This window comes from Leucobacter sp. NPDC077196 (genome assembly GCF_040687075.1).
In the GTDB taxonomy this organism is placed as follows: domain Bacteria; phylum Actinomycetota; class Actinomycetes; order Actinomycetales; family Microbacteriaceae; genus Leucobacter.
On the sequence record NZ_JBFBML010000001.1, the window covers coordinates 451819 to 677573 of the forward strand.

Below are 225755 nucleotides of genomic sequence, written 5' to 3' on the forward strand. Positions count from 1 at the left end.
GCTGAAAGATCTCGAACTGCGCGGAGCCGGCAATCTGCTCGGCGGTGAGCAGTCCGGTCATATCGCAGGCGTCGGCTTCGACCTGTATCTTCGCATGATCGGCGAGGCCGTCAGCACGTTCAAGGGCGAGGAGGTCGCAGGGACCACTGAGCTCGTGCTCGAGCTCCCCGTCGATGCTCACATTCCCGAGGAGTACGTGGAGAGCGAGCGGCTGCGGCTCGAGGCGTACCAGAAGTTCTCGGCGGCGTCGCACCCGCAGGCCCCCGCTGATCACGTGACGCTGGTGCTCGAAGAGCTCACCGACCGCTACGGGGCGCCTCCCGTCGAGGTGGAGCGACTCGCGGCCGTCTCCGCGCTCCGGCGTCGGGCATCGCGACTCGGTCTCGCCAAGCTCGTCGCTGCGGGCCCCGCGCTCCGTATCGAGCCGGTCGAGCTGCTCGACTCCCGTCGCATGCGCATGAACCGCATGTATCCGGGCTCCCGGTACGTCGAGGCGTCGAAGAGCCTGCAGATTCCCCTCCCCGGTGGCACGGCTTCATCGCGCAGTCCGCTCGCCGGTGTCGGGCAGAAGCACGTGGGCGACGAGGGAGACATCGTGGCATGGACGGGTCGTGTACTGTCGACCCTGCTCGAGGAGGATCCGCAGCCGCCGGCCTGAGCCGGCCGCGCCCGACGCGATCCGGCAATGACGAAGGCCTCGCACCAGTCGGTGCGAGGCCTTCGTGCTTCACAGCAGATCAGCCAGCGGTGCAGATGTCCTGCAGGTTCTGCCCGGCCTCGGTGAGAGACGTCGACTGCTCCTGGAGCTTGGTGGTCATCTCCTCGGCCTCTGCCTGCATCTGGTCGAGCTTGTCCATCGCCTCGGGGTCAGCGGGATCGATGCTGCTCGCATCGGGGATCTCGTAGCCCTCGAGCGTGCCGCTCATTGCGGAGAGCTCGTCGGTGAAGCTCGCGAGTGCCGTCGAGACCTCTTCGTTCGTGACCTCCGACTGCGCATCCTCGAGTGCTTCGGTGATGGGGTCGAATGCGGCGCTCAGATCGCCCTCACCCGACGTCGCGTCTGAGAGCACGCTCTGCAGGTCGCCGGTCGCCTCGTTCACCGTGGAGTTCGCGATGTTGCACGCGTCTGCGACGCTCTGCCCGCCCGAGCAGGAAGCCAGGCTGAGTGTCAGCGCCGCAGCACCGAAAATGCCGGCGACCTTGAACAGCGACTTCGTTTCCGTCATGAAAGTTTCCCCCTAGTATGCGTCGATTGCCCAGCTGGTAGTCCCAGGGCCGAACCAGGCAATCAGGCACCTTTCAGGGTGGCGGCGCCAGATAGAGTGGGTGAGCATGAGGACCGACGCAGCCGGTGACCCACGTCCGTTCGATGCTCTGATGGAGACGGTGCGCCGACTCGTCGCCCCGGGAGGCTGCGCCTGGCACGAGGCGCAGACGCACGAGTCGCTGACGCAGTTCCTCGTCGAGGAGACCGCCGAGCTCATCGACGCGGTCGAGCGCGAGCTTCCCGCTGCGGAGGTGCAGTCGGAACTCGGCGACGTGCTGTATCAGGTGCTGTTCCACGCAGCGATTGCAGAGCGCGACGTCGAGGGCTACGACTTCGAGAGCATCGCCACTGCGCTCAACGACAAGCTCGTGAACCGGCACCCGCACGTCTTCGGGGATCGCGGACACATGACCGTGGAAGAACTGCACGCCGAGTGGGAGCGCCTCAAGGAAGACGCGGCGGGGGAGGAGCGCGGGTCGCGCGGCCCACTCGAGGGGATTCCCGCCGGCATGCCGACGCTCGCCCGCGCTGCGAAGGTCATCGAGCGCTTGAAGCGTGCGGGGTTCATCGATCCTGGGGCGGGCGATGCCTACCCCGAGGACCCGCTCGCGGCGCTCATCGGCCCCGACGAGCAGCGGCTCGCGGAGTTCGGGATCGGTGACGCGATGCTCGCAATGCTGATGCGGGCGAATCGAGCCGGCGTGGATCCCGATCGCGCCCTGCGCCTCGCCGTCGATCGCCTGACCGCGCGTGTGCTGCACAGCGGCGGGTGAGGTACCGGCGAGCCGGGCACAGGCAGCGCGTCATACGAGCAGGCCGAGCGCGCGGGCGCGCGAAACAGCCGCATGGCGCGTGGACGCATCGAGTTTCGTCATCGCGGCGTTGAGGTAGCTCTTCACCGTGTTCTCGGTGAGGCCGAGGCACTCGCCGATCTCAGCGTTCGTCGCCCCGAGCGCGACCTGCGCGAGCGTGTCGATCTCCCTGGGGGAGAGCCGCACCGGACGCGCCGCTTCGGCAATGCTGCTCGACAGGGCCGACGGTGCGGAGAAATCGGTGAGCCGACGCTCGATGCCGCTCAGCCGCCCGCGCAGTGCGGGGGAGGATGCCTCGGCGAGCGCGCCGCGCACCCCGGCATGGACATTGCGCAGTACCTCGATGGCCGGAGCCGGAAGCTGCGCCGATGACCGGAGCGACTCGGTTTCGCTGCGTCGCGCCTCGAGCCGACGCGCAACCTCGAACTCGACGCGCAGCTCGTGCGCGAGATCTCGAACGATGCCGCCCGCCGCCCGCACGAATCCATTTCCGGGCATCCCGGGCTCGCGGGTGCCGCCGTACAGTACCGCCCGGGCGGCCCCATCCACGAGCACGGGCACCGCGAAGAGTCCGATGATTCCTTCGTCGACGACGTACGCGTCGTACTCGTGGGTGATCTGTCGACTGCGCACGTAGTTCACGGCGATTCGGGGTCGGCCCTCTCGCAGCGCGCGCCCGCCGAGGCCGCGGTCGCCCCGCACGAGCAGCCCCTCGAGCGAACCGTGCTCCAAGCCCGAAACGGCGGTGACGATGGCGTCTCCCGCACGCTCGAGACCGCCGAACGCCACAGCGAAGCGCGTCGTTCTGGCGAACTCGGAGACCGCATCGCTCAAGATGCTCTGCACGTGATCCTCTGCCGCCCGCTGCATGCGCAATTACCCACTTTCGGAGGTAGCTCACGCTAACACCGGCTTTCTAGGATCAGCATGAGTCGTCGCAACATTGCGCCGAGGACGCTTGAATTCAAGGGAGAAACGAGTGACCGAACCAGTACCCACGCCAGAAAAGCAGTGGGATTCCGTCGATTACGTCGCATTCCAGGCCCGACCCGAGTTCCGAGAACTGAAGCACCGCTTTCGGAGCTTCGTATTTCCGTTGGCGGTGGCCTTCATGCTCTGGTTCTTGCTGTACGTGGTGCTCGCCGCGTATGCGCACGATCTCATGGCGACGCCCATGCTCGGCCTGAATGTCGGCCTGTGGTTCGGACTCGCACAGTTCATCACCACATTCGCGATCACCATGGCCTACGTGCGCGTCGCGAACCGCCGCCTCGACCCGCGCACAGCGGCGCTCCGGGCCGAACTCGAGGCGATGGAGGAGGAGGGAACGCGATGAACGCGATGCTCCATCACGCCGAGGCGACCCAGACCGAGCAGAATCCTGTGCTCAACATCTCCATCTTCCTCGCGTTCGTCGCGGTGACGATGGTGATCGTCATTCGCGCGAGCCGCAACAACAAGAGCGCGGCTGACTTCTACGCGGGCGGTCGCTCCTTCTCCGGGCGGCAGAACGGCATCGCCATCGCCGGCGACTACCTCTCGGCGGCATCGTTTCTCGGCATCGTGGGAGCGATCGCGATCAACGGGTACGACGGGTTTCTCTACTCCATCGGGTTCCTCGTCGCCTGGCTGGTGGCGCTGCTGCTCGTCGCCGAGCTCATGCGCAACACCGCGAAGTTCACCATGGCCGATGTGCTGTCGTTCAGGCTGCAGCAACGCCCGGTGCGCATGGCGGCGGCGCTGACCACGCTGGCCGTGTCGTTCTTCTACCTCCTCGCCCAGATGGCGGGAGCCGGCGGCCTCGTCTCGCTGCTGCTCGGGGTCGATGACGGGTTGGGGCAGTCGCTCGTCATCGCCGTCGTCGGGGTCGTCATGATCTGCTACGTACTCATCGGCGGGATGAAGGGCACCACTTGGGTGCAGATCATCAAAGCCGTGCTGCTCATCGCCGGGGCTGCCGCGATGACGATCTGGGTGCTCGCGCTGAAGGGTTTCAACTTCGCCGCCGTGCTCGACGCCGCGGTGCAGCACCCGGAGAACTCGAACGGCGCCGCGATTCTCGCGCCCGGTCTGCAATACGGCTCGAACCCCATCGACTTCGTGTCACTCGCACTCGCCCTGGTGCTCGGCACCGCCGGCCTCCCGCACGTGCTCATGCGCTTCTACACGGTACCCACGGCGAAGGACGCGCGAAAGTCGGTCGTCTGGGCGATCTGGCTGATCGGCATCTTCTACCTGTTCACGCTGGTGCTCGGCTACGGCGCGGGCGCGCTCGTCGGGCCGCAGACCATCGCCGACGCACCGGGCGGCCAGAACTCCGCTGCGCCGCTGCTCGCGGCAGAACTCGGCGGCCCTGTGCTGCTCGGCTTCATCTCGGCCGTTGCCTTCGCGACGATCCTCGCCGTCGTCGCCGGCCTCACGATCACTGCGTCGGCCTCGTTCGCGCACGACATCTACAACAGCGTGCTCAAGAAGGGCCGTGCTTCGGCCACGCAAGAGGTGAAGGTCGCCCGGATCACGACGCTCGTGATCGGCGCCGCGGCGATCCTCGGCGGAATCGGCGTGCAGGGCCAGAACGTCGCCTTCCTCGTCGCGTTGGCCTTCGCGGTCGCCGCATCGGCCAACCTCCCAACGATTCTGTACTCGCTCTTCTGGTCGAGGTTCACCACGCGCGGAGCGGTGTGGTCGATGGTCGGCGGGCTGCTCTCGGCAGTCGTGCTCATCGCGCTCTCGCCCGTCGTGTCGGGCGATGAGACCGCCATGCTCGGCGCGGGAGTGGACTTCGCGATCTTCCCCTTGAAGAACCCGGGCATCGTATCGATCCCGCTCGGTTTCCTGCTCGGCTGGCTCGGCTCCGTGACGAGCTCGCGTCGCGAGTCGCAGCGGCTGGCAGCCGAGATGGAAGTGCGCGCGCTGACCGGCTACGGCGCCGAGCCGCCCGTGCAACACTAAGCATGAGCACAGCCGAGGGCGGCGGGCGAGCGGGTGCGAGCCGTGGAAGAATGGTGAACCATGGCCCAACCCGTGAACCCGCCGCGCGGCATGCGCGATTTTCTTCCCGCCGACAAGGCGCGTCGCGAGCACGCGCTCGGGATCATCAGGAGCGTCTACCGCTCGCACGGTTTCGATGAGATCGAGACGCCGGTGGTCGAGGACTACGCACGGCTGCACGCCGGGCTCGGCGGCGACAACGAGAAGCTGAGCTTTTCCATCTTGAAGCGCGGCATTCGGCCTGAGGCGCTCGCCGCAGCCGCCGAGTCCGGCGATGCTGAGCAGCTCGCCGACCTGGGGCTGCGCTTCGACCTCACCGTGCCGCTCACGCGGTTCTTCGCGACGCACCGCGCTGAGCTGCCTCCGGTGTTCCGCTCCATCCAGATCGCGCCGGTCTGGCGCGCCGAGCGCCCGCAGAAGGGCCGCTACCGCCAGTTCGTGCAGGCCGACATCGACATCATCGGGGAAGCGGGGCTGCTCGCGGAGATCGAACTCATCACGGCGACCTCGCAGGCGCTCGCAGCGCTCGGTCTCGCCGGCTGCGTCATCCGCGTGAACGATCGGCGGATCCTCTTCGGTCTGCTCACGCACTGCGGCTTCGCCGCCGAGACGCACGACCGTGCGCTGATCATCATCGACAAGCTCGACAAGATCGGCGCGAGCGGCGTCGTCGACGAGCTGCGCGCGATCGATTCCGCAGCCGCTGACCGCATCGGGGAGGTACTCGCGGCGGTCGAACCCGCGCTCGGTGCGGACGGCCTGGGCACCGGTATTCCGTTGACGCGCGAAGCGATCGCAGGCGTGCTTCCAGAAGGAGCCGCAGCAGACGGCGTCGCCAATCTCGCGGCCCTCGGCGACGCGCTCGAGGGAGGCCTGCCCGCGGGCGTCTCTGTGCGCTTCGACCCGACGCTCGTGCGCGGCATGGGCTACTACACCGGAACCATCTTCGAGGTGGCGCATCCGGGATCGGGCAGCTCGGTCGGCGGCGGCGGCCGCTACGACGGCATGGTCGGCCGCTTCCTGGGGCAGGACGTGCCGGCCGTCGGGTTCTCGATCGGGTTCGAACGCGTCGTCGATCTGCTCGCGCTGCCTGAGTCGACGGGCCCGGAATCGGTGGCGCTGATCGCCGACGCCGACGTCGCGCTGGCTGATCTGCTCGAGCTGAAGCGCGCGCTCGTCGATCGCGGTCACCGCGTGCGCCTCGAGAAGCGGCAGAAGAACATGAAGACGCTGCTCGCCCGTGTCGCCCAGGAAGGCTTCTCGCGCGTGGCGAATGTGCGTGCCGGGGTGTCGGATCCCGACGCGCTGGAATTTCGCGACCTCGCCGAGTAAGACGATCGGATCGCGTCGAACGGTGGTGCTCGGTGCGTGGATTGGCCTCGGTGAGATCGAAGGCTGGGTTGCCGTCGCACCGACGCGAGGTCTCCCACCGACGTCGCGTAGGCGCCTCGCGAAGACCATCGGCCAGCCGGAATCGTAGCGTGCCGGTGCCCTAGACTGGGGTGCGGTGGGCCCGCCCACCGCACCCTTTGCTTCACCCGGCATCCGACCCCTTCAAGGAGCGCATAGTGGCATTTATCGACGCAGTGATCGCCCGAGAGATTCTCGATTCGCGTGGCAACCCGACCGTCGAGGTCGAGGTGGGCCTGACCGACGATTCGGTGGGCCGCGCAGCGGTTCCATCGGGAGCATCAACCGGAGCGTTCGAAGCGTACGAGCTTCGCGATGGCGAAGACCGCTACCTCGGCAAGGGCGTCACCCGCGCAGTCGATGCCGTCTTCGACGAGCTGGCCCCGGCGATCGAGGGCTTCGCGGCCGATGATCAGCGCATCATCGACGAGACGCTGAAAGAGGTCGACGGCACGCCGAACAAGGAGCGCGTCGGAGCGAATGCGATCCTCGGTGTCAGCCTCGCGGTAGCGCACGCCGCAGCTTCTGCAGCCGAGCTGCCCCTGTACCGCTACCTCGGCGGGCCGAATGCGAGCACGCTTCCCGTGCCGCTCATGAACATCATCAACGGTGGTGCGCACGCAGACACGGGCGTCGACATCCAGGAATTCATGGCGGTGCCACTCGGCGCCGAGACCTTCTCCGAAGGCCTGCGCTGGGGCGTCGAGGTGTATCACGCGCTGAAGGCGCTGCTCAAGGAGCAGGGATTGGCGACGGCGCTCGGCGACGAGGGCGGATTCGCTCCTGACCTGCCGCACAACGCGGCCGCGCTCGACCTGATCGTCGAGGCCATCAAGCGCGCTGGGCTCGAGCCGGGCCGTGACGTCGCAGTCGCACTCGATGTGGCGTCGACCGAGTTCTTCGAGAACGGCGTCTACAAGTTCGAAGGTCAGCAGCGCACCGCCGCTGAGATGTCGGCGTACTACGCCGACCTGCTCGACCGGTATCCGCTGGTCTCGATCGAGGACCCGCTCGCCGAAGACGACTGGGAGGGGTGGAAGCACCTCACCGACGAGCTCGGCGATCGCGTGCAGCTCGTGGGAGACGACCTCTTCGTCACGAACCCGGAGCGTCTTGCCGACGGTATCGCACAGGGGGCGGCGAATTCGCTGCTCGTCAAGGTGAACCAGATCGGCACGCTCACCGAGACACTCGACGCCGTGCAGCTCGCGCAGCGCTCGGGGTACACGGCGATCCTGTCGCATCGCTCGGGTGAGACCGAAGACGTGACCATCGCCGACCTCGCCGTCGCCACCGACTGCGGTCAGATCAAGACCGGTGCACCCGCGCGATCCGAGCGCGTCGCGAAGTACAACCAGCTGCTGCGCATTGAGGAAGAGCTCGGCGGCGCGGCGAAGTACGCCGGTCGCGGGGCGTTCCCGCGCTCCGCCGCGTAACCCGCCATCACGCAGAGACGACGACACGGTGAAGCGCTGGATCGATGATGTCGGAACCTGGGCCTCGAGCCTGCGGTTCAGCGGCTTCACCGTGGTCGTCGTCGTGCTGGTGCTCGCCGGCATCGTCATCGTGAGCCCGAGCCTCTCGACGTTCGTGCAGCAGCGGCGCGAAATCGCCGAGCTGCGCGAGAGCGTGCGGCAGAGCCAGGAGGCGGTCAACGAGATCGACGCCGAGCGCGCGAAGTGGAAGGATCCCGTGTACGTGCGCTCGCAGGCACGCGATCGGCTGTTCTACGTGATGCCTGGGGAAACCCAGGTGAACGTGATCGACGACATCGTCATGCCGATCGAGTCCGACGAGGAGCCGGATCCCGAGCTCTCGCGAATTCCGAGCAATTGGGCGCGCAGCCTCTCCGCCTCGTTCCTCAGTGCGGGCACGACCGACGCGCCGCCGACCGACCCCGCGAGTGCGCCGAGCGATACCGCACCCGATGCCACCGACCCCGAGACCGACCCGGTCGATCCCGCGTCGCCCCAGAACCCCGTCGAGGAGACACCGCAATGAGCCGCCCGCCCTACCCCGAACCGACCGCAGCTGATATTGCGGCGGTGACCGAGCAGCTCGGTCGTGAAGCGCGTGGAGTCGTGGGTATCGCGGCACGCGCCTCCGACGGCAGCCCCGCCGTTGTCGCGACGGCGCCCCGGCTTCCCGACGGCTCTCCGTTTCCCACGTTCTACTACTTGTGCCACCCGGAGGCCGTCGCAGCGGCGTCGCGCCTCGAGGCTGCGGGCGTGATGAACGAGTTCAACGAGCTGCTCGCTGCAGACGAGGCGGTGCGCGAGCAGTACCAGCGCGCGCATGAGCAGTTCATCGCGGATCGCGACAGCATTGGCGAGGTGCCGGAAGTCGCTGGCGTGAGTTCGGGTGGCATGCCGACGCGCGTGAAGTGCCTGCACGCGCTCATGGGGCACGCGCTCGCGGCCGGCCCCGGCGTCAATCCCATCGGCGATCTCGCACTCGAGCGCAGCGGCTGGCAGCGCTGACCCGCACACGGGCGTACTTTGGAGCTGGGAAAACGCGGTAAGCTGGGAGTACGGGTGTTTCGCCCGCCATTTTCTGTGCCCGTAAAGCGGGCCCGTCCCTGATTGCTGCAAGGAGATCGCTTCGTGGCGAAGAAGATTCTGATCGTTGGTGGCGGCTATGCCGGCTTCTACACCGCATGGAAGCTCGAGAAGCTGCTCCGCGCGGGTGAGGCCGAGGTCACGATCGTCGATCCGCTCCCGTACATGGCGTACCTGCCGTTCCTTCCCGAGGTCGCCTCGGGTTCGATCGAGCCGCGCCACGCGGTCGTGGCGCGACGTCGTCACCTCGAGCGCACGGCGAACATCGCCGGCAAGGTGACCGCGATCTCGCACGCCACCAAGAGCGTCACCGTCACGCCGAACGTGGGCGAGGCGTTCGAGTTCGCCTACGATCACATCGTGGTGACGACCGGTTCGGTCTCTCGCACCTTCCCGATCGCCGGCATTGCCGACAACGCGATCGGCATGAAGACTATCGAGGAGGCCGTCGCGGTGCGCGATCGCCTCGTCGGCAACTTCGAGCGCGCGGCTTCTCTGCCGAAGGGCTCGGCTGAACGCGCCCGGCTCCTGACGGTCACCGTCGTGGGCGGCGGTTTTGCGGGCATCGAGACGATCTCCGAGCTCCGGTCGTTTGCGACAGCGCTGCTGCGTCGCTACCCCGAGATCGCGTTCGACGAGACGGTGTTCCACCTGGTCGAGGCCATGGGGCGGATCATGCCCGAGGTGTCGCAGGAGACCGCCGACTGGGTCGTCAAGGATCAGACGCGTCGCGGGGTGCAGATCCACCTCGATACGCAGCTCGCCTCGGCTCTCGACGGCAAGATCGAGCTGTCGACCGGGGAGAACTACGAGTCCGACCTCATCGTCTGGACCGCCGGTGTCATGCCTCGCCCGTTCCTGCGCGGAACGGATCTGCCGATCGGCCCCCGCGGGCACGTCATCGGCAGCCCGTCGCTGCGCATCACGACCGAAGACGGCGTCGCGCTCAACGGTGCGTGGACCGCGGGCGATACCTCGCAGACCCCCGACATCTCCGCCACGCCCGGCCCCGGCGGCTTCTGCGTTCCCAACGCGCAGCACGCTGTTCGCCAGGGCAAGCTGCTCGCGAAGAACATCGTCGCCGATCTGCGCGGCGAGGGCATCGCCGAGTACAACCACAAGAACATGGGTGCGGTCGCCGGTCTCGGCGTCAACACCGGCGTCTTCCAGTCGGGCAAGTTCGCGCTCAAGGGCTACTTCGCCTGGCTCGCCCACCGCTTCTACCACGGCCTCGCGATCCCCTCATGGGAGCGCAAGTGGCGCGTATTCGGCGGATGGGTCGGCCACTTCTTCCTCGGTCGCGACGCCGTGAACATCGAAGCCGTGCAGCAGCCGCGCGAGATCTTCGAAGAGTTCGCATCGCGCCCCAAGGCCTGATCGAGAGAGCTCCGCAATGAGAACCCTCGCAGCTTCGGCTGCGGGGGTTCTCGCGTTGGAGGCGTGAGGTGCTGTGCTCGCGCGCGGCACCGGACGACCGGACGAACCTAACGAACCGCCAAAAGTGTGCGCTTACCGGGCGAGAACTGCACTTTCGTGGAGGTTCATCAAGAAGCCGGCGCCTCCGGGCCCTGTAGGGCCCGCGCCGGAAAAGACGAAAGCTCAGTTTTCGTCCTAATTCTCCGGGCCCTGTAGGGCCCGCGCCGGAAGCGGCGAAAGCGCTGCTTTCGCTCTAAGCTTCCGGGCTCTGTGGGGCCCGCGCCGGAGAAGACGAAAGCTCAGCTTTCGTCCTAATTCTCCGGCGCATGCTTCGCGAGGAACTGGTACATCTCCGTGTCGTCCACGCCCGGGAAGGTTCCCGTCGGCAGCGGAGACAACACGTGAGCGTGCATGCGGGCGCTCGGCCACGCCTTGCCCTCCCAGCGCGCGAGAAGTTCTGGTCGGGGCGTGCGGCAGCACGCCGGATCCGGACACGTGGATACCTGGCGCTCAGTCGTATCTCGCCCGCGGAACCACTTGGCATCGTCGAATGCGACACCACAGGCGATGGCGAACGGACCCTGCTCGGCGTCACCGGTCTGCACGCTCGACCAGAAGGTTCCGGCCGGGGTGTCGGTGTACTGATAGAACTCGCTCGTGCGGTTCGTGCGGTTGAACGACGTGCGACCGCCCCACTTGTGGCAGAGCACTTCACCCTCGATCGATCCGGTGTCGTCCGCCGGGTACGGCAACCCGTCGTTCTGGTACCCGCGCACGATCGCTCCGGCGCCATCCGCACGATAGTGGTGCGCGCGAAGGCCGAGATGCTGCGTGGCGAGGTTCGTGAACCGGTGCGAAGCGGCCTCGTGCGTCACGCCGAAAGCGTCCCTGAAGTCCTCGATCGCGAGGTTGCGGTTGCGCTTGGCCTGCTGCAAGAACTCCACAGCGCCCGCCTCGGGAATCAGGCATGCGGCTGCGAAGTAGTTGATCTGCAGGCGCTGTTCGAGAAATTCGGCGTAACTTGCCGGCTCGGAGTGTCCGAGCACGCGGTGCGCCATCGCCTGCAGCGCCAGTGAACGCAATCCGTGTCCACCCGGAATCGAAGCCGGTGGCAAATAGATGCGCCCGTTCTCGAGATCGGTGATGCTCCGGGTATTCGACGGCAGGTCGTCGACGAAGATGAGCCCGAAACCGAGCAGCTCTGCGAGCATGGCGACTTCGCGATGGGTCACCGCGCCCATCGTGTGACCGATGCGCCGCATGAGATCCGAGGCGACGAGCTCGATGTCCTGAATGTAATTGTCGCGCGCCTGCATCTTCATGCGGATCGCGGTATTGGCGCGTCGAGCCTCCTCAGAGGTGGTTGCCGCAGCGCGGGATCGCCGAGCCAGTTCGCGGTGCAGGCCGACCAGGGCTTCCAACGTATCGTCGGGGAGCGTGCGCGGCGTGCGCACATGGGGGAGACCGAGCCGGGTGTACGTGGGAGCCGCCTGCGCACGCTCGAGCTCGACCTCCCAGGTGCTGCGGCGATCCGGAGCCTCGCGCTTGAGCAACTCGGCCGCGTCGATCCCGAGTTCTCGAGCGACGCTCTGCAGTAACCCGAGCCGCGGCTCTCTGCGGCCGTTCTCGATCAGTGACAGCTGACTCGCCACCACCCCGACGCGCTCGCCCAGCTGCTCCAGAGTGAGCCCAGCGCGCGTTCTGAAGTGGCGGATGCGTTTGCCGAGGATCAGGCGATCGAGTTCGGCTTCGTCGAATCCGGCGGTCACCGGCGAGGGCTCAGCAGTCATCTCTTGACTATATGTCAAAAATAGGCAAATTTTCCAGCTAGAACGATGAATGCAGGGTGAACGAGGCGCTCAGAATGGAGATGTCGCCGGTTCTTCGCCCGGCGGCGAGACCTCCGAGGAGAACGACATGGCACTCACGCAGACCATTGAGACCGAGCTGACCTTCGCTGAGATCGTTCGCGACGGAGCGACCACGAGCAACGAGGGCGTGCTCACGTGGGTCGCCGAGGTCGCCGAGCTCACGCAGCCCGATGATGTGGTCTGGTGCGACGGATCTCAGGCCGAGTGGAATCGCATCACGGGCGAGATGGTCGAAGCGGGCACGCTGATCCCGCTCAATAAGAACTTGCGGCCGGGAAGCTTCTTGGCCCGTTCGCATCCCGATGACGTGGCTCGCGTGGAGGATCGCACGTTCATCTGCTCCGTCGACGAAGCGGACGCCGGTCCCACGAACAATTGGATGGCCCCCGACGACATGAAGTCCGAGCTGATGCCCCGCTTCAGCGGGTCCATGCGCGGGCGCACCATGTACGTCGTGCCGTTCTCGATGGGTCCCGTCGGCGGCGCCATCACGCAGCTCGGCATCGAGATCACCGATTCGCCCTACGCCGTGCTGAACATGCGCATCATGACGCGCATGGGGCAGGCCGCGCTTGATGGCATCGTGCCCGGCAGTGAGTGGGTGCGCACGGTGCACTCGGTGGGCGTGCCGCTCGCGCCCGGCCAGAGCGATGACGCGTGGCCCTGCAACGAGACGAAGTACATCACGCACTTCCCCGAGACCCTCGAGGTCTGGTCGTACGGGTCGGGATACGGCGGAAATGCCCTGCTCTCCAAGAAGTGCTTCGCGCTGCGCATCGCCAGCGTGATGGGGCGCAACGAGGGGTGGCTCGCCGAGCACATGCTCCTGCTGAAGCTCACGAACACGGAGAGCGGCAAGTCGTACCATCTGTCTGCCGCATTTCCGTCAGCGTGCGGCAAGACGAACCTCGCCATGCTCCAGCCGACCATCCCCGGGTGGAAGGTCGAGACGATCGGTGACGATATCGCCTGGCTGCGCCCCGGAACCGATGGGCGCCTCTACGCCATCAACCCCGAGGCAGGCTTCTTCGGCGTCGCACCGGGCACGGGGGAGTCGACGAACCCGGTCGCGGTCGAGACGCTCTGGGGAAACACGATCTTCACGAACGTCGCGCTCACCGATGACGGCGACGTCTGGTGGGAGGGCAAGACCGATGAGGTGCCCGCGCACCTGGTCGACTGGCAGGGCAACGAGTGGACCCCCGAGAGCGGACGCGCTGCGGCGCACCCGAACTCGCGTTTCACCGTGCCGATTCAGCAGACGCCCACGCTCGCGCAGGAGTGGTACGAGCAGAACGGTGTTCCCCTCGACGCGATCCTCTTCGGCGGGCGCCGCGCGACCAACGTGCCGCTCGTGGCCCAGTCGCTCTCGTGGGAGCACGGCGTCTTCGTCGGTGCCACGATCTCATCCGAGAAGACCGCTGCCCAGGAGGGCACCGTCGGCGAGCTGCGGCGCGATCCCTTCGCCATGCTGCCGTTCTGCGGGTACAACATGGCCGACTACTGGGGGCACTGGCTCGACATGGGCCGCACCCTCGGAGACCAGGCGCCCAAGATCTTCCAGGTCAACTGGTTCCGCAAGGGCGCCGACGGTCGGTTCCTGTGGCCCGGCTTCGGCGAGAACTCTCGTGTGATCGACTGGATCATCCGCAGTGTTGAGGGCTCCGTCGAGGGCCGCGAGACCGCGGTGGGCACCATTCCCGCCGCCGGTGAGCTCAACCTCGACGGCATCGAGGTGCCCGAAGCTGATCTCGAGGAGCTCTTCTCCATTGATCCCGCATCGTGGCTTGCGGAGGCAGAGCTCACGGAGGAGTTCTTCGGCCAGTTCGGCGATCGCCTTCCCGCTGCGCTTTCCGCGCAGCTCGACGGACTCCGCGGTCGCCTCGGCGCCGCGTGATCCGGCCGCGCCGGTGACCGCCGACGCCCCATAGACCGTAGGCCCCGCCGTTCTGCCCAATGGCGGGGCTTACTCTTTTCCGTTCGTGTTCGTGTTCGTGTTCTCGTTCCTGCGCCAGGCGTCGATTGACAGCTTGGCGTTCCGGACGCTCGCGATCTGCGAGAATCGAACGGCCCCCTATAGCCCAACTGGCAGAGGCAGCCGACTTAAAATCGGCACAGTCAGGGTTCGAATCCCTGTGGGGGGACGGTCAGCGCGTCCAAGCGACGCCTACAGATGAAACCGCTTCGCAAGCTCGAGGCGCATCTCGCGCCCGCGCAGGATCTGCTCGTCGAACAGCGCCACGAGGCTCACCGCCACGCACCCCCACGAGGCCCAGGGGTTGTTCACCCAGCCGAAGAGCAGGAATACGAACGGCGCAAGACCGAGCAGTACCGTGAGCCCGCTGTAGACGAGGTGCTCGGCAACGTCGATGCGCATGAGCTGCACGGTGATGAGCAGGGCGATGATCGCGGAAGCGCAGACGATTGGCACGGCGTACGTCAGCGACCAGCGCTGCCAACCCCCGAGATAGTCCCAGTACACGCACACGAGACCGATGAGGGTCACGAGGTAGACCGTTCCCTTTGCGACGTTTCTGCGCTTGCGCACGGCCATGAGTACGACGAGCCACATCGCGGTGACGCCGAGCCAGATCGAACGCCACACGCCGATGCCGTCGAGATCGCGGGCGAAGAACAGCTGGATGACGAATGAGGCGATGATCACCGCGAGCGAGGCGAAGAAAAGCGTCTTCAGAATGCGGCGCTTCGAGAAGGTGAGCGGAACGCTCGGCAACGGGTCGGGGGAGGCCTCGCCTGCGAGAGGCGCTGCGCAGAGCGGACACGCGGTCCAGGAGCCCTCGACGGCGACTGAGCACGCCGCGCACCGCCTCATCGGCTCGGCTCCTGCTCGGTCGCGAGCTCAGCCTCCGTGACCCGGGCCGCCGATACCGTCACGTCGACGCCCTGCTCGGTGAGCATGCGAGCGAACGCACGCACGTGGTCGGTCTCGATGAAGGGCGAGGTGAAGCTGATGGTGAGCTGCCCCGCGTGCGACATAGCACAGAATTGCGGCCGAACCGCGGAGACGTGGAACAGCATGCGCCCCACGCGCGATCCAGCCGGTTCGGGGAGCACGACCCGGCCGAGATTCGATACCGCGACGCTGAGCCCGCGATTGTTGCCCCAGTTGATCAGGCGAAGGATTGCGTCCTTCAGCACCCGAGGCAGGATCCGCAGAAGCGGGGTCCGCTCGAAGCGGATCAATCGGCGGAGCTTTCGTTCGAGCGCCTGCGGGGTGGCTTTCGGGCGAAACTGAGCTTCGAGCGCACGGCAGATCGATCCGAGATCGTCGCCGGCACCCTCAGCGTCGAACGCATGCTCGACGCGCACCGTCGCGAAGAAATTGCGCGCCGAGGTCGATGGGAAGAACTGGCGCAGATTGATCGGTATCGAAGCAGCGAGGGTATTCGCGCGGCCGAGGGGCCCGATTGATTGCCGCAGCGCGCAGAAGAAGAGCGCCATCAGGTACATCGTCAACGACGTCTGCTCGGCGCGCGCGAGCGTGAGCACTGATTGGGCTGGCATGGTGAGCTCCACGACGCGGGTGCGGTTGTCGGGAGTGCGGGTTCCGCGAATGCGGTGGACCCGTGGGCGCGGCGCTCGCAGCCACCGAGGAATCCGCACAGCGGCGGTGGCGGCAGTGCGCAGTGGCGCGGTACGCGGCGCTTCCGATTCCGCTTCGGCGGGAGCGAACGGTTCTCGCCCGCGATGGAAGTAGTGGGAGAAACTGTCGGCGATCAGCTCGTACGCCGGTTGCGGTTCGTCGTCCGGCGGCAACGAGGCTGGATCGGCCGGTCGCTGCGTCCCCTCCTCGCGCGTTGCGGCCGGAGCGCCGCCTGCCACCTGCAGGCGCAGATAAGCGTTGAGCAAATCGGTGAGAAACCAGAGCGCACCCGTGCCGTCGGAGAGGGCGTGGAAGATCTCGAGAATCACCCGGTGTCGTCGATATGCCACACGGAACAGGAGGTTTCGGCGATCCTCCCGATAGATCGGGGCGCACGTGGGAAGGTGTTCGGGCGTCACTCTGGGGCGCAGGTTGCTGGTCTGCAGGTAGTACCAGAACATGCCTCCGCGCAGCACCGCGTGGTACAGGCGGTACTGCTCGTACGTCGCATCGAGCGCCTGCTGCAGCAAGCGCGGCTCCACGTCGTGGTCGACCTCGGCGCTGAGGCGAAACACTTTGGGGTCCGCCTCGCTTCGCGCAGCGAGGAAGATGTTCGAGGCGTTGTCGAGCCGCACCCATGATGCCGGTGTCATGTCGAGCCCGTCGCCAAGCCCGTCGCCGCGCCCGGCACTCGTTCATCGAGAAAGACGTTGATGACCTCGTACGCCTCGCGCAGCGACCGGGAGAACCGGGGCAGTGCGATGAAGCCGTGCAGTGCGCCGTCGACGCGGTGCACCCGCACCCAGTTGCCAGCGTGTTCAAGCGCCCGCCCGTACGCTTCGCCTTCGTCGCACAATAGGTCGAGCTCCGCCGTGATGATCAACGTGTCGGGCTGACCTGACAGATCCTCCGCCACGAGCGGAGCGACGAGCGGCTGCGCCCGCTCAGACGCATCGGGAACGTAGAGGTCGAAATAATCTTGCACCTCGGTGTTGGTGAGCCGATAATCGTCGCCGTGATTGCGCACCGAGGGGAATTCTGAGGTGACCGGATCATGGTCCCAGTGCGTCACCGGATAGAGCATGATCTGCCGCTTCGCCCCGGCCACTCCGCGATCGCGCAGCGCGAGCGACACGGCGGCGGTCAGATTGCCTCCGGCTGAGTCGCCCACCAGAATCACTTCGTCCCTCGCCTGGGCGCCGACACGCGTCGGATCGGCGAGAAATAACTCCGCGACGCGCACGCAGTCGTCGAGGCCGGCCGGAAACGGGTGCTCAGGGGCAAGGCGATAGTCGACGGACGCGACGACGCAACCCGTGAGGTCGGCCATCGTGGCGCACGCGGGCGTATAGCTCTCGATGTCGCCCGTCACCCATCCTCCGCCGTGGAAGAAGAGCAGCACCTCGTCGCGTTGACGCTCGCGGGGGTGGAACACGCGCACCGGAATCGCGTGATCGCCGTCGGCCGACATGATCTCCACGTCGAGCGCGTGGTAGCGCGGGTGCGGCAGCACGGCGAGCTGGCGCTGCCTGCGGCGCACCTTCTCGTAGTCTTCGCGCATATTGAGCCGTGGTGCCGCGAAATAGCTCAGGACCTTCCGAACCACCCAGTTGAGTCGTGAGCGGTGTCGGTCGGCGAAGGTCATGTGGTCAGCGTATCGCCAGGGGCCGACATTGATGCTGATGCCGACAGTGTCGGAGCGATTAGGGTGGTGCCCGTGGTATTCGCCAAGTTCGTGCTCGTCGCGACGATCCTGATCGTGATCGCGCTGGCGATACTCATGCGCATTCGTGCTGCGCGGCTCCGACGCGAGCGCGACCGCCTCGCGCGACGAGTCGCTGCTCGGGCCGCGGCACCACGAGCCGGGATGGCCCCAGGGTCCCCTTCCCTGCATACGCCGCAACCTCGCGCGGCCGAGAAACCTCGCGATCCCAGCTGATTCGGTGCCGCCGCCGCTAGGATGCAAAGCATGTCTGGTGGATTGATTGCCACGCTCGTCGTGGTCGGTGTGCTCGTCCTGCTGATCGGCTACGTGTGGGTCACGTACAACTCTCTGGTGACGCTGCGCGTGCGAGTCGATGAGGCGTGGAGCGACATCACGGTGCAGCTCAAGCGCCGAGCAGACCTCATTCCCACGATCGTCGACACCGTGAAGGGGTATGCGGCGCACGAGAAGAGCGTCTTCGAAGACGTGACACGGGCACGCGCCGAGACGATCTCGGCAGAGGGGCCCGCCGAGGCGTCCGCCGCTGAGAACCACATGCAGCAGGCGTTGAAGAGCATCTTCGCTGTGGCGGAGGCGTATCCTCAGCTGCAGGCGAGCCAGAACTTCTTGCAGCTGCAGAGCGAGCTCGTCGACACTGAGAACAAGATCCAGGCATCGCGCCGCTTCTACAACGGTGGAGTGCGCGAGTACAACACGAAGATCCAGGTGTTCCCCAACACCCTATTCGCGCGCGGCATGGGATTCACGGAGCGCGACTTCTTCGAGGTCGAGGACATCGCGTCGATCTCGGAGCCGCCGCGCATCCAGTTCTAACCGGGGAGGGCCGTGTACCGGGCAATCCGTCGCAACAAGGTCAATAGTTTCTTCATCATTCTGCTGTTCCTCGGAATTGTCGGTGGACTCGGCTATCTCGCCGCGTACATCTACCGCTCGCCGGGCATCGTCATCGCCGTCATCGCGGGAGCGGCGATCTACGCCGTGATTCAGTACTTCATGGCGGGCCGACAGGCGATCTCCATGAGTGGCGCGCGCCGCATCACCCAGGCCGATCATCCGCGGCTATATCGCATCGTCGAGAATCTCGCGATCACGACGGGCACCCCGATGCCCGAGGTGTACATCGTCGACGATCCCGCGCCGAACGCCTTCGCGACCGGGCGGGATCCGCAGCACGCGATGGTCGCGGCCACGACCGGCCTGCTCGACCTGATGACGGATCCCGAACTCGAAGGCGTCATGGCGCACGAGCTCGGCCACGTGCGCAACTACGACATCCGCGTTTCGATGATCGTGTACGGGCTCGTTGTGGCCGTGGGCATGATCGCCGATGTGCTCGTGCGCATGGCCTTCTTCGGTCGCAGCAACAACAACGGCAACCCGGTCGTGCTTGTATTCGGCATCGTCGCAATGCTCATCGCGCCGCTCGTCGCGAGCGTCGTGCAGCTCGCCGTGTCTCGTCAGCGCGAATACCTCGCCGACGCTACGGGAGCGCTCACCACACGTCATCCCGAGGCACTCGCGAGCGCGCTCCACAAGCTTTCCACCTACGGCCAGCCGCTGCAGCGCCAGCAGTCGAGTATGGCGCATCTCTGGATTGCGGATCCGCTGAAGCCGGGAGTGGTGCAACGCCTGTTCGCGACCCACCCGCCCATTCCCGAGCGCATCCGCCGTCTGCTCGACATGGGCGGCAAGTTCTAACTGAGCGCCGCTGGGAGGCGTCCGGGGCGTCGGCGGCGGCACTTCTCCTGCCGTTGGTACGTAGGCACGCTGTGGGGACTAAGAAACAGGGGAACGACTCTGGGGGAGCAGGCAGCCGAAACGGCACTTGCGCTTGGAAACGTATTTGCGTACTGAGTACAGAAAGGGATACAGTGCGAATGGGGGGCCAACGTGAATAGGTGATTGAATGTCACAGACGACCTTCGGAAGCCATCTTGAAGGTTTCACGGATCAGGATCTCCGTAAGCTGATTCTGACTGGCACCGGCCCGATCGGGGATGCTCACCCTGAGCTTTGGGTTGAAATGAGCTTCGATGGAATAGCTTCGCAATAATTATGGTCGGAGCTGTAGTCCTCGCCGTCTATCCTGCGATGGGACGGCACCTCTCGGGCGGCAAGACGGTTAACCCTGGCCGGAACGCCACCTCGAGAATGCCGGAGAAGGTGGCGTAACTGTGACTCACCGCAATGCAGTACTTCTCAACGACGGTCAGCTGGTCGTGCAGCCCAGAGGTTTCGACGCATTGTGGTGCTTTCGTCGGCGGGTCATCTTGCCCACTAGCGCAGTAGCAGAAGTGCAAGTAGTGTCAAAAACCGCTGTCAAGCGCGGGATCAGAGTTCTGGGCATCGACCTGGGCTACAAGATCTGCGGCACCTTTCGCAGCAACGGCTCGATGAACTTTTGGAACTTCCGGAAGCCAGGACACCTCCTGGTGATACGGCTGAAGTCTGGGTTCGAGTACGCACATCTCTACCTTTCGGTCAAGTACCCCGAATCCATCGCCGGGTTCATTCGGGAGCACATGACCGGTGAAGTTGGACGCACGATGCAATTGTCCTCCTGGGCGAGTTCGTCTTCCCGCTCGATAACCGGGTGGATGAGTTGCAAAGGCACAGATTTTCACTCTCACGCTGCGGCCTAAGACACTCCGCCTGGGGCGCGAGTGTCTGTGGCGAGGCGTAAGGTGAGAGGGAAGCCGAGGAGGTCGCCCACACCGTGTCCACTATGTTCCGCTCGCTCTCCGTTCGTGATTACCGCATCTGGTTCTTCGGAGCGCTGGTGTCGAACATCGGAGCGTGGATGCAGGCGACGACGCAGAGCTGGGTGGTGCTCACCGAGCTGACCGACACCAATGCCGCCGCGGTGGGAACGACCATGGCGCTGCAGTTCGGTCCGCAGCTGCTGCTCGTGCCGTTCAGCGGAGCAGTGGCGGATCGCTTCGACCGGAGACAGGTCCTCCTGGTCACGCAGTCGCTGCTCATGCTCCTCGCCGCGGGGCTCGGCGTGCTGCTCATCACGGGCCAGGCGGAACTGTGGCATCTGTACGGTTTCGCGCTGGCGCTCGGGGTGGTCAACGCCTTCGACACCACGGCGCGCCAGGCGTTCGTCTCCGACCTCGTGGGCCTCGGGCAGACGTCGAACGCCGTCGCGCTGAACTCCGCGTCGTTCAATTCGGCGCGACTCATCGGGCCGGCTGTCGCGGGGCTGCTCATCGCGGCGATCGGTTCGGGCTGGGTCTTCATCATCAACGCGGTTTCGTTTCTGGCGGTGCTCGGCGCGCTGCTGATGATCCGCGCCCGCCGGGTCGCACCGCCGGAGACGACTCGGGAATCGCAGTGGAAGCAGCTCTCCGCAGGCTTCCGTTACGTGCGCGGTCGACACGATCTCCTCGTCATCTTCGTCATGGTGTTTCTCGTCGGAGCCTTCAGCATGAACTTCCCCGTGATCTCGTCGACGATGTCGCTCGAATTCGGACGCGGAGCGAGTGACTACGGTCTGCTGTCGTCGGTGCTCGCCATCGGATCCCTCGCCGGAGCGCTGCTCTCGGCTCGACGACCCTCCGCGCGCATGCGCATCGTGATCCTCGCCGTCGGCGGGATCGGCATCATGAGTCTCGTGGCTGCACTCATGCCGACGTTCTGGAGCTTCGCGGTCACGCTCGTCTTCTTCGGATTCGCGATCTCCACGATGCTCACGACGGCGAACGGCTTCGTGCAGACGACTGCCGAACCGGCGGTCAGAGGGCGGGTGCTCGCGCTGTACATGGCGATCCTGATGGGCGGCACGCCGATCGGTGCACCGCTCGTGGGAGCGGCTGCCGACGTGCTCGGCCCGCGTTCGACCCTCTTCATCAGTGCCGCAGCCGGCCTCCTCGCCTTTGCAGTCGGCCTCGCCTGGTTGTTCTCAGAACGCCGGCTCCGCTTCCACCGAGACGGACTCCAGCTCAGGGTGACGCATCGGGGCCGGCCGGGATTGGACGACGACCCTCGGGCGCAAGTCGAAACGCTCACCGCACCCATTTCGGTGCTCCGCCGCAGCTCGGCGCCGGTGATCGGCGCAGGCGAATCAGCGCCCCAGGAGGGATCGAGCACCTCCGCGACCGGAGCGATCTCGATCGATGATCTGACCGAGACGTCGAGCGACTGGACCGATGACAAGGGTCGCGATGACGGCGCACCTGATGAGGATGCGCCGCAGGCGAGATGACGAATCGATGCGCGCTGGCGCGCGGCGCGGCCGTCGGGAAATCAGCGGTGCGCCGATCCGGCAGCCAGATCGACGTCCGCGCGAAGCTCCGCACCGATCTCCGCACCGATCGCCGTCAAATACTTGCGCGTTTCTCGAAGACTCGACGCGCGGTCGGGTGCGCGCTCGAGCGCTGAGTAGCAGGCGATGAATCCCGCCGCGCGCCACTGCTCCTCGGTGAGCGTGGATCGCCCGCACACCGCGACCGTGGGAATGTCGAGAGACGCTGCAGCGTGCAGCACGCCGATGGGAGTCTTGCCGCCGAGACTCTGCGCGTCGAAGGAGCCCTCGCCGGTGACGACGAGGTCGGCCCCGGCCAAATGCGCTCGTAGACGGGTGAACTCGCAGACGACGTCGACGCCGGGTCGCTGCAGCGCTCGCAGAACGGCGAGCGCCGCGAAGCCGACGCCACCGGCTGCGCCTGCGCCTGCGTGCTGGGCGAAATCTGGAAGGGTCTCGTGCGGCGCGCGGCGTTCGAGCTCGGCGACGAGCATGCGGGCGAAACGCGTCAGTCCGAGTTCGAGCTGCGCGATGTCGGCCACGCTCGCGCCCTTCTGCGGTGCGAACGTGCTTGCGGCGCCCTGCGGGCCGAGCAGGACGTGGTTCACATCGCTCGCGAGAATGAACTGCGCGTCGAGTACCCGCGAGTCGAGGCCCTCGAGATCTATCCGCTCGAGGCGGCGCAGCCCCCCGCCGCCGTCAGGCAGCGTGTCTCCGTTCGCGTCGAGCAACCGCGCGCCGAGCGCTGAGAGCATTCCGGCACCACCGTCGGTCGACGCGCTGCCGCCGATCGCAAGCATGATCGAGGTTGCACCGTGCTCCAGAGCGGCGCCGATCAGCTCACCGGTACCCCGGGATGTTGCGCTGAGCGCGTCGCGATGGGCGCGGGGGACGAGGGCGAGGCCGGAGGCGCGGGCGAGCTCGATGAGCGCCGTCGACCCCTGTTGGGCGAACGCAGCTTCGAGAGTGACGCCGAGCGGGCCCGTCACCGAGACCGGCGTGAGGGTGAACCCGGCCGCGACGGCCGCCTCGAGCGTGCCCTCCCCGCCGTCCGCCATCGGCACCACACTGATGTCGGCATCGGGTTCCACCGAGCGAAGGCCAGCGGCCACGGCGTCGCCCACGCCTCTGGCATCGAGCGCGTCCTTGAACTTGTCGGGAGCCACGACGATTCGCATACGCTCACGCTACCGGTTCGCACGCGCGGGCAGGAGAGCGCGCGGCAATCGAGGATTGTTCGGCGGTCACGCGATCCTGCGTCCCCGTGCACGTTTGAGCGGTAGGCTGAGACCGTCCTGGCGGCAGGCCCGCCTTTCCACGAGTACGGAGCCATGATTCCCGGTGAGCGACTTCTTGTCAGCACAGACACGCACTGAAACGGACTCTCTCGGCAGTGTCGAGATTCCCGCGTCTGCCTACTGGGGGGTGCATACGGCACGGGCCCACGAGAACTTTCCGATCGCGCGCCGCCCGGTGTCGGTCTACCCCGACTTCATCCGCGCATTCGCTTGCGTGAAGCAAGCCGCAGCGCGCGCCAACCTCGAGATCGGAGCGCTGGACGAGCAGCGCGTCACGCTGATCGACCGGGCGTGCGAAGAGATCAAGACGGGGATGCTGCACGACCAGTTCGTAGTCGGTGTCATCCAGGGCGGTGCGGGCACCTCGACCAACATGAACGCGAATGAGGTGATCACGAACCGCGCGCTCGAGCTCGCGGGGCACGCCAAGGGCGACTACTCGTTCATCAACCCGAACGACCACACGAACCACAGCCAGTCGACGAACGACACCTACCCGACGGCGATCAAGATCGCGCTCGCGTTCTCGCTGGGAAGCCTGCTCGATGAGCTCGCCCTGCTCGCCGAATCGTTCGCCGCGAAGGGTCGCGAGTTCTCGCACATCATCAAGGTCGGCCGCACGCAGTTGCAAGACGCAGTGCCGATGACGCTCGGCCAGGAGTTCAACGCCTTCGCCGTGACGCTGCGCGAGGACATCGATCGGTTGCGCGAGGCAGTGGCGCTGCTGCGAGAGGTCAACATGGGCGCGACCGCGATCGGCACGGGCATCAATGCGCCGAAGGGGTACAAGGAGGCGGTGATCAAGCACCTCCGCGACATCACCGAGCTCGAGCTGGAGACGGCGGGCGACCTCGTGGAGTCCACGAGCGACACGGGCGTGTTCGTGACGTTCTCCGGAGCGCTCAAGCGCAGCGCCCTGAAGCTCTCGAAGATCTCGAACGACCTCCGACTGCTCTCCTCCGGACCCCAGGCCGGTTTCGGTGAGATCAACCTTCCCGCCCGCCAGGCCGGATCGTCCATCATGCCCGGCAAGGTGAACCCTGTCATCCCCGAAGCCGTCACGCAGGTCGCCTATTCCGTCGCCGGCGCCGACGTCACGGTGTCGATGGCGGTGGAAGCCGGCCAGCTGCAGCTGAACGCGTTCGAGCCGGTCATCGCGCACTCGCTGTTCCAGTCGATCACCTGGCTCGAGCGGGCCTGCCAGACGCTGCGGGTCAATTGCGTCGAAGGCATCACTGCGAACGAGGAGCGACTCGAAGACATGGTGTCGCGCTCGGTGACCGTCATCACGGCGCTCGCCCCGGTGATCGGGTACGCCGCCGCAGCGAAGTTGGCGAAGGAGGCGCTCGCGACCAACGAGAAGGTGTCTGAACTCGTCACGTCACGCGGCCTGCTCGATCAGGCGCAGCTGGATGACATTCTGCAGCCGTCGAAGCTCGCGGGGTTGGCTCCTGAGACCGACGTCATCGACGTGATCTCGAGCGCGGCGATTCCTGCTCCCGAGAAGCTCGAAGACGGTGAAGGCACGCAGATCACTGACAAGCCCGCGGAGTAAGCGGAGAGCGCGAAACGGCCGGTGGGATTCGAAGATCCCATCGGCCGTTTCGCGTCTGCGCCGCGTGCTGGGGTGCTGGCGCTCCCCGGGCTCGAGCGCTGGTGTGCGGTGCGGTTACGCTTCGACGCAGTGCGAGGAGAGAGCGCCGATGCCCTCGATCGTCACGGTCACGTCGGTGCCGGGGCGAAGGTAGAGCGGCGGCTTGCGTGAGCGCCCAGCGCCGCCGGGGGAGCCGGTCGAGATGACGGTTCCCGGCAAGAGCGTCGACTCCTGCGAGATCGAGGAGATGAGCTGGGCGACCGTGCGGATCATGAACCCGGTCGTCGAATCCTGCACGCGCAGTCCGTCCACATCGGTGGTCAGGTGCAGCGCTTGCGGGTCGGGAATCTGATCGGACGTCACCACCACCGGGCCGATGGGGGTGAACCCGTCGAACGACTTGCAGCGCGACCACTGCGGCTCCTGGAACTGGATGTCGCGCGCGGTCACGTCGTTGATCGCCGTGTACCCGAAGACGTACTCGAGCGCATCCTCGGGCGAGACGTTCTTCGCCGACTTGCCGATGATCACGCCGAGTTCGCCTTCGTAGTCGACCTCTTCGCTGACGCTGCTCGAGAGGGGAATCTCGCCGTTGTGCGCGCCGAGTGAGTTCGGGAACAGCGAAAAGAGCACCGGGCCGGAGTCGTTGTCGAGGCTGAGCTCGCTGGCGTGCTCGTCGTAGTTCAGCCCGACCGCCAGCACGATCGGCGCACCGATCACCGCGGGGGCGAAGGAGGCCTCCACGACCGGCGACCAAGCGTCGTCTGCAGCCGTCTCGACAGCGCCGCGCACGTGCGCGAAGGCGTCGTCTCCGGCCTCGATCAGTTGTTGCAGTGTCGCATGCGGATGGCCGAGCGCGCGAAGAGCGATGTAGCGGTCGTCGTCAATGACGACGAGCTCTGGAGTGGCGGCCGGAGCAAGGATCAAGTGTGCGAATCTCACAGTGAAAGGTTACCGGAAGCGGTGGCTCGTTGTTCGCGCCATGCATACTCGGCAGCGCCGGGCAGTTTCCCTGTGGGCGAACTCGGAGGCGGCGTGCCTGGATTATCGGCGAGAATGAGGTCATGAGTGAAACCCCGCAGACGAAGCCTGAGATCGAGTTTCCCGAGGGCCCCGCGCCCGCTGAACTGCAGATCGTCGACATCGTGGAAGGCACCGGCGAGGAGGCCTTCGCCAGCTCGACCGTCGATGTGCACTACCTCGGCGTCGAGTACGACTCGGGCGAGGAGTTCGACTCGTCGTGGGGTCGTGGCGAGTCCATCAACTTCCCGCTGCGCGCGCTCATCCAGGGCTGGCAGGTCGGCATTCCCGGCATGAAGGTCGGCGGCCGCCGCAAGCTTATCGTTCCTGCCGCGCAGGCCTACGGCACCGCGGGTGGGCACCCGCTGTCGGGCAAGACGCTGATCTTCGTGATCGATCTGCTCGGCGTCAGCTGATCCACCCGCTGCCAGCTCGATAGCTGGCGCCTGTTCTCTTCTCAGCCGAGGGACGCTCGTTCGCGCGAGCGGCCCTCGGCTGTCTTCGTTCGAGCACCGCGCCGCCATTCGGCGGTGGTAGCGTTTCTGTGTTCAGCGAACATCCAGTGTGACGGAGAGGAGCTGCCCGTGACGGAGGCGCAGCAGGTGACGAACGAGCGGAAGCCCACCGGTGCATGGGGAGGTGTCGACCGCTACTTCAAGATCACCGAGCGCGGATCCTCGTTCGGCACTGAGATACGCGGTGGCCTCGTCACCTTCGTGACAATGGCGTACATCGTCATCTTGAACCCGATCATTCTGACGAGCGGCGTCGATGTCGAGGGCAATACGCTTTCGTTCCCGGCGGTCAGCGCAGTCACCGCGCTCACCGCCGGAGTCATGACGATCCTCTTCGGCATCGTGTCACGTCTGCCCTTCGGCTTCGCAGCGGGCCTGGGTATCAACGCATTTCTGGCGTTCTCCGTCGTCGGTCAGGTCACGTGGCCCGAAGCCATGGCGCTCGTCGTCATCAACGGCGTGCTCATCGTGCTGCTCGCCGCGACCGGTCTTCGCCGCATGATCTTCGACGCCGTACCGGTTGAACTGAAGCTCGCCATCACCGTCGGCATCGGCCTGTTCATCGCGTTCATCGGCTTCGTCAACTCCGGGTTCGTCACGGCGACGGGAAGCGCCTCTCCTCCCGTCGGGCTCGGCATCGGTGGCTCGGTCGTCACCGTCCCGACGCTGATCTTCGTGGTCACGCTGATCCTGACCGGAGTGCTGGTCGCGGCGAAGGTCAAGGGTGGCCTGCTGGTCGGCCTCGTCTCCGGCACCGTCATCGCGGTCGTCGTGGAAGCCATCTGGAACCTCGGCGCCGCGACTGAGAACCCGGGCGGCTGGGGGCTCACAGTGCCAGCGCTCGACGGAGCGCCGTTCGGCATCCCGGATCTCGGGCTCGTCGGAGCGGTCAGCTTCGATCTCGGGCGGGTGGGCGTCGTCACCATCGTGATGCTCGTCTTCACGCTGCTCTTCACGAACTTCTTCGATGCCATGGGCACGATGACCGGTCTCTCGCGTGAAGCGGGGCTCGCCGATGCGCAGGGCAACTTCCCGCGGTTGAAGTCCGCGCTCGTCGTCGAGGGCGTCGGCGCCATCGCCGGCGGTCTCACATCGTCATCGTCGAACACCGTCTTCATCGAGTCGGGGGCCGGCATCGGCGAAGGGGCGCGCACCGGGTTCGCGAACATCGTCACGGGCCTCATGTTCCTGCTCGCGATGTTCTTCACGCCCCTGACTCAGATCGTGCCGACCGAGGTGGCCGCAGCAGCGCTGGTGATCGTGGGCGCGCTGATGATGGCGCAGATCAAGCACATCGACCTGAGCGACTTCCGGGTGCTGCTTCCGGTGTTCTTGACGGTGGCGGTCATGCCGATGACCTACTCCATTGCGAACGGTATCGGCGCGGGCTTCGTGGCCTGGGTGCTGGTACACGCGTTCTCGGGTCGCGCGAAGCAGGTGCACTGGCTGCTCTGGGTCGTCGCTGCCGGGTTCGTGCTGTTCTTCGCGCGCGGTCCGATCGAGGCCGCGCTCGGCGTCTAGGGTGCAGACGGCCGCGTCATCGGTCTCGCCACTGCATTCAGCGACGCCCTGCGTGCCCGTCGTTTGACCGTTTGGCGCCGGTGCGCTGCGCGAGCAGGTGGTCGAGGATCGGCTCGAGCACGGCAAGTCCATCCCGCACTCCGCCGGCCGAGCCGGGCAGCGTGACGACGAATGTCGGCCCGGCGAACCCGGCAACTCCACGGGTGAGCACGGCAGCGGGCAGATGCTCGGCTCCGCGACGACGCAGCTCCTCGATGATGCCGGGCAACTGCAGTTCGAGCAGCGGGGCAACGGCCTCGGGGGTGCGGTCGCTCGGGGAGACGCCGGTTCCGCCGGTGGTGACGATCACTGCGGGGGCGTCGTCCAGTGCAGAGCGCACTGCGTGCTCCACGTCGATCCCGTCAGAGACGACCGTGGGCCCGGCAACGGAGAACCCGCGCTCTTGCAGCCAGGCGGCGATCGCTGGCCCAGTCGTGTCCGCTGCCGTTCCCGCGGCCGCGCTCGTCGAGGCGACGATCACATGGGCGCTGCGCAGGGCGCCAGTCATGCGATCTCCCAGTCCCCGCTCTTACCGCCTGCCTTCGCGAGCACCCGGGTACTCGAAATGACGGCGTGGTGGTCGACCGCCTTGATCATGTCGTACAGCGTGAGGGCGGCGACACTCACCGCCGTCAGCGCCTCCATCTCCACTCCCGTGACACCACGCGTGGTCACGGTGGCGGTGATGCGGATACGTGCTGCTTGGCACTCGAAATCGATGGCGACCTTCGAGAGCGGCAGCGGATGGCAGAGCGGGATGAGATCGGGCGTGCGTTTCGCGCCCATGATGCCGGCGATGCGCGCTGTGCCCAGTGCTTCGCCCTTCGGAAGGTCGCCGGTCGCGAGCCGCTCGACCACATCGGGGCGAGTCTCGAGAAATGCCTCGGCCGTGGCCGTGCGCTTCGTCACCGCCTTGTCGCTGACGTCGACCATATGCGCGCTACCGTCAGCGCGAAGATGAGTCAATTCACCTGATTCCGCGGAAGCTGCGGGGAACGTGGACTCAGACATCGAACCTCTGGATCTCGATCGGGGAGCCAGCCGCGAGGTAGGCGACTCCAACGGGAATGTGGGCGAGGAGCTCGGCGGTGGCGAGATCGGAGAGCAAGTGGGAGCTCGGCGGCGAGAGCTCGACGCTGCCATCGTCGAGAAAGCGCCCCCGGCGCACCTGGTGCTTGTGCTCCGGCGAGTCGGTCTCGTGGGCGAGCCGAGCGGTCGAACGCTGGCCGTGCTCGGGGATCCCGGCATGGGCTCGCAGCAGGGGGAGCAGGAAGAGCTCGGCCGACAATGCCGAGCTCACCGGGTTCCCGGGAAAGCACAGAGTCGCGAGCCGCCTGCCGTTGACCGCGACGAAGCCCGCACCCTGCGGGCCTCCGGGCTGCAGCGCGATCGCGGTGAACGCGATGCTGCTCGGATCGTTCTCGGTGTGCGGATCGCCGCCGAATGCATCGCGCACGACTTCGAAGGCGCCGGCGCTGATGCCGCCCGATGTCACCAGCAGATCGTGCTCGCCCGCAGCGGCAATGCAGGCGAGCAGCGCCCCGGGCTGGTCGGCGACCCGGTGCACCGTCACTTCGGCGCCGGCGGCGCGCAGTGCCGCCGCGAGCAGAGGAGCGTTCGCGTCGTAGATGCGCCCGGGAGCGAGCCGGCCGCCCGGAGCGGTGATCTCATCGCCGGTCGAGAGGAGCAGCACGCGCGGGCGCGGGAGCACCGGTACCATTGCGACTCCCGCGCTGGCGAGGAGGCCGATCGAACTGGGGCGCAGTCTGCTGCCGCGCAGCACCAGGGGCGCGTCGCCCGCGTGGTCTGAGCCCTGCTCGCGCACGAAGGCGCCCGGTTGCGGTGCGTGGGAGAAGGTGACGGTCTCGGCGTCATACGCAGGAGCAGCGCCGGGGGTCGCAGCCGCTCCCATTCGCTGGAGCAGGCCGAAGCGCGGGGGATCCGCCTGCTCGATCGGGATGACGGCGTCGGCTTCGAAGGGTATTGCAGCGCCGGTCATCACCGGGCAGGCCGAGCCCGGCGAGCACGAGAACGGGGCCACACCTGCTGCTGCAGTGGGGCCCACGACGAAAGTGAACGGCCCGTCGCCCGAGAAATCTGCAGTGCGAACCGCGTAGCCGTCCATCTGGGAATTATCGAAGGGCGGCAAGGGAATCGCTGCGAGAATATCGTGCGCCACGACACGGCCGTCGAGCCCGGCATCGTCGATTGCGAGCATCTCGGGATCCCGGTCGGCGAGCTGCAGCAGCAGCGGCGTGACCAGCTCGGCGACGATCGCTGCGTGCTCGGTGTGGCTGCGCATCATCACCCCCCGGCGAAGGCCGGGAGCACGTCTACGACCGATCCCGCGATCTCGCCATCGTCGCAACGCACGGTGCCGTCGATGAGAAAGGAACCGGACTGGATCACGCGGCGCATGTCGTCACCGTATCGTTCGATCAGCTCGACGCGGAGTGCTGCGAGCGAAGCATCGTTCGCAGGCTCCCACGACTCTTCTTCACGACCTGCGGCGTCCGCCGCGGCAGCGAAGTATCTGAGAGTGATCGGAGGCATACCGCCATGCTAGCGAACCCGCCGGGGAGCGGCGGCTCGTAGAATGGGCCGCATGCCTGCGATCGGTGATTCTCGTGCGACGACGCACTCGGCGCACCTGACGCCCGAAGGCGCACCGCGGCCAGAGGCGCTCGTCGAGCCGCGAGCTGCGCTGAGCGCCGCAGCCGCGACGCGGGCTCAACGCCAGATCGTGCTTCCGGGGTTCGGCGATGAGGCGCAGCGGCGGCTCGCGAACGCGAGTGTGCTGGTGATCGGAGCCGGGGGACTGGGGTGCGCGAGTGTGCCGTTTCTCGCCGGGGCCGGTGTCGGGCGCATCGGGCTCCTCGACGATGACCTCGTCGAGCTGTCGAATCTGCATCGGCAGACCACGCATCGGACGTCAGACGTGGGGCGTGCAAAGGTCGATGCGCTCGCAGAGACGGTACTCGCTCTGGATCCCGAGATCAGGGTCGATCGGCACCGAGTCCGGCTGAGTGCGGAGAATGCACTCGCCCTCTTCGCCGAGTACGACCTCGTGCTCGACGGGAGCGACAACTTTCCCACGCGGTACCTCACCAACGACGCTGCGGATCTCACCGGCACTCCGCTGGTGTGGGGAGCGATCCTGCAGTACTCGGGCCAGGTCGGAGTGGCCTGGCACGCGCACGGACCTGGATACCGTGACATCTTTCCGATCCCTCCGGCGCCGGAGAACGTGCTGAACTGCGCGGCGGGCGGCGTGCTGCCCGGACTCTGCGGCACGGTGGGCACGCTCATGGCCACCGAAGCGCTCAAGCTCATCACCGGTATCGGCGAACCCCTGCTCGGGCGGGTGCTGCTCTACGACGCGCTCGCCGCGCGCACTCGGGAACTCCGAGTGCAGCGCGATCCGACCGCGCCCCGGGTCACGGGGCTGGTGGACTACGAGATGCTCTGCGGTGCGCACCCAGTGACGGCGCAGCCGACCACGCACGGTGCCAGCGCTGAAGCGTTCGCCGAGGCACTCCGCGACGGCCGATCCATGTGCGTGATCGATGTGCGCTCGGCGGAGGAGTTCGCCGAACGCCGCGTGCGCGCATCGTCGCAATTGTCGGTGGATCGTATCGAGGCCGGAGAAATCGGACAGCTCAGAGCCGCCGATGCCGACGCCCCGATCTGGCTCTACTGCGAGCGCGACCCGCGGTCGATGCGCGCTGCGGATGCACTCGTCGCGCAAGGGGTCGCAGATGTGCGGTACGTGGTCGGCGGGATCGCTCAGCTCGTGCGAATCGCGCCCGACCTGATTGTCAGAGGAGTAGATGAGGCGGGCGCGACAGACGCGCGCGACCGGAAGGATGGCGCATGACCGACGTATTCGCTCGCATCACCGACGACCCGATCGACGAGAGCGCGATCCGGGCCGCCGTCGATTCCCCGGAGTGCGGTGCGCTCGTGCTCTTCCACGGCGTCGTGCGCGATCACGACGGCGGCCGAGATGTCGCGGCGCTCGACTACCGGGCGCACCCCGATGCCGAGCGCTTCATCTCTGCATGCGTCGCGGCCGAGCAGCAGCGGTCGGGTCTTCGGCTCGCAGCCGTGCACCGCATCGGTGAACTCCGCATCGGCGACGCCGCGCTCATCGCAGCGGCAGCGGCGCCCCACCGCGCTGAAGCTTTCAAGGCGATCGAGCGCCTCGTCGAGCGGATCAAGCACGAGGTGCCGATCTGGAAGCGCCAGCACTTCGCCGACGGGGTCAGTGAATGGGTGGGGCTCTGACGCGGTCAGCCTCCGATGTACGACATCTCGATCCGCTCGCGATCCGGAGCGGCTTCGCCGAGTTGCGCGCGCTGCTCCGAGTAATTGTCGTCGCGCCGGGCCCAGACTCCCGCGAGAGCGTTTCGCAGGTGCCCGTCGTCGGCCCCTGAGCGCAGCAACTCGCGTAGATCGAACCCGCTCGATGCGAAGAGGCAGGTGTAGAGCTTGCCGTCGGCAGACACCCGCGCTCGGGTGCAGGTGCCGCAGAACGCTCCGGTGACGCTTGAGATCACGCCGATCTCACCCGATCCGTCGGCGTAGCGCCAGCGCTTCGCGGTTTCGCCCGGCCGAGATTCGGCAACCGGGGCGAGGGGGTGCACGGCATGGATGCGCTCGACGATCTCTGCTGACGGCACCACGTCGTCGAGTACCCAGCCATTGCTCGCGCCGACGTCCATGTACTCGATGAAGCGCAAGATCTGACCCCGCGCTCGGAAGTGCTCGGCGAGGGGCACGATCTCGTCGTCGTTCACGCCGCGCTTGATGACGGCATTGACCTTCACCGGCCCGAGGCCGGCGGCGTTGGCCGCTTCGATACCGTCGAAGACGCGGGCGAGCGGAAAGCGCACGTCGTTGATCGCTTGGAAGCGGGACTCGTCAAGCGAGTCGACCGAGACGGTCACGCGGTCGAGCCCGGCTTCGCGCAGAGCGGCGGCTTTGACGCGCAGTGCCGAGCCGTTCGTGGTGAGTGCCAGATCGGGCTTGCGCCCGTCGGGTGTGCGCAGCGCCGCGAGCCGCGCGATGAGCTCTTCGATGCCCCGGCGCAGCAGCGGCTCCCCGCCGGTGAGGCGCAGCTTGTCGACTCCGAGCTCCACGGCCGTGCCGGCGATGCGCACGATCTCGTCGAAACTCAACAGCTCGTCGCGCTCCATGAACTGGTAGTCGCTGCCGAAGAGCTCCTTCGGCATGCAGTACACGCAGCGGAAGTTGCAGCGATCGGTGATGGAGATGCGCAGATCCCGCAGCGCGCGCCCCCGAGCGTCGGGGAGACCGACGGAGGGCAATCGCTGCGCGCGCCCGGTGGCCCGCGAAACGGGCCTCAGTTTCAGCATCGCGGCACCTCCTGCGCGCCACCCTAGCAGTTGCTCCCCGGCCCCAGCGGTGAAGCGCTACAGCGCACGTGACGCGGTGCGCCCCTGCACCAGCGCGAGGGAGGCGATGGCGATGGCGATGAGGATCAGCGACAGCGTGAGCGCGGTGTCCTGCGTCACACCGGCACCGTTGAACGCGGTGTAGATCGCCAGGGGAACGGTGCGCGTCGTGCCGCCGGCGTTGCCCGCGAAGAGCGCCGTCGCGCCGAACTCCCCGAGGGCGCGCGTGAAGCACAGAATGACACCGGCGGTGAGACCCGGGCGGATCAGCGGCAGCGTGACTCTGAAGAGCCTCGTCGTTGGCGTCGCGCCGAGCGTGGCAGCGGCGTCTCCGAACGCTGGCGTGAGACTGCGCAGCGCGCTCTCGACCGAGATGATGAGGAACGGAAGCGACACGAACGTTTGCGCGATGACGACGGCGGCAGTGGTGAAGGGGATTCGAATGCCGGCCTCCATGAGGAAGTCACCGAACACCCCGCCGCGTCCGAGCAGCGACAGCAATGCCAAGCCGCCGACAAGGGGAGGGAGCACGAGCGGCAGAGTGACGATTCCGCGCAGCAGCACCGACCACCAGCCGTTCGCTCGGGAGAGCACGATGGCGAGAGGGACGCCCAGCAGAATGCAGCAGAGCGTTGCCGAGACCGCCGTGGTGACCGAGAGTGCGAGGGCGCTGCCGGTTTCAGGCGAGGATAGCGTTGCGGGCAGGGCCGACCAGTTCATGCGAGTCAGCAGCGCCACGAGCGGCAGCACGAGGAGTGCGCCACCGAGCAGCGCGGGAACCACCACCAGCGCTGGGACATCGCCGTCGCTCCGCTGCCGCGATCCGCGTCGACGTAAGCGACGGCCGGAGTGCGCGATGTGTCGGCGGTACCCGTCGCTCACGGGACTGGAACCGGTCCGAAGCCGAGGTCGGCCAGGCGGGCCTGAGCCGAGTCGGTGAGCAGATAGTCGGCGAATGCTCGAGCAGCCGCGTCTGACCGGGATCCTTCGAGGGGCGCGATGAGATAACTGCCCGCGGCTTCGGCCGCCCCGGGAATCTCGATTCCGTCGACCTCGCCCGCTGAGCGCAGCACATCGGAGCGGTAGATCAGCCCCGCATCTGCCTCCCCGGACGCCACCTTCGTCATCACTGCCGTCACGTTCTGCTCCTCGCTCGCGGGATCCAACTCCACCCCGTCGCGCTCGAGCAACTGCCGCGCCGCGGCTCCGCAGGGCACCTCGGGCGCGCACATCACCAGGGTCGGCACCCGTCCATCCCCGCCGAGATCGTCGAGATCGGCGAGGGACTCGATGCCGAGGGGATTTCCCGGCGCCACCGCGATCTCGAGGCTGCTCGTCGCGAAGGGAACGGGTTCGGCACCGAGCAGCCCGGCATCGGCCACGCTCGACATGGTGTGCTCGTCGGCAGAGGCGAAGACGTCGACCGGAGCACCGCCGATGATCTGTGCGGCGAGCACCGATGAGCCGTCGAACGTGAGCGCATCGAACTCGACGCCGGGATGCTCGACTCTGAAGTCGTCGGCGATCTCCGCGAAGGCCTCCTGCAGCGAGGCGGCTGCGGCGACCGTGAGGGAGCCCGACAGATTCGTGCCCGCAGCTCCGTCGACGTCGGTATCACCTGACTCGGGGGCCGTACCGCACCCCGTGAGCGCGAGGATCCCGGCCACGACGGTGGCGACGCCGGCTCGGCGGGCACGTGTACCAGCGCTCGAGCGGGTGCGGGAAGTTGCGAGTGCGTGGGGCACGAGAGCTCCTCGAGTGGGCGGGCCGCCGGTTCACCGGCGTTCGGCTTCGATCATGACGGTGGTGGCTTTGACGACGCCCGTCGCGCGAGACCCGACCTCGATTGCGAGATCGTCGAGCGCTTCGGCGGTCATGAGCGAGACGACGCGATTCGGCCCGCACTGAAGCTCGACCTGTGCGACCAGGCCCTCTCGCTGCACGGCCGTCACGATTCCCGTGAATCGATTGCGCGCGCTGCGTCGCATAGTGCCCGGCTCGCCCGGGTCGGGCGCGAGCTCGAGTGCCCGCCGGGCGAGCGATGCCCCGGTCACGGTGCGTCGCCCGGATGCGTCAACCGACGCATCGAGGGCTCCGTCGGCGCTCCAGCGGCGGATGGTGTCATCGCTGACCCCGAGAAGTACAGCGGCTTCGCTGATCCTGAAATGCGTCACGAGCGCCAGTATATCGCCGGTTCTGCGGGACCGAGCGGGCGTTCGAGGCGCGCGTGCGGGCCGTGGAATGGCGGCTCGAGTGCCGCGGTGCGCGCCATCTGTTGACTTGTTTTGGAACTGGGGCTAGCTTCTGGAGCAGAGCGGTCGCCCAGTGAGTGTGCGGCTGCCGAGCCTGACCGAGGTATGTTCCCGGTCGCTCTTCACGCAGTGCAGCGAGGGGAGAAGCAATGAGTAGTGTTGGATTGCTCTATGTCGGGGCGGTGCTGTTCATCAACGGACTGATGCTGCTCGACGTCGTGCCAGCGCGGGCCGCCGCCGCCATGAACCTCTTCGTCGGCGGGATGCAAGTGGTCTTCCCGACCATCATCATCGCCCAAGCGAACGGCGACCCTTCGGTGATTCTCGGAGCTTCTGGCCTGTATCTGTTCGGGTTCACCTACCTCTACGTCGCCTGGAACACGCTGACCGGTGCGAGCGGCGAGGGGCTCGGCTGGTTCTCGATCTTCGTCGCGGCGTGCGCGGTCATCTACGGTGTCGTGCAATTCACGCACGCGGCTGATCCGGTCTTCGGCGTGATCTGGTGGTCGTGGGCCGTGCTCTGGCTGCTCTTCTTCCTCGTGCTCGCCCGTGGACGCGAGCGGCTGACGCGACTGACGGGGTGGTTCACCCTGCTACTCGGCATCGGAACAGGAGCAGTGCCGGCACTCATGCTCCTGACCGGAACCTACGTCACGGGCGCAGTGCCGGCGCTCGTAGCGGCTGCAGCTTTCGCGGCATGCTTCGCCGTGGCGTGGGTGCTCGGCCGCCCCGGCCAGCACACATCCGCCCGTGTCCCGGCCGGTGCGACGACCGGAGGTCGAACCGATGCCGAACTATAGCTTTCGCTGCGCCGAGGGGTGCGCCTTCGATGCCATGTATTCGATGAGCGAGGTGCCTCGAAACATCACTTGCAAGCGGTGCGGGGCTGCCGCCACCCGCGCCATCACTGCACCTCACCTTTCCGCCGCGGGCAGCAGCACGTACGACTTGATCGAGCGGAGCGCGCAGAGCGCCCACGAACCGCAGACGGTCGATCGCCTTCCCGCTCGAGGGGCGACTGCGCGTCAGCCCGTCAGCCGCAATCCGCTTCACGCACGGTTACCCAAGCCGTAAGCACAGACCCTGCAAGACCCCGCACCACCCGCAACAGGAAGAGAGGACGAGCCGATGCCCGAACATGTATTCCAGCTGGATTCGAAGAAGAAGTTCACCGAGCAGGAGAAGGTCGGCCACAACCGCTGGCACCCAGAGATCCCTCCCGTCGCCACCGTGAAGCCCGGAGACGCGTTTCGCGTCGACTGCCGCGAGTGGTTCGACGGCGCGATCGTCAACGACGACTCGGCGCAAGACATCCTCGACGCACCGCTGCTGACGGTGCACACGCTGAGCGGGCCGTTCCGCGTCGAGGGGGCGCAGCCGGGCGACCTGCTCATCGTCGACATTCTCGACGTCGGCCCGATTCCACAAGAGGATTCCGGCCCGCTCGCCGGGCAGGGCTGGGGATACACGGGAATCTTCGCGAAACGCAACGGCGGCAGCTTCCTGACTGACCAGTTCCCCGACGCGTACAAGGCGATCTGGGACTTCTCGGGGCAGACCGCGACGTCCCGGCACATTCCCGGAGTCTCGTTCACCGGCATCATTCATCCGGGGCTCATGGGAACCGCTCCATCCGCCGGGCTGCTCTCGAAATGGAACGCGCGCGAGGCTGCGCTCATCGCCACCGATCCGGATCGCGTTCCGCCGCTGGCCCTTCCGCCGGAGGCCGAGCACGCCGTGCTGGGCGGGCTGGATCGCGGGGAGTGGGCGCGCGTCGGCGGTGAAGCGGCGCGGACCGCGCCGCCGCGCGAGAACGGCGGCAACCAGGACATCAAGAACTTCACCAAGGGCTCCCGCGTGTTCTACCCGGTGTTCGTGGACGGCGCCAATCTCTCGGTCGGGGACCTGCACTTCTCGCAGGGCGACGGGGAGATCACGTTCTGCGGCGCGATCGAGATGGGCGGGTTCATCGACCTGCGCGTGGACCTGATCAAGGGCGGCATGGAGACCTACGGCGTGCACGAGAACGCGATCTTCATGCCCGGTAACGTCGAACCGCAGTACAGCCACTGGCTCGCCTTCTCGGGCACGTCGGTGACGCTCGACGGTGAGCAGCGCTATCTCGACTCGCACCTTTCGTACCAGCGAGCCTGTCTGCACGCCATCGACTACCTTACGAAGTTCGGCTACAGCCCGGAGCAGGCCTATCTGCTGCTCGGAGCCGCTCCGATCGAGGGGCGCCTCTCAGGAGTCGTCGACATTCCGAACTCCTGCTCCACCGTGTATCTGCCGACCGAGATCTTCGACTTCGACCCGCGCCCGTCGCAGGCGGGGCCCACCCAGATCGACCCGGGCATGGGAGCGCCGCGCGCCGCTGCGTGACCGCAATGTACCCCGGGTGCCTGCTTCGCCGTTGTCGGAGAGGCAAGCACCCGGAGGTTACACGGTGACCGGGCGCCCGACGCCGACTGGCGTGTGTGACGCCTCGAGCCGTACGACGACTGCCTTCGACACGGGGGTGTTGCTCTCGAGGGCGGTGCTGTCGAGCGGCACGAGCACATTCGCCTCTGGGAAGTACGCGGCCGCGCACCCGCGTGCCGTGGGGAATGCGACCGTGCGGAACCCGCGGAGCACGCGGTCCGGCTGATCCTTCCACTCGCTGAAGATGTCGACGGTCTGCCCGTCGGCCAATCCGAGCTCAGCGAGATCATCGGGGTGCACGAAGATCACCGAGCGACCCTTCTTGATGCCGCGGTAGCGGTCGTTCAGGCTATAAATCGTCGTGTTGAACTGATCGTGTGAGCGGATGGTCTGCAGGATCAGCCGGCCTGGAGGGCACTCCACGTGCTCCAGCCCGTTCACCGTCATGCGCGCCTTGCCGGTAGCGGTGTCGAAGCGGCGCTCGTCGCGGGGTCCGTTCGGCAAGAGGAAGCCGTCCTTCCGCCGCGTCTTCTCGTTGTAGTCCGCACAGCCTGGAACGACGCGAGAGATGTGATCGCGAATCACGTCGTAGTCGTCGATCATCGCAAGCCAGTCGATCCCGTGACGGTTGCCGAGCGTCGCGTGGGCGATGCCGGCGACGATCGCGATCTCTGAGCGCACGTGCTCCGAGATCGGCGGCACCTGCCCGTGCGAGGCGTGCACGGCGCAGACCGTGTCTTCGACGGTGACGTACTGAGGGCCGCTGAGCTGCACGTCGACCTCGGTACGCCCGAGCACCGGCAGAATCAGAGCCTCCTCACCCGTGATCACGTGCGAACGGTTGAGCTTGGTCGAGAGCTGGACGCTGAGACGAGTCTTGCGCATCGCAGACTCGGCAAGATTCGTGTCCGAGATCGCACCGAGCAGGTTGCCCCCGAGGCCGAACCAGACCTTGATCTTGCCCTCGTCGAGGGCCCGAATGCCGTGCACCGCGTCCACCCCGTGTTCGCGCGGAGGATCGAATGAGAACTCCTTGCCAAGTGCATCGAGGAAGGAATCGGGCATCTGCTCCCACACGCCCATGGTGCGATCGCCCTGCACGTTCGAGTGACCGCGAATGGGTGATGCACCGGCCCCGGGCCTGCCGATATTGCCGCGGAGCAGCAGGAGGTTGATGATCTCCTTGATCGTGTCGACGCTGCGCCGGTGCTGCGTAATGCCCATGGCCCAGCAGATGATCACGCGACCGGCGCGCATGTACCGCTCGGCGAATTCGTCGATCTCTGCCGCGGAGAGCCCGGTGGCGCGCTCGACCGCCGCGTCGTCCACGTGCACGATGTGCTCAGCGAACTCCTCGAAGCCGTCGCAGTACTCGGAGATGAACTCGTGGTCGAGCACGGTGCCGGGGGCGCGTCGCTCGGCCTCCATGACGCGCTTGGACACGGCCTGCAGCAGCGCGGCGTCGCCGCCGGAGCGGATCTTGAGGAACTGGTCGGCGATCTGCAGCGGTTTGCCGACGTACCCCCGCACCTTCTGCGGGTCCTTGTACCCGAGCAGGCCGGCCTCGGGCAGCGGGTTCACCGCGACGACGCTCGCCCCGTTCTCCTTCGCCTCTTCGAGGGCGGTGAGCATGCGGGGGTGATTCGTGCCCGGGTTCTGACCCATGATGATGATCAGGTCGGATTCGAGGAAGTCGTTGTAGGCGATCGTGGACTTACCGATGCCGACCGTGTACGTCATCGCGGTGCCCGTCGACTCGTGGCACATGTTGGAGCAGTCGGGCAGGTTGTTCGTGCCGAGGACGCGAGCGAACAGCTGGTAGATGAATGCCGCCTCGTTCGACGCGCGCCCGCTCGTGTAGAACGACGCCTCGTCCGCGTGATCCAGCGCGTTCAGATGCCCCGCGGCGATGTCGAAGGCCCGGTCCCAGCTGACCGGCTCGTAATGATCGGAATCCGCCGGCTTGTAGACCGGCTCGGTGATCCGCCCCTGCATGCCCAGCCAGTACTCGGTCTTGTCCTCGAGCGACGTGAGCGAGTGCTCCTCCCAGAACGAACGGGGGACGGTCACGGGCGTCGCCTCCCAGGTCACCGCCTTGCCGCCGTTCTCGCAGAACTCCGCGATCTTGCGGTGCTCCGGGTCGGGCCAGGCGCAGCTCATGCAGTCGAAGCCGTCTTTGTGGTTGATCTTCGTCATGAGCTTCGCGGTTTTGGCGAGGCCCAGTGTTTTCACCGCCGGCTCCATCGAATGGAAGACGCCGCCGAGCCCCGCGGCATAGTCCTTCGGCTCGGTGACCTCGATGTCGGCGTCGGAGAAGTCGTCGCGGGGGGCCTTGGGGCTCATGGGTGCACTGCTTTCTCGAGGGGGCCGACGTCACTGCCGGCTGGATCTAGTGATTCGTGCGCGATGTCGGTGATGCGGTCGTCGCGGTTGTAGACGACCATCGAGTCCCCGCGCAGAAAGCCGACGAGGGTGATTCCCGACGACTCGGCGAGCTCGACCGCGAGCGACGAGGGGGCTGACACGGCGGTCAGCATGGGAATCCCCGCCATGAGAGCCTTCTGCGTGAGCTCGAAGCTCGCGCGAGCCGAGACCATCAGCACGACGGATCGCAGGGGCAGCAGCCCCTGCAGGAGGGCCCAGCCTACGACCTTGTCGACCGCGTTGTGGCGGCCGACGTCTTCGCGCAGCACGAGCATCTCGCCCGTTCGCCCGTCGAAGAGGGCGGCGGCGTGGAGGCCGCCCGTTCGCTCGAAGACGGCCTGCTGGGCGCGCAGCTGATCGGGGAATGTGATGATCATGGAAGCGTCGATGCGGAGTGGATCTTCTGCGACGTCGAAGCGCGAGCGCGTGTGCACGGCATCGATGGTCGCCTTGCCGCAGAGCCCGCACGAGCTCGTCGTGGTGAAGTTTCGCTCCAAGCTGGGATCTGGGGGAGCCACGCCCGGTCCGAGGGCGACATCGAGCACGTTGTACGTGTTTGGCTCGCCGTCGCTTGCGCAGTGGATGGCGGCGGCGAAGTCGCTCTGCTGGTGAACCACTCCCTCGGAGACGAGGAAGCCTGCGGCGAGTTCGACGTCGTGCCCGGGGCTGCGCATCGTTACGGCGAGCGACCTGCCGCGCACACGGATCTCGAGCGGTTCTTCCACCGCGAGGAAATCGGCTCGTCGAACGCGGGATCCGCCGACGGTGAGGCGGGTCACTCTTCGACGCGCTGCGATACGTGACACACCTCTTGGATATCATCGAAGGTGATCGGGAGCAAGGCGCCGTACCGGCGCGCACCGAAATCGAAAGCGTGGTGACATGGGCACGGGCAGCCAAGGCGCGGCGCTGGATGCCGGGCCCGTTTCCGTCGACGAGCATCTGCGAACCGTGCTCGATACCGTCGCCGCGCTCCCGGCGATCGACGTTCCCCTCCGGGAATCACTGGGCCTGGTGCTCGCTGCTGATGTCGTCGCTGCGGTCGATCTGCCGCTCTGGCACAACTCGGCGATGGATGGCTACGCCGTGAGCAGTGCTGACACCGCGTCGGCCGCGCTCGCGTCGCCCGTGCGCTTGCGGATCGTCGGGGAAGTCGCGGCCGGAACCAGCGACGATCCCGAACTGCTTCCGGGAACCGCCGTACGCATCATGACCGGCGCGCCCCTGCCGAGCGCCGCGGACGCCGTGATTCCCGTCGAACACACGAGTTCCGACGTGCCCGGAGCATTATGGGCCGAGCGCACCGTGCAGGTGCGCCAAGCGGTGTCGCGCGGCGCCCACGTGCGCCGACGTGGCGAGGATGTTCTCGCCGGCGCCGTGCTCGCGCGTACCGGCGAACGCCTGGGAGCGCGCCGCCTCGCCGCGATCGCTGCCGCCGGGGTCGCTGCAGTGCGCGTGCGCCGACGGCCGCGCGTCGCCGTGATCGCCACCGGCGCCGAGTTGCAGGTTGCCGGCGCGACGCTCGAGCGCGGGCAGATTCCCGAGTCGAACTCGGTGCTCATCGCCGGTCTGCTTGCGGAGGACGGGATCGAGGCGGCGTCGGTCTCGGTGAGCGGCGACGACGCTTCGGCGTTCGCCTCGCGGCTCGCTCACCTCTCCGGCGACGTCGACGCGGTGATCACCACCGGTGGTGTCGGGCCGGGCCTGCACGACATCGTGAGGATCGCACTTGCAGCCGAGCCTTCGGTGAGAGCCGTGCGGGTCGCCGTCAAACCGGGGCAGCCGCAGTGCTTCGGCACGCTGTCCGGTGGGGCAGTGATATTCTCGCTCCCCGGCAATCCCGTGAGCGCGGCCGTCAGCTACGAGCTCTTCGTGCGGCCCGCGCTCCGGCGGATGCAGGGATCAGAGCGACTGCACCGGCCGCGAATTCCGGCCGTCGTGGACCGAGGCTGGCGAGGCAACGCCGAACGCGTACAGGTGCTCCCCGTGCGCGTGCGCAGCACGGCCGCCGGCTTGCACTGCGTCCCCGCGGTCGATGCGCGCGGATACTCGCACGCCGTGGGTGGGCATGGGTCGGCAGACGGGTACGCGATCGTCGAGCACGGCCGCGGCGACGTGGTCGCGGGGGAATCGGTCGACACCGTGCTGGTGTCATGGTGAACGCGGCGAGGGGCCTCGGCGCGATCATCTTCGCGGGAGGCCGGGGATCGCGGCTCGGTGGGGTCGACAAGGCCGATCTCGAGCTCGGGGGAGCACGACTGGTCGATCGCGCGGTCGCGGGGGCCCGACTCGCAGGAGTGGCACGACCCGTCGTCGTCGGCCCGACCGGCGCGGCGCCCCCCGGTTGCCTGGCAGTGCGGGAGCAGCCGCCGTACTCGGGGCCGCTTGCCGCGCTCGCCGCAGGTCTTGCGGTCATCGACAGCGACGTCGACGAGGTGCTGCTGCTCGCATGCGACCTCGTGCGACCCGATGACGTGGTGGCGCAATTGCGCGTTCACGCTCCCGCGGCTCGCGAGGACGCGGTGCTGCTGCGCGATCCCGAGGGCCGCTCCCAATGGCTCGCCGGCCGGTATCGGGTGCCCTCGCTCGCTCGTGCCATTGCGGCGCTCGACGGTCTCGTCGCTGACCAACCGCTGCGACGCGTCATGGCCTCGCTCGAGCTGCGGTGGCTCGACGCCGACGCCGAGACCGTCGCAGATATCGACACGCCGAGCGATCTCGCTCGCGCACGCGCAGCCATACATCGCTCCTGAATCAGCCATCGCAGCACCCCGCAGCAGCCCGCAGCAGCCCGCAGCAGCCCGCAGCAGCCCGCAGTAGCCCGCAGCACAGCCTGGAGGAATCATGTCGCACTCGAAGCATCTCCCACCCGAAGCGCTCGACGCCTGGCTCGCCGTCGCTGCGGCAGAACTCGACGTCGAGCCCGATGCCGTCCGCATCGGCACCGTGCTCGATGTCGCTCGCGATGTCGCTCATGACGTCGCGCGACCGGCTGCACCCCTGTCGACATTTCTGCTCGGCGTGGCGTACGGGCGGGCGGGGGCAGCTGATCCGGCACAGTTGGCAGCGCTCGCCGAGCAGCTCACTGCCCGCGCAGCCGCATGGAAAGCAACGCGCGAAACCGAGTGACGCAAATTCGGGTGGCACCGGGCGGTGGTGAGCCGCGCGTTGCGAGTGCGCGCTACTACCCGAGTGCGCGCTACTGCCCGAGTGCGAGCGAGCGGAGCTCTTCGACGATTCCTGCAGCTCCGACCACCATGAATGACTCGCCCGGAGGTGTCGCCGCATCGCGGCCGATCAGCGTGGCCCCGGCCTCGCTCGCAATCAGCACACCGGCGGCGTAGTCCCACGGCTGCAAGCCCTGCTCGTAGTAAGCGTCGAGTCGGCCGGCTGCGAGCATGCAGAGGTCGTACGCTGCGGATCCATTCCGGCGGATGTCGCGCGCCCGTGGAATGACGCGCGCCACCATCTCGGCCTGTTCGATGCGACGCTCGACCGTGTACCCGAAGCCGGTGGCCACGAGTGACACGGAGAGATCCTCCTGGCCCGTGATACGAATGGGCTTCCCGTTGCGGTATGCGCCGCCGCCCTGCCATGCGACGAAGGTCTCGGAGGTACGCGGGTTGCAGACCGCGCCCGCGATCGCACGGCGACCATCGGCGTAGGCGGCTGCGTCGGCGACGGTCGCGGCGATACTCACGGCGTAGGCCGGGAGATCGTAGAGGTAGTTGACGGTGCCGTCGATCGGATCGATGACCCAGGTGATGCCGCTCGTCCCGGGAATACCCGTGCCCTCTTCACCGAGAATGCCGTCATCGGGCCGCACCTCTTGGATCGCGGCGACGATGAGCCGCTCCGACTCCTGATCTGCCGCGGTGACGACGTCGGTAGCGCTTGACTTGCTGGCCGCGACGGAGACCCCCAATGCGCGGAGTTCGAGGACGCGGGCTGCAGCGTGCTCGGCAATCCGTGCGGCGATCTGGGCGAGATCCTTCGCGTCGTGGTCGGTCGATACGGCTGCGGGGGAATCGGTCATGGGCACGAGCCTATCTGAGCAGCGAGGTGCGGCACGCGCGCCGAAGGGTGATGCTGGCAGCAGAACGGGGCCCGAGCGTCATCGACCGGGCCCCGCGTTCAAGGGAGGATGGATCAGCGCGTCGGCGCCGTCACCACCTCGGGGGAGGCGTATGCGTACGCCTCTTCGCCGTGCGCGGCGAAGTCGATCCCGGCCTCTTCCACCTGCTGGGGAACGCGAAGCCCGGTGATGAGCTTCACGCCGAGCGCGATGACCAGCGACACCACGAAGGAGTACACCATCACCGCGAGCACGGAGATCGTCTGCACCAGGAGCAGCCCGGCGTCGCCCCCGGTGAAGAGGCCGTCGGAGAAGGCGAAGAAGCCCAGGTAGAGCGAGCCGATCACTCCGGCGACCAGGTGCAGGCCCACCACGTCGAGGGAATCGTCGTATCCGAGGCGGTACTTCCACTCGATGGCGAGCGCGCACGCCATGCCGGCGATCAGCCCGAGCAGCAGCGCCCAGACGGGGGAGAGACTCGCGGCGGCCGGTGTGATCGCGACGAGGCCGCCCACCGCGCCCGATGCCGCACCGATGACGCCGGGCTTCTTGCCGCGCATCACATCGACGAGGATCCAGCCGACGATACCGGCAGCAGGGGCGGCGAGCGTGTTGACCAGGATCAGGCCGGCCTCACCGGTCTCAGTCGCGAGGCCTCCGTTGAAGCCGATCCAGCCGAACCAGAGCAGTGCCGCGCCGATCGTGACGAGCGGAATGCTGTGGGGCTGGTGCGATCCCTTGCCGAAGCCGATGCGCTTGCCCGCCACCAGTGCCAGTGCCAGTGCTGCAGCTCCGGCGTTGATGTGAATGACCGTGCCGCCCGCGAGGTCGATGACATCGGGCAGGCCCAGCGTGCTGCCGAGATTCTGGATCCACCCGCCGCCCCAGACCCAGGCTGCGACCGGGAAGTACACGAGGGTGGCCCAGACGCCTGAGAACAGCACCCACGAGCCGAGCCCGACGCGATCGGCGATGGCGCCCGAGATGAGCGCGGTCGTGATCATCGCGAAGACCGCCCCGAAGCCCACGCCGATGAAGCTCGTCGGATCGGTGTTGATCAGGCCGAAGTCCTTGAACGGGCTGCCCGCGAAACCGCTCTCGCCCTCGGCGAAGTAGTTCATGCTGTAGCCGAAGAGGATCCACAGCACACCGACGACGCCCATGGCGCTGACGCTGAAGAGCATCATGTTGACGACCGAGCGCACCCGAACGAGTCCGCCGTAGAAGAGCGCGAGTCCGGGTGTCATGATCAGGACGAGTGCGGCGCTCGTAAGCGTCCACACGTCAGAAGGAGTGAGTTCCATGCTGGTGCCTTTCTCTCGAGCGGGCCGTGGCCGCCACAGTGGGTCCAGTGTGCGCCGTCGCTGTTTCGCGGCCGTCTCGGTGTCGTTACTGCGCCGTACCGGGTGTGTTTCGATCCGATGACGATGCGCCGATGCGGTGCGCTCACTGCGCGGTCTTGCGCGGCCCTGCGCGGTCGGCGGCGATACAGGCGCCTGATGGGCAACCCGGGTGAATGGGTGCTAAGCTGTTCAGGTTGCCGTTCGAACGGCCGCGGATAAAGAGAGCCCCAGCACCCCGCTGACGGCGCCGCGCAGCAAGAGGAAGGGGATCCCTATGGCACTTGAAGCAGATGTCAAGAAGGCGATCATCGAAGAATACGCGACAAAGCCTGGCGATACCGGTTCCCCTGAGGTTCAGGTCGCGATGCTCAGCCGTCGTATCAAGGATCTGACCGAGCACCTCAAGGAGCACAAGCACGACCACCACTCGCGTCGTGGCCTCCTGCTGCTCGTCGGCCAGCGCCGTCGTCTTCTGGGCTACCTCCAGAACGTCGACATCGCGCGTTACCGTTCGCTCATCGAGCGCATCGGTCTGCGCCGCTAATCTGCAGGTCCTCCGGCGATCGCCGGAAGCACCATCTGCGAAGCGCCCGTCACCTCACGGTGGCGGGCGCTTCTGCGTTTCCGTGAAGGCGGGGCCAGCGCTCGGCCAGATCGGCCAATTGGCGTCAGTACATGCCGGGAAGGCCGGGGATGCCGACGAGCCAACTGCTGAACCACGAGAGCGCGAACGAGACGAGGCCGATGGCGACCGATACCGCGGCGCCGATGGCGGCCCAGCGCCACCGAGTCAGGTGCTTCGTGAGAAGGCCGATGATCGCGAGCGCGCCGGCGATGAGCAGCAGGAGCACGTGCACGAGCGCGACCGCTATCGTTGCCGCGGTCAGCGAGCCCGACCTCGCCGCGGTGTTGTAGATCACCGGTGTGACGAGAGGGGTCAACGTTGTGAGGAGCAGAACGAGCAGGGCAACAATGCCCGGAACGTTCAGGCCGCCCGGTGCGCGAGGTGCCTGCCGAGGAGCCGCATAGGGCGGCGTCTGCGCAACGTGGGGCTGCTGCTGTGGCTGCGCGTACTGCGGCTGCTGCACCGGTTGCTGAGGTTGGGCGTACTGCTGAGAGGGTCGCTGTGGCTGCGCAGGCGGTTGCGGATCGAAGCTGCTCATAGCGTGAAGCCTATAGATCCCGCGGCATGATTTCGCCCACCCCGAGGGTTTCCCTCCACCGCGAGCGTATCTACAGTAGTTTTTTGCTCGGTCTCGGCACACACCCTCGGAGTCGGGCGCTTGAGGCTGGGCGATTCGAGAGTGCCGGGGACGAAGGGTCGGGTCGGTTCATCGCTTACAGTGGCGCCTGCGCGCACGAACGAGCGCCGTCGCGTATTGCTCGTGGATAACTCCCATACGTCACGTCGGTACGAAACGATGGCTTCACGGAAGGTCAGGTCGATACAGCGAGGATTCGCCGGGTCCGGGAACCGCTCTGGTTTCTGAGGTCTGCACTGGACGATCTGGAACGGGTGTGGCCCCCTCGCATGCGCGAGAGGGCCACACCCGTATCCGGAAAGCGTCTTAGATCTTCGAGGACGCATCCTTGAGGACGCTGCGGAGGATGCCGCCGATCTCGGCGAACTCCGACGGACCGATGGTCAGCGGCGGAGCGAGCTGGATGACGGGGTCGCCACGATCGTCGGCGCGGCAGTACAGGCCGGCCTCCCAGAGCGCGGGGGAGAGGTAATCGCGGAGCAGACGATCCGACTCCTCCTCGGTGAACGTCTCCTTGGTCGCCTTGTCCTTCACCAGCTCGATGCCGAAGAAGTAGCCTTCTCCGCGCACGTCGCCGACGATGTCGATGTCGAGCAGCTTCTCGAGCTCGGCGCGGAACAGCGGGCTGTTCTCGCGGACGCGCCCGTTGAGGTCCTCTTCCTCGAAAATGTCGAGGTTCTCGAGCGCAGCAGCCGCCGCGGCCGGGTGGCCGGCGAACGTGAAGCCGTGGTAGAAGGTGTTGTCGGTCGAGTTGAACGGCTCCGACACCTTGTCGGAGACGATCATCGCGCCGAGCGGGACGTAGCCCGAGGTGAGCGCCTTCGCCGAGGTGATGATGTCGGGCTCGTACCCGAGTGCGGTCGATGCGAAGAACTCACCGATGCGGCCGTAGGCGCAGATGACCTCGTCGGAGACGAGCAGCACGTCGTACTGGTCGCAGATCTCGCGCACGCGCTTGAAGTATCCGGGGGGCGGGGGGAAGCAGCCGCCCGAGTTCTGCACCGGCTCGAGGAAGACGGCCGCGACGGTGTCGGGGCCCTCGAACAGGATCGCCTCTTCGATGCGGTTCGCCGCCCACTGGCCGAAGGCCTCGAGGTCGTCGGAGGGTGCGCCCATCTCGTCTGCGCGGTAGAAGTTCGTGTTCGGAACACGGTGCCCACCGGGGGTGAGCGGCTCGTAGAACTTCTTCATGTCGGGGATGCCGGTGATGGCCAGCGCGCCCTGCGGGGTGCCGTGGTAGGCGACCGAGCGCGAGATGACCTTGTGCTTCATCGGCTGGCCCTTGATCTTCCAGAAGTGCTTCGCCAGCTTGAAGGCCGACTCCACAGCTTCGCCACCACCGGTGGTGAAGAAGACCTTGTTCATATCGCCGGGCGCGTAGCTCGAGAGGCGCTCGGAGAGCTCGATCGCTGCCGGGTGGCCGTACGACCAGATCGGCATGAAGTCGAGCTGCTGCATCTGCTTGGCCGCAGCCTGCACGATGCGCTCGCGACCGTGGCCGGCGTTGACCACGAAGAGCCCTGCGAGGCCGTCGATGTACTGCTTGCCGGCGGAGTCATAAATGTGGTGGCCCTCGGCGCGCGTGATGACGGGAATGCCGTCGTTGAGCACCTTGCGGTTGGTGAAGTGCGGCCACATGTGCTTCTTGGCCGAGGCCTGGAGCGCGGCAGTGTCTACCGCTGCAGTGGGATCGTAAGACATGGTTATCGTGTTCCCCAGTCGTATTTCTGTTTGGTGAGTTGGAGGTAGACGAAGGATTCGGTCGACGCAACGCCTTCGATCTTTCGGATCTGTTCGTTGAGCAGCTCGATCAACCCATCATCATCCTCGCAGACGACCTCGGCGAGGATGTCGTAGGAGCCCGCGCTGAGCACGACGTAACTGATCTCCGACATTTCAGCGAGGCGATCGGCGACGACCCTGGTGTCGCCGGAAACGCGGATGCCGAGCATGGCCTGGCGAGTGAAGCCCAGGCGCATCGGGTCGGTCACGGCAACAATCTGCATGACGCCGGCATCCGTGAGCTTCTGCACGCGCTGGCGCACGGCGGCCTCGCTGAGGCCGACCGCCTTCCCGATCTCGGCGTACGATCGACGGCCATCGCGCTGGAGTTGCTCGATGATCGCTTTCGACGTGGAATCGAGCGCTGGCGCATTGCGTTTGCTGCTCACGCTTCTGATTCTTGCAGTCGAACCGCGAAAACGCAAAGGAATCCGAAGAAGACCGATCCCGTTTCAGCGAATTTCCCCGTTCTTGCGATGTCGGGGCTGAACACGGAATTTCAGCTCGGCCGGTCTGGCCGCCCGCGCCAGTCCGGGCGTTCGGTTCGATCTCCGAACGGTAACCGTTCGATGACGAAAAGGAATCACTCTCCGAGATTCCTTGGCAGGGTGCTCGTACCTGTGCCATATTCGAGGCACCCCTGGCACTGTCGCCTCACGGCGGTGTGCCTTCGTTATGAGAATCAAGGGAGATATCTCATGGTGTTTCGCCAGCCAGAAGATCCGATCGTTCGCAACATCGTTCAGATGATCAGAGGGAAGCAGCTCGACCGCCGCCAGCTCTTGCGCGGTGCGGCTGTCGGAGCCGTCGGCCTCGGCGCGCTCGGCCTGAACGCCTGCTCGAGCGGCGGCGGGGGCGGCGGTGGTGACGGAGTGATCTGGGGCAACTGGACGTACTACCTCGACTACGACGATGCGACGGGCTCCTACCCCTCTCTCGACGCGTTCATCGAGCAGGCGGGGTACGACGTCCAGTACATCGAAGACATCGATGACAACAACACCTTCTACGGCAAGATCAAGGATCAGCTGCAGCTGGGTGACCACACCGGCTACGACACGATCACGATGACGGACTGGATGAACGGGCGCCTCATCACCGCGAACCAGGTGCAGGAGTTCGATTACGCGAACCTTCCGAACGTCACGGCGAACCTCGTCGACGCCCAGTGGGACGCGCTCGACGTGGACCCCGGGCGCAAGTTCTCGATTCCGTGGCAGCTCCCGGCGTCGGGCTGGGTGTGGAATACGGAAGCGGTGCCGAACGGCATCAAGACCCTCGACGACTTCCTCAATCCGGAGCTCAAGGGCAAAGTCGTGGTGCTCAGCGAGATGCGCGATACGGTCGGCATGATTCTCGCCGGTCTGGGGCATGATCCCGGCGGTGAATGGGGCGATACCGAGTTCGATGCGGCGATGGCGTGGCTCGATGATGCGCTGCAGAGCGGGCAGATCGGCAACGTCAAGGGCAATAGCTACACGCAGGATCTCATCACGGGAGATGCCTTGGCCGCAATGGCCTGGTCGGGCGACGTGATCATGCTGAACGCGGAGAACGACAACCAGTGGACCCTCGAGATCCCGGAATCGGGAGGCATGATCGCCTCCGACTCGTTCACCGTGCCGAACGGCACATCGCCCGAGGCGAAGGCGCGGGTCGAGGAGCTGATCAATTACTACTACGAACCAGAGGTCATGGCCCAGGTCGCCGACTACGTGACCTACGTGCCGCCGGTGAAGGGTACGCAGGAGGCGATGCAGCAGGTGAACCCCGAGAACTCCGATAACCCGCTCATCTTCCCGACCGAGCAGGATTGGGAGCACCTCCGCCCGTTCCGCACGCTGACGGCCGAGGAGGACAAGAAGTACTCCACCCAGTTCCAGAGCGTGCTGGGGCTGTGAGCGTGGGGGATCAGCAGCAGTTCGCAGAGTCGGGGGCGGATCTGCAGCTCGTCGGCATCCAGAAGCGGTTCCCAGGATTTACCGCGATCGAGCACCTCGATCTGACGATCCCGGCCGGCTCGTTCTTCGCGCTGCTCGGGCCCTCCGGCTGTGGGAAGACCACGACGCTCCGTCTCGTGGCGGGGCTCGAGGACGCGAGCGCAGGGCGCATCCTGATCGGGGGCGAAGATGTCACAGCCCTTACACCGCACCGCCGCCCCGTCAACACCGTCTTCCAGTCCTACGCGCTCTTTCCGCACATGTCAGTGCTCGAGAACGTCGCGTTCGGTCTCCGTCGCCGCCGCATCGCCGATGCCGCGGGGAAAGCGCACGAAGCGCTGCGTCTCGTCGAGCTCGATCACGTTGCTGACCGAAAGCCGGCGCAGCTCTCAGGCGGCCAGCAGCAGCGCGTCGCGCTGGCGCGTGCCGTCGTGAATCGTCCGGCGCTCCTCCTGCTCGACGAACCGCTGGGCGCGCTGGATCTGAAGCTGCGACGCCAGATGCAGCAGGAGCTCAAGCAGATTCAGCAGGAGGTCGGTCTCACGTTCTTGCACGTCACGCACGATCAGGAGGAGGCCATGACCATGGCCGATACGGTCGCGGTGATGAATCAGGGGCGGATCGAGCAGATGGGTGCGCCCGAGGACCTGTACGAGCTGCCCCGCACCGTGTTCGTCGCAAACTTCCTCGGCCAGTCCAATCTTTTTCCAGCGGACGTCGTCGGCGCGACGGATCAGGTGCTGCACGCTGATTTTCTCGGCACGCGACTGTCGGTTCCCCGCGCCCGGAGCGAGCGCGACAGCGGTCGGATCACGCTCGGAGTGCGACCGGAGAAGTTGACGCTCGCGCACTCGGAGTCTGCGCCCAATGCCGAGAGCAACGTGGTCGGCCCCGGTCGAGTGACGGACGTGTCGTTCATCGGCGTCAGCACGCAGTACACCGTCGCGCTGCCGGGAGCGGGTGACGTGCAGGTCTTCGAACAGAATCTGCAAGCCGGGCCCACGGCTGCCCTGGGCGACGAGGTGTGGCTCAGCTGGCGCATCGAGCACACGTTCGGTCTGCTGGACGAACCGCTCGACGCCGGGACGCACGATCCCGATCTGTCGACACGGGCCATCGCGTCGCAAACGGCGCTCGCGGAGTAAGGGGGATCCATCGTGGCCTTCACGGCATTCTCAGCGAGTGCGAAGCAGGTCGAACAGGCGCCGAAGAAGCGGAGTTGGGTCGCGCTCGTGCTGCTGGCGCCGGGCATCGCCTACATGCTGCTGTTCTTCGTCGCTCCGTTCTTCCAACTCGCCCTGACCTCACTCCAGGCGCCCGCCGACACCGGGGGCATCGGACAGTACGTCGCTGCGGCCCAGTTCTCGAACTACTGGTCGGCACTGCAGGAGTACTGGCCGCATCTCGTTCGATCGTTCATCTACGCGATCACCGCGACCATCATCGGCCTCATGATCAGCTACCCGCTGGCATACCTGATCGGTGTGAAGGTGCGCTCGAAGCCGATGCTGCAGGGCATCCTGCTGATCCTCGTCGTCGCTCCCTTCTTCATCAGCTTCCTGCTGCGCACCCTCGCGTGGAAAGCGATTCTGCCGAGTGAGCTGGTGGGTACCCACTTCTCCGTGATCTTCGGGCTCGTCTACAACTTCATCCCCTTCATGGTGCTGCCGATGTTCGCGTCCCTGCAGGCTCTCGATCTGCGGCTGCTCGAGGCAGGATCCGATCTGTACGCGTCGCCACTCACAACCTTCCGGCGTGTGACGCTCCCGCTCTCCATGCCGGGGATCGTGTCGGGAACACTGCTGAGCTTCATTCCGATGTCGGGTGATTATGTGAACGCGTCGCGCGAGTTCCTCGGCGGCACCTCGACGACCATGATCGGAAACGTCATCGAATCGAACTTCCTGCAGACGCAGAACTACCCGATGGCCGCGGCGCTCTCCATCATGTTGATGGTCATCATCCTCGTGTTCGTCGCCACCTATGTGCGCAAGAGCGGGGCGGAGGATCTGCTGTGAAACAGTTCAGTCTCGGAAAAGCGTTCGTGCCCGTCGTGAGCGCCATCGTGCTCATCTACCTGCTGCTCCCGATCCTGCACGTCATCGTGTTCTCCTTCAACGACTCGGGCCGCAACAACATCCTGTGGCGAGGGTTCACGCTGCGCAACTGGGAGAACCCGTGCGGCGCACCCCAGGTGTGCACCGCCTTCACCAACAGCATTCTCGTCGGCGTGGTCGCCACCGTGGTCGCGACGACACTCGGCACGCTGATCGCCATCGCGCTCGTGCGCTACCGTTTCAGAGCGCGCTCGACCGTCAGCCTCCTGCTCTTCACTCCGATGGCGACCCCCGAAGTGGTTCTGGGTGCCGGCCTCGCCGCGCAGTTCCTGCTCGCCGGCGTGGAGAAGGGGCTGGGCACGATCATTCTCGCGCACACGATGTTCTGCATCTCCTACGTCGTTGTCGCCGTGAAAGCCCGAGTCGCGAGCCTCGACCCGGCGATCGAAGAGGCCGGCCGAGATCTCTACGCATCACCGATGCAGGTGTTCTGGCGCGTCACGCTGCCGATGCTGGCGCCCGGCATCATCGGCGCCGCCCTCCTGAGCTTCGCGCTCTCGTTCGACGACTTCATCATCACGAACTTCAACTCGGGCACGGCGACGACATTCCCGAAGTTCATCTACGTCTCGGCGCTCAAGGGCGTGCCGGCGCAGGCGAATGTGCTGGCATCGATCGTGTTCGTCGCGGCACTGCTGCTGGTCATCGTGGTCCAGATGGTGAACATCAGCAAGCGAAAGCGGATGGCTCGGGCGTAACGGTCGCATCCGCCACGGGCGCGCTCTCCGGCGCAGGCCGAACGCGTGACACGCGCGTTCGGCTTGCGCGATCGTGCCGTGCGGGTGCAGGATGTGTGCTTGGCGAATTCCTCGTCGCCGCAATAGGGCTGCCGAGCGGATTCTGGTCGTGCGACGCAGCTGCGTTCTTGAAGGAGAGAACATGACCGCTCTGTCCGCACCGGCCTCGTCGAACGGTGCTCGCCTCAAGCGGAGCCTCGGGCTCTGGGCGATCGTCGGCCTCGGCCTCGGCTACATGACTCCGACGGTCGTCTTCGACACGTTCGGCCTCGTCGCCCGCGACACGAACAACGTCGTGCCGCTCGCGTACGCGGTGGCGCTGATCGTCATGATCTTCACCGCGATCAGCTACGGCAAGATGGCCGGTGCGATTCCGAGCGCGGGCTCCGCCTACACGTACGCTCGCGAGTCGATGCACCCGAACGTGGGCTTCCTCGTGGGGTGGACGGCGCTCATCGACTACATGCTGCTTCCGATGGTGAACTGCCTGATCCTCCGCAGCTATCTCGAGGCGTTCTTCCCAGGTGTGCCGGGCGCCGTGTGGGTCATCGTCTACGTGGTCGTGGTCACGAGCGTCATCTACCTCACGATGCGCGGTACCTCGAACGTCAATATGCTGCTGCTCGTCTTCTCGATCGTCGTGATGGCCGTGTTCGTCTTCATGGTCATCCTGCAGCTCGCCGGCGGCGCCGGCGAGAACGGCGTCGTGACGATGCAGCCCTTCTTCCACAGCGGTGTGGAGTTCGGCGCGGTGCTCGCCGGCGCGACCATTGTCTGCTTCTCCTTCATCGGCTTCGACGCGGTCACGATGTACGCCGAGGAGGCGAAGACCCCGAAGATCATGCCGAAGGCGATTCTGCTCACCGTCGTGATCGGCGGCGCGATCTTCCTGATCGCCGGCTACTTCACCCAGCAGCGCTTCCCGGACTGGAACGAGTTCGCGCCGGGTGGCGACATGCAGTACGTGGAGGACAGCACGCTCCCGATCATCGGCGACCTCGTCGGCGGCACGGTGCTCTCCGCGGTGCTTACCGCGGCCGGGTTTGCGGCGACGCTCGCGTCGGGTCTCGCCTCCCACGCTTCGGTGTCGCGCATGCTGCTCGTCATGGGTCGCAACAACGTGCTGCCGCAGAAGTTCTTCGGGTACGTGAACCCCCGCACGCACACCCCGACCTTCAACATCGTGCTCACCGGAGCGATCTCGCTGCTCGCGATCGCCTTCACGCTCGAGATGATCGCGGCGTACATCAACTACGGTGCGCTCATCGCCTTCACCTTCGTGAATCTGTCGGTGATCGCCTGGTTCGCGATTCGCAAGGGGCGCCGTCGCACGCCGAAGGACATCTTCACGTACATCGTGATGCCGACGCTCGGCACACTGCTCACCGGCCTCCTGTGGGTGAACCTCGACGGCCATGCGCTGCTGGGCGGACTCATCTGGTCGGGCCTCGGCTTCGTCTACCTGCTCTTCCTCACGAAGGGCTTCCGCAAGAAGGTGGCGTCGTTCGACGAGGCTCAGCCGGTCACCGGGTTCAACAAGGTGTCCGCCGACGACTGATCTCGCGTCGGGCGAAGCCCGCTGTGTCAGGCCAAGGGGTGTTTCTCCTCGGTCGATGCAGCGGGCTTCGTCGTGCGGGTGTTCGTGGAGCGGCGCCGGATCGCGCGACCCGCGAACAGGGGCAGCGTCATCGAGCAGAGTGGGCCGATCAGCGCGGCGAAGACAACGGTTCCGATGCCGACGTTTCCGCCGAGCCACCAGCCGATGAGCAGAACGGTCACTTCGACGGCGGTGCGTCCGATCCAGATCGGCGTGCCGAAGCGCAGGTGGATGCCCGTCATGAGGCCGTCTCGCGGGCCCGGCCCGAGGTTCGCGCCGATGTAGATCCCGCTCGCGACGGCGAGCAGGAGCAGTCCGATGGAGAAGTAGGCGACACGCAGCCAGAATGATCCGGGTGTCGGGAGCAGCCACAGGCCGAGCTCGATGCCGGGCCCGACGAGCATGATGTTGAGCAGCGTGCCGATGCCGGGCTTCTGGCGCAGCGGCCACCAGAGCAGTAGCACGAACAGCCCGATGATGTTGGTGAGGATGCCGATTCCGAGACCGGTCTGCATCGAGAGCCCCTGCGCGAAGACCGTCCACGGGTCGACGCCGAGTGCTGCGCGGATCATGAACGCGTCGGCGACGCCGTAGAGCAGGAGGCCAAGGATGAGGCGCGCGAATCGTCGGAGCATGCGAGCAGTCCACCTCATATTGGCATTGCCAGCAAGAGGCCAATTCGCATAGCGTGGCCTCATGAACGAGACGTGGACGGGGCAGCGCCTCACCGCGCGCCGACTGACCGAGTTGCTCGGACGCTGGCGCGGGGCGGGGCACGGCTACCTCGAACTGGCCGACAGCGTGACGCTGCTCGTGCGCGACGGCCGAATCGTGCCGGGCACCAAGCTGCCGGCCGAACGCCCGCTCGCGGAGTCGCTCGGGGTGAGCCGCACCACGGTGGCCGCGGCGTACCAGCGATTGCGGGAGACCTCGGTCGTGCGTTCGCGGCGCGGCTCCGGCACTGTCGTGCGCGGCAGCGGAACGACGCGGGAGGGGCTCTGGGCTGGCACGATCGACGGAATCGACCTGTCGAGCGCGTGCCCGGAGCCGTGGAGCGGACTCGCGGATCTCAATGCGCGCGCCGCGACGGAGCACGCTGCTGCGTTTCGGCTCATCGGCTACGACACACTCGGGCTCCCGGAGCTGCGCGCCGCGCTGGCGGAACGGTACACCGCGCGCGGCCTCCCCACGACGCCGGAGCAGATCATGGTGACACTGGGCGCGCAGCACGCCATCTTCCTGATCGCCCGCACTCTGCTGCGACGCGGGGATCGCAGCCTCGTCGAATCGCCCAGCTATCCGCACGCCAGAGAGGCGATCGCGGCGACGGGTGCGCTACTCGCCGAGCTGCCGGTCGGTGGAAGCGGCATCGGCTCGCAGGGCGGGTACGACGCGTCGAGCATGCTGGAGATCGCAGAGCGCACGTCGCCGAAACTCGCCTATCTCATTCCGGATCACCACAACCCGACCGGCCTCCGCATGCCGGTCGGGTTGAAGTCGCGCCTGATCACCGCGCTCGCCGGTCAGGGTGCGTACATCATTGCCGACGAGACCACCGCTGAACTCTCGCTGGGGGAGCCGGCGCCCATCGTCCCGTTCGCGGCGCATGCCGAGCAGGAGCATCATCACGATGCGATTCTCACGGTGGGGTCGGTCGGAAAGACGGTCTGGGGAGGCATGCGCGTGGGCTGGATTCGGGCCGCTCCCGATCTGATCGGTCGCCTGGAGGCGGCGCGCCGCATCGGGGACCTCGACACCGGAACGTGGGAGCAGGTGCTCGCACTCCATGCGCTCGAGCAGTACGACGACATCCTCGTCGAACGGTCTCACCAGCTTACCGCCCGCCATCGGTTCCTCGTCGAACGACTGGCGGAGCGCCTTCCGGAGTGGACGCCCTCTCCGGCGGTGGGCGGAGTCTGCGTCTGGGTCGACATCGGTGAGCGCGCGAGCTCCCGGTTGAGTCGAGCCGCGGCCGAGCTGGACCTGCATCTGCCGCCAGGCCCGCGTTTCGGGAGCCCGGGCACGTTCGAACGGTTCGTGCGCCTGCCGTTCTCGGCGCCGGAGGCGACGCTCGATGAGGCGCTGGATCGTCTCGCGCGCGCGTGGCGCAGCGGGGCGGGCGGGGCGGCGGCGCGGCCGTTCACGGAGGCCGTGATCTGACTCGAGCCCGAATCCCGACCCTCGGATCCTCAGCCGCGCAGAACTACGAGCACCGGCGTTGGCGATCCGGCGAGTAAGCTTGAGCACCATGCTCGATCTCGACTTTTCTGCACGCATCCGCGCACTCCGTTCGACGTACGCCGATATCGCTGCGGTGCTGGATCTGCCCAAGCTCGATCGCGAGATCGTCGAGCTCGAGGAGCAGGCCGCGGCCCCCGATCTCTGGGACGATCCCGCAGCCGCTCAGAAGGTGACGAGCGGGCTGTCGCACCGGCAGGCGCGCGTGAAGCGCGTGCGGAGCGTTGAGCAGCGGCTCGACGACCTCGAGGTGCTCATCGAGCTCGCGGAGGAAGCGGACGATGCGGATTCGGCTGAAGAAGCCACCGCCGAGCTGGTCGCGCTCGAGAAGGTCATCCAAGACCTCGAAGTGCAGACGATGCTCTCAGGGGAGTACGACGAGCGCGCCGCAGTCGTCACGATCCGCTCCGGCGCCGGGGGCGATGATGCCACTGATTTCGCCGAGATGCTGCTGCGCATGTACCTGCGCTGGGCCGAGCAGCACGACTACCCGACGAAGGTGCTCGACACGTCGTACGCGGAGGGCGCCGGCATCAAGTCCGCGACCTTCGAGATCGACGCACCGTACGCCTTCGGTACGATCTCGGTCGAGGCCGGCACTCATCGCCTCGCCCGCATCAGCCCCTTTGGTTCAGCCGACAAGCGCCAGACGAGCTTCGCGGGCGTCGAAGTCATCCCGCTGCTCGAGGAGGCGACCGAGGTCGAGGTGCCCGAGAGCGACATTCGCGTCGACGTCTACCGCTCGTCAGGCCCTGGCGGCCAGTCGGTCAACACCACGGACTCCGCCGTGCGCATCACGCACATCCCCTCCGGCATCGTCGTCTCGATGCAGAACGAGAAGTCGCAGATCCAGAACCGCGCCGCGGCCATGCGCGTGCTGCAGACACGATTGCTCCTGCTGCAGCGCGAACAGGAAGCGGCCAAGAAGAAGGAGCTCGCCGGGAGTATCACCGCGAGCTGGGGAGACCAGATCCGCTCCTACTTCTTGTACGGCCAGCAGCTGGTGAAGGATCTGCGCACGGGGCATGAGGCGTCGCAGCCGGAGGCGGTGTTCAACGGCGACCTGGACGGGTTCATCGCCGCCGGTATTCGGTGGCGCTCGCTGTCGAAGAACGACTGAGCGGGCGACTGGGAGTTCGCCCGAAGCGGGCGAGCACCAGCGCGCCTCAGCATCGCCCCGGTCGGCAGGGCGTACAGTCGTCTCGTCATGATCCTCTTCGAGAACGTCACCAAGAAATACCGGGGCACCGCGAAACCTGCGCTCGACGGTATCGACCTCAGGGTCGACCGCGGCGAGTTCGTCTTCATCGTGGGCGCCTCCGGTTCTGGGAAATCCAGCTGCTTGCGGTTGATCCTGCGCGAGGATCAGCCGAGTGCCGGGAAGATCCACGTGCTGGGGCAGGACCTCAGCAAGATCTCCTCGCGCAAAGTCCCGTACTTCCGCCGCAATCTCGGCACCGTCTTCCAAGACTTCCGCCTGCTGACGAACAAGACCGTCTACGACAACGTCGCCTTCACGCTGCAGGTCATCGGCAAGTCCCGCGGCTTCATTCAAGAGGCCGTGCCCGACACCCTCGAGATGGTCGGTCTCGCCAACAAGGCGAAGCGGTTCCCGCATGAGCTCTCCGGCGGCGAGCAGCAGCGCGTCGCGATCGCTCGCGCCATCGTCAACAAGCCGGCGATCCTGATGGCGGACGAGCCGACGGGTAACCTCGATCCCGCAACCAGCCTCGGCATCATGCAGCTCCTGCGCGCGATCAATGCAGCGGGAACCACGGTCGTGATGGCGACGCACGAGGCGACGTTCGTTGACATCATGCAGCAGCGCGTCGTCGAACTCTCGCAGGGCGTGATCGTGCGCGACGAGGTCGGTGGCGGTTACGGCGAAACCGCGTCCATTCCGATTGCGGACCTCTCGGATGCAAGCGTGCAAGTGCTGCGCACGTCGGAGGCCGTGGTGCGCGCCGCGCTGGCGCCCGAGGTGCTCGGCGAGACGCCGCGGTCGACGGCGGTGCAGGACGCCGCCGAACGCGATCCCGCGCTCGTCGATGCTGCCGCCGAGGTCGTCGCTGCGGCGGCGCCCGAGCCTGAGATCGAAGAGCCCATCGGCGCGGATGCCATGCCGGCCGAACGCCCGAAGGAGGCTTCGGTATTCGAGGAGCCGCACCCGTTCGGCGACGAGGACGCGGACGAAGACGACATCGATGAGACGGTGCACGCAGACGGCCCGCGCGGTCGCAGCATTCCGAGTTTCTTGGAACCTTCCAGGCCGCTCGACCCGGTGCAGATGGCGGAGACGGGGAGTCTCGCCGAGCATCTCGGGCTGAAGCGAAAAGACGACGACCAGACAGATGTGGGGCCCGTGCGATGAGGGTGGGACTGGTACTCGGCGAGGTCTGGAGCGGCTTCCGCCGCAACCTCTCCGTAGTCATCTCGGTGGTGCTCGTCACCTTCGTGTCGCTCACCTTCGTGGGCGCTGCGATTCTGATGCAGCTGCAGATCCAGCAGATGAAGACGTTCTGGTTCGACCGCGCGCAGGTTGCGGTCTATCTGTGCACCGACTACGACCAGAGCGCGACGTGCTCGGGAACGGACGCGGGGGAGGAAGAGATCGCTGCGGTGCAGGCCGCGCTCGACTCCGATACGCTCGCGCCGTACATCGACGACTCGTTCTTCGTGGACCACGATCAGGCGTACGAGGAGTTCACGAAGCAGTTCGAGGGCAACCCGATCGTCGAGATCACGAGACCGGAGCAGCTGAACCAGACGTTCTGGATCAAGCTCAAGGATCCCTCGCGCTCCGACATCATCCAGGAGACCTTCGCCGGCATTCCTGGCGTGCAGAGCGTCTCCGATCAGCGCAGCCTGCTGGATCGTATCTTCCTGTTCCTCGGCGTCGCGAGCTACACCGCTATCGCGATCGCCGGCCTCATGCTCATCGCCGCAATGCTGCTCATCTCGACGACGATTCGACTTTCGGCCTACTCGCGGCGGCGCGAGATCGGCATCATGCGCCTCGTCGGCGCCTCGAACCGGTTCATACAGACGCCCTTCATATTGGAGGGGATCATCGCGGCGCTCATCGGCGCGGTGCTCGCGAGCGCGGCGTCTGTGGCGATTGTGAAGTTCTTCGTGCAGGGGTTCCTGGCGAGCGAAGTACCGTTCACGAGCTACATCACGGTGGAGCAATCGCTCGTGGTGCCGCCGATACTCATCCTGGTCGGCGTCGTGCTCTCGGCCATCGCGGCGAAGATCGCGATCACGCGGTACCTGCGGGTGTAGGCAGGCCGGAGACCAGCTCAACGATCCGCAGGTGCGCGGCGCGCTATGCTGGGAGGTCCGGCCGCGCAAGAGAGAGGACGTGCCATGCCCAAGGAGACCGGCGAGAAGCTGATCGCCTCGAACAAGAAAGCTCGGCACGAATACCAGATCTTCGACACGTACGAGGCTGGAATGGTGCTCACGGGCAGCGAGGTGAAGTCGCTCCGCATGGGGCGCGCATCGCTCGTCGACGGGTACGTCTTCATCGAGAACGGCGAAGCGTGGCTCGACGCCGCGTACATTCCCGAATACCTCAACGGCTCGTGGACGAATCACGCTCCGCGCCGCAAGCGCAAGCTGCTGCTGCATCGGCAGGAGATCGACAAGCTCTGGCAGAAGACTCGCGAGGGCGGCATGACCATCGTGCCTCTGAAGATGTACTTCTTGGACGGCAGGGCCAAGGTCGAAGTCGCGCTCGCGCGCGGTAAGCGCGAGTACGACAAGCGTCAGACACTGCGCGAGCAGCAGGACAAGCGCGAGGCCGAGCGGGCGATGCGCCAGCGCAACCGTATGGGAGACTGACTCGCGTGGGAGTGCCCGCTTCGCCGTCGCGCACGCGCAAGCCTGCTGATGTACGCAGGGCCGAGATCCTCGCCGCAGCGGCCGCGATCGCGCGGCGCGACGGGCTCGAGGGGGTCACGCTGCGGGCGGTCGCCGAGCCCCTGGGGGTTCGGCCCGGCCTCATCAGCCACTACTTCTCGGCGGCGGAGGCGCTCGTCATCGAAGCATTCGTGCTCGCGGTGACCGCGGAGCGCGACTGGCTCTTCGGTGAAGACGATGCGCCGCTCGCGCAGATGACAGGATTCGTGCGGCGTGCCGAGAGTGCAGAAGCCGTCGAACTCTGTCGGCTATGGCTCAATGCCAGGCATCTCGCCCGCGCGATCCCGAGTCTCGCGGTCGCGATCGACGAGCAGGAAGCGCTCGATCGGTCGCGGATGGTCGCGCTGATCGTGGCGGGAATCGACTGCGGTGACTTCGTGGCCGAGGATCCGGTGGGCGCGTGCACCCGCATCTATATGGCGGTCGATGCCATCGGGGTCTATGCGAACAACGCGGAGCCATTCGAGCACCCGGCCTTTCGGCACTTCGTCGCCGATGTCGCGGAGTGGAGCCTCGGGCTTGCCTCGCGTACGCTGCGGGCGGAATGAGGCGGGGCGCAGAGGCTCGCTCCGTGCGCCGCGAACTGGTAGAGTTGACGTTCCGGTGATTCGCCGGCTGTACCGGCCCTCGTGGCGGAACTGACAACTCCACAGTGCATGATGCGAACGTCCCGACCGCGCCGATTCTCGGTGCACACACGGGGCCGATCGGTTTCGACACGTCGATTTTGAGACTGTGAGAAGCGGGCCGAGGACGCGGAGTTATCTCGTAAACGCCCTTCGCAAACCATAGGTGCCAACGTTAAGCGCACCGACTTCGCTCTCGCTGCCTAAGCACGAGACCGAGTCCGTCAGAGCGGGTAAGCTTCCGCCCCGTTTTTCTGGCGTCATTTAGGGAGCTTGCTGGTACGTCGCGTCTCAGGGCGTACCGGGACTTTTTCTGAGGCTGGGCCTGTCGCACTAGGTGTTCGTGGCAAAGTGCGGGGCCGAGTAGAACGTTTTCACGAACTACGCTCGTAGAAGGCACGGAATCGTCGAAGTGGACCGGGGTTCAATTCCCCGCGGCTCCACCGATACGTTCGCATCATGCACTGGGGATGGGCGCTCGAGCTTCGGCTCGGGCGCCCATTTGGTGTGTCAGCCCGAGGCCCCTCGGGGCGCGTGAAAGTTCTCGCTGGCCGCGGTACTGTGAAGCTGGGGGTGTGACAGCCAGTTACCGCGATGACGCGGTGAAGGAAAGGAACGCTCCGACACATGTTGCACACGCACGCGCAGACTCCTCGCGAAGGCGGGCTCGAGCGTGCTCTCAGCAATCGCCACATTCAACTCATCGCGATCGGCGGCGCGATCGGCACCGGTCTCTTCATGGGCTCGGGAAAGACGATCTCCGTAGCCGGCCCGTCGGTCGTGCTCGTCTACATGATCATCGGCTTCATGCTCTATTTCGTCATGCGGGCGATGGGCGAGCTCTTGCTCAGCCGCACCCACTACCGCAACTTCGCAGACTTCGCCGGCGACATCCTCGGCCCGGCTGCCGCCTTCTTCGTCGGCTGGACGTACTGGTTCTGCTGGGTGGTAACGGGGGTGGCCGACGTGATCGTCATCGCGTCGGTCTACGTGACCTATTGGCTACCGCTGCTGCCGACCTGGATTCCGGCCGTCGCCATCATTGTGCTGCTCATGCTGCTCAACCTGCCCTCCGTGCGCGGATTCGGTGAGACCGAGTTCTGGTTCGCGATGATCAAGATCGTGGCGATCGTGGCCCTCATCATCGCGGGGATCGTGCTCATCGCATCGGGGTTCACGAACGAGTACACGGACACGCGCACCGGCGATACGATCGTCGGAACGGCGTCGCTGATGAACCTCATCGCAGTCGGGGGCGGCTTCTTCGGCGGTGGGTTCATGGGGTTCATCATGGGCTTCCAGATCGCGGTCTTCGCGTTCGTCGGAGTGGAGCTCGTCGGCACCGCTGCGGCAGAGACGAAGGATCCGCAGCACAACATTCCCAGGGCGGTCAAGGCGATCCCCATTCGCATCCTGCTCTTCTACGTCGGTTCGCTCGTCGTGCTCATCTCCGTCGTGCCCTGGGTCGCGTTCAGCAAAGACGAGTCGCCGTTCGTCATGCTGTTCTCTCTGGCTGGTATCGGCGCTGCGGCCCACCTCGTCAACCTGGTCGCGCTCACGTCGGCGGCGTCGTCTGCGAACTCCGGCATCTACTCAACCTCGCGCATGGTCTACACGCTCGCAACGAGCGGCGATGCACCGCGGGTGTTCTCGAAGCTCACTCGGGCGCGGGTGCCCCGCAACGCGCTCTTCCTGACCGGGGTGCTGCTGCTCAGCTCCCTCGTGCTCCTGCTCACCGGGCTCGACAAGTCGGCGGGCTTCTCCGTCGTCACGACGATCTCGTCGCTGTGCTTCATGTTCGTGTGGACGATGATACTCATCAGCTACCTCGTCTATCGGCGTCGCCGCCCACACGAACACGAGGCGAGCACGTTCCGCATGCCCCTCGGCAGGACGATGCCGTACGTGGTGATGGCCTTCTTCGTCTTCCTGCTGTGGGCGTTCACGCAGGATCCCGACACCCTTGCCGGGCTCATCGCGACGCCGGTGTGGTTCGTCGTGGTGGGGGTCGGGTACGCGGCGTTGCGCAAGAGCCCGGCGCACGCGCGGCTGCGCAGCAAGCATGCGGCGCAGGTTGCGGATGAGCGGCGGTCGGCCGCGGAGTGGCGGGGTAGCCGTCGCTGATGGGCCGGGCTCGACTCAGGGGGAGATGCTGATGGGATTGCGCGGTGTCGGTCGCGCCGCATGCACCAGGTCGGCGATCTCGTCGAGAGCGGCCACCCACACGTCTGGCATGCCGCTGACTGATGAGATGAGGGCTTCGAGTGCGGCTGCGCGGCCGGGTCGCCCGCTGAGAAACGGATGGTTCGTCAGTACCCAGCAGCCGCCGAAGCGCCGCATGCCCTCGAGCTCGGCGGTCCATAACTCGATGGCGTGCGCGGGTGTCTGAATCGGCCCGAGCTCGCTCACCCCGGGGAGGAAGCAGTACTGCTCCCAGTCGTCGAGCGTCCAGTGGATCGGGATCTCGGCGATGGGCGCGCTCGATCCGGTGCTGAGCAGATACGGACCATCGTCGTCCATGAGGCTGGAATCATATGCGAAGCCGCGTTCTGCGAGCAATGACGGCATGTCCCAGGAGAGATCCCACATCGGGGCTCGGTAGCCCCGCGGACGCTCGCCGGTGAGGCGCTCGAGTGCGTCGATGCCCCGATCGAGTTGCTCGGCCTGCTCATTCGGCGAGAGACCGGACGGACGCACGTGGTGATACCCGTGGTGGGCGATGTCGTGCCCCGCCGCCGCGATATCGCGCACGACGCCTGGATGGAGATCGGCCGTGTACCCCGGGATGAAAAAGGTGCTGCGCGTACGGGTGCGCTCGAGAACATCGAGCAGTCGTCGCACGCCGACGGTGGGACCGTAGGCTTGATGTGTCATGACGCTCAGGCTTCGCTGTGCTTGCGGATCCGCAGCGAGCACCGCAGCTTCGCCGTCGACATCGAAGGTGAAGGCGGCCGCGCACGTCGCGGATGCCGGCCAGTCCGAGAACGGGGCCGCGCGGGTCTCTCCGCTCATCTCTCTCGCTCTCCGTGCAGTTGCTGCGCCATGATCGTCACCAAATCGTACGCGCAGTGCGCTGCCGCGACGGCGGTGATGCTTGCATGATCATACGCGGGGGCAACCTCCACGACATCGGCACCCACGAGACGGCTCCCGGCCAGGCCACGAACGAGCTCCAGGAGCTCGCGGCTCGTCAGCCCGCCGGCCTCGGGCGTTCCGGTGCCGGGCGCGTGCGCGGGGTCGAGCACGTCGATGTCGATCGAGATATACAGGGGAGCGTCTCCGACCCGCGCGCGGATTCTCTCGATGATGTCCAGGAACGGCGTCGTGTGGAACTCTCGCGCGTGCACGATGGTGAAACCCAGTTCCTCGTCGTCGCGCAGATCATCGGCGCTGTAGAGCGAACCCCGAATTCCCACGTGCGCTGAATGGGATTTGAGCAGCAGCCCCTCTTCGATCGCGACGCGGAACGGCGTTCCGTGCGTGACCGGGGTGTCGAAGTACGGACCCCACGTGTCGAGATGCGCATCGAAGTGCACGAGCGCGAGCGGGCCGTGCTCCTTGTGCAATGCGCGGAGCGAAGCGAGCGCGATCGTGTGGTCGCCCCCGAGCACCATGACTGGCCGGCCGCCCCTGGCGAGGTCGGAGATTCCAGCTTCGATCTGGGCGAGCGCGGTGCCGATGTCGAAGGGGTTGCAATCGATGTCGCCCGCGTCGACCACCTGGCCGGCGGCGAAGGGAGCGGCATCGAGTGCGGGGTTGTACGGGCGCAGCAACCGCGATGCCTCCCGAATCGCACCCGGCCCGAATCGAGCACCGGGTCGGAAGGTGACGCCCGAGTCGAAGGGCACTCCCACGATCGCGAGGTCGTGCCGCGCGACGTCCTCCCGGCGGGGAAGACGCGCGAAGGTGGTCAGGCCGGCGTAGCGCGGTGATACCTGTCCGTCGGTCGGGGGGATGATCGGGTGGTCATTCACTGGGGTCTCCTCGAATCGGGGCGATCTGGTTACACGCGGCCGCGGGTCGCGCCGCCGTTGATCTGCATGATCTGACCCGCCATTGCGGCGAGCGCCGGGTCGGCGAGAAATCTGACGGCTTCTGCGATCTCGGTCGCGTGGCCGACCCGACCGAGCGGGATTCCTTCGGCGTAGCGCCCGTGCATCGTCTGCAGGTCGACGCCCGCGTCGTCGGCGTCGACCTGCAACTGCGGGGTGTCGATGACGCCGGGCGCGATCGCGTTCACGAGAATCCCCTCGGGTGCGAGCTCTCGCCCCAGGCACTTCACGAGACTGATGAGTCCCGCCTTCGATGCAGCATACGCTGAGGCGTTCGGCCATCCCGTGACGCCCCATTCGCTCGAGATGATGACGATCCTGCCGCCGTCTCCGTGCGCACGCATCGCGCGCACGGCCTCTTGCGTGAGCGCGAACGTGCCGAGCAGGTTCGTGCGCACGACCCGCCACCACTCGTCGGGGTCGGCGGCGACCAGTGCCGACATCGACATCGTCGCGTGATTGGCGACCAGCACGTCAAGTCGACCTGTGGATTCGACGGTCTCCCGCACGAGCGCGCGCGTGGCCTCCGGATCTGCAAGATCGCGTACGGCTGGGATCGCTCCGGTGCGCTCGGCGAGCGCGTCGAGTCGGTGGCTCGCGGTGCGCGCATGGGCCACGACCTGCATGCCCGCCTCCGAGAGCGCCTCGACCTGAGCCGTTCCCAGGCCGCCCGCAGCGCCGGTGACGAGTGCGATTCGTCTCACGCTGGAAGGAGTGTGCGGCTTCGACATCAGATCACCGCCCCGGAGTTCGGGTGCAGTGTTTCTCCGGTGACGAACGTGCCCGAGCAGATGAGAAACTCCACGCACCGGGCGACCTCGTCGGGAGAAGCGAGCGCACGAGTGGGCAGCGCACGAAGATACTCGGGATCCCTCCACGGGGAATCCGAGGGAAGCATCGGAGTGTCGGTCGGCCCCGGCGCGACAGCGTTGACTCGCACGCCAGCGGGCGCGACCTCCGCCGCGAGGCTCCTGACCGCACCGAGCACCGCCCCTTTCGCGGCCGCGTAGTGGCTGTCGCGCTCACCTCCGCCCACGGCGAGTTCGCTCGCCACGGCGACGATCGAGCCGTGCTCGCGCTCGATCATTCCCGGGAGGAGCGCCTGCGCGACGCGGAAGAAGGCGCCCAGGTGAACGTCGAGCATCCCGGCGGCCTCTGCGTCAGTGACGTCGGTGAACGGGATGCTGGAGTAGTGACCTGCCGCGCTGACGAATCCGTCGATGGGCCCGAGGGCGGCACTCGCACGCGATACGGCAGCAGCGGTGCCCCCGGCATCCGTGAGGTCGACGATTTCGGAGTGATCGGCCTCGGGGGAGGGAGCGCGGTCGAATCCGGCCACGCGCAGGCCGCGGTGCTGCAGTCGAGCGACGATCGCGCGCCCCATGCCTCCGCCCGAACCGGTGACGATCACCGCCGGCATCAGTGCTGCTTCCGATCGTTCGCGACGGCGGCCTCCGCCGCAGCGTCGAGGTCGATGGACTCGGTCGGCATGGTTGCGATGCGACGGCGCACGCGGGCGTAAATCATGGCTCCGGTCAGGGTCAGCACGCCGGTGCCGACGACGACAGACCAATCGAGCCAAGCGTTGCCATTGAGCTCCCTGGGCCAAGCGATGTTGATGAGCTCGAGCGTCACCCAGGCGACGGCGATGACGGCGACGATCGGCGTCCATGCGCCGATCGTGAAGGCGCCGGCTTTCCAGCGGCGCCGCAGCACCGTCACGGCGAAGGCGGCCACTGGGAAGAGGAAGCTCAGGTAGAAGCCGCCCGACGTATAGTTCACCATGAGCGTGTAGAGATTCTCCGCGACGTTGCTCAGGAGGAACAGTGCGGTACCGATGACGGTCGTGATGAGGATCGGGCCGACCGGCTGTCGCTGCTTCCGGCTGAGACGAGACAGGGACTCGGAGAAGGGAAGGGCGCGATCGCGCGCCTTCGCCCAGATGAGCCGCGAGGCGGAGGTCTGCAGTGCGAGGAAGCTCGCGATGAAGCCGATTGCGAACAGCGCCTGAAGAGGGAGTGCGATTGCGGAACCGAGCTGTGCGGTGAGCACCGCATACACCGGGTCAGAGTCGTATTCCGGGAGCTCTGCAGCATTCTCGGGCGTCGCGAGGATTACCGCGAGGCTCGAGAACATCACGACGAACGCGATGAAGGCGAGCGAGAATAGCACCGCCCTGGGGAGGTTCTTCCGTGGCTCGTGCACCTCTTCTGCGATCGACCCCGCGCTCTCGAACCCGACGAAGGAGAATCCGATGAACACGATGGCGAGCAGGAACGGCCCGCCGAGGGAGAAGAACTCCTCTTCCGCGCCGATGCTGCGACCGCCGTCGAACAGAATCGAGAAGTCGTGCTCGCGGTGGGCGACGAGCAGCCAGACGCCGAGCCCGATCGAGCCCACGATCTCCGCGACGATACTGGCCATCATGAACGCTTTGAGCACCCCGCGTCCAGCGAGGTTGATGAGCGTTCCGAGGATGAGTACGACGAACGCGATCAGGGCGATCTGCGGCCCGCTGGCTCCATGGAGACCGATGAGGTTGGCGATGAAGCCCGCAGCGCCGAGAGCCACCGTCGCCATCGCGATCGTCAGCGTCCAGATGTAGAACCATCCGGCGAACCAGCCGAAACCGGCTCCGAGCATGCGGTTCGACCACTGGTAGATCGATCCTTCGAGCGGCCACCGGGAGACTAGCATCGCGAACACCAGGGCGACGAAGAACTGTCCGGCGAAGACGATGAGGAAGCCCCACCAGAAGGAGGGCCCGGCGGTGCTGATCGCCAGGCCGAAGATGCCGTAGAGGGCGACAATCGGCGAGATGAATGCGAATGCGAAGGCGAACGCGGCGCCGAAGCTGAACTCGCGTTTTAACGTATTGGCTGCGCGCTCCGGCTGCGTCGATGGGACGGTCAACGTGGACTCCTTCGGCCGACGGATAGATTCGTTCTAGTATTGACGCTTCTCCAATCAAATACCGGATTTCAGGGAGCAAGCTCCACTCCTGCGCTGCGACGGTTGGAGAAAGCTACAATTTGAGCATGGTGAACGGTATCGGTGCGCTCGGTGCGGGGCCGCGCGTGACCATCGGGGACTTGCTCTCGGACGCCACGCTGGGCCTGGTGCCCGTCGTGATCGCGGAACCCGATGCGAATGCGCACGTCACGTGGGCCCATGCGACGGAGCAAGTCGACCCACGACCGCACCTGCGTCCGCGCGAATTCGTCTGCACGCTGGGCAGCGCGCTCATCAACCCGCGCGCATCGGAGGCGTTCGTCGCGGCCCTCGTGGATGCATCGGTGGCGTGCGTGGGGATTGGGCTCGGGGAGGTCCACCTCGATCCACCGGCGGAGCTGATCGCCGCGTGCCGGGTACGGGGACTGCCGCTCCTGGTGATCCCCCACGGCACCCCGTTTCTCGCGGTCAATGACGCAATCCTGCGTCGACGCAGCGAAGCGGAGACCGAAGCGCGTCGTATGGAGACCGCTGTGCTCAGCGACTTACTGCATCGCGCGCGTTCTGGAGCGACGGAAGAGCAGCTTCGAGCGGAGGCATCGCTGGCGCTCTCCGACGCCGCGCCCAGGGAGCCTCGCAGCGTCGCTCCGGTGAGGGCGCGGCTCGCAAAACCGGAGCCGAGCGACGAGTTCGCTGAACAGTTCGCGAGCATCATCGAGATCGCACGCGTGCAAGTCGAGCGCGCAGCCGTCGAACAGCGGGTGCGAGTGGGCCAGCTCATCGAATTCGTGGAACAAGGCTTGGCGCATGCGGGAGCGCTCGTGCCGGAACTCGACGCACGCTGCCTCGGTGCCGGGTTGTTGCAGGTGTCGGCTTGGCCTGAGGGGAGCGCTGACGCTGTGACGAAGCGCTGGCCCCAGGCGGTGATCGGTACGACCGCGCGCACGGTCACCATGATCACGGCTCCGATGCCTGAGTCGGAGACACAGAGCCTCGGGCTCGTGTGTGGATACAGTTCGAGCGTCAGCTCGCCGCAGTTACGGTCGGCAATCTCGGAGGCATGGTCTGCGTTCACGCTTGCGAGAAGCCGCGGAGGAGTGGCGGGGCCGCGGGATCTGGTTTCGTTCGAGGCTCTCCTCGAACAACTGCCAACCGATGTATCACGGCGCTTCGTCGAGCGCCTGCTTGGGCCGGTCATCGACGCCGATGATTCGTCTCGAGGCGATCTGCTGGCGACCCTGCGGGCCTACGTCGCAGCGGACCAGCATGTGCAGCGAACCGCCGATTCGCTCTTCGTGCATGTCAATACCGTGCGTCATCGGCTGGGGCGCATCCGAGATGTCTCCGGGCGAGATCCGTTGACGCTGACCGGACTCACGGACTTGCGCATCGCACTCTGGGCCTTTGACCGCCGTCGTGCCGTGAACGCCCGCCTCGTTCCTCCGCTGCGGTGACGCCGAGGTAGGATCGGTACGTGACGTCATCGCGAGCCGAACGGACGAGCCGGGGGCTCATCGTTGCGGCAATCGCGTCGTTCATCGCGGTCTTCTCGCACGCGGTGGCCGATGGCGGCTCCGTTCCGGTGCTCGGGCTGCTGCTCGCCCTGGTCTTCTCGGCTCCCGTCTGCATCGCCCTCGCGGGCCGCAGGCTCTCGTGGACGCGGCTCGCACTCGCCGTCGGAGCGAGCCAGTTCGCCTTCCACGGTCTGTTGAGCCTCGGGCTCGGCGGCGGATCCTTCGCACTCGGAGTTGGTGCGCATCAGCACGAGCTCGCCCAGTCTGCCCAGGCCTTGCCGTTCGGCGGTGCGGAAGCCGCAGTGCACGTCGAGCACGGAGGTCACGCGATGTGGATCGCGCATGCGTGCGCCGCGGTGCTGACCGTCTTGGCGATCGGCGTCGGTGAACGCGCGCTCGTCGCGATCCTCGGCCTCGCGAGGCTGCAGCGCGTCGCCGCGCTGTTCGACTGGGCGCCCAGACCTGAGGGCGATCCTCGGCCCGTACTGGCGGCGTGGCGCTTCACCGCCCCGCGCCTCACCAGCCTGACTGAGATGCGACGGAGGGGTCCGCCGCGCGCGGCCTGACCCCACCCACATTCATCGCGGGCGCGACGTCGTCATGCCCCCACTCAGTCACACGGAGATCATCCCATGCAGTACACCCGTACCCAGAAGTTCACCCGCCTCGCCATCGGCATCGGCGCAGGCGCCGTTCTCGCGATCGGCGCCCCGCTCGCCGCCTCCGCGCACGTCACGGTCACCCCCGATCAGGTTGACGCCGGCGGTTGGTCCTACCTCACGTTCCGGGCACCGACGGAATCGGATACCGCGAGCACCACGAAGCTCGAGTTCCACCTTCCGAAGGACACCCCGTTCACGCACGTCTCCTACCAGCCCGTCGACGGTTGGGCTGCGGAGGTCACCGAAGAGGCCCTGCCCGATCCGGTCGATGTGCTCGGCAATACGGTGAGCGAAGCTCCGACGGAGATCGTGTACACGGCCGAGGGAGACGGCATCGCTCCGGGGCAGGTGCAGATGTTCACTCTCTCGGTCGGCCCCGTCGCCGATACCGGAAGCATTGCGATTCCCGTCACGCAGACCTACAGCGACGGCTCCGTCGTCGAATGGGCCGCGACACCCGAGCAGATCGAGGAGGATGACACTCTTGATCCCGCGCCCGTGCTGTGGGTCAACGATGCGCCGCCCGCAGACGACCACCACGGGGCGGGCGGCGATCACGACGCTGCACATGGCGAAGCTGCAGCGGCTCCCGAAGCCGATGGTGCGACGAGCGGCGTAACCCTCGGCCTGAGCATTGCGGCGCTCGTCATCGCTGCCGGTGGCGTGCTGCTCGGAGCGGTGGCTCTGTCGCGCACGCGGAAGGCGTCGGCGTGACGCTCTCTCGACGGCTCGCACTCGGGGCGGCGGGCGCCCTCGTGGCGCTCGCCGCGCTTCCGCTGGCAGCCACGGCAGCATCGGCCCATGACCAGCTCGTGAGCGCCGATCCGCTCGACGGAACGACGGTCGATTCGCTCGACGAGATTACGCTGCAGTTCAACAACGCGCCGCTCGGACTCGAGAACAGCAATCTGGTTCGGGTGATCGGCCCAGACGGGCGCTACTACGAAACAGGGTGCCCCACGCTGGCCGGCCCCGTCGTGTCTGCGCCCCTCGAGCTGGGGGGCGCGGGCGAGTACGAGGTGCAGTGGCGAGTCGTGTCTTCCGACGGGCACCCCATCGCCGAGAATTACTCGTTCAGCTACGAGCCTGCGAGCGATATTCAAGCGGGTTTAGGGTCCGAGACGCCGCTTTGCGGTGACGCCGCCGCGCCGAGTGCGGGAGCCGAGCCGGGTGCCGATGGCGCGGATGGCGAGGCCGCAGCAGAGCAGAGCCGGGCGCAGGAGACGGCGAGCCCGGTGAACGGGCTCTGGATCGGAGTGGGGGTCGGGGGCTTCGCGCTCCTCGCCGTAGGCGCCGCGGTGTTCCTGATTCTGCGTCGGCCCCGCCCGCGCGAGTGAGGCTATCCCGGTAACTCGTCGGCCGTCAGCCATTCGGGGAAGGGGTCGGAGAACTGCTGCCAGGTTCCCGGCCCCGCCGCAAATTCGGCGTCGGTCAGTGCGGCCGCGTCGAGTGCTGCAGTGAGCCCCGCGGTGTCGAGATCGACCCCGATGAACGCGAGGTCTTGACCGATTGCGAGGAGCTCGCCTGCTGCGCTGACCTCGCCGCCGATCGGCTCGAGCGAGATCACTCGCCCGACGTGATTCCAACCTGCGACGGTGCGCGCCCGGCTTGCGAGCCGGCAGAATCCGGCGGAGCGCACCACGAAGCCGAATTCGCCGGGTTCGATGCGGTGGTCGAGTACCGTTTGGAGTCGACCGGGGTGCAGCGGTCGCTCGTGGGTGTAGCGGAAGGCGGTGACCCGGGGGTCCGTCATGTACGGATCGAACTCCTCGTTCAGCACCGCGATCCAGCCTGCGCGATCCTGGAACCTCGAAAACGTCGCGGGCGCCGCGGCCTGGCCGTACCCGTTCTGGTGCAGTCTGAGCCGCGCCTCGGGAGCAAGGTGGTGCGCGAGCGCCATGAGTGCCGACAGGTGCGCGGTCGCCATCGATTCCCAGTTCACGAAAACGATCTGCGAGGCGTACTCCATCTGAGTGACGAGCAGCTCTGCGCGTGCCACGAAGAGCGAGCCGCCCCGCTGTGCGATGTAGTCGTCGCGCATCACGTCGGTGAGCAGATGGGCGGCGTCGACGACGCAGATGAGATGCGACAGGCGGAGTCGCTCCGAGTCGGCGTCGAAGAGGCCGATCGCGTCGGTGGCGCGCACATCTGCCGGGAGCTCGACAGGGAGGGCCGCGGCGGGCCCGAACCACGGGGCGAGCGCAATCACCTCGAGCAGCGGTTCAGCACTGCCCGAGAGTCGAGCCGCGGGGAGCAGCGCACCTCCGGTCCGGTGCGAGTGCTGCTCGGCGAATGCACGGCGTTCCGGTGCGCACGCGCCGAGGATTGCCGTGATCTCGATGGGGTCCATGGCTTCCTCTCCTCATGACACGTCGCGTGTCCGAGTTCAACTATAGTGATAATCCTTATCAATAAGCTGATTCGAAGGAGTAGGTATGAAGGTTCGAGCATCGTTGAAATCGTTCAAGCGGCAACCTGGGGCGCAGGTGGTGCGACGACGCGGCCGCGTCTACGTGATCAACAAGCTGAATCCGCGGTACAAGGGCCGCCAGGGCTGAGGCACGCGCGCTGTCCCCGCGCCTGAACGCGGCGGGCTCAGCCGCACCAATCGCTGAGCCCGCCGATGGCGGAGCGCGTGGTTTCGCCCGTGTCGATGCGCACGTAGTTCGTCGTCGTCTGGGTGAAGCCCCGGGTCACCGGTATACCATCGGGCTCGCCCTCTGACGAGATCGTCTCGATCGCCGCGTACTCGGCATTGGGGGAGAGGCAGACACGCCCGACGCGCGTGGTCTCGGCAGCCGGGGTGAAGATCGTGCGCGTGACGCCGCTCTCGTGCACGACGACACTCCCGTTGACGACCAGAGAACCGTCGCCGAGCGCTGAACCGGTGGAGCGGCTGTCGACCGCCGCGGAAACCGGCAGCAGTTCGGATTCAGGCGGCGCCACGCGGGCGAGCGATGCATCGGGTGACAGTGCGATCAGCGCTCGCGGGTCTACATCCGCGGGAGCCGCGACGGGAGTGCGGGGCGGTGTGGCATCGAGGGTTCCCGTGACCACCCCCGAGAGATCGATGAGCGAGGCGCCGGATTCATCGCCGAGCGCGAGCTTCGTGGTGCCGGGGATAAAGCCGAGCAGATCACCTGAGACGCCGAGATCGAAGGATCGGGGATCGGGCGCCGCCTCCCAGCCAAACAACCGGCCATCGGGGCTTTGATACACGAGCGACGTCGTTCCCGGTATGAAACGCCAGTCACGCACGGGCATCGCAGATCCGTCGGGCGCGACGACGGTAGACACGATGACCGTCGCGGGATCGATCACGAGCAGGGTGCGATCGTATTCGGTGCTGTCGTCGCCGACGCCGGATGCGACGACGCCGATTACTCCACTGTTCGCCTCGCTCCGGAGCTGGCCGAGGTGCCCTGACGACATGACTCTGAAGGGGTCGGTGGCGGCAAAACCGCGACCCGAGTCGCCCCGTGTCGATTCCGAATGGATGGCGAGTGCGGCGTGCCCGGTGTCGTCACGCGTGATGACGGCGAGCCCGGCGGCGGTGCTCGCATACTCCTGAATGTGCGGTGCGGAGAACGCGGTATGCGTTGCGCCAGGTTGCTGCAGTCGATGCCCGAGAAGCCGGTCGCCCTCCTCCGATCGGCTCAACGTGTACGTCACCGGGTCTGGCGTGCGCACGACCGCAGATACGGTGCCGTCACTACCCGTCGCGGCACCCCTGACCCGCGCTTCGATGCGGTACTCGGTGCCGGTGTCGAGCATCTCGAGGAAGCGGATGGTGAGGGCGCTGCCGTCTGACGCCACATCGATGGGCGTCGACGGTGTGACCGTCACGGAGGCAGGAGCAACGGGATCGATCGGTTGACTGAGGTGCAGCTGAACCCGCTGGTCGGTGCGCGAGATGAGGAGAGAGCTGTTCGCGTCGACCGTCGAGAGACGCGGCGGCTGCACGAGGTTCGCGCCGGCCAGTCCGGCAGCGAGCAAGCCGAGGATCGCGAAGACGGCGATGCGCGGCATCAGTGTGCGCCGTCGAGCGTCGCGCTCAGTAGACATAGGGATCATTCGGTTCATCGATCGGAGTGATGGTGAAGGGGCGCAGCACGACGGGCTGGTCGCTCGTCACATCCGGGTTCGCGACGAAGACACCCTCGACCGCCACCCACGAGCCTTCGGAATGATCGGCCTGCCAATCAGGGGAGAGTACGGGCACGCCGAGCGGCTGCGCGTCGACCGCGCAGCACGAGACGACGAACCGCGCCGCGAAGAAGATGTCGCTCGATCCATCAGCACCGGGAAGCACGAAGCCGATGAATTCGGCGGTGCGCGCTTCGACCAGCGCTCCACCGCCCTGGCGCAGCAGCAGCGCCCAATCGCGCGCGTCGTGATCCGCGTCCTCTCCGGCGGCTGCAGCGTCACCTGCCGGCCCGCCGCCGGTGTTCACCTGCCGCTGTTGGGCGGTCGCGACCGAGAGCGTGGTCGGGGGAGCGACGAGCAGAGCTGCAGCGGTCGACGCGATAAGGAGGACGCCGCCGATCACGGGGAGCACGCGCATGAGCGCGGCTCGGGCTGGGCGAGCGGGCTCTGGGCCGGGTGAGTGATGGTGGTCGACGTCGGCGTCGTGGACAGCGTCGATGGCGGCCGACTCGCGAGGGGTCCGGCGGAGCGCGGGGACGGCCGCGCACAGCGCGACCGCCGCGATCGCGCAGAGCGTCACCGTGAACCAGAAGTACCTTGGGTGCACGTACCAGCCGAGCCGGCCGGTGGCCGCGAGCCAGGCGATGGCCGCGATCCCGATTCCACTGAGCAGGAGCCCGCGCCAGTACCGGTCGAATTGTTCACGCCACAAGATTCAACCCCCATCCGATGACGAGGCAGCAGAGCGCCACGAGGCCGGTCAGCAGTGCCAGCGCTCGTGCGGTGAAGGTGGTGCGCAGGAGGGCGAGCATCTTGACGTCCATCATCGCTCCGAAGAGCAGGAAGGCGACGATGCTCCCCGGGAGGAAGGTGGCGCTGAGCGAGAGGATGAAGAACGCATCGACGCTTGAGCAGATCGCGATGATGAACGCGAGCAGCATCAGCGCGAGCACCGACCAGAGCGGATGAGACCCGAGCGCGACGAGCAAGTCTCGCGGAGCGCCGACCTGGATGGCACCGGCCAATGCGGACCCGATGATCAGCGCGGGCATCAGCGCGCTGGTCTCCTCCGCGATGCCGACCAGGCTGCGCTGCATGCGGCTGTCGGGGTGGCGGTCGTGCTGGTGCTCGCAGTGGGCGCGGAAACCGTCGGTGAGCAGGGCGGATTGGTCGGCGGATCGGCTGAGAAGCCACCCCGCGAGATTCGCGATGACGAAACCACCGACGATGCGGGCTGCGAGGATCCCATCGCTCCACCCGAAGGCGTGGTAGGTGGTGATAATGGTGACCGGGTTCAGCACCGGGGCGGCGAGGAGGAAGGTCGCGGCCTCCGATACGGTGAAGCCGCGCATCATGAGCCCGCGCGCAAGCGGGACGTTGCCGCATTCGCACACCGGCAGAAGTACCCCGGTGACCGAGAGTACTGCGCGACGCAGCGCCGGGCGTCGCGGCAGCACGCGGTCGATGATCGACTGCGGCACCCAGACCTGCACCACGGTGGAGAGCAGAATGCCCAGGAAGACGAACGGGAGCGATTCGATGAAGACGCTCAACGAGAGCGCCACGAAATCGGCGAGCGCGGCCGGGAGGGCGAGCGCGTCGCCGGCGCGATCGGTGATGGCCCGAAGCGAGATGGCGGCGACGAGCGTCAGAGCGGCGATGCCGGCGAGCGCGAACGTGCGCGAGCGGTTCGCCACCGCCGCCATACTGCCTCCGTCCCGACCTGCCGTCGCGCGATGTGACCGAGGTCAGGCGGAACGCGAGGGCCGATAATCGTTCTCAGTATAGGAGTGCGAACGCGGGGCGCTGCTGACCGTTGCTCGTGTGTCGGCGAGGCGCGCGCCTGGCGCAGGTGATCGTGCACCCGGGAGCCGTGTGCGGCTCAGCGGGGTGACGCCGCAGCGCGACATGCCGCGCAGACGCCGAATACCTCGAGCGTGTGGGAGTGGATCTCGAAATCGTGCGCGCGCGCCACCGAGGTGAACCATGCCTCGTCAGGGGGGTCGATCTCGATGGTCGTTCCGCAGCTCGTGCACACCATGTGGTGGTGATGGGTCTGCGGATCCTCGCACGCTCGATACAGCTGCCCCTCGGGTGTCGAGATCGCATCTGCTTCCTGGTTCTCCACCAGTGTGTTGAGCTGGCGGTACACCGTGGCGATGCCGATCTTCGAGCCGTCGTCGGCCAGTCGTCGATGGAGCTCCTGCGCCGAGATGAAACCGGCCATGGATTCGAGGGCCGTGCGCACCGCGGCGCCCTGCGCGGTGCGCCGAGTGCGGATGGTGGTCACGATGCGGCTCCAGAGTTCGGTGGGTCGCCTCCGATGCTAGCAGCGGCGTGTCATCTGCGGTTCACCGGCGAGCGAACAGCCGCCTCAAGCGGTGACGCAGGCTCGGACCGGAGGTTGTGCTGCGCGGAGTCGCGCGCGGGGGCTAATCTGGACGAACGACTGAAAGGGGCGATCGCATGGGGCTCTTCAGTGAAGGCGCCGCCGCAGTCACCGGTGACGGCGCCAAGCTCGCGCCGCTGTCGAAGAACCGTGTCACAGCCGTGTTCGATGCAGCGGGGTGGTCGTACAGCATCGATGATGAGGGCGACATCCGCGGAGGCTGGGAGTCCGGTTCGTTCCTCTTTCTCGTCGACGAAGAGGTCGATGCGATTCTCTGCGTGCGAGGCTACTGGCGCGGGCGGCTCGGTGAGCCGGAGTATCTCCGCGCGCTCGAACTCTGCAATCTGTGGAATGCCGATCGGCTCTGGCCGAGGACGTTTGTCGGGCGTGACGATGACGGTTCCATTCGGCTCAACGCCGAGCACACCGTCGACTATTCGCCGGGGGTCACTGACGAACAACTCACGCAGCATCTGCTGTGCGCCATCGGCACGAGCATGACCTTCTTTGCAGAGGTCTGCGAGGCGTTTCCCGAGGCCTGGGCTCAGTACCAAGCCGACGGCTGATTCCCCGCTGATACGGGACGCCCGAGGCGGCGTCTGCTCTGGGTCATCTCCCCTCTGGGCGCGGGTAGGCTGGAAGCCATGAAGCGGGTCGCGGTCGTCGTGCTCGAAGGTGCGAAGCCGATGGACGTCGGCATTCCCGCCCAGGTGTTCACGCATCGCGCAAGCATGCCATTCTCGGTCGCTGTCTGCGGGGTCAGGCCCGGGTTGATCGCCGGCGGAGACGGGTTGTCGTACCACGTCGAGCACGGGCTGGAAGCGCTCGATGCCGCTGATCTCATCTTCGTGCCCGGTTACCGGTTTCCCGACCGCGAGCCGCCCCCTGCGGCCCTCACCGCAGCGCTCGGAGGAGCGCATGAACGCGGCGCGATTCTCGCGGCGATCTCGACCGGGGCATTCGCGCTGGCCGCTACGGGGCTGCTCGACGGTAGGCGTGCGACCACACACTGGCATTACGCGAGGAGGCTCGCGGAGCAGTTCCCGGAGGTGCGCGTCGACGATCGAGTGCTGTTCGTCGATGAGGGGTCGGTACTGACCTCCGCCGGCGCCGCATCAGGGATCGACCTCTGTTTGCACCTACTGCGTCGCGAGTCGGGAATGGCGGTCGCCAATCACGCGGCTCGGCGCCTCGTCGCAGCTCCCTACCGCAGCGGTGGGCAAGCGCAGTATCTTCCGCACAGCGTGCCGGAGTCGATCGGCGAGCGATTCACTCAGACCAGGGAATGGGCACTGCGACACCTCGGCGAATCGCTGACGATCGCGCGCCTGGCAGAGCACGCCCGGGTGTCTGAGCGCACCTTCTCGCGACGCTTCCTCGACGAGACCGGGTACACGCCGATGCAGTGGGTGATGCGCGCTCGAGTCGACCGGGCGCGCGAACTGCTCGAGGAGACCGACCTCGGCATCGACACGATCTCGGCGGCGGTCGGTCTGGGTTCTGCCACCAATCTGCGCCGGCATTTCCGCCAGGTGCTCGGAACGGCCCCGACCGCCTATCGGCGCACGTTTTCTCAGTCGTCGTAGTGGGTTCGGAGTCGAAGTTCCGGAGATGTCCGAACATGGCAGTTTGTGTTCGAATGATGGCAATGCGGCCACTGGTGTGTGCGTGCGGGACGTACCAGTCTGGAGTGAGTCAATCATGCACACCATTGCGAAGGAGATCGAAGAGCCCATGACCCGTCGGGTAGCCATCAACGGATTCGGCCGAATCGGGCGGGGCGTATTGCGCGCCCTGCTGCAGCAGCAGAACGACCTCGAAGTCGTCGCGATCAATGACCTCACCGACGCGCCCACTCTGGCGCACCTGCTCTCCCGAGATTCCCTGTACGGCAAGCTGGATCAGCCCGTATCGGTCGACGGAACGACGCTCGTCGTCGGCGATCGGCGTATCGAGATTCTCGGTGAGCGCGACCCCGCGAAGCTGCCCTGGGCAGAGCTGGGCGTCGACGTGGTGCTCGAATCGACCGGCTTCTTCACCAAGGCAGAGGATGCGCGGAAGCACATCGAGGCCGGAGCGAAGCGCGTGCTCGTGAGCGCTCCAGCCAAGGGCGCGGACCTGACGCTCGTCGTCGGCGTCAATGACGACCTCTACGACCCCGAGCAGCATCAGATCGTGTCGAATGCCTCGTGCACCACGAACGCGCTCGCGCCGCTCGCGAAGGTGCTCGACGATCTCGCCGGCATCGAGTGGGGCACCATGATGACGGTGCACGCCTACACGGCCGACCAGCGACTGCAGGATGCCCCGCACTCGGATCTGCGTCGCGCCCGTGCTGCCGCGCTCAACATCGTGCCGACCTCGACCGGTGCCGCGACCGCGATCGGCCTGGTGCTCCCGCAGCTCGACGGCAAGCTCGTCGGCGGGTCGCTTCGCGTACCCGTGCCCGTCGGCTCGATCGTCGAACTCACCGCGGTGGTCTCGCGCGAGGTGACGCGTGATGAGGTGCTCGCGGCCTACCGCGCGGCCGCCGACGGTCCGCTGGCGGGCGTGCTCGAGTACTCGGAAGAGCCGCTCGTCTCCTCCGACATCGTCGAGAACCCGCACAGCTCGATCTTCGACTCGGAGCTCACGTACGTCGACGGCAAGCACGTGAAGGTGACCGCCTGGTACGACAACGAGTGGGGCTTCTCGAACCGCGCAGCGCAGGTGCTCGGCACCCTCGCCGCGTAACAGCGCACCCATACGCCGCTGGCCCCGCCCGATGCACTCGGGCGGGGCCGGCGGCGTTTTTGCTCAGCGCGAGCGCAAGCGGATCACGAGTACCGCGATCGCGCGCCATCCGATGAGGAACACTCCGAGCGTCACTGCCGTGACCACGACGAACGACACAGCCGTGCCCGCACCGGTCGCGGCGCGCAGCAGCATGCCGATCGCCACAGCACCGATCCAGAGCGGAAGCCCGGAGCGCATGATCGACAGCGGGCGGCGGAACGCCCGGATGGCGAGCCATGCGATGCCCAATCCGGCGATGAAGGGCCAGGCCGTCTCCAGCAGCCCCGAGACGGACGTCGTGCGATCGTGGCTGCTCCGGCCGATGCCGGCGAATAGCGTCACGAGTGCGGCGTCGGCGACCACTGCCAGGGCGACAGTGCGGGGAGCGGGTGCGAGCGTCCGGCGCTGCCGGTGCTCGAGTACGTCACTCACGCTGCCTCCTCGGCACGTGCGCGGTCGATCACTTCGCGCACCGCGTCGTGCACGCGCCCGTTCGTCGCGAGCGAGCTGCCGTTCCACGCGCTCTCCGCGCCATCGATGTCGGTGAACCGACCGCCGGCCTCCCGAACGATCGGCACGAGCGCCGCAAGGTCATAGGGCTTCACATCGAACTCGGCGACCACGTCGACGAGCCCCTCGGCGAGCAGCATGTACGACCACATGTCGCCATACGCGCGATCCCGCCATACGGCGCGGCTCAGCGCGATGAGCGGCTGCAGGTACCCCGCGAGGTCCCACTGCTCGATGCTCTGAAAACTGAGAGAGGCGTGCTCGAGCTCGGAGACGGCGGAGACGTGCAACCGACGAGGATCCTCACCCTGCTGCTGCCCCCACGCCCCGGAACCGGTCTCTGCCCACCATCGCGCCCCGAACGCGGGAGCTGAGACCACACCGACGGACGGGCGGCCCTCAACCTCGAGTGCGATGAGCGTCGCCCAGTTCGGAACGCCGCGGAGAAAGTTCGACGTGCCATCGATCGGGTCGATGATCCACCGCCGGGTGCCCCGATCCTCGCGGCCCGATTCCTCGCCGAAGAAGCCGTCTCCCGGGCGAACTGAGGCAATACGGTGCCTGAGTTCCCGCTCGACCGCGGTGTCAGCGTCGGTCACGAACGTGCGATCGAGCTTCGTGTCCACAGTGAGATCAGCGGCACGGAAGCGCGGAAGCGAGATTTCGTCGGCGAGGTCGGCGAGTTCGAGGGCGAACGCGAGATCGGGTGAAGGGAGCGATCGGGTCATTGACACACCTTCCGTGAGCGGCAACTGCCGTGCAAATACGCGAAAAGCCCGGTATCAGATACCGGGCTTCTCGAAACCGTGCGCCCTCACGGGCTCGAACCGTGGACCCGCTGATTAAGAGTCAGCTGCTCTACCAACTGAGCTAAAGGCGCATATCGCTGCGATGAGGTTCTCCCTCGCTGAGCAACGGATGAAACTCTAGCATGACCGCGACGGGCCGTTCAAATCGGCGAAGGGATCCCGCGCGCGTCGTCTCTGCTCGCGCAACGGAGAGCTCAGCGGTGCTTGCGCCCGACCTCTTCCTCCGCGTCCTGCTCCTGCATCGAGACCGTGGCGATCGCCAGGGCGAGGCCCGCGACCCATGCTCCCCACACGAGATAGCGGCGCCAGTCCTTGCGCATGGATCCGGTTCGGCGCGCGGTGGTCACGGCGCCGAACGCAGCGCCGATCACTCCGGGGTTGGTGACGTATTTACCGATGGACACGGTGCCTCCCTCTGTTCGGTGATGGTGACGGTTTCAGCCTAGCGGCAGGGTGAACGCCGGGGAGGGGGTTGCGGTACCCTGGCTGCAACAGCCTTCGCGCGTGCGGGGTGGGAGTGAGCGGGCGCAGATGGTCCGCCGAGTGATGAAGGAGAAGCCGGTATGGCGAAGCAGGAGACGGGCGCACTGTTCGAGGAGAGCTCGCAGGGCGCCGTGAGTGCGGTGACGGCGATCGTGTTCGTCGTCTCGATCGTGCTGGCGTTCGGCGGATTCGTTCTCATGAGCTACGGAGTGAACCCCGAGCTCGGTGCGGCCGAGGTGTGGACGTTCTCCGCTGGCCTCGCTGCAACGATCTTGGGTTTCGCCCTGCCGTTCACGCTGCTGCCGCTGACGGGCAAGTAACGAGCGCACCGCATGGCGGGGTCGGGGGAGTCGCTCCTCCGGCCCCGCCGGCGTTTTCTCCTGACGGAGCACTGCGCCCGAGCCGCTGCGCGTATGCGCCAGGCCCTAGAATGGCGTTATGGCAGAGATTGATATGAAGCCGCGCAGCCGCGACGTCACCGATGGAATCGAAAAGGCCGCGGCACGGGGCATGCTCCGTGCGGTGGGAATGGGCGATGCAGACTGGGACAAGCCCCAGATCGGTATCGCGAGCTCGTGGAACGAGATCACTCCCTGCAATCTGAGTCTCGACCGCCTCGCCCAGGGCGCCAAGGAAGGCGTGCACTCAGGCGGAGGCTACCCGCTGCAGTTCGGCACGATTTCGGTCTCGGACGGCATTTCGATGGGGCACGAGGGGATGCACTTCTCGCTCGTTTCGCGTGAAGTCATCGCCGACTCCGTCGAGACCGTCATGATGGCGGAGCGGCTCGATGGTTCGGTGCTGCTCGCCGGGTGCGACAAGTCGCTGCCCGGCATGCTCATGGCGGCGGCCCGGCTCGATCTCGCTTCGGTCTTCCTCTACGCCGGATCGATTGCGCCCGGGTGGGTGAAGCTCACTGACGGCACGGAGAAGGAAGTCACGATCATCGACGCCTTCGAAGCGGTCGGCGCGTGCAAGGCCGGCACGATGAGCGAAGAGGACCTCAAGCGCATCGAATGCGCGATCGCGCCCGGAGAAGGCGCCTGCGGCGGCATGTACACCGCGAACACCATGGCCTCGATCGCTGAAGCGCTCGGCATGAGCCTGCCCGGTTCTGCTGCACCTCCCAGTGCCGACCGTCGCCGCGACTACTTCGCGCACCGCTCGGGCGAGGCCGTGGTCAACATGCTGCGTCTCGGCATCACCGCACGCGACATTCTCACCAAGCATGCGTTCGAGAACGCCATCACGCTGCTCATGGCCTACGGAGGATCGACGAACGCGGTGCTCCACCTCCTCGCGATCGCCCGCGAGGCCGAGGTCGACCTCACTCTCGAGGATTTCGATCGCATCGGCTCCCGCGTGCCTCACCTCGCAGATATGAAGCCCTTCGGCAAGTTCGTCATGGCCGACATCGATCGTCACGGCGGCGTTCCAGTTGTGCTGAAGGCGCTGCTCGACGCGGGCCTGCTCCACGGTGACGCGCTCACCGTCACGGGCAAGACGATGGCCGAGAACCTCGCCGAGCTGAACCCGGATCCCGTCGATGGCACGGTCATCCATCACCTCGATGACCCCATCCACGCGACCGGCGGCCTGTCCATCCTCCACGGCTCCCTCGCCCCCGAGGGCGCCGTCGTGAAGACGGCCGGCTTCGATGCGGAGCTCTTCGAAGGGCCCGCGCGCGTCTTCGACCGCGAACGCGCCGCGATGGACGCGCTCACCGAGGGGCGCATCGGCAAGGGCGACATCGTGGTCATTCGATACGAAGGACCGAAGGGCGGCCCCGGCATGCGGGAGATGCTCGCCATCACCGCAGCCATCAAGGGCGCGGGCCTCGGTAAAGATGTACTACTATTGACGGACGGACGATTCTCAGGCGGCACAACCGGCCTGTGCATCGGCCATATTGCACCAGAAGCGACGGACGGCGGTCCGGTCGCCCTGGTCCGCGACGGAGACCTGATTCGGGTCGATATCGCCGCACGAACGCTCGATCTGCTGGTAGATCCCTCCGAGCTCGAGGCCCGACGAGAAAGCTGGGCCCCGCTTCCCCCGCGGTACACGCGCGGTGTGCTGGCGAAGTACGCGAAGCTCGTCCAGTCGGCGTCTCACGGCGCCGTCACCGGTTGATCCGGGAGACGAGCCAGTCACGCACGCCGTAGGCCGGCCTCGGCCGCGTTCCGCGATATCACCTCCGATCACGAAAGCTGGACATGAACTCGGAATCGAGTGCACTCCCATCACCCCAAGCTGCACAGCGCGGCGAGCGGATGACCGGCGCGCAGGCCGTCGTCCGTAGTCTGGAAGCGCTGGGCGTCTCTGATGTCTTCGGACTCCCCGGCGGAGCCGTCCTGCCCTTGTACGACGCCCTGATGGATGCGGAGAAACTCCGCCACATCCTGGTGCGTCATGAGCAGGGCGGAGGCCACGCCGCCGAGGGCTTCGCCACCGCGAGCAACACTGTCGGCGTCTGCATCGCCACGTCGGGTCCGGGAGCGACGAACCTCGTGACCGCTATCGCCGATGCCTACATGGACTCGGTGCCACTGCTCGCGATCACCGGCCAGGTTTACTCCCATCTCATGGGAACCGACGCGTTCCAAGAGGCCGACATCGTGGGCATCACCATGCCGATCACAAAGCACTCCTTCCTGGTGAAGCGTGCTGAAGACGTGCCAGAGGCGATCGCGGCGGCCTACTACCTCGCGTCGACGGGCCGGCCCGGCCCGGTGCTCGTCGACATCACGAAAGATGCGCAGGAGGGCGAATTCGACTTCGTCTGGGGTCAGCGCGCAGAACTCGCCGGCTACCGTCCCATCACGAAGGCAAACAGCAAGCAGATCCAGGCCGCAGCCGATCTCATCGCCGACGCGAAGCGGCCGGTGTTCTACGTCGGCGGCGGAGTCGTGCGCGCTGGAGCCTCAGAGGAGCTGCTGCAACTCGTCGAGCTCGTGGGCGCTCCGGTGGTCACGACGCTGACCGCTCGCGGGGCCTTCCCCGACTCGCACACGCAGCATCTCGGGATGCCGGGCATGCACGGCACGGTGCCGGCTGTGCTCGCGCTACAGGAGGCCGACCTGCTCATCACGCTCGGTGCGCGCTTCGACGACCGCGTCACGGGCAAGGCAGCGCTCTTCGCGCCGAACGCGAAGGTCATTCACGCCGACATCGACCCCGCCGAGATCGGCAAGATCCGCGCAGCGGACGTTCCGATCGTGGGCGACGCCGCCGAAGTGATCGCGGATCTCATCGCCGCGATGTCGACCGCTCAGGTCAGCCGCGAGTGCGCCAATATCAGCTCCTGGTGGGACCGTCTGCGCGGCCTGCAGCAGAAGTTCCCGCTCGGGCACCACCCGACGAGCGACGGCTTGCTCTCCCCGCAGCAGGTGATCCAGCGCATCGGTGAACTCACCGGCCCCGAGGGCGTGTACGCCGCGGGCGTCGGGCAGCACCAGATGTGGGCGGCGCAGTTCATCAAGTACGAGCGCCCCGGCGCCTGGCTCAATTCGGGTGGCGCGGGCACGATGGGCTACGCAGTGCCCGCCGCGATGGGTGCCAAAGTCGCCGAACCCGAACGCGTCGTGTGGGCGATCGACGGTGACGGCTGCTTCCAGATGACCAATCAGGAGCTCGCGACGTGTGTCGTGAACAACATCCCGATCAAGGTCGCGGTCATCAACAACTCCTCGCTCGGCATGGTGCGTCAGTGGCAGACGCTGATCTACAACGGGCGCTACTCGAACACCGAGCTGAACACGGGCCACGGGTCGCAGCGCGTACCCGACTTCGTCAAGCTCGGCGAGGCCTACGGCTGCCTGTCGATCCGCGTCGAACGCGAGGATCAGATCGATGAGGCGATCCAGCTCGCCCTCGACACCAATGATCGACCGGTGCTCATCGATTTCGTCGTGAGCGCTGACGCGATGGTCTGGCCGATGGTGCGACAGGGCACTTCGAACAGCGACATTCAATATGCACTCGAACACAGCCCCGAGTGGGAGGAGGAGTAATCATGAGCCGTCACGTGCTGAGCCTCCTCGTCGAGGACAAGCCGGGTCTTTTGACTCGCGTCGCCGGGCTGTTCGCCCGACGCAGCTTCAATATCGAATCGCTCGCGGTCGGACCGACTGAGATGCGCGGTCTGTCACGCATCACGGTGGTCGTGGACCAGGATGAGGTGCTGCTGGAACAGGTCACCAAACAGCTCAACAAGCTCGTCAACGTGATCAAGATCGTCGAACTGGAGAGCGCGACGTCGGTGCAGCGCGAACACGTGCTCATCAAGGTGCGCGCCGACAACCAATCGCGATCCCATGTGCTCGAAGCGGTGACGCTGTTCCGCGCGCGCGTCGTCGATGTCGTGCCCGATGCCCTCACCATCGAGGTGACCGGAGACCGGGGCAAGATCGACGCCTTCCTGAAGGTGCTCGAACCCTACGGCATCAAGGAGATTGCGCAATCGGGCCTCATCGCGATGGGCCGCGGATCGAAGTCGATCTCCGAGCGCGTCTTCAAGAACTAGCGGATCATGCAGTCCGCTGCAGCACCTGTAACGAACCACCACAACTAAGGAGAGTCCCAAGTGGCAGAGATGTACTACGACGCCGACGCCGATCTGTCGATCATCCAGGGCAAGAAGGTAGCCGTCGTCGGCTACGGCTCGCAGGGCCACGCCCACGCGATGAACCTGCGCGACTCGGGTGTCGAGGTCGTCATCGCCCTCAAGGAGGGCTCGAAGTCGATTCAGAAGGCTGAAGAGGCCGGGTTCGTCGTCAAGAACGTTGCCGACGCGGCTGCGTGGGCCGACGTCATCATGATCCTGGCGCCCGATCAGCACCAGCGCACCATCTTCAACGAATCCATCAAGGATCAGCTCACCGAGGGCAAGACGCTCGCGTTCGCGCACGGCTTCAACATCCGCTTCGGCTACATCGAGGCCCCCGCAGGCGTCGACGTCATCCTTGTCGCTCCGAAGGCGCCGGGCCACACGGTGCGCCGCGAATTCGAGGCCGGCCGCGGCATTCCCGACATCATCGCCGTCGAGGTTGACGCGTCGGGCACCGCCTGGGAAACCGCGAAGTCGTACGCGAAGGCCATCGGCGGCACCCGCGCCGGCGTCATCAAGACGACTTTCACGGAAGAGACCGAAACGGACCTCTTCGGCGAGCAGTCGGTGCTCTGCGGCGGCACGAGCCACCTCGTGCAGTACGGCTTCGAGGTGCTGACCGAGGCCGGGTACCAGCCTGAAATCGCGTACTTCGAGGTGCTTCACGAACTGAAGCTCATCGTCGACCTCATGTGGGAGGGCGGCATCGCGAAGCAGCGCTGGTCGATCTCCGACACGGCCGAATTCGGCGATTACGTCTCGGGCCCGCGCGTCATCGGCCCGGAGGTCAAGGAGCACATGCAGGAGGTGCTCGCCGACATCCAGTCGGGTGCCTTCGCGAAGCGCTTCATCGAGGACCAGGACAAGGGCGGCCCCGAGTTCCAGGAGCTGCGCAAGAAGGAGGAGTCGCACCCGATCGAGAAGACCGGCGGCGAACTCCGCAAGCTGTTCGCATGGCAGCAGCAGGATTCGGACTACGTCGACGGATCGGCAGCTCGCTGATCTGACGCAGTTCTGAACGCCCGTCGGGGGATTCCTCCCGGCGGGCGTTCTGCTGTGTGGCGACCGGCCCGGCGCCGAACCCAACGTGCGAGGGTGCGGTTCAGGGGCGGGCGGAAGCACGCTTCGTTCGTGCCGTCGCGGGCGCGGTCCACGGATCCTCCGGCCACGGGTGCTTCGGATACCGCCCGCGCATCTCCTTGCGCACCTGCTGGTAGGGCCCGTTCCAGAACGACTCGAGATCATCGGTCACCGCGAGCGGCTTGCGGGCGGGGGAGAGCAGGTGGAAGAGCACGGGAACCCGCCCGTCGACGAGACGGGGCGTGACGGCAAGACCGAATAGCTCTTGGAGTTTCACCGCGACGACCGGCCGACCCTCTTCATTGTTGACATCGGGGTATGCAATGCGCGCACTGCCGCCGGAGGGCACAGCGAGTCGCTCGGGGGCGAGCTCGTCGAGGCGGGCGGCTTCGGGCCATAGCAACAGGCGCCGCAGTGCGGCGGCGAGGTCGAGGGAACGCAGGCCCGCGCGACCTGAGAGTCGCGCGAGATCCGGGCCGAGCCAGTCGTCGATCGCGGCGAGCAGCGCGGCGTCGTGCATGGCGGGCCAGGGCGCCCCGAGCTGCGCATGCACCAGCGCCATCCGTCCGCGCAGCGCCGTCGCCGCGTCCGACCAGGTCAGCGCTCCGAGCCCGTCGTCGCGCACGAGACGCGCGATCGCAGGCGCGGTGTCGGCCGGTCTTGCGGCGACGGGAGTCGAAGCGAGCAGGATCGCGCCGAGGCGCCGCTCCTGCCGCACCTGGACGCGGCCGTCCACGATCTGCGCCGACCGCTGCTCGGCGAGCAGGGATGCGCCGTAGTGACGTGCGTCGGCATCCGTGAGGGGAGCAGCGAGGCGGATCACCGCGCCGGTGCCGTCGGCAGCGCGACCGCCGGCGCGCTGCACCTCGCGCACGGCGATCCACTCCGAGCCGAGGAGGGGGCTCCCCTCGGGCAGTGCCGCGCGCGTGCCGCTCGCCAGCACGTACGCTCGGGAACCGGTGGCGACTCGCCGTGCGATCCACTCGGGCCGGGCGAGCGCCACAACGGTCCCCGGCGAGGCGCCGCCGCTGGAATGCTGCGGCACTGTCGCAGTCACGGTCGCGATGGTGGCGGGCGCATGGGTGTCGGCTGCTGCCTCGGACGCCGTCTCGGACTCAGCATCGACGATCCTGCGCAGCCGCTGAGACTCTCGGCGCCACGTCGACGCGCCCGGGGAGCGGCCGGCACGGAGTTCGCTCAGCACCCGTGTGAGGTCGGCCCCCGCATCGCGGTGGTCTCCCGACATGGCAGCGACGATCTCCGCGACTCGAGTACGGTCTTCGAGCGCGGTGCTCCCGGAGAGCAGAGCTCGCGCTTCGCGGGCGCCGATCGGGAGTTGAGCGACGCGCGCTCCGAATGTCGTGATGCTGCCCGTGTCGTTGACGAGCTCAAGCGTGCGCAGTACGTGCTCCGCTTCGCGCATCGCCGCCGCGGGTGGGCGCGTCGGTACAGCCAGTCCCTCGCCGCGAGGCGTGCCCCAGGCGGCGAGCACGAGTGCGGCGTCCGTGAGGTCGGCCGCGGCGATCTCGGGAGCGGCATCGGTCGGCATGCGCGCAAAGTCGGCCTCAGAGTAAGCGCGCACCGCGCGACCGGGGCCGAGACGCGCTGCACGCCCGGCGCGCTGCACGACGCTCGAGCGGGAAGCGCTCACCGTGACGAGCCCCGTCATACTCCGCGCTTGATCCCGTCGGACCTCTCGCGAGAGACCGGCATCGACCACGAGGCGCACCCCAGGAACGGTGAGCGAACTCTCGGCGAGCGAGGTGCTCACGACGATGCGGGGCGGATCACCCGGTGCCCGCCCGCGCACCGCGCTATCCTGCGCCCGAGCGTCCAACCGACCGTGCAGCGGCAGCACGTCGACGGCTGAAGCCCCGTTCTCCGGCACTCGCCCGCGCAGCAGAGTGACAAGCTCATCGACCTCGCGGGCGCCGGGAACGAAGACGAGTGCATCGCACCCCTCTGAGCGCTGCGCTTCGGCCGCGACTCCCGCGAGATGCGCGAGGAACTCCCGGCTGACCCCTCGATCGTCGAGCCGCGGACGGTCGAACGGGGCGTAGTCGACACGCAGCGGGTGGAGCGCCGAGGGTACGGCCACGATCGGAGCCGGAGCATCGTCGGAGCCGAGCAGATCGGCGACGCGTCGTGCGTCGAGCGTCGCCGACATCGCGACCACGATGAGATCGTCGCGAAGCGCGCGGACCTCGGCCAGCATGCCCAGCAGCAGGTCGCCGTCGAGTGAGCGCTCATGCACCTCGTCGAGGATGACCGCGCCGACACCGGGGAGGTCCGGATCCCGGAGCAGGCGACGCAGCAACACCCCGGGAGTGAGCGCCTCGATGCGGTGTGCGGGATCGAGCACGCGTTCACCGCGAACGGTGAACCCGATCGCGCGTCCGAGCGGGGAGCCGTCGAGGTGGGCGATCCGGGCCGCTGCCGCGCGCACGGCGACCCGTCGCGGTTGCGTGAGCAATACCGTGGGCGCCCGGCCGCCCGGCTGCGAGGGGGCGCGTCCGTCTGAAGCTGCCGTGCTCAGCAGGTTCGCGAGGAGCGGGGGTACGTACGTCGTCTTCCCCGTTCCCGGGGGAGCCGTCACGACCGCGATGCCGCCGGCCAGAGCCGCTGCGATCGCGTCGGCCTCGTTCGCGACGACGAGCCCGGAGCCGATGGCGGCGAGATCGAAGCGATGGGGCATCTCTCCAGTGTAGAAGTGCGGCCTCAGCGTCGTGCGGGCGCTCGGTGGACCGCTTCGAGTCTCGCGCGACGCCGTTCCCGGGAGACATGAAGTCGCCGAGCGATACTCTTGAGGGATGAAGCAGAAGCCGGGCCGCGCGTCGCGGGAACCTCGGGAGAGCTCGCTCGCGAGCGGATGGACCGTCGCAGGGGAGCAGGCGGAGGCAGGGGTGCGAGAGACCAGCGCAGCACCGGCCGAAGAGCGAATCGGAGCAGCCCCGCACCTGGCGAATGGAACCGGCGCCGGCGCTACCGGCGCCGAGGCGGCACCCAGCACGGACGCGAGCGAAACGTATCCCGATGAGCGTCCGCAGATCTCGAACGGCGCTCTCGTGGTGCTCGGCGTCTTCGGCGGGCTGTACCTGCTCTACACCTGGGGCTGGTTCATCGTGGCGCAGGCCTACTCCGAGAACAACTCGCTCACCGCTGCCGGGAGCGGCGTCATCGGCGGGGTGCTGCAGCAGATCGTCTTCTGGGCGGCCCCCCTCGCGCCACCGCTCTGGTTCTTCACGGCCGTCGCCTTCGGGCGCGGTGGCCGCACGAAGTTGCTGGCGATCCTGCTCGTCGTGGGGGCCGTCGTGCTTGTACCGCTGCCCATGCTCATCGAGAGAGGGGCGTAAGGCGTGCTGAAACTCATCTCTGCGTGGGCGGCCGGCCTGCTGCTCGGGCTGCTCTACCTCTACGCGATCGTTGCGGGTATCGGCAACCTCGTCGGGGTCATGGGGATGAGCTCGGCGCTGGGCACCGAAGTCACCGGGTCGGGTCGCTTCTGGCTCATCATCGGGTTGGTGATGCCGGCGGTGGTCTTCGTGCTTGCGCTTCTGCTCGGGCGACGTCGGTCGCCAGGCATCAGGATCCTGCTGCTCGCCGCAGGCGTCGCCCTGGTCGCAGCGTGGCAGATCGACCTCATGCACGTCATCCCCGAGTCGTCATATTTCGCGTAGCCGAAGGCGGCCGATCCCTGCGGGGCTAGACTGGTGCCCTGCGTGCGCTGCGCGTATTGTCCTCGTTTTCAACCCGAAGGATCTGCTTGATGTCTGCGCCGGTCGTGCTGATCGCCGAACAACTTTCGCCCGCAACTATCGCCGCTCTCGGCCCCGACTTCGAGGTGGTGCACGTCGACGGTACCGACCGTGATGCGCTGCGCTCGGCGCTCGGCTCCGCAGACGCGGTGCTCGTCCGCTCTGCCACGCAGATCGATGCGGAGGCGCTCGGTTGGGCGCCGAAGCTGAAGGTCGTCGCCCGTGCGGGCGTCGGTCTCGACAACGTTGACATCAAGGCGGCGACTCAGGCCGGCGTCATGGTCGTCAACGCTCCGACTTCAAACATCATCAGCGCGGCCGAGCTGACGGTGGCGCATATTCTGGGGCTCGCTCGCCATCTGCCGCGCGCTCACGCCTCGCTGTCTGCGGGAGATTGGAAGCGCTCCTCCTTCACGGGAATCGAGCTCTTCGAGAAGACCGTCGGCATCATCGGACTCGGTCGCATCGGCGCGCTCATCGCTGATCGACTGCGCGGCTTCGGGGTCGAGCTCATCGCCTACGATCCCTACATCACTGCAGCACGCGCGCAGCAGCTGGGCGTGCAGCTCGTCTCGCTCGATGACCTCGTCAGCCGCGCCGATTTCCTGACGATCCACATGCCGCGCACCCCCGAGACGCTCGGCATGATTGGGGCGGAGCAGCTGCGTGCGATGAAGCAGACGGCCTACGTCGTCAACGTCGCTCGCGGCGGTCTGATTGACGAGGACGCGCTGGCAGAGGCGCTCGCCGCGGGCGAGATCGCCGGAGCGGCGCTCGACGTGTTCGTGCAGGAGCCTCCGGCCGATACCCGTCTGACCGGACTTCCGAATGTGAACGTGACTCCGCACCTCGGCGCATCGACCGACGAGGCGCAGGAGAAGGCGGGCGTCTCGGTGGCGAAGTCGGTGCGCCTCGCACTCGCCGGCGACCTCGTGCCCGATGCGGTCAACGTGGCCGGCGGCGCCATCGACGAGTACGTGCGTCCCGGGCTTCCGCTCACCGAGAAGCTCGGTCAGGTGTTCGCAGGTCTCGCGGACGGCGCGATCGCGTCGGTGGACATCGAGGTGCACGGCGAGCTCGCCGACCACAACGTGCAGGCGCTGCGACTCGCCGGTCTGAAGGGATTGTTCTCGAAGGTGGTCAGCGAGCCGGTGTCGTACGTCAACGCACCGTTGCTCGCCGAGCAGCGCAACATCGACGTGCGGTTCACCGTCGACTCGCTCTCGGAGAGCTACCGCAACGTGATCACGATCCGCGGCGCGCTCACCGATGGCACGCCCATCTCGGTTTCGGGCACTCTGACGGGTCCGAAGCAGGTCGAGAAGATCGTCGAGATCAACGGCTATGAGGTCGAGCTGCCGATCCCGGAGCACCTCATCGTCTTCAGCTACGTCGACCGTCCCGGCATCGTCGCGACCTACGGCGGAGTGCTCGGCGAGGCCGGCGTGAACATCGCCGGTCTCCAGATCGCGCGCGACGAGAAGCGGGGCACCGCGCTGTCGGTGCTCTCCGTCGATGCGCCCGTCGAAGAGACCCTGATCGGTGCGCTGCGCGGGGCGATCGGTGCCGAGCACATGCACACGATCGACATCGACGCCCTCTAAACGCCGACGTACGAGGCCCCCTCCGCGATCTCAGCGGAGGGGGCCTCGTACGTCGTGTGTCACGCTTCGTGCGCTGCGGCGGCAACGGGCAGTATCCTCAGCGCGATTACCGGCCAGCACTGATCGCAGAGGCGACGGCGTCGATGTGCTGCAGCGCGGCCTGCTCGGCGGCAGTACGATCGCCCGCTTCGATGGCCGCGAAGATTGCAGCGTGCTCCACGTCGGAATCGAGTTGGCGAGCCTGCGTGATGTTCAGAAACTCGGATTGGAGATCGAGGGAGCGCCGCATCGACGCGGTGATGCTGAGCAGCACGGAATTGTGGCTCGCTTCGGCGACGAGCGTGTGGAAGTCGCGATCCAGGCGCACCCATTCGTGCAGCACGGTGGTCTCGAGCATTCGACTGAGCAGTCGCCGCATCGCCTCGAGCTCATCTTCCGTGCGCCGCTGCGCCGCGTGCCCTGCCGTCGGCACCTCCACGTGAATGCGCGCCTCCATCAGATGGTCGGGGTCGAATCCGCCGAACTCCGACACGCCTGAGGGCGTTTTCGAGACCACGTAAGTGCCGCTTCCGCTGCGGGTCTCGGTCAGGCCCAGCGTCGAGCACGCGTGGAGGGCCTCGCGCACCACGGATCGACTGACGCCGAACTGCTTCGCGAGAGTCAGTTCTCCGGGCAGTCGATCTCCTGCGACAACCGCATCGTTCTCGATCAGATCCCGGATCGCGCGGAATGCGGCTTCGGTCGCGCTGACGCGTTTGACGGGGGTGTGCATGGACGGACCTTTCGGGAGCGCAACGCGGGCTCGCAGGTCGAGTGTCGGCGTCGGCGCGGATCTACTCGCACCAGAATATTGAGTTTTCGTCCGCTCCGGTAATCTGTCGGACAGCTCATCGGAGCGAATGGCGCAGGCTGGGAAATCCCGAGCGATGTCAGGCCCTCGGTGCTACTCTGGAAGGGCGGGCGTCTGCCCGTATCAAACGAAGAACCGAGCACGCCGATTGGCGGGCTGGTCTTCGGTGGTGGATCCCTCTGGTTCCGCGCGGAGCGGTGCGCAGGGTGGTCGTCTACTGAACATCAGCATCCGCGATCGACCGCAGCAATCGCCGGCGCGATCCGGACTGTCCGTCGCGTGCTCTCGTGAGTAAGGAGAACCCGTGGAGGGTCCTGAAATCAAGTTCGCCGAAGCTGTGCTCGACAACGGCACATTCGGCAAGCGCACCATCCGATTCGAAACAGGCCGGCTCGCGCAGCAGGCCCAGGGCGCGGTCGCCGCGTACCTCGACGAGGAGACGATGCTCCTCTCGGCGACCAGCGCGTCGAAGCAGCCGAAGGATCACTTCGACTTCTTCCCGCTGACCATCGACGTCGAAGAGCGCTCGTACGCCGCGGGCAAGATCCCCGGCTCGTTCTTCCGTCGCGAAGGCCGTCCGTCGACGGAAGCGATCCTCGTCTGCCGTCTCATCGACCGCCCCCTGCGCCCCTCCTTCGTGAGCGGTCTGCGCAACGAGGTCCAGGTCGTCATCACCGTCCTCTCGATCGCGCCGGGCGAGTTCTACGACGCCCTCGCGATCAACGCCGCTTCTGCGTCGACTCAGATCTCGGGTCTCCCGTTCTCCGGTCCCATCGCGGGCGTGCGTCTCGCGCTCATCGGCGACCAGTGGGTGGCGTTCCCGACTGCCGAGCAGTTGAAGGATGCGGTCTTCGATCTCGTCGTCGCCGGTCGCGTGGTCACCGACTCGAACGGAAACGATGACGTCGCGATCATGATGGTCGAGGCTGAGGCCACCGAGCACAGCTGGGAGCTCATCCGCAGCGGTGCGAAGAAGCCGAACGAGGCAGTCGTCGCCGAAGGTCTCGATGCCGCGAAGCCGTTCATCGCACAGCTCTGCAAGGCGCAGTCCGAGCTCGCAGCGCAGTCGGCAAAGGAGATCGCCGATTACCCGGTCTTCCTGCCCTACACCGACGAGGTGCTCGCGGCGGTCGACGCACTCGCACGCACCGAACTCGCGCCGATCTACCAGATCGCTGACAAGCAGGAGCGTCAGGCTGCAGACGACGCGCTGAAGGCGCGCGTGAAGGAGGGCATCGCCGCTCAGGTCGAGGCCGGGACCCTTCCCGACTCGGCCGACGCGCAGGTCTCCGCCGCGTACAAGTCGGTCACGAAGGACATCGTGCGCAGCCGCGTGCTCACCGAGGGCGTCCGCATGGACGGCCGCGGAACGAGCGACATCCGTGCGCTCGACGCCGAGGTCCAGGTCATCCCGCGCGTGCACGGCTCCGCGATCTTCCAGCGCGGCGAGACCCAGATCATGGGTGTCACCACGCTGAACATGCTCAAGATGGAGCAGCAGATCGACTCACTGTCGCCGGTGACGAGCAAGCGCTACATGCACCACTACAACTTCCCGCCGTATTCGACCGGCGAGACCGGGCGTGTCGGTTCGCCGAAGCGTCGCGAGATCGGGCACGGCTTCCTCGCCGAGCGCGCCCTCGTGCCGGTGCTGCCGAGCCGCGAGGAGTTCCCCTACGCGATTCGCCAGGTCTCAGAGGCGCTGAGCTCGAACGGTTCGACGTCGATGGGTTCGGTCTGCGCATCGACCCTGTCGCTGCTGAATGCCGGTGTGCCGCTGCGCGCGCCCGTTGCGGGCATCGCGATGGGCCTCGTCTCCGACGAGGTCGACGGCGAGACGCGGTACGCGGCGCTCACCGACATCCTGGGCGCTGAGGATGCGCTCGGCGATATGGACTTCAAGGTCGCCGGTACCTCCGAGTTCATCACCGCTATTCAGCTCGACACCAAGCTCGACGGCCTCCCGGCCTCCGTGCTGAAGGGCGCGCTGACGCAGGCTCATGAGGCTCGCCTCACGATCCTCGGCGTGCTGAACCAGGCGATCGACGTGCCTGACGAGATGGCGCCGACCGCGCCTCGCGTGATCACGGTGAACATTCCCGTCGACAAGATCGGCGAACTGATCGGCCCGAAGGGCAAGACGATCAACGGGATCCAGGATCAGACCGGCGCCGACATCTCGATCGATGACGACGGCACTGTCTACATCGGCGCGACCGACGGCCCCGCTGCTGAGGCTGCGCGCGCGCAGGTCAACGCCATCGCGAACCCGCAGAACCCCGAGGTCGGCGAGCAGTACCTCGGTACGGTCGTGAAGAACGCGGCGTTCGGCGCGTTCATCTCGCTGCTCCCGGGCAAGGACGGCCTGCTGCACATCTCCGAGGTGCGCAAGCTCGCCGGTGGGAAGCGCATCGAGAGCGTGGACGACGTGCTCTCGGTCGGTCAGAAGATCCTCGTGAAGATCACGAAGACCGATGATCGCGGCAAGCTCTCGCTCGAGCCCGTGCTCGAGGAGCAGGCAGCTGAGGCTCCGGCCGAAGGCGCTGCCGAGGCTCCCGCGGCCGAGTAGTTCAGGCACTGCGGCGGTTCGCCGTACGCGACGCCCGTCGTCCCGCATCGCGCGGGGCGGCGGGCGTTCTGCGTTGCGAGGCGCGGGGAATGCGGGCCGGCGGAGGAGAGCGGCCCGCCGGGCGGGAAGCTCCGAGCCGTGAGGCCCTAGGCTGAGTCCATGCGCGAACCTATCCGACTGCCCCTCGATCAAGCCGAACTGACCGCGGATCTGGGAGGCGGGATGGTGCGTCGCACCGTGCACCCGAGCGGACTCCGAGTGCTCACCGAGCGGATGCCCGGTGCACGGAGCGCGTCGATCGGCTTTTGGGTCGGCGTGGGCTCCCGCGACGAGCAGGCGGAGCGCCCTGACGCGCCCGGAAGCCTGGGTTCCACCCACTTCCTCGAGCACCTGCTCTTCAAGGGCACGCCCACGCGCGACGCGTTCTCCATCGCGACGGAGTTCGACCGCATCGGTGCGGAGCACAACGCGCTCACGGCCAAGGAGTACACCTGCTACTACGCGAAGGTACGCGACGCCGACCTCGATGTCGCGGTCGACATGCTTAGCGACATGGTGGCGAACTCCGTGCTCGATGCTGACGAGTTCGAGGTCGAGCGCGGCGTGATCCTCGAAGAGCTCGCGATGGCCGCCGATGATCTCGCAGATGTCGCCAACGAGCGATTCTTCGAAGCGGTGCTCGGGGATCACCCGCTCGGGCGCCCCATCGGCGGCTGGCCCGAGAACATCACGGCGGCGCGGCGCGCCGATGTCGATCGTCACTATCGCAACCGGTACGACCCCTCGACGCTCGTCGTGACGGCTGCGGGCGCGGTCGATCACGACCGGCTCGTCGCTCAGATCATCGCAGCACTGAATGCGTCTCCCGAGAAGCGGTGGCACACCGATGGAAGCGCAGCCCCGGTGCGACGCGCCCAGATGGTCGATGCGGGTGCGCTCGATGCGGCGGTGACCGACGCGACGGCGACGGCCGCAGCGACTCTCGACTCCGCGATGGCGCAGGAGCCGCGCGTGCAGATCACCGAGCGCCCATCTGAACAGTTGAACTTGCTCATCGGTACGCAGGGATTCAGTGCAAACGATCCGCGACGCTTCGCTTACGGAATCATGAACTCCGTGCTCGGAGGGGGCATGTCGAGTCGACTGTTCCAGGAGATCCGAGAGAAGCGCGGCCTCGCGTACACGGCCTACTCCTTCGGTGCGAGCTACTCGGATTCCGGTGTGTTCGCCATGTACGCGGGCACGGCCCCCGAGAAAGCCGCCGAGGTCGTTGAGCTCAGCCGCGCCGAGCTGCGAAAGCTGGCCGACACCGAGATCTCGGGGGAGGAGCTGGAGCGGGCGCTCGGTCAAATCGCAGGTTCGACGGCACTCGCGCTCGAAGACTCCGACACGCGTATGGGGCGCCTCGCGCGCGCCGAACTCGGCAGTGGTGAGCTTTTCGACCTCGACGCCTCGCTCGAGCGCTTCGCAGCGGTGACGACCGAAGATATCCACGAGGTTGCCGCGACGCTCGCAGCTCGCCCGCTTACGGTGGTCGCGGTGGGCGACGCGTCGCGATCCTCACTCGAATCGCGCGACTGATCCAGTGCAGGATCGCGCTTGTGGCGAGGAGGACATCGCTCAGGGCCTGGCGCCGCCCGTGCGGATCGAACGGTACCCTGGAACGATGAACAATCGTGTAGCGGTCTCGGGAGCGACCGGCCGCCTCGGGCGTCTCGTGTGCGAGGTCGTGGAGCAGCATCCGTCGTTCGAGCTCGTTGCACGGCTGCGCAGCACGTCGGGCGCGGACGAGGGCGCAGACGCCGACATCATGATCGACGTCAGCCGCCCCGATGCATCGCCCGATATCGTCGATACGGCGCTCGCACGAGGTCAGCAGGTGATCGTCGGCACTAGCGGCTGGTCGGCCGAATTGCTCGACGCACTCGCGACGAAGCTCGCGAAGACGCCCGAGCGCGGCGTGATCGTCGTTCCCAACTTTTCGCTGGGCTCCGTGCTGGGCACGGCTCTCGCGCGCATCGCCGCACCGTACTTCGACGCCGTGGAGATCGTCGAGGCGCACCACCCCGGCAAGGTCGACTCGCCGAGCGGCACGGCGGTGCGCACCGCCGAGGTGATGGCCGCAGCCCGCGGCGGTCGGCCGATCGACGCGCCATTCGCCGAGCAGCCCGCACGGGGCGAGCTCATCGCGGGTATTCCCGTGCACAGCCTGCGCCTCGCAGGAGTGGTCGCCAAGCAGGAGGTGCGTTTCGGCGGACCGGGCGAGGTGCTCACGGTGACGCACGACACGCACTCGAACGAGGCGTACCGCGCCGGTGTGCGCGCGGCGCTCGAAGCCATCACCGAAGCTCGCGGGCTCACCGTCGGACTCGACGCTCTGCTCGGCCTCAACGGCATTGCGGTCGACGGCGGTGAGCGATGAAGGCTCGCACGCGCGCCATCATCGGCGTCTCGATCATGAGCGCCGTGCTCGTGCTCTACTTCGTGTTCGTCGGCATCCGTGCGGTCGCACTGCTCGGCTCAGGCGACGCGATCGCGATCGTCATGGGTGTTGCCATGCTGGTCTTGCCGCTCATCGGGGCCTGGGCGCTGCTGCGGGAGATCCTCTTCGGGAGTCAGGCGACGCGTCTGGCCGACCGGCTCGAAGCGGAGAACGCGCTGCCAGAGGAGCCGGTGTCGGCGCGGCCCTCGGGCCGACCGGATCGCGCCGACGCCGACGCCGCGTTCCCGAAGTATCGCGATGCCGTCGAAGCGCAGCCCGAGTCCTGGCGCGCGTGGATGCGGCTCGGCATCGTGTACGACGCGTGCGGCGACCGAAAGCGCGCGCGCAGTGCAATTCGACAGGCGATCGCCTTCGAACGACAGGATCTTCGGGCGTAACGTCAACGATTCGTGAATTGCTCGCCGCCTGCATAGAATCGATGCCCGGGCCGCCACGACCGGAACCTTCTGGCTCGCGCACTCGACCCCAGTCTGGAAAGGTGACATGGCGAAGTACGATCTCAACGCGCCGGAACCCGCGACACGGACGCTCGATTCCGTCAGCGGCATCAGTAAGAAGGGGCTGCCCTCTGGTCAGGTCGGCGTGCTCGGCGCGCTCGTCATCGGCCTCTCGGTGTGCGCCCCCGCGTACACCCTCACGGCGGCGGTCGGCCCCGCGGCCAGCGAGGTCGGGTATCAGACGCCGGCCATCTTCTTGATGGGCTTCATCCCGATGCTGCTCGTCGCGCTCGGTTATCGCGCACTCAACTCGGCGATGCCCGACTCGGGTACGTCATTCACCTGGGCCACGCGCGCCTTCGGGCCGTGGGTCGGGTGGATGGCAGGCTGGGGGCTCATCGCCGCAACCGTGCTGGTGCTCTCGAACCTCGCCGGTATCGCCGTCGAGTTCCTGTTCCAATCGATCAGCATCATGATGGATGATCCGTCTATCGCAGAGATCGCCGGCAACCGATTCATCAACATCGCCGTCTGCCTGGGATTCATGGCGCTCGCGACGCTCATCTCCTACCGGGGAATGACGTCGACGAAGGTCTTCCAGTACATCACTGTGGTCTTCCAGATGGGCGTCATGGTGTGGTTCATCGTCGCCATGTTCGTGGGAGCGGGGGACCCCGCAAACCCCGAGGGCGCCACGCCGCAGCTCTCCTGGTTCAATCCCTTCGAAGTCGACAGCTTCAGCGCGTTCGCCGCCGGCATCGCCGTCTCTATCTTCGTCTACTGGGGCTGGGACACGGTGCTCACCATGGGCGAGGAGACGAAGCCGTCGAAGGGTCGGCTGTCGACGGAGAGCAAGGCGGCCATGATCCTGGTGGGGATCCTCGTCGTGCTATACGTGGGCACCGCAACTGCGACGGTCGCATTCGCCGGTGTGGGTGATGGGCCGACGGGTCTCGGCAACTCGGCGATCGTCGAGAACGTCTTCGCCGCCCTCGCGCATCCCGTGATGGGACCAGCCGCGATCCTGCTCTCGCTCGCGATCCTCGTGAGCGCCATGGCCTCGATCAACTCGACCGCCATTTCGCCGGCACGCACCCTGCTCGCGATGGCGCACTACCGGGCTCTCCCGGCCGCGATCAAGCGCGTGCATCCGAAGTACAAGTCGCCCCACGTCGCGCTCATGCTCTCCTCGATTGTCGCGTCGGTCTTCTACGCGGTGATGCGGTTCATCAGCGAAGACGTGCTGTGGGATACGATCACGGCACTCGGCATGATGGTGTGCTTCTACTACGGCATCACGGCGCTCGCGAGCCCGTGGTACTTCCGCAAGACTGCGGTGCAAGAGGGCGTCGGCTCGATCATCTCCAAGATCGTGCTCCCGGGACTCGGCGGCGTGCTGCTGCTGATCGTGTTCGTGAAGACCACGATCGACGCGATGAGCCCCGACGCGGGATCGGGCAGCAACATCGCCGGCGTCGGCCTCGTCGGCATCATCGGCGTCGCCGTGCTCGGCATCGGCGTCGTGCTGATGCTGCTGCAGGCGAAGGCGTCACCCGAGTTCTTCAGGGGCCGGGTACTGGCGCGCGTCGATGCGTCGGAGGACACCTCGGCGATGCCGGTCTTCGACGACGGCCTCGGGTCGTAGCCGGCGCACGTGTCGCCCGCGACGAGCGCACCAGGAATCTGCTGCGCTCTCGCGGGCGATCACGTAAGCTCAAAGCTGCTGAGATCGGTGGAGGATGCGAGCGATAATCGGGGCGGTGCTCGAACGGCAGAACGACCGTTCGCTCGCCACTGCGGCCTTCTTCGCTGCCGGCATGCTCTTTGCATTCGGCAATGCAACCGTCTTCCTCCCCGCAGGCGATGAGCGCCCGGACCTCGTTGCCGTCGGGATCGCGTGCCTGATCGCGGGGTGCGGCGTGCTGGTCGCCGGAAGTCGGTTCTCGACACGCGCCGCGGGTGCGCTGATGATGCTGGTGTTCATCGTCGTCGTCCCATCGGTGCTGCTCGCTCCCGACGCGATCCGTTCGATCAATACCGGGCTCCTGTTTCTCCCGTACTTCCTGTACCTCGTCTGGTTCTTGCCGATGTGGTTCGCACGGCTGCTCGGGTACGCGTGGATCGCTCTGGTCGACGCGTTCATACTGGCGAGGTTCGGGCCGTCGATGCTCTCGGTGCTCGTCACGCTGACGGTGACCGGTCTCGTACTCGGTGAGCTGATCGCACTCTTCAAACGACGCCTCGAACGCAGCTCCATCACCGATCCGCTGTGCGGCACCTGGAACGCGGTCGGCTTCCGCTCGCTGCTCGATCGCGCCGTCGCAGCGTCACTGCGGGGTGGACGGCCGCTCACCATGCTCTATCTCGACCTCGACGATTTCAAGCGGGTGAATGACCGGTTCGGGCATTCCGAGGGCGACCGGGTGCTGCGCGAGTTCTCGCAGCTCATGCTCGAGAACTGCCGCCCGCAAGACGTGTTCGCGCGATTCGGGGGAGACGAATTCGCGCTGCTGCTCATCGACGCCGACACGGAGCTTGCGCGGTCGATCGCCGAGCGGCTGCATCGCGAGGTCGACGTGGTCAGATGGTCTTACGGCATCGCCGAGTGGGTGCCAGGCGAAACGCCGGACGCGTTCATCTCGCGAGCAGACATCGAGATGCTCGGCGCGAAGCGCAGTCGCAAAGGCGATGCTCAGGAGCAGGGGAGCTCCGAGCACGAGCCGAGGTAGACTCGGGCGCGTGAGTGCAGACGCGATCCCGACCCCGTACGAAGACCTGCTGCGAGAGGTGTACGAGCACGGCACCGCGAAATCTGATCGCACGGGAACCGGCACCCGAAGCCTCTTCGGACGCCAGATTCGATTCGACCTCGCGAAGTCGTTTCCGCTCATCACGACGAAGCGCGTGCACTTCAAATCGGTAGCCGTCGAGCTGCTGTGGTTCTTGCGCGGTGAGGGCAACACGGCGTTCCTGAAGGATCACGATGTGAGCATCTGGGACGAATGGGCCGACGAGAACGGCGACCTGGGCCCGGTGTACGGGGTGCAGTGGCGCTCGTGGCCCACACCCGCGGGCGAGCACATCGACCAGATCGCGAACGTGATCGACCAACTCCGTGCAAACCCCGATTCGCGTCGCATCATCGTCTCGGCGTGGAACGTCGCCGACCTCGATGACATGGCGCTCGCGCCGTGCCACGCCTTCTTCCAGTTCTACGTCGCCGACGGCAAGCTCTCGTGCCAGCTCTACCAGCGCTCGGCTGACATGTTCCTCGGGGTGCCGTTCAACATCGCCTCGTACGCGCTGCTGACGCTCATGGTGGCGCAGCAGACCGGTCTCGAGCCAGGCGAGTTCGTGTGGACGGGCGGCGACTGCCACATCTACGACAACCACGTCGAGCAGGTCGAGCGCCAGCTCTCGCGCGACCCGTTCCCGTACCCGAGTATGAGGATCCGCAAGGCAGACTCGATCTTCGACTACACGCTCGACGACTTCGAGGTCGTCGGCTACGAGCACCATCCCGGAATCAAAGCCCCGGTGGCGGTCTGAGATGCTGCTCGGCATGATTTGGGCTGAGGCCCGTGGAGGCGCCATCGGCCGCGACGGCGAGATGCCGTGGCGCTTGCCCGAGGACGCGGCGTTCTTCAAAGAGCAGACGCTGGGCGCTCCCGTGATCATGGGACGCGGCACCTGGGAATCGCTGCCCGCGCGCTTCCGGCCACTGCCCGGCCGCGAGAACTTCGTGGTGACCCGCACGGAGTCGTACGACGCGCCCGGAGCGACGGTGATGTCGTCGCTCGAGACGGTGCTCGAGACGCTCGACACAACGACGGAACCCGAGGATCGCGTGTGGATCATGGGCGGTGGCCAGCTCTACCGGGCCGCGATGCCGTTCGCCGACGAACTCGTCGTCACGAGGATCGAACTCGATGTTCCCGACGCCGACACCTTCGCTCCAGAGATCGGATCGGAGTGGTCGCTGGTCGACCCGGGAACGACGGAAACGTCGCGGACAGGACTCGAGTATCGCTTCGAGCGGTGGCGCACAGGGGCTGCGCAGGGAGAACGTCCGGTAGCCTAGTCTCGTGGCACACCCAGAGAATCCTTTCGGTCAGGTCCTCGTCGCACTCATCACGCCGTTTCACGCTGATGGTGAAGTCGATTGGGCGGCGACCGAGAAGCACATCGACGACTGCATCTCGAACGGCGCGGACGGCATCGTGGTCACCGGTACGACCGGAGAGACGAGCACGCTGACCGACCCTGAGAAGCTGAAGCTCGTCGAGGTCGCGAAGTCGGTCTCCGGTGGCCGTGCCAAGATCATCACCGGCGGCGGATCGAACGAGACCGCGCACGCGATCGAGCTCTACCGGGCCAGTGAGAAGGCCGGCGCCGACGGCGTGATGATCGTCACCCCGTACTACAACAAGCCCACGCAAGCAGGTCTGCTCACGCACTTCCGCATGGTGGCCGACGCGACCGATCTGCCCGTCATCCTCTACGACATTCCCGGCCGTACCGGGGTGCCGATCAAATACGAGACGATCCTGCGCCTCGCCAAGCACCCGAACATTCTCGCCGTGAAAGACGCCAAGGGCGATTTCAGCGAGGTCAGTCGTGTGCTGAACCAGACGGACCTGATGTACTTCTCAGGTGATGACGCGAACGTGCTGCCCCAGCTCTCCATCGGCGCGACCGGCCTCATCGGAGTGACCGCGAACATCGCGGCCGCGCCGTACCGAGCCATTGTCGACGCCGTCAATTCGGGCGACCTGCATACGGCTCGTGCAGTGCACCAGCAGCTCGAGCCGCTCGTGCGCGCGGTCATGACCCATGTTCCCGGCACCGTCGCCGCGAAGTACATTCTGCACGGCCTCGGCCGTATCAGCAGCCCGCGCGTGCGACTGCCGCTCGTCGGGCCAGAGGAGTGGGAGGCCGCCCTCATCGAGGACGAGCTCGCTCTCATCACCGATGCCCCAGGCATCGACCTTTCGAACTTCAGGCCGGACCGCAATGCGGCTGCCGGCGGTGCCCTGCCCCAGATCGCAGGCACCACCCGCTAATAACAGGAGGCTCAGTGCCCAACCCCGTAATCACACCGCCCGCTCTCGAAGCGGGCACCCTTCGCATCACGCCGCTCGGCGGCCTGGGCGAGGTGGGCCGCAACATGACGGTCTATGAAATCAACGGCAAGCTGCTCGTCGTCGACTGCGGCGTGCTCTTCCCCGAGGAGCACCAGCCGGGCGTGGATCTGATCCTGCCCGATATCTCGAAGATCGAACACCGACTCGGCGACATCGTCGCGGTCGTGCTCACCCACGGCCACGAGGACCACATCGGGGCGGTTCCGTACCTGCTGAAGCGCCGGGAGAATATCCCGCTCATCGGCTCGAAACTGACTCTGGCCTTCGTCGAGGCCAAGCTCAAGGAGCACCGGATTCGCCCGGAGACGCGCGTCGTCGCCGAGGGAGATCGCATCACGACGGGTCCGTTCGATCTCGAGTTCATCGCGGTGAACCACTCGATCCCCGACGCACTCGCCGTCGCGATCCGCACCGAGGCCGGCCTCGTCATCGGCACCGGCGACTTCAAGATGGATCAGCTGCCCCTCGACGGTCGCATCACCGACCTGCGAGCGTTCGCTCGACTCGGAGAAGAGGGCGTCGACCTCTTCATGACCGATTCCACGAACGCCGAGGTGCCGGGCTTCACCGCGCTCGAGAAAGACATCGGTCCGGTACTCGAACGCGTCATCGAAAAGGCGCCGGGCAAGGTTGTGGTCGCGAGCTTCTCGAGCCACGTGCACCGCGTGCAGCAGGTGCTGGACGCAGCCCAGAAGAATGGCCGTCGCGTGGTGCTGCTCGGCCGGTCGATGGTGCGCAACATGAAGATCGCTTCCGACCTCGGATACCTCACCGTGCCAGAGGGGGTGCTCGTCGACCTGAAGAAGAGCGGCGACATTCCCGACGACCGCATCGTCTACATGTCGACCGGCTCGCAGGGCGAGCCGATGGCCGTGCTCGCGCGCATGGTGAATCAGGAGCACCAGGTCGAGATCGGCGCGAACGACACCGTGATCCTCGCCTCCAGCCTGATCCCCGGCAACGAGAACTCGGTCTACCGCATCATCAACGGACTCATGAAGCTCGGTGCGAACGTCGTGCACAAGGGCAACGCCAAGGTGCACGTCTCGGGTCACGCGTCGGCCGGCGAGCTGATGTACTGCTACAACATCGTGCGCCCGAAGAACGTCATGCCGATCCACGGCGAGTACCGCCACCTCATCGCGAACGCCGGCGTTGCCATTCAGACTGGCGTGCCGCAGAACCGCACCATCATCGGTGAGAACGGTACGGTCGTCGACCTGGTCGACGGTGTCGCTCGCAAGGTCGGCCAGCTCGAGATCGATTTCATCTACGTCGACGGCAAGAGCGTCGGGCGGGTCACCGACGAGGATCTGCGCGATCGCCGCACGCTCGCCGAAGAGGGATTCATCTCGGTCATCACCGTGGTGGAGACGAGCCTGGGGCAGATCGTCTCCGGCCCCGAGGTGCACGCCAAGGGTGTCGCCGAAGACGACCGGGTCTTCGACAAGATCAAGCCCCAGATCGCGGACGCGCTCGAGCAGGCGATGAAGGACGGCGTGACGGATCCGCACGCGCTGCAGCAGATCACTCGCCGCACCGTCGGTCGGTGGGTGGGCACGAAGCTGCGCCGCAAGTCGATGATCGTTCCTGTCGTGGTAGTGGTGTAGCACGTGGCGACCGCTTCGGCTTCGGTCGTCGCCCGGTACGCCACTGACGCCGAGCGCGCGGCGTGGGACGCGCTCGTCGCGGCCAACCCCGGCGGCGGCGAAGTGTGGGCGGGCGACGAGTACCTCGAGGTCAAGCGCACCCAGAACGGGTACCGCGGTCTTCGGGTGATCGTCGACCGCGGCGCCCGCGCCCCGATCGCCGTCGGCGTGCTCGCGAAGCGAGTGCCGCTGCTCGGCGCGTGGTGGCACCTGCCAGCCGGCCCGGCGGGGGAGTCCACCGCTGAGGTGCTCGAGGTGGCCGCCGCCGTCGCGAGGCTCGCTCGATCCTCCGGGGCTTTTCTGCTCAAGATCGAGCCGCGCATCGGTCGCGACGCGATTCCCGAAATCCACGCCGCCGGGTATCGGGACGCCGTGCGCATCATCCCCAACCCGTCGACGGTACTCGTCGATGTCTCGGGAACTGAGGATGAGGTCTTCGCGCGTCTCGGCAAGAAGGCGCGCAACGCAGTCAACCGGGCGGGGCGCGACGGGATTGTCGTGACTCGAGTCGAGCCGACGGCAGAGCACAGTGCTGCGCTGTACCGGTTGCTGCAGGAGACGGCCGAGGGGCGTTTCGTGCTGCGCTCCGAGCAGTACTACCGCGAATTCTGGCAGCGCTTCGCTCGCGTCGGGGCGGGGCAGATGTTCCTCGCGCATCGTGACGGAGCACTCATCGCAGGCGCGTTCGCCATGGCGCTCGGTGAGAAGACCACGTACAAGGACGGCGCTTCGGTGCGCGCGAAGACTGCGTACGGGGCGTCGCACGCGCTGCAGTGGGAGGTCATTCGCTGGGCCAACGAGCGCGGCGCGACGGTGCACGATCTCTGCGGTGCGCCGCCTTCCGACCGCGTCGACGACCGCGAGCACCCGCTCTTCGGCGTCGGTCAGTTCAAGCGATCGTTCTCGCCGCAGATCACCGACTATGCGGGGGCCTTCGATCTTCCGTTGAAGCCGTTCGCGTATCGCGTCTGGGGAGTGCTCGGTGACCGCATCGCGCGTCGCGTCTCGCTCGCCATTCGGAAGGACCCGTACTACTAATGGCTGCAGGACTCATACGCGCGAGCGCGGTAATGGCCTCCGGCACGATCGTCTCGCGCGTGCTGGGCCTGGCCAAGGCCATGCTGCTCGCGTACGCGATCGGGTCGGTGGGGGCGCGCTCCGCAGACGCATTCGCCAATGGCAATCTGCTGCCGAACACCGTCTACATGATCCTGATCGGCGGCGTACTCAATGCGGTACTCGTTCCGCAGATCGTGAAGGCGACGCAGAACAGCGACGGCGGCGCCGGGTACATCAACAAGATCCTGACACTCGTGACGACTGCGCTCGTCGTCATTACAGGCCTGGCGATGGCGGCCGCACCGTGGATCGTGCGGCTTACGGTCGAGGGCTGGGGCGAAGACCAGCTGGCCCTCGCCACCGCTTTCGCGTACTGGTGCATGCCGCAAGTGATCTTCTACGGCATCTACACCGTCATGGGCGAGGTGCTGAACGCGCGCAGCCGTTTCGGGCCGTTCACCTGGGCGCCCGTGTTGAACAACCTGATCGCGATCGCGGGAATTCTCGTCTTCATCGCGATGTTCGGCGCCGACCCCGAGGGTCGCCTCGCGGTCACCGGGTGGAGCGCCGACATGATCGCGGTGCTCGGAGGCAGTGCGACGCTCGGCATCATCGCACAGGCTCTGATCCTCTTCGTCTCATGGCGCAACGCGGGTATCCGTTTCCGCCCCGACTTCGCCTGGCGGGGCGTCGGACTCGGCCACACCGCGCGACTCGCGACCTGGACGCTCGCGATGGTCGTCGTGATGCAGGTCGGCGGCATCGTCACGAACCGCATCGTCGCGATCGGTTCGGGGGAGGGGCCGTCGACGAGCGCGATGCAGAACGTCTGGCTCATCTTCATGATGCCGCACTCCGTGATCGCCGTATCGCTCGCGACCGCCTACTTCACCCGGCTGGCCGAGTGGGGCCAGTCGGGTCGCATGGCCGAGTTCAAGAGCGATTTCTCGTCCTCAGTGCGCCAGATCGCGCTGGTGATGGTTTACGCAGCCGTGATTCTCGTGACGGCGGCTCCGTTCATCGGCCGCGTGATCAATTTCGGCGCACTGCCCGAGCAGGTCGAGATGTTCGCCGAGGCGCTGATGGCGTACGCCGTGAGCCTCGCGGCCTACAGCTTCTTGTTCGTCGTGCAGCGCGCGTTCTACGCACTGTCCGATACGCGCACTCCGTTCATCTTCACGACGATCCAGATGGTCATTGTGATCGCGCTCTCCCTGCTGCTTCCCGTGCTCGTGGCGCCTCGGCACATCGGGTTCTCGTTCGCGCTGATCTGGTCGTTCGCCACGATCGTCGAGGCCATCATCGCGACGTGGCTCCTGCGCCGCAAGATCGGGTCCATCGACGGGCGCAGAATCGCGCAGAGCCTGACCAAGTACGCCATCGCGGCGGTGCCGGCAATCGTCGTTGGTCTCGTCGCGACGCACATCGGGCGCATCATCGCCCCAGAGTTCAGCGTATGGCAGGCCCTGCCGTTCGCGGCCGTCGAAGCAGTGATCGTCGGCATCGTGTATTTCCTGGTGCTCCGGCTCCTCAGATCGTCCGAAGTGTCGGATATCGTCGACACCGTTTCTCGCATTCTCGGAAGGACCCGCTCGTGACCTCCCTCTTCGTGACCCCGTGCACCGATCGTGCCGAGTGGGACGCCGCCATCAGAGACCTCGGCGGCCATCCGCTGCAGCTCTGGGGCTGGGGCGACGTGAAATCCGCCCACCGGTGGAAGGCGGAGCGCGTGCTCGTGCGCTCCGGGCGTCAGGAGGGCTCCGCGGTCGTCGGCGCCTGCCAGCTCCTGACGCGCACCCTGCCAGGACCGCTCGGTGACTTCGTGTATGCGCCCCGCGGGCCCGTATTGGCGCGCGACACGGAAGACTCCGACCGCCCGGCTGCGGCGCCTGGACCATCAGCGGTCGCCGACGCCGTCGCCGAGTACGTGCACGGTTCACGACGCGCGGTGGCGCTCTCCATCGAGCCCGACGAGAACTCGGGGGAGATCGACCTCTCGCCGAAGTGGCGCCAGGCCGAGACGCCCGTACTTCCCGCTCGCACGTTGATTCTCGACCTCCGGAAGTCGGAGGACGAGCTCTTGGCCGACATGTCGAAGAAGCATCGTCAGTACATTCGCAAGTCGGGTCGGGAAGACACGCTCCGGATCCGCCCCGTCGACACGCTCGAGCAACTCGACGTATGCCTCGAGGTATACCGCGAGACGAGCGAGCGCGCCGATTTCGGTCTGCACGAGGACTCCTACTACCACGACGTGTTCACGATGCTCGGCGACGACGCCCCCGTGTGGGCGGCATACGTCGAGGATCGGCCGGTCGCGTTCTTGTTCATGGCGAAGTCGGGCCGCACGGCGTTCGAGCTCTACGGCGGCATGGACGAGACCGGGCAGCGTCTGAGGGCGAACTACGCGCTCAAATGGCATGTGATCAAGCATATGAAGTCGCTCGGCATCGAGCGCTACGACTTCGGCGGGCTCATCAACGACGGAGTGACGACGTTCAAGACTGGGTTCGCGTCGCACGAGAACCTGCTCGCCGGAAGCTGGGATCGCCCGGGGCAGGGGTACTCCGTGTGGGCGAAGGGGTTGCCGCTCGCGAAGCGTGCGGTGCGGGTGCTCAAGCGCCGCTGAGCGCACCGGCGGGGCACCGTTCGAGTCGCCCGGTACCGGGTGATTCGGTCTCGGTCGGAGCGTCAACTCGCCATTGTCGGCGGTCGAACGTACCCTCGTACCATGGCCAGTAAAGCTTCGTCGCGCCAGCACACGGGCAAGACCGCGGCACGGGGTTCCCGTTCCGCGCAGACCCGAGCGACCGCGAAAACGAAGGTGCTCGACGAGCCCGAGCCGACAGACGGCATCATCGTTCGCGCGTGGAACGGCCTGGCTCACGCCTTCGGAGCCGCGGCGCGCGCGTTCCGCGTCGAACCACTCGCGCCCGAGGATCGCCGAGACGGCGTTCCGCTCTTGCTCGTTCTGCTGGCGATCGTCGGCGCCGTCATCGAATGGTTCTTCATCGGTCAGACCTTCGCCGTCGCGCTCGATGCGTGGTCGTTCGGCGGACTCTTCGGGCGTGTCGCCTTCGGTCTGCCGATCATCATGGCCGGATTCGCGCTCTGGCTGTTCAATCATCCATCGAGCGTGCACGATAACCGGCGCATTGCCACCGGTCTCACGCTCGCGGTGCTCTCGATCGCCGGGCTCTGCCACCTGTACGGCGGCATGCCCAACCCGTGGGAGAATCCGGAGCGCCTCAGCGCCGCAGGCGGAGTTTTCGGCTGGCTCGTCGGCGGAACGCTCGGTTATCTGACGATGTGGGTCGCCGTGCCGGTGCTGTCGATCCTGATTCTGATGTCTCTGCTCATCGTTCTCAAGACGCCGCCATCCCGCATTGCGCAGCGCATGCGGGAGGCCTACGTGTTCCTGTTCGGGGTCAGCCGCGACCCCGAAGCGCCCGCGGAGCCGACGGCCCCCAAGCGCAGTCGCAAGCAGGCGCGCGCCGATGAGCAGGCGCTGTTCGATCTCGAGGCGCAGGAAGGCGACGGCGAAGCGATGCCGTGGTGGCGTCGCAACGCGTCTGGGCGCGAGGAGGATCCGGCGTACGCTGCGGACCGCTCAGCACTCGACTCGGCCCTCGACCAGGCGCCCGGAGGGGCGACACCCCAACCGGAGCGCAGCGGCGCGTTCGAGTCGGCCTTCGCGCCCGAGCCGGAAACGGAGCAGGAGACGGGCGGGTTCCCGTCCGACCTCTTCGACGAGCTCGATCAGGCCGAAGCGGCGGTGCAAGCCGCAGGGGCGACTCCGGCATCGGGTCTCGGCGATGATTCCTGGGACGACTTCGCGACTCCCGCGCAGGCGTCTGCGCCGCCGGAGCCGGAGGCTGCGCCCGGCGTTGCTGCCGAGCCGTTCGTCGTCGCACCTCCGCACAGCCCGGCAGACCAAGCGTTGTACCAACTCCCCGATCAGTACGCCCTCGCTGCGGGCGACGCGCCGAAGACCCATACCGAGGCCAACGACCTCATCACCGCGGCCATCGCGCGGGTCTTCGAGGAGTTCAAGGTCGATGCGCGCGTGTCGGGCTTCTCACGCGGGCCGACGGTCACGCAGTACGAGGTCGAGCTGGGCCCCGGTGTGAAAGTCGAAAAGGTCACCGCGCTCTCGAAGAACCTCTCGTACGCCGTCGCTTCGAACGAGGTCCGCATCCTCTCGCCGATTCCCGGCAGAAGTGCCATTGGCATCGAGATTCCCAATCAGGATCGCGAGAACGTCGCCCTGGGAGACGTGCTGCGGTCGAGCAAGGCGCAGCGCAGTGTGCACCCGATGACCATCGGTGTGGGCAAAGACGTCAAGGGCGGCTTCGTCGTGGCGAACCTCGCGAAGATGCCGCACCTGCTCGTCGCCGGCGCCACCGGCTCGGGTAAGTCGAGCTTCATCAACTCGATGATCACCAGCATTTTGATGCGCGCCACGCCGTCCGATGTGCGCATGGTGCTCGTCGACCCGAAGCGCGTCGAACTCACCGTGTATCAGGGCGTTCCCCACCTCATCACTCCCATCATCACGAACCCGAAGAAGGCGGCGGAAGCGCTGCAATGGGTCGTGAAGGAGATGGACATGCGGTACGACGATCTGGCCAGCTTCGGGTTCCGCCATATCGACGACTTCAACGAGGCCGTGCGCTCGGGCGGCATCGTGCTTCCCGAGGGCAGTCAGCGCGTGCTCAAGCCCTACCCGTATCTGCTCGTCGTGGTCGATGAGCTCGCCGATCTCATGCTGGTCGCTCCGCGCGATGTCGAAGACTCGATCCAGCGCATCACGCAACTCGCGCGCGCCGCAGGCATCCACCTCGTGCTGGCGACGCAGCGTCCTTCTGTGAACGTCGTCACCGGCGTCATCAAGTCGAACGTTCCGAGCCGATACGCCTTTGCCGTCGCCTCCGGCACGGACTCGCGCGTCATCCTCGACGAGGTGGGCGCCGAACGGCTGATCGGTCAGGGAGACGGCCTCCTCCTCCTCAATGGTGAATCATCACCGGTCCGTGTGCAGGGAGCCTGGGTCGGCGAAGCTGAGATTGCGCAGGTCGTCGCGCACGTGAAGGCTCAGGCGCAGCCCGAGTACCGCGCGGATGTGGCGCAGGTGGTTGAGAAGAAAGAGATCGACGAAGATATCGGGGACGATCTCGAGGTGCTCGTCGCTGCGATCGAGCTGGTGGTCTCGTCGCAATTCGGGTCGACGTCGATGCTGCAGCGCAAACTGCGCGTCGGGTTCGCGAAAGCGGGTCGACTGATGGATCTGATGGAGTCGCGTGACATCGTGGGCCCCTCAGAGGGGTCGAAGGCGCGCGATGTGCTCGTGAGTCCCGAACAGCTCGCAGAGGTGCTTGCTCGCGTGACCGGAGGGCCCGCGACCTCGGCGCCCGCGCGCGAACCTCAGCGGTCGCAGGCGGTTGCTCCACCGGCTGCGGCAGCGACCGTAGTTCCGGCGTCCGCGGCTGTTCCTGCAGAAACGGCTCCGCCGTCGATCAATCGGGAAGACGCCGAAACAGACGTGATCGACCCGCTGATGGGCTCGCTCGGATTCGGTGATTCGAGGTATGACGATCCGATCGCGCAGCATCAGTCCACGCTCGACGAGGTCGAAGACGACGGCGACGAGGACGCTTGGCAGCTCACGGGGCGCGATTGACCGTGGATGACAGCTGAACTGCGAGCCGTACGACAGAGGAGACGAACGTGACGCATCCAGACGTGAACTCGGAACCCGAGATGGGGGCGAAGCCGGCAGGCCCTGGCCCGCAGCGCCAGACATGGATCTGGGCTGTGACCGCAGCGCTCGTCGTACTCGTGCTCGGCGGGGCCGGGACCGTCATCGCGGTCGATGCTCAATCGAACAACAGTGGCGCCGTGCGAGCCGTAGCGTCTCAGTACGTGGAAGCCGTAGCGGCGGGTGACCTCGAGACCGCGGAACGAGTCTTCAGTGGTGCTGAGCAGGAAGGCTCGGCGTCGGCACCCGACGCCGATGCGTTCGCGTCGGCGGAGCGCATCACTGACGCCGAACTCACAAGGTTCCGCGTTGAGTTCGACGCCGACCGGGCGTCCGGGCAGCTCGCGTTCACACTCGGCGGGTATCCGTACACCGATCGCATCGAGTTGCGCCGCACGGAGGCCGATGAGTGGCGCGTCACCTCTGGTCTGAGGTACGAGGTGATGGTCGACACTACGGGTGGCGGAGCGCTCGGCATCCGCGGTTCCGACACCGCACTTTCGGCCGAGGCCGCGATGACCACGCTCTATGCGGGTGAATACACGTTGGTGTCGCACAACCCGTTTTTCGCGACGCGTGAGAACGCCGTATTCGCCGTGACGTCGAACGCCGACGCGCTGTTCGTTTCCGACTGGCTCGTTCCGGGCGAGGGCTACGCAGCGGAGGTGCGTCGTCAAGTCGCGCAAGCGTATGAGGAGTGCGCCGAGCAGACCGAGGTCTGGGAACTGCAGACATGCGGTATCGCAGCAGACGAGCCGGGCTCGCGATTCGCCGCGAGCCCGCCGGTGCGGGTGTCCGTCGACATGATCGCTCCGCCGTCGGTGAGCTCTCCTGACGAGCTGTCGACCTGGATGGAGATCACCGATCGCGGTGTCTTCGAGGCGACGTACGCGGGGCGCGACTCCGAGGATCGAGCTCTCACGGAGCAGCTCGAACTTCGGGCGATGCCGGCCGACGTCGAGGTGACACCATCGGCGGACGGTCTCGACGTCGCGATCTACCCCTACTAGCCGTTCGACACCGCCACTCAAGTAGGCTGCTGGCATGACCGGCAACGCCCCCGCTCCCGCAGTGCCCAGCAATTGGAACGCACCGAACATCATCACGGGCGTGCGCATCCTCGCGACCCCGTTCTTCCTGTGGATGCTGCTCGCCGACGGGGAAGCAGACGGGCCGTGGCGCTGGGCCTCCGCCGTCTTCTTCGTGCTCGCGATAGCGACCGATGCCTGGGACGGTCACATCGCGCGATCCCGAGGGCTGATCACGGATCTTGGCAAGCTGCTCGACCCGATCGCCGACAAGTTCCTCACGGGAGCGGCACTCGTGGGGCTCTCCATACTTGCTGAACTGCCCTGGTGGGTCACGATCCTCATCCTCATTCGCGAAGTCGGGATCACCGTGCACCGTCTGCTCGTCGCTCATGACGTGGTGCTCGCCGCCGCGTGGGCCGGCAAGCTGAAGACGATCGCCCAGTCCGTCGCCATCACGCTCGCACTGCTCCCGCTCGCCAGCGTGGCCGAATCGGCCGAGCCGTTCTTCGAGTGGGTGAACATCATCACGATGGCGATTGCGTTCATCCTCACCATGTACAGCGGCATCGATTACGTCGTGGGGTACTTCCGTGCCCGGAGAGCGTCACGGTGAAGCCGGCCAACGACCGCGAGCTCGTCGCCCGCATCATCGAGCGTGCGGCATCGCGCGGACTCACGCTCGCGGTTGCCGAATCCCTCACTGGCGGACTGCTCGCTGATGCGTTCGTCTCGGTTCCGGGAGCCTCGCGCGTGTTCACCGGGGGGATCGTGGCGTACGACACCGCGCTCAAGCACTCGCTGCTCGGGGTCGATGCCGCAGTGCTGCGCGAACGCGGGCCGGTCGATGGCGAAGTCGCTCGGCAGATGGCGCTCGGGGTACGCACGGCGTGCTCGACCAGCCACGGCGAGGCGGTCACCGAGCGCGTCGGGATAGGGGTTGCGACGACGGGCGTCGCCGGTCCTGACCCGGATGCGCAAACGGGTCAGCCTGCAGGCACCGTCTGGATTGCAGTGAGCTTGGGGGCGGTCGAGCGGCAGCAGCTTCTCGCGCTCGACGGCGATCGCTCGAGCATTCGAACCGCTGCAGTCGCAGCAGCGATCGTGCTGCTGTGGGAATGCTTCGACGCCGACGGTGACTCGTAGGGCTTCGGACCTCGATACGCTGCACTCGAGTCGATCAACGCAGATCGCGGCGACGTTGCTGCTGGGGACCGGCGCGGCGACGGCAGTCATGCCCGCCCAAGCCGAGGGCGAGACGTGCGTCATCGCGACCGACACCACCTTCGCCCCGTTCGAGTTCCGTGATCCCTCCACGGGTGACCTCGTCGGCATCGACATGGACCTGATGAATACGATTGCGGAGCAGGAGGGCTTCACGGTCGATATTCGTTCGCTCGGGTTCCAGGCCGCCCTCTCGGCCGTGCAGTCGGGCCAGGCCGACGGCGTGATTGCGGGGTGCCCAGCGGCTACGAGGATCTCGCGGGCGAGACCGTGGTCGCCACGTCGGGTTCTGAAGGGCTCGCGGAGGCCGAGAAGCTCGCTGGAGAGTACGACTTCACGGTCAAAGCACTCGACCAGTCGGCAACGATGTACGGGCCAGAGCTGGCCCGCCCCTCTCGACCGGGCAGAGCGCGCTTTCCTGAAACTTCACTGAACTTGAGTCGGACTGGCTCAAGTTCAGTGAGATTTCAGGAATAGAACGGCTATGCTCTGAGTTGTTCCCAGTACGGCGACCGCCCACGGTCGGCGTTCCCGCAGCGACAACCCCGTCGCCGAGCGGGTATGGTGGAAGCACGACTCGGGTTGTGCACGTGAAGGAGGGTTCACATGGTGCTTATGCGTCAAGAGATCGGCGACGTACTGCGTGACTTCCGGTTGCAGAAGGGTCGCACGCTGCGGCAGGTCGCCGGCGAGGCGAGCGTTGCGCTTGGCTATCTGAGCGAGGTTGAACGCGGTCAGAAAGAAGCATCGAGCGAGATCCTCGCAGCGGTCGCTGATGCGTTGGATACCCCGCTGTCGGTCATCATGGGCGAGGTGAGTGAACGCCTCTCCGTGGTTGAGGGGCTGTCGCTCCCGATGGCTCATCGCGTTCCCGACACTGTTCCGGCGGAGCTCGTGTCCGGTTTCGCTTCAGAGCTGGTTTCCTGAGACCGAGCTCCCCGACGTTCGCCGACGGTTCGGCGATGGAGCGCCCGACCGGTATCGGTACGGGCGCTTCGCCGTTCTGGCGGCAATGACTTGAATGGGCGTGAGAGATGCGATTGAGCGAGTTCAAACGGGCGTGCGTCTCAGAGTTCGGCGAGGACTACGCGCCCGTACTGCTGCGCGATCACTGGCTCTCGCCGCTCGACGGCACTGCGAACGAGGCGATCGAGCGCGGCGTGGCCCCGCGCGCCGTGTGGGAGGCGCTGTGCGTCGATCTCAGCGTGCCGGTTGCGCGTCGCCATGGCCGGGGCCTTCCCGATCCGCGCGATGAGCGTGGGTGAGCAGGGGCTCGCCGGGCCTCAGGTGAGCTGATCTGCTCGAACACGCCGACGCGCTATTCGAAAGTGTGTTCGAGTGGTGTTATCTTCGTCTACAGGTGGTGCAAAGCGTGATGCACCCACAGTTCAGCGCTTCCGTGCATGAATGTCGGGGGCTGATCCTAGGGTGAAAAGCACTCGACCACCGATGCCTTGTCTACCCCGACCGGGGTCGAGACAGTATGCAGGCAGCACACCCAGCGGTACGCCGCGCACGTGATGAGGAGCAAGACCATGGCAGCACCGAAAGACCGCGAAAAAGCACTCGAGGCCGCTCTCGCGCAGATCGACCGCAACTTCGGCAAGGGCGCGATCATGCGCATGGGAAGCCAGGAGCGTGCGCCCGTCGAAGTTATCCCGACGGGTTCCGTCGCGTTGGATGTGGCGCTGGGTATCGGGGGCCTCCCGCGCGGTCGCATCATCGAGATCTACGGACCTGAGTCATCGGGTAAGACGACGCTCACTCTGCACGCGATCGCGAATGCGCAGCGCGCCGGTGGAATCGCAGCCTTCGTCGATGCCGAGCACGCGCTCGACCCCGAGTACGCTCAGAAACTGGGCGTCGATATCGACGCATTGCTCGTTGCTCAGCCCGACACGGGTGAGCAGGCACTCGAAATTGCTGACATGCTGATCCGTTCGGGATCAGTCGACCTCGTCGTCATTGACTCAGTCGCTGCGCTCGTGCCGAAGGCGGAGATCGAGGGCGAGATGGGCGATAGCCATGTCGGTCTGCAGGCGCGATTGATGTCGCAGGCCCTGCGCAAGATCACCGGCAGCCTCAATTCCACCAAGACGACCGCCATCTTCATCAATCAGCTGCGCGAGAAGATCGGTGTCTTCTTCGGCAGCCCTGAGACGACCTCCGGTGGCAAGGCGCTGAAGTTCTATGCATCGGTGCGTCTCGATATCCGGCGCATTCAGACGTTGAAGGACGGCACTGACGCGGTTGGCAACCGTACGCGCGTCAAGGTGGTCAAGAACAAGATGGCACCGCCCTTCAAGCAGGCGGAGTTCGACATCCTCTACGGCATCGGCATCTCACGCGAGGGGTCGCTCATCGACTACGGCGTGGAGCAGGGGCTGATCAAGAAGAGCGGAGCCTGGTTCACCTACGACGGAGACCAGCTCGGCCAGGGCATGGAGAATGCGCGACGCTTCCTGATCAATCACCCGGATATCGCACTGGAGATCGAGGAGAAGATTCTCACGAAGCTCGGCGTCAACGGGCGCAAGGAAGCAGCGCCCGAGGAGACGACGAAGGCCGCCTCGACATCGAAGACTGCGTCAGCCTCCAAGACGGCAGCAGCGCCTGCCGCTCAAGCAGCAGCCGCGCCGAAGACCGCAGCTGCTGGCGAAACCGAGAAGCGCGCGAGCGCCTGATATGGCCGTCCGGTTTCTGCCTCCGCCCGAAGACGGTTCCTCGTCGCGGGCGGAGGATCGCGGTGACCTGGCGGAGGTGATTCAACTCCGCTCGCTGCTCGGCCGACGCGAGCAGGAGAGCGGCACCGCACACGATGGCCCGGGTGAAGAACCAGAACCGCGGCAGGCAACACGCGAAGAGTTGGCACAACTGATCGACTCGGGAGTAGCCTCCTTCATCGACAGCGGCGTGCGACCGGTGGTGCGCGCGAACTTCGGCGACCACGCGTCGGTCACGCTTCCTGAATCCGGCAATGCCAGTGACGAGGGCGCTCACGCAGACGCATCGGAACTCGAAGCGGACGAGGCGGAGCGATCGACGGAGCCGTGGGAAGAGCCGGGAGAGACCGCGGACGACGACACTGGCCGCTCGGCTCACGAAGACGGGGTGCGAATTCTCGGGCGTCGCGCTCGGTCGAGCGGCGAGCTGCGCGAGGAGCTCGCGCGGCTCGAGCACCGAGCGGATGAGGTCGAATCGGTCATCGACGAGTTCACCCGGAGCCTCTACCTCGACGACGCCGGCCTGGCTCGAACGCTGACCGAGAAGCTGCGCGAGACGAAGCGGGCGAGCCGTTCACAGATCCGCGTGAAACTGAAATCGCGCAAGCTCCCAGACGACGTGATCGAAGCGGCCGTCGGCGAACTCGACGTAGACGAGGAGTTCGAGCTCCTCCGGGAGACTGCACGAGCACGTGCGGCGAAGCTTTCCGGGCTCGAGCGAAGCGTGGCAGAACGACGTCTTCTGGGGTTTCTGGCTCGCCGTGGATGGTCGGGAGAGCCCGCGATGCGGGCAGCCAGAGACGCGCTTGACGGCGCCCTGCGGCCGCGTCGCGACCCTCACGGCGGTTCCGGCGTGCGTTTCGAGTAGCGGTGACGAGGCCTCTGCCGCGTCGTTCTCGGCGCCCGTGCGACCCTCGGTAGACTGATTCCCATGAGTCTCACCGCTGTCGAACCCACTGAGATCGCGCTGTCGCCCGCAGCCATGCGACACGATGGCACGCCCCGGAGCTATACGGTTCGCACACTCGGTTGCCAGATGAACGTGCACGATTCAGAGCGGCTCTCGGGTTCGCTGGAAGCCGCCGGCTACGTCGCAGCCGATGATGCCGAGAGCGCTGACGTCATCGTCATCAACACGTGCGCGGTGCGCGAGAACGCTGCCAACAAGCTGTACGGCAATCTGGGTTATCTCGCGAGCGTCAAGCGGGAGCGCGAGGGCATGCAGATCGCCGTGGGCGGTTGCCTCGCCCAGAAGGACCAGGGCGTCATCGTCGAGAAGGCCCCGTGGGTCGACGTCGTATTCGGCACGCACAACATGGGGTCGCTCCCCGCACTGCTCGAGCGGGCGCGCCACAACGCCGAGGCGCAGGTCGAGATCCTCGAATCGCTCGAGGTGTTCCCGTCGACTCTGCCCACCAAGCGCGATTCCGCGTCCAGCGGGTGGGTGTCCATCTCCGTCGGCTGCAACAACACCTGCACGTTCTGCATTGTGCCGTCGCTTCGCGGCAAAGAGAAGGATCGTCGCCCTGGTGACATCCTCGCGGAGGTGCAAGCGCTCGTCGACGACGGTGCGATCGAAGTGACCCTGCTCGGTCAGAACGTCAACACCTACGGCGTCGAGTTCGGGGACCGGTACGCGTTCGGCAAGCTGCTCCGCGCGATGGGCGGCATCGACGGTCTCGAGCGCGTGAGATTCACGAGCCCCCACCCTGCGGCCTTCACCGACGACGTCATCGCCGCGATGGCCGAGACGCCGAACGTGATGCCGGTGCTGCACATGCCGCTGCAATCCGGGTCCGACACCGTGCTGAAAGCGATGCGCCGCTCGTATCGCTCGAAGAAGTTCCTCGGCATCCTTGACGCGGTGCGCGAGCGCATCCCCAACGCCGCGATCACGACCGACATCATTGTCGGCTTTCCCGGTGAAACGGATGCCGACTTCGCAGACACGCTGCGCGTCGTCGAGGAGTCGCGGTTCGCGAGCGCCTTCACCTTCCAGTACTCCATTCGACCCGGCACCCCCGCGGCGGAGATGGACGGGCAGCTGCCGAAGGCCGTCGTGCAGGAGCGCTACGAGCGACTGCAGGTGGTGCAGGAGCGCATCTCCCTCGAGGAGAACCAAGCGCAGATCGGCCGTGTCGCCGAGGTGCTCGTCTCGGCGGGAGAAGGGAAGAAGGACGCGACGACGCGGCGGTTCTCGGGTCGCAGCGAAGACAATCGGCTGGTCCACTTCGCAGTGCCGGAGCACGGCGACGAGCCCCGGCCAGGGGATGTCGTGACCGTCGCGATCACGGCTGCAGCCCCGCACTTCCTCATCGCCGACTCCGCCCTCGCGAGCGACGACGGGTCCCGGCTGTTCGCGATTCGTCGCACGCGCGCCGGCGACGCCTGGGATCGTCGTCAAGCGGAGAGCTGCGGGGTTCCCGCGCCCGCGTCAGCGGGCGACTCCGCTCCCCGGGTGGTGAGCCTGGGTCTGCCTGCGATCCGCACCCGATGAGACCGCCTCGCGAGCGCTCGGCAGCTCCCGTGCTCTGGGCAGTGGTCGGGGCGACGGGCACGGGCAAATCCGAGCTCTCACTCGACCTCGCCGAGCGAATCGGCGCGAGCGGCAGGCGCGCTGAGGTCGTGAACGCCGACGCCATGCAGGTGTATCGGGGCATGGACATCGGAACGGCCAAGGTGCCGGAGGCCGAGCGCCGCGCCATTCCGCATCACCTGTTCGACGTGCTCGCTCCGAGCGAAGAAGCCACCGTCGCGTGGTACCAGGCGGAAGCACGCTCCGTGATCACCGAGATTCACGGGCGAGGGGCCGATGCGATCCTCGTCGGGGGATCGGGCCTGTACGTGTCGAGCGTGATCTTCGACTTTCAGTTCCCGCCACGCGACGACGCCCTGCGTGCGCAACTCGAGGAGACGGCGGATCAGGATGGCGTCGCCGAACTGCTCGCTCGCCTGCGGGCTATCGACCCGGTCACGGCGGCAGCGGTGGACGCTCGCAACCCGCGGCGGGTCGTGCGAGCACTGGAAGTCGCGCTCCTGGGCGGCGACGCTCAGGTGACGCTGCCCGCGACCCCCGCGCTGTGGCACGACTCCGGAGGCGGGCAAACGCGCATCGTGGGCGTGCACGCTGAGCGCGCCGCGCTTGTGAAACGCCTCGACCGACGCGTCGAGCGGATGTGGCAGGCCGGCCTGGTGCGCGAGGTGCGCGCACTGCTGCCGCACGGCATCAGAGATGGACGCACGGCATCCCGGGCGATCGGCTACGCCCAGGCGCTCGCTCAGCTCGACGGGCGCATCACCGAAGCAGAAGCCATCGCCGAGAGCCAGCTGCTCACCCGGAGGTACGCCCGCAGGCAGGTGAGCTGGTTCAAACGCTACGCGGGAGTCGAATGGCTGCAATCGGGTGAGCTCCCCGCGTAAACTGGAGCGATGACGACCCTCGCGTTCACCAAGGGCCATGGCACGGGTAACGACTTCGTGCTCTTCTCCGATCCAGAGGGCGAGCGCGCGCTCACTCCCGAGCAGATCCGCTTCCTGTGCGACCGCAGATTCGGAGTCGGTGCTGACGGAGTGATCCGTGCCGTACGATCGCGCGCGATCTCCGAAGGCGCCGCGAGTCTCGCCGAGGAGCCCGACGCGGAGTGGTTCATGGACTACTGGAACGCCGACGGCACGCCCGCCGAGATGTGCGGCAACGGGGTGCGCGTGTACGCGCACTATCTGATCACGCAGGGTCTGGTCGCACCGGAGCGGCGCGACACGCTGCCGATCGGCACGCGCTCCGGAGTGAAAGACGTGCTCGCCGGAGTCTCGGGGTACACGGTCGATCTGGGGCGGTGGCGACTCGCGGGCGAGCGCCTGGTCGCCGCCCAGGGGCTCGACGTTGCGCGGCCGGGGCTGGGTATCGACCTCGGCAACCCGCACGTCGTCACGGCGCTGGCCGACCCCGCTGAGCTCGACAGCCTCGACCTGCATCGCGAGCCCGCCCTCGAACCGGTCGCCGAGCACGGTGCGAACATCGAGTTCGTCGTGCCAGAGGATCCGCTGATCAAGGACGGGGTGGCCCGCATTCGCATGCGCGTGCACGAGCGCGGATCGGGCGAGACGCTCTCGTGCGGCACGGGTACCGCGGCTGCAGCGCTCGCCTTCCGCCACTGGGGCGGCGAGAGCATGCCGAATCACTGGCGGGTGGACGTGCCAGGCGGGCGCCTCGCCGTGCGTATGTTCCCGACCGAGGAGGGCGAGCACGTGTCGCTCAACGGGCCAGCCGAGCTCGTCTACTCGGGCGAGATTGAGCTCCCCGAGGTCTGAGCCGGTCCCGCCCCGAGCTCCCCGCGCCGAGCTCTCCGCGCTGAGCTACGCGCGCCGGGCTCGAATGATGTGAAAACCCTTGTCGCGCCCGGCGCGTGCGACGTCGAGGTCGGTGAACTCCGCCGCGATCCAGCGCTGCAATGAATCTGCGCCCAGGTGCTTCGCGACCACGAGGTGCGCGACGCCGTTCTCCGCGAGGCGGGGGAGCCACTGGCGCAGGATCGCGTGCAGTGCGTCCTTCCCGACCCTGATCGGCGGATTGGAGCGGATCTCCCCGAACAGCAGCGATGCGGGCACGTCTTCCGGCGCCGCGACGTGCAGGTGCTCAAGGCCGAGCCGCTCGGCGTTCGAGCGCGTGAGCTCGCGCGAGCGCTCGTTGACATCGATCGCCCAGACCTCGCGCTCAGGATGCGCGAGCGCGGCGTCGAGGGCGATCGCCCCCCAGCCGCACCCGACGTCAAGCAGGGGGCTCTCCGGGGCCACCCCGAGCGCAGCGGTATCCGGGAGCTGCCGGAGCAGGATAGCGGTGCCGCGATCGAGCTGCTCCGGGCTGAACACCCCTCCGGCGGTGACGACGGTGCGAGGCGCCCCAGCGAGTTCCACCTCGATCTCGCGTGGCCTGAGCTCGCCCTGGGGGGACGCGGAGAAGTAGTGCTGATTCACCGTCCCAGTATCCCAGGCCGTCACCGTGCCCGGTCCCGCGCCTCTGGCATCCGGCCTCGTCGCTCGACACTGCGCCCACGGCGAACGAGCGACGCGCCCGGGCGTTCCCCGCGTAGACTTGCAGCCAGATGAAGAAACACAACGCAGACGAAGCCTCCCTCGCTGTCGAGGAAGCGCCCGTGACGAACGCGCCCGAGACCGCCGATACTGCTTCAGCAGATCCGTTGGACCGGGTGCTCGCGCGCGCCGCGGGCGCCGGATCCGCCACCGTGATCCGCGACCTCACGAGCGGCGCACAGGCTCTCGGCGAAGCCGACCACGATCGACTCGAGGGCGACCTCGACGCCATTCGCATGGAGCGCGAGGATCGGGCGTCGTTGAAGCGCGTCGTCGGGCTCTCGACGGAGCTCGAAGACGTCACGGAGGTCGAATACCGTCAGCTGCGACTCGAGAATGTGGTGCTCATCGGCGTCTACTCGCAGCGCACTGCAGAAGATGCCGAGAACTCGCTGCGCGAACTCTCGGCGCTCGCCGAGACAGCCGGCGCCCGCGTGCTCGACGGGCTGCTGCAGCGGCGCGCGCACCCTGATCCTGCGACATACCTGGGTAAGGGCAAAGCCCAAGAACTCACCGAGCTGGTCGCGGCGGTCGGCGCCGATACCGTGATCGCCGACACCGAGCTGGCGCCGAGCCAGCGCCGTGCTCTCGAGGACGTCGTGAAGGTCAAGGTGATCGACCGCACGGCCGTGATTCTCGACATCTTCAGTCAGCACGCGAAGAGCCGTGAGGGCAAGGCCCAGGTCGAACTCGCGCAGCTCCAGTACCTGCTGCCGCGTCTGCGCGGATGGGGCGAGTCGATGTCGCGCCAGGCAGGCGGCCAGGTCGGCTCTGCGGGAGCCGGCATGGGCTCGCGTGGCCCGGGCGAGACCAAGATGGAGCTCGATCGACGCAAGATTCACACCCGCATGTCGAAGTTGCGCAAGCAGATCGCGGGCTTCGCTCCCGCGCGCGAGGCGAAGCGCGCGAACCGCAAGCGAGGCGAAGTGCCCTCGGTCGCGATCGCCGGGTACACGAACGCCGGCAAGTCGAGCCTGCTCAATCGGCTGACGGGAACGCAGGAACTCGTGCAGAACCAGCTCTTCGCGACCCTCGATACCGCGATCAGGCACGGAGAGACCGATGATGGCCGGCGGTTCACCTACGCCGATACGGTCGGCTTCGTGCGCAACCTGCCGCATCAGCTGGTCGAGGCGTTCCGATCGACGTTCGAGGAGGTGGGCGACGCCTCGATGATCCTGCACGTCGTCGACGGCTCGCATCCCGATCCGGAGGCCCAGCTGCGCACCGTGCGCGACGTGATCGCCGAAGTCGACGCGCAAGACATCACCGAGCTCGTCGCGTTCAACAAGGCGGACCTGCTCGACGATTCGCAACGACTCGTGCTGCACGGTCTCGTGCCCGATGCCGTGTTCGTGTCGGCGCGCAGCGGCGAGGGCATCGACGAGCTCAAGCGCCGCATCGATGCCGCCTTGCCGGTTCCGGATCGCGAGATCACCGTCGTGGTGCCCTACGACCGCGGCGAACTCGTGGCCGAGCTGCACGAGCGCAATCGGGTGCTCGACACCGAGTACGTCGAGACCGGTACGCGCGTGCGCGCCTACGTGACGGCCGAGATGGCAGCGAAGCTGGAGCAATACCTGGCATAAGCCTGGCTTGGGTGGCGGGTAACAGTGAGCAACATCGCTCGGTGATTGCGCGGCACCTGGATACCTTGGGGGAGTTCCACGGGGAGCAGCGCCTGCTGTGATCCTTGAGTTCCCACGAAAAGGACGGCCATGACCGCAACGACGCACCTGCCCACCGCGACGATCCTCGGATACCCGCGGCTCGGACGCCGCCGCGAGCTGAAGCGGGCGATCGAATCGTTCTGGAAGGGGCACTGCGACGAGGCCGCTCTCCAGGAGACCGCCCGCGCCCTGCGGTCGACCACCCGCGCGCGTCTCGTCGAACTCGGTCTCCCCGTCGAGGGCGGTGCGGTGCCCGAGAGCTTCAGCTTCTACGATCAGGTGCTCGACGCGACGCTCGCACTCGGCGCGATTCCGCAGCGATTCTCCGACATCGCAGGCAGCGATCTCGTCACGTACTTCGCGCTCGCTCGCGGCGACCGCGACCACCAGCCGCTCGAGATGACGAAGTGGTTCGACACGAACTACCACTACAGCGTTCCCGAGATCGACGAGCGCACGCCGCTCGGGGCAAACCCCGCACAGCTGGTCGCGCAGCTCGCTGAAGCGGCGGAGCAGGGGATCGCGTCTCGCCCGCTCCTCGTCGGTCCGGTCACGTACCTGCTTCTCGCCAAGGCCTCCGACGACGCCGAAGCGGGCTTCCGCCCGATCGATCGCCTCGATGAGGTCGTCGCCGTCTACGCGCAGCTGCTCGACGCGCTGCGTGCGGCAGGAGCCGAATGGGTGCAACTTGATGAGCCCGCCCTCGTCTCCGATTCGCTCGCCCTGCCCCGCGCAGAGACGCTCGCACTGGTCGAGCGAGCGTACACGACGCTGGGCAGCGCTGCCGCGCGCCCGCAGATCCTGCTCACGGCGCCGTACGGCGACGCCTCTGCGGCGCTCGCACGGCTCGGCGCGCTTCCGATCGAGGCCGTGCACGCAGACCTCGTGCGCGGAAGCCTGCCCGAAGCCGCACTCGCATCCGGCGAGCTCACGGCGGCGTTCACCGACACCCAGCTCGTCGCAGGCGTGATCGACGGACGCAACATCTGGAAGACGAGCCTTCGCACGGCCTTCGGCGCTCTGGAGCGTCTGCAGCGAGCCGGTATCTCAGTCGTCGCAGGCACCTCCAATAGCTTGCAGCACGTGCCGCACGATGTGCGCGACGAGACGCGGCTCGACGCCGAGCTCGCCTCCTGGCTCGCCTTCGCAGATCAGAAGATCGAGCACACCGTGATTCTCGCCCGCGGGCTCTCTGATGGAGCCGCGGCCATCGAAGACGAACTCGCCGCGGTCGATGCGATCCTCGCGGCACGCGCGCAGACTGCGGGGGTGCGGGTCGGCGAGGTGCGCGAGCGCGTCGGCGCGGTGGCCGAGGCGGATCGCGAACGCGCCGAAGAGGGCGAGCGCCGTGCCGCGCAGCAGGGGCTCGACATTCCCGAGCTCGCAACCACGACCATCGGCTCGTTCCCGCAGACCGCGGAGATTCGCAAGGCACGCGCCGCGTTCGGAGCGGGCGAGATCGATCAGGAAGCCTACGACGGATTCTTGCGCACCGAGATCGAACGGGTGATCCGCCTGCAGGAGGAGATCGGCCTCGACGTTCTCGTGCACGGCGAGGCCGAGCGCAATGACATGGTGCAGTACTTCGCCGAGCTGCTCGACGGCTTCGCGGTGACCGAGCACGGCTGGGTGCAGTCGTACGGAACTCGGGCGACCCGTCCGTCCATTCTCTGGGGAGACGTGTCGCGGCGGGCGCCGATGACCGTCGCGTGGTCGGAGTATGCGCAGTCGCTCACCGACCGCCCGGTGAAGGGCATGCTCACCGGCCCCGTCACGATCCTCGCCTGGTCGTTCGTGCGCGATGACCAGCCGCTGGCCGACACGGCCTCGCAGGTCGCGCTCGCGCTGCGCGATGAGATCGACGACCTGGTCGATGCGGGCATTCGCATCGTTCAGGTGGACGAGCCGGCATTGCGCGAGCTGCTGCCGCTCGACGCGGACCGTCAGGCGGCGTACCTCGACTGGTCGGTCGGCGCGTTCCGTCTGGCGACGAGCGGCGCCGCGGCCGACGTGCAGATCCACACCCACCTTTGCTACTCCGAGTTCGGCGAGATCATCGACGCGGTCGACGGGCTCGACGCCGATGTCACGAGCATCGAGGCGGCCCGCAGCCGCATGGACGTCGTCGAACCGTTGGGCGAGCACGGCTATTCACGCGGGATCGGGCCGGGCGTCTACGACATCCACTCGCCGCGCGTGCCGAGCGTCGAGGAGCAGCAGGAGTTGATTCGCATCGCAGCCGCGCGCATTCCCGGCGAGCAGCTCTGGGTGAACCCCGACTGCGGTCTGAAGACGCGCGGGTACGAAGAGACCGTCGCGAGCCTCACGAACCTGGTTCAGGCGGCTCGCGCGGTGCGCTCGGGCGCGTGAGCGAGCCGGATCGTTCCGAGATCGAGGGGGCGGCGCGGGTCGCCGCCCCCTCGGCCTGGAGCGAAGCCGAACTTCCGACGGAAGCCGTGGGAAGCCTCCCGCGGCCGGCGAGCCTGCAGCGCGCGGTGCTCGACGCCGAGACCGGGCTCGTTGCACCGGAGACGCTCCGTCGTGAACAGGATAGTGCGGTGCGCGACACGCTCGCGCGATTCGCCGAGACGGGTTCGCCCCTCGTGAGCGATGGCGAGCAGCGCCGGCAGAGCTTCGCCAGCTACCCGCTCGGCACGTCCTTCGATGACGACGAGGTGCGGCAAGGCCCGGTGTTCGCGGTGTTCGCCGACGGGCATCACCGTGTCATCCCGAGTCTCGCGCGCGGTCCGTTCCGATTCCGCTCGTGGGCGGCCGAGGATGTCGCTGCGGCGCGGCCGCTCACGGACCTCCCGCTGAAACAGGCCGTGATCTCGCCCTCAATGCTCTCGCTCATGGTGCCCGCCGACGGCCTGGGCGACTACTCGCGCGACGAGTTTTTCGACGATGTCGTCGCGGGGTGCGCCGAAGACATTAGTCGCAGCTTCGCCGCAGGGGCCTCACGGGTCACGATCGACTTCACCGAGGGGCGCCTCGCCCTGCGTCGCGACGTGCGCGCGCCGTGGGCGGGACCCGACGCGCTCGGCGGCTTCATCGACCTCATCAACCGGGTGCTCGCCGAACTGCCCCGCGCGCAGCGCGCCGCGGTCGGCGTGCATACGTGCCCGGGGAACGACCACGATTCCGCGCACAGCGCCGACGTGGACTACGCGGGGCTGATTCCCGAGCTCTTCCAGATCGAAGCCGGCTACTTCCTCGTGCAGGCTGCGAGCGAAAAGGACCCGGATCGAGTGGCGCGGCTGATCGGCAGGCAGCTGCGCCAGCGCACGCGGGAATCGGGTGCGACGCCACGGGTGCTCATCGGCGTGACCGACCCGATGAATCCGAAGCTCGAGACCGCTGCTGAGGTGCGGGACCAGCTGGTGCGCGCTGCCCGATTCATTCCACCCGAGCTGCTCGGTTCGACGGACGACTGCGGCTTCTCGCCCTATCTCATCGATGAGAAGCCGAAACACGGATCACCCGACTTCGCTCGAGACGTCGCCTTCGCAAAGATCGCGGCGCGCGTGCGCGGCACACGACTCGCGCAAGAGGAGATCGGCGGGCACGAAGCGGCTCCGGCGTCGTACGCCGGATTCGGCCGCACCGGGGTGAGGGCAACAGTGCGCGTATCGGGCTCGTCGGCTGCCTCGGGAGCAGCGGCATCCGAAGATCGCACGGAGAAGACCGCATGAACTCGTTCCTGCTGCCGAGCCGGGGCGAGGCACGCGCCCGATTCTCGTTCGAGGTCTTTCCGGCGCGTTCGGGAGCGGCGGCGCTCGCACTCGGGCACGCGGTGCAGCACCTCTCGGCAGCAGATCCCGACTTCATCTCCGTGACGTACGGGGCGAACGGATCGAATCGTGACGCGTCGCTCGATCTCGTCACGTATCTGCGCAACCACACCGATGCGCTGCCGCTCGCGCACCTGACGACCGTCGGAGAAAGCCGGGAGGCCGTGCGAGGCGCGATCCACGCCATCATGGATGCGGGAGTACACGACTTCCTCGCGCTCCGCGGCGATCCGCCGCGTGGGTTCGACGAGAGCGACGCGCAGGTCGCGGGGTCGTTGAGTGCGCTCGAACTCGTGCGCTTGATCGCAGAGGCGCGCGCGGATCGACCTGCGTTGACGAGTGTCGGCCGCACGGCGGTCGCGGCATACCCGAACGGCCATCCACTCTCCCGCTCGCGCGCCGAAGACATCGACTGGCTCGTGGCGAAGCAGGAGTCCGGGGCGAATCTGGCGATCACCCAGCTCTTCTTCCACGCTGACGACTATCTGTCGTTCGTCGATGATGCCCGATCGGCCGGACTCCGCATTCCCGTGCTGCCCGGACTCATGCCGGTCGCGACCAGTGCGCAGCTGCGCAAGGTCGCCTCGCTCGCCGGGCAGCCGGCTCCGGCAGACCTCGCGCACGAACTGGACGCAGAGGGCGGCTACGCGCCGGAATTGGGGGTCGAGCACACTGTCGCCCTCGCGCGAGAGTTGCTCGCAGGAGGTGCACCGTCGGTGCACCTCTATACGTTCAACCGGCACGAGCAGGTCCTCGCCGTGCTCCGCGAGCTGGGTCTGCTGACACCGGATCCAGTCGTGTAGGGCTTTCCGCTCATTCGGCCGCGATGCGGTCCGAACTCGCCTCGGGCTCGGTCGGCTGCAGCGCCTGCACGGCCTGAGGGTACGAGGTCGGCGCGCGTTTCGCGAGGTGCTGCAACGCCTCGGGTACCGTTCTGCCGGTCGCGCGCATCGTCTGCGCCCAGAGGCGCCCGGCGCGGTAGGAGGATCGCACGAGGGGGCCCGCGAGCACACCGGAGAAGCCGAGCGATTCGGCTTCGGATTGCAGCTCCCTGAACTCCTCGGGGCGTACCCAGCGATCGATCGGGTGGTGCCGTGCCGAGGGGCGCAGGTACTGCGTCAGCGTGAGGATCTCGCACCCTGCGGCCCTGAGCTCAGCCATGGTCTCAGAGACCTCGGCGCGGGTCTCACCCATGCCGAGGATCAGGTTCGACTTGGTGACCATCCCGGAGTCGCGCGCCCGAGCGATCACGCTCAGCGAACGTTCGTAGCGGAAGCCGGGGCGGATGCGGCGGAAGATGCGGGGCACAGTCTCGAGATTGTGGGCGAACACTTGCGGCGCTGCTGCGAACACCTGCTCGAGATCCTCGGCACGCCCTCCGAGGTCGTCCACGAGTACCTCGACGCCCGAACCAGGGTTCATTGCATGCACCTGACGGATGGTCTCGGCGTAGAGCCATGCGCCCGTGTCTGGAAGATCATCGCGCGTGACCCCCGTGATCGTCGCGTACTTCAGGCCCATGGTGCGCACCGATTCCGCTACGCGACGCGGTTCATCGCGATCCAGCGCGAGGGGCTTGCCACTTGTGATCATGCAGAAATCGCACCTCCGAGTGCAGATCGATCCGCCGATGAGGAAGGTGGCTTCGCGATCCTCCCAGCACTCGAAGACGTTGGGGCAGCCGGCTTCCTGGCAGACGGTGTGGAGCCCCTCGCTCGCGACCAGGTCGCGCACCTGCCGGTACTCCGGGCCGAGCCGGGCGCGGGTCTTGATCCACTCGGGCTTCCGTTCGATCGGGGTCTCGGCGTTGCGCGCCTCGATGCGGAGGAGCGGGCGGCCCTCCGACTCGGGGCGAGTGCCGATCGATGGCAGGCGACGCGCGCTCAAGCGACGAGCTCCGCGATCGCTTCCGCGAGACGCGCCTGGAGGCGGGGCGCCACCGCCGCCGGTGCGATCCTGCGACCGGCGAGCGCACTCAGCGTCGTGACCCCGGCATCTTGAATTCCGCACGGTACGAACGTGGCGAACGGAGCGAGATCGTTGCAGCAGTTGATCGCGATACCGTGGGTGACGATGCCGGCGCGGGCGTGCAGGCCGACCTGTGCGACCTTCGCCGGTGGGCCTTCGCCGTGCGTGGCCCATACTCCCGAACGGCCGTCGACGCGGAAGCCCAGGAGAGCATACTCGGCCATCGTCTCGATGATCGCGGCTTCGAGCGCCCGTACGAGGTCGACGACGCCGGCCCCGCGTCGCAGCAGAACGATCGGGTAGCACACGAGTTGGCCCGGGCCGTGCCAGGTCACCCGGCCGCCGCGATCGACCGGGACGACCGGGCTTCCGTCCACGGGGTGTTCACCCGGCTCGGAGCGGCGACCTGCGGTGTACACCGGTTCGTGCTCCAGCAAGAGGATGGTGCCGCGGTCGGCGCCCTGGTCGATTCGGCCGACGGCCTGTGACTGGAGTTCGAGACCGCGCGCATATGGGACGTAGTCGGGGTCGAATCCGACCTGGAGCATCGTTACTCCGGGCAGAGCGGAGGGGATCGACGACGGGGTATCAGCCATGCCATCACTTTAGATAGACCCGGTGCAACAAAGCAATCGCGGGAGCGAACCCAAGTGTGAGCTGTCGGGGTTCGCGCCGTGCTGTCGCGGTGGGCGCTGCTCCGGCGCTGCGCAGCAGCGCCGGAGGGCTAGACCGAACGGAAGACCGCGACCACCCGTCCAAGCACTTCGGCGTGGTCACCGAGGATCGGCTCGAACGCGCTATTGCGCGGTAGAAGCCAGGTGTGCCCGTCTCGGCGACGGAACACCTTCACCGTGGCCTCGCCATCGAGCATCGCGGCCACGATGTCTCCGTTCTCAGCCTCCCGCTGCTGCCGAATGACGACGAAGTCGCCGTCGCAGATCGCAGCGTCGATCATCGAGTCGCCCACGACGCGCAGCATGAAGAGCTGTCCGTCTCCGACGAGAGCGCGCGGGAGCGGGACGATCTCCTCGACCTGCTGTTCTGCTGTGATCGGGACCCCGGCGGCGATCTGCCCGACGAGGGGGACGTACGCCGCTTCTTCGGGTCGTTGCGCCGGCGTCTCTGCGATGGCCGCTGATGTCGAGGCCAGCTCTACCAGGATCTCGAGGGCGCGGGGCCGGTTTGGATCGCGCCTGATGTACCCGCCGAGTTCGAGGCGGCTGAGCTGGTGCGTCACGCTCGAGAGCGATGAGAGCCCAACGGCATCGCCGATCTCGCGCATGCTCGGCGGGTACCCGCGGCTCTCCACTGATCGGGCGATGCACTCGAGGATCGCCTGCTGCTTCTCGCTCAACGGCTTCATGGATCGGGGCGTGGCTGCGTCGCTCATCGCTGTCCTTTCTGGCCCAGAGGGCGATGCGGAGGGGGCGCGATCCATGAATGTCGGTGGGTGCTGATTCAGTGATCCCGTTGACCGAAACCCTAGCCGCACCGTTCGAACACCGGCAAACATATGTTCGAGTGTCGCGGAAAAACAGCGAAACATACCTTCGACTGTGGCCTTGCGGTTTCGATTCATCGAATATATATTCGAAACAGATGTTCGCATGAGCTTGAATGCTTGCGGCCGTCACCAACGAAGGGAGATCATCATGAGCGCATCAGCGGTTCTGAGTCAGGAATCACGAGAGTCGACCGAAGCTTCGGGCGCCCTCCGCCTGACCCGACGCGGGCGCATCGTGCTCGGCGGTGCTGCGACAGTGCTGATCGCCGGATTGCTCGCACTGTTTGCATCCTTCGCCGCCCCTGAGGCAATGGCATCGGGTGAGGGCCCGCGTGGTGAGCAATTCGAGTATGTGGTGGTGCAGCCGGGTACTTCGCTCTGGTCGCTGGCGACGCATCTCGATCCCTCCGCCGACCCCCGCGATCTCATCACTGAGATCGTGCACTTGAACCAGCTTGACGACTCGTCGGTACAGGCGGGCGAAGCGATCGCGGTGCCGTTGCGGTACTCGGGCAATCCGCTGGTGGTGTCGGGAGACGAACTCGGGGTCTGAGCGTCCCGTCGCCCCACGGTCGGGTGCGGTTTCGGCTCTAGACTGGGTGGGTGACTAGCCTGAGCGATCTTCCTCTCCGCGACAACCTCGTCGGGCAGCAGCCGTATGGCGCGCCGCAGGACGCGGTGAGGGTGAGCTTGAACGTCAACGAGAATACGCATCCCATCCCCGAGCACGTCGCAATCGATATTGTGCAGTCGCTCGCTCGCGCGGTGACGGGAGTGAATCGATATCCGGATCGTGAGTTCACCGAACTGCGAGTCTCTCTCGCCGGGTATCTCGGCCACGGGCTCGGCCCGGATCAACTCTGGGCGGCAAACGGTTCGAACGAGGTGCTGCAGCAGGTGCTCCAGGCGTTCGCCGGTCCGGGGCGTTCGCTGTTGAGCTTCACGCCGACCTATTCGATGTATCCGCTGCTCGCATCGGGAACCGATACCGAGTGGATCGCCGTCGAGCGTCCCGCCGACTACGTGCTCACTCCGGAGTCGGTCGTCGAAGCGCTTCAGAAGCATCAACCGGATGTCGCGATACTGTGCGGTCCGAACAACCCCACGGGAACGACCCTCGATCGTGACGTGATTCTTGCGGCTTACGACGCCTTCGACGGAATTCTTGTCGTTGACGAGGCGTATCAGGAGTTCGATACGGATCGCGAGAGCGCCGTGTCGCTCCTCCCGGGGCGGCACCGACTCCTGGTATCGCGCACCATGAGCAAGGCCTTCGCCTTCGCCGGCGTGCGCCTCGGGTATCTCGCCGCTGACGCGGCAGTGATCGACGCCCTTCGACTGGTGCGCCTCCCGTACCATCTTTCTGCGCTCACCCAGGCAGCGGCGACCGCAGCCATTCGCCACGCAGACGCGATGCTGGCGACTGTCGCAGACATCAGCGCGCAGCGTGATCGACTCGCCCGGGCCCTGACCGAACTCGGGTACCGAGTGCACCCCTCTGGCGCGAACTTCGTGCTCGTCGGTGGTTTCACCGACCCTGCAGCGACGTTCGAGGCGCTGCGTGAGCGGGGCATTCTGATCCGCAACCTCAGCATCCCGGGTCATCTCCGCATCACGGCGGGCACCGAGGCGGAGACGAGCGCAGTGATCGAGGCGATCGCGGCGCTCGGCCCGGGCGGGGCCCAGGGCTGAACGCGGCCGAACCCGCGGGGATCGCCGATAGGATGGGCAGTATGACTGCAGCACCGCGCACCGCCTCGCTCACGCGTTCCACCAGTGAGTCGCAGATCAGCATCTCCGTCGATCTCGATGGCACGGGTGAATCGCGCATCGAGACCGGTGTGCCGTTCTTCGATCACATGCTCACCGCGTTCGCCCGGCACTCCTTGACCGACCTCACGGTTGACGCGGTCGGCGACGTGCACATCGACGTCCACCACACGGTGGAAGACACCGGAATTCTGCTCGGCCAAGCCATTCTCGAAGCGCTCGGCGACAAGGCGGGCATCTCCCGCTACGGCGATGCGCTGGTGCCTCTCGACGAGGCGCTCGCGCAGGCCGTGGTCGACATCTCGGGGCGGCCCTACCTCGTGCACGGTGGCGAGCCCGTCGGGTACGAACTGCATCTCATCGGCGGCCACTTCACCGGGTCGATGGTGCGGCACTTCTTCGAAGCCCTGACGCTGAACGCGCGCCTCACCGTGCACCTGAAGCTGCTCGAGGGTCGCGATCCGCATCACATCGCCGAAGCCGAGTTCAAGGCATTCGCCCGAGCATTCCGCGAGGCCAAGGCGCTCGATCCGCTCGTCGCCGGTGTGCCGTCGACCAAGGGCGCACTGTGACGTCAGCGTCGGAGCCCTCGCGCAAATCAGTGGTGGTGCTCGACTACGGCTCGGGCAACGTGCACTCAGCGGTGAAAGCGCTCGCGCACGCGGGCGCCGATGTCGAACTGACGCGCGATCCCGCCGCTGTGATGGCCGCTGACGGGCTGCTCGTCCCGGGCGTGGGCGCCTTCGACGCGGTCATGCGCCAGCTGCGCGCCGTGCGCGGCGATGAGCTCATCGATCGGAGACTCGCCGGCGGGCGCCCGGTGCTCGGCATCTGCGTCGGGGAGCAGGTGATGTTCGCGCACGGCATCGAGCGCGGCGTCGAGACCGAGGGTCTCGGGCAGTGGCCAGGAACGGTGCGGCAACTCGACGCCCCGGTGCTCCCGCACATGGGATGGAACACCGTCGAGGTTCCGCAGGGGTCGCGCCTGTTCGCGGGGCTCGAAGGCGAACGCTTCTACTTCGTCCACAGCAACGCCGCGACGGAGTGGACTATCGAGGGGCGCACGGCCGCCACGCGCCCGCTCGTCACGTGGGCAGAGCACGGCGAGCGATTCGTCGCTGCGGTCGAGAACGGCCCGCTGAGTGCCACCCAGTTCCACCCCGAGAAGTCGGGCGACGCAGGCATCCGGTTGTTGCGCAACTGGATCGAGACGCTGTAAGCCCGGCAGCCGGTCGGTCCGTGGTCGACTCGCTGCCAGTAGGCCGGAACCGCTGCATGAGCGGCGGCGCACCCCGAGAAGGAGAAACACGCATGAGCGAACTCGCCGAACGCCCGAAGCTCGAGTTGCTTCCGGCAATCGACATGGTCGACGGACAGGCGGTGCGGCTCACCCAGGGTGAAGCCGGGACCGAGACCGATTACGGCAGCCCGGTGGATGCCGCGCTCGACTGGATCGAACAGGGCGCCGAGTGGATCCACCTGGTCGACCTCGATGCGGCCTTCGGCCGAGGCAGCAACGTCGACGTCGCGCGAAGGATCATCAAGCGCGCCGGAGACGTGAAGATCGAGTTCTCAGGAGGCATCCGCGACGATGCGTCGCTCGAAGCCGCACTCGACATGGGTGCGACGCGCGTCAACCTGGGCACCGCGGCTCTGGAGAATCCGGAGTGGACCCAGGCCGTGATCGCACGGTTCGGCGAACAGGTCGCCGTGGGCTTGGACGTGCGGGGCGAGACGCTCGCGGCGCGCGGATGGACCGAGGAGGGCGGCAACCTGTGGGAGGTGCTCGACCGACTCGAGGACGCCGGCTGCGCCCGATACGTCGTCACTGACGTGACCAAGGACGGCACGTTGCGTGGACCCAACATTGAGCTGCTCAGCAGGGTGTGCGCCCGAACGGAACGCCCGGTCGTCGCTTCGGGCGGCGTCTCGAGCCTCGACGATCTCGCGGCGCTCCGCCAGCTCGTGAGCGAAGGCCTGGAAGGCGCGATCGTGGGCAAGGCGCTCTACGACGGCGCGTTCTCACTGCCCGCTGCGCTCGACGTCGCGGGGCGGTAACCGCGGAGGCGACGCAGGCATGGCGATCAAGAAGCTCCCGTCGACCGGCGACGTGCCGCGGAGCACCGGGGTGCCCGAAAGCCTCGCAGCCGGTGGCGAGACAGACTCTGCAGGGTTTCCGTGGGCCGGACGCACCTTCGATCATCACGAGACGGCGTTCGCGAGCGATGACGGTCGCGCATCCGAAGCCGTCACGGCGCTTGTCCTCGCGGTGCGAAATGCGGCGGAAGCCGCTCGAGCTGCTTCGGGTGCGGACGCCTACTGGAACGCGGTGCGCGAGGTCGCGGAAGCCCAGGCGAATGCGATCGCCGGGTTCGCGGCTGAGCGCTTTCTCGTACCGATGCTCGCGGAGGCGGGTGAACTGGGGGAGACCCCCGACGGCCGTACCGTGGAGAAATCCCAGGAGCTGTCGATCGTGGCGGTCGCGGGACCCGATGGGAGGCGCGTGCTGCCCATCTTCACCTCGGTCGAGACGCTCTCCCGCTGGAATCCGGAAGCGCGTCCGATCCCCGTGCCGGGCGCCCAGGCCGCTCTGGCCGCGGCGCAAGACGACACGGAACTGATCATCATCGATCCGGGCACGCCCGAGCGCGAATTCGGGGTGCGTCGCCCGGCACTCGAAAGCCTTGCTCTGGGCAAGCGCGTGCTCCCGGCGTGGGCCGATCCGGCCGTGCAAGAGGAGTTCCGCGCCTTCGGCGACAGCGATCCGCGCATCGAGTCGCTGTGGATTGCGCCCGGAGAGCTCGAGAACCGCCTGCTGCAGCCGGAGGTGACCGTGCTGATCACGATCGCCGGCGAAGCCGCCGAGCTGCATCGCGAGGTGCTGGCCGCCCTGCAGGCGCGCATCGCCGCATCCGAGATCGTGGCGGATCGCGTCGACTCGTTGACGCTGCGACCGGTCGCTGCGGCGTAACGCCGTTCGCCGAAATCGTTGCGGGGCGACGCGCTAGACGAGGTTCAGCAGCACGATGTAGCAGGCGGTGCCGGCCGCCACGCTGAGTATGGCGCGTCGGCGCCCGACGAGATGCACCACGACCGTCACCGCCGTGGCCACGAGCACGGCCCACCAGTGCTCGGAGCGCGCGACCAGTTCGTCGCGCAAGATGACGACTGCGAGGATGCAGAGGATGCCAGCGGGCATCCAGCGGCCGAGCGTCATGACGAACTTCGAGCGGCGCAACGGCTTCAGGATCGCGAATGGCAGGGCGCGCAGCGCAATGGTGATGGTCGCGCCGATCGCGACCGCCGCGACCAGATACCCGAGGTCAGGCACGGTCGGCCGCCTCTCCGGATGAGTCGTCGGCTACGCCGCGACCACTGTCGGCGCCCGGGTCTCTCTCGGCTCTCGTTCGCGAACGGGAGGCGGCGTAGCGGCCGGCGAGCAACGCGGTGAACACGAGGAGTGCGACGAGGAGCGCGTTGTCGGGGGCGGCGATGAGCGCGATCGCGGCCGCGACCGCAGCGAGCAGCGTCGAGGGAATCTCGCGACGGCTGCGCACCGCGTCGAGCGTCATCACGACGAAGAGCGCGACCAGGGCGAACTCGAACCCCTCGATCGGCTCGGGCAGTGCCGTCGCGAGGGCGACGCCGATGAGGCCGCCTGCGACCCAATAGGCCTGCATCGCGAGCTGCCCGGCGACCATCCGAGCGGAAGACAGTCGATCCGGATCCATGAGCACATACGTAGCGTAGGCCTCGTCGATCATCGCGTAGATCGAGTATGCGCGAGGCATCCCGCTTCGCACCCGCTGCGCCGGGAATGAGAATGCGTAGAACACGTGACGAAAGTTCACCGCGAAGACGGTGATGGCGATGGTGACGAGCGGAGTTGCCGCCGCGAGCATGCTGACGAGCAGCAACTCCACGGAACCCGCGAAGATGCCGATCGACAGCGCAGGCGCGAGCCACCACGGCAGCCCCGCCTGCACCACGAGCACGCCGAGGGCGATTCCGAGCGGCAGAATCCCGATGCCCACGCCCAGCGAGTCGCCGAGGCCGGCCACGATGCTCGATCGCCGTGATGAGCGCGGAGGCATTGGCTGTGCGGCATCGGGCGGCTGGCGGGACACGGCGGGGTGCCTAGTTGACGGGACCCGTGTACTTCTCGCCGGGTCCCTGACCGATGGGATCCGGAATCACCGACGCTTCGCGGAACGCCAGCTGCACCGAGCGCAGCCCGTCTCGCAGACTGCGCGCGTGCATATCGCTCACCTCGGGCGCCGCTGCGGTGATGAGGCCGGCGAGCGCATTGATGAGCTTGCGCGCCTCATCGAGATCGATCTGCGCCTCCGGATCGTCTGCGAGGCCGACCTTGACGGCGGCCGCGCTCAAGAGGTGCACTGCGGCCGTGGTGATGACCTCGACAGCGGCGACGTCGGCGATGTCTCGCGTCGCCTGCGAAATCTCGGCCTCGTCGGATCCCGCTGCGGTCGTGGGGGCGCTGGGCTGATCTGCCGTGTGCTCGCTCATGAGGTCCTGTCTGCTCCTGCGTTCGGTGTGCTATGATTGATCCGGTTCTCGGTGTTCTGCCGAGATCACGGAAGTGGAGATTCTCCCACCCGGCACCGTTTCAAGGTTACCGGGTAGTTGACACCCCGCCGATCACTCGGCAGCTGCACAAGGGTGTGGGATTGCGCGTGCGCTGTCCTGGTCTCGATGCTCCGTGGCTCCGTTCAGGAGTGCCCACCCATGAGATCAGAGGAGCCGGCGATCAGCGATCCCCGTACGAATGACAGAATCCGCGTCCCCGAGGTGCGACTGGTAGGACCCAGTGGCGAGCAGGTCGGTGTCGTGCCGATCGAGACTGCGCTCCGCATGGCTGTGGACGCCGATCTCGATCTCGTCGAGGTTGCCCCGAACTCGAAGCCTCCCGTCGCCAAGATCATGGACTTCGGGAAGTACAAGTACGAGGCAGCTCAGAAGCAGAAGGAAGCACGCCGCAACCAGGCGAACACCGTGCTCAAAGAGGTGCGCTTCCGCCTGAAGATCGACACGCACGACTACGAGACCAAGACCAAGCGAGCAGTTGGCTTCCTCTCGCAGGGAGACAAGGTCAAGGCCATGATCCTGTTCCGCGGTCGTGAGCAGTCGCGTCCCGAGATGGGCGTGCGCCTGCTGCAGCAGTTCTCGGAGGACATCGCGGAATACGGCGTCGTCGAGTCGAACCCGCGCATCGACGGCCGCAACATGGTGATGGTCGTCGCCCCCCTCAAGAACAAGTCCGAGGCGAAGGCAGAGCTCAACGCTCGTCGTGCTGAGGAGAAGGCCACTCGTCGGGCCGACAAGTCCACAGGTACGGACACGGACGACGAATGAACTGCGGTGCGCTGCCGAGCGCAGCGCCACCCCGCAATCCGCGGCCGTGAGGCTCGCACACAACAAGGAGAAATCGATGCCCAAGCAGAAGACCCACTCGGGGGCCAAGAAGCGCTTCAAGCTCACCGGTTCCGGCAAGCTGATGAAGCAGCAGGCCGGCATGCGCCACAACCTCGAGGTGAAGGCCTCGAAGCGCAAGCGCCGTCTGAACGCCGAGCAGGTGCTCGCCAAGGGCGACGCCAAGCAGGCCATGAAGCTCCTCGGTCACTGACCGGCGCGAGCGCATAGCTTTCATCTGAGAATTTTCTAAGGAAGAACTGAAATGGCAAGAGTTAAAAGGGCCGTCAACGCCCACAAGAAGCGTCGCGTCATCCTCGAGCGTGCCGAGGGATACCGTGGGCAGCGTTCGCGCCTGTACCGCAAGGCCAAAGAGCAGGTCATCCACTCGCTGGTCTACTCGTACAACGACCGTCGCAAGAAGAAGGGCGACTTCCGTCGTCTCTGGATCCAGCGCATCAACGCGGGCGCACGCGCCAATGGCCTGACCTACAACCGCTTCATCCAGGGCCTCGGCCTCGCGGGTGTCGAGGTCGACCGTCGCATGCTCTCCGAGCTGGCCACGAACGAGCCCGCAGCATTCGCCGCGCTCGTCGAGGTCGCGAAGTCGGCTCTGCCCGAGGACACCTCGGCTCCGAAGGCCGCGTAAGCAGTTCTTCCCGCTGAAGACCCTCGTTCCTCTGGGAACGGGGGTCTTCGCGTATGCGGGCACGAGTGCACGTGCGTGCGCGCCGTTAGGCTGAACGCATGACCGAAGAGATCCTGAGCAATCCCAAGTCCGAGCGCGTGCGACGGATCTCATCGCTGGCGCGAAAGAAAGAACGGCAATCGCACGGACGGTTTCTCGTCGAGGGGCCGCAGGCGGTGCGTGAACTGCTCGTGCATCGTCCCGATGTGACGGAGACCGTCTACACGACGCTCGGCACGGAGACCTGGCAGATCGAGATCGATCGTCTCGCCTCGGACGCGGGGGTGCGCCTCGAGCGCGCCACGCCCGAGGTGATCTCGGCGATGTCGGAGACCGTCAACCCGCAGGGCGTGGTCGCGGTTGCGCGCAGCTGGGACGGGAGCGCGTCCGAGGCGCTCGCCGGCGCCCGGCTCGTGGCGATCCTGCATGAGATCCGGGACCCGGGAAACGCGGGCACCGTGCTGCGCGCGGCAGACGCTGCCGGTGCCGATGCCGTGATCTTCGCGGGCGAGAGCATCGATCCGTTCCATCCGAAGGTCGTGCGCTCGACGACGGGGTCCCTCTTCCACATCCCGGTCCTGGTACTGGCCACGCTCGACGACGCGGTGCAGGCGGTGCGGGCGGCCGGCCTCTCGGCATTCGCAGCTGACGTGCGCGGCTCGGACGTGCTCGAAGCGCGTGCTGAAGGTGCGCTCGACGGCCCGGTTGCCTGGGTCTTCGGCAATGAGGCGCGCGGGTTGAGTGAAGCCGACCGGGCACTCGCCGACCGCTCGGTGCGTCTGCCCATCTACGGTGCGGCGGAATCGTTGAATCTCGCGACGGCCGCGAGCGTGCTGCTGTACGAGACGGCGTTCGCGCAGCGCAGCCGCTGACCCCCGACCTTCCGCACCGCGGCATGAACGGCCCGTCGTCCTGCGAGAATGGTCGGATGCTGCGCATCGACCTCAACAGCGACCTCGGCGAGTCGTTCGGCAATTACACCTTCGGTGACGACGCCGCGGTGCTCTCATCGGTCTCGAGCGCCAATGTGGCGTGCGGATTCCACGCGGGCGACCCGCGAGGTATTCGCGAGACGTGTCGAGCAGCGGCGGCGGCCGGGGTAACGATCGGCGCGCATCCGGGGTACCGCGATCTCGCGGGCTTCGGGCGCCGCTTCATCGATTACGACGCGGGCGAGCTGACCGATGAGGTCATCTACCAGGTGGGCGCCCTGCAGGCGCTCGCGCGCAGCGTCGGCACCGCCGTTCGCTACGTGAAGCCGCACGGGGGGCTCTACCACGCCATCGCACACCATATGGGGCAGGCGGAGGCGGTCGTCAGGGCGCTCCGCGACCTCGATGCTGGCGTGCCACTGCTCGTGCAGCCCGGTTCCGTGGTCGAGCGAGTCGCGCGCGAGGCTGGCGTGCCCACGTTCGCCGAGGCCTTCGCCGATCGCGGGTACGCCCCCGATGGCTCGCTCGTGCAGCGGAGCGCTCCGGGCGCCATGCTCGCGCCAGAGGCCGCGATCGCGCAGGCGGTGAGGATCGCGACGACGGGGCGGGTCGTCGCCGTCGACGGCACCGAGATCGCCGTGCGAGCCGACAGCATATGCCTGCACGGGGATCAGCCGGCCGCGGTGCGTCTGGCGCGTGACATACGCTCCGCACTCGAGCATCGCGAAGTCGAGATCGGGAGCTTCGTCTAGGTGAGCGACGCGAGACAGACTCGGCCCTCGATGCAGACCGGGCGTGGGGCGTTCGACGTCAGGGCCGTCGGCGACCGCGCGTGCATCGTCGACCTGCCCGATCTCGATGCGGTGCTCGGAGTCGCGGCGATCCTGCGCGAACGACGCTTTGCCGGAGTGATCGACATCGTGCCGGCGGCGCGCACCGTGCTCGTCGCCTGCGTGGATCGGGCCAGCGCACGGCGCGTCGCCGATGAGATTGCGAAGCTGCCAGCTGGGATCGCCGGATTCGCCGGAACGATGCTCGGTGAGTCCGCGCGGGTGGCGATCATCGATGTCGTCTACGACGGTGCGGATCTCGCCGACGTCGGTGAACTCACCGGCCTCGGCGCGGACGGCGTGATCGCTGCGCACACGTCGGCCCGTTGGACGGCGGCGTTCGGAGGTTTCGCTCCAGGGTTCATGTATCTGACCGGGGGAGACGCCGCGCTCGAGGTGCCGCGTCTCGCTTCGCCTCGTGAACGCGTTCCCGGCGGTGCCGTGGCGCTCGCCGGCCCATTCTCCGCCGTCTATCCCGGTGCCTCTCCTGGTGGGTGGCGGCTCATCGGGCGCACGGCGGCGCGGCTCTGGGACGCTGGGCGAGAACGAGCATCGCTGATCGCGCCGGGGGATACAGTGACGTTCCGCGCGGTGCGCGAGCATATCGAGGTGACGAACGCGGGGGAGCCGTCGTCTTCGTCGTCGCCCTCGGCGCCCGAGTCGCGCACCTGCACGGCTGCGATCACCGTGCTCGACCCGGGGCTGCTCACCCTGGTGCAGGATGCCGGACGGCCGGGGAACGCCGCGATCGGCGTGAGCCCGTCTGGCGCCGCCGATCGCACGGCCTTGAGACGCGCGAATCGGGCGGTGGGCAACGACGACGGAGCCGCCGCGTTTGAAACGGTGAATGCCGCGCTCGTCGTGCGTGCCGAGCAAGACCTCACGGTGTCACTGGCGGGCACGGATGCCGCGGCCGAGATCCGCGACCCGGGCGGCGCGCAGCGGACGCCGCCCGCTGGTGAGCACGCATTCTCCGTGCGCCGCGGAGAGACGCTGCGCGTCGCACCCGCCACACGGGGAATGCGCGGCATCCTCGCGGTGCGGGGCGGCCTCGTCGCAACGAGGGTGCTCGGAAGTGCCAGCCATGACAGTCTGTCCGGTGTCGGCTCGGCACCGCTCGTGGCGGGCGTCGCACTCGCGATCGGCGATGCCACGCAGGCGTCGCGCGACGCACGTCGGCCGGTATCCAGACCTCGATTCCCCGGCGAAGAAACGCTCCTCCGTTTTGTCACCGGCCCGCGAGGCGACTGGTTCTCACTGGAGGCCGTCGACTCGATGGTCTCCCAGCCGTGGCGCGTATCGCCGAATTCCAATCGGGTCGGGCTGCGATTCGACGGAGCGCCGCTCAAGCGGGCGCGTCACGGCGAATTGCCGAGCGAGGGCACGGTGCGGGGATCGATCCAGGTGCCCCCGAACGGGCTCCCCGTGCTCCTCCTCGCCGATCACCCGGTCACCGGCGGCTATCCGGTCATCGGCACGGTGATCGACGCCGATACCGACCTCGCGGCGCAATTGCGACCGGGATCGAAGGTGCGCTTCGTGCCGGTGAACCCGGATGCGGCGCACCTGGAGCGTGCAGCGGTTGAGCTCCCGGAGGTTCCCGATACCGTGCGGCTCTCGGTCGAAGTCGATGGGAAGCGGGTCGCCGTCACGCTTCCCGGTGCGCTCGCCGCCGCGCTCGACCGGCTTTCGGCGACGGAGCGCGAAGACGACGGGCAGCACCGCTCCGACAAAACGGTTGCGGCTCTGCTGCGCGACATCCTGTCGGCCGCGCCCGCCGCCGCTCCCGGTAAGATAGGGACTCGTGTCAGACAGCGCCCCGAATTCGAATCCGATCACCGCTGAAGCGGCAGAAGCAGCGGTCGCCGCAGCGCTCGCCGCATTCGCAGCGGCAGAGTCCGTCGCCGACCTGAAGGCCGCTCGCACCGCGCACGCGGGTGACGGCTCCGCCATTGCTCAGCTCAACGCGCAGATGCGGGCGGTGCCCAAGGACGAGAAGGCCGCGACCGGCAAGCTCATGGGCCAGGCACGCGGGCGCATCGAGGGCGCCTACAAGGGTCGCGAGTCCGAGCTCGCTGCGCAGGAGGCCGCAGCTCGCCTCGTCGCCGAGACGGTCGACGTGACCGCCGCTCCGGTGCGCCGCACCGCGGGCAGCCGTCACCCGCTCGCGCAGTTGCAGGACGAGGTCTCGGATGTCTTCATCGGCATGGGCTGGGAGATCGCAGAGGGCCCCGAGGTCGAGCACGAGTGGTTCAACTTCGACGCGCTCGGCTTCGACCCCGATCACCCCGCGCGCGCGATGCAGGATACGTTCTTCATCGAACCCGCCGACCGTCACCTCGTGCTCCGCACGCACACCTCGCCCGTGCAGATCCGTTCGCTGCTCGACCGCGAGCTTCCTGTCTACGTGGTCGCGCCCGGGCGCACCTACCGCACCGATGAGCTCGACGCGACGCACACCCCGGTGTTCAGTCAGATCGAGGGCATCGCGATCGATCGTGGTCTGACCATGGCGCACCTGCGCGGCACCCTCGAGCACTTCGCGCGGCAGATGTTCGGCGCGGAGGCCGAGATCCGCCTGCGCCCCAACTTCTTCCCCTTCACCGAGCCGTCGGCCGAGATGGATGTCTGGCAGCCGCACGCCAAGGGCGGTGCGCGCTGGGTCGAGTGGGGCGGGTGCGGCATGGTCGATCCGAATCTGCTCGCAGCAGCCGGGATCGATCCCGATGAGTACCAGGGCTTCGCCTTCGGCATGGGCATCGAGCGCACACTGCAGTTCCGCCACGACATCAACGACATGCGCGACATGGTCGAAGGCGATGTCCGTTTCAATCGTCAGTTCGGAGGACTGGTCTAATGCGCGTTCCGCTCAGCTGGCTCGGCGAGGTCGTCTCGCTGCCCGAAGGTGCTACCCCCGAAGCGGTGCACGCCGACCTCGTGCGCGTGGGCTTCGAAGAGGAGTCGATCCGCAGATTCGACGTGACCGGCCCCGTGGTCGTCGGTGAGGTGCTCTCGCGCGAACCCGAGGAGCACTCGAACGGCAAGACGGTGAACTGGTGCCAGGTGCGCGTCGCTCCCGAGGGGCAGCAGGCCGCGGACGGCGGCGCCGATGTGCGCGGCATCGTGTGCGGTGCGCACAATTTCGACGCGGGTGACAAGGTCGTCGTGTCACTGCCGGGAGCGGTGCTGCCCGGCGGGTTCGCGATCTCCGCGCGCAAGACCTACGGGCACGTCTCCGACGGCATGATCGCCTCGGCGCGGGAACTCTCGCTCGGTGAGGATCACGAGGGCATCATCGTGCTCTCCCGTCTGGGCCTCGATCCTGCCGTGGGCGCGGATGCCAAAGCGCTCCTCGGGCTCGCCGACACGGCGGTCGAGATCAATGTGACGCCGGATCGCGGCTACGCGTTCTCGATCCGCGGCGTCGGCCGGGAGTATGCTCACTCCACCGGCGTCGGTTTCAGCGATCCCGCGCTTGCGATGTTACCCGCGGCGGCCGACGGGTTCTCAGTCGCGATCGATGATCAGGCTCCGATTCGCGGACGCGTCGGCGCCACCGGATTCGTGACTCGGGTGGTACGGGGAATCGATCCGTCGCGCCCGACACCCGCCTGGATGGTCGCCCGGCTGCAGCTCGCCGGCATTCGTTCGCTCTCGCTCGAGGTCGACATCTCGAACTACGTGATGCTCGAGCTCGGCCAGCCGCTGCACGCCTACGATCTGCGCAAACTCACCGGCGGCATCACGGTGCGACGCGCCGCGCCGGGGGAGACCCTGGTCACGCTCGACGGGCAGCAGCGTTCACTCCACGCTGAGGATCTCGTGATCGCCGACGAGTCGGGAGCCATCGGTCTCGCGGGCGTCATGGGCGGCGCCTCGACCAAAGCGGACGAGTCGACCATCGACGTGCTGATCGAGGCAGCCACCTTCGATCCGGTATCGATCGCGCGCACCGCGCGTCGGCACAAGCTGCCGAGCGAGGCCTCCAAGCGCTTCGAGCGCGGCGTCGATCCGCTGGTGTCGCGCGCCGCTGCGCAGCGCATGGTCGACCTGCTCGTCGAGCTCGCCGGCGGCACGGCCGACGAGCTCGGGTCAGACCTGGTCGCGCCCTGGCGGCCCACCGAGGTTCGACTGGAGATGGCCCGCGTCAACGGTCTGCTCGGAACCGACTACACCGACTCCGAGATCCGAGGCGCTATCGAGACCATCGGGTGCACCATCGTCTCCGATGCCGATGGCGCCCTCGTGGTGACCGCACCGAGCTGGCGCTCCGACCTCACCCGCGCAGCGGACCTGATCGAAGAGGTTGCTCGCATCGTCGGGTACGACCGCATCCCATCGGTGCTTCCCGTCGCCCCGGCCGGTCGGGGGCTCACTCGCAGCCAGCGTCTGCGCCGCCGCGTCGCAGACGTCATCACGGCGGCCGGCCTCGATGAGGTGCAGAGCTACCCCTTCGTGTCGCGACCGCAGCTCCAGGCCTTCGGCGCGGGCGCCGAGGTTCCCGCGCCGGGCTCCGCGGTCGATGCCGCCCCGGCGGCCGAGGCCGACCGCGGCGCTCCCGTTGCGGCGATCGCCCTTGCAAACGCGCTCGACGCCCAGTCGCCGTACTTGCGCCGGTCTCTGCTGCCCGGGCTCGTCGTCGCGGCCCAGCGCAACACCTCGCGCGGGCTCACCGACCTCGCACTCGTCGAGCTGGGCCTCGTCTTCGAACCCCGCGCAGACGGGGCACCGCTCGGCACCGATACGGTGCCGCCGCTCGCCGAACGGCCCTCGGATGCCGTGCTCGCCGAACTCAACGCGTCGATTCCCGCGCAACCGCGTCGCATTGCCGGCCTGATGCTCGGCGACGTCGTGCCGAAGCAGCCGGGCGAATCGGCGCGCGCGGTTGATTGGGCCGACGCGCTCGACGCAGCGCGCACGGTTGCGGGCGCCGTCTCGGCGGAGCTCGTGGTCTCGCAGGGGACGCACCGCGCGTTCCACCCGGGGCGCACAGCGGAACTCGCGATTCGCGTCTCCGGTGATGGCTCGGACGCCGACGGTGACGAGGGCGGCCTCGTCGTGATCGGTGTCGCGGGAGAACTGCTTCCCGAACTCGTCGCAGAGCACCATCTCCCCGGCCGTGCGGCGGCGTTCGAGCTCGATCTCGACCGATTGATCGAGCTCGCGCCACGTCAGCCGGAGACGGCGCAGCTTTCCACGTACCCCGCGGCGACGCAAGACCTGACTCTCGTGGTCGCCGACGACGTGCCGGCAGGCGACCTGCTCGCCGTGGTCGTCGCCGGAGCGGGAGAACTGCTCGAAGGGGCGCGCATCGTCGACGACTATCGCGGAACCGGCATCGACGCGGGAACCAAGGCGCTCACTTTCGCGCTGCGCTTCCGGGCCGACGATCGCACGCTGACCGCTGAAGAAGCCAGTGCGGCCAAGCTTGCGGGCGTTTCGGCGGCCGGCCTCGCGTTCGACGCGAAACTTCGCGACTGAGCGCGGCGGGAGACAGGAGGGTCTCATGACCGGGATCACGCCGTACCTCCTGTTTCCCGGAAACGCGGATGAGGCGCTCGAGTTCTACCGCTCGGTCTTCGGTGGTGCGCTCCAGCTGCAGACGTATGCGCAGTTCGGGCGTTCAGATGGTCCGGCTGACGCCATCGCGCACGGTGCACTCGTCGGGCCCGTGCCACTGTTCGGCGCGGATGCTGGCTCCGACGAGGACGCGGTGCACGTGGGCGGCATGTACCTCTCGCTGCTCGGGGCTGCGGCCCCTCCGGTCTTGCATCAGTGGTTCGCCGCGCTCGCGGCCGAAGGTCGCGTGATCCTGCCGCTTGAAGCCCGCGCCTGGGGAGCGAGTGATGGGCAACTCATCGACCGCTACGGCGTGCGGTGGTTGATCGGCTACGAAAGCGGGTGAGCCGCTGCGTCATGCAGCGGATCCAGCGCGGCTACGCCTCGGGCTGCGGCGCGACGCTGAACATCCAGGGCACACCGAAGCGGTCGGCCAGCATGCCGAACGTGTCGCCCCAGGGCGCGGTCTCGAACGGCTCGCGGATCTGGGCCGATCTGGCCGTGCATGATCTTGTCTGATTCAGTCGAATCGCCCATGACGCCGGGAACCGAGTCGTACTGCATGAGTCGAATCTCGCCGCCGAGCACCGAGTGGTAGAACTCGAGCGCCTCGCGCGCCGTTCCGTGGAAGTTGAGGTAGGGATTCAGGCTGATCGACATGAGGACTCCTCGAAGCTCGGGGCTGCGGCCGGCCCCCTGGACACATTGTGCACCGAGGTGCGCGAGAAGTCATCGATTCGACACTTGTCGGCGGGGTGAGCGCGGCGGATACTGAGAGCGGGCGGCACTTGTCCCTGCCCCAGCGACCACCGATCGAGGCAGCGTTGCCACGTTCACCCGCGAAAGGAACGGCCATGACCGATCAGTACATCGTGCCCAACATCTGGTGCCAGCGGAATGCTGAGGAGGTCGGTCGATTCTACGCGAGTATCTTCCCTGATTCGACCACCGAGGTGGAATCGCGCTACCCGCAGACGGGACTGCTCGACTTCCAGCAGCCGTTCGCCGGAGAGCCGCTCACCGTCGCCGTGCATCTCGCGGGCTATCGGCTCACCCTGATCAACGCCGGTGAGGAGTTCGCTCCCAACCCGTCGATCTCGATGTTCATCATGTTCAGCGATGCGAAGTTCGGCGGGCGAGAGTCGGCGCGCGCCGAGCTCGAACGGGTGTGGGAACGGCTGCAGGAAGGCGGAACCGTGCTGATGCCGCTCGAGGAGTACCCCTTCAGCCCCTACTACGGGTGGGTGCAGGATCGCTTCGGCATGACCTGGCAGCTCAGCCTGAACGAAGACGAGGCAGACGTGGCGTTCGTCATGCCATCGCTCATGTTCGGGGGAGCGGCGCAGAATCGCGCCGCCCAAGCTCGCGACCGGTACATCGAGGTGTTCGACGATGCTGAGCTCGTCGGGTCATTCCCCTACGGCGAGCAGACCGGCCCGGCGACTGCGGAGGCGCTGATGTACAGCGACTTCCGCATTCGCGACCAGTTGTTCGCCGTGATGGACTCGGGTGTCGAGCAAGACTTCTCGTTCACCTGCGGAGTGTCGCTCGAGGTGCACTGCGCCGACCAGGCGGAGATCGACCGCCTGTGGAACGCCCTGTCCGCGGTGCCAGAGGCCGAGCAGTGCGGCTGGCTGGCCGACGAGTTCGGCGTGAGCTGGCAGATCGTTCCCGCCAACATGGGTGAACTCATGGAGCGGCCGAACGCCTTCGAGCACATGCTCGGCATGCACAAAATCGTCATCGACGAGCTGTAACTTCGAACGCCCGTTCAGTCGCCCGCGCGCTCAGGAAACCGAGGACTACACTCGCAGGGTTGGAGATCGAGTAGGGCGGGGACGAACTCATGCGAGTGCGGGCGACAGGAGTCAGCAAAGGACCGGGCGGGCGGGCGCTCCCGCCGATCGACGTCTCTATGAGTTCGGGCACCGCGGTGTTCGTCGAGGCCGAGACCGCGCAACGGCCGACCGTGCTCGGCCTCATCGTTTCGGGGCGCATGAAGCCGGATTCCGGAGAGGTGGCGATCGACGATGCCCGTGATGCGAAGGCGCTGCGGCGCAGAGTCGCACTGATCGATGCACCCGACGTGAGCGAGCCGCACGGCGACGTGCTGGTTGCAGACGTCGTTGCGGAGGAACTCATGTTCGCGGGCAGGTTCGGAGGACCCGTCGCAGTGCGACACGAATTGGAGCGCTTGGGTATTCGCGAACACTCGCGCTTGCCGATCGCGAACCTGGAACCGGCTGCGCGGGTGCGCGCCCTCTGCGAGCTGGCACTGCAGCGGCCCGGTGTCGAGGGTCTCGTGCTCGTCTCGCCCGATCGTCACGGCGGAGCCCCGGAGGAGTGGTGGCGGATCGCGTGCGAACTCGCTGATGACGGCGCGGCCGTGCTCGTGATCGCCGGTCGTGCGGCGCGAGCGGCGATCGCCGCGCACCCCGACGGGTGGGGCACCGGAGAGGTCATGCCGCTGCGCGGCGACGTCGCGGCTCCGAATGGTGCAGCGCGCGGAGCGTATGGCGGAGCAGGAGGCGAGGCATGAAGATTCCACAGATGATCCGGGCCGAGTTCGCGCGCCTCTGGGCGACCAAGATGGCGCGCCTCGCGTTCGCCGCCCTGATGTGCGTGCCCCTGCTCTACGGAGGTCTGTACCTCTGGGCGAATCAGGATCCCTATGCCCGGCTCGATCAGGTTCCCGTAGCGCTTGTGGTCGCCGACGCCGGTGTCGAGCAGGGGGACTCTGTGCGGGTGATCGGAGACGAGGTCGCACAGAACCTCATCGACGACGGAAGTTTCGACTGGCATCGAGTCAGCGCGAAAGACGCCGAGCGCGGTGTCAAGAACGGCGTGTACGACTTCACCGTGACACTGCCGCGCGACTTCTCCGATGCGCTGCAGTCGTCGCAGACCGACGACCCGCACCGAGCTGACGTGGTGCTGACGACGAACGACGCGAACAGTTACCTGGCGACGACCATCGGCGAGCAGGCGGTGCAGCGCATTCAGAAGCAGATCGTGCAGTCGGTCAATCGGGAAGCTGCGAAGTCGCTGCTCGATGGCATCGCTCAGGTGCGTGAATCGCTGGTCGAAGCAAGCGACGGCGCGGGCTCAGTGACCGACGGAGCGGCGACGGCGCGCGACGGGGCCGGGCAACTGCACGTGGGTGCCGAGCAGGCGGCAGAGGGATCGCATCAGCTGGCGGCAGGTCTCGGCCAGCTGCGGGACGCGACGGCATCGCTGCCGCAGAGTACGGAAACCCTCGCGAGCGGAGCCGCCCAGGTCGCTGCGGGGAACGCGACAGTCGCGCAGTACGGCAGGGAAGCGGCGGACGCCAGCCAGGGAGCGCTCGACGCGCTCGCCGCAGATCGCGCCGCGATCCTGCAGGATCTGGTGAACGCGAACGTCGATCAGGCTGTGATCGACCGGGTGAGCGGCGCGATGGATCGCGTGGGCGGTGACCTCGCCAGCGTCAACGCGCAGGTGCAGGGAGCCAGCACGCAACTCGACACGCTCGCGGGCGGCGCTCAGCAGGTGGCCGACGGATCACGACAGCTGGCCGACGCGACGCCGCAGCTGGCGAACGGTATTGCGACCGCGGCAGACGGATCGGTCGCGCTCGATGACGGGCTCGGCCAGCTCGTCGACGGATCGGGAGAACTGGAGGGCGGGCTCGGGGACCTCACCGACGGGGCGGGGCAACTGCACGACGCGCTCGCCGCGGGCGTCGACCAATTGCCCGACAGCTCTGATGCACTCAGAGCCGACCAGGCGACGAACATCTCGAGCCCGGTCGATGTGCAGACGAGCCGGGTCACCTCGGCGGGCAGCTACGGAGCGGGCCTCGCGCCGTTCTTCATGAGCCTGGCGGCGTGGATCGGCATCTACGCCCTGTTCCTCATCTTGAAGCCGGTATCGCGACGCGCAGTGACCGCACTGCACACGCCGTTGCGGGTCACTCTGGCGGGGTGGGCGACGCCGGCGCTGCTGGGAGCCACGCAGATGCTCGCGCTCTTCGCCATCGTGGCCTTCGCGCTCCGATTCGACTTCTCGCATCCCGTGGCCGCCTATGGCACCATCGCGCTCGCATCGGCGACGTTCGCTGCGATCATCCTCGCGCTGAACGTCTGGTTGGGCAGCGTCGGGCAGTTCTTGGGCCTCGTGCTGATGGTGGTGCAGCTGGTCACCGCGGGCGGCACGTTCCCGTGGCAAACGCTTCCGCCGTCGCTTGCGACCCTGCATCATTTTCTGCCGATGTCTTTCGCGGTCGACGGGCTCCGGCAGCTGATGTACGGGGGCGATCTCGCCGACGCTGCGAGCGAAGCGCTCAAGCTCGCGCTCGTGCTCGTCATCGCGGTGCTGATTGCTGCGCTGGGCGTGGCGAAAACGATGCGGTCGCGCACGGTGAAGGATCTGCAGCCGAGCTTGATCGGATAGGCCAGCGTATACACACTGGCCGAGATTGCGGGTGAAAGCTTGCGAGAACAGCCACGGGTGTATACGTTGGGCGGTATGGTGACGGGAACGAGCGGCGAGCGCACGAGCGATCGCGTCTACCGCGCGCTGCTCGAGCAGATCCAGTCCGGCGCGTTGCAGCCGGGCACCGTGATCGGCGAGGTCGAGCAGTCGCAGCGCTGGGGGGTCAGCCGGACCCCGATGCGAGAGGCCATCAGTCGCCTCATGGCCGAGGGGCTCATCACGCAGCAGTCAGCGCGCGTGCTGGTCGTGTCGGGCTTCGACAGCGCCGATGTTCGTGCCCTGTTCGAGACGCGCCGCGCGCTCGAAGAGACAGCAGCCCGCCTCGCGGCCGTCCGCGGCGACCGCATCGTGTTCGCGGGGATCGCGGACGCGTTCGAGGCCGCGCACCCGGACGCGGGCACCGCGAGCGCCGACGACTACTACGCCCTCATCGCCCGATTCGACGCGGCCATCGATGCTGCGGTGGCGAATGCCTATCTGGTCCAGGCGCTCCGGCCCGTGCGCACCCACCTCGCTCGCGCCCGCGGGCTGGCACGAGACCACCACGATCGCCTCCGCGCATCGGTCGCCGAGCACGCCCTCATCGCTCGTGCGATCGCGGATGGCGACCCGGAACTCGCAGCGCACGCCACGCACGTCCACCTGCATCGCGCGCTCGCGTCGATCCTGACCTCCATCGCAGACTCAGAAGAGAGAGCCACAGCATGACCGTCACCCACCACGTCCGTGTGCACCGCAGCGAAGAATCGCTGCCCCGCGAGCAGCAGCTCGCCTGGAAGATCGCCGAAGTCGCTGCAGACGCGGTCGAGGTCGAAGCCGACGTGGTCGACATGATCATCAACCGCATCATCGACAACGCGTCAGTGGCCGCGGCGTCGCTCACGCGCGCGCCGATCGTCGCGGCACGGGCCCAGGCGCTCGCGCACCCGGTCTCGCACGGCGGTGCGGGCAGCACGATCTTCGGGCTGCCGTCAAGATCGCCGTTCGACATCATGTCGAGCCCCGAGTGGGCCGCCTGGGCGAACGGCGTCGCCGTGCGCGAGCTCGATTACCACGACACGTTCCTTGCGGCAGAGTACTCGCACCCGGGAGACAACATTCCGCCGATCCTCGCGGTCGCGCAGCACGTGCGTGCCGACGGGCGGGCGCTCGTGCGCGGTATCGCGACGGGGTACGAGATCCAGATGGATCTCGTTCGCGCGATCTGCCTCCACCGGCACAAGATCGACCACGTCGCGCACCTCGGCCCCTCGGCCGCAGCGGGCATCGGTACGCTGCTCGGGCTCGACGTCGCCACGATCTCGCAGGCCGTGGCGCAGGCCCTGCACACCACGACCGCTACGCGTCAGAGCCGGAAGGGCGAGATCTCGACCTGGAAGGCCCACGCACCGGCGTTCGCCGGCAAGATGGCCGTCGAGGCCGTCGACCGTGCGATGCGGGGCCAGACCTCTCCAGCGCCGATCTACGAGGGTGAGGACGGGGTGATCGCCTGGATGCTCGACGGGAAATCGGCGGCGTACGAGGTGCCGCTGCCCGCCGCCGGAGAAGCGAAGCGTGCGATCCTCGACAGTTACACGAAGGAGCACTCGGCCGAGTACCAGGCGCAGGCGTGGATCGATCTCGCGCGACGCCTCCACAGCGCGCACCCCGAGCTGGCCGATCCCGAGAATGTCGCGCGAATCGTGCTCCACTCCAGTCACCACACTCACAACGTGATCGGCTCGGGCGCGAACGATCCGCAGAAGTACGATCCGACCGCTTCGCGCGAAACGCTCGACCATTCGATCCCGTACATCTTCGCGGTCGCGCTGCAAGACGGCGGCTGGCACCACGTCGACTCGTACACCCCCGAGCGCGCGGGCCGCGCCGACACGGTCGCGCTGTGGCAGAAGGTCACCACGGCCGAGGACCCGGAGTGGACGCGCCGCTACCACTCCGAGGATCCCGATGAGAAGGCCTTCGGCGGCCGCGTTGAGATCGAACTCGTCGACGGACGCAGGATCGTCGACGAGATCGCCGTCGCCGACGCGCATCCGCTCGGTGCGCGCCCGTTCGCTCGCGAGCACTACATCGCGAAATTCCGGCTGCTCGCGGCGCCGGCGCTGGAGCCGGCCGAGATCGAGCGCTTCCTCGAGCTCGTGCAGCGGCTCCCCGAGCTCACGGCCGACGAGGTGCGCGAGATCAACATCACGGCGCGACCCGGCCTCTTCGAACTCGACGCCGCACCGAAGGGACTCTTCTGATGCTCTACGCCCAGACCCCGGCCCACGAGAAGCGGCGCCTCTTTCGCGAGCGCCTCGCCAGCGGCGAACTGCTGCGCTTTCCCGGGGCGTTCAACCCCCTCTCGGCCCGCCTCATCGAACGCAAGGGCTTCGACGGTGTGTACATCTCGGGCGCGGTGCTCTCGGCCGACCTCGGCCTGCCCGACATCGGGCTCACCACGCTCACGGAGGTGGCGGGGCGCGCGCAGCAGATCGCGCGCATGACCGAACTCCCGGCGATCGTCGACGCGGACACGGGATTCGGCGAGCCGATGAACGTCGCGCGCACGATCCAGACGCTCGAAGATGCGGGCCTCGCGGGCGCGCACATCGAGGATCAGATCAACCCGAAGCGCTGCGGGCACCTCGATGGCAAAGCCGTGGTCGATGAGGGAACGGCGGTCAAGCGCATCAGGGCGGCGGCCGATGCACGGCGCGATCCGAACTTCCTCATCATGGCGCGTACCGACATCCGAGCGGTCGATGGCCTCGAATCGGCGATCGATCGTGCGAAAGCGCTCGTCGATGCGGGGGCCGACGCGATCTTCCCCGAGGCGATGCGCACGCTCGAGGAGTTCGCCGCCATGCGCGCGGCCCTCGACGTGCCGATTCTCGCGAACATGACCGAGTTCGGCAAGAGCGACCTCTTCTCCTCGCAGCAGCTCGTCGATGTCGGGGTGAACATCGTGATCTGGCCGGTGTCGATGCTGAGGATCGCGATGGGTGCGACCGAGCGAGCGCTCGATGAGCTGAACGACGTCGGGCACCTCACCGGCAAGCTCGACGAGATGCAGCACCGTGCCGACCTCTACGAGCTCGTCGACTACGAGGACTACAACCGCTTCGACACGAGCGTGTTCAACTTCTCGGTCGAGCGGTAACGCGGCCGGAGCCCACCACCAGAGCAAGCAGCACATCGTCACCGCAGCCAGTACACCACCGCAGTTCATCGCAAAGGAGCGCAGCACATGGAGCAGGAGATCAAGAAGGGCCTCGCAGGAGTCGTCGTCGACACGACGGCGATCTCGAAGGTCAATCCCGAGACGAACAGCCTGCTCTATCGGGGGTACCCCGTGCAGGAGCTCGCCGAGACGCAGCCCTTCGAGGCCGTCGCATACCTGCTCTGGCACGGAGAACTGCCCACCTCCGACGATCTGGAGCACCTGCGACGCACCGAGCGCGAGCACCGAGCGCTCGCCGAGCCCGTGCGTGCCGCGATCGATCTCCTGCCGCTCGATGTGCATCCGATGGACGAGGTGCGCACCGCGGTGAGCGCGATCGGTGCGATCGACCTCGCGGGGTCGGGATCGGTGCTCGACGCGACGGGCAGCGCCGAGGAGAATCTGGCGCGATCCGTGCGCCTGTTCGCGGCGCTCCCCGCGATCGTCGCCTACGGGCAACGGCGTCGACGCGGCGAAGAGCTCGTGGAGCCGCGCGATGATCTCGATTACGCGGCGAATTTCCTCTGGATGACGTTCGGCGAGGATCCCGACGAGATTGTCATCGACGCGTTCAACCAATCGATGATCCTCTATGCCGAGCACTCGTTCAACGCCTCGACGTTCACCGCGCGTGTGATCACTTCGACGCTCTCCGACCTGTACTCGGCGGTCGTCGGCGCCATTGGAGCGCTCAAGGGTCCGCTGCACGGCGGGGCCAACGAGGCGGTGATGCACGTCTTCGATGAGATCGGGTCGGCCGAGCGCGTGGCGCCGTGGCTCGACGAGGCGCTCGCCGAGAAGCGCAAGATCATGGGGTTTGGGCACCGCGTCTACAAGAACGGCGACTCCCGAGTGCCCACGATGCGCGCCGCGCTCGACGCGCTCGTGGATCACTACGACCGACCCGATCTCGCCGAGCTCTCCGACGCCCTCGAGCGAGAGTTCATGGAGCGCAAGGGGATCCATCCCAACCTCGACTACCCGTCGGGCCCGGCCTATCACCTCATCGGCTTCGACACCCCGATGTTCACGCCGCTCTTCATCGCGTCCCGGGCGACGGGATGGACCGCGCACGTCATGGAGCAGGCCGCTGCGAACGCCTTGATTCGACCCCTGTCGGCGTACGACGGCCCCGATGAGCGTCACGTGGCAGACTTGACCGCATGAGCGACTACACGACGATCATCACGGAGACGCAGGGACGCGTCGCGACCATCACCCTCAACCGGCCCCAGGCGCTCAATGCACTGAACGGCACCCTGGTGAGCGAGCTGATCGAGGCCGTGCAGAGGTTCGACGATGACCCGGGGATCGGGGCCATCGTGCTCACTGGCTCGGCCAAAGCGTTCGCGGCCGGGGCAGATATCAAGGAGATGGCCGAGCTCGGCTACGCCGACATGTATCTCGACAGTCCGTTTCCGGGCTGGGGTGGCTTCGAGCGCACGCGCACGCCGCTGATCGCCGCGGTCGGCGGCTTTGCCCTCGGCGGGGGATGCGAGCTCGCGATGATGTGCGACATCATCCTGGCCGCCGATACCGCGAAATTCGGTCAGCCCGAGATCACGCTCGGGATCCTGCCCGGCTTCGGAGGGTCGCAGCGTTTACCGCGGGCGATCGGGAAAGCCAAAGCAGCGGATCTCGTGCTCACCGGGCGCATGATGGACGCCGACGAAGCGGAGCGCTCTGGCCTCGTCTCGCGCGTCGTGCCGGCGGACGAACTGCTCGCTGAAGCCGCGAAGGTCGCAGAGGCGATCGCTTCGAAGTCGCTGCCGGCCGTCTACGCCGCGAAGGACGCGCTGCAGGCGGCTCAGGAGATGTCGCTCGCCGAAGGGCTGCGGTTCGAGCGCCAGGCGTTTGCCGCGGCGTTCGCGACCGAAGACCAGAAAGAGGGAATGCGCGCGTTCGCCGAGAAGCGCGCCCCCGAATTTCGTCACCGGTAGGTTCGGCGGGTGGGGCGGGTATAGGGGCTCAGGGAATCTGAAGCTCGCCCATCGCGTCCCAGCCGTCGCCCTCGACCTGACGCGAGATGATCTGCGGGGTGGCTACGAGGTGCGGCCTCATCGACTCGATGCCCGCGGCGAAGTGCGCTGACGAGACATGCGGGCCTGCGCCGTCGTCGGTGAACGCCTCAATGAGCACGAACTCATTGGGATCCTCGAGACTGCGCGACCACTCGAACCAGAGGTTGCCGGCTTCGGCACGGGTCGCCTCGGTGAATGCGCGCACGATCTCGGGCCACTGATCGATGCTCTCGGGCTTGACGGAAAACTTGACGACGATGAAGTACATGCGTTCGAGCCTAACGCTCGCTCACATATGAGCTGAGCTCACCCATCTCCACAGCTTGCCGCCGTGTGTGCTGACCTGGCGAACACGCGCCCTCGCCGAGTGGTTGAATAGGAGGACGCGTGCGGAACGCCCGCGGGAGAGGGAGACGATGACATTCAGCGTCGCTGTTGCGGGAGCCAGCGGGTACGCGGGGGGCGAGCTGCTCCGTCTACTCAGCGGGCACCCCGGGTTCGAGATCCGCACCGTCACCGGGCACTCGACCGCGGGCCAGCCGCTCGTCCAGTCGCAACCGCACCTGCGTTCGCTCGCGCACCTGACGCTGCAACCGACGACTCCCGAGGTGCTCGACGGTCACGACATCGTCTTCTTCGCGCTGCCGCACGGCGCTTCGGGCGCGCTCACGGAGCAGCTCACCGATGTGCGACTGGCGATCGACTGCGGCGCCGACCACCGTCTCACGAGCGCGAGCGACTGGGCGAAGTTCTACGGCGGCGAACACCATGAGGCATGGGTCTACGGCGTTCCCGAGCTCATCGTGGCCGACGAGAGCGGTGCGAGCGGCCGCCAGCGCGAGGCGCTGGTCGGGGCGACGAGGATCGCGGCTCCCGGATGCAACGCCTCCACCGTTGCGCTGTCGCTCGCTCCGGGCGTCGCAGCCGGAGTCATCGATGCGAGGGATATCGTCTCGGTACTTGCAGTCGGTCCCTCTGGCGCTGGCAAGGCCGCGAAGACGCACCTGCTCGGGGCGGAGCTCATGGGCACGGCGAATCCGTATGCGGTCGGTGGTTCGCACCGACACATTCCCGAGATCCAGCAAGCGCTGCGCGGCGCCGGAGCGCACCATGAACCGACGATCAGTTTCACTCCGGTGCTCGTGCCGATGAGCCGCGGCATACTCGCCACGACGACCGCCCGCATCACTCCCGGAGTTTCCGTCGCTGACGTGCGCACAGCATGGGAGCGGGCCTACGCCGACGAGACGTTCGTGCAGATGCTGCCCGAGGGCACGCTGCCGCGCACTGCCGACACGCTCGGCGCGAACACCTGCCTCATGAGCGTGGTGGTCGACGAGGCCGCCGGTCGCGTCGTCATCGTCGCCGCGCTCGACAACCTCGCCAAGGGCACTGCCGGCGCCGCGATCCAATCGGCGAATATCGCTCTCGGCCTGCCCGAGCACACCGGCCTTTCCCTGAATGGAGTCGCACCGTGACCGTCACCGCACCACTGGGGTTTCGCTCCGCCGGCATCGCCGTCGGGCTCAAGAGCACGAGAAAACCAGACCTCGCCCTGATCGTGAACGACGGGCCGGAGCGCGCGAGCGCCGCCGTGTTCACGTCCAACCGGGCGCAGGCGAACCCGATCATCTGGAGTCGCGCCTCGATCGCGGGCGGAACAGCGCGTGCCATCGTGCTGAACTCCGGGGGAGCCAACTGCTTCACGGGCGATTTCGGGTACGAAACCACACGGATGACCGCTGAGGCCGTCGCACGAGCGATCGGTGCAGACGAGGCCGAACGGATTCTCGTCTGCTCGACCGGGCTGATCGGCACGGGCGACCAGGCCTTCCGCGACAAGATCGTCGGCAACGTGGACGCGCTCGCTGACGCGCTCGCCGCCGACGACACCACGGCGGCCGCCGCGATCCTCACCACCGATTCGGTCGAGAAGACCGTGGTGCATCGCGGCGAGGGGTGGACGATCGGTGCAATCGCGAAGGGAGCCGGCATGCTGGCACCCGGCCTCGCCACCATGCTCGTCGTGATCACGACCGACGCGCGTCTCGATGACGACGTGCTCGACCGCGCGTTGCGCAGAGCGACGGCCGCGAGCTTCGATCGCCTCGACTCCGACGGCTGCATGTCGACGAACGATCAGGTCACGCTGCTTGCGAGCGGTGCTTCCGGCGTCTCGCCCGACGAGGCGGAGTTCGCGATAGCCCTCGCGAGCGTGTGCGACAGCCTCGCCGCACAGTTGCAGGCCGACGCCGAGGGATCGAGCCACGACATCGACATCGAGGTGCGCGGTGCGGCCTCAGTCGCCGACGCCGTCGAGGTGGGACGGTCCGTCGCCCGCAACAACCTGTTCAAGGCAGCCATCTTCGGCAACGATCCCAACTGGGGCCGTGTGCTGGCAGCCATCGGCACCACCGAAGCGGAATTCGACCCCTACGCGGTCGACGTCGCCTTCAACGGAGTGCGTCTGTGCCACGCGGGCGCCCCAGACCGCCCCGTCGAGGAGTGCGATCTCACACCTCGCCGCACCCACGTCGAGATCGACCTGTTCTCGGGGGAGCACACCGCAACCATCCGCACCAACGACCTCACGCACGAGTACGTGCACGAGAACAGCGCGTACTCGAGCTAGGGAATCGATGTCTACCACTGAGAAGCCGCTCGATCACGAGCACGCGGCCGTTCGCGCCGAGGTGCTCATCGGTTCGCTGCCCTGGCTGAAGAAATTCCGCGACACGATCATGGTGATCAAGTTCGGCGGCAACGCGATGATCGACGATCGGCTGATGGAGGCCTTCGCCGAAGACATCGTCTACCTGAGACACACGGGTATCCGCCCCGTCGTCGTGCACGGCGGCGGCCCGCAGATCAACGCGATGCTCGCCCGTCTCGGCATTCAGAGCGAGTTTCGCGGCGGCTACCGCGTAACGACCCCGGAGACCATGGACGTCGTGCGCATGGTGCTCACCGGCAAGGTGAATCCCGAACTCGTCGATCAGATCAACGCGCACGGTCCGCTTGCAGCGGGCACCACGGGGGAAGACGCGGGCTTGTTCGTCGGCCGTCGCCGCCCGCCGATCGAGGCGGACGGCGAACTGGTCGATCTCGGGCTCGTCGGCGACATCATCGACGTGCGCGTTGCGCCCGTGCTCGCACTGCTCGATGCCGGACTCATCCCGGTCGTGTCGTCGATCGCCCCGGACGTCGACCGGCCGGGCGACTCACTCAACGTCAACGCCGACGCCGCCGCGAGCGCGCTCGCCAGTGCGCTCGGTGCTGAGAAGCTCGTCATTCTCACGGACGTCGCAGGACTCTACGCGGACTGGCCGAATCGCGACTCGCTCGTCTCCTCGATCGCTGCCAGCGAACTCGAGGAGCTGCTGCCGAGCCTCGAGTCCGGCATGATCCCGAAGATGCGCGCCTGCCTCGACGCCGTGCGCGGTGGAGTCTCGAAGGCCGCGATTATCGATGGTCGGGAGCCGCACTCCGTGCTACTGGAGATCTTCACCGAACGCGGCATCGGAACGGAAGTCACGCCCTAGCGCGTCACCGCGGTGGTGGCGAATCGGAAGCGGTGATGCCGATGGGCGAGGCAGCGGCGGTCGAGACTCTCGCAGTCAGCGCGCTCGCAGTGTTCGCCTGGTGGTCGGTCGTGCTCTCCATCAGTGATCTCCGAACGCGACGTCTGCCGAACGGGCTGCTGCTGCTCGCGACCCTCACGACGGTCCCGCTCCTTCTCGCGACTGCCGGGGCGCACGCCCTCACTGGCGAGCCACCAGCCGCCCTCGTCGAAGATCGCTCGGCACAGCGCACCGTGGTGGATACGCTGGGCGTTGCCCTAGCGTACGGAGGCGCGTTCGTCGCGCTCTGGCGCTGCTCGCCAGCGGGCATCGGCGGGGGCGACGTCAAACTCGCACCCCTCGTGGGGGCCGTACTGGGAGCCACAGGCGGTTGGGCGTCTGCAGTATCCGCCGCAGCGCTCGCGTTCGGCTTCGCGGCGATCTGGGGAACCGTGTCGAGGTGTCGTCTCGAACATCGAGAACCGTTGCAGGCGGTGCCCTTCGCTCCGTGCCTGTTTGCCGGGGCCTGGGCTGCGATCACCTGCGTCTAATACCAGCGGCCGCCGTGGCGCAAGGGCTTTCGCACGGTGTCCAGAATCGATAGGTTCGCACTGGAAGCACCGTTGCGCCGCGTGCGCTGATGCGTTCCTCGGATCGGGAGGTGCCCGCTCCGGCTTCGGATCGGTTGGATGGAGTACTCATGCACACCACGCGATTCGCGCGGTCTCGGATCACCCGCGCGACGACCGGACTTGCTGCCGCAGCACTGCTGCTGACGGCCTGTGCTGGCGGCGGCTCAGGCGATGGCGGTGACGGCGGCAGCGACGCCTCGGCCGGCGACGAGTTCGCCGGCGAATCACTCACGGTCGCGGCGGCTTGGTCAGGGGCCGAGCAGGAGAACTTCGAGGCGGTGCTCGACGAGTTCGAGCGCCAGACCGGCGCGTCGGTCTCGTACACGAGCTTCGGTGACAACGGCCCCACGTACATCAGCGGCCAGCTCGAGGGTGGCTCCCCGCCGAATGTCGCGGTGCTCGGCCAGCCAGCGCTCATGGAGTCACTGGCCATGGACGGCGACATCATGCCGGTCGCCGACGACGTGCAGCAGGCCGTAAGCGACAACTACTCGGAGGACTGGATCGACCTCGGCACCGTCGATGACGAGCTGTATGGAGTGTGGTTCAAGGCCGCCAACAAGTCGACGGTCTGGTACAACGCCGACATCTACGATGAAGCGGGTGCTGAAGCTCCGGAGGACTGGGACGGCTTCATGGAGCAGCTCGAACTCATCACCGATTCGGGGTATGCGGGCATCTCAGTCGGTGCTGACGTCGGATGGCCGTTGACCGACTGGTTCGAGAACGTGTACTTGCGCACTGCCGGTGCTGAGAAGTACGACCAGCTGACGAATCACGAGATTCCCTGGACCGACGATTCGGTCAAGGAAGCCCTCACCGTGCTCGGCGAGCTCTGGGGCAGCGATCTCGTGCAGTCGGGAGGCGACCAGCGCGACTTCCCGACCAGCGTGACCGAAGTCTTCGGCACCGATCCGCAGGCCGCGACGGTCTTCGAAGGGGATTTCGTCGCCGGCAACATCACCGCCGACGGCACGTCGACCGTGGGCGAGAATGCGCTCTTCTACGACTTCCCGGCAATCAATGACTCGGCTCCCGCCGTTGTCGGCGGCGGCGACGTCGCTGTGCAGTTCGACGATGAGCCGGTCACGACCGCCCTCATGGCGTACCTCGCGTCGCCGGAGGCTGCGGAGGTGTGGGTGCCGAACGGCGGCCTCACATCGCCGAACACGGGAGTCGATACCGCGCTCTACCCCGACGACATCTCGCGACAGATCGCAGAGGCACTGACCGGTGCAGAGACCTTCCGGTTCGACCTCTCCGATCTTGCGCCGAGTGCCTTCGGCGGCACCCCGGGGCAGGGCTTCTGGCAGGAGATGATCTCGTTCTACCAGAACCCCGAGGATGTCGATGGGGCGGCGCAGCGTCTCGAAGATGCGGCAGCCGCCGCGTACGACGGGTAACGGGCAGTGACCCGCACGCAGACGGTTCCGATCGCGCTCCGCACCGGCGGTGTGCGCAATCGGGGCCGTCTGCGCCAGTGGCTGCTGGTCGGGTCGTTCCTCGGCCCCGCCCTCCTGGCGCTCGGCGCACTGGTGGTGTACCCGATCGTCTACACCGTGATCCGGTCGCTCTTCGACCGCTCCGGCACCGCGTTCGTGGGCTGGGAGAACTACGTCACGATGTTCACGAACGACACGACGTTCACCGCCATTCGCAACAATCTCGTGTGGGTGATCGTGGCCCCCGTAACGGTCACCATCATCGGACTGCTGCTCGCGGTGCTCGTCGACAAGATCGGATGGAAGACCGCGTTCCGTCTCATCGTGTTCATGCCGATGGCGATCTCGATGCTCGCCGCCGGCGTCATTTTCCGCGGTATGTTCCAGGAGAGCCCGCAACTCGGGGTGGTCAATGCCGCGATCACCGGTGCCCAGAGCATCTTCACCGATCAGGCGAGCTATCCGGGCGCGAACCCGCGGGAAGGCGTGGGTATCGAGTCGGATGAGGGCATCATCGCGTCGTCGGCAGAGGTGCGTGCGGGCGGCACGCAAGATTTCCCGCTCATCGGCGTGAAACGGAGCTCGCTTCCTGAAGGGGCGTCTGACGCGACAGCGGCGGACGCGGCGAGTGATACGCAGATCTCGGGCACCGTATTCCTCGATGTCGTGCGAGGCGGCGGGGGCACGGACGGGCAGCTCGAGGCGGGCAAGACCGGTCTCGAGGGCGTGCGCGTCGACGCGGTCGACGTCGACGGGTCGATCCGAGGATTCGCGACGACGGGCGCCGGAGGAACGTACACGATCGACGGGCTCGAAGCGGGCGCCTCGTATCGCATCGCGCTTCCCGCGTCGAACTTCGGCGAGGGAGCGGCCGGCGTCTCCTGGCTCAGCGCCTCCTGGATCAATGTCGTCGTGATTCTCTCGTATGTGTGGATCTGGGCGGGCTTCGCGATGGTGATGATCGCCTCTGGGCTCTCCGCGATGGATCGCTCGTTGCAGGAAGCCGCGCGCACCGACGGCGCCAACGAATGGCAGGTCTTCTCGAAGATCACGGCGCCGCTGCTCGCCCCGGTGCTGCTCGTGGTATTCGTCACCCTGATCATCAACGTGCTGAAGATCTTCGACCTGGTCTACGTCATTCCCCCGGGGGCCTCGAAACCGGCGGCGAATGTGATCGCCGTGGAGATGTGGACGGTCTCCTTCGGCGGCGGCAATAACCAGGGCCTGGGGTCGGCTCTCGCGATCCTGCTGCTGCTGCTCGTGCTGCCTTCGATGATCGTGAACGTGCGGAGATTCAGAGCGGAGCGTGGATGATGACTGCGCAGGTGCAAGACAAAGCGATCCGGCCAGACTCGGAAGGGGCGGGAAGGCGCGGCGGCGCAAAGCCCCCCGGGCCGGTCAAGGGGCGCAAGCAGAGCATCGGGTCGCGGATCGTGCGGGTAGCGAGCAGTGGTGTGGTCCACGCGATTCTCGTCATCGTTGCGGTGTTCTGGCTCGTGCCGACGATCGGTCTGCTGCTCACCTCGTTCCGCACCGCGGGCGACAACGCGTCGAGCGGGTGGTGGACCGTGCTGACGAAGCCGGCGGAGCTCACTCTCGAGAATTACGGGAATCTGCTCACCAACCCGACGATCACCGGCTCGTTCTTCAACACGATCATCATCGCCGTGCCGACGACGCTGCTCGTGGTGATCATCGGCGCGCTCGCGGCATACGCGTTCGCCTGGATGCGCTTCCCGGGCCGGGATTGGCTGTTCATCGCGGTGATCGTGCTGCTCGCGGTGCCGCTGCAGGTCGCACTGATTCCGCTCGCTCGGCTGTTCGGAGCGATGGGCATCTTCGGCAGCGTGGTGGGAGTGATTCTCTTCCACACGGCCTTCGGCCTGCCGTTCGCCATATTCCTGCTCCGCAACTTCTTCTCGCAGGTGCCGGAGGAGTTGCTCGAAGCCGCGCGCATTGACGGCGCGCGAGACTGGCTGATCTTCTTCAAGATCATGCTGCCATTGGGATTGCCCGCGATTGCGTCACTCGCCATCTTCCAGTTCTTGTGGACGTGGAACGACATGCTCGTGGCGCTGATCTTCACGAACACCGACTCGCAACCGCTCACGGTGGCGATCCAGTCGCAACTCAGGCAATTCGGAGCGAATATCGATGTACTTTCGGCAGGAGCCTTCCTCTCGATGGTCGTTCCGCTGATAGTGTTTTTCGCGTTCCAGAGGTATTTCGTGCAGGCGCTTCTGGCCGGCTCGCAAAAGTAGCAACGGGAAGGAAACTACCGGGTGATCGATCGGTACGACGCGTATCTCTTCGACCTTGACGGGGTGATCACGCCTACCGTCGAACTTCACAAACGGGCTTGGCAGGAGACCTTCGACGCGTTCTTCTCGTCACGCGGGGAGGCGCCGTACGAGGGGCGCGAGTATTTCGCGTTCCTCGACGGGCGCCCGCGGTTCGCCGGGGTGCAGGCGCTGCTCACCGGACGCGGGCTCGCGCTCCCTGAAGGCGAGGACCTCGACGAGGGGTTCACCTCGGTGCGCGGCGTCGGAAATCGCAAGAACGACGCGTTCGTAGAGGTGCTCGAGCGAGACGGGATCGCTGCGTACCCGGGATCAGTGCGCTTGCTGGATCACCTGGCCGAGCGCGACGCGCCCGTCGCGGTGGTGTCGAGCTCGCGCAACGCCGAGCCGGTGCTGCGGGCGGCCGGGTTGAGCGACCGCTTCCGAGCCGTCGTCGACGGAGTCGTCGCACTGCGGGAGGGCCTGCCGGGCAAGCCCGCGCCTGACACCTTCTTGCGCGGGGCCGAACTGCTCGGCGCCGCACCTGAGCGCACGGTCGTGTTCGAGGACGCCGCGTCCGGAGTCGCCGCCGGCCGCGCGGGCGGGTTCGGACTCGTCGTGGGCGTCGATCGTGGCGCCGGGCGCGAGGCGCTGCTCGCCGCAGGAGCAGACATCGTCGTCGCCGATCTTGAGGAGTTGCTGGGATGAGCCCCGAGTCATTCGATGGACCACTGAAGGCGTTGCGACGCGACTTCGGCGACGACCCCTGGCGAATCGTGGTGCGCGAGATCGACGGTTCGCGCGCCGGCGAGGACGAGACCGTGTTCTCGCTCGGCAACGGGTATCTGGGCATGCGCGGCAACCACGAGGAGGGACTGCCGCTCGGCAGCCACGGCACCTTCTTGAACGGGCTGCACGAGACGTGGCAGATCAGGCACGCCGAGAACGCGTACGGATTCGCCGAGCACGGTCAGACGATCGTGAACGTGCCAGACGCGAAGACGATCCGGATCTACGTCGACGATGAGCGCCTCAACCTCGAATCCTCCGACATTCTCGATGTGACGCGCATTCTCGATCTCAAGACGGGAACGCTCACGCGCTCTCTGCTCTGGCTCACTCCGACCGGCAAGCGGGTGCGCGTGGAGACCCGCCGGATGGTCTCGTTCGCAGCCCGGCACCTCGCGACGATCGAGATGCGCATCACGATGCTCGATGCCGATGCCGATCTCACCGTCAGCAGTCTCATCGTGAACCGTCAGGATCTCGGCCGGATAAATACGGAGACCCCTGCTGCCGCACAGGGCGGCTTCGATCCTCGCCAGGCGGAGCAGTTCACCGAGCGCATTCTCGATCCGGGGCAGACTCTCCATGACGGTGGGCGCTCCGTGCTCAGCTACCGAGTGCACGACTCGAGGATGACCCTCGGCGTCGGGGTCGATCACCATTTCGACGGCGGCGACGGCGACGAGGATGACTGGCGCCACCGCATCGACAAGTCGCAGGATCGAGTGCGGCACGTCTACCAGGGCACGGCGCGAGAAGGCCGCACGGTGCATCTCGTGAAGACGGTCGCCTACCATTACTCCTCGACCGCGGTGCTCTCAGAGATGATCGATCGCTGCATCCACTCCCTGAACAGTGCGAATGCCGAGCCGCGGGAGGACCGGTGGGAGAAGCAGCGGGCGTACCTCGAAGACTTCTGGGCGCGCAGCGACGTGCGGGTCGACGCCGACCCGGGGGTGCAGCAGGCAATTCGATGGAACCTCTTCCAGGTGGCGCAAGCCTCGGCGAGAGCCGATGGGCGCGGCATCGCGGCGAAGGGGCTCACCGGATCGGGTTACGGCGGTCACTACTTCTGGGACACCGAGATCTACGTGCTGCCGTTCTTGACCTACACCTCACCGCTGTGGGCGCGCAATTCACTGCGCGCACGGGAGCGGATGCTGCCCCAGGCGCGCATGCGCGCAGCGATGCTGAACGAGGACGGGGCGCTGTTCCCCTGGCGCACCATCAACGGTGAGGAGGCGAGCGCCTACTATGCCGCCGGCACCGCCGGCTATCACATCAACGCAGACATCACCTATGCGCTCGCCCGGTACGTCGCTGCGACCGGAGATCTCGAGTACGTGCTCTCGGGCGCGTCTGACATCGCCGTGGAGACCGCTCGGCTGTGGGCGAGTCTCGGGTTCTGGCGACGGGATCCCGACGGCGTAGAGCGCTTCCACATCCACGGGGTCACCGGGCCGGATGAATACACGACCGTTGTGAACGACAATCTGTTCACCAATGTGATGGCGCGCTTCAATCTCCGGTTCGCGGTCGAGGTGGCGCGCCGGCTCGCGGCAGAGGCTCCGAACGACTATGGCGTGCTCGTCGACCGTCTCGGTCTGACATCTGATGAGATCGATGCGTGGGAGCGCGCGGCTGAAGGGATGACCGTTCCGTATTCTTCCGCGCTCGGAATTCATCCGCAGGACGCGCATTTCTTGGATCGAGAGGTCTGGGATCTCGCGGCAACGCCTCCGGAGCAGAAGCCGCTGCTGCTGCACTTCCACCCCCTGGTGATCTATCGCTTCCAGGTGCTCAAGCAGGCCGACGTGGTGCTCGCGTTGCTGCTCGCGAGCAACGAGTTCGGGCTCGACGAGAAGCGACGAAACTTCGACTACTACGACGCCCTCACCACGGGCGACTCGACCCTCTCTGCGGTCGTGCAGTCGATCATCGCGGCGGAGGTCGGATATCGCGATCTCGCCTATCAGTACTTCGATCACGCGTTGCGAGTCGATCTCGACGACCTCCACGGCAACGCGGCGGACGGCGTGCACATCGCCTCCACCGGCGGAGTCTGGATGATGCTGGTGCAGGGCTTCGCGGGAATGCGCGATGTCGGTCGCCAACTGACCTTCGACCCGCGTCTGCCCGATCACTGGGGGTCGCTCGAGTTCCGCCTCGAGTGGCGCGGGCAGCGGTTCGAAGTGCGCCTCGAGCCCGAGCGGATGCGGTTCGAGCTCATCGAGGGCACCGGTCCCGTGGTGGTTCGGGTGCGCGAGCAAGATGTGAGGATCGTCGCGGGTGAGCCCGTCGAGGTCGAATTGGCGGATCAGGGGCCGAACCTCGGATCGTTCACCGGCCTCTCGGCCGGCATGCTCCCGCGCGAGGGCGACGGCGGCCTGGGGTCTGAACTCTCAGCAGAGGTGCCGGTGGTCACGACTTCGATTCCGACCCGGCCGTTCGACGGCTGACGACACGGCGCAGAACGGGCCGGACGGCGCGAGTAGGATGGATACTGCCGGGCTCTCCCGGCTCCTCCCGAGCGAAAGGCGGTTCCCGTGACGTACGTGATCGCTCTTCCGTGCGTCGACGTGAAAGATCGCGCGTGCGTGGACGAGTGCCCAGTCGATTGCATCTACGAGGGCGAACGGTCGCTCTACATTCATCCTGATGAGTGCGTCGACTGCGGGGCCTGCGAACCGGTCTGCCCGGTCGAGGCGATCTACTACGAGGACGACCTTCCGGAGGAGTGGGCGGACTACTACAAGGCCAACGTCGAGTTCTTCGACGAGGTCGGGTCGCCCGGTGGTGCTGCGAAAACGGGTGTGTACGACTTCGATCACCCGATCATCGCCGCGCTGCCTCCCCAGGGCGAGTAGCCCGGCATGCGTCAGGCACTGCCCGACTACCCGTGGGACGCAATGGAGCCGTACGCCGCGACGGCGGCCGAGCACCCGGAGGGGGCGCTGAATCTCTCGGTCGGCTCCCCGGTGGATCCGACTCCCGCCTCCGTACGTGAGGCGCTCGCCTCGGCGACGGACGCCCACGGGTACCCGGCAACGGCAGGGTCCTCGGAGCTGCGTGAGGCGATCGCCGAGTGGTTCGCCCGCCGACGAGGCGTGACGGTGCCTGCCGACGCCGTGCTCCCCACCGTGGGCTCGAAAGAACTCGTCGCGCTGCTGCCGTTCCTGCTCGGAATCGGCGCGGGGGAGGCCGTGGTCTTCCCCTCGATCGCCTACCCGAGCTACGCGATGGGAGCTGCATTGGTGGGGGCCGATGCCGTTGCGGCCGACGATCCCGCTGAGTGGCCCGAGCATACGAAGCTGGTCTGGATCAATTCGCCTTCGAACCCCGACGGACGCGTGCTCGACGTCGAGGCGCTGCGCGCGGCTGTGGAGCGCGCCCGTGAGTTGGGGGCGGTGATCGCCGGAGACGAGTGCTACGCCGAATTCGGGTGGGACGCGCCCTGGGACGAGCGCCCGATCCCGTCCATCCTCGATCCGCGCGTCGTGGGCGACGACCATCGCGGCGTGCTCAGCATCTACTCCCTGAGCAAGCAGTCGAACCTCGCCGGGTATCGAGCGGCTTTCCTCGCCGGCGACCCCGAGCTGGTGTCCCAGTTGCTCACCGTGCGCAAGCATGCCGGACTGATGCTGCCGGCACCCGTGCAGGCCGCGATGGTGGCCGCGCTCGCCGATGAGGCGCACGTCGATGAGCAGCGCGCGCGCTACCGCGGGCGACGAGACACGCTGCGCCCCGCGCTCGAGGCCGCCGGCTTCGAGATCGAGGGCAGCGAGGCAGGACTCTATCTGTGGGCGACGCGCGGGGAAGACGCGTGGGATGCCGTCGCTGAGTTTGCGCGACTCGGCGTCATCGTCGGTCCGGGTCACTTCTACGGTGATCACTCTCCCCGCCACGTGCGGCTGGCGCTGACCGCTCCCGATGCCCATATCGCTGCGGCGGCGGCTCGCATCCGGGATGCTGCAACGCGCACCACGTGACTCGGCTCGAATCGACATTTCGCTTCACATCGAGATATTCTGAGCCGAGTGCGGCACCCACGTGGCGCGACCCACGGTTCCCTTCAGAGCCGATAGGGTGATAGGAATGGCCGTGTCATATCCGACGCAACGCCAGCTTTGAGACCTCACGAGGAGACGACGTGACCGAATCGACGCAGGGACCGGCCACCGCCAAGCTGACCTTCCCCGGTGGATCTGCCGAATTCCCGATCGTCGATGCTGTCGACGGGCACCCCGCCATCGATGTGAGCACCTTCACCAAGCAGAGCGGGCACACGGCGCTCGACTACGGATTCGTGAATACGGCGTCGACGAAGTCGAAGATCACGTACATCGACGGTGAAGAGGGCATCCTGCGCTACCGCGGGTACCCGATCGAGCAGCTCGCGCGGCACTCCACGTTCCTCGAGGTCGCCTATCTGCTCATCTACGGCGAGCTGCCCACGGCAGACCAGCTCGGCGCCTTCGATGAGGAGATCCGTCGCCACACGCTGCTGCACGAGGACATGCGCTACTACTTCGAGGGCGTGCCGCATACGGCGCACCCGATGGCAGTGCTCTCGGGCGGTCTGCAGACCATGTCGACCTACTACGAGTCGTCGCTCGACACCGCCGTTCCCGAGTTCGTCGAGGTGAACACGATCCGCCTGCTGGCCAAGCTCCCGGTACTCGCGGCGTATGCGCACAAGAAGTCCATCGGCCAGGCATTTCTCTACCCCGACAACAACCTCAACTTCGTCGAGAACTTCTTGCGGCTCAACTTCGGCAACAAGGCCGAGAAGTACGACATGAACCCCGTGCTGGTCGATGCCCTCGACAAGCTCCTCATTCTGCACGCCGACCATGAGCAGAACGCGTCGACGTCGACGGTGCGACTCGTGGGCTCGACTGGTGCGAATATGTTCTCCTCCGTCTCCGCGGGCATCAACGCGCTCTCGGGCCCCCTGCACGGCGGCGCCAACGAAGCCGTACTCGACATGCTCGCGCGCATTCGCGATTCGGGGCAGAGTGTCGAGACGTTCGTCGAGAAGGTCAAGAACAAGGAAGACGGCGTGAAGCTCATGGGCTTCGGGCACCGTGTGTACAAGAACTACGATCCGCGTGCGCGCATCGTGAAGGAAAGCGCTGCTCGGGTGCTCGAAGAGCTCGGTGTGAACGATCCGCTGCTCGGTCTCGCCCAGGAGCTCGAGCAGATCGCGCTCGAAGACGATTACTTCAAGGAGCGCAAGCTCTACCCGAACGTCGATTTCTACACCGGCGTCATCTACAAGGCGATGGGGTTCCCCACGCGCATGTTCACGGTGCTGTTCGCGATCGGACGACTGCCGGGCTGGATCGCTCAATGGCGCGAGGCTCGTGAAGACACCCAGACGAAGATCGGCCGCCCCCAGCAGCTCTACATCGGTTCCGGAGAGCGCCACCTCGATCGGTGATCGTGCGCGCCCGAGAATTCGACGCATTTCGCTAGGCTGAAGGTATGGATTCGACACCGACCATACCCGCGCTCGAGATCCGCGAACTCGCGAAGCGCTTCGGCGAGAAGATCGCGGTCAACGGCGTCTCGCTCGATATCCCCACCGGTTCGTGCTTCGGGCTCGTCGGGCCGAACGGCGCGGGCAAGACGACGACGTTGTCGATGGCGACCGGGCTGCTCCGTCCCGACGCAGGCTATGCGCGCATCGCGGGGGTGGACGTCTGGCAGAACCCCACGGAGGCCAAACAGCTCGTGGGAGTGCTCGCTGACGGGGTGAAGCTGTTCGACCGGCTGACGGGCGAGCAGCTGATCACGTACACCGGTCTGCTCGGTGGGCTCGACCGTGAGACCGTTGCGCGGCGCTGCGCCGACTTGTTGACGATGCTCGATCTCACCGCGGCAGCGCACACGCTGGTCGTCGACTATTCGGCGGGCATGACGAAGAAGATCGCGCTCGCTTGCGCACTGGTGCACGCGCCGCGACTGCTCGTGCTCGACGAGCCGTTCGAATCCGTCGATCCCGTCTCCGCGGCCAACATCCGCGACATTCTGCAGAGCTTCGTGCGCGGGGGAGGCACGGTGATCGTGTCGAGCCACTCCATGGACCTGGTCGAACGCCTATGCGATCACGTTGCCGTCATCGCCGACGGGCGTGTGCTCGCTGCCGGGAGCGTGAGCGAGGTGCGCGGGGCGTCGACGCTCGAGGAGCGCTTCGTCGAATTGGTCGGAGGTCGCGCGCACGTGGAGGGCCCCTCGTGGCTGAGTCGCTCCTGACGTCCGCTGCCCCGGCAGCGCCGACTGGGGCGGCGGCGCGAATCCGTGTGCTCGTGCGGCTGCGCTTCGTCGTGATGTGGAACACGCTGCGCCGACACCCCTGGCAGTTGGTGGGTGCCATCATCGGTGCGCTGTACGGGCTCGGCGTGCTCGCGCTCGTATTCTTCGGCCTTGTCGCACTCGCCATCGGAGCCTCGGAGCTCGCCAGAACCGTGCTCATCCTCGCGGGCTCCGGCCTCGTGCTGGGATGGGTGTTCGCCCCCATCCTCTCAACGGGCATGGATCGCACCCTCGACCCAGCACGGCTCGCCTCGATGCCGATGCGCCCGGCCGTGCAGCTCGCCGGCATCGGCATCGCGAGTCTGGTGGGAATTCCGGGACTGGTGACCCTCCTGCTCTCCGCCGGCACAGCGATCGCCTGGTTCCGATCGCCGGCGGCGATCATTGCCGCGGTCGTGCTCGCTCCCGTTGCTGCCGCAACTTGCGTGCTGGCTTGCCAGTTCACCGTCACAGCGCTTTCACGCGCGGCCGGGCACCGACGCTTCCGCGAAATCATCGGTGCGCTGCTGCTGCTCGTGCTCGTGCTGGTCGGTCCACTGATCTCCGTGGTGAGCGACGGCGTGGCGTCGATCTCGGATCGGCTGCCGGTCATCGCCGACGGGCTGTCCTGGTCTCCGCTCGGTGCGGTGTGGGCTGTGCCGGCCGAGATCGCAGGCGGCGCCTGGCTTGCGGCCAGTGCGAAACTGCTCATTGCGCTGGGAACGCCTGTGGTGCTCTTCTTTGCCTGGGCGCGTCTGTATCGCGCCAATCTCGGCGCCCTCGCGGCAGGTTCGCGTGCGAAGGGGAGTGCCGGCCTCGGGTGGCTGGGCCGCTTCCCCGCGTCGCCACGCGGGGCCATCGCCGCGCGCGCATTCATCTACTGGTTGCGTGATCCGCGATATCTCCAGAGCCTCATCGTCGTGCTCGTGATGCCGATCGTCTTCGGCTTCATGTCGGCGTCGATCGGCCAGCCGATCCTGCTCCCCGCATCGACGGTGCTCGTAGCGGCGCTGCTCTCGCTCAGTACGTTCGCCGACGTCTCCTATGACGGCACGGCCTTCAGCGTGCACCTGCTGAGAGGTGTGCGTGGAATAGACGATCGTCTCGGCCGGGTGTGGGCGAACGCTCTCGTGGCCGTGCCGCTCATCGTTCTCGTGGCGGTCGTGACGACGGCGCTCGTCGACCGCTTCGATCAGCTCCCGACGCTGGCCGGGCTCACTGCTGTGGTCACGCTCGGAGGCTTCGGTGTCGCGAGCGTGTGTTCCGCTATATTCGTCATGCCGGTTCCGCAGACGGGGGAGAACCCGTTTGCATCGAAGCCCGGCGCTGGAATGCTGAGTCTCGTCGGCATGGCCGGTTCGTATGGAGCGCTGACCGTGATTGCGCTGCCCACTATCGCGTTCACGATCGCGGCGGGAGTGACCGGACGTCCGCTGTGGGCGTGGGTCACACTCGCAGTCGGTGTGGTATCTGGCATCTTCGCGTGCTGGGGCGGTGTGCGATGGGGAGCCGCGATTTTCGATCGCAAGGCTCCGGATCTCTTCGCCAGGGTCGCGGCTCAGGCCTGATTCAGCGGTTGCTCTCGGCATGGGAGACGTGCGGGACACGGGTGACACGGACAGGCGCTCTAGCGAGTGCTCGTGCTCAAGCTCCGCTCGATCCCGCGTGCAGCCACGACGAGTTCCTCGATCGCCGCACCCGGCGGCCGCTCTCTGGGGAGCACGACGGAGAGCGCTGCGATGACCGCCCCAGCGCTCCGGACCGGCACGGCGACGCCAGTGGAAACCTCCTCGATGGAGGCGGGAGCGACGACGCGGCCCACGCGTCGAATCTCGTCGAGCGTTCGACGCAGGCGCGACGGATCGGTGATGGTTCCCGGCCCGACCCTGCGCAGCGGTGCGGCGAGCACGCGCTCGCGGAGGCGTGCGTCGGCGTGCGCCAGGAGCACGAGTCCCGACGAGGATGCGTGCAGGGGAAGTCGACCCGTGATACGGGTCGCATTCGCGCCGGCATTCGGGTCGGAGAGTTGCTCGAGGCACAGTGCCTCCTCCTGCTCGAGCACGGCGAGTTGGGTATGCTCCCGGATCGCCGACTGCACGCGCTCCATATACGGGAGCGCGGCCTGCCGCAGTTTGAGCGCAGTCGAGCCGCGAAGCGCGAGCTCCCACAGTCGCATGCCGAGCCGAACGCGGTGCTCTGCATCGCGTTCGAGAATGCCGTTCGCGACGAGTTCTCCGATCATGCGGTGAGCCGTCGACGGCGGCAGTCGTGCGCGGCGACCGATCTCGCTCACCGTCTGCACCGTTCGATCTTCCGAGAATGAGTCGATGATGCGCATGACTCGACCGATGACGGAGTCGCCGCTCGCCGAATTGGCCATATTCTCAACTTCCCTTCATTACGTCGACGCCGTGATCCTGCTGGTCGCGGATCCGGCCATGGCGGGCACAGATCAGCACTTCACCCGTCGACGGCGTCATGCAGCTCCCGGATGACGGGCGCCTCCGGCCCCGAGTGCGGCTGCGGCTTCGGCTTCGGAATAATTGCTGTCGCGAGTACGCCGAGAATCGCGACTCCTGCGAAGAGGTAGAAACCGCCGGGGTAGGCGAGTCCCGCGGCGACCAGCGCTCCGGTGACCCAGGGACCGGCGATCGCGCCGAGACGCCCGATACCAGCGGTAAAGCCCATGCCGGTGGCGACGAGCGCCCTGGGGTAGATGTACCCGACGAAGGCGTACACCAGCACCTGCGCGCAGAACACGAAGACGCCGGTGACGAGAATGACGAGGTTGAGGGCGAGGTCATTCGTGATCTTCACGCTGAGCAGTGTGAGGAGGGCGGCTGCAGTGGTGAACCAGACGAGGGTGGTTCCCTTGATGCCGCGGGCGTCGCCGACCCGCCCGCCGATCAGCAGGCCAATGACCGCGCCCACGTTGAGCACGAGCAGCATGACGAGCGAGCTCGAGATGTTGTATCCCGCAAGCTCCATGATCTTCGGCATCCACGTGTTCAAGCCGTAGACGAGCAGCAGGCCCATGAACGCCGCAACCCAGAGCCCGAGGGTCGCTCGGCCCCGGCCGTCCGAGAAGAGGTCGCGGACGCTGGAGCGGTGCTCCGGGAGTGCGATGCTCGGGGTCCCCGCCGGGTCGTGCGTCTCCGGCAGCTTGAACCACATGATCGGAAGCACCGCCAGACCGAGCACACCGCCGAGGGTGAAGAGCCAGGCCCAGTGCTCCTGCGCCCAGAACGCGGCGAGCGAGGCGAGCACCGCGCCCACGTGGTATCCGGTCATGGTGAAGGTCGACGCGCCCGCCTTGCGCCCGCCCGGTGCCGACTCCTGCATCATCGTGAGCGCGATCGGCATGCATCCGCCGAGTCCGAGGCCGGCGATCAGTCGGGCGACGCCCATCAGTGCGACGGCCGGCATGAGCGGGAAGAGCAGGGTGAAGATCGAGAAGACCGCGATGCACAGCATCAGCGCACCGCGGCGACCCAGTCGGTCTGAAAGCGGCCCGATGAGCAGCGCACCGAGTCCTACGCCCACGAGGGAGATCGTGGAGACGAACGTCATGTCGGTGACGGTCACACCGAGATGGCCGTGGGCCTCGCTCGTCATAATGGGAATCGTGGCGCCCAGCGCGACGATGTCGAAGCCGTCGAACATGACGGTGAGCCAGCACAGACCGACGATCCAGGGGCGGGTAGACGTTCTCAAGAATGCACTCCATTGTGATGCGAGGTGGCTACTGCGACATGGCAGCCCCCTGCGACATGGATCACACCGACTCAGTCTTGCGCGAGTGGACCGGGAACCATCGACATTTCCCGTTCAATGAGACCAGAACGGAGCTGAACGCACCGATGGCGCTCGGCTCCGTATTCGTCACTGCGTGCAACATCTCGTTGTCCGTCTGAGAGAATGGCACCATGTCGACGACCCGCTCACGCATCGCCGCGCGCGGCGTCGCAGCAGCAGCGGTGTCGACCTTCGTAGCTCTGCTCTCGCACGTGGGCGGCGGTGGCGATCTGCCGGGAACGATGGGAATTCTCGTTCCCTTGGTGCTGTCGAGCCTGGTGTGCGTCGCACTGGCAGGCAGGTCGCTTTCGCTGTTCCGGCTCACGCTTTCGGTCGCAGCGAGCCAGTTCCTGTTTCACGCGCTGTTCATACTCGGAACACCACGGAGCGCCTCGTCGACCATGGATGCGGCGCCGCATCACCTGCACGGCGGCGCCCAGGGACTCGACATGGCGTCGACTCCGAGCGCTCACCTGGCGCACGCGAGCGTCGGCATGTGGATCGCGCACTCGGTCGCCTGTGTGCTCACGGTCGCTGCGCTGTACAGTGCAGAATCGGTACTCGCCTCGGTTGCTGCGCTCAGGCGGATGATCCTGGCACGCTTGTGCGTGGAGGTTCCGATTGCACGAGTCTTCGGTACCGCGGCGCCGGAAGCGTCCCGGTTCAGCCGCGTAGATGCCTCGGTATTGCCGATCGGGTGTCACCCATCCGTGTTGGCGCATCGTGGCCCTCCGCTGCTCGCCGAACGCCGCTGACGTTCCCGTCGCAGTCACGTGATTCGCCCCCGCACTTCCGAATCGGATCGGCGAATGCACGTGCCAGTGCGAACGCGGGAAACCGCCTACGCCCGTAGCGCACGCGCGGAGCTCCCATGCTTCCGCGCTCCAGACGCGCCTGGGTGTACGCGCCCCCGCAGACACCGTCACCTCTCCGACTACACGCGAGTGCCTGCCTGAGATGGTGACGCTGTCTGACGTCGACGACCGCTCTGAGTGACCCTGTGAGGTTCGAGCATGCCCTGTGCGCTGTTCAGTCGTGCAACCCGTTCTACTCGTTCTATCCGTCCAATCCGTCCCGTTCGTCCATTGCAGTTGCTGCGTTCGCGCCGTCACTTGCGCGGCCGGATGTGGTCGAGTGCCCTCGGCGCCGTGCTGCTGGTGCTCGGAGCGGAGAGTCCTGCCTTCGCGCATGATCAGCTTCTCTCGAGTGATCCAGCGGAATCGGCAGTGCTGCAGCTATCGCCGACGGAGGTCTCCCTCGAGTTCTCCGACGCGGTTCTGACGGTCGGCGCAGTGATCCTGCTGGTCGATCAGGGCGGCAGAGAGTGGGTGGCGGCCGAGCCGAACCTCGACGGACCCACGGTGAGTGCGCCGATTGACGGCGAACTTCCCGACGGATCATACGAAGTGCGATGGCGCGTCGTATCGTCTGATGGCCACCCGATCAGCGGCATCGTCCCGTTCACCGTCGGTGACGAGGGGTCTCAGCCGGGTGCCTCGGCTGCAGAACCCGCAGAACCCGCAGATTCTGCAGCATCCGACGAACCCGCAGCGCCGGTGGAACCGGCAGCCTCGGAGCGGTCGCCTTCCGCGGAAGCGACTTCGGCAGAGCAGTCACCCATCTGGAGAACCGTCGGCATCGGCGCAGCGGGCGCATGCGGAGCGCTCGTGCTTTTCGGCGCCTGGTCATTTCGCAAGCGCGCCAAGCGCGCACTCTCGGATTCGTCGAACTGACGATCCGAATTCTGCACATCACGTAAATATCTTGAAAGGCATCATCATGCATGCACGAAACTCCCAGACCACCTTCCTCGCTCTGACCGCAGCTGCGCTCATTGCGCTCACCGGCTGCAGCGCCTCCGCTGGTTCGCCGGAGGAGTCGACCGCACCAGCCGCACCCGCCGGTGATTCAGTCGACATGGTGAACGGCTGGGTCAAGGCGGCCGACAGCGGCATGTCGGCCGCCTTCGGGGACCTCGAGAACACCGGCACGAGCGATGTCACCGTGGTGTCGGTCGATACGGAAGCATCGAGCGCGCTCGAGCTCCACGAGACGGTCGAGAACGAGACCGGCGAGATGATCATGCGCGAGAAGACCGACGGCTTCACCATTTCGGCAGGCGAAAGCCTCTCCCTTGAGCCCGGCGGAAACCACATCATGCTCATGGATCTCACGAACCCGATTCAGGCCGGCGACGAGATCACGTTCACCCTGACCTTCTCCGATGATTCCACCTCCGAGTTCACCGTGCCCGCCAAGGACTACGCGGGCGCGAACGAGAACTACGAGGGCGGCGAGGAGATGGACATGGACGGCATGGACATGGGCGAGGACATGAACATGGACGAGGACACGGATATGGGCGGTCACTCCGAATGAGCTCGGACCGGACCACCGACCACACCGGGCGGTCTGGCGTCAGCCGGCGGGGGCTTCTCTTCGGAGGAGCCGTCGCCGGCATCGGCGCGGCCGCGGCGGTCGGCGCAGACGTACTCCTCAACCGTTCGCAACCTGAAAGTGCCAGCAGCCGGTCGCGCGACGCTGCGGCTGCCCTTCACGGAAACGAGACGGTCGACTATTACGGCACGCACCAGGCCGGGATCGCGACGACCCCCCAAGCGCACGCGACGTTCGTGGCGCTCGACCTGCACGCCGAGACCGATCGGGCCGCCCTGCGACGGATGATGCAGATCCTCACCGAGGATGCTGCACGGCTGACGCAGGGCGAGCCGGCTCTGGCCGATTCTGAGCCGGAGCTCGTGACCGTGCCCGCGAGGCTGACCGTGACGTTTGGTTTCGGCCCCGAGTTCGTGACCCGAGCGGCAGGATCAGGTGCGCTTCCCGCATGGCTCGGGCCCCTGCCTGCATTCACGATCGACCGCCTCGAAGCCGCATGGAACGATGGAGATCTGCTGCTGCAGATCGCCTCGGATGACGCATTCACCGTCGCCCACGCCACGCGCATGCTCCTCAAGGATGCGCGGAGCTTTGCATCCGTGCGATGGACGCAGGCCGGGTTCCGTCGCGCGATCGGGTCTGAGAAGCCCGGCACCACCATGCGCAACCTCTTCGGGCAAGTAGACGGAACCACCAACCCGTCGCCCGACGACGACGACTTCGCACAGCTGGTGTGGGCGAACGGGGGCTGGCTCGCGGGCGGCACGAGCTTCGTATTGCGCCGCACGCACATGAATCTCGACAAGTGGGATCGCCTCGACCGGAGCGGGCGAGAGCAATCGGTGGGGCGCACGCTCGCAAACGGTGCGCCGCTCACCGGGGTGCACGAGCACGACGAACCCGAATTCGAGGCGAAAACGAGCATCGGGTTTCCCGTGATTCCGGAGTTCTCGCACATTCGCCGGGCGCGCTCCGAGAACACGGACGAGCGCATCTTTCGGCGCGCGTACAACTACGATCACGCGCCGGCCGGAGCGGAGATCTCCGATAGCGGCCTGCTCTTCGTCTCGTATCAGGCCGACGTGACGAAGCAGTTCGTGCCGATCCAGCGTCGCCTCGATGAACTCGACCTGCTCAATGAGTGGACGACGCCGATCGGATCCGCCGTCTTCGCCATCCCGCCAGGGTGCGCCGAGGGCGGGTACATCGGCGAGACCCTGCTGGCCTAGCATCGTTGTCGCGGCGGGAGACCGCAGGAATGCGGCGGGTGGTCGGCGGGTCTCGCGGCCGACCACCCGCTACTGGCCTTGCTACGCGTGCAGTGCCGCGTTGAGCTCGATGCCCGTGCCTTCACGGGGAAGCACCTCGACGGCGCCGGTGCGTGAATTGCGACGGAAGAGCAGCTTCGGGAGTCCGGAGAGCTCAATGGCCTTCACCTCCACGACCGTGTCGGGGGCCTCTGCGGTGCCGTGCGGCAGCACGACCTTCGTGCCGGCCGTGACGTAGAGACCGGCCTCGACGACGCTGTCATCGCCGACCGAGATGCCGATACCCGAGTTCGCGCCGAGCAGCGCGCGCTCGCCCACGGAGATGCGCTCCGTGCCGCCGCCCGAGAGCGTTCCCATGATGGACGCGCCGCCACCGATGTCGGAGCCGTCTCCGACGACGACGCCCTGGGAGATGCGCCCTTCGACCATTGACACGCCGAGTGTGCCGGCGTTGAAGTTGACGAATCCCTCGTGCATCACCGTGGTGCCCGGCGCGAGGTGCGCGCCGAGACGCACTCGGGAGGCGTCAGCGATGCGCACGCCCTGCGGTACCACGTAGTCGGTGAGCCTGGGGAACTTGTCGACGCCCACGGCGGTGATGCCCGCGCGCTTGAGCTGCGGAAGACGGGCGGCGTACTGCTCGGGCAGCATGGGGCCCGCGGTCGTCCATGCGATGTTGGGGAGACGCCCGAAGATGCCGTCGAGATTGAGGGTGTTGGGGCGCACGAGGCAGTGCGAGAGCAGGTGCAGCCGGAGGTACGCGTCCTCCGTCGATGCGGGGGCCGCGTCGAGATCGATCTGGACGTTCACGAAGCGGAGTTCGACACCGCGCAACTCATCGGTGCCCGTCAGACCGGCCAGCTCTGCAGGGGCGATCCAAGGATCGCGATCCTCCGGGCGAGTGCCGAGAACGGGGGAGGGAAACCAGGCGTCGAGAACGGTGCCGTCGGTCGCGATCGTGGCGATGCCGGCGGCCCAAGCGGAGCGGGAAGCAGTCATGCGCTCCATCGTATCGTCGCCGAGCCCGTGGGTGAGGTCCGGGTCGCCGCGTCAGGCAATAGGCTGGTTCGGTGAGCAGTGATTCGAACTCGAAGCCCCCTTTCGCCCTCGATCCCGCGATGGGCCCGGTCGAGCTGACACGCCAGCTCTGCAATATCGCATCGGTCTCCGGAGACGAGTGCGCGATCGCCGATGCTGTGGAAGCCATGCTGGGTGCGCACGCTGCGCACCTGTCCGTGACGCGCGATGGGGACACGTTGATCGCCCGCACCGAACTCGGCCGTGAGCGCCGCGTGGCGATCGCCGGGCACCTCGATACCGTGCCGATCAACGACAACCTGCCGGTGCGTGACATGGTAGACGACGCGTCGGGCGAACCGATGATCTGGGGGCGCGGCACCGTCGACATGAAGGCGGGAGTGGCCGTGCAGCTCGCACTGGCGATCGAGCTCGTCGATCCGGCGGTCGACCTGACCTGGATCTGGTACGACCATGAGGAGGTCGCGTCAGACCTGAGCGGTCTCGGTCGTGCCATGCGCCATCATCCGCACCTCTTCGAAGCGGACTTCGCGATCCTGGGTGAGCCCTCGAACGGAACGATCGAGGGAGGGTGCAACGGCACCCTCCGCGCGCGGGTGAGCGTCGGCGGGAAGCGGGCGCATTCGGCGCGCAGCTGGATGGGGGTCAACGCGATTCACCGCGCCGGCGCGCTTCTCGAACGCCTCTCGGTATTCGAACCCGAGCGGATCGTGGTCGATGGCCTCGAATATCGCGAGGGGCTCAATGCGGTGCGCATCGATGGCGGCGTCGCCGGGAACGTGATTCCCGATCGCTGCTCGTTCGACGTGAACTACCGATTCGCACCGAGCCGCAGCGGTGAAGAAGCGGCGGCGTTCGTGCGGGCATTCTTCGATGATGCCGATGAGGTCGAGATCATCGATCTCGCGCCGGGCGCGCGCCCCGGTCTCGACGCCCCCTTGGCACAGCGTTTCGTCGCCGCCGTCGGCCAAGAGCCGAAGGCGAAATTCGGATGGACCGATGTCTCGCGGTTCTCGGCACTCGGTATTCCGGCCGTGAACTTCGGCCCGGGGGATCCGCTGCTCGCCCACGCGGACGATGAGCGGGTGCCGGTTGCGCAGATCGAATCGTCGGCGGCGGCGCTTCGAGCATGGCTCTCGCACGACATCTCGTGATGAACTGCGTCACGACGCGACGCGGAAATTAGCTCCGCCTGCGTGGAAACCGATAAAATGGAATCCGTGCATCAAACCTGCAAGGAGGCGTCATGGCTGCAATGAAACCGAGGACCGGGGACGGACCCATGGAAGCGGTGCGTGAAAGCCGCTTGATCGTGGTTCGTGTACCGCTCGAAGGCGGCGGACGTCTGGTGGTGTCTGTGAACGACCAGGAAGCGGCGCAACTGCGCGACGTGCTCGCGGGCGTGCTCGACAACTAGTCAGCCGGATGTGCGGCTCGCACCTGCACACCTCCGGATCGAACCCCCTGCGGCTACCGCCGTGGGGGGTTCGGTGTTCCTGACGCTTCCCCGTCGAGTCGCACCAGGGTGAGCAGGCCGTCGCCGGCGGGGGAGAGGATCGGGGCGATCGCGGGCGACTCGGCGACCAGCGCGAGGAGATCCCGCATTGCCTGGGTGTCGTCATCACGGGAAGCGGGATCGGGAACTCGGCCGTGCGCGAAGGCGCCGGGCACCACTACGCACCCGCCCGGCCGTACGATGCCGAGCGCATTCTCGAAGTGCTCGAGCAACTGGGTCGGTTCGGCATCGAGGAGCACCAGATCGTAGGCTGCGAGATTCATACGGGGCATGACGTGGCGCGCATCGCCTTCGATGAGGCGAAGACGTGACGCGGCGATGCCCGCATCTGCGAAGACGCCACGGGCTTCGCGCAGGTGCTCCGATTCGATTTCGATCGAGGTGAGCGTCGCCTCAGGAGCATGCCGCAGCAGCGAGAGCCCGCTCACACCGACCCCCGTGCCCACCTCGCAGATGGCCTGGGCCCGCGCGAGCACCGTCAAGCCGGAGAGCTGGGCGCCGACCGAGCGGCTCACCGGCTCGATGCCCAGCTCGAGCGAGAGTCTGCGCGCACGCACGAGCGCTTCGGTCTCGCCGGGGTATTGCTCGGCGTACTGCCAATTGCGTTCGAGCTTGCTCACGTTATCCTCCGGTGTGCTCCGCTCCACAGCGCCGCTGGGACAGGGCAGAGCGATCTTCATTCATAGCGTAGGGCCGCGCGGCGGCGCCCCTCGTCGCACACGCGGGACAACGGCAAAGCGGCGCGGCGCACTCGGTCGATTTCCCGTCGTCGGGCGCGACCGAGCGCTACGATAGCGGTCATGGGCCTGACAATCGACAAGATACTGGTGATCCTCGTGATCGCCATGTTCGTGCTGGGTCCGCAGCGCCTCCCGATCTACGCGAAGAAGTTCGGTGAGCTGGTTCGCAGTGTGAAACGCATGGCTGACGGCGCAAAAGACCGACTGCGCGACGAGATGGGGCCGGAGTTCGACGATGTGGACTGGCGCCAGCTCGATCCGCGCCAGTACGATCCGCGCCGAATCATCAGAGACGCGCTGCTGGAAGACGAGCGCGAGGCTCGCGATAAGTCTCGGCGATCCGACATGGCCGATGCGGAGGCCCGCCGCCGGATCAGGCCGGATCCGGAAGAAGGCTCAGCAGGGACGCTGCACTTCGACGAAGAAGCGACGTGATGGACGGGACCATCGGGTGACCGCCAACGAGATCGACCGCAATGAGGCCGTCGGGGGAATCTCGAACGAACAGCGCACGATGCAGGAGCGACTCGCGCGACCGCAGCACGTCTTCGACGATATTCTGATCGCGCTCAATGAGCACTCGATCGTGGCGGTCACCGACGCCATCGGCCGCATCACCTACGTCAACGATCGCTTCTGCGAACTCTCGCAGTATCCGCGCGATGAACTTCTGGGACGCACGCACCGGGTCGTCGGCTCGGGCCACCACCCGCCTGCCTTCTTCGCGAATCTCTGGCGCACGATCACGGCGGGGCGGGTCTGGCAGGACGAGATCTGCAATCGCGCGCGAGACGGCTCGGAGTACTGGGTCAACACGACCATCATTCCGCTGATCGGGAGCGCGGGGACGCCGACGAGTTACGTGGCTCTGCGCACGGAGGAGACGCAGCGGCACGAAGCGGAGGCGGCAGTGCGCCGTCTCGCCTACGTTGACCCGGTGACCGGCCTGGACAATCGTGCGGCCATGATGCGGGCCATCGACGAGATCGTCGCGCTGCCCGCCGGCGATTCCTTCTCAGCCTTCATCACCGTCAGTGTCGATCAGCTCTCGGTCGTGAACGATGCCTTCGGATTCGAAGCCGGAGACCGCCTCCTGCTCGGCGCGGCTCGGCGCCTGAAGACTCTCGCAGGCGATCGCACGCGCATCGGCAGGATCGGCTCGAACACCTACGGTGTGCTGCTGCCTCGTATCAGCACCGATCTCCGAGACGCCGAACAGGCAGTAAGCAACACCATCGACCGCGTGTTCGATACACTGGCCGACGCGAACGAACTCGGATCAGGCATTGTCGTCGGAGCGGGAGCCAGTATCGGCCACGTGCTCTGGACGTCCTCCGCCCATGCCTCTGGTCTGGCCGACGGTGCTGAGGACGGGAAGAATCGGTGTGGGTTCATTGTGTCGCACGATGCCAACGAGGTCGTCAAGTGCTCCGAGATCGCGCGAAAGCGCGCCAGGCGACTGAGCGGGCAGCGGCGCTCGCAGCGTTTCGAGCAGCGCATGCTCGATGCGGTGCACGGACGCATGCTGCTCGTCTCCGAACTGCGGGCAGGTATCGCACGGGGCGAGCTCCAACTGTTCGCCCAGCCGATCGTCGACCGACATCGTCGAGTGATCGGCAGGGAAGCACTGATTCGTTGGAATCACGCTACCCGCGGGTTGGTTCCGCCCGACGAGTTCATTCCGCTCGCCGAGCAGACCGGCATGATCGTGCAGATCGGGGACTGGGTGCTCGACCAGGCCTGCCAAGTGCTGGCGCACTGGGCGCACAGCGATGCGACCCGCGAATTGACGCTCTCCGTGAATTTGAGCGAGCGGCAGTTGCAGGAGATCGATTTCGTGGAGCGCGTTCGCGAGGTGACCTCCCGATACGACATCGCTCCGGGTCGGTTGAAGTTCGAGCTCACCGAGAGCGTGCTGCATCGAGATCTGTCGCGAACGATATCTCTGCTCGAGAGATTGCGCGAGGACGGGGCGCACGCATCGCTCGATGATTTCGGCACCGGGTATTCGTCACTCAGCTATCTGCGCCAGCTCCCGGTGCAGCAGTTGAAGATCGATCGCTCGTTCGTGTCTTCGATCGTCGGAGATGAGCAGACCGCCGCGGTCGCTGAGACCATCGTGCGGCTTGCACGGATCTTCGGGTTGCAGGTGGTGGGCGAAGGGGTCGAGACCGAGGCCCAGTTCGTGCGACTGCGCGATCTCGGCGTGGATGCGTTCCAGGGGTATCTCTTCGGTCGTCCCGCGCCGATCGAGCGGCCCGTGGACGTCTAACGCCGCGCGGCACGCGAGGCCCGATCGTCGGTAGCACGGTCGACGGCAGCTCGGAGACTACCGCACGCTGATTCCGAGGGATCGCCGGGCGAGCCCGCGCCCGCCCTGCGCGAGCATTCCTGCGATTCGAATCACCTCGGCGGCTGCCGGATCAGTGGAATCAGTGAGCACGGTAGGTGCGCCAGCATCGCCGCCTTCCCGAAACGTCGGGCTCAGGGGCACGCTCCCGAGCAGCGGCACGATGCCGTGCTCCGCATCGCTCAAACGCTCGGCCACCAGCGCGCCGCCTCCTGACCCGAAGAGATCGAGCACGCTCCCGTCGGGCTGCGCGAGACCGGCCATGTTCTCCACGACGCCGATCACGTGCTGCCCGGTCTGCCGCGCGACGAGGGCGCTGCGCACCGCGACATCCGCTGCGGCCTCCTGCGGAGTGGTGACGACGAGCACCTCGGCCTGCGGCAGCAGCTGACCGATGCTGATCGCGATGTCACCGGTACCGGGAGGCAGATCGAGCAGCAGGACGTCGAGGTCGCCGAACCACACGTCCCGCAAGAACTGTTCGATCGTGCGGTGCAGCATTGGACCGCGCCATGACACCGCTGTGCTTCGCGGATCCGCATCGCCGAGGAACATTCCGATCGAGATCACTTTGACGCCGTGGGCGACCGGGGGCAGAATCATCTCGCCGACGCGCGTGGGCTGTTCGGTGCGGCCGTCGCGGCTCAATCCGAGCAGACCGGGAATCGAGAATCCGAACACGTCTGCGTCGATCAGGCCGACCGTGAGTCCTCGTTGTGCGAGTGCGACCGCGAGCCCGGTGGTGAGCGATGACTTGCCGACGCCGCCCTTTCCGCTGGTCACCGCGATGACGCGAGTCAGGGACTCGGGTCCGAACTGCTGCGGGCGATCGCCGCGATCGCCGCGGACCCGTTCGATGAAGCTCCGGCGCTCGGCGGGCGACATCACGCCGACCGCGATCGCCGCTTCCGTCACTCCGGGAGCGGCTTCCGTCGCCGCGCGCACGTCCGCTTCGATGCGGCGCGCGGCCGGGCAGCCGGCGATGGTGAGGAGTATCGATACGTCTGCGCGCCCGGCGGAGTCGACGGTCACCTCGCGCACCATTCCGAGCTCTGTGATAGGACGCAGGATCTCGGGATCCGTGACGCGATCCAACGCATCCCAGACGGCGCGAGCGACGCCCGTGTCTGGCCGTTCAGTCATCTGGACGACTCGACGTGGGATCCGAGGGGGAGTCGCTTCGCGCTCGGCCCCGCGTCGCCCCGCCGCGGGGCGCGCCGGTCGGTGCGTCGTCCTCCGCGAGCTCGGCGAGCAGCGACCTGAGCTCTGACCGCACGAAATCCCGGTCGGGAAGGTCTTTCAGTGCGAGGCGCAGCGCCACGACCTCGCGTGCAAGAAACTCTGTGTCGGCGAGATTGCGCTCGGCGCGCTGGCGGTCCTGCTCGATCTGCACGCGGTCGCGGTCGTCTTGCCGGTTCTGCGCGAGCAGTAGCAACGGCGCGGCGTACGAGGCTTGCAGGGAGAGAATCAGTGTGAGCGCGGTGAAGCCGAGGGCCGCCGAGTCGAATCGGTACGTCTCTGGGCCGTACGCGTTCCAGAGCAGCCAGGCCACGCAGACGATGGTGAGCGCGAACAGGAACCAGGGGGTGCCCATACCGCGGGCGATGCTCTCGGTCCATCGACCGAAGCGCTCGCTGTTGCCCGTGCGCGAGTCGTTGCGCGCGGCTCCACGGCCGCTCGCAGCTCGCGGGGCGTCGAGACCAGTGCCGCGCTTGAAGGGACTCATCCGACCGCTCCGGCCTCGAGAGGTGCGTCATCGTCAGCGTGCCGCCAGTCATCGGGCAGGAGATGGTCGAGCACATCGTCGACTGTGACGACCCCGACGAGCCGGTTCTGCTCGTCGACCACGGGCAGCGCCACGAGGTTGTAGCTCGCGAGGCGGCGCGAGACCTCGGCGGCGCTCGCGTGCACCGTCACGGGCTCGATCTCGGCGTCGAGCAGCGACGCCATGCGCTCGTGCGGCGGGAACCGCAGCATGCGCTGGAAGTGGGCGAGGCCGATGTACTCGCCCGTCGGGGTCTCGTACGGCGGGTGGGTGACGTAGACCGTTGAGGCCATCGCAGGGGAGATCTCCGCGCGTCGGATCATGGCGAGACCCTCGGCAACGCTCGACTCTGCGGCCAGCACGATCGGCGCCGGACTCATGAGACCGCCGGCGGTATCGGCGTCGTACTCGAGCAGTCGGCGCACGTCTTCCGCTTCCTCGGGCTCCATGAGGTTCAACAGCTCGGCGCCCTGCGCGGCGGGCAGCGCCGAGATGAGATCTGCCGCGTCGTCGGCCTCCATGCGATCGAGAACGTCTGCTGTGCGGCTGGACGGCAGCTGAGCGAGCAGCGCGAGCTGATCCTGCTCGCTCATCTCCTCGAGGGCATCGGCGACGCGCTCATCTGGCAGTTCCTCGATCACCTCGATCATGCGGGGCTGGGGGAGTTCGAGCAGCGCCTCGGCGAGGTCGGCCGGCTTCAGATCGACCAGCGTCTGGATGAGGAGCTCAGCCGACCGGGTGCCCTCGGTAGAAGTCGGAAGCCGCAGTTCGGCCCAGCGCACGATGCGGGCATCGCCCCGGCTGAACGGTGCCGCGGGTTTCGGAAGGCGCACGAACACCTCGCTGACAAGCCACTCGCCCGAACGACTGCGCTCGATCGCGGCATCCTCGATGCGCGCGCTCGTGGGCTGCCCGGGAGGCGACTGAGCCAACTGCACGTCGCGTCCGATGAGCTCGGCGATCATGCGCGTCTCACCGCCGCGCTGCTCGAACCGGCGCACGTTGATGAGTCCGGTGGTGATGACCTGACCGGAACCGATCGAAGTGACGCGACCGATGGGCACGAAGACGCGGCGCTTGCCCGGAATTTCGACGATCAAGCCGACGACCCGCGGCGCGCTCGCCGCCCGAAAGACGACCAGCACATCTCGCACCTTGCCGATGCGGTCGCCGACCGGATCGAACACGCCGCGGCCGGCGAGCCGACCGACGAAGACCCTCGAAGTACTCACCCCACTACGGTACCGCTCAGCGACGGGCGGCGATACTTGTGGCATGCACCCCGATCCTCCGCTTCCTCGCCGTGTCTCGCGCCGCGGCGTGATCGGTTTCACCGCGTGGGGCGGGCTCGCCGCGGCAGGTGTGCTGCTCGCCGGTTGCGCGCCGGAACCGCAGCGGGAGATTGCGCTCCGCGATCCCGAGCCCCGGGCACACCCCGTACCTGAGCGCGACCCCGCGCCAGAAGCGGCAGCGCCCGCCGTGCTGCTGCTCGCCTCACTCGCGCAGTCCGACGCGGTCGCTATCATCGACCCGTCCCGGCCCGATGCCGACGCTGTGCAGCAGGTCACCGTCGGCGCCGCACCTTGGGGTGTCGGGGTCGCCGCCGACGGTCGCACCGGGTACGCCGCGACCGCCGAGGGTCTCGCGGTGATCGACCTTCTCGGTGCGACGCGACGAGCGCTCGTGCCGTACGCGCACCCGGCGAGTCGAATCGAATCGGGCGAGTACCGCCCGGGCGGACTGGGCCTCGCCGTGTCCCCGGACAGCGGGCGGGTATACGTCGCGGTGACCGCGGGCGACGGCGCGTACGCGCTCGAGGTGTTCGACACCGAAACGCAAAAGTTCATCGGATCGGCTCCGATCGGGCTGCGACCCTTCGACGTGCTTGTCGCCCCCGACGGGGCATGGGCCGCGACGGTCGACCATGACGGCTTCACTGTGACCGTCGTCGATGCGGCGACGCTCGCCCCCGTGAGCCACGTGGTCGCACCGTTCGGTACCGAGGGCGGCCTCGCATCGTGGGAGAAGCCCCACTACGGTGCGGTCGACGCAGCGGGCGGGATCCTGCTCCCGTATCAGGGCCGGGTGGTGGTCAGGCTCGATCCGCTCACGGGGGCGACCGCTTCGATCGCAAGCACGGCGAACTCGCACGCGCACGGCACCGCCCTTGCGGGAAGCACGCTGCTCACGGTCGGCACGGGCGCGTTCGGCAATGCCGATGGTTCGGCGAACCTGTCGCTGCTCGACGTCTCGGCCGAGACGGGCGCAGCACCGGAGCGAATTGTGCCCATGGACGTGCCCCATGAGACCGTCGCGGTGTGGACCGATGCCGGCGGGTCAGAGTTCGCAGCCGTCGCAGGCGGCAACACACGGAACGAGGGCTGGGACGGTATCACCCTCGTAGCGCTCGATTCGCTCGAGGTGCGCAAGCTGCCCGTGGCGGGCTACCCGCAGGCCGTCGTTTCGTACGCTCGGAGCTGAATCACGAGTGGTGTTGGCGGCTGCTGCACCCCTTATGCGGTCGACAATGGGAGAATCGCAGTATGAGTACTCCTGGTGGACCCATGCGGTCATCGCGTCTCCCGCTGGTTCCCGAGATCCCGAAGGGCGACATCGTCTCGACCTATGACCGCTACGAGGATGCAAAGCACGCCGTCGACGTGCTCGCGCGCGCCAGCTTTCCCGTGCGGCAGATCAGCATCGTCGGCAACGACGTGCGCAGCGTCGAGCGGGTCACCGGCCGACTCACCTACGGTCGCGTCGCGCTCATGGGCGCGCTCTCGGGCGCGTACCTGGGCCTCTTTCTCGGGCTCCTGCTGTTCATCTTCCAGCCCGACAACGGGGCGATCCTCGGGGTCTTCGCCGCGGCCATCGCGATCGGTGCGGGCTTCGGCATGCTCTTCGGCGTGCTGTCGTACGCCATGAATCGCAACCGCCGCGACTTCTCGTCGGTGATGCAGATGGTCGCGACGAGGTACGACCTCATCACGGAGCCTGAGCTGCTGCACGAGGCGCGGCGGGTGCTCACGGAAGCTGTGGATAAGTAGCGCGTGTGCGCGGACCGGGGCCCGGCCCGCGCGATCCCGAACTACTTCTCGAGACCGTTCAGCGCCCGGATGCCGGCGTTCTCGAGAGCGCCGAGCGGCGTTCCGTCGGCAAGACTCGCCTCCACCCGCACGGTGGACATGCGCATACGCGTCGACTCCGGCGTTGCCTGGGCGAGCGGGGTGGCGGCGAAGGCCGCGAGGTTCTCGAGCGAGTTCTCAGAAAGCCAGGCCTCGGCGTCGGTTCGCGACAGCGACGACTCGTATACGACCTTCGCGATCCCTTCGTACACCGAAACCGATGCGAGAGATTGCGCCGCCGTGACTCCCTCTGAGGCGCGCTCTTCGTGGAACTCGCGGATCGCGTCCTCGATCTCCTGGTCGGATGCTGGGGTCTCGTTCATGCTGCACTCTCCAATGCTCGGTTGACGGGTGGGTCGCGCAGGTCGCCTCCAGCAGCAGTGCGCGATCGGCGGGGTGGGCCATCGCCAGTGTACGAGCCGGGGGTCGGCGATTTCGCGGGGTTGACGCGGACCGGGGTGCTCCTGACAGGCCCTGACCGTCGGCCCGAGCGTCACTCGTCGCGCAGCGCCTTCTGGATGCGCTGCAGCGAGACGGGCTCCGCGGTGCGCAGCTGCTGCGCGAACAGGCTGACGCGCAGCTCCTCGATCAGCCACCGGGCGCGCACGAGCCGCTTCGGTGCGTCGACCGGCAGCGGGACGACCCCGCCGGCCTCGGCGTAGAGAGCGGCCGCTCGGTCGATCTCGTTCTGCCAGGCGCGATCCCGGCCCGGCTGCTCGGTGAGGGCGCGCATGCGCATCTGCACGGCTTCGAGGTACACCGGCACGCGTTCCAACTGTGCGAGACCGGTCCGCGAGACGAAGCCTTCGAACACCAGGCCGTCGACCTGCCGGGCGGCGTCGGCCACCTGGCCGAGTACCTGCATCGACTTCGCCGCGTCGATCGCCTTGCGGGCCAGGCGGGCGCCGTCGAGCACGCGCGCGGTGAGCGAGATCGCACCGTAGATCTCGTCGATGAGCGACCGGGCGTAGTCGTCGGCCAGCGCTTCGAACTCGGCCTCTCGCCAGATGAGCCCGTCGGCTGCGTGTCGGCGGATCACACGGTCGGCGACCGCGAGCGACACGTCGGCGATCGCCTGGTCGAGCGTGCGATATGGTCCAGCCCCGAGCAGCAGCTTCTCCTGGTTCGAGAGGTGGTCGCGCACGTACGAAGCCGGCGAAGGAGAACTCAGAACGAGGAGGCGGCGGATCCCGCGCCGGGAGATGCGCTCCTGCTCGCCCTGATCGGCGACGAGCACCAGATCGACAGCGGTGCGGCGGTCGAGGATCGCCGGGTACGCGCGCACCACGCCTGCGCCCGCGGATCCGCGTCCCTTGGCGTACGTCGAATCGACGTGCTGGGGCAGATCTCCGAAGGTCCAGGAGGTCGCACCGGTGCGCTCGAGGTCGCTCTTCGGCAGGGCGGCCGCGGCGACCTTCGCCACGCCCTCGGTCGCGCGCTCACGATGCGCCGTCTGGAGTTCTGCGAGGTTCTTGCCCGTGCCCACGGTGCGGCCGCGCCCGTCGACGACCCGGAACGTGGGGGTGAGGTGCGCGGGGAGTCGTTCGGGATCGAAATCTCCGGGGGAAACCGGCACGCTGGTGCGACGGCGGATCTCGGTGGCGAGCAGTTGCGTCAGCGCGGGCGGCGTCGCTCCCGGCGACACCGGAGCGTCGAGCTGCGGCCCCACCGTCGCGAGCAGCGTTCGCGCCCAGTCGGCCGCCGGTACCACGTGCTTGCGAATCGCCTTCGGCAGCGTCTTGATGAGTGCCGTGACCAGCTCCTGACGCAGGCCGGGAACGAGCTTCTCGAAGTCCGACCCCTCAAGGCGCGGGAGCAGGGGAAGCGGCACGTTCACCGTGACGCCGTCGTCTTCAGCGGTCGGATCGAAGCGATACTTCAGGCGAAGCGTCTGATCGCCGTGCGACCACTGCTTCGGAAACTCCTGCTCGTCAACGGCGTCGGTCTCATCCTCCACCAGGTCTTCACGCCGCAGGTGCAAGAACTGCGGCTCGGTCGCCCGCTTCTGCTTCCACCATCCCTCGAAGCTGCGGGTCGACACCACGTCGGCAGGGATGCGCGCGTCGTAGAACTCGAAGATGGCCTCGTCATCTCCGACGATGTCGCGGCGCCGCGTGCGCTCCTCGAGCTGTTCGAGCTCGCGCCGCAGCTGGCGGTTCGCTCGATCGAACGCCTGAGGCGAATCCCACTCCCCGTCGACGAGCGCGTGCCTGATGAACAGCTCGCGCGCGTGCTCCTGGTCGTACCGAGCGAGCTGCACCCGCCGACGGTCGACGATCGGAACGCCGTAGAGCGTCACCCGCTCATAGGCGACCGCAGCGCCCTGGTTCTTCTCCCAGCGCGGCTCTGAGATCTGCCGCTTCGCGAGCGGGCCGGCGATCGCCTCGGCCCACGCCGGATCGACGACCGCGTTGGAGCGGGCGAACAGGCGCGATGTCTCGACGAGCTCGACGCTCATCACGACCTCCGGCGGCTTCTTCGCGAGCACGGATCCCGGGTAGAGCGCGAAGCGCGTGCCCCGCGAGCCGAGGTACTCCTGTGCGGGCTTGCGCCTGATGGCCCCGGCAGCAGACCGGCCGCGCGCGGGCACAACGCGATCCTGCCGGTCGTCGCGCACGCCGAGCTGCGAAAGGAGCCCTGCGAGCACCGAACGATGGATCGCCTCGCCCGAGCTGCCGGTCGCACCCCGGTCGGCGCTGTCGCGCGGAGCCTTCGCGATCCTCGCGAGCTGCCGGTACAGGTCCATCCACTCGCGCACCCGCAAGAAGTTGAGGTACTCGGCCTTGCAGAGCCGTCGGAAGGCGCTCGATGACAGCTCGCGCTGCTGCTCCTGCAGGTAGTTCCAGAGATTCAGGAGCGTCGCGAGGTCGCCCTGCGGGTCGGCGAACCGGCCGTGCAGTTCGTCGGCGCGCCCGCGTTCGGCCTGCGGGCGCTCGCGCACGTCTTGAATGGTGAGACCCGCCACGATCGCGAGCACCTCGGGCACGACATCGTGAGATCTCGCCTCGATGACCATGCGCGCGAATCGCGGCTCGATGGGAAGGCGGGAGAGCTCGCGGCCGATCTTCGTGATGCGATGCGTCGCCCCGCGCTCGCCGCCGCGCTCGCCACTGCGCTCGCCGCTGCGCTCGCCGCTGCGCTCGCCGCTGCGCTCGCCGCTGCGCTCGCCGCCGCGTTGACGGCCCCGGCCGCGACCCTTCGCGGGAGCGGGCTCGACCGCGCCCAGCTCGGCGAGCAGGCCGAGCCCGTCGGCGATGCCTCGCGGGTCGGGCGGCGTGAGAAAGGGGAAACGGGCGATGTCGCCGAGGCCGAGCGCGAGCATCTGCAGGATCACCGAGGCGAGCCCGGTGCGTCTGATCTCGGGTTCGGTGAACTCGGGGCGCGACGCGAAGTCCTCCTCCGAGTAGAGGCGGATGGCGATGCCCGGGCTGGTGCGACCGGAACGGCCGGAGCGCTGGTTCGCGCTCGCCTGCGAAACGGCTTCGATCGGGAGGCGCTGCACCTTGCTGCGGGCGCTGTACCGGGAGATGCGCGCCGTGCCGGCGTCGATGACGTAGCGGATGCCTGGCACCGTCAGCGACGTCTCGGCGACGTTCGTGGCCAGCACGATGCGGCGCGCACCGCCCGAGCGCCGCTCGAACACGCGGTGCTGCTCGGCGCTGCTGAGCCGGCCGTACAGCGGCAGAATCTCGGTGCGCGCGGCGCGGGCCGACGTCCGCAGGCGACCCTGCAGAGACTCGGTGGCGTCTCGAATCTCGGCTTCGCCCGAGAGGAAGACGAGCACATCGCCCGGCGCTTCCCTCGCGAGTTCGTCGACGGCGTCGCCGATGCCGTCGAACAGGTCGCGCTCGATGGTCGTGACCTTTGGCGCTCCGGTTTTCGGGTCGGGCTTCTCGATCTGCTCGACCAGCGGGCGGTACCGCACCTCGACCGGGTAGGTGCGGCCCGACACCTCGATGACCGGAGCGGGCTCACCCGTTTTCACGTTTGCGAAGTGCTTCGCGAAGGACTCGGGGTCGATGGTCGCCGACGTGATGATGACCTTGAGGTCGGGGCGGCGGGGGAGCAGCGTCTGCAGGTACCCGAGCAGGAAATCGATGTTCAGACTGCGCTCGTGCGCCTCGTCGATGATGATCGTGTCGTAGGCCGTGAGATCGCGGTCGCGGTGGATCGCGTTGAGCAGGATGCCGTCGGTCATCAGGCGCACGCGCGTCTCGGCCGACACCTGGTCGGTGAACCGCACCTGGTAGCCGACGAGACCGCCGAGCTCAGAGCCCAGCTCCTCGGCGACGCGCTCCGCGATGGTGCGGGCGGCGATGCGGCGGGGCTGCGTGTGGGCGATCCTCTCGCGTCCGAGTGCCAGGGCGATCTTGGGCAGCTGGGTCGTCTTGCCAGAGCCGGTCTCGCCCGCGACGATGACGACCTGGTGGGAGCGGATCGCTTCCGAGATCTCGTCGCGCATCTGCGAGACGGGGAGCTCCTCGGGAAAGGTGATGTGGAGCGGGGGAAGCGTCATGATGCTTCCATTATCCCGCGCTTGTGCCGCGGTCAGTCGCCCGAGCGTAGACTGACGCCGACCGCGCCGATCGCAGGGTCGGCGGGTGTTCCGCATGACGACTTGAAAGGGCACGATGTCTGCACTCCCGATCCCGAATGTTCCCCTCAACAACGGCACGTCGATCCCGCAGCTCGGCTCCGGCGTCTATCTCGTCAAACCCGGTGAGGCCGAAGAGGTCGTCAGCACGGCGCTCGAGGTCGGATACCGCCACATCGACACGGCGAGTCTGTACGGCAACGAGGCAGAGGTCGGCCAGGCCATTGCACGCAGCGGCCTCGCGCGCGACGAGGTGTTCGTGACCACCAAGCTCGGCAACCCCGACCAGGCGCGCGCTGCCGACGCCTTCGCAGAGAGCCTCGACCGACTCGCGCTTGACCGGGTCGACCTCTACCTCATCCACTGGCCGCTGCCCATGTTCGGCGAAGCGCTGGGAGCGTGGAAGTCGCTTATCGAGATCGCCGAATCAGGTCGGGCGTCAGCGATCGGCGTCTCCAACTTCGAGATCTCCGACCTGCAGCAGCTCATCGACGAAACGGGCGTGGTGCCTGCGGTCAATCAGATCGAGCTGCACCCGCTGCATCAGCGCCGCGAACTCGTCGACTTCTGCACCCAGCACGGCATCGCCATCGAAGCATGGGGCCCGCTCGCGCAGGGCAAGTCGGACCTCTTCGATCGCCCCGAGCTGCTCGAGATCGCGCGAGCGCACGGCAAGACACCTGCGCAGGTCGTGCTGCGGTGGCACGTGCAGCAGGGGCGCGTCATCTTCCCGAAGACGGTGCGCCGCGAGCGCATGATCGAGAACGCCGACCTCTTCGATTTCGAGCTCGATGCGACCCAGATGGAGGCGATCGACGCGTACGAGGCCGGCACGAACTTCGGACCCGATCCCCGCACCTTCGACGCGCGATAAGGAGAGCGACATGACTCACGCACCCATCACCATCACCCTCACGGGTGCCGGAGGCCAGATCGGCTATGCGGCACTGTTCCGGATCGCCGCCGGAGACCTGCTCGGCCCCGATCAGCCGGTCGCCCTTCGGCTCCTCGAGATTCCGCAGGGGATGCGCGCCGCCGAGGGCGCCGCGCTCGAACTCGCCGACTGCGCCTTCCCGACGCTCGCGGGTGTCGAGATCACCGACGACGCCAGTGTCGCCTTCGAAGGCGCGAACGTGGCACTGCTCGTCGGGTCGCGGCCGCGCGCCGCGGGAATGGAACGCGCCGATCTCCTCGCAGCGAACGGCGCGATCTTCGGTCCGCAGGGGCGCGCGATCAACGCCAGCGCGGCCGATGACGTGCGCGTGGTCGTGGTGGGCAACCCCGCGAACACCAACGCGCTCATCGCTCAGCAGCACGCACCCGACGTGCCGCCCGAGCGTTTCACCGCGCTCACGCGGCTCGACCACAATCGCGCGGTCGGGCTGCTCGCAGCCGAGGCCGACGTTCCCGTCGCCGACGTCTCGGGTGTGACCATCTGGGGCAATCACTCGGCGACCCAGTACCCCGATCTCAGCCATGCGACGGTGCGGGGCCGCGCTGCTCTCGACACCGTGGACGCCTCCTGGGCGCGCGGTCCCTACATTGATCGCGTGGCGCAGCGCGGTGCTGAGATCATCGAGGTGCGCGGGGGCTCCTCCGTCGCCTCGGCCGCCAACGCTGCGATCGAGCACGCGCACGATTGGCTCCTCGGCACCGGCGAGCGCTCGGCCGTGCACTGGACGAGCGCTGCGATCGTGTCTCGCGGTGAGTACGGGGTACCCGAGGGGCTCATCTCCTCGTTCCCCGTGACCTCCGCCGGCGGCAACTGGAACATCGTCGAGGGCCTCGACATCGATGCCTTCTCCCGGGAGCGGATCGACGCATCGGTTGCGGAACTCGTGGGCGAGCGCGATGCGGTTCGCGAGCTCGGGCTGATTCCGTAACCGAATACGGGCCGCTTTCCGGTTCCGCGCCGTGCGTGCGTGTTCGAGGCAGCGGCGCGGGCCATGCGCTCGCCCTCGGAACTCGGAGGGGCGGAGGAGCCCTAGGATAGAGAGCATGTCCAAGGTTCTATCTTCCCTCCCCGTGGGCGAGCGCGTCGGCATCGCCTTCTCCGGAGGTCTCGACACCTCCTGTGCAGTCGCATGGATGCGCGAAAAAGGCGCTGTGCCCTGCACCTACACCGCAGATATCGGCCAGTACGACGAGCCGGATATCGACGGAGTCGCCGATCGGGCGAAGGAGTACGGCGCAGAGATCGCCCGTCACGTCGACGCCAAGCGTCCGCTCGTCGAAGAAGGGTTCGTCGCGCTGCAGACGGGCGCGTTCAACGTGCGCTCGGGCGGGAAGACCTACTTCAACACGACGCCGCTCGGCCGCGCCGTGACTGGCACGCTGCTCGTGCGCGCGATGAAGGAAGACGGCGTCGACATCTGGGGCGACGGCTCAACCTACAAGGGCAACGACATCGAGCGGTTCTACCGCTACGGCCTGATGGCCAACCCGGCGCTGCGCATCTACAAGCCGTGGCTCGATCACCAGTTCGTCGAAGAGCTCGGCGGGCGCCACGAAATGAGCGAGTGGCTCGTCGCGCACGGCTATCCGTACCGCGATGCGACCGAGAAGGCGTACTCGACCGACGCGAACATCTGGGGCGCGACGCACGAGGCGAAGAAGCTCGAGTTCCTCGACGCCGGTCTCGATATCGTTCAGCCCATCATGGGCGTCGCGGCATGGCGAGACGACGTCGAGGTCGCGACTGAAGAGGTGTCGGTGCGCTTCGAGGCGGGTCGCCCGGTGGCCATCAACGGCGTCGTGTACGACGATCCGGTGGCACTGGTGCTCGAGGCGAACGCGATCGGCGGCCGTCACGGTCTCGGCGTCTCCGACCAGATCGAGAACCGCATCATCGAGGCCAAGTCGCGCGGCATCTACGAGGCCCCCGGCATGGCGTTGCTGCACATCACGTATGAGCGCCTCGTCAACGCGATCCACAACGAGAACACGCTCGCCAGCTATCACACGGACGGGCGCAAGCTCGGACGCCTGATGTACGAGGGCCGCTGGCTCGACCCCGAGTCGCTCATGCTGCGGGAGGCGCTGCAGCGCTGGGTCGGTTCTGCGATCACGGGCGAGGTCACGTTGCGGCTGCGCCGCGGCGACGACTACACGATCCTCAACACCGAGGGCGACAACCTCAGCTACCACCCCGAGAAGCTGTCGATGGAGCGCACGGTCGGCGCCGCGTTCGGGCCGGTCGACCGCATCGGCCAGCTCACCATGCGCAACCTCGACATCGCCGACTCGCGTCAGCGCCTCGAGCAGTACGCGCAGCTCGGGCTCGTCGGAGGCTCCATCGCTGAGCTCGTCGGTCAGCTCGAGCAGGGAGGCGCGGCCGAGATCGCGAACGCCGTCGGCGGCATCGATGAGGACGCGGACGAACTCGGCCTGTCGGCGGCGTTCGACGCCGGCACCGACTGAGTTCGCTCACTACCGAACACACGAAGGGCCCATCCGATTGGATGGGCCCTTCGTGTGTTCGGGCCTGCCAGAAGAGCTCAGGAACAACAGAAAAACGGCCCGTCCACTCCGAGGAGGGGACGGGCCGTTCGGCTCTCTAGGCTGCTCAGGAAGCGCGGCGCGCGCGAGCGGCGCGACGCTTGAGCGCACGGCGCTCGTCCTCGCTGAGGCCGCCCCACACGCCCGAATCCTGACCGGTATCCATCGCGTACTGCAGGCACATCTCGGTGACGGTGCACCGAGCGCACACCGACTTCGCCCGCTCGATCTGCTCAACAGCCGGGCCCGTGTTGCCGACCGGGAAGAAAAGCTCCGGGTCTACGGTGAGGCAAGCTGCCTGTTCACGCCAATCCATGTGTCCTCCTCTGTAACGCACGCGCGCGAACAATCCGGAGACCGGATAGCCTAGAATTCGCGCCGTAACTACCTAATACGTGGCTGAGAATGCTCACGTCGGCGTGCGCGAAACTCGACGGGTTATATAGTTCCACGGAAACAGATGCAAATCAATAGGTAACCCGCAATTGATTGGAAAGCGAGCCGCAATGCCCCCGACATCTCCCGATCACCCTCGTTCACGCGCGGGGTGGGCGGTGCTCCGCGTCCTGCTGGTGCTCGAGAGCGCACTGCTCGTCGGGGTCCTGATCTTCTCGGTCTCAGCGGCGGTCGACTCGGTGGGGCCGGTCGCGCAGAACGTGAGCATCGTGGCCATGGCGGTGCTCGCTCTGGCATGGGTCGCGATTACTGCGGTGGCAGCCCTGCGCGGCCGCCCGAGCTGGGTGCGCGGTTCGGCGCTGACCATTCACGTACTGCTGTTCGCCGGCGGAACCGGCTGCCTGCAGCTCGGCATCGGCACCTGGCAGTTCGGCTTCGCGCTCGTGGCCGGGGCGCTGGTGGGCTTCGTCGCTGCCGTGCTCGCGCGTCCAGAGGTGCGCCCCGTCCTCGACGAGCACGGCAACGCGTACTAGCCGAATCGAGCCTCAGACCTCGAGCAGCTTGCGCAGACGCGCCACGTGCCCCGTGGCCTTCACATTGGTGAGAGCATGGGCGATCCGGCCCGCTTCGTCGATCACGAAGGTCGAGCGGATCACGCCCTCCACAATGCGCCCGTAGTTGTTCTTCTCGCCGAATGCGCCGTAGGCGTGATGCACTGCCGCGTCGGGGTCGCTGAGCAACGGGTACTCGAGCCCGTCGCGGTCGGCGAATCGGCGCAGCTTTTCGACGGAATCGCGCGATACTCCGAGCACGTGGTAGCCGGCGGCCTCGAAGGGCAGCGTCGAATCACGGAAGTCGCAAGCCTCCTTCGTGCACCCCGGGGTCATGGCCTCCGGGTAGAAGAAGAGGATGACCCGCTTGCCCTGGTACTGCGCCAGCGCACGGGTGTTGCCATCCTGGTCGAGGAGGGTGAAGTCGGGGGCCTCGTGGCCGGGCTCGAGCACTACGCGATCAGTCATACGGCCAGCCTATCGCTGAGCGGTCAGCGCTCGCTCCGGCGCCGGGCAACGGCGATCCCGGGCTACTTCAGCAGTCGGCGCAGCGATTCGACGCGCGCGGCCCCCGCCGCGTCGAGGCGGCCGTCGGCGATCGCGGCGTCGAGCTCGCAATCGGGCGCATCATCCTGGTGCGTGCAGCCCCTCGGACAGCCCTCGATGATCTCGGCGAGGTCGGTGAACCCGCTCAGAATGCCCTCGGTCGTGACGTGGCCGAGCCCGAAGGAGCGCACCCCAGGAGTATCGATGACCCAGCCGGCGGCGCCGTTCGCGGCGCCGGGGGTCGACGCGCGCAACGCGACCGAGGAGGACGAGGTGTGCCGCCCGCGACCGGTGACCTCGTTGACGTGGCCGATCGCGCGCTCAGCATCGGGCACGAGGGCGTTGATGAGCGTTGACTTGCCGACGCCGGAGTGCCCGACGAAAACCGTGGTGCGGCCCGCGAGCGATGCTCGAATCTCGTCGAGCGGCCAGGCATCTGGCTGGGACCGGAATACCGGCACCTCCAGTGCGGCGAAGTGCGACAGGAAGGGCTCAGGATCGGCGAGATCGACCTTGGTGATGCAGATCAGTGGCGAGATTCCGGCATCGTAGGCGGCCACGAGGTAGCGGTCGACGAGACGCACGCGGGGTTCGGGGTTCGCCGCAGCGACGACGATGAGCATCTGGTCGGCGTTCGCCACCATCACCCGCTCGATGCGGTCGCTGTCGTCAGCGCTGCGCCGCAGCAGGGTGCGACGATCCTCCACCGACACGATGCGCGACAGCGTGCCCGCGTCTCCACTCGTGTCGCCGACGAGCTGCACACGGTCGCCGATGACGATCGGGGTGCGACGAAGCTCGCGGGCGCGCGATGCGAGCACGGGGCGCTCGCGAGGATCCTCTGGGTCGGCTCCGGAGCCGACGAGGGCGGTGTAGCGACCCCGATCGACGGCGGTCACCATGCCGGTCAGCGCGTCAGCGTGCTCGGGACGCCGCTTCGTGCGCGGACGATTGGCTTTCGGGTTGGGGCGCTGTCGCACCTGCAGATCGGCGTACTCGGCGTACGGATCATCGGCGTCGTCGTCGGGGGTGAGCCAGCTCACGGCCTACAGCCCTTCGATGAAGCCTCGAGCGGATCGCCCGAGCGCCGAGCTCCGAGCGGATGCCCCGTCGGCAGCTGCGCCGAACTCGAATGCGACGTCGACGCCGGTTCGCGACGCTCCGACTGCGGAGCTCGTCGGGGCGACCGTATGCTCCCACAGTTCGGTGAAGCGCGGCAGGGTCTTCGACGTCGACGCGACACCTTCGACCTCGACACCGGGCACGCGCAGCCCGATGACGGCACCCGTCGTCGCCATCCGGTGGTCGGCGTAGCTGTGCCAGACACCGCCGTGCAACCGTGCGGGGCGCACCGCGATGCCGTCCTCGAGCTCGACGGCGTCGCCACCGAGCGCATTGATCTCGGCGACGAGCGCCGCGATGCGGTCGGTCTCGTGGTGGCGAATGTGGCCGATGCCGGTGATCGTGCTCGCTGCACCATCAGACCCATCAGACCCATCAGACCCATCAGACGCATCGGAGCCGTGCGCGGCGAGCGCGGCGAGCCCGACGAGCGTCGGCGCGAGTTCGCCCGCCTCTGGCACGTGCAGGGTGACACCGGAGATCGCGCCGCTCCCGGTTGCCGTCAGGTCGCCCGACTCGTTCAGCCGGATTGCCGCTCCGAATTCGGGCAGGAGGGTGCGCAGCAGATCGCCGACCTGAGTGGTCGAACTCGGCCAGTTCGGCACGGTCACGCGGCCGCCAGAGGCGATCGCTGCAGCAAGAAACGGCGCCGCGTTCGACAGATCGGGTTCGATGGTCACATCGATGGCTCGGATCGTGCCCGGTGCGACGATCCACTCGCCGACGGCGGGGGAGTCGACCTGCACCCCGCGGGCGCGGAGGCTGGCGATGGTCATCTCGATGTGCGGCAGGCTGGGCAGACGCTCCCCGGTGTGCACGATGTGCACACCCTGCTCGAACCGTGCCCCGGCGAGCAGCAGCGCCGAGACGAACTGGCTCGAGAGCGAGGCATCGAGCTCGACGCGCCCGCCGTGCAGCGAGCCCGTGCCGTGCACCGTGAAGGGGAGAGCGCCACGACCCTCATCGGCGATGTCGGCGCCGAGACTCCGCAGTGCGTCGAGCACGGGTCGCATCGGGCGCTTGCGGGCGTACGGGTCGCCGTCGAACGCGACCGGCCCGAGTGCGAGAGCGGCCACTGCCGGAACGAAGCGCATCACAGTGCCGGCGAGGCCGCAATCGATCGTCGTCGATCCCGTCAGCTCGGGCGCCGGCGTAACGCGCAGGTCAGGATCGACGAACTCGCCGCGCGGCAGCTCTTCGATGCGAGTTCCGAGCGCGCGCAGCGCGTCGATCATGAGCGACGCGTCTCGTGATCGCAGAGGCGCATGCAGCACGCTCGGCCCATCGGCCAGGGCCGCGAGCACGAGCTCTCGTCCAGTCAATGATTTCGAGCCAGGAAGCTGCACCGTCGCGTCGAGAGCGGTGTCCGGTCGCGGCGCAGGCCACAGCTCCGCGGCTTCGCCGACGCCCTCTCCGGTGCCGGTCTCGTCGCCGTCTTTGCCCTGGTTCATCTTCGCGATCAGCATCGTGGTCGAGTCTACCCGCAGCCGCCGCCAGTAGGATCGAGGGCGTGAGTGATACCGCAGCACAGGCGAAGCTGGAACAGCGCTTCACGTCGGAGGCGCTTCCGATGCTCGATCAGCTGTACGGCGCAGCGATGAAGATGACCCGGAATCCGCAGGACGCGCAGGATCTCGTGCAGGAGACGTTCCTCAAAGCGTTCTCGGCATTCGCGTCGTTCCAGGAGGGCACCAATCTCAAGGCGTGGCTGTACCGGATCATGACGAACAGCTACATCAACACGTATCGCAAGCGTCAACGCGAACCGCATCTCGGCGCTGTCGACGAGCTCGAGGACTGGCAGCTCGGGGGTGCCGAGTCGACCACCGCGATGTCATCGCAGTCGGCGGAAGCCGAGGCGATCGATCGCACGCCCGATTCCGTGGTCACCAACGCATTGAACGCGTTGCCCGAAGATTTCCGCATCGCCGTCTATCTGGCAGACGTCGAAGGGTTCAGCTATCAGGAGATCGCTGATATCGCTGAGGTGCCCATCGGCACGGTGATGAGCCGCCTGCATCGCGGTCGCGCACGCTTGCGCAAAGCGCTCGGGGAATACGCGAACGAGCAGGGCGTTGGACTCAATGCGGGGAAGAAACCGACGAAGAAGGGAGCAGCGCGATGAGTGATTGCGAGCAGGCCAAGGCGAATGTTTACGAGCTGCTCCGAGGCGAGCTCTGCGCCGAGGAATCAGCGCCGATCCGAGCGCACATCGCCGCGTGTCCATCGTGCCAGAACGAGCGGAATGCGTGCGAGAAGCTCACGAACGTCGTAAAGCGGGCGTGCGAGGAGGAGCGGGACAGCAACTGTCCGCCCGTGGATCTGCGAGAAGCGATTCTCCGCAGCCTCAGAGCAGAAGACTCCGGACTCGTCGTTTAGGCGTTTGGCGCCGTGCGGTCTGGGGCAGTCGCGGTCAACGCTTCGATAGTACGGGCCAGCGGTGCAGGCGCTGCTTCGTGGAGATTGTGCGGCCCGGCTACGGTCACGACTGCGCTGTGAGGGAGGCGGATCCGCCACTCCTCGATGCGGCCTGTGGTCGCCATGCCCGACTCTGCGGCGATCAGCGCGACCGGCACACCCAGCGCCTCGAGCGACGCCAGCGCTTCCCAGATCGGCGCATAGGGCTGGGCGTCTGCTGACTCAGCGGATGGCGCGCCAGCATCGAGGTGTGCGAGGTGGTGCGTCCACTCGAGTCGCCCATCGGGGCGGCGCCGTGTGTTCAGCGCGATGCCGCGTCTGAGGGCCGCGGCATCGCGGCCGATGCCGAACCGTTGCGCACGCGTGACGATTTCATCGATGCTGCCGAAATCGCGTTGCCCCTGAATGAAGTCGCGCACCGATCCCGTGTCGCGGGCAGGGGAGACGCCAGGGGTGATGTCGATGAGGATCACCTGCGACACGAGGTCCGGACGCGACGCCGCGACGAGTGCTGCGGTGAGGCCGCCGAGGGAGTGCCCGACCAGCGTGACAGGTGGGGGAGCGAAGCGATCGAGTGCCGCGAGGACGTCGGCTGCAAGCGTCTCGGGTCGGTAGTCCGCATCTGCGCGCCAATCGCTGCGACCGTGTCCGGGCATATCGAGCGCGAGCGCCGGCTGACGCAGGGCGAGGAGCATCGGGTCGAAGCTGTGCGCGTTCAGTCCAGCTCCGTGCATCGCCACGAGGGCGGGGGCGTGCTCACCGTCGAAGGCGAGCCCGCTCACGGTGCGGTGATCCGGAAGCTCCGCACGCACCCGCGACACCGTCGGCAATGGGTCGGATTGCCCGACCCGCGCAGCGTCGCTCGCGAGAAAGCGGAACTCATCGGTATTCTCCCCAGGCTCGGTGTCTTCTGCCGTCGCTGAGTTCGGCGAGGTCGCTGAGTCCGGCGAGGTGGCTGCCGCTTCGCTCATCGGCCGGTCTCGCCATCGCGTACGTAGCCGCCGTCGCGCAGCCCCGCCTCGATCTCGAAGCGGTTGCGCAGCGGATCACGGCCGGCGAATGCGTAGAGCAGGGGCAGCGCGAAACCGTAGTGGCGCCACTGCGCGCGGTGCACCCGCTCATGGCGCAGCACCCGTTCCGAGACATTCTGATTCGTGAGGTAGCAGGAGCCGACACAGCTTCCGCCGCGACCGAACGTCCATCGAGGCATGCCTCGGAACACCCACAGGCCCTCGTGGCGCTCGATGCGCCCCCGGCTCCATATGGAGCCCCAGACGAACCCGACGCAAGTGGCGTAGGCGTACCCGAGTCGTGCGAACGGCCAGCGTCGGGCCCCCGGCTTCACGCAGACCCCGCTGCGTCGGGTCGGGCGGCGGTGCCCGACGTGAGTGCGGCAAGCGTGCGGAGCACCGTCGGCAGGTCCTCGGCCGCCATTCGTCCATCGGCCGGCGCGAACTCGCAGATCGCCGCCCCGACGAGTGGCACCTCGGCGACAGCGGCGCGGATAGCGCCGGTCAGCTGCGCGACCGTCATGCCGAACGGCACCGGTGCGTGCACGGAGCCGAAGGCCGCGGGGTCGAGCACGTCGAGATCGATGTGAATGTAGACGCCATTCGCTCCGGCGATTCGTTCGAGGATCGCGGCGCGCAGTGCGTCTTCGCCGGTTGCCTCGGGGCCGACGCGCAGCGTCGTGATCCCGAGACGCCGCAGCTCTGCGTCTTCTTCAGGGTCGATCGCTCGCGCGCCCACGAGGGTGACGTGCTCGGGCGAGACGGCGGGCGCCGCCACCAGATCGGGCGAGCCGTCTCCGAGCGCGTGCCGCAGCGTCATGCCGGAGGCTGCGCCCGTTGGAGACGTGCTGGGGTGCTGCAGGTCGGCATGCGCATCGAACCACAGTACGGCGAGCCGATCGACGGAACGAGCTGCGGCTTCAATACCGGGCAGGGAGCTCACGCAGTCGCCGCCCACGATGATCGGCGCGCGCCCGTCGACGAGTGCCGGCTCGATCGCCGTGCGCGCTGCCTCGCGGGCTCGAACGAGGCTGCTGAGACGGGCCACCGGGGTCCCCATCGCATCGCCGGCCTCCAGAGGCACCGAGACTTCGCGCAGAGACGCGGTCGGCAGATCCTCGCGCAGCAGGGCGGCGCCCTCGGCGAGCTGCATGGCTCGCGACGAAGGCGAACCCTGCCACTGAGGCATGAGAAAGAACATCGGGCTTGCCACGGCACCCTCCTCCGAGATCACTGCTGTTCAGAATACGCCCGCGCGGGCGCGAGGCGACCGAGTTCCGCGATGCGAGAACATCGGCGGCAGAGGTGGTCGCGGCGAGATCAGTCGACGGTGAGATCAGTCGACGGTGACAAAGTCGATCAAGTGCTCAACGCGACCGACGAGTTCAGGTTCGAGGTCGCGGAAGTCGCGCACGCGTGATCGGATGCGCGACCAGGCATCGGCGATGTCTCCCTGCTCGTCACTCGGCCAACCGAGCGCGCGGCAGATGCCCGTCTTCCACTCGATGCTGCGCGGAATCGTCGGCCACTCCTGCAACCCGACGCGTGCTGGCTTCACCGCCTGCCAGATATCCACGAAGGGGTGGCCCACGATGAGCACGTGCGCGCCGTGGGGCCCGCGGGCGATGGCGTCGGCGATCCTCGTCTCCTTGCTGCCGCGCACGAGATGGTCGAGGAGGACTCCCGCGCGGCGATCGGGACCCGGCTCGAACTCGGCGAGCACCTGCTCGAGATTGTCGGCTCCCTGCAGCAGCTCGACGACGACGCCCTCGACGCGAAGGTCGTCACCCCACACCTGTTCAACGAGCTCGGCGTCGTGCTTTCCCTCGACGAAGATGCGACTGGGCATGGCGACGCGAGCTCGCTGCTGCGGGGCGGCGAAGGATCCGGACGCCGTGCGCTTGCGCGCGCCGGACGACGCGGCCGGGCGCACCAGACGAACTGGCTTGCCGTCGACGAGAAAGCCGTCGGTGAGGGGGAAGGCGCGCACCTTCCCCCGGAAGTCTTCGAGCTGCACCAGCCCCTCCCGGGCGCCGACCACCGCACCGCACCACTCGGACTCGGTGTGCTCGAGCACGAGACCCTTCGCAAGCGGCACATCGCGACGCTCGACCGGGCCTCGCCGGGGTTTCATGCGTGCCACCGGGTCGAGATCGTATCGGTCGTCGAACATGGATCGAGCCTATCGCTGTGGAGCGACGGGCGGTCTCACTCGAGCGCGCAGTCGGTGCGGAAGCCCGCTTCGAGCAGGGTCGACGTGCTCTGCTCGGTCATCTTGAGCGCGCGCCCGTCGCCGATCTTCTCCGCGGGCAACTCGCGAATGTCGAGCTCTGCGCGAGCCAACCGCCCGAGTTCGAACGGATGGAGGCCGCCTCCGAGACTCAGAGACGCGCTGCTCGACCATACGGCGCTGGCCAGCGACGCGGCGTCGGCGTCTGAGAGCGCCGAGCGCACTCCGTCGAGCACCCGCGCAGACCAGAGTGCACGCTGACGCGCGCCCGCATCTTCGGAGACCGCCACCCACGCACCGTCGACGAACTGCTCCGCGTGGCGAGAACGCACCAGTCCGAGGGCAGTCACACCGTCGACCTGCTGAGTACCCGCCGTGTCGACGGTGAGCTCGGCGGCGGCATCGCGCAGCGGGTACTCGATGTCCACCTCGATACCGCCGAGGGCGTCGATCGCGTCGACGAAGCCGGCTCCATCGATCGAGACGTATCGGTCGACCGCAACGCCCGTCGTCGAGCAGACACTCTGCATCAGCACCTCCGGTCCGTCGAGGAGTGCGAGTGCGATCGAGCCGAAGTATCCGTTCGTCGAGAGCAGATCCCTCGGCAGCGATACTGCCGACGCGGTGCCGTCGTCTCCGAGACGCACGAGCACGAGCGCGTCGGCGCGCGCCTGGCCCTCCGGGGTGCTGCTCTGTACATCGGTCGGAGCCCGCTCGATACCCGAGTCGGCGCCCACGAAGAGGTAGACGGCATCGCCAGTGTTTGCCCGCTGCGGCTCATCTTCAGCGTTGAGCTGCGGCATGGCGACGCCGTCGATGCGCGATGCGAGCACTGCGGCGACGCCGCCGAGTGCGAGCACCAGGGCGAGTGCGACGACGGCCGCGATGCGCATGGCACGGCGAAACGCCCCTGGTCGCGAACGGGGATTTCCGATCGGATCAGGGGCGTTTTGCGTCGTCGTGCTATGCAGCTGAATTACTCCGCAGCGCGTGCCTTGCGGCGGCCGAGCGCGATCGCGCCTGCGCCGAGTGCGAGAGCCGCAGCGCCACCGGCGATGACGAACGGAGCGAAGTTCTCGCCACCGGTGTTCGCGAGCTTTGCGCCGGGCGCGTAGCCGACCGGCTGAGCGGGAGGCGTCACGCCGCCGCCCACGTTACCCGGATCGGCCGGCGCGCCGGGAGCCACGGTGCCGTCGGTGACGGTCAGCGGCGCCGAGAACTCGGTTCCGCTGGTCTCGCCGACGAAGAAGACGTCGTAGGCGCCATAGGCGAGGGTGTTGCCGAGGGTGATGTCGCCGGCGATCTCACCGACCGCGTTGGCCGCGACGGTGCCGAGCGACTCGATCACCACGCCGTTCTGACGGAACTCGACGCGCACCTCCTCGTCGGGTGCGAACCCGGCACCGCTGAAGGTGAAGGACTCGAAATGATCGGCTTCGGCGACCTCGAGCTGCACGCCCGCTGCTGCGCTGACGAGGAGTTCTGCCGGCGCGTACTCGGTGATCTCGGTGTAGAGGTCGCAGGCCGCGCGAACCTCGTAGACTCCGCTCTCCGCTGGTGCCGGAAGGGTCGCTGTCCACGAGCCGTCCGCACCTGCGGCGTCCGAGAAGATGACGGGCTCCGTGTCGTCGGCGGGAGCGAGGGCTACAAGGTAGTTGCCGGGCGTGCCGCCGTCGCCGATGCAGGTCTCGCCTGAAACGGTGAACGATTCTGCGCCGAGTGTGATGGCCGGTGCCACGGTGATCGGGTCGCCCGGCTCCACAGCGGTTGCGGCGGTGCCTCCGAATGTCAGTGCTGCGATCGCGCCGATCGCGGCCGCACCGGCGAGCTTCTTCGAGAACTTCATGTTGCCTCCGAGGTAATGGGGTGATGATGTTTCGCGACTACGGCTGGACGAGTGCGATGGATCCCGGCACCGCTCTGTGCAACGAGGCAGAACTTTGCCACGCGAGCTCAGTGAGTCGCCACAGAAGAACTTCTGGAGCGTCAGCCAAGTTCAACGGTAGACGGTGAGCAAATATTGAGCAAGCACTCAGCCTCAGTTTTTCTGCGACGAACGAGCATCCCGTTGGAGGGGAGAGCGAGCGCCCCTGGTCGAATCACTTGTCCGATTCCTGGGGCGCTCGCCCGTCACAGGCGCTGCGAAGACGCAGGCAACCTGCTCTCGGTTACGCGCTCGCGCGCGCCTTGCGGCGGCCCAGTGCGACCGCGCCAGCACCGAGCGCCAGCGCAGCGACGCCACCCGCGATCGCGAGCGGTGCGAGGTTCTCGCCACCGGTCGTGGCGAGCGAGCCCTTTGCGCCAGTGGATGCCGGGTCGATGTTCGCGGCGGGGGCGGCGCTCGCCGGGTCCGCCGCGCCGTTATCAACAACGTCAGGTGCGATGGGGGCGTCGCTGCTCGCGCTGCCGCCCGTGATGGTCAGCGGAGCCGAGTACTCGGCTCCGCTGGTCTCGCCGGTGAAGACAACGTCGTACGTGCCTGCCGCCAGCACGTTGCCGAGGCTGATCTCGCCGTGAAGCTCACCGACCCTGTTCGCGGTCACGGTGTCCAGCGTCTCGACGACCTTGCCGTTCTGGCGGAACTCGACGCGAACGTTCTCCTTCGGCGTGAAGCCGGAACCTGACACGTCGACGGACTGGTAGTGCTTCGCCTCGGCCACGCTCAGCTGCACGCCCGCAGCCTTGCTGATGCGTGCCCAATCAGTCGCATACGTGATGCCTCCCACGTACAGGTCGCACTTCGCGGCTACGAGATATTCTTCGCTCTCCGCGGGAGACGGGATGGTGGCGGTCCATGATCCATTCGCGTCCGCCTTACCCGCGTACACGGTAGGCGGAACCGTCTTCGAGGTATCCAGGCTGTCGTAGAAGTTGATCGCGTACTCGCCAGGCGTGCCATTGGCATCTACGCATCCCTCGCCCGAAACGGTGAACGACTCGGCGCCAACCGTGGGGCTCGGCGCCACCGTGATTGGTTCCAGTGCGGCGTTCGCGGCGGTTCCGCCGAACGTGAGGACGGCGACGGCGCCGATCGCCGCAGCACCGGCGAGCTTTTTGCTGAACTTCATAGTTACTCCAGTGGGTTCGTTTGCAAACAAATGCGACATCCGCACGCGCGTGCTGATCGCACCACCCGATGCGCTCCCGCAGGTTTTCGTGTCGCAACACGTCGCCCGCGAGAAGGAACTCCCCCTAGAAGATCGGCAGCTCAAAGCTTCTGCCACGATGGACTTTAGACCACGTAAGAAAATTCGGCAAACCGTCGATTGGTGGCAGGCGCGTGGTCAGGGCCGGGCGCTCGCGATAGATTGTTGCGGTGACACCCGAGGCCGGCGGGCGACGCACACGACTGCGCGCGCTGCTCGTCGATACGACACCGCTGCGCGCAAGCCCTGCATTTGCGAAGCTCTGGACGGGCACGTCGATCGCGCAGATCGGTGCGCAAGTGACGATCGTCGCGGTGGGCCTGCACATCTACGAGATCACGAGATCCACGTTCGCGGTCTCGCTCGTCGCGCTGTGGGCGCTCGGGCCGATGATCGTTGCGGGCTTCGTGGGCGGCGCGCTCGCCGACGCGTTCGATCGCCGGCTCGTCGCCCTGGTCACCGCCATTGCGGCGTGGCTCAGCATCTGCGCGATGACCGTGATCGCATTTCTCGACGTCCAGGCGACGTGGCCCTACTACGCACTCGCCGCGGTCAACGCCGCTTCGGCCACCATCATGGGTGCGACGCGCGGCGCCATTCTGCCGCGACTGCTGCCTCCGCAGCTCCTGCCCGCCGCCGCTGCATTGAGCGGAATCACGATGGGCCTGGCGATCACCGTCGGCCCGGCCGTCGCCGGTGTGCTCGTCGCGAGCGTGGGAGTGCCCTGGACGTACTTGCTCGACGCCGTGCTCTTCTCCGGCGCGTTCCTCGGCATCCTCAGCCTGCCGCGCATAGCGCCCGACGGCGACCGCACTGCCCCGGGCCTCAGCTCGGTGCTCGGCAGCCTCGCGTTCTTGAAGCGTGCGCCCAATGTGCGGGCGACCTTCATCTGGGACCTGATCGCCATGATCTTCGGCACACCGCGGGTGGTCTTCCCCGCTGCGGGTGCGCTGGTGCTCGGGGGAGGGCCGGTGACGGTGGGCGCGCTCACGGCGGCGTTCGCTCTGGGCGCTCTGGTGAGCGGGCTCCTCTCGGGTCCGCTCGGAGCAGTGCGACGTCAGGGCCGCGCGGTCACCCTGGCCGTCGCGGCCTTCGGGGCCTGCACGGCGCTCTTCGGTCTCGTACTGCTCATCACCGTCACGACCGCGGGGATCGCGGAGCGCAGCGACGACCCCATCATCCCGGCCATCCTGCTCGCGGGCGTAGCCCTGGCCGGTACCGGCGCGGCCGATAACGTCAGCGCGGTGTTCCGAACGACGATTCTCCAGTCGGCGGCTCCCGACGACGTTCGCGGGCGCATGCAGGGCCTCTTCTACGTGGTCGTGGCGGGCGGGCCGCGCGTCGGCGACCTGCTCGCGGGGGCCGTGGCGACGCTCATCGCGCTCTGGGCGCCCGCCCTGCTCGGCGGCATCGTGATCCTCGGCACCATGCTGGTGCTGCTGCGCACGGCGAAGGGGTTTCAGCGCTACGACGCGCATCACCCCACTCCGTGACCGCCACGTCGTTCGCCGGCGGTGATACGGTGCTGAGATGAGCGCCGCAACGAAGTCGCAGCCCACCGCCGGAGTCGATGAATCGCTCGTGCTTGCGCGGCGGGACGGCGCGATCACGCACCTCACTCTGAATCGGCCGCGCGCGATCAACGCGCTCAACAGCGAGATGTTCGCTCGGCTCGCAGCCGCGGTGGCGGCGGCGCAGAGCGATGGATCACAGGCGATTCTGCTCGACGGCGCCGGCGAGCGCGGCTTCTGCGGCGGTGGCGATATCAAGGAGTTGTCGGCAGGATCCGCCCGCTCGATACTCGCGGCCGAGTACCGCCTCGACTACGCCATCAGCGTCTCGGCGCCTCCCGTCGTCGGGATCATGGACGGCATCACCATGGGCGGCGGCATCGGGCTCGCCGGGCACGCCGCGCTGCGCGTGGTCACTGAGCGCAGCCGCCTCGCCATGCCCGAGGCGCGAATCGGCATCGTGCCCGATGTCGGCGGGCATCTGCTGCTCGCAGCGGCTCCCGAGCGGCTCGGCGAACTGCTCGCGATCTCGGCGGGGGACATGACGGCGGGCGACGCGATCGCACTCGGATTCGCCGACGCATTCGTGCCGTCGGAGCGGCTGCCGCAGTTGCGGGCAGCGCTCGCCGCTGGGGAGGATCCGCGAAGAGCGGTCGAGCAGCTCAGCGAGCCGGCGCCGGCCTCGACTCTCCTCGACGCTCGTGACTGGTGGTCGCCGATTGCGGCGTCGGTCTTCGGGGCGCGGGAAGAGCCGACCTTCGACGATCCCGCGGCGACGGCGCTCCGGTTGATCCGGTCGCTCGAGGGGAGCGATGCGTCGGAAGCGCAGCACCTGGCCACCGTCGTGCGCGCGATGAGCCCGACCTCGGTGGCGATCACGCTCGCCCAGCTCGACCGCACTCGGAGGCTCGCTCTGACCCTGCCCGACGTGCTCGCCGACGACCTGCGCACCCTCGGCCGCCTTGCATCGATGCCCGACTTCGCCGAGGGCGTGCGCGCGCAGATCATCGACAAGGATCGCTCGCCCCGCTGGAGCCCGGAGCGCATCGAAGACCTCGACGCCGCCCTGCTCGACGAGATTCTCGACCCAGCGTCGCGCGTGGGCGAAGCGCCGCTCGAGCTTGGAGCGCGTCACAGCTAGTGGGGATCGCCGATGCAGAATTCGTTGCCGTCAGGGTCTGAGAACGTGTCCCACGCGAGCCCGGCCTCGCCGCGGCGCCCGAGGTGCGTCGCGCCCGCATCCACCCATTCGGCGACGAGCGCAGTCCGATCGACTGAACCGTCGACGTCGAAATCGAGGTGCAGACGGTTCTTGCCCGTTCCGGGATCGTCGACCTTCTGAAAACCGAGGGCCGCTGGCAGCTGCGGCGCACGCACGATGCAGAACCAGCCGTCGGACTCGTGCACGATCTCACCGCCGAGGCGGTCCGCCCACCAGCCGGCGAGGCCCCTGGGATCGGTTGTATCCATCGTGATCATGCTCAAGCCCACCATGCGTGCCCCGTTCATCGTTGTACGTGGATTTCCACGGTACGGGGTTCCGCAGAAGGCCGGTAGCCTGAGATGGTGAGTGAGCCCTGGAACGCGAGCGGGCCGAGTCGGGTGATGCCGGGCGACAATCTGCCGATCCTGCGCTCGCTTCCCACGGCTGCCTTCGCGGTCGCATATCTCGATCCGCCGTTCAACACCGGTCGCTCGCGCCAGGCCGAGCGAGTGCGGGGTACCCGCGTGGATGGCTCGGTCGGGTCAGTCGCCGGCGATCGGCTCGGCTTTCGCGGGCAGGGGTACCGCGTCACGCGAGAGATGACGCTCAGCTATGACGACCGCTTCGGCGACTACTGGGACTTCTTGGAACCGCGCCTCGAGCAGGTATGGCGCCTGCTCTCGCCCGACGGACTGCTCTATCTGCATCTCGACTACCGCGAGGTGCACTACGCGAAGGTGCTGCTCGACGCGCTCTTCGGCCCCGAGTGCTTCATCAACGAGATCATCTGGGCGTACGACTACGGAGCGCGCTCGAAGCGGCGGTGGCCGGCGAAGCACGACAACATTCTGGTCTACGCGAAGCACCCGGACTGGTACCACTTCGATTCAGAGGCGGTGGATCGCGAGCCCTACATGGCGCCGGGTCTCGTGACCCCCGAGAAGGCCGCGCTCGGAAAACTCCCCACGGATACCTGGTGGCACACGATCGTTTCTCCGACCGGTGCAGAACGCACCGGGTACCCCACCCAGAAGCCCGTGGGAATACTGCGGCGGATCATCCAGGCGTCGACGCGCCCCGGAGATTGGGTGCTCGATCCGTTCGCGGGCAGTGGCACGATGGGGGCGGCCGCAGAGCAGCTCGGGCGCAGGTACCTGCTCATCGATGAGAACGCAGCAGCCATCGAGGTGATGCGCGAGCGACTCGGCGCTACCGGGGCGGTCTTCGGGTGAGCGCCGCACAACCCGAGCGCGCTGCAGCGGGCGGACGCGAGGGGCTCGCTGCGGGTCGAGCCGCGAGTCGAGCCGCCAGTGCGCTCCCCGTGCAGATCGATCGGACCTCGAGTCTGCCGCTGCCGGTGCAGCTCGCGGGAGCGCTGCGCGAGGCCATCGATGCGTCGCTCGTGCGGCCGGGCGAGGCCGTGCCAGCAACGCGCGAACTCAGCCGTCGGCTCGGCGTCGCCCGGGGCGTGGTCGTGGCGGCATACGAACAGCTCATCGCCGAGGGTTACCTGGCCGCGTCGCAGGGGCGCGGAACTCTGGTGCATCCGGATCTGGCGCGCACGCATGTCGAGGGTGAGGATCGCGCAGTGGCCGAAGTCGTCGACGCCGCGGGCCCGTCAGCCCTCGACGCTGAAACCACGACGGAGCAGGGGCTGCGCGGCGAGGCGAGCCCGGCCCCGCTGGCGCCCGGAGTGCCGATCACCGATGGCGTCGTCGGATCGGCGTGGCGCGCCGCGTGGCGCATGGCGGCAGCAGATGTCGCGGTCGCCGAGGTCGTCGCGCCGCTCGGGGATCCCGTGCTGCGGCGCGAGATTTCGGAACACCTGCGACGCATGCGCGGCACCTCGCGCGCCGCGTCGGACGTGCTCGTCACGGCGGGCACGCGCGACGGACTGTGGCTGCTGCTCACCGCACTCGGCACGACCCGGGGGCGAAACCTGGTCGTGGGCGTCGAAGATCCTGGCTTGCCGTCGTTGCGCGGCGCCGCATCCCGCGCAGGGGCGAGCATCGTCGCGCTTCCCGCTGACGGTGAGGGCCTCGACACCGCCCGGCTTCCCGACGGCGTGCTCGATGCGGTCATCGTGACGCCGAGCCACCAGTATCCCCTCGGCGGTTCGCTGCCGCTCGCGCGCCGCCGAGCGCTCCTCGCCTGGGCGCGGCGCAACGGAGTCGTCATCATCGAGGACGACTTCGACTCCGAGCTGCGGTACACCGGAACGCCGCTGCCGACGCTCGCGGCCCTCGATGACCCCGATACGGGCGTGGTGGTGCTGCTGGGCACGTTCTCGCGCACCATTACACCAGCCCTCTCGGCCGGCTACCTGCTCGCGCCGGCGGGCCTGCGGGCCCGCATCGAGCCCGTGCGGCGCGACCTCGGCGCAACCGTATCGAGCGTCGTGCAATCGGCGCTCGCGGGCTACCTGTCGAGCGGAGCGCTCCGCCGGCACACCGCACGCATGCTGCGTCGCTACGCCGCCCGTCGCGATCTCGTGTCCGAGCGGCTCGCGGGTGCGGCGTCCGTGCGCGTTCGCCCCATGGACGGGGGTCTGCACGCGGTCATCGAGTTCTCGGGTGCGGCCGCGAGCGCTCGCCGCAGGGAGGCGGCGGCGGTGGCGCTGACGGAGGCGAGTGGGCTGGGCGTTCAGGCCCTCGGGCGGTACTGGCAGCGCGCCGACCGCGACGCGGGCATGGCCGGTCTCGTCATCGGGGTGGGCGGAGATGACGACGCCGCGTTCGACGCCGCGCTGCTGCGGCTCCGGGCGATCCTCGACGAGGTCTGACGCCTCGAGGGATTCGCGCGTCGCGAGCCGGCAGCCGCCAGATATCCTGGGCACGTGAGTGTCGACGATCTGTCTCCGAGCATGCAGAACTACCTCAAGGTGATCTGGGGGCTGCAGGAGTGGTCTGACGCGCCCGTTTCAAACTCGGCGATCGCCGAGTCGGCCGGGGTGCGCCTCTCGACGGTCTCCGATGCGCTGCGCAAGCTCTCCGATCTCGAATTCATCAGCCACGTGCGCTACGGCAGCGTGACGCTCACCGACCTCGGGCGCGTGCACGCCGTCGCGATGATCCGGCGCCACCGGCTGCTCGAGACCTTTCTCGTGCGTCACCTCGAATACGAGTGGGACGAGGTGCACGAAGAGGCGGATCGGCTCGAGCACGCGGTCTCCGACGAGTTCATCGACCGCATGGACCGGGTGCTCGGGTACCCGACGAGGGATCCGCACGGAGATCCGATTCCGAGTGCGGCGGGCGCGGTGCATCGGCCCGACGCGATGCAACTGCTCGCTGCGCCGGCTCCGAGTCGCGCCCGAGTCGAGCGCATCTCCGATGCCGACAACTCCATGCTGCAGTTCTTCGCCGGCCGCGGCATCGTGGTCGACGCCGTGCTGCACGTGATGCCCGGCGAGCCCTACTCGGAGACGGTCACGGTGCGGATCGGCGATGGGGACGCCGAGCGCCATGCCGACGGCTCGGTGAGCCTCGGGCCGTCGGCGGCGGCCGCAGTGTGGGTGTCGCTCGAGGCTACGCCGGATCCTTCACGAACTTGAGACCGATGACGCAGCCGATGATCCCCGCGAGAAAGACGAGCTTCAGCACCGAGAGCGCCTCCGTGCCGAGCGCCAGCGATGCGCCGACGGTGAGTGCGGCCCCGAGTCCGGTCCAGATGGCGTAGGCGGTGCTTACGGGGATGCCGCGCATGGCGTATCCCAGGCCGACCATGCTCAGCGGGTTCGCGATGAAGAAGACGATCGTCGGCACAACGACGGTGAACCCGCGGGAATCATGCAGCGCGAGGGCCCAGACCGATTCGAGGATCGCGCTCGCCAGCAGCACGAACCAGTGCGACCGCCGGGCGATCTTCGGCGTGCGTGCACGGGGCTCTGCGAGCGGGGCGGTGCGGACCGCGCGAACCATCTCAGCTCACCGCCTTCAGGCCGACGACGCAGGCGATGAGACCCGCGAGCAGCACGACGCGCAGGAGGCTCGCTCGGTCTGCGCCCGTGAGCATGGCCCATGCCGCGGTGAGCACCGCGCCGATGCCCACCCAGACCGCGTAGGCCGTGCCGACCGCGATCTCCGTCATTCCGTATGCGAGGCCCGCCATGCTGGCGACATAGCTCACCACGAAGACGATGCTCGGCCAGGGGCGGCGAAACCCCTGTGAGGCATCGAGCGCCGTGGCCCAGACCGCCTCAAGCATTCCGCTCAGAATCAACAGTATCCATGCCAGTGACATGAGTGAGTCCTTCTGGCAGTCGTCGATATGCGGGTACTGCTCCCTCGTCCGCACCCCGGCGCTTCGGGGTCGTATCCAGTGTCGCACGATCGGTGGCGCGCGGTGCCCAGGAGCTGCCCAGCTCGCCGGTTCGCCGGCGACGCGTGTTCCCGGCGCAGCGAGATATCGGCGCGCGGGATCTGTGGTCAATCTGTGGGAACCCCCGCGATAGGAGATAATGGGGGAGTGCCCGTCAGGGCCCGAGAGGAGTGCGGTGTTCGGCTGGCTGAAGAAGCGCAAGCGGAAATCGGCGCGCCCACCACGGCGGCTTCCGCGTCGAGTGCTCGCGCCGGTCGAGGAGATCACGGAGCAGGGGCTGCTCGTCGCCGACGTCGCGGTGCGCATGACCGTGAAGAACGCGATCATCATGAATGCGCTGAAGCGGCACGTCGACTACGACGCCGACCAGATCATCGACATGGTGCGGGATACCACCATTGATCTCGCAGAGGAGCGGGAGCGCGACGCGAAACACATCTCGCGCATGCGCGGTGAGATTCGCGATACCGGCCGGAGCTCATGGAGCGAGTCCGACTACGGCAACGACGACAATCGCACACTGCGCCACCGTCAAGAGGTGTACGAGCGGGTCGCCGAGGAACTGCGCAACCGGGCGTCGAACGACGCCTACCTGAATGTGGCGGCCGAGCGCGCTCGCGAGATGGCCTGGGATGAGATCGGCACGTCGCTCGCCGACCGCGCCGAGCACCCGTATTACAGCGGCGGGAACAACGACGAGTACCGCGAGGAGCGCGAGGGGCGCATCCAGCAGCTCATCGAGAAAGACCTCACGGCCCTCGTGCAGCAGCGCGCCGAGGCGCCGGCGAAGGCGCGCAAGTTCAAGCGCAAGGACAAGAGCAAGGACGCTGCGGACTCGGAATCCTGACGTCTGGCTGGGTCTTGGCGTCGGTGAGGTCTGGGCGTCGGTGAGAGATTGCGCGAGGGTGAGGGGTCGCCCGGGGGCGCCGACGCACGGAAACCAATTCGCTGACGCGCGCAACGGGGCGGCGCCGCAACTCGCGTGCGGCCGCCGTCATCGCTGCATCTGAGGTGATGAATGTCGGTGGTTGCATGTTGACTTGAACCATGTTCTCGCTCACGTTCGGATCCGCTCCGCAGGAATTGCCAGATGAGCCCGCGAACTCGAATCTGACGCTCGATCAGGTCGTGAGTCTGGTGGAGCAGTTGGAGTATCGGCAGCGTTGGCTCGATGCGTTCCGTCTCGACCTCTTGTCGACTGCTGTGGAGCTGGCGACGGGTGCGTCGCGTTCGAGCGAGAACGAGCTCGCGTACCGCTCGTTGCGGTCGGAGCTCGCAACGACGCTGGGAACGAGCGAGCGAGTCGCTGAGACGCACATGGACATCGCTTGGTCGTTGCGCAACGATTTCGCGACGACGCACGAGGTCCTCGCTGCCGGGGAGATTTCGATTGCGCACGCGCGGGTCGTCGCGGATGCCGGTCGGCGCATCGGGGTGGGAGCGTCGCCCGAGGCCATCGCCCGCCGTGAGTCGTATCAGGCTGAGGTGCTGCCGCATGCGCGCCGGGAATCGGTGAACCGTCTCCGCCCCATCGCGCGCAGGATCGCTGAGCAGTATGCCGTCGACACCCTTGATGAGCGGCATCGGGAGGAGGTGCGTCGACGCCGAGTGATGGTGCATGAACGTGAGGACGGGATGTCAGACCTGCTGGCGTACCTCCCGACTGCCGAGGCATATGCGATTCACGATCGGTTGAGCCGGATTGCCCGCGAAGTCGAGCGCGTCGAGCGGTCTGCGCGGGCTGTGGGCGGAGGCGGTGCTGAGGTCGGTGTGGATGCTGAGGATGATGCGGACGCGTCGGTGAATGCGCCGGCGCTTCGTACGCGTGATGAGGTGCGAGCCGATGTATTTGCGGAGTTGCTGCTGGGCTCCGATGCGACGGCGATGAGATCCTGTTCGAGCAGTGAAGCAATGCGCGCCCGTGTGCAGGTGATCGTTCCGATCACCGCGTTGGAACCGACGGCAGGGAGCGGCCCGGCAGGGAGCGGCCCTGCAGGGAGCGGCCCGGCAGGGAGCGGCCCGGCAGGGAGCGGCCCGGCAGGGAGCGGTAGCTTCGAGAGGCGCATTCCGGTGGCAGAACTCGCGGGCGCGGGCACGATCGCGTCGAGTTCCGCGCGAAGCATCGCTGCGACCGCGCCGGTGTGGGAGCGCGTCGCGGTGGATGCAGAGTCAGGGGCAGTTCTCTCGGTCGATCGGTATCGTCCGAGCGAGGAGATGCGGCGGCGACTCGCGGTACGCGATCAGCACTGCCGTTTCCCTGGGTGCCGCGTGCCGGTCTCGAGATGCGATCTCGATCACACCGTCGATGCAGCACTCGGTGGTCCGACCTCGACAGCGAACCTGGCGCATCTGTGCCGCGGTCATCACGTGCTCAAGCACCACTCCGACTGGACGGTACGTCAACGAAACGGCGGCGACCTGCACTGGACGAGCCCGAGCGGCCGGCACTACGTTGATCGGCCGCCAAGTCGGGTGAGATTCGCGCGCACTGCCGCAACGGTTTCTGTGCCACCCGTCCCCAGCCGAAGGCCCGACGCCGGGTGGCATCCGTTCTGACGATGAGCAAGAAGACGTGTGAGAGAACGTATACGGGTGGGCTCCGACCGCTACATCTTCTCGTGTGCCGAGCCCGCCGAATCTGTTGATCCGCCGAGCAGCTCGGGGTGCCGCTGCAGGTAGCCGTCGATGAACCAGCAAGACGCCTCGACGCGCCGCTGACCCACAGCCTCTCCCGTCACTGCGCGTTGCGCCAGCAGACCGGAGAGCCCGGTGCCGCGCAGCTCCGGCACGACGACGGTGTGATCGAAGTCGATGACGTCATCGCCCCGCAGCGAGTAGTGCGCCTCGCCGACGACGCGGCCGCCATCCGGCCCGCTTGCGGTGATCGCGTAGCGACTGCGTTCGGGTTCGTGCGTGATGGTGAATCCGTCGGCAGCTGCCTGTGCTTCATTCAGATATCTGGCCATGCCGCCAGCCTATCCCGCAACGGTCGGGAGCGAGCGTGAGCGACGGTATTCTCGGAGGATGCGCCCTCCCCGCCGAACCTTCGCCGTGCTCGGCGCGGTCGTGCTCGCGCTCTGCGCAACGGGGTGCGCGGCACCTGAACCGCCTCCGAAGCCGGAAGCGCTCTCGGTGACGCGAGCCGCAGCCGTGTATCTCGAGGCCGTCTGCCCGGTGAATGACGCGTGGGACGAGGCCGATGTGGAACTCGATCGACTTCGCCTCGCCACCCAACGCGGGGTCGAAGCCAGCACGTCGGAGTTCGCCGCCTCGATGACCGAAATCGCGGAGCGGAGCGCGGCTGCGGCGTCGTCACTCACCTCCGACGAGCGCACCTGGCCAGATGCGGCAACCGACGCCGTGGCCGCCGTGGCGGAGACGCTCGAAGCGGACCGCGACCAGGCAGAGCGCGTCGCCGAACTCTCGGCTGCGGAAGCCGCGGCCTATCAGTGGGAGGGTGCGGTCGACATCGGATCCACCGCGGCCGAAGCACGTGCCGCCCTCGAGCTTCCCGCCGATGCTGACGCCGCGTGCGCCGCGTGGGCGGAGAGTCGCGAACGCGCAGAGGACGCGGGGGCAGATACTGACGAGACCGCCGACGGGGCTGCCCAGGCAGGGGAGCAGACCAGTGAACGATAGTGAAACGACTTCGCGAAGGGATGCCGGCAACCCGGTAACCCTCGCGGTCGAGCAGGCCATTCGGGCCGCAGCGCGATTCGGAAATCGGCTCATCGCAGGGTCCACGGCATCGATCGACATCGGCGATCCCGAGGCGTGTGCACACCTGACCTCGGCGCTGCGCCGCATGGGAGCGCGGATCCGGCCGGCGGGAGCTGACGCCGATTTCGTCTTTGTCGAGCGTCTCGCTGAAGTGCACGACGACGCCGCTGAACAGAGTCGAAAGCCGGGCGGGGGACTGCCGGCACTCGTCGTCGGGCTCGACGGTCGTGCGCGATCGCTCCGAGGAGGGGGCGCCGAGTCGCGCATCGCCTGGGCCGCTGCGGGAATGCCGGTGACCGCGATGCTCGCGGAACAGTTCGGCACCGAAGTCGCGCGGTCCGGCGCGCGCGTGGGCGTGAGCCTGGTGCTCGAACCGAAGACCGCCGCCTTCGCCCGTCTCCTGGCCGACGCGGGATGCTCCGTCGCGGTATTCAGCGCGGTCTCCGAAACGGACCCCGAGATCGCGGTGGAGCTCGCGCGCGACGAGCGCATCGAGGTGTTCGCTCCTCACAGTGCTGTTCAGGGGCAGTCGGCGGCGGCGGTCGACGCCGAACACGCCGCCGCGATCCTCGATTGGGGTCCCGAATATCTCGTCGACGACGGCGCGCACCTCATTCGACTCGCACACACGGAGCGCACGGCCGCGCTGTCGCGGCTGCGAGGCGCGGCTGAGGAGACCACCAGCGGCGTGCGCCCGGTTCGGGAGATGGCAGCGATCGGCGACCTGCGCATTCCGGTGATCGCCGTGAACGACGCCCGCACGAAGACCGACTTCGACAACCTCATCGGTACCGGCCAATCGTGCGTATTCGCGATCGCGGACGTGCTCGACGGTGCGAGGACGGTGCGCCCGTATGCCGGCATCGCGGGCTCGCGCTGGGCGGTGGTGGGGTACGGGCCGGTGGGTCGCGGCGTGGCACGCTTCGCCGCCGCGCTCGGCGCTGAGGTGGTCGTCGTCGAGCGGGATCCGGTGCGCGCCCTCGCCGCGCTGCACGACGGCCACGAGGCCGCTTCGCGGGAGTCGGCGCTGCCGGGCGCAGACGTGGTGGTCAGCGCCACCGGCGTGTGGCACACCCTCGACACCCATGCGATGTCGATGCTGCGCGACGGCGCCGTCGCAGCGGTCGCAGGAGGCATCGACGACGAGATCGCGCTCGATGACCTGCGCGCAGCTGGATGGACGGAGCAGACCGTGGCTCCGAGCGTCACCTCGTGGCGTCCGCCGGCATCGAACCGAAGCCGAGAGGTGCTGGTGCTGGCCGGCGGCGGCGGAATCAACTACACGGCGGGGGAGGGCAACCCCATCGAGGTGATGGATCTGTCGTTCGCCACGCAGGTCGCCGCGCTCGCACGGCTCGTCGAGACGGCGCCTCGACCGGGAGTGCATCAGCTCTCGGAGGCGGATGAGCGGCGCGTCGCGAATGCCGCGCTTGCGGCACGGGCGGGCGGCGTCGATCCCGCCCCCGCTTCGAGTCGCGCCGGGGGAGCCGCGCAGCCCTGGCGCGTGCATCGGTATCGGGAACGCGCCCAGGCGATCGACCCAGCACACGACCGGGCAGCCGACCCGGCAGCCGACCCGGCCAGCGAAACGACGGAGACGCTCTAGACCGACGGAGACGCTCTAGACTCTTGCGAGTGAACCCCGCAGCCCCCGTCGTCGTCTACAGCGCCGCACTCGTGTTTCCTGTGACCAGCCCGCGTATCATCGATGGCGCCGTTGCGGTGCAGGGGGAGCACATTCTGCACGTCGGCGATCGACGCTGGGTGCTCGACGTGCTCGCCGAACGCGGAGCGGCCTTTCGCGAGGAGCACTGGGACGGCGTGCTGGTGCCCGGCCTCGTGAACGCGCACACGCACTTGCAGTACACCGGCATGCGCGAGGTGGCGGCGCGGAACTACTCAGGCTTCGACCACTGGGGCGATGCCTTCGATGTGGTCTACGCACGCGAGTCCCACGACTGGAAGTCGGCCGCCGCCGAAGGGGCGCAGCTGTCGCTCGCAGCGGGCGTGACGGCCGCTGGAGACGTGGTCACCGACCGCGAAGCGCTGGGGGCGTTGCACGACGCAGGGATGCACGGCATCGCCTATTGGGAGGTGTACGGCGCGAGCAACACGGATTGGACGCCTGAAGCCAAGGCTGCCGTACGCGAGCAGATCCGCCAGATCCCCACGCCTCCCGGCGCAGGCGTGTCACCCCATGCCCCCTACTCGCTCGAGGTGCAGCCGCTGCTCGAGCTGCCCGACATCGTGCGCGAAGAGGGGCTCCGCCTGCACATTCACCTCGCGGAAGCGCACATGGAGCGCGAGTTCGACGGGATCGACGGCTACGTCGGCGCCGGGCCAGGCGGTCACGGCGCCTGGCCCGAGCTCGGGGCCGATAGCTTCCGCGCGCTCCGCTCGCACGGCATCGGCGTCTCGTCCACCCAGTTCGTCGATCATCTGGGGGTACTCGGACCCGACTGCCACATCGCGCACGGCGTGTACGTGAGCGCCGAGGATCGCGCGCTCCTGCGGGCGCGCGGCACGAGCGTCGCGCTCTGCCCGCGCTCGAACGAAGTGATCGGCCTCGACATGCCCCCGGTCGCCGCATACCTGCGCGAGGGAAATGCGATCGCAGTGGGCACCGATTCGCTGTCGTCGTCGCCCTCGCTCGACCTGCTCGCCGACGTCGCCAAACTGTACCGCGTGGCGCGGGATCAGGGCTATCGTGCCGATGATCTGCATCAGCGCCTGCTGGGCGCAACCACGCTGGGCGGCGCGACCGCGCTCGGGCTCAATGTGGGCAAGCGGCGAATCGGTCAGCTCGGCGTCGGGGCGATGGCCGACCTCGCGTTCTTCGACCTGCCGGTGCACGACCCGGATGCGTCGCTCGCCGAGCTCGTAGAAGCGGGAGCGGGCCGCGCAAGGCGCACCGTGGTCGGCGGTATCGAGAAGTTCCGGAGCTGACGCGGAACGACACCGGCAGCGTCTTCGTGACGCCCGATGTCTCGAGGCGCGGGCGCACCCGCAATGTCTCATATAATGAACGTCGTTCGACGGCGCACGACCCGGTGCCCTCGCCCCGAAGCCAAGGAGTCTCATGTTCCGTCCATCTCGTCTTGCCACCGCCGTTGCGGTCGGAGCCACCGCCCTTCTCGCACTCTCGGGGTGCGCCAGTGGCGGCGACGCCGGCGACGACACCGGAGTCGCTGCGGTCTCCGAGGGCAAGCTCACGATCGCGACGGGCGAACCGGCGTACGCCCCCTGGGTCATCGATGACGCGCCCGAGAGCGGCGAAGGCTTCGAGGCCGCGGTCGCCTACGCCGTCGCCGAGGAGCTCGGATACGCCGAAGACGATGTGGAATGGGTGCGCACGAGCTTCGACGCCGCCATTGCGCCCGGCCCCAAGGACTTCGACCTCAACATTCAGCAGTTCTCGGTGAACGAGGAGCGTGAGCGAGCCGTCGACTTCTCAAGCCCGTACTACGAGACGACCCAGGCCGTCGTGGCTGCCGGTGGCACGGATGCCGCAGACGCGACGAGCATTGCAGACCTCAAGGACGCGACGCTGGGCGTCGCCTCGGGAACCACCTCACTCGCCGTCGCTGAAGACGTGATCGCTCCGAACAACGATCTGCAGGTCTTCAACAGCGTTGACGACGCGGTCGCTGCGCTGCAGAACGGCACCATCGACGCGCTCGTCACCGACCTTCCCGGGGCGTTCTACGTGCGCGACGCCCAGCTCGACGATGGAGTGATCGTCGGCCAACTCGACTCGGCGGAGGGCGGCGACGAGTTCGCATTCGTGCTGCCCAAGGACTCGGCGCTCACGGCTGACGTCTCGGAGGCGGTCGACACCCTGCGCGAGAACGGCACCCTCGACGATCTCGCCGCCGAGTGGATCGCCGATCAGGGCGCTCCGGTTCTGAAGTAGCCCCGGCGTGAGTCAGGCCCCGCTTCCCGCGAGCACGCAGCGCTCCGAGATGGAGTTCACCCCCAGCGCCATCGAGCTCGAACGGCGCGGTTATCGGCGATCCCGCAAGCGACAGTCGATTCTGATCAGTATTGCGAGCACGCTGGTGTTCGCGGGCGTGTTCGTGGTGGTACTCGTCAACAGCCCGGGTTGGGAGGCCGTGCGCGAGACGTTCTTCGACCCCGCCGTCGCGGTCGAGGCGTTCCCGCGGGTCATCAAGGGACTCTGGCTCAACATTCAAGTGCTCTTCGTCGCCGCGATCGGTGTCGCGATCCTCGGAACGCTGCTCGCCATCGCGCGCACGCTGAAGGGGCCGGTCTTCACCCCTCTGCGCCTCGTCGCCGCCGGGTACACCGATCTCTTCCGAGGGATCCCGGTGCTGCTCGTGCTGTACCTCGTCGGCTTCGGCATTCCCGGGCTCGAACTCACCGGCCGCCTGCCGGCGCAGTTCTGGGGCACCGTCGCGCTGATCCTCTGCTATTCCGCCTACGTCTCCGAGGTGCTGCGCGCCGGAATCGATGCGGTGCACCCCTCGCAGCGGCTCGCAGCGCGTTCTCTGGGGCTCAGCCACGCCAAGACACTGCGACTCGTCGTGATGCCACAGGCCGTGCGCAAGGTGACTCCGGCGCTCATGAACGATTTCGTGTCGATGCAGAAGGATGTCGGCCTGATCTCGGTGCTCGGCGCAGTCGATGCGATCCGTGCGGCTCAGATCGAGGTCGCGTCGAGCTACAACTTCACTCCGTACGTGCTCGCCGGGCTGCTCTTCGTGCTGCTCTCGCTTCCCTTCATCAGACTGACCGATTGGCTGACGGCTCGCGCCCAGCGGCGCGAGCAGATCGGAGGCGCGGTATGAACGCGCAGGATCAGGGTCGCCGCGGCGTACTCGATGTGCAGGGCGTGCACAAGCGCTTCGGAGACCAGCACGTGCTGCGCGGCATCGATCTCACCGTGCATCAGCACGAGGCCGTCGTGCTGATCGGCGCATCCGGGTCTGGCAAGTCGACGCTGCTGAAGACCATCAACCTGCTGGAGCAGGTCGACGACGGGCGCATCGTGCTCGCGGGCGACGACATCACCGACCCCCGTGCTGACGTCGACGCGGTGCGGGCGCGGATCGGCGTCGTCTTTCAGCACTACAACCTGTTTCCGCACATGACGGTGCTCGCCAATGTCGTGATCGCCATGCGCAAAGTCTTCGGCACACCGCGCGCTGAGGCCGAGCGCCGCGGACTCGAATTGCTCGCGCGCATCGGGCTCGGCGACAAGGCCGGAGAGTATCCCGATCGGCTCT

General features: G+C 67.2%; 220 protein-coding genes, 2 tRNA genes and 1 other RNA gene (2 of these 223 only partly in view). 150 read left to right on the forward strand and 73 right to left on the reverse strand.

Annotated features, from left to right (window positions below; all coding sequences use genetic code 11):
* Positions 1-658, forward strand: the final stretch of a protein-coding gene (gene mfd / locus AB0O71_RS02165) for a transcription-repair coupling factor (RefSeq protein ID WP_363741352.1). Its footprint begins 2981 nt before the window's first position; only the last 658 of its 3639 coding nucleotides appear in the window; its start codon lies beyond the left edge, outside the window; its stop codon occupies positions 656-658.
* 79 nt (positions 659-737) lie between these two features.
* Here the strand turns inward: mfd and AB0O71_RS02170 are convergent, their stop codons facing one another.
* Positions 738-1226 carry a hypothetical protein gene (locus AB0O71_RS02170; protein ID WP_363741354.1) on the reverse strand — a complete coding sequence of 163 codons (489 nt, stop codon included), beginning with the start codon at positions 1224-1226 and terminating at the stop codon, positions 738-740.
* Between the two features lie 106 nt (positions 1227-1332).
* On the opposite strand from AB0O71_RS02170, the gene AB0O71_RS02175 reads away from it, so the two are divergent.
* A complete protein-coding gene (locus AB0O71_RS02175; protein ID WP_363741356.1) occupies positions 1333-2040 on the forward strand; it encodes a MazG nucleotide pyrophosphohydrolase domain-containing protein in 708 nt (235 codons plus the stop codon).
* A gap of 30 nt (positions 2041-2070) precedes the next feature.
* Here the strand turns inward: AB0O71_RS02175 and AB0O71_RS02180 are convergent, their stop codons facing one another.
* Positions 2071-2949 carry a LuxR C-terminal-related transcriptional regulator gene (locus tag AB0O71_RS02180; RefSeq protein WP_363741358.1) on the reverse strand — a complete coding sequence of 293 codons (879 nt, stop codon included), beginning with the start codon at positions 2947-2949 and terminating at the stop codon, positions 2071-2073.
* 109 nt (positions 2950-3058) lie between these two features.
* Here AB0O71_RS02180 and AB0O71_RS02185 point away from each other — a divergent pair, with 109 nt between their 5' ends.
* The 7 genes from AB0O71_RS02185 (at position 3059) to AB0O71_RS02215 (ending at position 10415) form a co-directional block, all read left to right on the forward strand.
* Positions 3059-3415 (forward strand): DUF485 domain-containing protein, encoded by a 357-nt coding sequence (locus AB0O71_RS02185; RefSeq protein WP_363741360.1) that lies wholly within the window; start codon positions 3059-3061, stop codon positions 3413-3415.
* Entirely contained in the window at positions 3412-5031 is a 1620-nt protein-coding gene (locus AB0O71_RS02190) for a cation acetate symporter (protein WP_363741362.1), read from the forward strand. The genes AB0O71_RS02185 and AB0O71_RS02190 overlap by 4 nt, the downstream gene beginning before the upstream one ends.
* A gap of 60 nt (positions 5032-5091) precedes the next feature.
* Positions 5092-6402 (forward strand): histidine--tRNA ligase, encoded by a 1311-nt coding sequence (gene hisS, locus AB0O71_RS02195; protein ID WP_363741364.1) that lies wholly within the window; start codon positions 5092-5094, stop codon positions 6400-6402.
* Positions 6403-6638: 236 nt separating this feature from the next.
* Positions 6639-7916 (forward strand): phosphopyruvate hydratase, encoded by a 1278-nt coding sequence (eno, locus tag AB0O71_RS02200; RefSeq protein WP_363741367.1) that lies wholly within the window; start codon positions 6639-6641, stop codon positions 7914-7916.
* Between the two features lie 28 nt (positions 7917-7944).
* Complete coding sequence (locus AB0O71_RS02205; RefSeq protein ID WP_363741370.1) at positions 7945-8481, forward strand: septum formation initiator family protein; 537 nt, start codon at positions 7945-7947, stop codon at positions 8479-8481.
* On the forward strand, positions 8478-8960 hold the full coding sequence (locus AB0O71_RS02210; protein WP_363741373.1) for a DUF501 domain-containing protein: 483 nt from the start codon (positions 8478-8480) through the stop codon (positions 8958-8960). The genes AB0O71_RS02205 and AB0O71_RS02210 overlap by 4 nt, the downstream gene beginning before the upstream one ends.
* Positions 8961-9083: 123 nt before the next feature.
* The gene (locus AB0O71_RS02215) at positions 9084-10415 is read left to right on the forward strand and encodes an FAD-dependent oxidoreductase (RefSeq protein WP_363741376.1); all 1332 of its coding nucleotides are present in this window, start codon (positions 9084-9086) and stop codon (positions 10413-10415) included.
* A gap of 350 nt (positions 10416-10765) precedes the next feature.
* Here AB0O71_RS02215 and AB0O71_RS02220 read toward each other — a convergent pair whose 3' ends face one another.
* On the reverse strand, positions 10766-12244 hold the full coding sequence (locus AB0O71_RS02220) for a helix-turn-helix domain-containing protein (RefSeq protein ID WP_363741378.1): 1479 nt from the start codon (positions 12242-12244) through the stop codon (positions 10766-10768).
* Between the two features lie 127 nt (positions 12245-12371).
* Between AB0O71_RS02220 and AB0O71_RS02225 the strand changes: the two genes are divergently transcribed.
* Positions 12372-14222 carry a phosphoenolpyruvate carboxykinase (GTP) gene (locus tag AB0O71_RS02225; RefSeq protein WP_363741381.1) on the forward strand — a complete coding sequence of 617 codons (1851 nt, stop codon included), beginning with the start codon at positions 12372-12374 and terminating at the stop codon, positions 14220-14222.
* Between the two features lie 173 nt (positions 14223-14395).
* Positions 14396-14469 (forward strand) — tRNA-Leu (locus AB0O71_RS02230).
* 23 nt (positions 14470-14492) lie between these two features.
* Here the strand turns inward: AB0O71_RS02230 and AB0O71_RS02235 are convergent.
* From AB0O71_RS02235 to AB0O71_RS02245, 3 genes are read right to left on the reverse strand one after another with little or no spacing between them, the layout of a single operon-like run.
* Complete coding sequence (locus AB0O71_RS02235; RefSeq protein ID WP_363741384.1) at positions 14493-15158, reverse strand: DUF6320 domain-containing protein; 666 nt, start codon at positions 15156-15158, stop codon at positions 14493-14495.
* On the reverse strand, positions 15155-16582 hold the full coding sequence (locus tag AB0O71_RS02240; protein ID WP_363741387.1) for an alcohol acetyltransferase: 1428 nt from the start codon (positions 16580-16582) through the stop codon (positions 15155-15157). The genes AB0O71_RS02235 and AB0O71_RS02240 overlap by 4 nt, the downstream gene beginning before the upstream one ends.
* Positions 16579-17823, reverse strand: coding sequence for an alpha/beta hydrolase (locus AB0O71_RS02245; RefSeq protein WP_363741389.1), 1245 nt, complete (start codon positions 17821-17823; stop codon positions 16579-16581). Before AB0O71_RS02245 ends, AB0O71_RS02240 begins: the two co-directional genes overlap by 4 nt.
* 75 nt (positions 17824-17898) lie before the next feature.
* Here AB0O71_RS02245 and AB0O71_RS02250 point away from each other — a divergent pair, with 75 nt between their 5' ends.
* From AB0O71_RS02250 to AB0O71_RS02260, 3 genes are all read left to right on the forward strand, one after another.
* Positions 17899-18468 carry a LemA family protein gene (locus AB0O71_RS02250; RefSeq protein ID WP_363741391.1) on the forward strand — a complete coding sequence of 190 codons (570 nt, stop codon included), beginning with the start codon at positions 17899-17901 and terminating at the stop codon, positions 18466-18468.
* Between the two features lie 12 nt (positions 18469-18480).
* Complete coding sequence (locus AB0O71_RS02255; RefSeq protein WP_363741393.1) at positions 18481-19353, forward strand: M48 family metalloprotease; 873 nt, start codon at positions 18481-18483, stop codon at positions 19351-19353.
* A 1027-nt stretch (positions 19354-20380) separates the two neighbouring features.
* The gene (locus tag AB0O71_RS02260) at positions 20381-21862 is read left to right on the forward strand and encodes an MFS transporter (protein WP_363742121.1); all 1482 of its coding nucleotides are present in this window, start codon (positions 20381-20383) and stop codon (positions 21860-21862) included.
* 41 nt (positions 21863-21903) lie between these two features.
* On the opposite strand, the gene AB0O71_RS02265 is transcribed toward AB0O71_RS02260, so the two are convergent.
* Complete coding sequence (locus AB0O71_RS02265; protein WP_363741395.1) at positions 21904-23079, reverse strand: glycerate kinase; 1176 nt, start codon at positions 23077-23079, stop codon at positions 21904-21906.
* Positions 23080-23242: 163 nt separating this feature from the next.
* Between AB0O71_RS02265 and AB0O71_RS02270 the strand changes: the two genes are divergently transcribed.
* Positions 23243-24754 (forward strand): aspartate ammonia-lyase, encoded by a 1512-nt coding sequence (locus tag AB0O71_RS02270; RefSeq protein WP_363741397.1) that lies wholly within the window; start codon positions 23243-23245, stop codon positions 24752-24754.
* Positions 24755-24868: 114 nt separating this feature from the next.
* On the opposite strand, the gene AB0O71_RS02275 is transcribed toward AB0O71_RS02270, so the two are convergent.
* The gene (locus AB0O71_RS02275) at positions 24869-25735 is read right to left on the reverse strand and encodes a fumarylacetoacetate hydrolase family protein (protein ID WP_363741399.1); all 867 of its coding nucleotides are present in this window, start codon (positions 25733-25735) and stop codon (positions 24869-24871) included.
* A 122-nt stretch (positions 25736-25857) separates the two neighbouring features.
* On the opposite strand from AB0O71_RS02275, the gene AB0O71_RS02280 reads away from it, so the two are divergent.
* Complete coding sequence (locus AB0O71_RS02280; RefSeq protein ID WP_363741401.1) at positions 25858-26229, forward strand: FKBP-type peptidyl-prolyl cis-trans isomerase; 372 nt, start codon at positions 25858-25860, stop codon at positions 26227-26229.
* A 168-nt stretch (positions 26230-26397) separates the two neighbouring features.
* The gene (locus AB0O71_RS02285) at positions 26398-27849 is read left to right on the forward strand and encodes an NCS2 family permease (protein WP_363741403.1); all 1452 of its coding nucleotides are present in this window, start codon (positions 26398-26400) and stop codon (positions 27847-27849) included.
* A 37-nt stretch (positions 27850-27886) separates the two neighbouring features.
* On the opposite strand, the gene AB0O71_RS02290 is transcribed toward AB0O71_RS02285, so the two are convergent.
* Genes AB0O71_RS02290 through AB0O71_RS02305 form a run of 4 tightly spaced genes read right to left on the reverse strand, consistent with a single transcriptional unit; the run spans position 27887 to position 30441 of the window.
* Complete coding sequence (locus AB0O71_RS02290) at positions 27887-28396, reverse strand: MogA/MoaB family molybdenum cofactor biosynthesis protein (protein WP_363741405.1); 510 nt, start codon at positions 28394-28396, stop codon at positions 27887-27889.
* Positions 28393-28899, reverse strand: a complete 507-nt coding sequence (gene moaC / locus AB0O71_RS02295) for a cyclic pyranopterin monophosphate synthase MoaC (RefSeq protein WP_363741407.1) — start codon at positions 28897-28899, stop codon at positions 28393-28395. Before moaC ends, AB0O71_RS02290 begins: the two co-directional genes overlap by 4 nt.
* The gene (glp, locus tag AB0O71_RS02300) at positions 28892-30190 is read right to left on the reverse strand and encodes a gephyrin-like molybdotransferase Glp (protein WP_363741409.1); all 1299 of its coding nucleotides are present in this window, start codon (positions 30188-30190) and stop codon (positions 28892-28894) included. The genes moaC and glp (AB0O71_RS02300) overlap by 8 nt, the downstream gene beginning before the upstream one ends.
* Before the next feature lie 2 nt (positions 30191-30192).
* On the reverse strand, positions 30193-30441 hold the full coding sequence (locus AB0O71_RS02305; protein WP_363741412.1) for a MoaD/ThiS family protein: 249 nt from the start codon (positions 30439-30441) through the stop codon (positions 30193-30195).
* Between the two features lie 52 nt (positions 30442-30493).
* Here AB0O71_RS02305 and AB0O71_RS02310 point away from each other — a divergent pair, with 52 nt between their 5' ends.
* Together AB0O71_RS02310 and AB0O71_RS02315 are read left to right on the forward strand one after the other, a co-directional pair.
* Positions 30494-31765 carry a ThiF family adenylyltransferase gene (locus AB0O71_RS02310; RefSeq protein ID WP_363741415.1) on the forward strand — a complete coding sequence of 424 codons (1272 nt, stop codon included), beginning with the start codon at positions 30494-30496 and terminating at the stop codon, positions 31763-31765.
* A complete protein-coding gene (locus tag AB0O71_RS02315) occupies positions 31762-32175 on the forward strand; it encodes a molybdenum cofactor biosynthesis protein MoaE (RefSeq protein WP_363741417.1) in 414 nt (137 codons plus the stop codon). Before AB0O71_RS02310 ends, AB0O71_RS02315 begins: the two co-directional genes overlap by 4 nt.
* Positions 32176-32180: 5 nt before the next feature.
* Here AB0O71_RS02315 and moaA read toward each other — a convergent pair whose 3' ends face one another.
* From moaA to AB0O71_RS02335, 4 genes are all read right to left on the reverse strand, one after another.
* On the reverse strand, positions 32181-33266 hold the full coding sequence (gene moaA / locus AB0O71_RS02320) for a GTP 3',8-cyclase MoaA (RefSeq protein ID WP_363741419.1): 1086 nt from the start codon (positions 33264-33266) through the stop codon (positions 32181-32183).
* A gap of 57 nt (positions 33267-33323) precedes the next feature.
* Complete coding sequence (locus AB0O71_RS02325) at positions 33324-34094, reverse strand: ABC transporter permease (protein WP_363742124.1); 771 nt, start codon at positions 34092-34094, stop codon at positions 33324-33326.
* An 89-nt stretch (positions 34095-34183) separates the two neighbouring features.
* The gene (gene modA / locus AB0O71_RS02330) at positions 34184-35050 is read right to left on the reverse strand and encodes a molybdate ABC transporter substrate-binding protein (RefSeq protein WP_363741421.1); all 867 of its coding nucleotides are present in this window, start codon (positions 35048-35050) and stop codon (positions 34184-34186) included.
* A 30-nt stretch (positions 35051-35080) separates the two neighbouring features.
* On the reverse strand, positions 35081-35479 hold the full coding sequence (locus AB0O71_RS02335; protein WP_363741423.1) for a TOBE domain-containing protein: 399 nt from the start codon (positions 35477-35479) through the stop codon (positions 35081-35083).
* 227 nt (positions 35480-35706) lie between these two features.
* Here AB0O71_RS02335 and AB0O71_RS02340 point away from each other — a divergent pair, with 227 nt between their 5' ends.
* Genes AB0O71_RS02340 through fmdA form a run of 3 tightly spaced genes read left to right on the forward strand, consistent with a single transcriptional unit; the run spans position 35707 to position 37939 of the window.
* Entirely contained in the window at positions 35707-36357 is a 651-nt protein-coding gene (locus tag AB0O71_RS02340; protein ID WP_363741425.1) for an AmiS/UreI family transporter, read from the forward strand.
* 43 nt (positions 36358-36400) lie between these two features.
* On the forward strand, positions 36401-36631 hold the full coding sequence (locus AB0O71_RS02345) for a zinc ribbon domain-containing protein (RefSeq protein ID WP_363741427.1): 231 nt from the start codon (positions 36401-36403) through the stop codon (positions 36629-36631).
* 54 nt (positions 36632-36685) lie between these two features.
* Positions 36686-37939: a formamidase gene (fmdA, locus tag AB0O71_RS02350; protein ID WP_363741429.1), complete on the forward strand. Its 1254-nt coding sequence runs from the start codon at positions 36686-36688 to the stop codon at positions 37937-37939.
* Positions 37940-37996: 57 nt separating this feature from the next.
* Here fmdA and AB0O71_RS02355 read toward each other — a convergent pair whose 3' ends face one another.
* Both AB0O71_RS02355 and fdhD read right to left on the reverse strand, forming a co-directional pair.
* Entirely contained in the window at positions 37997-40321 is a 2325-nt protein-coding gene (locus tag AB0O71_RS02355) for an FdhF/YdeP family oxidoreductase (protein WP_363741432.1), read from the reverse strand.
* A complete protein-coding gene (gene fdhD / locus AB0O71_RS02360; RefSeq protein WP_363741435.1) occupies positions 40318-41208 on the reverse strand; it encodes a formate dehydrogenase accessory sulfurtransferase FdhD in 891 nt (296 codons plus the stop codon). Before fdhD ends, AB0O71_RS02355 begins: the two co-directional genes overlap by 4 nt.
* Positions 41209-41284: 76 nt before the next feature.
* Here fdhD and glp (AB0O71_RS02365) point away from each other — a divergent pair, with 76 nt between their 5' ends.
* From glp (AB0O71_RS02365) to AB0O71_RS02375, 3 genes are all read left to right on the forward strand, one after another.
* On the forward strand, positions 41285-42562 hold the full coding sequence (glp, locus tag AB0O71_RS02365; RefSeq protein ID WP_363741437.1) for a gephyrin-like molybdotransferase Glp: 1278 nt from the start codon (positions 41285-41287) through the stop codon (positions 42560-42562).
* Entirely contained in the window at positions 42556-43155 is a 600-nt protein-coding gene (locus AB0O71_RS02370) for an NTP transferase domain-containing protein (protein WP_363741440.1), read from the forward strand. The genes glp (AB0O71_RS02365) and AB0O71_RS02370 overlap by 7 nt, the downstream gene beginning before the upstream one ends.
* A gap of 91 nt (positions 43156-43246) precedes the next feature.
* Entirely contained in the window at positions 43247-43531 is a 285-nt protein-coding gene (locus AB0O71_RS02375) for a DUF6457 domain-containing protein (protein ID WP_363741443.1), read from the forward strand.
* 70 nt (positions 43532-43601) lie between these two features.
* Here AB0O71_RS02375 and AB0O71_RS02380 read toward each other — a convergent pair whose 3' ends face one another.
* Together AB0O71_RS02380 and AB0O71_RS02385 are read right to left on the reverse strand one after the other, a co-directional pair.
* Complete coding sequence (locus AB0O71_RS02380) at positions 43602-44438, reverse strand: inositol monophosphatase family protein (protein WP_363741446.1); 837 nt, start codon at positions 44436-44438, stop codon at positions 43602-43604.
* A 113-nt stretch (positions 44439-44551) separates the two neighbouring features.
* Positions 44552-45781: an ammonium transporter gene (locus AB0O71_RS02385; RefSeq protein WP_363741448.1), complete on the reverse strand. Its 1230-nt coding sequence runs from the start codon at positions 45779-45781 to the stop codon at positions 44552-44554.
* Between the two features lie 313 nt (positions 45782-46094).
* Here AB0O71_RS02385 and rpsO point away from each other — a divergent pair, with 313 nt between their 5' ends.
* The gene (gene rpsO, locus AB0O71_RS02390; RefSeq protein ID WP_090147728.1) at positions 46095-46364 is read left to right on the forward strand and encodes a 30S ribosomal protein S15; all 270 of its coding nucleotides are present in this window, start codon (positions 46095-46097) and stop codon (positions 46362-46364) included.
* A gap of 124 nt (positions 46365-46488) precedes the next feature.
* On the opposite strand, the gene AB0O71_RS02395 is transcribed toward rpsO, so the two are convergent.
* From AB0O71_RS02395 to AB0O71_RS02405, 3 genes are all read right to left on the reverse strand, one after another.
* Positions 46489-46983 carry a hypothetical protein gene (locus AB0O71_RS02395; protein ID WP_363741451.1) on the reverse strand — a complete coding sequence of 165 codons (495 nt, stop codon included), beginning with the start codon at positions 46981-46983 and terminating at the stop codon, positions 46489-46491.
* Positions 46984-47388: 405 nt separating this feature from the next.
* On the reverse strand, positions 47389-48783 hold the full coding sequence (locus tag AB0O71_RS02400) for an aspartate aminotransferase family protein (RefSeq protein WP_090147733.1): 1395 nt from the start codon (positions 48781-48783) through the stop codon (positions 47389-47391).
* A 2-nt stretch (positions 48784-48785) separates the two neighbouring features.
* A complete protein-coding gene (locus tag AB0O71_RS02405; protein WP_090147736.1) occupies positions 48786-49253 on the reverse strand; it encodes an Lrp/AsnC family transcriptional regulator in 468 nt (155 codons plus the stop codon).
* A gap of 309 nt (positions 49254-49562) precedes the next feature.
* On the opposite strand from AB0O71_RS02405, the gene AB0O71_RS02410 reads away from it, so the two are divergent.
* The 5 genes from AB0O71_RS02410 (at position 49563) to AB0O71_RS02430 (ending at position 55216) form a co-directional block, all read left to right on the forward strand.
* The gene (locus AB0O71_RS02410) at positions 49563-50765 is read left to right on the forward strand and encodes a spermidine/putrescine ABC transporter substrate-binding protein (protein WP_363741456.1); all 1203 of its coding nucleotides are present in this window, start codon (positions 49563-49565) and stop codon (positions 50763-50765) included.
* The gene (locus tag AB0O71_RS02415; RefSeq protein ID WP_363741458.1) at positions 50762-51949 is read left to right on the forward strand and encodes an ABC transporter ATP-binding protein; all 1188 of its coding nucleotides are present in this window, start codon (positions 50762-50764) and stop codon (positions 51947-51949) included. The genes AB0O71_RS02410 and AB0O71_RS02415 overlap by 4 nt, the downstream gene beginning before the upstream one ends.
* A 12-nt stretch (positions 51950-51961) precedes the next feature.
* Positions 51962-52822 carry an ABC transporter permease gene (locus AB0O71_RS02420; protein ID WP_363741461.1) on the forward strand — a complete coding sequence of 287 codons (861 nt, stop codon included), beginning with the start codon at positions 51962-51964 and terminating at the stop codon, positions 52820-52822.
* The gene (locus AB0O71_RS02425; protein ID WP_363741464.1) at positions 52819-53619 is read left to right on the forward strand and encodes an ABC transporter permease; all 801 of its coding nucleotides are present in this window, start codon (positions 52819-52821) and stop codon (positions 53617-53619) included. Before AB0O71_RS02420 ends, AB0O71_RS02425 begins: the two co-directional genes overlap by 4 nt.
* A 181-nt stretch (positions 53620-53800) precedes the next feature.
* Positions 53801-55216 carry an APC family permease gene (locus tag AB0O71_RS02430; RefSeq protein WP_363741467.1) on the forward strand — a complete coding sequence of 472 codons (1416 nt, stop codon included), beginning with the start codon at positions 53801-53803 and terminating at the stop codon, positions 55214-55216.
* A 26-nt stretch (positions 55217-55242) separates the two neighbouring features.
* On the opposite strand, the gene AB0O71_RS02435 is transcribed toward AB0O71_RS02430, so the two are convergent.
* Entirely contained in the window at positions 55243-55890 is a 648-nt protein-coding gene (locus tag AB0O71_RS02435) for a hypothetical protein (RefSeq protein WP_363741469.1), read from the reverse strand.
* 61 nt (positions 55891-55951) lie between these two features.
* On the opposite strand from AB0O71_RS02435, the gene AB0O71_RS02440 reads away from it, so the two are divergent.
* From AB0O71_RS02440 to AB0O71_RS02475, 8 genes are all read left to right on the forward strand, one after another.
* On the forward strand, positions 55952-57415 hold the full coding sequence (locus AB0O71_RS02440; protein WP_363741471.1) for a PLP-dependent aminotransferase family protein: 1464 nt from the start codon (positions 55952-55954) through the stop codon (positions 57413-57415).
* Positions 57416-57503: 88 nt separating this feature from the next.
* Positions 57504-58613 (forward strand): peptide chain release factor 2, encoded by a 1110-nt coding sequence (prfB, locus tag AB0O71_RS02445; RefSeq protein WP_363741473.1) that lies wholly within the window; start codon positions 57504-57506, stop codon positions 58611-58613.
* 87 nt (positions 58614-58700) lie between these two features.
* A complete protein-coding gene (gene ftsE / locus AB0O71_RS02450) occupies positions 58701-59864 on the forward strand; it encodes a cell division ATP-binding protein FtsE (protein WP_363741476.1) in 1164 nt (387 codons plus the stop codon).
* Positions 59861-60775, forward strand: coding sequence for a permease-like cell division protein FtsX (ftsX, locus tag AB0O71_RS02455; protein WP_363741479.1), 915 nt, complete (start codon positions 59861-59863; stop codon positions 60773-60775). Before ftsE ends, ftsX begins: the two co-directional genes overlap by 4 nt.
* Positions 60776-60859: 84 nt before the next feature.
* Positions 60860-61336: an SsrA-binding protein SmpB gene (smpB, locus tag AB0O71_RS02460; protein ID WP_363741482.1), complete on the forward strand. Its 477-nt coding sequence runs from the start codon at positions 60860-60862 to the stop codon at positions 61334-61336.
* A 5-nt stretch (positions 61337-61341) separates the two neighbouring features.
* Positions 61342-61962, forward strand: a complete 621-nt coding sequence (locus AB0O71_RS02465; protein ID WP_363741485.1) for a TetR family transcriptional regulator — start codon at positions 61342-61344, stop codon at positions 61960-61962.
* Between the two features lie 151 nt (positions 61963-62113).
* Positions 62114-62486, forward strand: a transfer-messenger RNA (tmRNA) gene (gene ssrA / locus AB0O71_RS02470).
* A gap of 181 nt (positions 62487-62667) precedes the next feature.
* Positions 62668-64164, forward strand: coding sequence for an amino acid permease (locus tag AB0O71_RS02475; RefSeq protein WP_363741488.1), 1497 nt, complete (start codon positions 62668-62670; stop codon positions 64162-64164).
* Between the two features lie 15 nt (positions 64165-64179).
* Here the strand turns inward: AB0O71_RS02475 and AB0O71_RS02480 are convergent, their stop codons facing one another.
* Genes AB0O71_RS02480 through AB0O71_RS02500 form a run of 5 tightly spaced genes read right to left on the reverse strand, consistent with a single transcriptional unit; the run spans position 64180 to position 69005 of the window.
* Positions 64180-65052: a polysaccharide deacetylase gene (locus AB0O71_RS02480; protein ID WP_363741491.1), complete on the reverse strand. Its 873-nt coding sequence runs from the start codon at positions 65050-65052 to the stop codon at positions 64180-64182.
* The gene (gene speB, locus AB0O71_RS02485) at positions 65049-66014 is read right to left on the reverse strand and encodes an agmatinase (RefSeq protein WP_363741494.1); all 966 of its coding nucleotides are present in this window, start codon (positions 66012-66014) and stop codon (positions 65049-65051) included. The genes AB0O71_RS02480 and speB overlap by 4 nt, the downstream gene beginning before the upstream one ends.
* 29 nt (positions 66015-66043) lie before the next feature.
* Complete coding sequence (locus AB0O71_RS02490) at positions 66044-66796, reverse strand: SDR family oxidoreductase (RefSeq protein WP_363741496.1); 753 nt, start codon at positions 66794-66796, stop codon at positions 66044-66046.
* A 26-nt stretch (positions 66797-66822) separates the two neighbouring features.
* Positions 66823-67512 (reverse strand): SDR family oxidoreductase, encoded by a 690-nt coding sequence (locus tag AB0O71_RS02495; protein WP_363741498.1) that lies wholly within the window; start codon positions 67510-67512, stop codon positions 66823-66825.
* Complete coding sequence (locus tag AB0O71_RS02500) at positions 67512-69005, reverse strand: amino acid permease (protein WP_363741500.1); 1494 nt, start codon at positions 69003-69005, stop codon at positions 67512-67514. Before AB0O71_RS02500 ends, AB0O71_RS02495 begins: the two co-directional genes overlap by 1 nt.
* Before the next feature lie 125 nt (positions 69006-69130).
* On the opposite strand from AB0O71_RS02500, the gene AB0O71_RS02505 reads away from it, so the two are divergent.
* The 4 genes from AB0O71_RS02505 (at position 69131) to AB0O71_RS02520 (ending at position 72557) form a co-directional block, all read left to right on the forward strand.
* Positions 69131-70498: a PucR family transcriptional regulator gene (locus AB0O71_RS02505; RefSeq protein WP_363741502.1), complete on the forward strand. Its 1368-nt coding sequence runs from the start codon at positions 69131-69133 to the stop codon at positions 70496-70498.
* Positions 70499-70518: 20 nt separating this feature from the next.
* The gene (locus AB0O71_RS02510; protein WP_363741505.1) at positions 70519-71124 is read left to right on the forward strand and encodes a hypothetical protein; all 606 of its coding nucleotides are present in this window, start codon (positions 70519-70521) and stop codon (positions 71122-71124) included.
* A 66-nt stretch (positions 71125-71190) separates the two neighbouring features.
* The gene (locus tag AB0O71_RS02515) at positions 71191-71934 is read left to right on the forward strand and encodes a YcnI family protein (RefSeq protein WP_363741508.1); all 744 of its coding nucleotides are present in this window, start codon (positions 71191-71193) and stop codon (positions 71932-71934) included.
* Complete coding sequence (locus tag AB0O71_RS02520) at positions 71931-72557, forward strand: copper resistance CopC family protein (protein ID WP_363741510.1); 627 nt, start codon at positions 71931-71933, stop codon at positions 72555-72557. The genes AB0O71_RS02515 and AB0O71_RS02520 overlap by 4 nt, the downstream gene beginning before the upstream one ends.
* A 2-nt stretch (positions 72558-72559) precedes the next feature.
* On the opposite strand, the gene AB0O71_RS02525 is transcribed toward AB0O71_RS02520, so the two are convergent.
* Positions 72560-73570 (reverse strand): GTP-binding protein, encoded by a 1011-nt coding sequence (locus AB0O71_RS02525; protein WP_363741512.1) that lies wholly within the window; start codon positions 73568-73570, stop codon positions 72560-72562.
* 85 nt (positions 73571-73655) lie between these two features.
* On the opposite strand from AB0O71_RS02525, the gene ykgO reads away from it, so the two are divergent.
* Positions 73656-73778: a type B 50S ribosomal protein L36 gene (ykgO, locus tag AB0O71_RS02530; protein WP_363741514.1), complete on the forward strand. Its 123-nt coding sequence runs from the start codon at positions 73656-73658 to the stop codon at positions 73776-73778.
* A 37-nt stretch (positions 73779-73815) separates the two neighbouring features.
* On the opposite strand, the gene AB0O71_RS02535 is transcribed toward ykgO, so the two are convergent.
* From AB0O71_RS02535 to AB0O71_RS02550, 4 genes are all read right to left on the reverse strand, one after another.
* Positions 73816-75285: a hypothetical protein gene (locus AB0O71_RS02535; RefSeq protein WP_363741516.1), complete on the reverse strand. Its 1470-nt coding sequence runs from the start codon at positions 75283-75285 to the stop codon at positions 73816-73818.
* Positions 75275-76078 carry a TIGR03943 family protein gene (locus AB0O71_RS02540; RefSeq protein WP_363741518.1) on the reverse strand — a complete coding sequence of 268 codons (804 nt, stop codon included), beginning with the start codon at positions 76076-76078 and terminating at the stop codon, positions 75275-75277. The genes AB0O71_RS02535 and AB0O71_RS02540 overlap by 11 nt, the downstream gene beginning before the upstream one ends.
* Positions 76068-77072 carry a permease gene (locus AB0O71_RS02545; RefSeq protein WP_363741520.1) on the reverse strand — a complete coding sequence of 335 codons (1005 nt, stop codon included), beginning with the start codon at positions 77070-77072 and terminating at the stop codon, positions 76068-76070. The genes AB0O71_RS02540 and AB0O71_RS02545 overlap by 11 nt, the downstream gene beginning before the upstream one ends.
* Before the next feature lie 176 nt (positions 77073-77248).
* A complete protein-coding gene (locus AB0O71_RS02550; protein ID WP_363741522.1) occupies positions 77249-77656 on the reverse strand; it encodes a transcriptional repressor in 408 nt (135 codons plus the stop codon).
* 176 nt (positions 77657-77832) lie between these two features.
* Here AB0O71_RS02550 and AB0O71_RS02555 point away from each other — a divergent pair, with 176 nt between their 5' ends.
* From AB0O71_RS02555 to gap, 3 genes are all read left to right on the forward strand, one after another.
* Positions 77833-78321 (forward strand): YbjN domain-containing protein, encoded by a 489-nt coding sequence (locus AB0O71_RS02555; RefSeq protein ID WP_363741524.1) that lies wholly within the window; start codon positions 77833-77835, stop codon positions 78319-78321.
* Positions 78322-78399: 78 nt separating this feature from the next.
* Positions 78400-79341 (forward strand): helix-turn-helix domain-containing protein, encoded by a 942-nt coding sequence (locus AB0O71_RS02560; RefSeq protein ID WP_363741526.1) that lies wholly within the window; start codon positions 78400-78402, stop codon positions 79339-79341.
* 148 nt (positions 79342-79489) lie between these two features.
* Entirely contained in the window at positions 79490-80488 is a 999-nt protein-coding gene (gene gap / locus AB0O71_RS02565; RefSeq protein WP_363741529.1) for a type I glyceraldehyde-3-phosphate dehydrogenase, read from the forward strand.
* 63 nt (positions 80489-80551) lie between these two features.
* Here gap and AB0O71_RS02570 read toward each other — a convergent pair whose 3' ends face one another.
* The 4 genes from AB0O71_RS02570 to AB0O71_RS02585 form a co-directional block, all read right to left on the reverse strand.
* Positions 80552-80962: a DUF3054 domain-containing protein gene (locus AB0O71_RS02570; RefSeq protein ID WP_363741531.1), complete on the reverse strand. Its 411-nt coding sequence runs from the start codon at positions 80960-80962 to the stop codon at positions 80552-80554.
* Positions 80959-81768, reverse strand: a complete 810-nt coding sequence (locus AB0O71_RS02575) for an inositol monophosphatase family protein (protein ID WP_363741534.1) — start codon at positions 81766-81768, stop codon at positions 80959-80961. Before AB0O71_RS02575 ends, AB0O71_RS02570 begins: the two co-directional genes overlap by 4 nt.
* Before the next feature lie 79 nt (positions 81769-81847).
* Positions 81848-81920: transfer RNA gene (locus AB0O71_RS02580), tRNA-Lys, on the reverse strand.
* Between the two features lie 123 nt (positions 81921-82043).
* Positions 82044-82253, reverse strand: coding sequence for a hypothetical protein (locus tag AB0O71_RS02585; RefSeq protein ID WP_363741537.1), 210 nt, complete (start codon positions 82251-82253; stop codon positions 82044-82046).
* 159 nt (positions 82254-82412) lie between these two features.
* Between AB0O71_RS02585 and AB0O71_RS02590 the strand changes: the two genes are divergently transcribed.
* From AB0O71_RS02590 to ilvC, 5 genes are all read left to right on the forward strand, one after another.
* On the forward strand, positions 82413-82652 hold the full coding sequence (locus AB0O71_RS02590; protein ID WP_363741539.1) for a hypothetical protein: 240 nt from the start codon (positions 82413-82415) through the stop codon (positions 82650-82652).
* 118 nt (positions 82653-82770) lie between these two features.
* Positions 82771-84465 carry a dihydroxy-acid dehydratase gene (gene ilvD / locus AB0O71_RS02595; RefSeq protein WP_363741542.1) on the forward strand — a complete coding sequence of 565 codons (1695 nt, stop codon included), beginning with the start codon at positions 82771-82773 and terminating at the stop codon, positions 84463-84465.
* A 140-nt stretch (positions 84466-84605) separates the two neighbouring features.
* Complete coding sequence (locus tag AB0O71_RS02600) at positions 84606-86345, forward strand: acetolactate synthase large subunit (protein WP_363741545.1); 1740 nt, start codon at positions 84606-84608, stop codon at positions 86343-86345.
* A 2-nt stretch (positions 86346-86347) separates the two neighbouring features.
* Positions 86348-86857 carry an acetolactate synthase small subunit gene (ilvN, locus tag AB0O71_RS02605; RefSeq protein WP_363741548.1) on the forward strand — a complete coding sequence of 170 codons (510 nt, stop codon included), beginning with the start codon at positions 86348-86350 and terminating at the stop codon, positions 86855-86857.
* Positions 86858-86917: 60 nt separating this feature from the next.
* Positions 86918-87943 carry a ketol-acid reductoisomerase gene (gene ilvC, locus AB0O71_RS02610; RefSeq protein ID WP_363741550.1) on the forward strand — a complete coding sequence of 342 codons (1026 nt, stop codon included), beginning with the start codon at positions 86918-86920 and terminating at the stop codon, positions 87941-87943.
* A gap of 100 nt (positions 87944-88043) precedes the next feature.
* Here ilvC and hrpB read toward each other — a convergent pair whose 3' ends face one another.
* Positions 88044-90716: an ATP-dependent helicase HrpB gene (gene hrpB, locus AB0O71_RS02615; protein WP_363741552.1), complete on the reverse strand. Its 2673-nt coding sequence runs from the start codon at positions 90714-90716 to the stop codon at positions 88044-88046.
* Between the two features lie 115 nt (positions 90717-90831).
* On the opposite strand from hrpB, the gene AB0O71_RS02620 reads away from it, so the two are divergent.
* The 3 genes from AB0O71_RS02620 (at position 90832) to serA (ending at position 93380) form a co-directional block, all read left to right on the forward strand.
* Positions 90832-91374, forward strand: a complete 543-nt coding sequence (locus AB0O71_RS02620; protein ID WP_363741558.1) for a hypothetical protein — start codon at positions 90832-90834, stop codon at positions 91372-91374.
* 3 nt (positions 91375-91377) lie between these two features.
* Positions 91378-91698 carry a hypothetical protein gene (locus AB0O71_RS02625; protein WP_363741560.1) on the forward strand — a complete coding sequence of 107 codons (321 nt, stop codon included), beginning with the start codon at positions 91378-91380 and terminating at the stop codon, positions 91696-91698.
* 89 nt (positions 91699-91787) lie between these two features.
* Positions 91788-93380, forward strand: coding sequence for a phosphoglycerate dehydrogenase (gene serA, locus AB0O71_RS02630; RefSeq protein WP_363741563.1), 1593 nt, complete (start codon positions 91788-91790; stop codon positions 93378-93380).
* Between the two features lie 106 nt (positions 93381-93486).
* Here serA and AB0O71_RS02635 read toward each other — a convergent pair whose 3' ends face one another.
* Complete coding sequence (locus tag AB0O71_RS02635; protein WP_363741566.1) at positions 93487-94152, reverse strand: FadR/GntR family transcriptional regulator; 666 nt, start codon at positions 94150-94152, stop codon at positions 93487-93489.
* Between the two features lie 382 nt (positions 94153-94534).
* Between AB0O71_RS02635 and AB0O71_RS02640 the strand changes: the two genes are divergently transcribed.
* From AB0O71_RS02640 to dapF, 25 genes are all read left to right on the forward strand, one after another.
* A complete protein-coding gene (locus AB0O71_RS02640) occupies positions 94535-96799 on the forward strand; it encodes a polyribonucleotide nucleotidyltransferase (protein ID WP_363741569.1) in 2265 nt (754 codons plus the stop codon).
* 159 nt (positions 96800-96958) lie between these two features.
* Positions 96959-98380 (forward strand): pitrilysin family protein, encoded by a 1422-nt coding sequence (locus tag AB0O71_RS02645; RefSeq protein WP_363741572.1) that lies wholly within the window; start codon positions 96959-96961, stop codon positions 98378-98380.
* Between the two features lie 85 nt (positions 98381-98465).
* Complete coding sequence (gene dapB, locus AB0O71_RS02650) at positions 98466-99221, forward strand: 4-hydroxy-tetrahydrodipicolinate reductase (protein ID WP_363741574.1); 756 nt, start codon at positions 98466-98468, stop codon at positions 99219-99221.
* Positions 99218-99679, forward strand: coding sequence for a hypothetical protein (locus tag AB0O71_RS02655; protein ID WP_363741577.1), 462 nt, complete (start codon positions 99218-99220; stop codon positions 99677-99679). Before dapB ends, AB0O71_RS02655 begins: the two co-directional genes overlap by 4 nt.
* A 106-nt stretch (positions 99680-99785) precedes the next feature.
* Entirely contained in the window at positions 99786-101384 is a 1599-nt protein-coding gene (locus tag AB0O71_RS02660) for an APC family permease (RefSeq protein WP_363741580.1), read from the forward strand.
* 115 nt (positions 101385-101499) lie between these two features.
* Positions 101500-102468, forward strand: a complete 969-nt coding sequence (locus AB0O71_RS02665) for a GGDEF domain-containing protein (protein ID WP_363741583.1) — start codon at positions 101500-101502, stop codon at positions 102466-102468.
* A gap of 10 nt (positions 102469-102478) precedes the next feature.
* Positions 102479-103288, forward strand: coding sequence for a thymidylate synthase (locus AB0O71_RS02670; RefSeq protein ID WP_363741586.1), 810 nt, complete (start codon positions 102479-102481; stop codon positions 103286-103288).
* A gap of 13 nt (positions 103289-103301) precedes the next feature.
* Positions 103302-103820, forward strand: coding sequence for a dihydrofolate reductase (locus tag AB0O71_RS02675; RefSeq protein ID WP_363741589.1), 519 nt, complete (start codon positions 103302-103304; stop codon positions 103818-103820).
* 4 nt (positions 103821-103824) lie between these two features.
* Positions 103825-104802 carry a 4-hydroxy-tetrahydrodipicolinate synthase gene (gene dapA, locus AB0O71_RS02680; RefSeq protein ID WP_363741592.1) on the forward strand — a complete coding sequence of 326 codons (978 nt, stop codon included), beginning with the start codon at positions 103825-103827 and terminating at the stop codon, positions 104800-104802.
* A gap of 14 nt (positions 104803-104816) precedes the next feature.
* Positions 104817-106493, forward strand: a complete 1677-nt coding sequence (locus AB0O71_RS02685; RefSeq protein ID WP_363741595.1) for a ribonuclease J — start codon at positions 104817-104819, stop codon at positions 106491-106493.
* Positions 106494-106496: 3 nt separating this feature from the next.
* Complete coding sequence (locus tag AB0O71_RS02690) at positions 106497-107570, forward strand: peptidoglycan bridge formation glycyltransferase FemA/FemB family protein (RefSeq protein ID WP_363741598.1); 1074 nt, start codon at positions 106497-106499, stop codon at positions 107568-107570.
* Positions 107570-109189: a murein biosynthesis integral membrane protein MurJ gene (gene murJ, locus AB0O71_RS02695; RefSeq protein WP_363741601.1), complete on the forward strand. Its 1620-nt coding sequence runs from the start codon at positions 107570-107572 to the stop codon at positions 109187-109189. The genes AB0O71_RS02690 and murJ overlap by 1 nt, the downstream gene beginning before the upstream one ends.
* Complete coding sequence (locus tag AB0O71_RS02700) at positions 109186-110220, forward strand: peptidoglycan bridge formation glycyltransferase FemA/FemB family protein (RefSeq protein ID WP_363741604.1); 1035 nt, start codon at positions 109186-109188, stop codon at positions 110218-110220. The genes murJ and AB0O71_RS02700 overlap by 4 nt, the downstream gene beginning before the upstream one ends.
* Positions 110221-110322: 102 nt before the next feature.
* Positions 110323-113271 (forward strand): DNA translocase FtsK, encoded by a 2949-nt coding sequence (locus AB0O71_RS02705; protein ID WP_363741607.1) that lies wholly within the window; start codon positions 110323-110325, stop codon positions 113269-113271.
* 47 nt (positions 113272-113318) lie between these two features.
* Complete coding sequence (locus AB0O71_RS02710; RefSeq protein ID WP_363741610.1) at positions 113319-114359, forward strand: hypothetical protein; 1041 nt, start codon at positions 113319-113321, stop codon at positions 114357-114359.
* Between the two features lie 34 nt (positions 114360-114393).
* Positions 114394-114993, forward strand: coding sequence for a CDP-diacylglycerol--glycerol-3-phosphate 3-phosphatidyltransferase (gene pgsA / locus AB0O71_RS02715; protein WP_363741613.1), 600 nt, complete (start codon positions 114394-114396; stop codon positions 114991-114993).
* Positions 114990-115523, forward strand: a complete 534-nt coding sequence (locus tag AB0O71_RS02720; RefSeq protein WP_363741616.1) for a CinA family protein — start codon at positions 114990-114992, stop codon at positions 115521-115523. The genes pgsA and AB0O71_RS02720 overlap by 4 nt, the downstream gene beginning before the upstream one ends.
* An 88-nt stretch (positions 115524-115611) precedes the next feature.
* Positions 115612-116034 (forward strand): transporter substrate-binding domain-containing protein, encoded by a 423-nt coding sequence (locus AB0O71_RS02725; protein ID WP_363742127.1) that lies wholly within the window; start codon positions 115612-115614, stop codon positions 116032-116034.
* Positions 116035-116207: 173 nt separating this feature from the next.
* Positions 116208-116528, forward strand: a complete 321-nt coding sequence (locus tag AB0O71_RS02730; protein WP_363741619.1) for a helix-turn-helix transcriptional regulator — start codon at positions 116208-116210, stop codon at positions 116526-116528.
* A gap of 107 nt (positions 116529-116635) precedes the next feature.
* Entirely contained in the window at positions 116636-116866 is a 231-nt protein-coding gene (locus AB0O71_RS02735; RefSeq protein ID WP_363741622.1) for a DUF3046 domain-containing protein, read from the forward strand.
* A gap of 270 nt (positions 116867-117136) precedes the next feature.
* On the forward strand, positions 117137-118285 hold the full coding sequence (gene recA / locus AB0O71_RS02740) for a recombinase RecA (RefSeq protein ID WP_363741625.1): 1149 nt from the start codon (positions 117137-117139) through the stop codon (positions 118283-118285).
* A 1-nt stretch (position 118286) separates the two neighbouring features.
* Complete coding sequence (locus AB0O71_RS02745; RefSeq protein WP_363741628.1) at positions 118287-119192, forward strand: regulatory protein RecX; 906 nt, start codon at positions 118287-118289, stop codon at positions 119190-119192.
* 63 nt (positions 119193-119255) lie between these two features.
* Positions 119256-120821 (forward strand): tRNA (N6-isopentenyl adenosine(37)-C2)-methylthiotransferase MiaB, encoded by a 1566-nt coding sequence (gene miaB, locus AB0O71_RS02750; RefSeq protein WP_363741630.1) that lies wholly within the window; start codon positions 119256-119258, stop codon positions 120819-120821.
* Positions 120818-121744, forward strand: a complete 927-nt coding sequence (gene miaA / locus AB0O71_RS02755) for a tRNA (adenosine(37)-N6)-dimethylallyltransferase MiaA (protein ID WP_363741633.1) — start codon at positions 120818-120820, stop codon at positions 121742-121744. Before miaB ends, miaA begins: the two co-directional genes overlap by 4 nt.
* A gap of 9 nt (positions 121745-121753) precedes the next feature.
* The gene (gene dapF / locus AB0O71_RS02760) at positions 121754-122635 is read left to right on the forward strand and encodes a diaminopimelate epimerase (protein WP_363741636.1); all 882 of its coding nucleotides are present in this window, start codon (positions 121754-121756) and stop codon (positions 122633-122635) included.
* A gap of 45 nt (positions 122636-122680) precedes the next feature.
* On the opposite strand, the gene AB0O71_RS02765 is transcribed toward dapF, so the two are convergent.
* Positions 122681-123298: a methyltransferase gene (locus AB0O71_RS02765; RefSeq protein WP_363741639.1), complete on the reverse strand. Its 618-nt coding sequence runs from the start codon at positions 123296-123298 to the stop codon at positions 122681-122683.
* Between the two features lie 128 nt (positions 123299-123426).
* Between AB0O71_RS02765 and hflX the strand changes: the two genes are divergently transcribed.
* The 4 genes from hflX (at position 123427) to AB0O71_RS02785 (ending at position 129679) form a co-directional block, all read left to right on the forward strand.
* Positions 123427-125004 (forward strand): GTPase HflX, encoded by a 1578-nt coding sequence (gene hflX / locus AB0O71_RS02770; RefSeq protein WP_363741642.1) that lies wholly within the window; start codon positions 123427-123429, stop codon positions 125002-125004.
* A 129-nt stretch (positions 125005-125133) separates the two neighbouring features.
* Positions 125134-127455: a 5-methyltetrahydropteroyltriglutamate--homocysteine S-methyltransferase gene (metE, locus tag AB0O71_RS02775; RefSeq protein WP_363741645.1), complete on the forward strand. Its 2322-nt coding sequence runs from the start codon at positions 125134-125136 to the stop codon at positions 127453-127455.
* Positions 127452-128777: a hypothetical protein gene (locus tag AB0O71_RS02780; RefSeq protein WP_363741647.1), complete on the forward strand. Its 1326-nt coding sequence runs from the start codon at positions 127452-127454 to the stop codon at positions 128775-128777. The genes metE and AB0O71_RS02780 overlap by 4 nt, the downstream gene beginning before the upstream one ends.
* Positions 128774-129679: a methylenetetrahydrofolate reductase gene (locus AB0O71_RS02785; RefSeq protein WP_363741650.1), complete on the forward strand. Its 906-nt coding sequence runs from the start codon at positions 128774-128776 to the stop codon at positions 129677-129679. Before AB0O71_RS02780 ends, AB0O71_RS02785 begins: the two co-directional genes overlap by 4 nt.
* Positions 129680-129689: 10 nt before the next feature.
* Here AB0O71_RS02785 and lipA read toward each other — a convergent pair whose 3' ends face one another.
* The 3 genes from lipA to lexA form a co-directional block, all read right to left on the reverse strand.
* Entirely contained in the window at positions 129690-130763 is a 1074-nt protein-coding gene (lipA, locus tag AB0O71_RS02790; protein ID WP_363741653.1) for a lipoyl synthase, read from the reverse strand.
* On the reverse strand, positions 130760-131440 hold the full coding sequence (lipB, locus tag AB0O71_RS02795; RefSeq protein WP_363741656.1) for a lipoyl(octanoyl) transferase LipB: 681 nt from the start codon (positions 131438-131440) through the stop codon (positions 130760-130762). Before lipB ends, lipA begins: the two co-directional genes overlap by 4 nt.
* 128 nt (positions 131441-131568) lie before the next feature.
* The gene (lexA, locus tag AB0O71_RS02800; protein ID WP_363741659.1) at positions 131569-132234 is read right to left on the reverse strand and encodes a transcriptional repressor LexA; all 666 of its coding nucleotides are present in this window, start codon (positions 132232-132234) and stop codon (positions 131569-131571) included.
* 262 nt (positions 132235-132496) lie between these two features.
* Here lexA and AB0O71_RS02805 point away from each other — a divergent pair, with 262 nt between their 5' ends.
* The 6 genes from AB0O71_RS02805 to AB0O71_RS02830 all read left to right on the forward strand — a co-directional run bounded on the left by AB0O71_RS02805 (position 132497) and on the right by AB0O71_RS02830 (position 137089).
* Entirely contained in the window at positions 132497-132901 is a 405-nt protein-coding gene (locus AB0O71_RS02805; RefSeq protein WP_363741662.1) for a hypothetical protein, read from the forward strand.
* A gap of 50 nt (positions 132902-132951) precedes the next feature.
* Entirely contained in the window at positions 132952-134040 is a 1089-nt protein-coding gene (locus AB0O71_RS02810) for a histidinol-phosphate transaminase (RefSeq protein ID WP_363741665.1), read from the forward strand.
* 41 nt (positions 134041-134081) lie between these two features.
* The gene (gene hisB, locus AB0O71_RS02815; RefSeq protein WP_363741668.1) at positions 134082-134690 is read left to right on the forward strand and encodes an imidazoleglycerol-phosphate dehydratase HisB; all 609 of its coding nucleotides are present in this window, start codon (positions 134082-134084) and stop codon (positions 134688-134690) included.
* On the forward strand, positions 134687-135337 hold the full coding sequence (hisH, locus tag AB0O71_RS02820; protein WP_363741671.1) for an imidazole glycerol phosphate synthase subunit HisH: 651 nt from the start codon (positions 134687-134689) through the stop codon (positions 135335-135337). Before hisB ends, hisH begins: the two co-directional genes overlap by 4 nt.
* Before the next feature lie 92 nt (positions 135338-135429).
* Positions 135430-136176 (forward strand): bifunctional 1-(5-phosphoribosyl)-5-((5-phosphoribosylamino)methylideneamino)imidazole-4-carboxamide isomerase/phosphoribosylanthranilate isomerase PriA, encoded by a 747-nt coding sequence (gene priA, locus AB0O71_RS02825; protein WP_363741674.1) that lies wholly within the window; start codon positions 135430-135432, stop codon positions 136174-136176.
* Positions 136177-136195: 19 nt separating this feature from the next.
* Complete coding sequence (locus AB0O71_RS02830; protein WP_363741677.1) at positions 136196-137089, forward strand: SseB family protein; 894 nt, start codon at positions 136196-136198, stop codon at positions 137087-137089.
* A gap of 33 nt (positions 137090-137122) precedes the next feature.
* Here the strand turns inward: AB0O71_RS02830 and AB0O71_RS02835 are convergent, their stop codons facing one another.
* From AB0O71_RS02835 to AB0O71_RS02845, 3 genes are read right to left on the reverse strand one after another with little or no spacing between them, the layout of a single operon-like run.
* A complete protein-coding gene (locus tag AB0O71_RS02835; protein WP_363741679.1) occupies positions 137123-137449 on the reverse strand; it encodes an AzlD domain-containing protein in 327 nt (108 codons plus the stop codon).
* Positions 137442-138245, reverse strand: coding sequence for an AzlC family ABC transporter permease (locus AB0O71_RS02840; RefSeq protein ID WP_363741682.1), 804 nt, complete (start codon positions 138243-138245; stop codon positions 137442-137444). The genes AB0O71_RS02835 and AB0O71_RS02840 overlap by 8 nt, the downstream gene beginning before the upstream one ends.
* Before the next feature lie 10 nt (positions 138246-138255).
* Positions 138256-138645 carry a DUF1844 domain-containing protein gene (locus tag AB0O71_RS02845; RefSeq protein ID WP_363741685.1) on the reverse strand — a complete coding sequence of 130 codons (390 nt, stop codon included), beginning with the start codon at positions 138643-138645 and terminating at the stop codon, positions 138256-138258.
* A gap of 219 nt (positions 138646-138864) precedes the next feature.
* Between AB0O71_RS02845 and infC the strand changes: the two genes are divergently transcribed.
* From infC to AB0O71_RS02890, 9 genes are all read left to right on the forward strand, one after another.
* Positions 138865-139491: a translation initiation factor IF-3 gene (gene infC, locus AB0O71_RS02850; RefSeq protein ID WP_363741688.1), complete on the forward strand. Its 627-nt coding sequence runs from the start codon at positions 138865-138867 to the stop codon at positions 139489-139491.
* A gap of 76 nt (positions 139492-139567) precedes the next feature.
* Complete coding sequence (rpmI, locus tag AB0O71_RS02855; RefSeq protein ID WP_010156662.1) at positions 139568-139762, forward strand: 50S ribosomal protein L35; 195 nt, start codon at positions 139568-139570, stop codon at positions 139760-139762.
* Between the two features lie 51 nt (positions 139763-139813).
* Complete coding sequence (rplT, locus tag AB0O71_RS02860; RefSeq protein ID WP_010156663.1) at positions 139814-140197, forward strand: 50S ribosomal protein L20; 384 nt, start codon at positions 139814-139816, stop codon at positions 140195-140197.
* Positions 140198-140295: 98 nt separating this feature from the next.
* On the forward strand, positions 140296-141108 hold the full coding sequence (locus AB0O71_RS02865; RefSeq protein WP_363741694.1) for an RNA methyltransferase: 813 nt from the start codon (positions 140296-140298) through the stop codon (positions 141106-141108).
* A 56-nt stretch (positions 141109-141164) separates the two neighbouring features.
* Positions 141165-141920: a 5-oxoprolinase subunit PxpA gene (locus tag AB0O71_RS02870; protein ID WP_363741698.1), complete on the forward strand. Its 756-nt coding sequence runs from the start codon at positions 141165-141167 to the stop codon at positions 141918-141920.
* A 30-nt stretch (positions 141921-141950) separates the two neighbouring features.
* Entirely contained in the window at positions 141951-143843 is a 1893-nt protein-coding gene (locus tag AB0O71_RS02875; protein ID WP_363741701.1) for a 5-oxoprolinase/urea amidolyase family protein, read from the forward strand.
* A complete protein-coding gene (gene pheS, locus AB0O71_RS02880; RefSeq protein WP_363741703.1) occupies positions 143803-144855 on the forward strand; it encodes a phenylalanine--tRNA ligase subunit alpha in 1053 nt (350 codons plus the stop codon). The genes AB0O71_RS02875 and pheS overlap by 41 nt, the downstream gene beginning before the upstream one ends.
* Positions 144855-147479 carry a phenylalanine--tRNA ligase subunit beta gene (pheT, locus tag AB0O71_RS02885; RefSeq protein WP_363741705.1) on the forward strand — a complete coding sequence of 875 codons (2625 nt, stop codon included), beginning with the start codon at positions 144855-144857 and terminating at the stop codon, positions 147477-147479. Before pheS ends, pheT begins: the two co-directional genes overlap by 1 nt.
* A 25-nt stretch (positions 147480-147504) precedes the next feature.
* A complete protein-coding gene (locus AB0O71_RS02890; protein WP_363741707.1) occupies positions 147505-147903 on the forward strand; it encodes a VOC family protein in 399 nt (132 codons plus the stop codon).
* On the opposite strand, the gene AB0O71_RS02895 is transcribed toward AB0O71_RS02890, so the two are convergent.
* Positions 147888-148217, reverse strand: a complete 330-nt coding sequence (locus AB0O71_RS02895; RefSeq protein WP_363741709.1) for a hypothetical protein — start codon at positions 148215-148217, stop codon at positions 147888-147890. The two genes, AB0O71_RS02890 and AB0O71_RS02895, sit on opposite strands and share 16 nt — an antisense overlap.
* Positions 148218-148411: 194 nt before the next feature.
* Between AB0O71_RS02895 and AB0O71_RS02900 the strand changes: the two genes are divergently transcribed.
* The 8 genes from AB0O71_RS02900 to AB0O71_RS02935 all read left to right on the forward strand — a co-directional run bounded on the left by AB0O71_RS02900 (position 148412) and on the right by AB0O71_RS02935 (position 157172).
* Positions 148412-149314 carry a VOC family protein gene (locus tag AB0O71_RS02900; protein ID WP_363741711.1) on the forward strand — a complete coding sequence of 301 codons (903 nt, stop codon included), beginning with the start codon at positions 148412-148414 and terminating at the stop codon, positions 149312-149314.
* Positions 149315-149472: 158 nt separating this feature from the next.
* The gene (locus AB0O71_RS02905; RefSeq protein ID WP_363741713.1) at positions 149473-150096 is read left to right on the forward strand and encodes a hypothetical protein; all 624 of its coding nucleotides are present in this window, start codon (positions 149473-149475) and stop codon (positions 150094-150096) included.
* Positions 150093-151988, forward strand: a complete 1896-nt coding sequence (locus tag AB0O71_RS02910; RefSeq protein ID WP_363741716.1) for a YhgE/Pip domain-containing protein — start codon at positions 150093-150095, stop codon at positions 151986-151988. The genes AB0O71_RS02905 and AB0O71_RS02910 overlap by 4 nt, the downstream gene beginning before the upstream one ends.
* 75 nt (positions 151989-152063) lie before the next feature.
* Positions 152064-152738, forward strand: a complete 675-nt coding sequence (locus AB0O71_RS02915; protein WP_363741719.1) for a GntR family transcriptional regulator — start codon at positions 152064-152066, stop codon at positions 152736-152738.
* The gene (locus tag AB0O71_RS02920) at positions 152735-154273 is read left to right on the forward strand and encodes an MmgE/PrpD family protein (RefSeq protein ID WP_363741722.1); all 1539 of its coding nucleotides are present in this window, start codon (positions 152735-152737) and stop codon (positions 154271-154273) included. The genes AB0O71_RS02915 and AB0O71_RS02920 overlap by 4 nt, the downstream gene beginning before the upstream one ends.
* Positions 154273-155172 (forward strand): methylisocitrate lyase, encoded by a 900-nt coding sequence (gene prpB / locus AB0O71_RS02925; RefSeq protein WP_363741724.1) that lies wholly within the window; start codon positions 154273-154275, stop codon positions 155170-155172. The genes AB0O71_RS02920 and prpB overlap by 1 nt, the downstream gene beginning before the upstream one ends.
* An 87-nt stretch (positions 155173-155259) precedes the next feature.
* The gene (locus AB0O71_RS02930) at positions 155260-156399 is read left to right on the forward strand and encodes a bifunctional 2-methylcitrate synthase/citrate synthase (protein ID WP_363741726.1); all 1140 of its coding nucleotides are present in this window, start codon (positions 155260-155262) and stop codon (positions 156397-156399) included.
* The gene (locus AB0O71_RS02935; RefSeq protein WP_363741728.1) at positions 156396-157172 is read left to right on the forward strand and encodes an enoyl-CoA hydratase; all 777 of its coding nucleotides are present in this window, start codon (positions 156396-156398) and stop codon (positions 157170-157172) included. Before AB0O71_RS02930 ends, AB0O71_RS02935 begins: the two co-directional genes overlap by 4 nt.
* Before the next feature lie 28 nt (positions 157173-157200).
* On the opposite strand, the gene AB0O71_RS02940 is transcribed toward AB0O71_RS02935, so the two are convergent.
* On the reverse strand, positions 157201-157521 hold the full coding sequence (locus AB0O71_RS02940; protein ID WP_363741730.1) for a putative quinol monooxygenase: 321 nt from the start codon (positions 157519-157521) through the stop codon (positions 157201-157203).
* A gap of 148 nt (positions 157522-157669) precedes the next feature.
* On the opposite strand from AB0O71_RS02940, the gene argC reads away from it, so the two are divergent.
* From argC to AB0O71_RS03010, 14 genes are all read left to right on the forward strand, one after another.
* Positions 157670-158731 (forward strand): N-acetyl-gamma-glutamyl-phosphate reductase, encoded by a 1062-nt coding sequence (gene argC / locus AB0O71_RS02945; RefSeq protein WP_363741732.1) that lies wholly within the window; start codon positions 157670-157672, stop codon positions 158729-158731.
* On the forward strand, positions 158728-159885 hold the full coding sequence (gene argJ / locus AB0O71_RS02950; RefSeq protein ID WP_363741734.1) for a bifunctional glutamate N-acetyltransferase/amino-acid acetyltransferase ArgJ: 1158 nt from the start codon (positions 158728-158730) through the stop codon (positions 159883-159885). The genes argC and argJ overlap by 4 nt, the downstream gene beginning before the upstream one ends.
* Positions 159886-159892: 7 nt before the next feature.
* The gene (gene argB, locus AB0O71_RS02955; RefSeq protein WP_363741736.1) at positions 159893-160795 is read left to right on the forward strand and encodes an acetylglutamate kinase; all 903 of its coding nucleotides are present in this window, start codon (positions 159893-159895) and stop codon (positions 160793-160795) included.
* A gap of 35 nt (positions 160796-160830) precedes the next feature.
* Entirely contained in the window at positions 160831-161364 is a 534-nt protein-coding gene (locus AB0O71_RS02960; protein ID WP_363741738.1) for an A24 family peptidase, read from the forward strand.
* 149 nt (positions 161365-161513) lie between these two features.
* Positions 161514-162848 carry an ABC transporter substrate-binding protein gene (locus AB0O71_RS02965; RefSeq protein WP_363741740.1) on the forward strand — a complete coding sequence of 445 codons (1335 nt, stop codon included), beginning with the start codon at positions 161514-161516 and terminating at the stop codon, positions 162846-162848.
* Positions 162849-162854: 6 nt separating this feature from the next.
* Complete coding sequence (locus tag AB0O71_RS02970; protein WP_363741742.1) at positions 162855-164201, forward strand: sugar ABC transporter permease; 1347 nt, start codon at positions 162855-162857, stop codon at positions 164199-164201.
* On the forward strand, positions 164198-165148 hold the full coding sequence (locus AB0O71_RS02975) for a carbohydrate ABC transporter permease (protein ID WP_363741744.1): 951 nt from the start codon (positions 164198-164200) through the stop codon (positions 165146-165148). The genes AB0O71_RS02970 and AB0O71_RS02975 overlap by 4 nt, the downstream gene beginning before the upstream one ends.
* A 21-nt stretch (positions 165149-165169) precedes the next feature.
* Positions 165170-165874, forward strand: coding sequence for a beta-phosphoglucomutase family hydrolase (locus AB0O71_RS02980; RefSeq protein WP_363741746.1), 705 nt, complete (start codon positions 165170-165172; stop codon positions 165872-165874).
* On the forward strand, positions 165871-168411 hold the full coding sequence (locus AB0O71_RS02985) for a glycosyl hydrolase family 65 protein (RefSeq protein WP_363741748.1): 2541 nt from the start codon (positions 165871-165873) through the stop codon (positions 168409-168411). Before AB0O71_RS02980 ends, AB0O71_RS02985 begins: the two co-directional genes overlap by 4 nt.
* 87 nt (positions 168412-168498) lie before the next feature.
* Positions 168499-168819 (forward strand): ferredoxin, encoded by a 321-nt coding sequence (fdxA, locus tag AB0O71_RS02990; protein ID WP_363741750.1) that lies wholly within the window; start codon positions 168499-168501, stop codon positions 168817-168819.
* Between the two features lie 6 nt (positions 168820-168825).
* Positions 168826-169941, forward strand: a complete 1116-nt coding sequence (gene dapC, locus AB0O71_RS02995) for a succinyldiaminopimelate transaminase (protein ID WP_363741752.1) — start codon at positions 168826-168828, stop codon at positions 169939-169941.
* A gap of 161 nt (positions 169942-170102) precedes the next feature.
* Entirely contained in the window at positions 170103-171395 is a 1293-nt protein-coding gene (locus AB0O71_RS03000; protein ID WP_363741754.1) for a citrate synthase, read from the forward strand.
* Between the two features lie 44 nt (positions 171396-171439).
* Complete coding sequence (locus AB0O71_RS03005) at positions 171440-172210, forward strand: ABC transporter ATP-binding protein (protein ID WP_363741756.1); 771 nt, start codon at positions 171440-171442, stop codon at positions 172208-172210.
* Positions 172192-173817 carry a transporter gene (locus AB0O71_RS03010; protein ID WP_363741759.1) on the forward strand — a complete coding sequence of 542 codons (1626 nt, stop codon included), beginning with the start codon at positions 172192-172194 and terminating at the stop codon, positions 173815-173817. Before AB0O71_RS03005 ends, AB0O71_RS03010 begins: the two co-directional genes overlap by 19 nt.
* Positions 173818-173876: 59 nt before the next feature.
* On the opposite strand, the gene AB0O71_RS03015 is transcribed toward AB0O71_RS03010, so the two are convergent.
* Positions 173877-174629 carry an IclR family transcriptional regulator gene (locus AB0O71_RS03015; protein ID WP_363741762.1) on the reverse strand — a complete coding sequence of 251 codons (753 nt, stop codon included), beginning with the start codon at positions 174627-174629 and terminating at the stop codon, positions 173877-173879.
* 80 nt (positions 174630-174709) lie between these two features.
* Positions 174710-175963: an aromatic acid/H+ symport family MFS transporter gene (locus AB0O71_RS03020; RefSeq protein WP_363741764.1), complete on the reverse strand. Its 1254-nt coding sequence runs from the start codon at positions 175961-175963 to the stop codon at positions 174710-174712.
* Between the two features lie 212 nt (positions 175964-176175).
* Between AB0O71_RS03020 and AB0O71_RS03025 the strand changes: the two genes are divergently transcribed.
* The 4 genes from AB0O71_RS03025 to AB0O71_RS03040 all read left to right on the forward strand — a co-directional run bounded on the left by AB0O71_RS03025 (position 176176) and on the right by AB0O71_RS03040 (position 179670).
* Complete coding sequence (locus AB0O71_RS03025) at positions 176176-176799, forward strand: hypothetical protein (RefSeq protein WP_363741766.1); 624 nt, start codon at positions 176176-176178, stop codon at positions 176797-176799.
* 369 nt (positions 176800-177168) lie between these two features.
* Positions 177169-177777, forward strand: coding sequence for a copper resistance CopC family protein (locus AB0O71_RS03030; RefSeq protein WP_363741768.1), 609 nt, complete (start codon positions 177169-177171; stop codon positions 177775-177777).
* A 46-nt stretch (positions 177778-177823) separates the two neighbouring features.
* Positions 177824-178423 (forward strand): copper chaperone PCu(A)C, encoded by a 600-nt coding sequence (locus tag AB0O71_RS03035; RefSeq protein ID WP_363741770.1) that lies wholly within the window; start codon positions 177824-177826, stop codon positions 178421-178423.
* Positions 178420-179670, forward strand: a complete 1251-nt coding sequence (locus AB0O71_RS03040) for a Dyp-type peroxidase (protein ID WP_363741772.1) — start codon at positions 178420-178422, stop codon at positions 179668-179670. The genes AB0O71_RS03035 and AB0O71_RS03040 overlap by 4 nt, the downstream gene beginning before the upstream one ends.
* Positions 179671-179751: 81 nt before the next feature.
* On the opposite strand, the gene dapD is transcribed toward AB0O71_RS03040, so the two are convergent.
* Positions 179752-180708: a 2,3,4,5-tetrahydropyridine-2,6-dicarboxylate N-succinyltransferase gene (gene dapD / locus AB0O71_RS03045; protein ID WP_363741774.1), complete on the reverse strand. Its 957-nt coding sequence runs from the start codon at positions 180706-180708 to the stop codon at positions 179752-179754.
* A 119-nt stretch (positions 180709-180827) separates the two neighbouring features.
* Between dapD and dapE the strand changes: the two genes are divergently transcribed.
* Together dapE and AB0O71_RS03055 are read left to right on the forward strand one after the other, a co-directional pair.
* Positions 180828-181901 (forward strand): succinyl-diaminopimelate desuccinylase, encoded by a 1074-nt coding sequence (gene dapE / locus AB0O71_RS03050; RefSeq protein ID WP_363742130.1) that lies wholly within the window; start codon positions 180828-180830, stop codon positions 181899-181901.
* Positions 181902-181993: 92 nt separating this feature from the next.
* Positions 181994-182164: a DUF3117 domain-containing protein gene (locus AB0O71_RS03055; RefSeq protein ID WP_363741776.1), complete on the forward strand. Its 171-nt coding sequence runs from the start codon at positions 181994-181996 to the stop codon at positions 182162-182164.
* Positions 182165-182217: 53 nt separating this feature from the next.
* Here AB0O71_RS03055 and AB0O71_RS03060 read toward each other — a convergent pair whose 3' ends face one another.
* Positions 182218-182883 carry a class I SAM-dependent methyltransferase gene (locus tag AB0O71_RS03060; protein ID WP_363741778.1) on the reverse strand — a complete coding sequence of 222 codons (666 nt, stop codon included), beginning with the start codon at positions 182881-182883 and terminating at the stop codon, positions 182218-182220.
* A gap of 180 nt (positions 182884-183063) precedes the next feature.
* On the opposite strand from AB0O71_RS03060, the gene AB0O71_RS03065 reads away from it, so the two are divergent.
* Both AB0O71_RS03065 and AB0O71_RS03070 read left to right on the forward strand, forming a co-directional pair.
* Positions 183064-183438, forward strand: a complete 375-nt coding sequence (locus AB0O71_RS03065; RefSeq protein WP_363741780.1) for a twin-arginine translocase TatA/TatE family subunit — start codon at positions 183064-183066, stop codon at positions 183436-183438.
* A gap of 16 nt (positions 183439-183454) precedes the next feature.
* Positions 183455-185275, forward strand: coding sequence for an EAL domain-containing protein (locus AB0O71_RS03070; protein ID WP_363741782.1), 1821 nt, complete (start codon positions 183455-183457; stop codon positions 185273-185275).
* A gap of 57 nt (positions 185276-185332) precedes the next feature.
* Here the strand turns inward: AB0O71_RS03070 and AB0O71_RS03075 are convergent, their stop codons facing one another.
* Genes AB0O71_RS03075 through AB0O71_RS03085 form a run of 3 tightly spaced genes read right to left on the reverse strand, consistent with a single transcriptional unit; the run spans position 185333 to position 188350 of the window.
* On the reverse strand, positions 185333-186496 hold the full coding sequence (locus tag AB0O71_RS03075; RefSeq protein WP_363741784.1) for a P-loop NTPase: 1164 nt from the start codon (positions 186494-186496) through the stop codon (positions 185333-185335).
* Complete coding sequence (locus AB0O71_RS03080) at positions 186489-187079, reverse strand: DUF1003 domain-containing protein (RefSeq protein WP_363741787.1); 591 nt, start codon at positions 187077-187079, stop codon at positions 186489-186491. The genes AB0O71_RS03075 and AB0O71_RS03080 overlap by 8 nt, the downstream gene beginning before the upstream one ends.
* Entirely contained in the window at positions 187076-188350 is a 1275-nt protein-coding gene (locus tag AB0O71_RS03085; protein WP_363741789.1) for a CBS domain-containing protein, read from the reverse strand. The genes AB0O71_RS03080 and AB0O71_RS03085 overlap by 4 nt, the downstream gene beginning before the upstream one ends.
* A 43-nt stretch (positions 188351-188393) precedes the next feature.
* Between AB0O71_RS03085 and AB0O71_RS03090 the strand changes: the two genes are divergently transcribed.
* Both AB0O71_RS03090 and AB0O71_RS03095 read left to right on the forward strand, forming a co-directional pair.
* Positions 188394-189599, forward strand: coding sequence for a hypothetical protein (locus tag AB0O71_RS03090; protein WP_363741791.1), 1206 nt, complete (start codon positions 188394-188396; stop codon positions 189597-189599).
* A 62-nt stretch (positions 189600-189661) separates the two neighbouring features.
* Positions 189662-190165 carry a general stress protein gene (locus AB0O71_RS03095; protein WP_363741794.1) on the forward strand — a complete coding sequence of 168 codons (504 nt, stop codon included), beginning with the start codon at positions 189662-189664 and terminating at the stop codon, positions 190163-190165.
* A gap of 41 nt (positions 190166-190206) precedes the next feature.
* Here AB0O71_RS03095 and AB0O71_RS03100 read toward each other — a convergent pair whose 3' ends face one another.
* Together AB0O71_RS03100 and hrpA are read right to left on the reverse strand one after the other, a co-directional pair.
* Positions 190207-190566 (reverse strand): hypothetical protein, encoded by a 360-nt coding sequence (locus AB0O71_RS03100; RefSeq protein WP_363741798.1) that lies wholly within the window; start codon positions 190564-190566, stop codon positions 190207-190209.
* Positions 190567-190736: 170 nt separating this feature from the next.
* Positions 190737-194759, reverse strand: a complete 4023-nt coding sequence (gene hrpA / locus AB0O71_RS03105) for an ATP-dependent RNA helicase HrpA (protein WP_363741801.1) — start codon at positions 194757-194759, stop codon at positions 190737-190739.
* 115 nt (positions 194760-194874) lie between these two features.
* Here hrpA and AB0O71_RS03110 point away from each other — a divergent pair, with 115 nt between their 5' ends.
* The 3 genes from AB0O71_RS03110 to argG all read left to right on the forward strand — a co-directional run bounded on the left by AB0O71_RS03110 (position 194875) and on the right by argG (position 198257).
* Positions 194875-195711, forward strand: a complete 837-nt coding sequence (locus tag AB0O71_RS03110) for an aldo/keto reductase (RefSeq protein ID WP_363741804.1) — start codon at positions 194875-194877, stop codon at positions 195709-195711.
* Positions 195712-195721: 10 nt separating this feature from the next.
* Positions 195722-196720 (forward strand): malate dehydrogenase, encoded by a 999-nt coding sequence (locus AB0O71_RS03115; protein WP_363741807.1) that lies wholly within the window; start codon positions 195722-195724, stop codon positions 196718-196720.
* Between the two features lie 115 nt (positions 196721-196835).
* Entirely contained in the window at positions 196836-198257 is a 1422-nt protein-coding gene (gene argG, locus AB0O71_RS03120; RefSeq protein ID WP_363741810.1) for an argininosuccinate synthase, read from the forward strand.
* Positions 198258-198402: 145 nt separating this feature from the next.
* On the opposite strand, the gene AB0O71_RS03125 is transcribed toward argG, so the two are convergent.
* Positions 198403-198651, reverse strand: coding sequence for a WhiB family transcriptional regulator (locus AB0O71_RS03125; RefSeq protein WP_010156721.1), 249 nt, complete (start codon positions 198649-198651; stop codon positions 198403-198405).
* Positions 198652-198841: 190 nt separating this feature from the next.
* Here AB0O71_RS03125 and AB0O71_RS03130 point away from each other — a divergent pair, with 190 nt between their 5' ends.
* Positions 198842-199264 (forward strand): hypothetical protein, encoded by a 423-nt coding sequence (locus AB0O71_RS03130; RefSeq protein WP_363741815.1) that lies wholly within the window; start codon positions 198842-198844, stop codon positions 199262-199264.
* Between the two features lie 12 nt (positions 199265-199276).
* Here the strand turns inward: AB0O71_RS03130 and bcp are convergent, their stop codons facing one another.
* The 3 genes from bcp to aroA all read right to left on the reverse strand — a co-directional run bounded on the left by bcp (position 199277) and on the right by aroA (position 202416).
* Positions 199277-199750, reverse strand: coding sequence for a thioredoxin-dependent thiol peroxidase (bcp, locus tag AB0O71_RS03135; protein ID WP_363741818.1), 474 nt, complete (start codon positions 199748-199750; stop codon positions 199277-199279).
* Positions 199751-199812: 62 nt separating this feature from the next.
* Complete coding sequence (rsgA, locus tag AB0O71_RS03140; protein ID WP_363741821.1) at positions 199813-200871, reverse strand: ribosome small subunit-dependent GTPase A; 1059 nt, start codon at positions 200869-200871, stop codon at positions 199813-199815.
* A gap of 3 nt (positions 200872-200874) precedes the next feature.
* The gene (aroA, locus tag AB0O71_RS03145) at positions 200875-202416 is read right to left on the reverse strand and encodes a 3-phosphoshikimate 1-carboxyvinyltransferase (RefSeq protein ID WP_363741825.1); all 1542 of its coding nucleotides are present in this window, start codon (positions 202414-202416) and stop codon (positions 200875-200877) included.
* A 44-nt stretch (positions 202417-202460) separates the two neighbouring features.
* Here aroA and AB0O71_RS03150 point away from each other — a divergent pair, with 44 nt between their 5' ends.
* A complete protein-coding gene (locus AB0O71_RS03150) occupies positions 202461-203075 on the forward strand; it encodes a sigma-70 family RNA polymerase sigma factor (protein ID WP_363741828.1) in 615 nt (204 codons plus the stop codon).
* Positions 203072-203329, forward strand: a complete 258-nt coding sequence (locus tag AB0O71_RS03155; protein ID WP_363741831.1) for a zf-HC2 domain-containing protein — start codon at positions 203072-203074, stop codon at positions 203327-203329. Before AB0O71_RS03150 ends, AB0O71_RS03155 begins: the two co-directional genes overlap by 4 nt.
* On the opposite strand, the gene AB0O71_RS03160 is transcribed toward AB0O71_RS03155, so the two are convergent.
* From AB0O71_RS03160 to AB0O71_RS03190, 7 genes are all read right to left on the reverse strand, one after another.
* The gene (locus tag AB0O71_RS03160; protein ID WP_363741834.1) at positions 203326-204339 is read right to left on the reverse strand and encodes an alpha/beta hydrolase; all 1014 of its coding nucleotides are present in this window, start codon (positions 204337-204339) and stop codon (positions 203326-203328) included. The genes AB0O71_RS03155 and AB0O71_RS03160 overlap by 4 nt on opposite strands.
* Positions 204336-204713 (reverse strand): Fe-S oxidoreductase, encoded by a 378-nt coding sequence (locus tag AB0O71_RS03165; RefSeq protein WP_363741837.1) that lies wholly within the window; start codon positions 204711-204713, stop codon positions 204336-204338. The genes AB0O71_RS03160 and AB0O71_RS03165 overlap by 4 nt, the downstream gene beginning before the upstream one ends.
* Positions 204710-205591: an arginase family protein gene (locus AB0O71_RS03170; RefSeq protein ID WP_363741840.1), complete on the reverse strand. Its 882-nt coding sequence runs from the start codon at positions 205589-205591 to the stop codon at positions 204710-204712. Before AB0O71_RS03170 ends, AB0O71_RS03165 begins: the two co-directional genes overlap by 4 nt.
* Before the next feature lie 123 nt (positions 205592-205714).
* On the reverse strand, positions 205715-206551 hold the full coding sequence (locus AB0O71_RS03175) for a DUF3097 family protein (RefSeq protein ID WP_363741843.1): 837 nt from the start codon (positions 206549-206551) through the stop codon (positions 205715-205717).
* A 35-nt stretch (positions 206552-206586) separates the two neighbouring features.
* Positions 206587-207501 carry an LCP family protein gene (locus AB0O71_RS03180; protein WP_363741846.1) on the reverse strand — a complete coding sequence of 305 codons (915 nt, stop codon included), beginning with the start codon at positions 207499-207501 and terminating at the stop codon, positions 206587-206589.
* Positions 207502-207584: 83 nt separating this feature from the next.
* Positions 207585-208454 (reverse strand): LPXTG cell wall anchor domain-containing protein, encoded by an 870-nt coding sequence (locus AB0O71_RS03185; protein ID WP_363741849.1) that lies wholly within the window; start codon positions 208452-208454, stop codon positions 207585-207587.
* A gap of 322 nt (positions 208455-208776) precedes the next feature.
* Positions 208777-209676 (reverse strand): hypothetical protein, encoded by a 900-nt coding sequence (locus AB0O71_RS03190; RefSeq protein ID WP_363741852.1) that lies wholly within the window; start codon positions 209674-209676, stop codon positions 208777-208779.
* Positions 209677-209924: 248 nt separating this feature from the next.
* Between AB0O71_RS03190 and AB0O71_RS03195 the strand changes: the two genes are divergently transcribed.
* Positions 209925-211247, forward strand: coding sequence for an MFS transporter (locus AB0O71_RS03195; RefSeq protein ID WP_363741855.1), 1323 nt, complete (start codon positions 209925-209927; stop codon positions 211245-211247).
* 37 nt (positions 211248-211284) lie between these two features.
* Positions 211285-212406, forward strand: a complete 1122-nt coding sequence (locus AB0O71_RS03200; RefSeq protein WP_363741858.1) for an enoyl-CoA hydratase/isomerase family protein — start codon at positions 211285-211287, stop codon at positions 212404-212406.
* Here the strand turns inward: AB0O71_RS03200 and AB0O71_RS03205 are convergent.
* Positions 212403-212735, reverse strand: coding sequence for a VOC family protein (locus tag AB0O71_RS03205; RefSeq protein ID WP_363741861.1), 333 nt, complete (start codon positions 212733-212735; stop codon positions 212403-212405). The genes AB0O71_RS03200 and AB0O71_RS03205 overlap by 4 nt on opposite strands.
* A 135-nt stretch (positions 212736-212870) precedes the next feature.
* On the opposite strand from AB0O71_RS03205, the gene AB0O71_RS03210 reads away from it, so the two are divergent.
* From AB0O71_RS03210 to AB0O71_RS03220, 3 genes are read left to right on the forward strand one after another with little or no spacing between them, the layout of a single operon-like run.
* Positions 212871-213701: a site-specific DNA-methyltransferase gene (locus AB0O71_RS03210; RefSeq protein WP_363742133.1), complete on the forward strand. Its 831-nt coding sequence runs from the start codon at positions 212871-212873 to the stop codon at positions 213699-213701.
* A complete protein-coding gene (locus AB0O71_RS03215) occupies positions 213698-215251 on the forward strand; it encodes a PLP-dependent aminotransferase family protein (RefSeq protein WP_363741864.1) in 1554 nt (517 codons plus the stop codon). Before AB0O71_RS03210 ends, AB0O71_RS03215 begins: the two co-directional genes overlap by 4 nt.
* Positions 215252-215305: 54 nt before the next feature.
* Entirely contained in the window at positions 215306-216022 is a 717-nt protein-coding gene (locus AB0O71_RS03220) for a metal-dependent transcriptional regulator (protein ID WP_363741867.1), read from the forward strand.
* Here AB0O71_RS03220 and AB0O71_RS03225 read toward each other — a convergent pair.
* Together AB0O71_RS03225 and AB0O71_RS03230 are read right to left on the reverse strand one after the other, a co-directional pair.
* Positions 215997-216389 (reverse strand): multidrug efflux SMR transporter, encoded by a 393-nt coding sequence (locus AB0O71_RS03225; protein ID WP_363741870.1) that lies wholly within the window; start codon positions 216387-216389, stop codon positions 215997-215999. The genes AB0O71_RS03220 and AB0O71_RS03225 overlap by 26 nt on opposite strands.
* Position 216390: 1 nt before the next feature.
* The gene (locus tag AB0O71_RS03230) at positions 216391-216711 is read right to left on the reverse strand and encodes a multidrug efflux SMR transporter (RefSeq protein WP_363741873.1); all 321 of its coding nucleotides are present in this window, start codon (positions 216709-216711) and stop codon (positions 216391-216393) included.
* 253 nt (positions 216712-216964) lie between these two features.
* On the opposite strand from AB0O71_RS03230, the gene AB0O71_RS03235 reads away from it, so the two are divergent.
* Positions 216965-217636, forward strand: coding sequence for an asparagine synthase (locus AB0O71_RS03235; RefSeq protein WP_363741876.1), 672 nt, complete (start codon positions 216965-216967; stop codon positions 217634-217636).
* Between the two features lie 200 nt (positions 217637-217836).
* Entirely contained in the window at positions 217837-219345 is a 1509-nt protein-coding gene (locus AB0O71_RS03240; protein WP_363741879.1) for a DUF222 domain-containing protein, read from the forward strand.
* Positions 219346-219395: 50 nt separating this feature from the next.
* Here AB0O71_RS03240 and AB0O71_RS03245 read toward each other — a convergent pair whose 3' ends face one another.
* On the reverse strand, positions 219396-219755 hold the full coding sequence (locus AB0O71_RS03245) for a GNAT family N-acetyltransferase (RefSeq protein WP_363741882.1): 360 nt from the start codon (positions 219753-219755) through the stop codon (positions 219396-219398).
* A gap of 58 nt (positions 219756-219813) precedes the next feature.
* Here AB0O71_RS03245 and AB0O71_RS03250 point away from each other — a divergent pair, with 58 nt between their 5' ends.
* The 6 genes from AB0O71_RS03250 to AB0O71_RS03275 form a co-directional block, all read left to right on the forward strand.
* The gene (locus tag AB0O71_RS03250; protein ID WP_363741885.1) at positions 219814-220428 is read left to right on the forward strand and encodes a hypothetical protein; all 615 of its coding nucleotides are present in this window, start codon (positions 219814-219816) and stop codon (positions 220426-220428) included.
* Positions 220418-222115 (forward strand): adenosylhomocysteinase, encoded by a 1698-nt coding sequence (locus AB0O71_RS03255; RefSeq protein ID WP_363741888.1) that lies wholly within the window; start codon positions 220418-220420, stop codon positions 222113-222115. The genes AB0O71_RS03250 and AB0O71_RS03255 overlap by 11 nt, the downstream gene beginning before the upstream one ends.
* 29 nt (positions 222116-222144) lie before the next feature.
* Positions 222145-223455 carry an amidohydrolase family protein gene (locus tag AB0O71_RS03260; RefSeq protein WP_363741891.1) on the forward strand — a complete coding sequence of 437 codons (1311 nt, stop codon included), beginning with the start codon at positions 222145-222147 and terminating at the stop codon, positions 223453-223455.
* 133 nt (positions 223456-223588) lie between these two features.
* Positions 223589-224422, forward strand: a complete 834-nt coding sequence (locus AB0O71_RS03265) for an ABC transporter substrate-binding protein (RefSeq protein ID WP_363741894.1) — start codon at positions 223589-223591, stop codon at positions 224420-224422.
* Between the two features lie 49 nt (positions 224423-224471).
* Entirely contained in the window at positions 224472-225317 is an 846-nt protein-coding gene (locus AB0O71_RS03270) for an amino acid ABC transporter permease (RefSeq protein WP_363742135.1), read from the forward strand.
* Positions 225314-225755: the 5' portion of an amino acid ABC transporter ATP-binding protein gene (locus AB0O71_RS03275; RefSeq protein WP_363741897.1), read on the forward strand. Its footprint extends 326 nt past the window's final position; only the first 442 of its 768 coding nucleotides appear in the window; its start codon is at positions 225314-225316; its stop codon lies off the right edge, out of view. The genes AB0O71_RS03270 and AB0O71_RS03275 overlap by 4 nt, the downstream gene beginning before the upstream one ends.

What these genes read in the sequence shown, in the direction of transcription:
- AB0O71_RS03230 (WP_363741873.1), bottom strand. Translation starts at nt 216,711, where the DNA reads ATGTCACTGGCATGGATACTGTTGATTCTGAGCGGAATGCTTGAGGCG.
- moaA (WP_363741419.1), bottom strand. Translation starts at nt 33,266, where the DNA reads ATGCTGAAACTGAGGCCCGTTTCGCGGGCCACCGGGCGCGCGCAGCGA.
- AB0O71_RS02590 (WP_363741539.1), top strand. Translation starts at nt 82,413, where the DNA reads ATGGCGAAGCAGGAGACGGGCGCACTGTTCGAGGAGAGCTCGCAGGGC.
- AB0O71_RS02535 (WP_363741516.1), bottom strand. Translation starts at nt 75,285, where the DNA reads ATGTCTACTGAGCGCGACGCTCGACGGCGCACACTGATGCCGCGCATC.
- AB0O71_RS02940 (WP_363741730.1), bottom strand. Translation starts at nt 157,521, where the DNA reads ATGTACTTCATCGTCGTCAAGTTTTCCGTCAAGCCCGAGAGCATCGAT.
- AB0O71_RS02930 (WP_363741726.1), top strand. Translation starts at nt 155,260, where the DNA reads ATGGAGCAGGAGATCAAGAAGGGCCTCGCAGGAGTCGTCGTCGACACG.
- AB0O71_RS02725 (WP_363742127.1), top strand. Translation starts at nt 115,612, where the DNA reads ATGCCCGCCCAAGCCGAGGGCGAGACGTGCGTCATCGCGACCGACACC.
- AB0O71_RS02735 (WP_363741622.1), top strand. Translation starts at nt 116,636, where the DNA reads ATGCGATTGAGCGAGTTCAAACGGGCGTGCGTCTCAGAGTTCGGCGAG.
- AB0O71_RS02620 (WP_363741558.1), top strand. Translation starts at nt 90,832, where the DNA reads ATGAAGCAGAAGCCGGGCCGCGCGTCGCGGGAACCTCGGGAGAGCTCG.
- AB0O71_RS03245 (WP_363741882.1), bottom strand. Translation starts at nt 219,755, where the DNA reads ATGGCCAGATATCTGAATGAAGCACAGGCAGCTGCCGACGGATTCACC.
- AB0O71_RS02845 (WP_363741685.1), bottom strand. Translation starts at nt 138,645, where the DNA reads ATGAGCGAGCACACGGCAGATCAGCCCAGCGCCCCCACGACCGCAGCG.
- AB0O71_RS03005 (WP_363741756.1), top strand. Translation starts at nt 171,440, where the DNA reads ATGGATTCGACACCGACCATACCCGCGCTCGAGATCCGCGAACTCGCG.
- AB0O71_RS02410 (WP_363741456.1), top strand. Translation starts at nt 49,563, where the DNA reads ATGGTGTTTCGCCAGCCAGAAGATCCGATCGTTCGCAACATCGTTCAG.
- AB0O71_RS02400 (WP_090147733.1), bottom strand. Translation starts at nt 48,783, where the DNA reads ATGTCTTACGATCCCACTGCAGCGGTAGACACTGCCGCGCTCCAGGCC.
- dapC (WP_363741752.1), top strand. Translation starts at nt 168,826, where the DNA reads ATGCGTCAGGCACTGCCCGACTACCCGTGGGACGCAATGGAGCCGTAC.
- lipB (WP_363741656.1), bottom strand. Translation starts at nt 131,440, where the DNA reads ATGGCTGATACCCCGTCGTCGATCCCCTCCGCTCTGCCCGGAGTAACG.
- AB0O71_RS02545 (WP_363741520.1), bottom strand. Translation starts at nt 77,072, where the DNA reads ATGGCGGCGGTGGCGAACCGCTCGCGCACGTTCGCGCTCGCCGGCATC.
- AB0O71_RS02675 (WP_363741589.1), top strand. Translation starts at nt 103,302, where the DNA reads ATGATTTGGGCTGAGGCCCGTGGAGGCGCCATCGGCCGCGACGGCGAG.
- AB0O71_RS02560 (WP_363741526.1), top strand. Translation starts at nt 78,400, where the DNA reads ATGAAGCGGGTCGCGGTCGTCGTGCTCGAAGGTGCGAAGCCGATGGAC.
- AB0O71_RS02525 (WP_363741512.1), bottom strand. Translation starts at nt 73,570, where the DNA reads ATGGACCCCATCGAGATCACGGCAATCCTCGGCGCGTGCGCACCGGAA.
- AB0O71_RS03055 (WP_363741776.1), top strand. Translation starts at nt 181,994, where the DNA reads ATGGCTGCAATGAAACCGAGGACCGGGGACGGACCCATGGAAGCGGTG.
- rpmI (WP_010156662.1), top strand. Translation starts at nt 139,568, where the DNA reads ATGCCCAAGCAGAAGACCCACTCGGGGGCCAAGAAGCGCTTCAAGCTC.
- metE (WP_363741645.1), top strand. Translation starts at nt 125,134, where the DNA reads ATGACCGCAACGACGCACCTGCCCACCGCGACGATCCTCGGATACCCG.
- AB0O71_RS03090 (WP_363741791.1), top strand. Translation starts at nt 188,394, where the DNA reads ATGCACCCCGATCCTCCGCTTCCTCGCCGTGTCTCGCGCCGCGGCGTG.
- miaA (WP_363741633.1), top strand. Translation starts at nt 120,818, where the DNA reads ATGAGACCGCCTCGCGAGCGCTCGGCAGCTCCCGTGCTCTGGGCAGTG.
- AB0O71_RS02385 (WP_363741448.1), bottom strand. Translation starts at nt 45,781, where the DNA reads ATGGAACTCACTCCTTCTGACGTGTGGACGCTTACGAGCGCCGCACTC.
- ftsX (WP_363741479.1), top strand. Translation starts at nt 59,861, where the DNA reads ATGAGGGTGGGACTGGTACTCGGCGAGGTCTGGAGCGGCTTCCGCCGC.
- glp (WP_363741437.1), top strand. Translation starts at nt 41,285, where the DNA reads ATGGGCACGGGCAGCCAAGGCGCGGCGCTGGATGCCGGGCCCGTTTCC.
- AB0O71_RS02575 (WP_363741534.1), bottom strand. Translation starts at nt 81,768, where the DNA reads ATGACCCGATCGCTCCCTTCACCCGATCTCGCGTTCGCCCTCGAACTC.
- gap (WP_363741529.1), top strand. Translation starts at nt 79,490, where the DNA reads ATGACCCGTCGGGTAGCCATCAACGGATTCGGCCGAATCGGGCGGGGC.
- AB0O71_RS03210 (WP_363742133.1), top strand. Translation starts at nt 212,871, where the DNA reads ATGCCGGGCGACAATCTGCCGATCCTGCGCTCGCTTCCCACGGCTGCC.
- lexA (WP_363741659.1), bottom strand. Translation starts at nt 132,234, where the DNA reads ATGAGCGACGCAGCCACGCCCCGATCCATGAAGCCGTTGAGCGAGAAG.
- AB0O71_RS02225 (WP_363741381.1), top strand. Translation starts at nt 12,372, where the DNA reads ATGGCACTCACGCAGACCATTGAGACCGAGCTGACCTTCGCTGAGATC.
- AB0O71_RS02905 (WP_363741713.1), top strand. Translation starts at nt 149,473, where the DNA reads ATGAGTTCGGGCACCGCGGTGTTCGTCGAGGCCGAGACCGCGCAACGG.
- AB0O71_RS02380 (WP_363741446.1), bottom strand. Translation starts at nt 44,438, where the DNA reads ATGACCGATTCCCCCGCAGCCGTATCGACCGACCACGACGCGAAGGAT.
- AB0O71_RS02870 (WP_363741698.1), top strand. Translation starts at nt 141,165, where the DNA reads ATGCTGCGCATCGACCTCAACAGCGACCTCGGCGAGTCGTTCGGCAAT.
- AB0O71_RS03080 (WP_363741787.1), bottom strand. Translation starts at nt 187,079, where the DNA reads ATGAGTCCCTTCAAGCGCGGCACTGGTCTCGACGCCCCGCGAGCTGCG.
- AB0O71_RS03110 (WP_363741804.1), top strand. Translation starts at nt 194,875, where the DNA reads ATGTCTGCACTCCCGATCCCGAATGTTCCCCTCAACAACGGCACGTCG.
- AB0O71_RS02785 (WP_363741650.1), top strand. Translation starts at nt 128,774, where the DNA reads ATGAACTCGTTCCTGCTGCCGAGCCGGGGCGAGGCACGCGCCCGATTC.
- AB0O71_RS02220 (WP_363741378.1), bottom strand. Translation starts at nt 12,244, where the DNA reads ATGACTGCTGAGCCCTCGCCGGTGACCGCCGGATTCGACGAAGCCGAA.
- AB0O71_RS03160 (WP_363741834.1), bottom strand. Translation starts at nt 204,339, where the DNA reads ATGAGCGAAGCGGCAGCCACCTCGCCGGACTCAGCGACCTCGCCGAAC.
- AB0O71_RS02315 (WP_363741417.1), top strand. Translation starts at nt 31,762, where the DNA reads ATGACCGACGTATTCGCTCGCATCACCGACGACCCGATCGACGAGAGC.
- AB0O71_RS02180 (WP_363741358.1), bottom strand. Translation starts at nt 2,949, where the DNA reads ATGCAGCGGGCGGCAGAGGATCACGTGCAGAGCATCTTGAGCGATGCG.
- AB0O71_RS02875 (WP_363741701.1), top strand. Translation starts at nt 141,951, where the DNA reads ATGCAGACCGGGCGTGGGGCGTTCGACGTCAGGGCCGTCGGCGACCGC.
- AB0O71_RS02645 (WP_363741572.1), top strand. Translation starts at nt 96,959, where the DNA reads ATGCGCGAACCTATCCGACTGCCCCTCGATCAAGCCGAACTGACCGCG.
- AB0O71_RS02370 (WP_363741440.1), top strand. Translation starts at nt 42,556, where the DNA reads ATGGTGAACGCGGCGAGGGGCCTCGGCGCGATCATCTTCGCGGGAGGC.
- AB0O71_RS02865 (WP_363741694.1), top strand. Translation starts at nt 140,296, where the DNA reads ATGACCGAAGAGATCCTGAGCAATCCCAAGTCCGAGCGCGTGCGACGG.
- AB0O71_RS02245 (WP_363741389.1), bottom strand. Translation starts at nt 17,823, where the DNA reads ATGCAGGGAAGGGGACCCTGGGGCCATCCCGGCTCGTGGTGCCGCGGC.
- serA (WP_363741563.1), top strand. Translation starts at nt 91,788, where the DNA reads ATGTCTGCGCCGGTCGTGCTGATCGCCGAACAACTTTCGCCCGCAACT.
- AB0O71_RS02340 (WP_363741425.1), top strand. Translation starts at nt 35,707, where the DNA reads ATGAGTAGTGTTGGATTGCTCTATGTCGGGGCGGTGCTGTTCATCAAC.
- AB0O71_RS02960 (WP_363741738.1), top strand. Translation starts at nt 160,831, where the DNA reads ATGCCGATGGGCGAGGCAGCGGCGGTCGAGACTCTCGCAGTCAGCGCG.
- ykgO (WP_363741514.1), top strand. Translation starts at nt 73,656, where the DNA reads ATGAAGGTTCGAGCATCGTTGAAATCGTTCAAGCGGCAACCTGGGGCG.
- glp (WP_363741409.1), bottom strand. Translation starts at nt 30,190, where the DNA reads ATGCGCAGCCACACCGAGCACGCAGCGATCGTCGCCGAGCTGGTCACG.
- AB0O71_RS03095 (WP_363741794.1), top strand. Translation starts at nt 189,662, where the DNA reads ATGAGTACTCCTGGTGGACCCATGCGGTCATCGCGTCTCCCGCTGGTT.
- dapD (WP_363741774.1), bottom strand. Translation starts at nt 180,708, where the DNA reads ATGACTGCTTCCCGCTCCGCTTGGGCCGCCGGCATCGCCACGATCGCG.
- AB0O71_RS02900 (WP_363741711.1), top strand. Translation starts at nt 148,412, where the DNA reads ATGACCGATCAGTACATCGTGCCCAACATCTGGTGCCAGCGGAATGCT.
- AB0O71_RS02305 (WP_363741412.1), bottom strand. Translation starts at nt 30,441, where the DNA reads ATGCCTCCGATCACTCTCAGATACTTCGCTGCCGCGGCGGACGCCGCA.
- AB0O71_RS02515 (WP_363741508.1), top strand. Translation starts at nt 71,191, where the DNA reads ATGCAGTACACCCGTACCCAGAAGTTCACCCGCCTCGCCATCGGCATC.
- AB0O71_RS02730 (WP_363741619.1), top strand. Translation starts at nt 116,208, where the DNA reads ATGGTGCTTATGCGTCAAGAGATCGGCGACGTACTGCGTGACTTCCGG.
- AB0O71_RS03065 (WP_363741780.1), top strand. Translation starts at nt 183,064, where the DNA reads ATGGGCCTGACAATCGACAAGATACTGGTGATCCTCGTGATCGCCATG.
- AB0O71_RS02985 (WP_363741748.1), top strand. Translation starts at nt 165,871, where the DNA reads ATGAGCCCCGAGTCATTCGATGGACCACTGAAGGCGTTGCGACGCGAC.
- AB0O71_RS02190 (WP_363741362.1), top strand. Translation starts at nt 3,412, where the DNA reads ATGAACGCGATGCTCCATCACGCCGAGGCGACCCAGACCGAGCAGAAT.
- AB0O71_RS03250 (WP_363741885.1), top strand. Translation starts at nt 219,814, where the DNA reads ATGCGCCCTCCCCGCCGAACCTTCGCCGTGCTCGGCGCGGTCGTGCTC.
- AB0O71_RS02910 (WP_363741716.1), top strand. Translation starts at nt 150,093, where the DNA reads ATGAAGATTCCACAGATGATCCGGGCCGAGTTCGCGCGCCTCTGGGCG.
- rpsO (WP_090147728.1), top strand. Translation starts at nt 46,095, where the DNA reads ATGGCACTTGAAGCAGATGTCAAGAAGGCGATCATCGAAGAATACGCG.
- AB0O71_RS02210 (WP_363741373.1), top strand. Translation starts at nt 8,478, where the DNA reads ATGAGCCGCCCGCCCTACCCCGAACCGACCGCAGCTGATATTGCGGCG.
- AB0O71_RS02805 (WP_363741662.1), top strand. Translation starts at nt 132,497, where the DNA reads ATGAGCGCATCAGCGGTTCTGAGTCAGGAATCACGAGAGTCGACCGAA.
- infC (WP_363741688.1), top strand. Translation starts at nt 138,865, where the DNA reads ATGAGATCAGAGGAGCCGGCGATCAGCGATCCCCGTACGAATGACAGA.
- AB0O71_RS02290 (WP_363741405.1), bottom strand. Translation starts at nt 28,396, where the DNA reads ATGACTGGCGCCCTGCGCAGCGCCCATGTGATCGTCGCCTCGACGAGC.
- AB0O71_RS03190 (WP_363741852.1), bottom strand. Translation starts at nt 209,676, where the DNA reads ATGAAGTTCAGCAAAAAGCTCGCCGGTGCTGCGGCGATCGGCGCCGTC.
- hrpB (WP_363741552.1), bottom strand. Translation starts at nt 90,716, where the DNA reads ATGCCCCATCGCTTCGATCTCGCCGCCATCGGCTCCGGGCTCGTCGTC.
- ilvN (WP_363741548.1), top strand. Translation starts at nt 86,348, where the DNA reads ATGAGCCGTCACGTGCTGAGCCTCCTCGTCGAGGACAAGCCGGGTCTT.
- AB0O71_RS02250 (WP_363741391.1), top strand. Translation starts at nt 17,899, where the DNA reads ATGTCTGGTGGATTGATTGCCACGCTCGTCGTGGTCGGTGTGCTCGTC.
- AB0O71_RS03115 (WP_363741807.1), top strand. Translation starts at nt 195,722, where the DNA reads ATGACTCACGCACCCATCACCATCACCCTCACGGGTGCCGGAGGCCAG.
- argC (WP_363741732.1), top strand. Translation starts at nt 157,670, where the DNA reads ATGACATTCAGCGTCGCTGTTGCGGGAGCCAGCGGGTACGCGGGGGGC.
- prfB (WP_363741473.1), top strand. Translation starts at nt 57,504, where the DNA reads ATGCTCGATCTCGACTTTTCTGCACGCATCCGCGCACTCCGTTCGACG.
- AB0O71_RS03100 (WP_363741798.1), bottom strand. Translation starts at nt 190,566, where the DNA reads ATGAACGAGACCCCAGCATCCGACCAGGAGATCGAGGACGCGATCCGC.
- AB0O71_RS02555 (WP_363741524.1), top strand. Translation starts at nt 77,833, where the DNA reads ATGGGGCTCTTCAGTGAAGGCGCCGCCGCAGTCACCGGTGACGGCGCC.
- AB0O71_RS02975 (WP_363741744.1), top strand. Translation starts at nt 164,198, where the DNA reads ATGATGACTGCGCAGGTGCAAGACAAAGCGATCCGGCCAGACTCGGAA.
- AB0O71_RS02660 (WP_363741580.1), top strand. Translation starts at nt 99,786, where the DNA reads ATGGCGAAGTACGATCTCAACGCGCCGGAACCCGCGACACGGACGCTC.
- AB0O71_RS02600 (WP_363741545.1), top strand. Translation starts at nt 84,606, where the DNA reads ATGACCGGCGCGCAGGCCGTCGTCCGTAGTCTGGAAGCGCTGGGCGTC.
- AB0O71_RS03185 (WP_363741849.1), bottom strand. Translation starts at nt 208,454, where the DNA reads ATGAAGTTCTCGAAGAAGCTCGCCGGTGCGGCCGCGATCGGCGCGATC.
- AB0O71_RS03180 (WP_363741846.1), bottom strand. Translation starts at nt 207,501, where the DNA reads ATGCGCATCGCGGCCGTCGTCGCACTCGCCCTGGTGCTCGCACTCGGC.
- AB0O71_RS03040 (WP_363741772.1), top strand. Translation starts at nt 178,420, where the DNA reads ATGAGCTCGGACCGGACCACCGACCACACCGGGCGGTCTGGCGTCAGC.
- AB0O71_RS03175 (WP_363741843.1), bottom strand. Translation starts at nt 206,551, where the DNA reads ATGTTCGACGACCGATACGATCTCGACCCGGTGGCACGCATGAAACCC.
- dapE (WP_363742130.1), top strand. Translation starts at nt 180,828, where the DNA reads ATGGGCCCGGTCGAGCTGACACGCCAGCTCTGCAATATCGCATCGGTC.
- AB0O71_RS02830 (WP_363741677.1), top strand. Translation starts at nt 136,196, where the DNA reads ATGGCGATCAAGAAGCTCCCGTCGACCGGCGACGTGCCGCGGAGCACC.
- recA (WP_363741625.1), top strand. Translation starts at nt 117,137, where the DNA reads ATGGCAGCACCGAAAGACCGCGAAAAAGCACTCGAGGCCGCTCTCGCG.
- AB0O71_RS02655 (WP_363741577.1), top strand. Translation starts at nt 99,218, where the DNA reads ATGAAGGCTCGCACGCGCGCCATCATCGGCGTCTCGATCATGAGCGCC.
- priA (WP_363741674.1), top strand. Translation starts at nt 135,430, where the DNA reads ATGAGCGAACTCGCCGAACGCCCGAAGCTCGAGTTGCTTCCGGCAATC.
- AB0O71_RS03030 (WP_363741768.1), top strand. Translation starts at nt 177,169, where the DNA reads ATGTGGTCGAGTGCCCTCGGCGCCGTGCTGCTGGTGCTCGGAGCGGAG.
- AB0O71_RS02430 (WP_363741467.1), top strand. Translation starts at nt 53,801, where the DNA reads ATGACCGCTCTGTCCGCACCGGCCTCGTCGAACGGTGCTCGCCTCAAG.
- AB0O71_RS02745 (WP_363741628.1), top strand. Translation starts at nt 118,287, where the DNA reads ATGGCCGTCCGGTTTCTGCCTCCGCCCGAAGACGGTTCCTCGTCGCGG.
- AB0O71_RS02895 (WP_363741709.1), bottom strand. Translation starts at nt 148,217, where the DNA reads ATGTCGATCAGCCTGAATCCCTACCTCAACTTCCACGGAACGGCGCGC.
- AB0O71_RS02965 (WP_363741740.1), top strand. Translation starts at nt 161,514, where the DNA reads ATGCACACCACGCGATTCGCGCGGTCTCGGATCACCCGCGCGACGACC.
- AB0O71_RS02170 (WP_363741354.1), bottom strand. Translation starts at nt 1,226, where the DNA reads ATGACGGAAACGAAGTCGCTGTTCAAGGTCGCCGGCATTTTCGGTGCT.
- ilvD (WP_363741542.1), top strand. Translation starts at nt 82,771, where the DNA reads ATGGCAGAGATTGATATGAAGCCGCGCAGCCGCGACGTCACCGATGGA.
- AB0O71_RS02345 (WP_363741427.1), top strand. Translation starts at nt 36,401, where the DNA reads ATGAGCGAGGTGCCTCGAAACATCACTTGCAAGCGGTGCGGGGCTGCC.
- AB0O71_RS03155 (WP_363741831.1), top strand. Translation starts at nt 203,072, where the DNA reads ATGAGTGATTGCGAGCAGGCCAAGGCGAATGTTTACGAGCTGCTCCGA.
- hisS (WP_363741364.1), top strand. Translation starts at nt 5,092, where the DNA reads ATGGCCCAACCCGTGAACCCGCCGCGCGGCATGCGCGATTTTCTTCCC.
- hisB (WP_363741668.1), top strand. Translation starts at nt 134,082, where the DNA reads ATGACTGCAGCACCGCGCACCGCCTCGCTCACGCGTTCCACCAGTGAG.
- AB0O71_RS03130 (WP_363741815.1), top strand. Translation starts at nt 198,842, where the DNA reads ATGCCCCCGACATCTCCCGATCACCCTCGTTCACGCGCGGGGTGGGCG.
- AB0O71_RS03200 (WP_363741858.1), top strand. Translation starts at nt 211,285, where the DNA reads ATGAGCGCCGCAACGAAGTCGCAGCCCACCGCCGGAGTCGATGAATCG.
- AB0O71_RS02310 (WP_363741415.1), top strand. Translation starts at nt 30,494, where the DNA reads ATGCCTGCGATCGGTGATTCTCGTGCGACGACGCACTCGGCGCACCTG.
- AB0O71_RS03025 (WP_363741766.1), top strand. Translation starts at nt 176,176, where the DNA reads ATGTCGACGACCCGCTCACGCATCGCCGCGCGCGGCGTCGCAGCAGCA.
- hrpA (WP_363741801.1), bottom strand. Translation starts at nt 194,759, where the DNA reads ATGACGCTTCCCCCGCTCCACATCACCTTTCCCGAGGAGCTCCCCGTC.
- AB0O71_RS02495 (WP_363741498.1), bottom strand. Translation starts at nt 67,512, where the DNA reads ATGCCGGCGGTGATCGTCACCGGTTCGGGCGGAGGCATGGGGCGCGCG.
- AB0O71_RS02890 (WP_363741707.1), top strand. Translation starts at nt 147,505, where the DNA reads ATGACCGGGATCACGCCGTACCTCCTGTTTCCCGGAAACGCGGATGAG.
- AB0O71_RS02440 (WP_363741471.1), top strand. Translation starts at nt 55,952, where the DNA reads ATGAACGAGACGTGGACGGGGCAGCGCCTCACCGCGCGCCGACTGACC.
- pheT (WP_363741705.1), top strand. Translation starts at nt 144,855, where the DNA reads ATGCGCGTTCCGCTCAGCTGGCTCGGCGAGGTCGTCTCGCTGCCCGAA.
- AB0O71_RS02240 (WP_363741387.1), bottom strand. Translation starts at nt 16,582, where the DNA reads ATGACACCGGCATCATGGGTGCGGCTCGACAACGCCTCGAACATCTTC.
- fmdA (WP_363741429.1), top strand. Translation starts at nt 36,686, where the DNA reads ATGCCCGAACATGTATTCCAGCTGGATTCGAAGAAGAAGTTCACCGAG.
- AB0O71_RS03225 (WP_363741870.1), bottom strand. Translation starts at nt 216,389, where the DNA reads ATGGTTCGCGCGGTCCGCACCGCCCCGCTCGCAGAGCCCCGTGCACGC.
- AB0O71_RS02175 (WP_363741356.1), top strand. Translation starts at nt 1,333, where the DNA reads ATGAGGACCGACGCAGCCGGTGACCCACGTCCGTTCGATGCTCTGATG.
- AB0O71_RS02480 (WP_363741491.1), bottom strand. Translation starts at nt 65,052, where the DNA reads ATGAGCGGAGAGACCCGCGCGGCCCCGTTCTCGGACTGGCCGGCATCC.
- AB0O71_RS02475 (WP_363741488.1), top strand. Translation starts at nt 62,668, where the DNA reads ATGTTGCACACGCACGCGCAGACTCCTCGCGAAGGCGGGCTCGAGCGT.
- murJ (WP_363741601.1), top strand. Translation starts at nt 107,570, where the DNA reads ATGGCTGCAGGACTCATACGCGCGAGCGCGGTAATGGCCTCCGGCACG.
- miaB (WP_363741630.1), top strand. Translation starts at nt 119,256, where the DNA reads ATGAGTCTCACCGCTGTCGAACCCACTGAGATCGCGCTGTCGCCCGCA.
- argB (WP_363741736.1), top strand. Translation starts at nt 159,893, where the DNA reads ATGTCTACCACTGAGAAGCCGCTCGATCACGAGCACGCGGCCGTTCGC.
- prpB (WP_363741724.1), top strand. Translation starts at nt 154,273, where the DNA reads ATGCTCTACGCCCAGACCCCGGCCCACGAGAAGCGGCGCCTCTTTCGC.
- AB0O71_RS02280 (WP_363741401.1), top strand. Translation starts at nt 25,858, where the DNA reads ATGAGTGAAACCCCGCAGACGAAGCCTGAGATCGAGTTTCCCGAGGGC.
- AB0O71_RS02920 (WP_363741722.1), top strand. Translation starts at nt 152,735, where the DNA reads ATGACCGTCACCCACCACGTCCGTGTGCACCGCAGCGAAGAATCGCTG.
- AB0O71_RS03035 (WP_363741770.1), top strand. Translation starts at nt 177,824, where the DNA reads ATGCATGCACGAAACTCCCAGACCACCTTCCTCGCTCTGACCGCAGCT.
- AB0O71_RS02235 (WP_363741384.1), bottom strand. Translation starts at nt 15,158, where the DNA reads ATGAGGCGGTGCGCGGCGTGCTCAGTCGCCGTCGAGGGCTCCTGGACC.
- AB0O71_RS02915 (WP_363741719.1), top strand. Translation starts at nt 152,064, where the DNA reads ATGGTGACGGGAACGAGCGGCGAGCGCACGAGCGATCGCGTCTACCGC.
- dapF (WP_363741636.1), top strand. Translation starts at nt 121,754, where the DNA reads ATGACGACCCTCGCGTTCACCAAGGGCCATGGCACGGGTAACGACTTC.
- AB0O71_RS02635 (WP_363741566.1), bottom strand. Translation starts at nt 94,152, where the DNA reads ATGCACACCCCCGTCAAACGCGTCAGCGCGACCGAAGCCGCATTCCGC.
- hflX (WP_363741642.1), top strand. Translation starts at nt 123,427, where the DNA reads ATGAAGAAACACAACGCAGACGAAGCCTCCCTCGCTGTCGAGGAAGCG.
- moaC (WP_363741407.1), bottom strand. Translation starts at nt 28,899, where the DNA reads ATGTCTGAGTCCACGTTCCCCGCAGCTTCCGCGGAATCAGGTGAATTG.
- dapB (WP_363741574.1), top strand. Translation starts at nt 98,466, where the DNA reads ATGAACAATCGTGTAGCGGTCTCGGGAGCGACCGGCCGCCTCGGGCGT.
- AB0O71_RS02265 (WP_363741395.1), bottom strand. Translation starts at nt 23,079, where the DNA reads ATGCGAATCGTCGTGGCTCCCGACAAGTTCAAGGACGCGCTCGATGCC.
- AB0O71_RS03240 (WP_363741879.1), top strand. Translation starts at nt 217,837, where the DNA reads ATGTTCTCGCTCACGTTCGGATCCGCTCCGCAGGAATTGCCAGATGAG.
- AB0O71_RS02505 (WP_363741502.1), top strand. Translation starts at nt 69,131, where the DNA reads ATGGTGAACGGTATCGGTGCGCTCGGTGCGGGGCCGCGCGTGACCATC.
- AB0O71_RS02705 (WP_363741607.1), top strand. Translation starts at nt 110,323, where the DNA reads ATGGCCAGTAAAGCTTCGTCGCGCCAGCACACGGGCAAGACCGCGGCA.
- argG (WP_363741810.1), top strand. Translation starts at nt 196,836, where the DNA reads ATGTCCAAGGTTCTATCTTCCCTCCCCGTGGGCGAGCGCGTCGGCATC.
- AB0O71_RS02355 (WP_363741432.1), bottom strand. Translation starts at nt 40,321, where the DNA reads ATGAGCCCCAAGGCCCCCCGCGACGACTTCTCCGACGCCGACATCGAG.
- AB0O71_RS03205 (WP_363741861.1), bottom strand. Translation starts at nt 212,735, where the DNA reads ATGGATACAACCGATCCCAGGGGCCTCGCCGGCTGGTGGGCGGACCGC.
- AB0O71_RS02260 (WP_363742121.1), top strand. Translation starts at nt 20,381, where the DNA reads ATGTTCCGCTCGCTCTCCGTTCGTGATTACCGCATCTGGTTCTTCGGA.
- ftsE (WP_363741476.1), top strand. Translation starts at nt 58,701, where the DNA reads ATGATCCTCTTCGAGAACGTCACCAAGAAATACCGGGGCACCGCGAAA.
- pgsA (WP_363741613.1), top strand. Translation starts at nt 114,394, where the DNA reads ATGACCGGCAACGCCCCCGCTCCCGCAGTGCCCAGCAATTGGAACGCA.
- AB0O71_RS03265 (WP_363741894.1), top strand. Translation starts at nt 223,589, where the DNA reads ATGTTCCGTCCATCTCGTCTTGCCACCGCCGTTGCGGTCGGAGCCACC.
- AB0O71_RS02435 (WP_363741469.1), bottom strand. Translation starts at nt 55,890, where the DNA reads ATGCTCCGACGATTCGCGCGCCTCATCCTTGGCCTCCTGCTCTACGGC.
- AB0O71_RS03075 (WP_363741784.1), bottom strand. Translation starts at nt 186,496, where the DNA reads ATGACTGAACGGCCAGACACGGGCGTCGCTCGCGCCGTCTGGGATGCG.
- AB0O71_RS03015 (WP_363741762.1), bottom strand. Translation starts at nt 174,629, where the DNA reads ATGGCCAATTCGGCGAGCGGCGACTCCGTCATCGGTCGAGTCATGCGC.
- AB0O71_RS03125 (WP_010156721.1), bottom strand. Translation starts at nt 198,651, where the DNA reads ATGGATTGGCGTGAACAGGCAGCTTGCCTCACCGTAGACCCGGAGCTT.
- AB0O71_RS02395 (WP_363741451.1), bottom strand. Translation starts at nt 46,983, where the DNA reads ATGAGCAGCTTCGATCCGCAACCGCCTGCGCAGCCACAGCGACCCTCT.
- aroA (WP_363741825.1), bottom strand. Translation starts at nt 202,416, where the DNA reads ATGCTGATCGCGAAGATGAACCAGGGCAAAGACGGCGACGAGACCGGC.
- smpB (WP_363741482.1), top strand. Translation starts at nt 60,860, where the DNA reads ATGCCCAAGGAGACCGGCGAGAAGCTGATCGCCTCGAACAAGAAAGCT.
- AB0O71_RS02375 (WP_363741443.1), top strand. Translation starts at nt 43,247, where the DNA reads ATGTCGCACTCGAAGCATCTCCCACCCGAAGCGCTCGACGCCTGGCTC.
- AB0O71_RS02935 (WP_363741728.1), top strand. Translation starts at nt 156,396, where the DNA reads ATGAGCGACTACACGACGATCATCACGGAGACGCAGGGACGCGTCGCG.
- AB0O71_RS03270 (WP_363742135.1), top strand. Translation starts at nt 224,472, where the DNA reads ATGGAGTTCACCCCCAGCGCCATCGAGCTCGAACGGCGCGGTTATCGG.
- bcp (WP_363741818.1), bottom strand. Translation starts at nt 199,750, where the DNA reads ATGACTGATCGCGTAGTGCTCGAGCCCGGCCACGAGGCCCCCGACTTC.
- rplT (WP_010156663.1), top strand. Translation starts at nt 139,814, where the DNA reads ATGGCAAGAGTTAAAAGGGCCGTCAACGCCCACAAGAAGCGTCGCGTC.